Source organism: Cupriavidus sp. WKF15 (assembly GCF_029278605.1).
Classification (GTDB): Bacteria; Pseudomonadota; Gammaproteobacteria; order Burkholderiales; family Burkholderiaceae; genus Cupriavidus.
The window spans coordinates 780,196-1,007,089 of the sequence record NZ_CP119572.1 but is presented as its reverse complement, the minus strand read 5'-3'; the positions used below and the strand labels follow the sequence as shown (position 1 = coordinate 1,007,089).

Annotated in this window: 203 protein-coding genes, 2 tRNA genes, 1 other RNA gene and 4 pseudogenes (2 of these 210 running past the window's edge); 97 read left to right on the top strand and 113 right to left on the bottom strand. The window is 65.8% G+C overall.

Features of this window, described 5'->3' with window-relative positions; translation table 11 throughout:
• The 22 genes from trpB to CupriaWKF_RS04685 form a co-directional block, all read right to left on the bottom strand.
• Nucleotides 1-1,059: the 5' portion of a tryptophan synthase subunit beta gene (gene trpB / locus CupriaWKF_RS04790; protein ID WP_276099879.1), read on the bottom strand. The gene continues 135 nt to the left of window position 1, outside the view; the window shows 1,059 of its 1,194 coding nt (coding positions 1-1,059); it begins with the start codon at nt 1,057-1,059; the stop codon falls past the left edge of the window.
• 127 nt (nt 1,060-1,186) lie between these two features.
• Nucleotides 1,187-1,903, bottom strand: a complete 717-nt coding sequence (locus tag CupriaWKF_RS04785; protein ID WP_276099878.1) for a phosphoribosylanthranilate isomerase — start codon at nt 1,901-1,903, stop codon at nt 1,187-1,189.
• Nucleotides 1,890-2,711 carry a tRNA pseudouridine(38-40) synthase TruA gene (truA, locus tag CupriaWKF_RS04780; RefSeq protein WP_276099877.1) on the bottom strand — a complete coding sequence of 274 codons (822 nt, stop codon included), beginning with the start codon at nt 2,709-2,711 and terminating at the stop codon, nt 1,890-1,892. The genes CupriaWKF_RS04785 and truA overlap by 14 nt, the downstream gene beginning before the upstream one ends.
• A 126-nt stretch (nt 2,712-2,837) precedes the next feature.
• Nucleotides 2,838-5,663 (bottom strand): FimV/HubP family polar landmark protein, encoded by a 2,826-nt coding sequence (locus CupriaWKF_RS04775; RefSeq protein ID WP_276099876.1) that lies wholly within the window; start codon nt 5,661-5,663, stop codon nt 2,838-2,840.
• 275 nt (nt 5,664-5,938) lie between these two features.
• Nucleotides 5,939-7,075 (bottom strand): aspartate-semialdehyde dehydrogenase, encoded by a 1,137-nt coding sequence (gene asd, locus CupriaWKF_RS04770; RefSeq protein WP_276099875.1) that lies wholly within the window; start codon nt 7,073-7,075, stop codon nt 5,939-5,941.
• A gap of 90 nt (nt 7,076-7,165) precedes the next feature.
• Entirely contained in the window at nt 7,166-7,297 is a 132-nt protein-coding gene (locus CupriaWKF_RS04765) for a hypothetical protein (RefSeq protein ID WP_276099874.1), read from the bottom strand.
• 101 nt (nt 7,298-7,398) lie between these two features.
• Nucleotides 7,399-8,466 (bottom strand): 3-isopropylmalate dehydrogenase, encoded by a 1,068-nt coding sequence (gene leuB / locus CupriaWKF_RS04760; protein WP_276099873.1) that lies wholly within the window; start codon nt 8,464-8,466, stop codon nt 7,399-7,401.
• A 34-nt stretch (nt 8,467-8,500) separates the two neighbouring features.
• On the bottom strand, nt 8,501-9,151 hold the full coding sequence (gene leuD / locus CupriaWKF_RS04755) for a 3-isopropylmalate dehydratase small subunit (RefSeq protein WP_276099872.1): 651 nt from the start codon (nt 9,149-9,151) through the stop codon (nt 8,501-8,503).
• Nucleotides 9,152-9,161: 10 nt separating this feature from the next.
• The gene (locus CupriaWKF_RS04750; protein WP_276099871.1) at nt 9,162-9,293 is read right to left on the bottom strand and encodes an entericidin A/B family lipoprotein; all 132 of its coding nucleotides are present in this window, start codon (nt 9,291-9,293) and stop codon (nt 9,162-9,164) included.
• Between the two features lie 13 nt (nt 9,294-9,306).
• A complete protein-coding gene (gene leuC, locus CupriaWKF_RS04745; protein ID WP_276099870.1) occupies nt 9,307-10,716 on the bottom strand; it encodes a 3-isopropylmalate dehydratase large subunit in 1,410 nt (469 codons plus the stop codon).
• 312 nt (nt 10,717-11,028) lie between these two features.
• Nucleotides 11,029-11,730, bottom strand: a complete 702-nt coding sequence (locus CupriaWKF_RS04740; RefSeq protein ID WP_276099869.1) for an ABC transporter ATP-binding protein — start codon at nt 11,728-11,730, stop codon at nt 11,029-11,031.
• Nucleotides 11,730-12,503, bottom strand: coding sequence for a high-affinity branched-chain amino acid ABC transporter ATP-binding protein LivG (gene livG, locus CupriaWKF_RS04735; protein ID WP_276099868.1), 774 nt, complete (start codon nt 12,501-12,503; stop codon nt 11,730-11,732). The genes CupriaWKF_RS04740 and livG overlap by 1 nt, the downstream gene beginning before the upstream one ends.
• The gene (locus CupriaWKF_RS04730; protein WP_276099867.1) at nt 12,500-13,771 is read right to left on the bottom strand and encodes a high-affinity branched-chain amino acid ABC transporter permease LivM; all 1,272 of its coding nucleotides are present in this window, start codon (nt 13,769-13,771) and stop codon (nt 12,500-12,502) included. The genes livG and CupriaWKF_RS04730 overlap by 4 nt, the downstream gene beginning before the upstream one ends.
• 13 nt (nt 13,772-13,784) lie before the next feature.
• On the bottom strand, nt 13,785-14,711 hold the full coding sequence (livH, locus tag CupriaWKF_RS04725) for a high-affinity branched-chain amino acid ABC transporter permease LivH (RefSeq protein ID WP_276099866.1): 927 nt from the start codon (nt 14,709-14,711) through the stop codon (nt 13,785-13,787).
• Between the two features lie 114 nt (nt 14,712-14,825).
• On the bottom strand, nt 14,826-15,941 hold the full coding sequence (locus CupriaWKF_RS04720; RefSeq protein WP_276099865.1) for a branched-chain amino acid ABC transporter substrate-binding protein: 1,116 nt from the start codon (nt 15,939-15,941) through the stop codon (nt 14,826-14,828).
• 526 nt (nt 15,942-16,467) lie between these two features.
• Nucleotides 16,468-17,769, bottom strand: a complete 1,302-nt coding sequence (gltA, locus tag CupriaWKF_RS04715; RefSeq protein WP_276099864.1) for a citrate synthase — start codon at nt 17,767-17,769, stop codon at nt 16,468-16,470.
• A gap of 44 nt (nt 17,770-17,813) precedes the next feature.
• Entirely contained in the window at nt 17,814-18,101 is a 288-nt protein-coding gene (locus CupriaWKF_RS04710) for a succinate dehydrogenase assembly factor 2 (protein ID WP_276099863.1), read from the bottom strand.
• Between the two features lie 92 nt (nt 18,102-18,193).
• Nucleotides 18,194-18,895, bottom strand: a complete 702-nt coding sequence (locus CupriaWKF_RS04705) for a succinate dehydrogenase iron-sulfur subunit (RefSeq protein ID WP_211948961.1) — start codon at nt 18,893-18,895, stop codon at nt 18,194-18,196.
• A gap of 34 nt (nt 18,896-18,929) precedes the next feature.
• Nucleotides 18,930-20,708: a succinate dehydrogenase flavoprotein subunit gene (gene sdhA, locus CupriaWKF_RS04700; protein ID WP_276099862.1), complete on the bottom strand. Its 1,779-nt coding sequence runs from the start codon at nt 20,706-20,708 to the stop codon at nt 18,930-18,932.
• 3 nt (nt 20,709-20,711) lie between these two features.
• Nucleotides 20,712-21,077: a succinate dehydrogenase, hydrophobic membrane anchor protein gene (gene sdhD / locus CupriaWKF_RS04695; RefSeq protein ID WP_276099861.1), complete on the bottom strand. Its 366-nt coding sequence runs from the start codon at nt 21,075-21,077 to the stop codon at nt 20,712-20,714.
• A gap of 11 nt (nt 21,078-21,088) precedes the next feature.
• A complete protein-coding gene (sdhC, locus tag CupriaWKF_RS04690) occupies nt 21,089-21,499 on the bottom strand; it encodes a succinate dehydrogenase, cytochrome b556 subunit (protein WP_276099860.1) in 411 nt (136 codons plus the stop codon).
• A gap of 268 nt (nt 21,500-21,767) precedes the next feature.
• A complete protein-coding gene (locus CupriaWKF_RS04685; protein WP_276099859.1) occupies nt 21,768-22,634 on the bottom strand; it encodes a GntR family transcriptional regulator in 867 nt (288 codons plus the stop codon).
• Between the two features lie 397 nt (nt 22,635-23,031).
• Between CupriaWKF_RS04685 and CupriaWKF_RS04680 the strand changes: the two genes are divergently transcribed.
• The 7 genes from CupriaWKF_RS04680 (at nt 23,032) to CupriaWKF_RS04650 (ending at nt 31,736) form a co-directional block, all read left to right on the top strand.
• Entirely contained in the window at nt 23,032-24,015 is a 984-nt protein-coding gene (locus CupriaWKF_RS04680; protein WP_276099858.1) for a malate dehydrogenase, read from the top strand.
• A gap of 117 nt (nt 24,016-24,132) precedes the next feature.
• A complete protein-coding gene (locus CupriaWKF_RS04675; RefSeq protein WP_276099857.1) occupies nt 24,133-25,113 on the top strand; it encodes an aldolase/citrate lyase family protein in 981 nt (326 codons plus the stop codon).
• A gap of 61 nt (nt 25,114-25,174) precedes the next feature.
• The gene (prpC, locus tag CupriaWKF_RS04670) at nt 25,175-26,356 is read left to right on the top strand and encodes a 2-methylcitrate synthase (RefSeq protein ID WP_276099856.1); all 1,182 of its coding nucleotides are present in this window, start codon (nt 25,175-25,177) and stop codon (nt 26,354-26,356) included.
• A gap of 215 nt (nt 26,357-26,571) precedes the next feature.
• On the top strand, nt 26,572-27,108 hold the full coding sequence (locus tag CupriaWKF_RS04665) for a hypothetical protein (RefSeq protein WP_276099855.1): 537 nt from the start codon (nt 26,572-26,574) through the stop codon (nt 27,106-27,108).
• Between the two features lie 248 nt (nt 27,109-27,356).
• Nucleotides 27,357-30,062, top strand: a complete 2,706-nt coding sequence (gene acnA / locus CupriaWKF_RS04660) for an aconitate hydratase AcnA (protein ID WP_276099854.1) — start codon at nt 27,357-27,359, stop codon at nt 30,060-30,062.
• A 227-nt stretch (nt 30,063-30,289) separates the two neighbouring features.
• The gene (locus CupriaWKF_RS04655; protein ID WP_276099853.1) at nt 30,290-30,430 is read left to right on the top strand and encodes a hypothetical protein; all 141 of its coding nucleotides are present in this window, start codon (nt 30,290-30,292) and stop codon (nt 30,428-30,430) included.
• 103 nt (nt 30,431-30,533) lie between these two features.
• Complete coding sequence (locus CupriaWKF_RS04650) at nt 30,534-31,736, top strand: DUF2863 family protein (protein ID WP_276099852.1); 1,203 nt, start codon at nt 30,534-30,536, stop codon at nt 31,734-31,736.
• A gap of 27 nt (nt 31,737-31,763) precedes the next feature.
• Here the strand turns inward: CupriaWKF_RS04650 and CupriaWKF_RS04645 are convergent, their stop codons facing one another.
• Together CupriaWKF_RS04645 and CupriaWKF_RS04640 are read right to left on the bottom strand one after the other, a co-directional pair.
• Nucleotides 31,764-32,969, bottom strand: coding sequence for an IS110 family transposase (locus tag CupriaWKF_RS04645; protein ID WP_276099851.1), 1,206 nt, complete (start codon nt 32,967-32,969; stop codon nt 31,764-31,766).
• A gap of 289 nt (nt 32,970-33,258) precedes the next feature.
• On the bottom strand, nt 33,259-33,936 hold the full coding sequence (locus CupriaWKF_RS04640) for a methyltransferase domain-containing protein (protein ID WP_276099850.1): 678 nt from the start codon (nt 33,934-33,936) through the stop codon (nt 33,259-33,261).
• Nucleotides 33,937-34,098: 162 nt separating this feature from the next.
• Between CupriaWKF_RS04640 and CupriaWKF_RS04635 the strand changes: the two genes are divergently transcribed.
• Nucleotides 34,099-35,715 (top strand): ABC transporter substrate-binding protein, encoded by a 1,617-nt coding sequence (locus CupriaWKF_RS04635; protein WP_276099849.1) that lies wholly within the window; start codon nt 34,099-34,101, stop codon nt 35,713-35,715.
• Between the two features lie 47 nt (nt 35,716-35,762).
• Here the strand turns inward: CupriaWKF_RS04635 and CupriaWKF_RS04630 are convergent, their stop codons facing one another.
• Nucleotides 35,763-36,635 (bottom strand): spermidine synthase, encoded by an 873-nt coding sequence (locus tag CupriaWKF_RS04630; protein WP_276099848.1) that lies wholly within the window; start codon nt 36,633-36,635, stop codon nt 35,763-35,765.
• A 68-nt stretch (nt 36,636-36,703) separates the two neighbouring features.
• Entirely contained in the window at nt 36,704-37,846 is a 1,143-nt protein-coding gene (locus CupriaWKF_RS04625; protein WP_276099847.1) for a PLP-dependent cysteine synthase family protein, read from the bottom strand.
• A gap of 171 nt (nt 37,847-38,017) precedes the next feature.
• Here CupriaWKF_RS04625 and CupriaWKF_RS04620 point away from each other — a divergent pair, with 171 nt between their 5' ends.
• The 4 genes from CupriaWKF_RS04620 to CupriaWKF_RS04605 all read left to right on the top strand — a co-directional run bounded on the left by CupriaWKF_RS04620 (nt 38,018) and on the right by CupriaWKF_RS04605 (nt 40,186).
• Entirely contained in the window at nt 38,018-38,386 is a 369-nt protein-coding gene (locus tag CupriaWKF_RS04620) for a metalloregulator ArsR/SmtB family transcription factor (protein ID WP_276100667.1), read from the top strand.
• Nucleotides 38,383-39,465: an SRPBCC domain-containing protein gene (locus tag CupriaWKF_RS04615; protein WP_276099846.1), complete on the top strand. Its 1,083-nt coding sequence runs from the start codon at nt 38,383-38,385 to the stop codon at nt 39,463-39,465. The genes CupriaWKF_RS04620 and CupriaWKF_RS04615 overlap by 4 nt, the downstream gene beginning before the upstream one ends.
• 155 nt (nt 39,466-39,620) lie before the next feature.
• Entirely contained in the window at nt 39,621-39,818 is a 198-nt protein-coding gene (locus tag CupriaWKF_RS04610; RefSeq protein ID WP_276099845.1) for a type II toxin-antitoxin system VapB family antitoxin, read from the top strand.
• On the top strand, nt 39,815-40,186 hold the full coding sequence (locus CupriaWKF_RS04605) for a type II toxin-antitoxin system VapC family toxin (protein WP_276099844.1): 372 nt from the start codon (nt 39,815-39,817) through the stop codon (nt 40,184-40,186). The genes CupriaWKF_RS04610 and CupriaWKF_RS04605 overlap by 4 nt, the downstream gene beginning before the upstream one ends.
• Nucleotides 40,187-40,196: 10 nt before the next feature.
• Here CupriaWKF_RS04605 and CupriaWKF_RS04600 read toward each other — a convergent pair whose 3' ends face one another.
• The 3 genes from CupriaWKF_RS04600 to CupriaWKF_RS04590 all read right to left on the bottom strand — a co-directional run bounded on the left by CupriaWKF_RS04600 (nt 40,197) and on the right by CupriaWKF_RS04590 (nt 44,318).
• Nucleotides 40,197-40,700: a DNA-deoxyinosine glycosylase gene (locus tag CupriaWKF_RS04600; RefSeq protein ID WP_276099843.1), complete on the bottom strand. Its 504-nt coding sequence runs from the start codon at nt 40,698-40,700 to the stop codon at nt 40,197-40,199.
• Nucleotides 40,701-40,772: 72 nt separating this feature from the next.
• A complete protein-coding gene (gene htpG, locus CupriaWKF_RS04595) occupies nt 40,773-42,674 on the bottom strand; it encodes a molecular chaperone HtpG (RefSeq protein WP_276099842.1) in 1,902 nt (633 codons plus the stop codon).
• Between the two features lie 105 nt (nt 42,675-42,779).
• Nucleotides 42,780-44,318, bottom strand: a complete 1,539-nt coding sequence (locus CupriaWKF_RS04590) for a PLP-dependent aminotransferase family protein (protein WP_276099841.1) — start codon at nt 44,316-44,318, stop codon at nt 42,780-42,782.
• 84 nt (nt 44,319-44,402) lie between these two features.
• Here CupriaWKF_RS04590 and CupriaWKF_RS04585 point away from each other — a divergent pair, with 84 nt between their 5' ends.
• The 8 genes and pseudogenes from CupriaWKF_RS04585 (at nt 44,403) to CupriaWKF_RS04550 (ending at nt 49,548) form a co-directional block, all read left to right on the top strand.
• A complete protein-coding gene (locus CupriaWKF_RS04585) occupies nt 44,403-45,080 on the top strand; it encodes a VOC family protein (RefSeq protein ID WP_276099840.1) in 678 nt (225 codons plus the stop codon).
• Nucleotides 45,081-45,120: 40 nt separating this feature from the next.
• Nucleotides 45,121-45,834, top strand: a complete 714-nt coding sequence (locus tag CupriaWKF_RS04580) for an alanyl-tRNA editing protein (RefSeq protein WP_276099839.1) — start codon at nt 45,121-45,123, stop codon at nt 45,832-45,834.
• A gap of 5 nt (nt 45,835-45,839) precedes the next feature.
• Entirely contained in the window at nt 45,840-46,478 is a 639-nt protein-coding gene (locus tag CupriaWKF_RS04575) for a LysE family translocator (RefSeq protein ID WP_276099838.1), read from the top strand.
• A 91-nt stretch (nt 46,479-46,569) separates the two neighbouring features.
• A pseudogene (locus tag CupriaWKF_RS04570) lies at nt 46,570-46,821 on the top strand (EamA family transporter); the annotation flags it as partial.
• 11 nt (nt 46,822-46,832) lie between these two features.
• Nucleotides 46,833-47,288, top strand: a complete 456-nt coding sequence (locus CupriaWKF_RS04565; protein ID WP_276099837.1) for a RidA family protein — start codon at nt 46,833-46,835, stop codon at nt 47,286-47,288.
• A 19-nt stretch (nt 47,289-47,307) separates the two neighbouring features.
• Complete coding sequence (locus CupriaWKF_RS04560; RefSeq protein ID WP_011298500.1) at nt 47,308-47,637, top strand: DHCW motif cupin fold protein; 330 nt, start codon at nt 47,308-47,310, stop codon at nt 47,635-47,637.
• A 42-nt stretch (nt 47,638-47,679) separates the two neighbouring features.
• Nucleotides 47,680-48,870 carry a PLP-dependent aminotransferase family protein gene (locus CupriaWKF_RS04555; protein WP_276099836.1) on the top strand — a complete coding sequence of 397 codons (1,191 nt, stop codon included), beginning with the start codon at nt 47,680-47,682 and terminating at the stop codon, nt 48,868-48,870.
• Nucleotides 48,871-48,903: 33 nt separating this feature from the next.
• Nucleotides 48,904-49,548, top strand: a complete 645-nt coding sequence (locus tag CupriaWKF_RS04550) for a glutathione S-transferase family protein (protein WP_276099835.1) — start codon at nt 48,904-48,906, stop codon at nt 49,546-49,548.
• 20 nt (nt 49,549-49,568) lie between these two features.
• Here CupriaWKF_RS04550 and CupriaWKF_RS04545 read toward each other — a convergent pair whose 3' ends face one another.
• A complete protein-coding gene (locus CupriaWKF_RS04545; protein ID WP_276099834.1) occupies nt 49,569-50,216 on the bottom strand; it encodes a LysE family translocator in 648 nt (215 codons plus the stop codon).
• 372 nt (nt 50,217-50,588) lie between these two features.
• Between CupriaWKF_RS04545 and CupriaWKF_RS04540 the strand changes: the two genes are divergently transcribed.
• Complete coding sequence (locus tag CupriaWKF_RS04540; protein ID WP_276099833.1) at nt 50,589-52,265, top strand: L-lactate permease; 1,677 nt, start codon at nt 50,589-50,591, stop codon at nt 52,263-52,265.
• 192 nt (nt 52,266-52,457) lie between these two features.
• Nucleotides 52,458-54,290, top strand: a complete 1,833-nt coding sequence (locus CupriaWKF_RS04535; protein WP_276099832.1) for an ABC transporter ATP-binding protein — start codon at nt 52,458-52,460, stop codon at nt 54,288-54,290.
• Nucleotides 54,291-54,300: 10 nt separating this feature from the next.
• Here CupriaWKF_RS04535 and CupriaWKF_RS04530 read toward each other — a convergent pair whose 3' ends face one another.
• The 5 genes from CupriaWKF_RS04530 to CupriaWKF_RS04510 all read right to left on the bottom strand — a co-directional run bounded on the left by CupriaWKF_RS04530 (nt 54,301) and on the right by CupriaWKF_RS04510 (nt 60,754).
• On the bottom strand, nt 54,301-54,858 hold the full coding sequence (locus CupriaWKF_RS04530) for a chromate transporter (RefSeq protein ID WP_276099831.1): 558 nt from the start codon (nt 54,856-54,858) through the stop codon (nt 54,301-54,303).
• Nucleotides 54,828-55,385 carry a chromate transporter gene (locus tag CupriaWKF_RS04525; RefSeq protein WP_276099830.1) on the bottom strand — a complete coding sequence of 186 codons (558 nt, stop codon included), beginning with the start codon at nt 55,383-55,385 and terminating at the stop codon, nt 54,828-54,830. The genes CupriaWKF_RS04530 and CupriaWKF_RS04525 overlap by 31 nt, the downstream gene beginning before the upstream one ends.
• A gap of 106 nt (nt 55,386-55,491) precedes the next feature.
• A complete protein-coding gene (gene parC / locus CupriaWKF_RS04520; protein ID WP_276099829.1) occupies nt 55,492-57,834 on the bottom strand; it encodes a DNA topoisomerase IV subunit A in 2,343 nt (780 codons plus the stop codon).
• A gap of 72 nt (nt 57,835-57,906) precedes the next feature.
• The gene (locus CupriaWKF_RS04515) at nt 57,907-58,686 is read right to left on the bottom strand and encodes a lytic transglycosylase domain-containing protein (protein ID WP_276100665.1); all 780 of its coding nucleotides are present in this window, start codon (nt 58,684-58,686) and stop codon (nt 57,907-57,909) included.
• Nucleotides 58,687-58,762: 76 nt separating this feature from the next.
• Complete coding sequence (locus CupriaWKF_RS04510) at nt 58,763-60,754, bottom strand: DNA topoisomerase IV subunit B (RefSeq protein ID WP_276099828.1); 1,992 nt, start codon at nt 60,752-60,754, stop codon at nt 58,763-58,765.
• A gap of 311 nt (nt 60,755-61,065) precedes the next feature.
• Between CupriaWKF_RS04510 and CupriaWKF_RS04505 the strand changes: the two genes are divergently transcribed.
• Entirely contained in the window at nt 61,066-62,277 is a 1,212-nt protein-coding gene (locus tag CupriaWKF_RS04505) for an MFS transporter (RefSeq protein ID WP_276099827.1), read from the top strand.
• A complete protein-coding gene (locus CupriaWKF_RS04500) occupies nt 62,274-62,417 on the top strand; it encodes a hypothetical protein (RefSeq protein WP_276099826.1) in 144 nt (47 codons plus the stop codon). Before CupriaWKF_RS04505 ends, CupriaWKF_RS04500 begins: the two co-directional genes overlap by 4 nt.
• Here the strand turns inward: CupriaWKF_RS04500 and CupriaWKF_RS04495 are convergent.
• Entirely contained in the window at nt 62,414-64,342 is a 1,929-nt protein-coding gene (locus tag CupriaWKF_RS04495) for an ATP-binding cassette domain-containing protein (RefSeq protein WP_276099825.1), read from the bottom strand. The two genes, CupriaWKF_RS04500 and CupriaWKF_RS04495, sit on opposite strands and share 4 nt — an antisense overlap.
• A 495-nt stretch (nt 64,343-64,837) precedes the next feature.
• On the opposite strand from CupriaWKF_RS04495, the gene CupriaWKF_RS04490 reads away from it, so the two are divergent.
• Together CupriaWKF_RS04490 and CupriaWKF_RS04485 are read left to right on the top strand one after the other, a co-directional pair.
• Nucleotides 64,838-65,773 (top strand): amino acid ABC transporter substrate-binding protein, encoded by a 936-nt coding sequence (locus tag CupriaWKF_RS04490; RefSeq protein ID WP_276099824.1) that lies wholly within the window; start codon nt 64,838-64,840, stop codon nt 65,771-65,773.
• A 153-nt stretch (nt 65,774-65,926) separates the two neighbouring features.
• Nucleotides 65,927-66,145: pseudogene (locus CupriaWKF_RS04485) on the top strand (benzoate/H(+) symporter BenE family transporter); the annotation flags it as partial.
• Nucleotides 66,146-66,157: 12 nt separating this feature from the next.
• On the opposite strand, the gene CupriaWKF_RS04480 reads toward CupriaWKF_RS04485, so the two are convergent.
• On the bottom strand, nt 66,158-66,616 hold the full coding sequence (locus tag CupriaWKF_RS04480) for a hypothetical protein (RefSeq protein ID WP_276099823.1): 459 nt from the start codon (nt 66,614-66,616) through the stop codon (nt 66,158-66,160).
• Nucleotides 66,617-66,903: 287 nt separating this feature from the next.
• Here CupriaWKF_RS04480 and CupriaWKF_RS04475 point away from each other — a divergent pair, with 287 nt between their 5' ends.
• From CupriaWKF_RS04475 to CupriaWKF_RS04465, 3 genes are all read left to right on the top strand, one after another.
• Nucleotides 66,904-67,236: an SMR family transporter gene (locus CupriaWKF_RS04475; RefSeq protein WP_276099822.1), complete on the top strand. Its 333-nt coding sequence runs from the start codon at nt 66,904-66,906 to the stop codon at nt 67,234-67,236.
• 48 nt (nt 67,237-67,284) lie between these two features.
• Nucleotides 67,285-67,434, top strand: a complete 150-nt coding sequence (locus tag CupriaWKF_RS04470) for a hypothetical protein (RefSeq protein WP_276099821.1) — start codon at nt 67,285-67,287, stop codon at nt 67,432-67,434.
• A gap of 256 nt (nt 67,435-67,690) precedes the next feature.
• Nucleotides 67,691-67,765: transfer RNA gene (locus CupriaWKF_RS04465), tRNA-Arg, on the top strand.
• A 273-nt stretch (nt 67,766-68,038) separates the two neighbouring features.
• On the opposite strand, the gene CupriaWKF_RS04460 is transcribed toward CupriaWKF_RS04465, so the two are convergent.
• The gene (locus CupriaWKF_RS04460) at nt 68,039-68,512 is read right to left on the bottom strand and encodes a lecithin retinol acyltransferase family protein (RefSeq protein ID WP_276099820.1); all 474 of its coding nucleotides are present in this window, start codon (nt 68,510-68,512) and stop codon (nt 68,039-68,041) included.
• 352 nt (nt 68,513-68,864) lie between these two features.
• On the opposite strand from CupriaWKF_RS04460, the gene CupriaWKF_RS04455 reads away from it, so the two are divergent.
• Nucleotides 68,865-69,638 (top strand): protein phosphatase 2C domain-containing protein, encoded by a 774-nt coding sequence (locus tag CupriaWKF_RS04455; RefSeq protein WP_276099819.1) that lies wholly within the window; start codon nt 68,865-68,867, stop codon nt 69,636-69,638.
• A gap of 42 nt (nt 69,639-69,680) precedes the next feature.
• Here the strand turns inward: CupriaWKF_RS04455 and CupriaWKF_RS04450 are convergent, their stop codons facing one another.
• The 4 genes from CupriaWKF_RS04450 to CupriaWKF_RS04435 all read right to left on the bottom strand — a co-directional run bounded on the left by CupriaWKF_RS04450 (nt 69,681) and on the right by CupriaWKF_RS04435 (nt 72,909).
• Nucleotides 69,681-70,658 carry a quinone oxidoreductase gene (locus CupriaWKF_RS04450; RefSeq protein ID WP_276099818.1) on the bottom strand — a complete coding sequence of 326 codons (978 nt, stop codon included), beginning with the start codon at nt 70,656-70,658 and terminating at the stop codon, nt 69,681-69,683.
• A 40-nt stretch (nt 70,659-70,698) separates the two neighbouring features.
• Nucleotides 70,699-71,088: a methylglyoxal synthase gene (locus tag CupriaWKF_RS04445; protein WP_276099817.1), complete on the bottom strand. Its 390-nt coding sequence runs from the start codon at nt 71,086-71,088 to the stop codon at nt 70,699-70,701.
• Nucleotides 71,089-71,155: 67 nt separating this feature from the next.
• On the bottom strand, nt 71,156-71,944 hold the full coding sequence (locus tag CupriaWKF_RS04440; protein WP_276099816.1) for an SDR family oxidoreductase: 789 nt from the start codon (nt 71,942-71,944) through the stop codon (nt 71,156-71,158).
• A 65-nt stretch (nt 71,945-72,009) separates the two neighbouring features.
• Nucleotides 72,010-72,909, bottom strand: a complete 900-nt coding sequence (locus CupriaWKF_RS04435; RefSeq protein ID WP_276099815.1) for a DMT family transporter — start codon at nt 72,907-72,909, stop codon at nt 72,010-72,012.
• Nucleotides 72,910-73,168: 259 nt separating this feature from the next.
• Here CupriaWKF_RS04435 and CupriaWKF_RS04430 point away from each other — a divergent pair, with 259 nt between their 5' ends.
• Together CupriaWKF_RS04430 and CupriaWKF_RS04425 are read left to right on the top strand one after the other, a co-directional pair.
• Nucleotides 73,169-74,176, top strand: coding sequence for a tripartite tricarboxylate transporter substrate binding protein (locus CupriaWKF_RS04430; protein WP_276099814.1), 1,008 nt, complete (start codon nt 73,169-73,171; stop codon nt 74,174-74,176).
• Between the two features lie 74 nt (nt 74,177-74,250).
• On the top strand, nt 74,251-74,730 hold the full coding sequence (locus CupriaWKF_RS04425; RefSeq protein ID WP_276099813.1) for a MarR family winged helix-turn-helix transcriptional regulator: 480 nt from the start codon (nt 74,251-74,253) through the stop codon (nt 74,728-74,730).
• Between the two features lie 29 nt (nt 74,731-74,759).
• Here the strand turns inward: CupriaWKF_RS04425 and CupriaWKF_RS04420 are convergent, their stop codons facing one another.
• Nucleotides 74,760-77,039, bottom strand: coding sequence for a molybdopterin cofactor-binding domain-containing protein (locus CupriaWKF_RS04420; RefSeq protein WP_276099812.1), 2,280 nt, complete (start codon nt 77,037-77,039; stop codon nt 74,760-74,762).
• 94 nt (nt 77,040-77,133) lie between these two features.
• Here CupriaWKF_RS04420 and CupriaWKF_RS04415 point away from each other — a divergent pair, with 94 nt between their 5' ends.
• Nucleotides 77,134-77,877, top strand: coding sequence for a TetR/AcrR family transcriptional regulator (locus CupriaWKF_RS04415; RefSeq protein WP_276099811.1), 744 nt, complete (start codon nt 77,134-77,136; stop codon nt 77,875-77,877).
• 27 nt (nt 77,878-77,904) lie between these two features.
• Here the strand turns inward: CupriaWKF_RS04415 and CupriaWKF_RS04410 are convergent, their stop codons facing one another.
• From CupriaWKF_RS04410 to CupriaWKF_RS04395, 4 genes are read right to left on the bottom strand one after another with little or no spacing between them, the layout of a single operon-like run.
• Nucleotides 77,905-78,552, bottom strand: coding sequence for an N-carbamoylsarcosine amidohydrolase (locus tag CupriaWKF_RS04410; RefSeq protein WP_276099810.1), 648 nt, complete (start codon nt 78,550-78,552; stop codon nt 77,905-77,907).
• Nucleotides 78,545-79,624 carry a 2,5-dihydroxypyridine 5,6-dioxygenase gene (locus CupriaWKF_RS04405; RefSeq protein ID WP_276099809.1) on the bottom strand — a complete coding sequence of 360 codons (1,080 nt, stop codon included), beginning with the start codon at nt 79,622-79,624 and terminating at the stop codon, nt 78,545-78,547. The genes CupriaWKF_RS04410 and CupriaWKF_RS04405 overlap by 8 nt, the downstream gene beginning before the upstream one ends.
• 23 nt (nt 79,625-79,647) lie before the next feature.
• Nucleotides 79,648-80,481 (bottom strand): alpha/beta hydrolase, encoded by an 834-nt coding sequence (locus tag CupriaWKF_RS04400; protein ID WP_276099808.1) that lies wholly within the window; start codon nt 80,479-80,481, stop codon nt 79,648-79,650.
• Nucleotides 80,482-80,491: 10 nt separating this feature from the next.
• Nucleotides 80,492-81,193, bottom strand: coding sequence for an Asp/Glu racemase (locus CupriaWKF_RS04395; RefSeq protein WP_276100664.1), 702 nt, complete (start codon nt 81,191-81,193; stop codon nt 80,492-80,494).
• Nucleotides 81,194-81,608: 415 nt separating this feature from the next.
• Between CupriaWKF_RS04395 and CupriaWKF_RS04390 the strand changes: the two genes are divergently transcribed.
• The 6 genes from CupriaWKF_RS04390 to CupriaWKF_RS04365 all read left to right on the top strand — a co-directional run bounded on the left by CupriaWKF_RS04390 (nt 81,609) and on the right by CupriaWKF_RS04365 (nt 89,449).
• Entirely contained in the window at nt 81,609-82,769 is a 1,161-nt protein-coding gene (locus tag CupriaWKF_RS04390; RefSeq protein ID WP_276099807.1) for an FAD-dependent monooxygenase, read from the top strand.
• 127 nt (nt 82,770-82,896) lie between these two features.
• A complete protein-coding gene (locus CupriaWKF_RS04385; RefSeq protein ID WP_276099806.1) occupies nt 82,897-83,394 on the top strand; it encodes a (2Fe-2S)-binding protein in 498 nt (165 codons plus the stop codon).
• A gap of 38 nt (nt 83,395-83,432) precedes the next feature.
• Complete coding sequence (locus CupriaWKF_RS04380) at nt 83,433-86,327, top strand: c-type cytochrome (protein ID WP_276100663.1); 2,895 nt, start codon at nt 83,433-83,435, stop codon at nt 86,325-86,327.
• Nucleotides 86,328-86,895: 568 nt separating this feature from the next.
• Nucleotides 86,896-88,296: an MFS transporter gene (locus CupriaWKF_RS04375; RefSeq protein WP_276099805.1), complete on the top strand. Its 1,401-nt coding sequence runs from the start codon at nt 86,896-86,898 to the stop codon at nt 88,294-88,296.
• A 171-nt stretch (nt 88,297-88,467) separates the two neighbouring features.
• Nucleotides 88,468-89,118: a uracil phosphoribosyltransferase gene (gene upp / locus CupriaWKF_RS04370; protein ID WP_276099804.1), complete on the top strand. Its 651-nt coding sequence runs from the start codon at nt 88,468-88,470 to the stop codon at nt 89,116-89,118.
• A 148-nt stretch (nt 89,119-89,266) separates the two neighbouring features.
• A complete protein-coding gene (locus CupriaWKF_RS04365; RefSeq protein WP_276099803.1) occupies nt 89,267-89,449 on the top strand; it encodes a DUF3149 domain-containing protein in 183 nt (60 codons plus the stop codon).
• Between the two features lie 7 nt (nt 89,450-89,456).
• On the opposite strand, the gene CupriaWKF_RS04360 is transcribed toward CupriaWKF_RS04365, so the two are convergent.
• The gene (locus tag CupriaWKF_RS04360; RefSeq protein WP_276099802.1) at nt 89,457-90,983 is read right to left on the bottom strand and encodes a helicase HerA-like C-terminal domain-containing protein; all 1,527 of its coding nucleotides are present in this window, start codon (nt 90,981-90,983) and stop codon (nt 89,457-89,459) included.
• A gap of 220 nt (nt 90,984-91,203) precedes the next feature.
• On the opposite strand from CupriaWKF_RS04360, the gene CupriaWKF_RS04355 reads away from it, so the two are divergent.
• From CupriaWKF_RS04355 to rng, 8 genes are all read left to right on the top strand, one after another.
• Entirely contained in the window at nt 91,204-91,929 is a 726-nt protein-coding gene (locus CupriaWKF_RS04355; RefSeq protein WP_276099801.1) for a YebC/PmpR family DNA-binding transcriptional regulator, read from the top strand.
• 79 nt (nt 91,930-92,008) lie between these two features.
• Nucleotides 92,009-93,277: a phosphoribosylamine--glycine ligase gene (gene purD, locus CupriaWKF_RS04350; RefSeq protein WP_276099800.1), complete on the top strand. Its 1,269-nt coding sequence runs from the start codon at nt 92,009-92,011 to the stop codon at nt 93,275-93,277.
• Between the two features lie 186 nt (nt 93,278-93,463).
• On the top strand, nt 93,464-94,375 hold the full coding sequence (gene hemF, locus CupriaWKF_RS04345) for an oxygen-dependent coproporphyrinogen oxidase (RefSeq protein WP_276099799.1): 912 nt from the start codon (nt 93,464-93,466) through the stop codon (nt 94,373-94,375).
• A gap of 10 nt (nt 94,376-94,385) precedes the next feature.
• Nucleotides 94,386-95,105: a nicotinate-nucleotide adenylyltransferase gene (locus CupriaWKF_RS04340; protein ID WP_276099798.1), complete on the top strand. Its 720-nt coding sequence runs from the start codon at nt 94,386-94,388 to the stop codon at nt 95,103-95,105.
• Nucleotides 95,106-95,148: 43 nt separating this feature from the next.
• A complete protein-coding gene (gene rsfS / locus CupriaWKF_RS04335; RefSeq protein WP_276099797.1) occupies nt 95,149-95,874 on the top strand; it encodes a ribosome silencing factor in 726 nt (241 codons plus the stop codon).
• 45 nt (nt 95,875-95,919) lie between these two features.
• Nucleotides 95,920-96,399 carry a 23S rRNA (pseudouridine(1915)-N(3))-methyltransferase RlmH gene (gene rlmH / locus CupriaWKF_RS04330; RefSeq protein WP_011298676.1) on the top strand — a complete coding sequence of 160 codons (480 nt, stop codon included), beginning with the start codon at nt 95,920-95,922 and terminating at the stop codon, nt 96,397-96,399.
• 82 nt (nt 96,400-96,481) lie between these two features.
• Nucleotides 96,482-97,084 carry a nucleoside triphosphate pyrophosphatase gene (locus tag CupriaWKF_RS04325; RefSeq protein ID WP_276099796.1) on the top strand — a complete coding sequence of 201 codons (603 nt, stop codon included), beginning with the start codon at nt 96,482-96,484 and terminating at the stop codon, nt 97,082-97,084.
• A gap of 74 nt (nt 97,085-97,158) precedes the next feature.
• Complete coding sequence (gene rng / locus CupriaWKF_RS04320) at nt 97,159-98,619, top strand: ribonuclease G (protein WP_276099795.1); 1,461 nt, start codon at nt 97,159-97,161, stop codon at nt 98,617-98,619.
• Between the two features lie 40 nt (nt 98,620-98,659).
• Here the strand turns inward: rng and alr are convergent, their stop codons facing one another.
• The gene (gene alr / locus CupriaWKF_RS04315) at nt 98,660-99,760 is read right to left on the bottom strand and encodes an alanine racemase (RefSeq protein ID WP_276099794.1); all 1,101 of its coding nucleotides are present in this window, start codon (nt 99,758-99,760) and stop codon (nt 98,660-98,662) included.
• Between the two features lie 30 nt (nt 99,761-99,790).
• Here alr and CupriaWKF_RS04310 point away from each other — a divergent pair, with 30 nt between their 5' ends.
• Both CupriaWKF_RS04310 and CupriaWKF_RS04305 read left to right on the top strand, forming a co-directional pair.
• A complete protein-coding gene (locus CupriaWKF_RS04310; RefSeq protein WP_276099793.1) occupies nt 99,791-100,003 on the top strand; it encodes a hypothetical protein in 213 nt (70 codons plus the stop codon).
• Nucleotides 100,004-100,079: 76 nt separating this feature from the next.
• Entirely contained in the window at nt 100,080-100,589 is a 510-nt protein-coding gene (locus tag CupriaWKF_RS04305; RefSeq protein WP_276099792.1) for a hypothetical protein, read from the top strand.
• A 28-nt stretch (nt 100,590-100,617) separates the two neighbouring features.
• Here CupriaWKF_RS04305 and CupriaWKF_RS04300 read toward each other — a convergent pair whose 3' ends face one another.
• The 3 genes from CupriaWKF_RS04300 to dnaE form a co-directional block, all read right to left on the bottom strand.
• Nucleotides 100,618-101,208 carry a peroxidase-related enzyme gene (locus CupriaWKF_RS04300; RefSeq protein WP_276099791.1) on the bottom strand — a complete coding sequence of 197 codons (591 nt, stop codon included), beginning with the start codon at nt 101,206-101,208 and terminating at the stop codon, nt 100,618-100,620.
• Between the two features lie 72 nt (nt 101,209-101,280).
• Nucleotides 101,281-102,990 (bottom strand): lipid A export permease/ATP-binding protein MsbA, encoded by a 1,710-nt coding sequence (gene msbA, locus CupriaWKF_RS04295; RefSeq protein ID WP_276100661.1) that lies wholly within the window; start codon nt 102,988-102,990, stop codon nt 101,281-101,283.
• A gap of 277 nt (nt 102,991-103,267) precedes the next feature.
• On the bottom strand, nt 103,268-106,786 hold the full coding sequence (gene dnaE / locus CupriaWKF_RS04290; RefSeq protein WP_276099790.1) for a DNA polymerase III subunit alpha: 3,519 nt from the start codon (nt 106,784-106,786) through the stop codon (nt 103,268-103,270).
• 182 nt (nt 106,787-106,968) lie between these two features.
• On the opposite strand from dnaE, the gene CupriaWKF_RS04285 reads away from it, so the two are divergent.
• Nucleotides 106,969-107,817 (top strand): sulfurtransferase, encoded by an 849-nt coding sequence (locus tag CupriaWKF_RS04285; protein WP_276099789.1) that lies wholly within the window; start codon nt 106,969-106,971, stop codon nt 107,815-107,817.
• 12 nt (nt 107,818-107,829) lie between these two features.
• Here CupriaWKF_RS04285 and CupriaWKF_RS04280 read toward each other — a convergent pair whose 3' ends face one another.
• The 5 genes from CupriaWKF_RS04280 to rpsP all read right to left on the bottom strand — a co-directional run bounded on the left by CupriaWKF_RS04280 (nt 107,830) and on the right by rpsP (nt 110,900).
• On the bottom strand, nt 107,830-108,510 hold the full coding sequence (locus tag CupriaWKF_RS04280; protein ID WP_276099788.1) for a CoA pyrophosphatase: 681 nt from the start codon (nt 108,508-108,510) through the stop codon (nt 107,830-107,832).
• Nucleotides 108,511-108,648: 138 nt separating this feature from the next.
• A complete protein-coding gene (gene rplS / locus CupriaWKF_RS04275) occupies nt 108,649-109,032 on the bottom strand; it encodes a 50S ribosomal protein L19 (RefSeq protein ID WP_211947310.1) in 384 nt (127 codons plus the stop codon).
• 75 nt (nt 109,033-109,107) lie between these two features.
• Nucleotides 109,108-109,890, bottom strand: a complete 783-nt coding sequence (gene trmD / locus CupriaWKF_RS04270; protein ID WP_276099787.1) for a tRNA (guanosine(37)-N1)-methyltransferase TrmD — start codon at nt 109,888-109,890, stop codon at nt 109,108-109,110.
• A gap of 41 nt (nt 109,891-109,931) precedes the next feature.
• Nucleotides 109,932-110,558 (bottom strand): ribosome maturation factor RimM, encoded by a 627-nt coding sequence (rimM, locus tag CupriaWKF_RS04265; RefSeq protein WP_276099786.1) that lies wholly within the window; start codon nt 110,556-110,558, stop codon nt 109,932-109,934.
• Between the two features lie 87 nt (nt 110,559-110,645).
• Entirely contained in the window at nt 110,646-110,900 is a 255-nt protein-coding gene (rpsP, locus tag CupriaWKF_RS04260) for a 30S ribosomal protein S16 (RefSeq protein WP_276099785.1), read from the bottom strand.
• A gap of 142 nt (nt 110,901-111,042) precedes the next feature.
• Here rpsP and CupriaWKF_RS04255 point away from each other — a divergent pair, with 142 nt between their 5' ends.
• From CupriaWKF_RS04255 to CupriaWKF_RS04240, 4 genes are all read left to right on the top strand, one after another.
• Nucleotides 111,043-112,167 (top strand): sorbosone dehydrogenase family protein, encoded by a 1,125-nt coding sequence (locus tag CupriaWKF_RS04255; protein ID WP_276099784.1) that lies wholly within the window; start codon nt 111,043-111,045, stop codon nt 112,165-112,167.
• A gap of 143 nt (nt 112,168-112,310) precedes the next feature.
• Nucleotides 112,311-112,706 carry a hypothetical protein gene (locus tag CupriaWKF_RS04250; RefSeq protein ID WP_276099783.1) on the top strand — a complete coding sequence of 132 codons (396 nt, stop codon included), beginning with the start codon at nt 112,311-112,313 and terminating at the stop codon, nt 112,704-112,706.
• A 528-nt stretch (nt 112,707-113,234) separates the two neighbouring features.
• Nucleotides 113,235-113,729 carry an NINE protein gene (locus CupriaWKF_RS04245; protein WP_276099782.1) on the top strand — a complete coding sequence of 165 codons (495 nt, stop codon included), beginning with the start codon at nt 113,235-113,237 and terminating at the stop codon, nt 113,727-113,729.
• A 44-nt stretch (nt 113,730-113,773) separates the two neighbouring features.
• Entirely contained in the window at nt 113,774-114,676 is a 903-nt protein-coding gene (locus tag CupriaWKF_RS04240) for a LysR family transcriptional regulator (protein WP_276099781.1), read from the top strand.
• Between the two features lie 338 nt (nt 114,677-115,014).
• Here the strand turns inward: CupriaWKF_RS04240 and CupriaWKF_RS04235 are convergent, their stop codons facing one another.
• Both CupriaWKF_RS04235 and CupriaWKF_RS04230 read right to left on the bottom strand, forming a co-directional pair.
• A complete protein-coding gene (locus CupriaWKF_RS04235) occupies nt 115,015-116,277 on the bottom strand; it encodes a PA0069 family radical SAM protein (RefSeq protein ID WP_276099780.1) in 1,263 nt (420 codons plus the stop codon).
• A gap of 2 nt (nt 116,278-116,279) precedes the next feature.
• Nucleotides 116,280-116,783 carry an Lrp/AsnC ligand binding domain-containing protein gene (locus tag CupriaWKF_RS04230; protein WP_276099779.1) on the bottom strand — a complete coding sequence of 168 codons (504 nt, stop codon included), beginning with the start codon at nt 116,781-116,783 and terminating at the stop codon, nt 116,280-116,282.
• 110 nt (nt 116,784-116,893) lie between these two features.
• Here CupriaWKF_RS04230 and CupriaWKF_RS04225 point away from each other — a divergent pair, with 110 nt between their 5' ends.
• Entirely contained in the window at nt 116,894-118,198 is a 1,305-nt protein-coding gene (locus tag CupriaWKF_RS04225) for a D-amino acid dehydrogenase (protein WP_276099778.1), read from the top strand.
• 111 nt (nt 118,199-118,309) lie between these two features.
• On the opposite strand, the gene ltrA is transcribed toward CupriaWKF_RS04225, so the two are convergent.
• The 9 genes and pseudogenes from ltrA to CupriaWKF_RS04180 form a co-directional block, all read right to left on the bottom strand.
• Complete coding sequence (gene ltrA / locus CupriaWKF_RS04220; protein ID WP_276100660.1) at nt 118,310-119,674, bottom strand: group II intron reverse transcriptase/maturase; 1,365 nt, start codon at nt 119,672-119,674, stop codon at nt 118,310-118,312.
• A 452-nt stretch (nt 119,675-120,126) separates the two neighbouring features.
• Nucleotides 120,127-121,912, bottom strand: a pseudogene (locus CupriaWKF_RS04215) (acyl-CoA dehydrogenase).
• Nucleotides 121,913-122,014: 102 nt separating this feature from the next.
• On the bottom strand, nt 122,015-122,950 hold the full coding sequence (locus CupriaWKF_RS04210) for an FAD-binding protein (RefSeq protein ID WP_276099777.1): 936 nt from the start codon (nt 122,948-122,950) through the stop codon (nt 122,015-122,017).
• An 18-nt stretch (nt 122,951-122,968) separates the two neighbouring features.
• Complete coding sequence (locus tag CupriaWKF_RS04205) at nt 122,969-123,718, bottom strand: electron transfer flavoprotein subunit beta/FixA family protein (protein WP_224078003.1); 750 nt, start codon at nt 123,716-123,718, stop codon at nt 122,969-122,971.
• Between the two features lie 208 nt (nt 123,719-123,926).
• On the bottom strand, nt 123,927-124,724 hold the full coding sequence (locus CupriaWKF_RS04200) for a MetQ/NlpA family ABC transporter substrate-binding protein (RefSeq protein ID WP_276099776.1): 798 nt from the start codon (nt 124,722-124,724) through the stop codon (nt 123,927-123,929).
• 84 nt (nt 124,725-124,808) lie between these two features.
• A complete protein-coding gene (locus CupriaWKF_RS04195) occupies nt 124,809-125,462 on the bottom strand; it encodes a methionine ABC transporter permease (protein ID WP_276099775.1) in 654 nt (217 codons plus the stop codon).
• Nucleotides 125,452-126,486 (bottom strand): methionine ABC transporter ATP-binding protein, encoded by a 1,035-nt coding sequence (locus CupriaWKF_RS04190; RefSeq protein WP_276099774.1) that lies wholly within the window; start codon nt 126,484-126,486, stop codon nt 125,452-125,454. The genes CupriaWKF_RS04195 and CupriaWKF_RS04190 overlap by 11 nt, the downstream gene beginning before the upstream one ends.
• A 165-nt stretch (nt 126,487-126,651) precedes the next feature.
• Nucleotides 126,652-127,455, bottom strand: coding sequence for an enoyl-CoA hydratase (locus CupriaWKF_RS04185; RefSeq protein WP_276099773.1), 804 nt, complete (start codon nt 127,453-127,455; stop codon nt 126,652-126,654).
• 14 nt (nt 127,456-127,469) lie between these two features.
• Complete coding sequence (locus tag CupriaWKF_RS04180) at nt 127,470-128,393, bottom strand: histone deacetylase family protein (protein WP_276099772.1); 924 nt, start codon at nt 128,391-128,393, stop codon at nt 127,470-127,472.
• Between the two features lie 147 nt (nt 128,394-128,540).
• Between CupriaWKF_RS04180 and mltB the strand changes: the two genes are divergently transcribed.
• The 4 genes from mltB to CupriaWKF_RS04160 all read left to right on the top strand — a co-directional run bounded on the left by mltB (nt 128,541) and on the right by CupriaWKF_RS04160 (nt 132,989).
• Entirely contained in the window at nt 128,541-129,647 is a 1,107-nt protein-coding gene (gene mltB, locus CupriaWKF_RS04175; protein ID WP_276099771.1) for a lytic murein transglycosylase B, read from the top strand.
• Between the two features lie 164 nt (nt 129,648-129,811).
• Nucleotides 129,812-130,921 carry a glycosyltransferase family 9 protein gene (locus CupriaWKF_RS04170; protein ID WP_276099770.1) on the top strand — a complete coding sequence of 370 codons (1,110 nt, stop codon included), beginning with the start codon at nt 129,812-129,814 and terminating at the stop codon, nt 130,919-130,921.
• Nucleotides 130,918-131,913, top strand: coding sequence for a glycosyltransferase (locus tag CupriaWKF_RS04165; protein ID WP_276099769.1), 996 nt, complete (start codon nt 130,918-130,920; stop codon nt 131,911-131,913). Before CupriaWKF_RS04170 ends, CupriaWKF_RS04165 begins: the two co-directional genes overlap by 4 nt.
• 44 nt (nt 131,914-131,957) lie before the next feature.
• Nucleotides 131,958-132,989, top strand: a complete 1,032-nt coding sequence (locus CupriaWKF_RS04160; protein WP_276099768.1) for a glycosyltransferase family 9 protein — start codon at nt 131,958-131,960, stop codon at nt 132,987-132,989.
• 84 nt (nt 132,990-133,073) lie between these two features.
• Here the strand turns inward: CupriaWKF_RS04160 and cysM are convergent, their stop codons facing one another.
• The 11 genes from cysM to cmk all read right to left on the bottom strand — a co-directional run bounded on the left by cysM (nt 133,074) and on the right by cmk (nt 144,290).
• On the bottom strand, nt 133,074-133,976 hold the full coding sequence (gene cysM, locus CupriaWKF_RS04155) for a cysteine synthase CysM (RefSeq protein WP_276099767.1): 903 nt from the start codon (nt 133,974-133,976) through the stop codon (nt 133,074-133,076).
• Nucleotides 133,977-134,072: 96 nt separating this feature from the next.
• Nucleotides 134,073-135,371 carry a solute carrier family 23 protein gene (locus CupriaWKF_RS04150; protein ID WP_276099766.1) on the bottom strand — a complete coding sequence of 433 codons (1,299 nt, stop codon included), beginning with the start codon at nt 135,369-135,371 and terminating at the stop codon, nt 134,073-134,075.
• Nucleotides 135,372-135,642: 271 nt separating this feature from the next.
• Nucleotides 135,643-135,978, bottom strand: a complete 336-nt coding sequence (locus CupriaWKF_RS04145; RefSeq protein WP_276099765.1) for a helix-hairpin-helix domain-containing protein — start codon at nt 135,976-135,978, stop codon at nt 135,643-135,645.
• Between the two features lie 152 nt (nt 135,979-136,130).
• Nucleotides 136,131-137,126: an ADP-glyceromanno-heptose 6-epimerase gene (rfaD, locus tag CupriaWKF_RS04140; protein WP_276099764.1), complete on the bottom strand. Its 996-nt coding sequence runs from the start codon at nt 137,124-137,126 to the stop codon at nt 136,131-136,133.
• Between the two features lie 48 nt (nt 137,127-137,174).
• A complete protein-coding gene (rfaE1, locus tag CupriaWKF_RS04135) occupies nt 137,175-138,122 on the bottom strand; it encodes a D-glycero-beta-D-manno-heptose-7-phosphate kinase (protein ID WP_276099763.1) in 948 nt (315 codons plus the stop codon).
• A gap of 51 nt (nt 138,123-138,173) precedes the next feature.
• Entirely contained in the window at nt 138,174-139,547 is a 1,374-nt protein-coding gene (locus CupriaWKF_RS04130; RefSeq protein WP_276099762.1) for a UDP-glucose/GDP-mannose dehydrogenase family protein, read from the bottom strand.
• Nucleotides 139,548-139,583: 36 nt separating this feature from the next.
• Nucleotides 139,584-140,810, bottom strand: a complete 1,227-nt coding sequence (gene lapB, locus CupriaWKF_RS04125) for a lipopolysaccharide assembly protein LapB (protein WP_276099761.1) — start codon at nt 140,808-140,810, stop codon at nt 139,584-139,586.
• Between the two features lie 3 nt (nt 140,811-140,813).
• Complete coding sequence (locus CupriaWKF_RS04120) at nt 140,814-141,134, bottom strand: lipopolysaccharide assembly protein LapA domain-containing protein (protein WP_276099760.1); 321 nt, start codon at nt 141,132-141,134, stop codon at nt 140,814-140,816.
• A gap of 194 nt (nt 141,135-141,328) precedes the next feature.
• Entirely contained in the window at nt 141,329-141,742 is a 414-nt protein-coding gene (locus CupriaWKF_RS04115) for an integration host factor subunit beta (RefSeq protein ID WP_276099759.1), read from the bottom strand.
• A gap of 30 nt (nt 141,743-141,772) precedes the next feature.
• Nucleotides 141,773-143,467, bottom strand: coding sequence for a 30S ribosomal protein S1 (gene rpsA / locus CupriaWKF_RS04110; RefSeq protein ID WP_224077984.1), 1,695 nt, complete (start codon nt 143,465-143,467; stop codon nt 141,773-141,775).
• 157 nt (nt 143,468-143,624) lie between these two features.
• A complete protein-coding gene (gene cmk / locus CupriaWKF_RS04105; protein ID WP_276099758.1) occupies nt 143,625-144,290 on the bottom strand; it encodes a (d)CMP kinase in 666 nt (221 codons plus the stop codon).
• A 132-nt stretch (nt 144,291-144,422) separates the two neighbouring features.
• Here cmk and CupriaWKF_RS04100 point away from each other — a divergent pair, with 132 nt between their 5' ends.
• Nucleotides 144,423-144,635 carry a DUF2061 domain-containing protein gene (locus CupriaWKF_RS04100; RefSeq protein WP_276099757.1) on the top strand — a complete coding sequence of 71 codons (213 nt, stop codon included), beginning with the start codon at nt 144,423-144,425 and terminating at the stop codon, nt 144,633-144,635.
• On the opposite strand, the gene aroA is transcribed toward CupriaWKF_RS04100, so the two are convergent.
• From aroA to gyrA, 7 genes are all read right to left on the bottom strand, one after another.
• Nucleotides 144,625-145,929, bottom strand: a complete 1,305-nt coding sequence (aroA, locus tag CupriaWKF_RS04095) for a 3-phosphoshikimate 1-carboxyvinyltransferase (protein ID WP_276099756.1) — start codon at nt 145,927-145,929, stop codon at nt 144,625-144,627. The two genes, CupriaWKF_RS04100 and aroA, sit on opposite strands and share 11 nt — an antisense overlap.
• Nucleotides 145,930-145,967: 38 nt before the next feature.
• Nucleotides 145,968-146,864, bottom strand: a complete 897-nt coding sequence (locus tag CupriaWKF_RS04090) for a prephenate dehydrogenase/arogenate dehydrogenase family protein (RefSeq protein ID WP_276099755.1) — start codon at nt 146,862-146,864, stop codon at nt 145,968-145,970.
• 67 nt (nt 146,865-146,931) lie between these two features.
• The gene (gene hisC, locus CupriaWKF_RS04085; protein ID WP_276099754.1) at nt 146,932-148,062 is read right to left on the bottom strand and encodes a histidinol-phosphate transaminase; all 1,131 of its coding nucleotides are present in this window, start codon (nt 148,060-148,062) and stop codon (nt 146,932-146,934) included.
• Between the two features lie 39 nt (nt 148,063-148,101).
• Complete coding sequence (pheA, locus tag CupriaWKF_RS04080; RefSeq protein WP_276099753.1) at nt 148,102-149,250, bottom strand: prephenate dehydratase; 1,149 nt, start codon at nt 149,248-149,250, stop codon at nt 148,102-148,104.
• A gap of 93 nt (nt 149,251-149,343) precedes the next feature.
• Nucleotides 149,344-150,495, bottom strand: a complete 1,152-nt coding sequence (gene serC / locus CupriaWKF_RS04075) for a 3-phosphoserine/phosphohydroxythreonine transaminase (RefSeq protein ID WP_276099752.1) — start codon at nt 150,493-150,495, stop codon at nt 149,344-149,346.
• A 116-nt stretch (nt 150,496-150,611) separates the two neighbouring features.
• The gene (locus CupriaWKF_RS04070; protein WP_276099751.1) at nt 150,612-151,175 is read right to left on the bottom strand and encodes a DUF2059 domain-containing protein; all 564 of its coding nucleotides are present in this window, start codon (nt 151,173-151,175) and stop codon (nt 150,612-150,614) included.
• Nucleotides 151,176-151,258: 83 nt separating this feature from the next.
• Nucleotides 151,259-153,916, bottom strand: a complete 2,658-nt coding sequence (gyrA, locus tag CupriaWKF_RS04065; protein WP_276099750.1) for a DNA gyrase subunit A — start codon at nt 153,914-153,916, stop codon at nt 151,259-151,261.
• 437 nt (nt 153,917-154,353) lie between these two features.
• Here gyrA and ompA point away from each other — a divergent pair, with 437 nt between their 5' ends.
• From ompA to CupriaWKF_RS04040, 5 genes are all read left to right on the top strand, one after another.
• Nucleotides 154,354-155,010, top strand: coding sequence for an outer membrane protein OmpA (gene ompA, locus CupriaWKF_RS04060; protein ID WP_211947270.1), 657 nt, complete (start codon nt 154,354-154,356; stop codon nt 155,008-155,010).
• A gap of 121 nt (nt 155,011-155,131) precedes the next feature.
• The gene (ubiG, locus tag CupriaWKF_RS04055) at nt 155,132-155,881 is read left to right on the top strand and encodes a bifunctional 2-polyprenyl-6-hydroxyphenol methylase/3-demethylubiquinol 3-O-methyltransferase UbiG (protein WP_276099749.1); all 750 of its coding nucleotides are present in this window, start codon (nt 155,132-155,134) and stop codon (nt 155,879-155,881) included.
• Nucleotides 155,878-156,543, top strand: coding sequence for a phosphoglycolate phosphatase (gene gph / locus CupriaWKF_RS04050; protein WP_276099748.1), 666 nt, complete (start codon nt 155,878-155,880; stop codon nt 156,541-156,543). The genes ubiG and gph overlap by 4 nt, the downstream gene beginning before the upstream one ends.
• A 79-nt stretch (nt 156,544-156,622) precedes the next feature.
• Nucleotides 156,623-156,982: a transfer-messenger RNA gene (gene ssrA, locus CupriaWKF_RS04045) on the top strand.
• 143 nt (nt 156,983-157,125) lie between these two features.
• Nucleotides 157,126-157,527 carry a hypothetical protein gene (locus CupriaWKF_RS04040; RefSeq protein ID WP_276099747.1) on the top strand — a complete coding sequence of 134 codons (402 nt, stop codon included), beginning with the start codon at nt 157,126-157,128 and terminating at the stop codon, nt 157,525-157,527.
• 25 nt (nt 157,528-157,552) lie between these two features.
• On the opposite strand, the gene CupriaWKF_RS04035 is transcribed toward CupriaWKF_RS04040, so the two are convergent.
• A complete protein-coding gene (locus CupriaWKF_RS04035) occupies nt 157,553-158,056 on the bottom strand; it encodes a DUF1854 domain-containing protein (protein ID WP_276099746.1) in 504 nt (167 codons plus the stop codon).
• A complete protein-coding gene (locus CupriaWKF_RS04030; protein WP_276099745.1) occupies nt 158,049-160,343 on the bottom strand; it encodes an ABC transporter ATP-binding protein in 2,295 nt (764 codons plus the stop codon). Before CupriaWKF_RS04030 ends, CupriaWKF_RS04035 begins: the two co-directional genes overlap by 8 nt.
• A gap of 241 nt (nt 160,344-160,584) precedes the next feature.
• Between CupriaWKF_RS04030 and cphA (CupriaWKF_RS04025) the strand changes: the two genes are divergently transcribed.
• Nucleotides 160,585-163,221 (top strand): cyanophycin synthetase, encoded by a 2,637-nt coding sequence (gene cphA / locus CupriaWKF_RS04025; protein WP_276099744.1) that lies wholly within the window; start codon nt 160,585-160,587, stop codon nt 163,219-163,221.
• A gap of 29 nt (nt 163,222-163,250) precedes the next feature.
• Nucleotides 163,251-165,821, top strand: a complete 2,571-nt coding sequence (gene cphA, locus CupriaWKF_RS04020; RefSeq protein WP_276099743.1) for a cyanophycin synthetase — start codon at nt 163,251-163,253, stop codon at nt 165,819-165,821.
• Nucleotides 165,822-165,892: 71 nt separating this feature from the next.
• Here cphA (CupriaWKF_RS04020) and CupriaWKF_RS04015 read toward each other — a convergent pair whose 3' ends face one another.
• The 4 genes from CupriaWKF_RS04015 to CupriaWKF_RS04000 form a co-directional block, all read right to left on the bottom strand.
• The gene (locus CupriaWKF_RS04015; RefSeq protein WP_276099742.1) at nt 165,893-166,552 is read right to left on the bottom strand and encodes an amino acid ABC transporter permease; all 660 of its coding nucleotides are present in this window, start codon (nt 166,550-166,552) and stop codon (nt 165,893-165,895) included.
• A 107-nt stretch (nt 166,553-166,659) separates the two neighbouring features.
• Nucleotides 166,660-167,472 (bottom strand): transporter substrate-binding domain-containing protein, encoded by an 813-nt coding sequence (locus CupriaWKF_RS04010; protein ID WP_276099741.1) that lies wholly within the window; start codon nt 167,470-167,472, stop codon nt 166,660-166,662.
• 173 nt (nt 167,473-167,645) lie between these two features.
• Entirely contained in the window at nt 167,646-168,572 is a 927-nt protein-coding gene (locus CupriaWKF_RS04005; RefSeq protein ID WP_276099740.1) for a glutamate/aspartate ABC transporter substrate-binding protein, read from the bottom strand.
• Between the two features lie 80 nt (nt 168,573-168,652).
• A complete protein-coding gene (locus CupriaWKF_RS04000) occupies nt 168,653-169,933 on the bottom strand; it encodes a D-amino acid dehydrogenase (RefSeq protein ID WP_276100659.1) in 1,281 nt (426 codons plus the stop codon).
• Between the two features lie 124 nt (nt 169,934-170,057).
• Here CupriaWKF_RS04000 and CupriaWKF_RS03995 point away from each other — a divergent pair, with 124 nt between their 5' ends.
• Entirely contained in the window at nt 170,058-171,032 is a 975-nt protein-coding gene (locus CupriaWKF_RS03995; protein WP_276099739.1) for a LysR family transcriptional regulator, read from the top strand.
• Nucleotides 171,033-171,093: 61 nt separating this feature from the next.
• On the top strand, nt 171,094-172,425 hold the full coding sequence (locus CupriaWKF_RS03990; protein ID WP_276099738.1) for a hemolysin family protein: 1,332 nt from the start codon (nt 171,094-171,096) through the stop codon (nt 172,423-172,425).
• A 160-nt stretch (nt 172,426-172,585) separates the two neighbouring features.
• Here the strand turns inward: CupriaWKF_RS03990 and CupriaWKF_RS03985 are convergent.
• The 5 genes and pseudogenes from CupriaWKF_RS03985 to CupriaWKF_RS03965 all read right to left on the bottom strand — a co-directional run.
• Nucleotides 172,586-173,002 (bottom strand): annotated as a pseudogene (locus CupriaWKF_RS03985) (phosphatase PAP2 family protein); the annotation flags it as partial.
• A 418-nt stretch (nt 173,003-173,420) separates the two neighbouring features.
• Entirely contained in the window at nt 173,421-174,293 is an 873-nt protein-coding gene (locus CupriaWKF_RS03980) for a DUF1653 domain-containing protein (RefSeq protein WP_276099737.1), read from the bottom strand.
• A gap of 140 nt (nt 174,294-174,433) precedes the next feature.
• Nucleotides 174,434-174,523: transfer RNA gene (locus CupriaWKF_RS03975), tRNA-Ser, on the bottom strand.
• An 80-nt stretch (nt 174,524-174,603) separates the two neighbouring features.
• Nucleotides 174,604-175,920 carry a serine--tRNA ligase gene (gene serS / locus CupriaWKF_RS03970; protein ID WP_276099736.1) on the bottom strand — a complete coding sequence of 439 codons (1,317 nt, stop codon included), beginning with the start codon at nt 175,918-175,920 and terminating at the stop codon, nt 174,604-174,606.
• Between the two features lie 100 nt (nt 175,921-176,020).
• Complete coding sequence (locus tag CupriaWKF_RS03965) at nt 176,021-177,361, bottom strand: replication-associated recombination protein A (protein WP_276099735.1); 1,341 nt, start codon at nt 177,359-177,361, stop codon at nt 176,021-176,023.
• 382 nt (nt 177,362-177,743) lie between these two features.
• Here CupriaWKF_RS03965 and CupriaWKF_RS03960 point away from each other — a divergent pair, with 382 nt between their 5' ends.
• On the top strand, nt 177,744-178,388 hold the full coding sequence (locus CupriaWKF_RS03960) for a hypothetical protein (RefSeq protein ID WP_276099734.1): 645 nt from the start codon (nt 177,744-177,746) through the stop codon (nt 178,386-178,388).
• Nucleotides 178,389-178,422: 34 nt separating this feature from the next.
• Here CupriaWKF_RS03960 and CupriaWKF_RS03955 read toward each other — a convergent pair whose 3' ends face one another.
• From CupriaWKF_RS03955 to CupriaWKF_RS03940, 4 genes are all read right to left on the bottom strand, one after another.
• Entirely contained in the window at nt 178,423-178,815 is a 393-nt protein-coding gene (locus CupriaWKF_RS03955; RefSeq protein ID WP_276099733.1) for a hypothetical protein, read from the bottom strand.
• A gap of 40 nt (nt 178,816-178,855) precedes the next feature.
• Entirely contained in the window at nt 178,856-179,245 is a 390-nt protein-coding gene (locus CupriaWKF_RS03950) for a hypothetical protein (RefSeq protein ID WP_276099732.1), read from the bottom strand.
• An 8-nt stretch (nt 179,246-179,253) separates the two neighbouring features.
• Complete coding sequence (lolA, locus tag CupriaWKF_RS03945; RefSeq protein WP_276099731.1) at nt 179,254-179,892, bottom strand: outer membrane lipoprotein chaperone LolA; 639 nt, start codon at nt 179,890-179,892, stop codon at nt 179,254-179,256.
• A 141-nt stretch (nt 179,893-180,033) separates the two neighbouring features.
• Nucleotides 180,034-182,358, bottom strand: a complete 2,325-nt coding sequence (locus CupriaWKF_RS03940; RefSeq protein ID WP_276099730.1) for a DNA translocase FtsK — start codon at nt 182,356-182,358, stop codon at nt 180,034-180,036.
• 166 nt (nt 182,359-182,524) lie between these two features.
• Between CupriaWKF_RS03940 and trxB the strand changes: the two genes are divergently transcribed.
• The 3 genes from trxB to CupriaWKF_RS03925 all read left to right on the top strand — a co-directional run bounded on the left by trxB (nt 182,525) and on the right by CupriaWKF_RS03925 (nt 184,896).
• Complete coding sequence (trxB, locus tag CupriaWKF_RS03935) at nt 182,525-183,490, top strand: thioredoxin-disulfide reductase (protein ID WP_276099729.1); 966 nt, start codon at nt 182,525-182,527, stop codon at nt 183,488-183,490.
• 90 nt (nt 183,491-183,580) lie between these two features.
• A complete protein-coding gene (locus CupriaWKF_RS03930) occupies nt 183,581-184,255 on the top strand; it encodes a Smr/MutS family protein (protein WP_276099728.1) in 675 nt (224 codons plus the stop codon).
• Entirely contained in the window at nt 184,255-184,896 is a 642-nt protein-coding gene (locus CupriaWKF_RS03925; RefSeq protein ID WP_276099727.1) for a trimeric intracellular cation channel family protein, read from the top strand. Before CupriaWKF_RS03930 ends, CupriaWKF_RS03925 begins: the two co-directional genes overlap by 1 nt.
• A gap of 28 nt (nt 184,897-184,924) precedes the next feature.
• On the opposite strand, the gene glnK is transcribed toward CupriaWKF_RS03925, so the two are convergent.
• Nucleotides 184,925-185,263: a P-II family nitrogen regulator gene (glnK, locus tag CupriaWKF_RS03920; protein ID WP_039011353.1), complete on the bottom strand. Its 339-nt coding sequence runs from the start codon at nt 185,261-185,263 to the stop codon at nt 184,925-184,927.
• Nucleotides 185,264-185,654: 391 nt separating this feature from the next.
• Nucleotides 185,655-187,703, bottom strand: coding sequence for an NAD(+) synthase (locus CupriaWKF_RS03915; protein ID WP_276099726.1), 2,049 nt, complete (start codon nt 187,701-187,703; stop codon nt 185,655-185,657).
• 202 nt (nt 187,704-187,905) lie between these two features.
• On the opposite strand from CupriaWKF_RS03915, the gene CupriaWKF_RS03910 reads away from it, so the two are divergent.
• Nucleotides 187,906-189,171, top strand: coding sequence for a GNAT family N-acetyltransferase (locus CupriaWKF_RS03910; protein ID WP_276099725.1), 1,266 nt, complete (start codon nt 187,906-187,908; stop codon nt 189,169-189,171).
• Nucleotides 189,172-189,175: 4 nt separating this feature from the next.
• Here the strand turns inward: CupriaWKF_RS03910 and CupriaWKF_RS03905 are convergent, their stop codons facing one another.
• Nucleotides 189,176-189,721, bottom strand: a complete 546-nt coding sequence (locus CupriaWKF_RS03905) for a cytochrome b (protein ID WP_276100657.1) — start codon at nt 189,719-189,721, stop codon at nt 189,176-189,178.
• A 198-nt stretch (nt 189,722-189,919) separates the two neighbouring features.
• Nucleotides 189,920-190,447, bottom strand: a complete 528-nt coding sequence (ppa, locus tag CupriaWKF_RS03900; RefSeq protein ID WP_276099724.1) for an inorganic diphosphatase — start codon at nt 190,445-190,447, stop codon at nt 189,920-189,922.
• 192 nt (nt 190,448-190,639) lie between these two features.
• Here ppa and CupriaWKF_RS03895 point away from each other — a divergent pair, with 192 nt between their 5' ends.
• The 5 genes from CupriaWKF_RS03895 (at nt 190,640) to CupriaWKF_RS03875 (ending at nt 195,419) form a co-directional block, all read left to right on the top strand.
• Nucleotides 190,640-192,076 carry an aldehyde dehydrogenase family protein gene (locus CupriaWKF_RS03895; protein ID WP_276099723.1) on the top strand — a complete coding sequence of 479 codons (1,437 nt, stop codon included), beginning with the start codon at nt 190,640-190,642 and terminating at the stop codon, nt 192,074-192,076.
• Nucleotides 192,069-192,311: a hypothetical protein gene (locus CupriaWKF_RS03890; RefSeq protein WP_276099722.1), complete on the top strand. Its 243-nt coding sequence runs from the start codon at nt 192,069-192,071 to the stop codon at nt 192,309-192,311. The genes CupriaWKF_RS03895 and CupriaWKF_RS03890 overlap by 8 nt, the downstream gene beginning before the upstream one ends.
• Nucleotides 192,312-192,357: 46 nt before the next feature.
• Entirely contained in the window at nt 192,358-193,116 is a 759-nt protein-coding gene (locus CupriaWKF_RS03885; protein ID WP_276099721.1) for an SDR family oxidoreductase, read from the top strand.
• 89 nt (nt 193,117-193,205) lie between these two features.
• Nucleotides 193,206-194,516: an MFS transporter gene (locus CupriaWKF_RS03880; RefSeq protein WP_276099720.1), complete on the top strand. Its 1,311-nt coding sequence runs from the start codon at nt 193,206-193,208 to the stop codon at nt 194,514-194,516.
• A 402-nt stretch (nt 194,517-194,918) separates the two neighbouring features.
• On the top strand, nt 194,919-195,419 hold the full coding sequence (locus CupriaWKF_RS03875) for a hypothetical protein (protein ID WP_276099719.1): 501 nt from the start codon (nt 194,919-194,921) through the stop codon (nt 195,417-195,419).
• Nucleotides 195,420-195,549: 130 nt separating this feature from the next.
• Here CupriaWKF_RS03875 and CupriaWKF_RS03870 read toward each other — a convergent pair whose 3' ends face one another.
• The 6 genes from CupriaWKF_RS03870 to CupriaWKF_RS03845 all read right to left on the bottom strand — a co-directional run bounded on the left by CupriaWKF_RS03870 (nt 195,550) and on the right by CupriaWKF_RS03845 (nt 205,765).
• Nucleotides 195,550-201,426: an Hpt domain-containing protein gene (locus tag CupriaWKF_RS03870; RefSeq protein WP_276099718.1), complete on the bottom strand. Its 5,877-nt coding sequence runs from the start codon at nt 201,424-201,426 to the stop codon at nt 195,550-195,552.
• 69 nt (nt 201,427-201,495) lie between these two features.
• On the bottom strand, nt 201,496-203,679 hold the full coding sequence (locus CupriaWKF_RS03865; RefSeq protein WP_276099717.1) for a methyl-accepting chemotaxis protein: 2,184 nt from the start codon (nt 203,677-203,679) through the stop codon (nt 201,496-201,498).
• Between the two features lie 114 nt (nt 203,680-203,793).
• Nucleotides 203,794-204,342 carry a chemotaxis protein CheW gene (locus CupriaWKF_RS03860; RefSeq protein ID WP_276099716.1) on the bottom strand — a complete coding sequence of 183 codons (549 nt, stop codon included), beginning with the start codon at nt 204,340-204,342 and terminating at the stop codon, nt 203,794-203,796.
• A 36-nt stretch (nt 204,343-204,378) separates the two neighbouring features.
• A complete protein-coding gene (locus CupriaWKF_RS03855) occupies nt 204,379-204,750 on the bottom strand; it encodes a response regulator (RefSeq protein WP_011298771.1) in 372 nt (123 codons plus the stop codon).
• Between the two features lie 22 nt (nt 204,751-204,772).
• Entirely contained in the window at nt 204,773-205,255 is a 483-nt protein-coding gene (locus tag CupriaWKF_RS03850; RefSeq protein ID WP_276099715.1) for a response regulator, read from the bottom strand.
• 339 nt (nt 205,256-205,594) lie between these two features.
• A complete protein-coding gene (locus CupriaWKF_RS03845; protein ID WP_008644874.1) occupies nt 205,595-205,765 on the bottom strand; it encodes a rubredoxin in 171 nt (56 codons plus the stop codon).
• A 232-nt stretch (nt 205,766-205,997) separates the two neighbouring features.
• Here CupriaWKF_RS03845 and hemL point away from each other — a divergent pair, with 232 nt between their 5' ends.
• The 8 genes from hemL to CupriaWKF_RS03805 all read left to right on the top strand — a co-directional run bounded on the left by hemL (nt 205,998) and on the right by CupriaWKF_RS03805 (nt 214,187).
• Nucleotides 205,998-207,287: a glutamate-1-semialdehyde 2,1-aminomutase gene (hemL, locus tag CupriaWKF_RS03840; RefSeq protein WP_276099714.1), complete on the top strand. Its 1,290-nt coding sequence runs from the start codon at nt 205,998-206,000 to the stop codon at nt 207,285-207,287.
• Nucleotides 207,288-207,367: 80 nt separating this feature from the next.
• A complete protein-coding gene (locus tag CupriaWKF_RS03835; RefSeq protein ID WP_276099713.1) occupies nt 207,368-207,994 on the top strand; it encodes a LemA family protein in 627 nt (208 codons plus the stop codon).
• Between the two features lie 16 nt (nt 207,995-208,010).
• Complete coding sequence (locus CupriaWKF_RS03830) at nt 208,011-208,871, top strand: YgcG family protein (RefSeq protein WP_276099712.1); 861 nt, start codon at nt 208,011-208,013, stop codon at nt 208,869-208,871.
• A gap of 12 nt (nt 208,872-208,883) precedes the next feature.
• A complete protein-coding gene (locus CupriaWKF_RS03825; protein WP_276099711.1) occupies nt 208,884-209,387 on the top strand; it encodes a TPM domain-containing protein in 504 nt (167 codons plus the stop codon).
• 230 nt (nt 209,388-209,617) lie between these two features.
• Nucleotides 209,618-210,283, top strand: a complete 666-nt coding sequence (locus tag CupriaWKF_RS03820) for an isoprenylcysteine carboxylmethyltransferase family protein (protein ID WP_276099710.1) — start codon at nt 209,618-209,620, stop codon at nt 210,281-210,283.
• Between the two features lie 1,383 nt (nt 210,284-211,666).
• Nucleotides 211,667-213,040: a sigma-54 dependent transcriptional regulator gene (locus tag CupriaWKF_RS03815; RefSeq protein ID WP_276099709.1), complete on the top strand. Its 1,374-nt coding sequence runs from the start codon at nt 211,667-211,669 to the stop codon at nt 213,038-213,040.
• A 26-nt stretch (nt 213,041-213,066) separates the two neighbouring features.
• Nucleotides 213,067-213,801 carry a class I SAM-dependent methyltransferase gene (locus CupriaWKF_RS03810; RefSeq protein WP_276099708.1) on the top strand — a complete coding sequence of 245 codons (735 nt, stop codon included), beginning with the start codon at nt 213,067-213,069 and terminating at the stop codon, nt 213,799-213,801.
• Nucleotides 213,798-214,187 (top strand): GtrA family protein, encoded by a 390-nt coding sequence (locus CupriaWKF_RS03805; RefSeq protein ID WP_276099707.1) that lies wholly within the window; start codon nt 213,798-213,800, stop codon nt 214,185-214,187. Before CupriaWKF_RS03810 ends, CupriaWKF_RS03805 begins: the two co-directional genes overlap by 4 nt.
• A gap of 32 nt (nt 214,188-214,219) precedes the next feature.
• Here CupriaWKF_RS03805 and CupriaWKF_RS03800 read toward each other — a convergent pair whose 3' ends face one another.
• A complete protein-coding gene (locus CupriaWKF_RS03800; protein WP_276099706.1) occupies nt 214,220-215,242 on the bottom strand; it encodes a glycosyltransferase family 2 protein in 1,023 nt (340 codons plus the stop codon).
• 82 nt (nt 215,243-215,324) lie between these two features.
• Nucleotides 215,325-216,572, bottom strand: coding sequence for a glycosyltransferase family 87 protein (locus CupriaWKF_RS03795; RefSeq protein WP_276099705.1), 1,248 nt, complete (start codon nt 216,570-216,572; stop codon nt 215,325-215,327).
• A 1,003-nt stretch (nt 216,573-217,575) separates the two neighbouring features.
• On the opposite strand from CupriaWKF_RS03795, the gene CupriaWKF_RS03790 reads away from it, so the two are divergent.
• The 10 genes from CupriaWKF_RS03790 to CupriaWKF_RS03745 all read left to right on the top strand — a co-directional run.
• A complete protein-coding gene (locus CupriaWKF_RS03790; RefSeq protein ID WP_276099704.1) occupies nt 217,576-217,755 on the top strand; it encodes a Flp family type IVb pilin in 180 nt (59 codons plus the stop codon).
• A 164-nt stretch (nt 217,756-217,919) separates the two neighbouring features.
• Nucleotides 217,920-218,093 (top strand): Flp family type IVb pilin, encoded by a 174-nt coding sequence (locus CupriaWKF_RS03785; protein WP_276099703.1) that lies wholly within the window; start codon nt 217,920-217,922, stop codon nt 218,091-218,093.
• A 28-nt stretch (nt 218,094-218,121) separates the two neighbouring features.
• Nucleotides 218,122-218,628, top strand: coding sequence for a prepilin peptidase (locus CupriaWKF_RS03780; protein ID WP_276099702.1), 507 nt, complete (start codon nt 218,122-218,124; stop codon nt 218,626-218,628).
• Between the two features lie 70 nt (nt 218,629-218,698).
• A complete protein-coding gene (locus tag CupriaWKF_RS03775; protein WP_276099701.1) occupies nt 218,699-220,117 on the top strand; it encodes an ATP-binding protein in 1,419 nt (472 codons plus the stop codon).
• Between the two features lie 40 nt (nt 220,118-220,157).
• Complete coding sequence (cpaB, locus tag CupriaWKF_RS03770) at nt 220,158-221,000, top strand: Flp pilus assembly protein CpaB (RefSeq protein ID WP_276099700.1); 843 nt, start codon at nt 220,158-220,160, stop codon at nt 220,998-221,000.
• 65 nt (nt 221,001-221,065) lie between these two features.
• Entirely contained in the window at nt 221,066-222,958 is a 1,893-nt protein-coding gene (locus CupriaWKF_RS03765; protein WP_276099699.1) for a type II and III secretion system protein family protein, read from the top strand.
• Between the two features lie 32 nt (nt 222,959-222,990).
• A complete protein-coding gene (locus tag CupriaWKF_RS03760; RefSeq protein WP_276099698.1) occupies nt 222,991-223,332 on the top strand; it encodes a hypothetical protein in 342 nt (113 codons plus the stop codon).
• Nucleotides 223,333-223,393: 61 nt separating this feature from the next.
• On the top strand, nt 223,394-224,587 hold the full coding sequence (locus CupriaWKF_RS03755; protein WP_276099697.1) for an AAA family ATPase: 1,194 nt from the start codon (nt 223,394-223,396) through the stop codon (nt 224,585-224,587).
• A 52-nt stretch (nt 224,588-224,639) separates the two neighbouring features.
• Complete coding sequence (locus CupriaWKF_RS03750) at nt 224,640-226,019, top strand: CpaF family protein (protein WP_276099696.1); 1,380 nt, start codon at nt 224,640-224,642, stop codon at nt 226,017-226,019.
• Nucleotides 226,020-226,064: 45 nt separating this feature from the next.
• Nucleotides 226,065-226,894, top strand: partial view of a type II secretion system F family protein gene (locus CupriaWKF_RS03745; RefSeq protein ID WP_276099695.1) — the 5' portion only. Its footprint extends 148 nt past the window's final position; only the first 830 of its 978 coding nucleotides appear in the window; the start codon lies at nt 226,065-226,067; its stop codon lies off the right edge, out of view.

Below are 226,894 nucleotides of genomic sequence, written 5' to 3'. Positions count from 1 at the left end.
CTCCAGCGCCGGGATGATGCCCTCGATGCGACAGCAGTCATGGAAGGCCTTGAGCGCCTCTTCATCGGTGATCGGTACATACTGCGCGCGGCCGGTGTCCTTGAGCCAGGCATGCTCGGGACCCACGCCCGGATAGTCCAGGCCGGCCGATACCGAGTGCGTCTCGATAATCTGGCCGTTCTCGTCCTGCAGCAGGTAGGTCCGGTTGCCGTGCAGCACGCCCGGCGTGCCACCGGTCAGCGAGGCCGCGTGACGGCCGGTGTCCAGGCCATCGCCGGCGGCTTCCACGCCGATCAGCTGCACGTCCTTGTGCTCGATGTACGGGTAGAAGATGCCCATCGCATTGGAGCCGCCGCCCACGCAGGCGATCACCGCATCCGGCTGGCGCCCGGTCATTTCGGGCATCTGCACCTTGGCTTCCTCGCCGATCACGCACTGGAAATCGCGCACCATCATCGGATACGGATGCGGGCCGGCAACCGTGCCGATGATGTAGAAGGTGGTCTCGACGTTGGTCACCCAGTCGCGCATCGCTTCGTTGAGCGCGTCCTTGAGCGTGCGCGAGCCGCTTTCCACCGGCACCACGGTGGCGCCCAGCAGCTTCATGCGGTAGACGTTGGCGGCCTGGCGCTTGACGTCCTCGGAGCCCATGTAGACCACGCACTCCATGCCGAAGCGCGCCGCAATCGTGGCCGTGGCCACGCCGTGCTGGCCGGCGCCGGTCTCGGCGATCACGCGCTTCTTGCCCATGCGCTTGGCCAGCAGCGCCTGGCCGATCACGTTGTTGATCTTGTGGGCGCCGGTGTGGTTCAAATCCTCGCGCTTGAGGTAGACCTGCGCGCCGCCGAGCAGCTCGCTCCAGCGCTGGGCGTGGTAGATCGGCGACGGACGGCCGACGAAGTGCTTCAGTTCGCGGCGGAATTCGGCGTCGAAATCGGCGTCTTTCTGGTAATGGGCATAGGCCTCGCGCAGCTCGTCGAGCGCGTGGACCAGCGTCTCGGAGACGAAGGTGCCGCCATAAGGGCCGAAATGGCCACGGGAATCGGGCAGGTCGTACATGTCTGGGCTCTTCAGGTCAGCGGCCTTGCCTCACGCGGGCAAGGGCGCAAATTGTGACTGCGATGCGGGTGGCGCGGCCAGCGGGCCGCCGGGAGCATGGCCCAGGTGCCGGTCTTTGCGGCCCTGCTCATCCTGCCTCGGCACTGCGGACAGCGCGCACGAACGCGGCAATGCGGGCGTGGTCTTTCACGCCCTTGGCGGCCTCGACACCACTGCTGACGTCAACAGCGTAGGGCCGCACGCGTTCAATCGCGCCAGCGACGTTTTGCGCGTTCAACCCACCACTCAAAACGATGCGAGGAGCGTCGCTTGCGTTCGGGTTGCCGGTGGACGGATGGTTGGAAGCGAGCCATGCCGGGGGAATCAGGGTCCAGTCGAAGACGTGGCCGCCACCGCCGTAGCCTTCGACAAAGGCGTCGAGCAGCAAGCCGGCGGCATCGCGGTATTGACTGGCGAATTCTATCAAATCGAGACCCGGGCGCACACGCGCCGCGCGCAGAAAAGGCAGGCGGCAGCGCTGGGCGGTCTGGGTACAGTACTGCGGGGTCTCGTCGCCATGGAACTGGAGCAGCGTAAGCGGCACACGCTCGGCCACATGAGCCACTTCCTCCATGTCCGCATTGACGAACAGGCCGACCACCGACACGAACGGCCCGGCGGCTTCGGCGAGTTCCGCGGCCCGGGCGAGGTCCACGTAGCGAGGGCTCGGCGGGTAGAACACCAGCCCGATCGCATCGGCGCCCGCGTCAACCGCGGCGCGCACGTCTTCCTCGCGCGTGAGGCCGCAGATCTTGATGCGGGTGCGGGCCGCAACCGCTGCATCGGCACGCTCAGGCTGCGTCATTGGGAAACACTCCGTGGAACAGGCTGGCGGAAGGGTCGGCCGCCGGAATCTGGAAAGCCTCAGGATACTTCACGTCGGCCAGGTAAAGCCCATCGGGCATGAATGTCGGCGCGGCCAGGCGGCGGTCGCGGCTGGCCAGCACTTCGGCCAGCCATTCCGCCGGGTAACGCCCGCGCCCCACTGCCACCAGGCAACCCATCAGGTTGCGCACCATGTGATGCAGGAAGGCGCTGGCGCGAAAGCGCGCAAAGACCCAGTTGCCGTCCGCCTTCAGCGTTACGTCGTACATGGTCTTGACCGGCGATTTGGCCTGGCACTCGGCCGCGCGGAACGACGAGAAATCATGCTCGCCCAGCAGGCAGCGCGAGGCGGCCCGCATGGCCTCCACATCGAGCCGGCGGCCCGGTGGCAGCATCAGATAGCCGGCCCGGCCATGGGCGAGCGGCACACGGTGCGGCCCGGTGTAGAGCGCGTAGTAGTACATGCGCTCGAACGCCAGGAAACGGGCATGGAACCCTTCGTCGACGGGGCGCGCCCATTGCAGCGCGATCGATGGAGGCAGGAAAGCGTTGATGCCCCGCACCCACGAGAACATCTCGCGATCCAGCGTGGTGTCGAGATGGATCACCTGGCCCAGCGCGTGCACGCCGGCATCGGTACGACCGGCCACGGTGGTAAGCAAGCGCACACCTGCGAAACGCTCGATAGCGTCCTCGAGGTGATTCTGCACGGTGTTGCGATGCGGCTGCGACTGCCAGCCGGAAAAGGCGGCACCGTCGTAGTGAAGGCCGATGGCGATGCGGTTCATGGAGCGGAAGACTGGCCGGTCAGTTGGACTGGGGCCGACAAAAACAAATGCGCCGGAAGGGACGCTTCCGGCGCATCGCTTCGGACCGCGGCAAGCGTGCCGCCTGTCCGGACCGTCGATGATAACTCAGGCTACCTCTAGCAGCAGCGAACGAGCCTCCGCCTGCAGGGCGTCCTGCGACTGCTCCACAACCTCCTGCAGCAGTTCGCGCGCGCCTTCCTTGTCGCCGATTTCGATGTAGGCGCGCGCCAGGTCAAGCTTGATCTGCATGTCGCGCCCGCCATCCATGCCGTCCGTCGACAGCGTGCTCGGCGAGACGCCCGGCGTGGTGTCGGCACCCCGGTCGTTGTCGCTGACGCCGATGCCGGCCAGGTCGATCGGCTCGGGCAACTTGCCGTCGCGGATCATGGTCGGCGACGGCAGCGGCACCGAGGACTCGGCCGCGGATCCGGCATTGAGGTCGAGCGAGATGCCCGACATGTCGAAATCCAGCCCGCGCGAACGCGTCGGCGTGTCCAGGCGCGGCACGTCCGCCAGCGCGTCGCCATCGGTGACCGGCAGGGTCAGGTCCAACGCATCATCGAACTTCGCGGCCGGCTCAAGCTGCGCGTCCGCGTGAATAGCGGTGTCGCCGAATACCAGCGCAGCCGATTCCGGCGCGACGATCGGGTCACCGGCTGCCGGCGCCGGGAAGGCGTCGAGCGGCAGGGCCAGATCGGCGAGCGCGGCCTGGCGCGGCGCGGCCGGGTCGTGCGACGGATCCTGGGTGCGCCACTGATCGCCCGGCGCCGTGGCCGTTTCGGGGCCACCACTGGTATCCGGCGTCACAGACAGGAACAACGCATTGCCCGCATCGAGTGCGCGCCCCATTTCCGCGGCCTTGAGCCATTCCGCGCCTTGTCCGCCGGTCTGGGCGAACATCTCTTCTGCAATCACGCGGAAACCTTCCACATCCTGACGATTACTGTAAATCTCCAGGAGCTTGAGCCTGATCGGCTGCTGCTCCGGATCCTTCTCGAGCGCTTCACGCAGGATTTCTTCCGCCTGCACGTCACGCCCGTAGGCGATATAGACCTCCGCCTCGGCGATCGGGTCGACCTCGCTGGCTTCCGGCATATTGTTGCCGATGCGGAAGTCCGCACCGAACACGCTGTGCTGCGAGGTATCCACGCTCTGGCCGCCAGCGGCGCCGAACAGTGAATTGGCGCCCGCCATCACGGTGCTTTCCTGAGACAGGACGCTGTCGCCAAAGGCACCGCCGTCGGCCGACTTCTGCTGCTGGCGCCGGCGGTAGATCACGTAACCACCCAGCAGCGCGACCAGCAGGCCCCCGCCCGGCAGAAGCATGGGGTTGGCCAGCAGCCCGTCGAGGAATGATGGCTCGGGCGCGGGCGCCGCCTGCACCACCACCGGCGGACGCTTGACGGCCGGGGCCGGGGCCGATGCCGGGGCCGCAGCCTGCGCGGCGCTGGCTGCCGCGCCAGGCACAGCGGCGGCCGCCGCTGCGGCTGCCGGGACCGCAGCCGGAGCTTCCGCGGCGCTGGCTGCAGCAGCCTGCGCCACTGGCGCGGCTGGCGCGACCCGCGCGGCTTCAGCCGGCGCGTCCGCCTTCGGCGGCTCGGCCGCGACCACGGTCGGCGCCTTGGCTTCGGTCTTCGCGGCCTTGTCGGCAGCTGCCTTCTCGGCCTTGTCCTTGTCGGCCAGCGCAGCCTGGTTGGCCTGCGTCAGCTTGGCGATCTCGCTGTTCTTCAGCTCGATCAGCTTCTGCATATCGCCGACGTTCTTTTCGAGCTGTGCCAGGCGCGCCTCGGCTTCCTTCAGTTGCCGCTCGCGGGCGACGCTGGCTTCGGCCTGTGCCGCGGCGTTGGCCTGTCCCGCACGCTCCGCCTTGCTCAGCTTGAGCTCGTTCTGCGGGCCTGCGGCCGGCACCGCCTGATCCTGCACGCGCGCCGTGACATTCCCCGACTGCTGGCGGCCGCTGTCCGGCTCGACCGACTTGGCCGCGGCGGCACCTGCCAGACGGCTGCGGTACGCATCAAACCCCTGCGTACGCGCGACCACTTCGCGGCGGGCCGTCTTGGGCGCGACGGACTGCGCCTGCTGTCGCGAAGGCACCTGCAGCACCGCGCCCGATTTCAGGCGATTGATGTTGCCGCCAATGAAGGCATTGGGATTGTTCCGGTAGAGCGCGACCAGCATCTGGTCCAGCGACACGCCCTCCTGATCCATCACGGCATCGCCGGCGATCGACGACAGCGTATCGCCACGCTTGACCGTATAGGCACCGCTAGCCGCTGCCTCGCCCTCGGCGGCAGGCTGGGCTGCCTGCGCGCGGCGGGCGGCGGGCTGCCGCGCGGGCCTTGCCGGCGCCTGGGCAGCCGGCTGCGTGCCCTGCGCGACGGCCGGCGCAGGCTCCGGCAACGGCGAGGGAGCGGGTGCGGCAGCCGGCGATGCGTCCGGCGTCGCGGCCTGGACCACCGTCGTCGGCGAGAAAGTCTGGTTGGAAGGCTTGGCCCCGGCGGGGTCAAGCAGGAAGGTATAGGCGCGGGATACCTTGCCGCTGGACCAGCTCATGTCGACCAGGATGTCGACGAACGGCTCGCTGATCGGCTGGCTCGAGCGGACCTTGGCCACGTAGCTGCCATTGGGGCGGCGCTCGATCTCGAGCCGCAGGCTGCTCACCGCCGGCGCATAGGTCAGCCCCGCGCGGGCATACGCCGCCGGGGAGGCCAGCTTGACGCTGAGCCCGGCTGCCTCTTCTGCACTCACCCCGCTGATGTCGATCTCGGCCTGCAGCGGCTGCCCCAGATTCGACTGTACCCGCAATTGCCCGAACCCCGCGGCGTAAGCAGCCGGCTGCGCGAGCAGCAGGCCGATAGCCGTGACGGCCAGCGTTGACCAGCGCTGACGGACGGTTGGCGCATCTTTCCGGCGATGTTGACTCACACTCACCTTGTGCTCCGTTATGTTTTAGTAGCGATAGAAACCGACCCCAAAGCATTCACCCCGGCTAGCGTGCATTCTTGCGTGCCCGTTGCCGGATTACCCCCCGAGCCGACGAGGTCGGCGGGCGGGCGTATGCCGCCGTATTGTGACTGATCGCCCGGAGAAATAGGCGCCCAGGTGTAACAACGCCGCGCATGGGCGCGGCGTCGCAGGCAAAGCCGTAGTTTCTGTTGCCTGGCTGCAACGAAAGCCGCCAGGCTCCAGCCGGCTCAGAGCCGGGATCAGGACTCGATCAAAATGCGCAGCATACGGCGCAGCGGCTCGGCCGCGCCCCACAGCAGCTGGTCACCCACGGTGAACGCGGACAGGTACTCGCCGCCCATCTGCATCTTGCGCAGGCGACCGACAGGAATGCTCAGCGTACCGGTCACGGCAGCCGGAGTCAGGTCGGTCATGCTGGCCTCGCGGGTGTTCGGCACAACCTTGGCCCACGGGTTGTGGGCGGCGAGCATGCCTTCGATCTCGTCCAGCGGCACATCCTTGCGCAGCTTGATGGTCAGCGCTTGCGAATGGCAGCGCATCGCGCCAATACGCACGCACAGGCCGTCCACGGCGATCGGCGTGGCGCCGGTCGCGCCCAGGAAGCCCTCGCCGCGGCCCAGGATCTTGTTGGTCTCGGCGCCGCCCTTCCATTCTTCGCGCGACTGGCCGTTGCCCAGGTCCTTGTCGATCCAGGGAATCAGGTTGCCGGCCAGCGGCACGCCGAACTGCTTGGTTTCTTCGGCGGACAGGCCGTGCTGGGTCGCCAGGATCTGGCGGTCGATTTCCAGGATGGCCGAGGCCGGATTGTCCAGCAGCGGCTTGACCGACGCGTTCAGCGTGCCGAACTGCGTCAGCAGCTCGCGCATGTGCTGCGCGCCGCCGCCCGAGGCGGCCTGGTAGGTCATCGAGGTCATCCACTCGACCAGGTCAGCCTCGAACAGGCCACCCAGGCCCATCAGCATGCAGCTGACCGTGCAGTTGCCGCCGATGAAATTCTTCACGCCCTTGGACAGGGCATCCTTGATCACGCCCTGGTTGACCGGATCCAGCACGATGATGGCATCGTCCTTCATGCGCAGCGACGAAGCCGCGTCGATCCAGTAGCCCTTCCAGCCAGCCGCGCGCAGCTTCGGGAAGACTTCATTGGTGTAGTCGCCGCCCTGGGCGGTCAGCACCACGTCGCACTTCTTCAGTGCCTCGATGTCGTTGGCATCCTTGAGCGTGGTTTCGTTCTTGGCCATGGCGGGCGCCTTGCCGCCGGCGTTGGACGTGCTGAAGAAGACGGGCTCGATATGGTCGAAATCACGCTCTTCCTGCATGCGCTGCATCAGGACGCTGCCGACCATTCCCCGCCAACCGACGAGACCTACAATCATGATTTACCTCGGATGTGATTTTTACTTCCCCGCCATTTTCCTCGCCCGGCGTGGCTGCGCGGGGAAGACGGGCAGGCACGACGAACGGATCTAGGCGATCGCGGTTTTGGTAATCGTTTTAATCGTCGTTGCGGTCTGGCCGAGCGAAATCGTGCCGACCGGGCCGCGGGTAGCGGTCAGGGCAGCAACAGCAGTCAGGGTGGACTGGGAAAATCGGGCCATCTGCAGAGTCTACACGATTTTGCGGCGCCGCCGCAGCGTGGAAAATCGGGGACAAATAAAAGAAAAGGCGCTGCCGCGCAGCGCCTTTTCCGGATTGTGACTTACAGAGCGGCCAGCACGGCCTCGCCCATTTCACGCGTGCCGACCTGCTTGCAGCCCGGAGTCAGGATGTCGCCGGTGCGATAGCCCTGGGCCAGCACCTTCTTGACGGCATTCTCGATGCGGTCTGCCTGCTCGGCCCTGTTCAGCGAGTACCGCAGCATCATGGCGGCCGACAGGATCGTCGCCAGCGGATTGGCCACGCCCTTGCCGGCGATGTCCGGCGCCGAGCCGTGCGACGGCTCATACAGGCCCTTGTTGTTCGCATCGAGCGACGCCGACGGCAGCATGCCGATCGAGCCGGTCAGCATGGCGGCCTCGTCCGACAGGATGTCGCCGAACATATTGCCGGTGACGATCACGTCGAAGCTCTTGGGCGCCTTGACCAGCTGCATGGCGGCGTTGTCGACATACATGTGCGACAGCTCGACGTCCGGATACTCCTTGCTGACGTCGATCATGATGTCCTTCCAGAACTGGAAGGTCTCCAGCACGTTGGCCTTGTCCACGCTGCACAGCTTCTTGCCGCGCTTGGCCGCGGCCTGGAACGCCACGTGCGCGATGCGGCGGATTTCCGGCTCGCTGTAGCGCATGGTGTCGAAGCCTTCGCGGGCGCCCTTGAACAGGCCGTCCGGCGCCTCGCGCACGCCGCGCGGCTGGCCGAAGTAGATATCGCCGTTCAGCTCGCGCACGATCAGGATGTCGAGGCCCGCCACCAGTTCCGGCTTCAGGCTCGATGCGCCGGTCAGTTCCGGGTAGCAGATGGCCGGGCGGAAGTTGGCGAACAGCTGCAGGTGCTTGCGCAGGCCCAGGATGGCCTGCTCCGGGCGCAGCGCGCGCTCGAGGCTATCGTACTTCCAGTCGCCCACGGCGCCGAACAGGATGGCGTCGGCCTCCTTGGCGAGCTTCAGCGTGTTTTCCGGCAGCGGATGGCCTTCGGCCTCGTAGCCGGCACCGCCCACCGGGGCGGTTTCCATCTCGAACTTCTCGTCGAGCGCGTTCAGGACCTTGACGGCCTCCGCAACGATTTCCGGACCGATGCCGTCACCCGGCAGGACTGCGATCTTCATGCTGTTTTTCCTCGTTTGATGTCTGCTTCCGCGCTCAGCCGACCAGGCGGTTGTTCAGCCACGGCATCTTCGCCACGCGTTCGGCCTCGTACGCCTTGATCTTGTCGGCGTGGCGCAGGGTCAGGCCGATATCGTCGAAGCCGTTCAGCATGCAGTACTTGCGGAACGGGGCAATGTCGAATTCATAGCCCTGGCCTGACGGCGTGATCACGGCCTGCTTGTCCAGGTCGATGGTCAGCTTGTAGCCGTTGAACGCGTTGGTCTCGTTGAACAGGTGCTCCACCTGCTGTTCGCTCAGGACCACCGGCAGCAGCCCGTTCTTGTAGCAGTTGTTGAAGAAGATGTCGGCAAAGCTCGGCGCGATCACGGCGCGGAAGCCGTATTGCGTCAGTGCCCACGGCGCGTGCTCGCGCGAACTGCCGCAGCCGAAGTTGCGGCGCGCCAGCAGGATCGACGCGCCCTGGTAGCGTGGCTGGTTCAGCACGAAGTCCGGGTTCAGCGGACGCTTGCTGTTGTCCATGCCGGGCTCGCCGACATCCTTGTAACGCCACTCGTCGAACAGGTTCGGGCCGAAGCCGGTGCGCTTGATCGACTTCAGGAACTGCTTCGGGATGATGGCGTCGGTGTCGACGTTCTCGCGGTCGAGAGGTGCCACGAGGCCGCTGTGTACAGTGAACTTGTCCATGTCTCTTTCCTTACTTCTTGGCCGCGCGCTCGAGCGAGCTGCCGGCGGCCTGCGTGTCCTTGCCAAGGCCGGCCATGGTGTTGCAGCCGGCAAGCTGCAGCATGCCCAGGCATGCCAGCAGCACGATCAGGATCCGTTTCATCGTCGCGCTGCGCTCAGCCGAGCTTGCGGATGTCGACGAAATGGCCTTCGATGGCAGCCGCGGCGGCCATCGCCGGGCTCACCAGGTGGGTGCGGCCACCCGCGCCCTGCCGGCCTTCGAAGTTGCGGTTCGACGTGGACGCGCAGCGCTCGCCCGGATCGAGGCGGTCGGCATTCATGGCCAGGCACATCGAGCAGCCCGGCTCGCGCCATTCGAAGCCCGCGGCCTTGAAGACCTTGTCCAGCCCTTCGCGCTCGGCCTGTTCCTTGACCAGGCCCGAGCCCGGCACGACCATCGCCAGCTTGACGTTGGACGCGACCTTGCGGCCCAGCTTCTGCACCACCCACGCGGCGGCGCGCATGTCCTCGATGCGGCTGTTGGTGCAGGAACCGATGAACACCTTGTCAACGTTGATGCTTTCCATCGGCACGTTGGGCTGCAGGTTCATGTACTCGAGCGCGCGCTCCATGGCGTTGCGCTTGGTCGGGTCCTTTTCCTTCTCCGGATCCGGCACGCGGTCTTCGATGCTGACCACCATCTCGGGCGAGGTGCCCCAGGTCACCTGCGGGCGGATCTCTTCGGCACGCAGTTCCACCACCTGGTCGAACTTGGCGCCGGCGTCCGAATGCAGCGTGCGCCAGTAGCCCACGGCCTGCTCCCACTCCACGCCCTGCGGCGCGTACGGGCGGCCCTTCACGTATTCGAGCGTGACGTTGTCCACCGCCACCAGGCCCGCGCGCGCGCCCGCTTCGATGGCCATATTGCAGACCGTCATGCGGCCCTCCATGGTCAGGTCGCGGATCGCGGAGCCGGCGAATTCGATGGTGTAGCCGGTGCCGCCAGCCGTGCCGATCTTGCCGATGATCGCCAGCACGATGTCCTTGGCGGTGCAGCCGCGCGGCAGCTTGCCTTCCACGCTGACCAGCATGTTCTTCGCCTTCTTGCCCAGCAGCGTCTGCGTGGCCAGCACGTGTTCGACTTCCGACGTGCCGATGCCGTGTGCAAGGGCGCCGAACGCGCCGTGCGTCGAGGTATGCGAGTCGCCGCACACCACCGTCATGCCCGGCAGCGTGGCGCCCTGCTCCGGCCCGATCACGTGCACGATGCCCTGGCGATGGTCGTTCATCTTGAACTGGGTGATGCCATAGCTGTCGCAGTTCGCGTCCAGCGTATCGACCTGCAGCTTCGACACCGGGTCGGCAATGCCCTGCGTGCGATCCGTGGTCGGCACATTGTGGTCCGACACCGCCAGGTTGGCGCTGATGCGCCACACCGGGCGCTGCGCCATCTTCAGGCCTTCGAACGCCTGCGGGCTGGTGACTTCGTGCAGCAGGTGGCGGTCGATGTAGAGCAGCGTGGTGCCGTCTTCCTCGACGTGGACGGTGTGGTCATCCCAGAGTTTGTCGTAGAGCGTCTTGGCCATGATGCAGGGGGCGGCCGGCGTCCAGTTCCGGTGGAAATGGCGCGGTACCGCGCAGGTTGTTTGCAGGGATCTTTGTTGTCCGGCCGCCTCGTTGCCGGGGCAGGACACGGTGACGACAACGGCGATGATGACGCCGGAAGCCGTCCGAAGCGAGCGCTTTTTGCGATGCTTGACTTCTCAAGCGATTATGCCACGGGGCCGGCGCCGGCCGGCCCCGGCACAGCCTTGCGCTGCGCCGTGATTGGCGAAAGGGGGCTTTCGCGGATGGCGAAAGCAGGTCGCGCCAGCCCCGGCGGGAGCCGGCGCGCAGGGTCAGCCGCCGAGATAGGCGGCCTTGATCCGGTCGTTGGCCAGCAAGTTGGCGCCGGTGTCCGCCAGCACCACCTTGCCAGTTTCCAGCACATAGCCCCGGTCGGCCACCTGCAGCGCCTTGTTGGCGTTCTGCTCGACCAGGAACACCGTGACGCCTTCTTCACGGATGGTGCGGATGATGTCGAAGATCTGCGCGATGATCAGCGGCGCGAGGCCTAGCGTGGGCTCGTCCAGCAGCAGCAGGCGCGGCCGGCTCATCAGCGCCCGGCCGATCGCCAGCATCTGCTGCTCGCCGCCCGACATGGTGCCGGCGCGCTGGCCCGAGCGCTGGTTCAACCGTGGGAACAGCTTGAACACGTGCTCGATGCCCGCCTCGATCTCGTCGCGCTTGCCGAAGAAGGCGCCCATCTTCAGGTTCTCGAGCACCGTCAGGCTCGGGAATACGCGCCGCCCTTCCGGCGAGATGGCCATGCCCATGCGCATGATCTCGTGCGTGGAGCGGCCGGTGATGTCCTTCCCTTCGAACAGCACTCCGCCGCTCGAGGCGCGCGGCGAGCCGCACACGGTCATCATCAGCGTCGTCTTGCCGGCGCCGTTGCTGCCGATCAGGGTGACGATCTCCCCCTTGTTGACTTCGATCGATACGCCCGACAGCGCCTCGATGGCGCCGTAGTGGGTATGGACCTGTTCCAGCTTCAGCATCAGTCCTCTCCCAGGTAGGCCTTGATCACGCGCGGGTCATTGCGCACTTGCTCGGGCTTGCCGATCACGATCGGCTTGCCATGCTCCATCACCAGGATGCGGTCGGACACGCCCATCACCAGGCTCATGTCGTGCTCGATCAGCAGCACGGCAATGCCAAACTCCTTGCGCAGCTGGTCGATGAGCTGGGACAGCTCGATCTTCTCCTGGGGGTTGAGGCCAGCGGCCGGCTCGTCGAGCATCAGCAGGCGCGGCCTGGTGATCATGCAGCGCGCGATCTCCAGCCGGCGCTGGTGGCCGTACGAGAGCGTGCCCGCCTCGCGGTTGGCAACCTTGGTCAGGCCCATGCGTTCCAGCCATTGCGCGGCACGCTGCAGCGCTTCGCGCTCGGCGCGGCGGTAGGCCGGCGTGGCGAACAGCCCGCGCAGGATGCCGGACTGCACCTGCAGGTGTTGCGCCACCAGCAGGTTCTCGACCACGGTCAGGTTCTTGAACAGGCGGATATTCTGGAACGTGCGCACCAGGCCCTTGCGCGCGACCATGTGACTCGGCAGGCCGGCGATGGCGTGACCGTCCATCGTGACCTCGCCCGCGGTCGGCTTGTAGAAACCGCCGACGCAGTTGAACACGGTGGTCTTGCCGGCGCCGTTAGGGCCGATGATCGCGAAGACCTCGTCGCGCTTCACGTCGAATTCGATACCATCCACCGCCAGCAGGCCGCCGAAGCGCATCTGCAGGCCGGAAACCTTCAGCAATTCCGCATTTGCACTCATCGCGGCAACTCCACGTGGGGACGGCTCGCGGGCAGCAGGCCCTGCGGACGCCACATCATCATCAGCACCATCACCAGGCCGAATATCAGCATCCGGTACTCGGCAAAGCCGCGCGCCACTTCGGGCAGCACGGTCAGCAGGATCGCCGCCAGGATCACGCCCAGCTGCGAGCCCATGCCGCCCAGCACCACCACGGCCAGCACCAGCGCCGATTCGATGAAGGTGAACGATTCCGGGTTGACCAGCCCCTGGCGCGCCGCGAAGAACGCGCCGCCGATGCCGGCGAAGGCCGCGCCCAGCGTGAACGCCGACAGCTTGATGCGGGTCGGGTTCAGGCCCAGCGAACGGCAGGCGATCTCGTCCTCGCGCAGCGCTTCCCACGCACGGCCCATCGGCATGCGGATCAGGCGGCTGGTGACGAACAGCGTGAAGCCCACCAGCAGCAGCGCGAGCAGGTACAGGAAGATCACCATGTGCTCGCCCTTGTAATCCAGGCCGATCAGCTCATGGAACGTGCGCACGCCTTCCACGGTCGCGCTGCGCGCCATCTCGAAGCCGAACACCGTCGGCTTCGGAATGCCGGAGATGCCGTCAGGGCCGCCGGTGTACTCGGTCAGGTTGCGCGCGAGCAGGCGGATGATCTCGCCGAAGCCGAGGGTCACAATGGCGAGGTAGTCGCCGCGCAGGCGCAGCACGGGGAAGCCAAGCAGGAAGCCGAAGGTGGCCGACATTGCGGCTGCGATCGGCAGGCATTCCCAGAAGCCGAGCCCGAAGTACTGGTTCAGCATCGCGTAGGTGTAGCCGCCCACCGCGTAGAAGCCCACGTAGCCCAGGTCGAGCAGGCCGGCAAAGCCGACCACGATGTTCAGGCCCAGCCCCAGGATCACGTAGATCAGCGCGAGCGTGGCCACGTCCACCGCGCCGCGCGAGCCGAAGAACGGCCACACCAGCCCGACGGCCAGCAGCACCCACACCGCCGCGCGTTGCTGGCCCACGCCGAGCTGCGGCATGGCCGGCATGCGCACGGCGCTGCCGGCGCGCGACAGCAGCGGCTTGAACAGCTGGAACAGGAAGACCGCCGCCACGGCGATCCACACCGGCCGCCAGTGCGGCTCCAGCACGACCTTGTAGCCGTCCAGCTTGAGCTGCAGGCCAAGTACGGGAATGGTCAGGATGGCCGTCATCACGGCGGCCGTCACCGCATTTTTCAGGGACTGCCCGGCAGGCATTGCGATTGCGGCGGGCATTGCAGAAGTCTGGTTTGTCATGTCGCGTTTTCCCTCAGACCTTTTCCACGTCCGGCTTGCCGAGCAGGCCGGTCGGGCGGAACAGCAGCACCAGCACCAGCAGGCTGAATGCCACCACGTCCTTGTATTCGGCCGGCATGTAGCCGGAGGCAAAGGTTTCGGCCAGGCCCAGCAGCACGCCGCCGAGCATTGCGCCCGGGATGCTGCCGATGCCGCCGAGCACCGCGGCGGTGAACGCCTTGATGCCGGCGATGAAGCCGATGAACGGATTGAGCTTGCCGATGGTCAGCCCGATCAGCACGCCGCCGACCGCGGCCAGCATGGCGCCCAGCACGAACGTGAACGAGATCACGCGGTTGGTGTCGATGCCGAGCAGGTTGGCCATGCGCATGTCCTCAGCACATGCGCGGCAGGCACGGCCCATGCGCGAATGGCCGATGAAGAGTGTCAGCGCGATCATCAGCGCCAGCGTCACGCCGACGATCAGCAAGCGGGAATACGGCACGGTGACGGTGAAGTCGCCGCCCATCTGGAATTCGATGGCGCCCGAGATCAGGATCGGCACGGACACGTCGCGTGCGCCCTGCCCGATCTGCACGTAGTTCTGCAGGAAGATCGACATGCCGATGGCCGAGATCAGCGGCACCAGCCGCGGCCCGCCACGCAAGGGGCGATACGCCACGCGCTCGACCGCGAAGCCATAGCAGCCGGTGATCGCGACGGACAGCAGCAGCGCGGCGCCGAGCACGAGCGGCAAGGGATAGCCGGCCTGCACGCCGATGGCGGTCAGCGTGACCAGGCCCACGTAGGCGCCGATCATGTAGATCTCGCCGTGGGCGAAATTGATCATGCCGATGATGCCGTAGACCATCGTGTAGCCGATGGCGATCAGCGCATAGATCGCACCCAGCGTCAGGCCGTTGACCAGCTGCTGGGTGAACTGTGGAAGAAATTCGTTCATGGGAGAAGCCTCAGGAAATCGAAGCCCGGATTGAAGCCCGTGCCGAAGCCCGATAGCAAACCATCCCGCCGCCCCTTATGGGGGCGCGGGATGGCTGCGGACGAAATGCCAGGATCAGTTGGCGGCGGTCTTGCTGGCGTCCTTGTGCCAGGTGTAGACGACGAACTTGAAGGACTTCAGGTCGCCCTTGTCGTCGTACTCGACCTTGCCGATCGGGGTCTGGAAGGCGTTCTTGTGCATGTACGCCGCGACCTTGGTGGGATCGGTGCTCTTGGCGCCGGCGATGGCGTCGCCGATGATCTTGACGGCGGCGTAGGACGGCATCTGGAACGGACCGTTGGCGTCACGCTTCTTGTCGGCGAACGCCTTCACCAGGCCGGCGTTGGCCGGGTCGGCCGAGAAGTCGGCCGGCAGCGTCACCAGCATGCCTTCGGAGGCCGGGCCGGCAATCGCGGTCACGTCCTTGTTGCCCACGCCCTCGGGGCCCATGAAGGTGGCCTTCACACCCTGCTCGCGTGCCTGGCGCATCAGCAGGCCCATTTCCGGGTGGTAGCCGCCGAAGTAGACGAAGTCCACGCCTTGCGACTTGAGCTTGGTGATGACGGCGGAGTAGTCCGAATCGCCGGCGTTGATGCCTTCAAACACGGCCACCGGAATCTTGGCGGCTTCCAGGTCCTTCTTCACCGAGGTGGCGATGCCCTGGCCGTACGACTGCTTGTCGTGCAGCACGGCAACCTTCTTCGGCCTGACCTTGCCGATGATGTACTGGGCTGCAGCGGGACCTTGCTGGTCGTCGCGGCCGATGGTGCGGAAGATGAACTTGCGCTTCTTGGCTTCGGTCAGCTGCGGCGCCGTGGCCGACGGCGTGACCATCACGATGCCTTCGTTCTCGTAGATGTCCGAAGCAGGGATGGTCGAGCCCGAGCATACATGGCCAATCACATACTTGATGCCCTGGCTGACGATCTTGTTGGCCACTGCCACGGCCTGCTTCGGCTCGCAGGCGTCATCCATCATCACCGCTTCGAACTTGTTGCCACCGGCGCCGCCAGCGGCATTGATCTGCTCGATTGCGGTCAGCGCACCGGCCTTGACCATGTCGCCATACTGGGCCACCGAGCCGCTCATCGGGCCGGCAATGGCGATCTTCACGGTTTCGGCGTTGGCGGCAGCGCCAAGGGTAGCCAGCACGGCGGCCAGCGAAATGGACGTAAGGCGGGAAAGCGTCATCAGGAGCTCCTCGATTGGTATTGTGGTCATACGGGCAGAACGGCATGACCTGCGCAATCGAACTACACCCGCGGACGACAGAGAAACTAGGCCCGAGACGCGGTAGTCGGGCCCGGCAAGAAGACAGCGAATGCGGGGCCCGGCATGTGTCAGCCCCCGGATGGGATCAGGGGAGCATGGTTCGGAAAGACAACGTTTAATGCGTTCTCTATTGCGCAAGCGCTGTCGCCTGCCCCGCTTGCCGCACGGCTTGCCGGAAGGGTGGCCCGGCTGCCATCGGCAGAGCAGCCCGCATTATAGGGTCAAATCTCCTGCCGGATGCGAAAATCGCACAATAAATGCGGAACCTGATTGGCTGATCGCGACACAATTCTCCACAAATTGCGCTTCTGACCACTTAGCCTGCAATTTCCTGCCCTCGCCCGCGCTGCATCGCACAAGACGCATGGCACCAGAAAGACAAACGCCCCGGCGAGCCGGGGCGTCTGAGTTTGCTGCAGTGCGCAGCCGATGGAAAAGCCTGCGCTTAGCGCTTGGCCATGTCCGGCACGTCGCGCGAAGCGGCGCCGTTGAACAGCTGGCGCGGACGGCCGATCTTGTACTCCGGATCGGTGATCATCTCTTCCCACTGCGAGATCCAGCCCGGGGTACGAGCCAGCGCGAAGATGCAGGTGAACAGCGACGTCGGGATGCCCAGCGCGCGCTGGACGATGCCCGAGTAGAAGTCGACGTTCGGGTACAGCTTGCGGCTGACGAAGTACTCGTCTTCCAGGGCGATCTTTTCCAGCTCCATGGCGAGCTTGAACAGCGGGTCGTTGTGCAGGCCCAGCTCTTCCAGCACTTCATGGCAGGTTTCGCGCATCAGCTTGGCGCGCGGATCGTAGTTCTTGTACACGCGGTGGCCAAAGCCCATCAGGCGCACGCCCGAATTCTTGTCCTTGACCTGCTTGATGAACTCGTTGATGTTGTCGACGCTGCCGATCTCTTCCAGCATCTTCAGCGCGGCTTCGTTGGCGCCGCCGTGAGCCGGACCCCACAGGCAGGCCACGCCAGCGGCGATGGCTGCGAACGGGTTCGTGCCCGACGAACCGGCCAGGCGCACGGTCGAGGTCGACGCGTTCTGCTCGTGGTCGGCGTGCAGGATGAAGATGCGGTCCAGCGCGCGCTCGAGCACCGGATTGACGGTGTACGGGGCGCACGGCGTGCCGAACAGCATGCGCAGGAAGTTGCCCGAGTAGGACAGGTCGTTCTGCGGATAGATGTACGGCTGGCCGATGTTGTACTTGTACGCCATGGCCACCATGGTCGGCATCTTGGCGATCAGGCGGATGGCCGAGATCTCGCGCTGGTGCGGATCATCGATGTCCATCGCGTCGTGGTAGAACGCGCTCATGGCACCCACCAGGCCGGTCAGCACGGCCATCGGGTGGGCATCGCGGCGGAAACCGCGCAGGAAGAACTGCAGCTGCTCATGAACCATGGTGTGGTTCATGACGTGGCCGGTGAATTCCTCCTTCTGCTTGGCGTTGGGCAGTTCACCCTTCAGCAGCAGGTAGCAGGTTTCGAGGTGGTCGCACTTCTGCGCCAGCTGCTCGATCGGGTAGCCGCGGTACAGCAGCTCGCCCTTGTCACCGTCGATGTAGGTGATCTTCGAGTTGCACGAAGCCGTCGACATGAAACCGGGGTCGTAGGTGAACTTGCCGGTCTGGCCGTACAGCTTGCGAATGTCGATCACGTCCGGGCCCACGGTGCCCTTGTAGATCGGCAGCTCAACGCTGGGGGAACCATCGGAGAACGATAGCGTGGCTTTCACATCGGACGGCGTCATGTCGGATCCTTCAAATGCTGTGAATAATAATATTGACCAAAAACTCAGACCGAACGCAGCAGGCCAATAATGCGCTGCATCGGGGGCGTGTCGAGTTCACCGTCCAGCTCCTTGCGGGCAAGGAGCAGGTCCATCAACTCGTTGTCGCTGAGTTCGAACAGCGTGCTCAGCGAAGCCACATCCTCGTCGGACAGGCTCTCCTCGTAACGGTTGAAGAATCGCTCGACGATGATGTCGTTCTCCAGGAGGCCGCGGCGCGCACGCCAGCGCAGACGCGCGCGTTTGTGTGGATCGGCCTGGTGGGAGAAGTTGGTGGCGAGACTCTCGGTCATGGCTTCCTGCTTTTCGGCGCGCCCGCCTGATATAGCCGCTCAGGCTGACGCGCCTCTTACAACGACTGCTCTTTACTGCAAACTCCGCCGGATCAGACCGCGCGGCGGACCATCAACTCTTTGATCTTGCCGATAGCCTTGGTCGGGTTCAGACCCTTCGGGCACACGTCGACGCAGTTCATGATGCTGTGGCAACGGAACAGGCGGTACGGGTCGTTCAGGTTGTCCAGACGCTCGCCGGTGGCCTGGTCGCGGCTGTCCGCGATGAAGCGGTAAGCCTGCAGCAGGCCGGCCGGGCCAACGAACTTGTCCGGGTTCCACCAGAACGACGGGCACGACGTCGAGCAGCTCGCGCACAGAATGCACTCGTACAGGCCGTCGAGCTCGTCACGCTGTTCAGGCGACTGCAGGCGCTCTTTCTCGGGCGGCGGCTCGTCGTTGATCAGGAACGGCTTGATCGAGTTGTACTGCTTGAAGAACTGCGTCATGTCGACGATCAGGTCGCGCACGACGGGCAGGCCAGGCAGCGGACGCAGCACGATGCGGTCCGGCAGCTCGCGCATATTGGTCAGGCACGCCAGGCCGTTCTTGCCGTTGATGTTCATCGCGTCCGAACCGCACACGCCTTCACGGCACGAGCGGCGGAACGAGATGGTTTCGTCCAGCTTCTTGAGCTTGACCAGCGCGTCCAGCAGCATGCGCTCGTGACCGTCGAGCTCGACCTCGTAGGTCTGCATGCGAGGTGCCGCGTCCTTGTCCGGATCGTAGCGGTAGACTTCGAAAATACGCTTCATTTCTGTGGGTCCTGTTTTCTCTACGATGCGGTGCTCAGAAAGTACGGGCCTTCGGCGGAACGCTTTCCACCGTCAGCGGCTCCATCTTCACCGGCTTGTAGTCGAGGCGGTTGCCTTCGCTGTAGAACAGCGTGTGCTTGAGCCAGTTCTGGTCGTCGCGGTTCGGGAAGTCGCTGTGCGCGTGCGCTCCGCGCGATTCCTTGCGGGCGGCTGCCGAGATCATGGTGGCCTTGGCCACTTCCACCAGGTTGGCCACTTCCAGGGCTTCCACCAGCGCGGTGTTGAAGACCTTGGACTTGTCCTTCAGGTGGATGTTGTTGGCGCGCTCCGACACTTCCAGGATGCGCTCCACGCCTTCGTCCATCAGCTTCTGCGTACGGAACACGCCGGCATGCGACTGCATGTTCTTGCGGATGTCGTTGGCGACGTCCTGCGTGTACTCGCCCGAGGTCGTGCCCTGCAGCTTGGCCAGGCGCGACAGCGCGCGGTCGGCGGCGTCGGCCGGCAGCGGCTTGTGCTCCTTCTGCTTCAGGTTCTGCGCGATGATGTGGTTGCCGGCGGCGCGGCCGAACACCACCAGGTCGAGCAGCGAGTTGGTGCCCAGGCGGTTGGCGCCGTGCACCGACACGCACGAGCATTCGCCGATCGCGTAGAAACCGTTCAGGACTTCGTTCGGGTTGCCGTTCTTCGGCACCACGACCTGCCCGTGATAGTTGGTCGGGATACCGCCCATCTGGTAGTGGATGGTCGGGACCACCGGGATCGGTTCCTTGATCGCGTCGACGTTGGCGAACTTCAGGCCGATTTCGCGGATCGACGGCAGGCGCTTCATGATGGTCTCGGCACCGACGTGGGTCAGGTCGAGCAACACGTAGTCGCCGTTCGGGCCGCAGCCGCGGCCTTCCTTGATTTCCTGGTCCATCGAGCGCGAGACGAAGTCGCGCGGCGCCAGGTCCTTCAGCGTCGGGGCATAGCGCTCCATGAAGCGCTCGCCGTCCTTGTTGCGCAGGATACCGCCTTCGCCGCGCACGCCTTCGGTGATCAGCACGCCCGCGCCGGCCACGCCGGTCGGGTGGAACTGCCAGAACTCCATGTCTTCCAGCGGCACGCCTGCGCGCGCTGCCATGCCCAGGCCGTCACCGGTGTTGATGAAGGCGTTGGTGGAAGCCGCGTAGATACGGCCGGCACCGCCGGTCGCGAACAGCGTGGTCTTGGCTTCGAGGATGTAGACCTCGCCGGTTTCCATTTCCAGCGCGGTCACGCCCAGCACGTCGCCGTCCTGGTCGCGGATCAGGTCCAGCGCCATCCACTCGACGAAGAAGTGGGTCTTGGCGCGCACGTTGCGCTGGTACAGCGTGTGCAGCAGCGCGTGGCCGGTACGGTCGGCCGCGGCGCAGGCACGCTGCACGGGCTTCTCGCCGTAGTTGGCGGTGTGGCCGCCGAACGGACGCTGGTAAATGGTGCCGTCCGGGTTGCGGTCGAACGGCATGCCGAAGTGCTCGAGCTCGTACACGACCTTCGGAGCTTCACGGCACATGAACTCGATGGCGTCCTGGTCGCCCAGCCAGTCCGAGCCCTTGATGGTGTCGTAGAAGTGATAGTGCCAGTTGTCTTCGCTCATGTTGCCCAGCGAAGCACCGATACCGCCCTGCGCCGCCACCGTGTGCGAGCGGGTCGGGAACACCTTGGACAGCACGGCGACGTTCAGGCCGGCTTCCGCGAGCTGGAGGGATGCGCGCATCCCGGCGCCGCCAGCACCGACGATGACCACGTCAAAGCGGCGACGCGGCAATCCAGTCTTGACTGCGACCATTTATTACACCCTCCAGAGAATCTGAGCAGCGTAGCCCGCACAACCGACGAGCCACAGAATCGTAAGAACTTGCAGCACGAGGCGCACTGCCATCGGCTTCACATAGTCCATCCAGATGTCGCGTACGCCGATCCAGGCGTGATACAGCAGCGACAGGATGGTCAGGAACGTGATGATCTTCATCCACTGGTTGGCGAAGAGCCCTGCCCACGCTTCGTACGAAGCGCCGTTCGACAGCAGGAAAGCAATGGCCAGGACCACGGTGAAGACCACCATGATGCAGGCCGTGACGCGTTGCGCGAGCCAGTCTTTCAGGCCGTAGTGGGCACCGACGACAAGACGCTTGGGACCGATATTATTGTTTGCCACCTTGATTCTCCTCAGAACAGGCCGTACAGCTTCAGGCCGAAAATCAGGGTAAGCAGCAGGCTGACAACCAGCACGCCGATGGCAGACTTAGCCGAAGCGGGCTTGGTGACGCCAACGTGCACATCCAGCAGCAGGAAGCGGATACCAGCGCAGAAGTGATGCAGATAACCCCAGATCAGGGCCAGCACAACCAGCTTGACGAAGCCACCGGACAACAGTGCCGAGAACTTTGCGAAGCTCAGTTCGGAGGTAATGCTCTGCTCAAACAGGTACAGAACGAAGGGAAGGAGGAGGAACATCAAGGCACCGCTTACGCGATGCAGGATGGATACCTTGCCGGCCCAGGGCAACCGGTATTTCGCGATCTGCGAGATACCGATATTCCGGAACTCCGGCCTGGCTTGTTTGACGGCTTCAGCCATGCGAGACCCCATTTTGCGGTAAACAAAAAACGAAACTGCCATTGCCCTGCATGCAAAGGAATGCATTGGGGCAAATCCATGAGATTTTAGCGCCTTTGTTGCGCGCCGCACCAATAATTTTCAGCTATCAGGCCCCGACACGCGGCGCCCGACAATCGCACACAGCACTTCCAGATGCGTCAAAACCATCCGCATCTCGCAATAGCCGCAACCATCATGACGAATATCGCAATAATCCAGGCGCCGAGCCGCACGGTGCCCGCGATATTCAGCTCAGGTCATTCTGGTAATAGTGGCGCGTGGTCACATACAGGCCGCGCCGCACCTCGACAGGACGATCGCCATACGTGTAGGACACGCGTTCGACCGACAGCAACGGCGACCCCAACGGGACGGACAACAAGGTGGCAGCCGTCTCATCGGCAGCCACCGCACGAATCTTCTCAGAGGCCCGAATCATGCGGGTGCCGAATTCGGCCTCGAACAACGCATACATGGGGCCCTTCCACTCGGTCAGCTTTTCCGCCGTGAGCCCCTTGAAGTTGGCGCCGAGCAGCCAGATCTCGTCGAGCACGGTCGACTCGGCGGAGAATGTCAGCACGCGGCGGATCTGCACGACGCTGTCGCCGGTGCGGATGTCGAGCAGGCGCGCGATCTCGGCGGGCGCACGCAGCCGCTTGCACTCGAGCACGCGACTGGCGCCATAATGCGGCTCTCCCTCGTCCGGCACCAGCCGCAGGAAGCGAAATTTGACCACGTCTTCGTGGTGGGTGGTGACGAAGGTACCCTTGCCCTGCCGGCGCGCCACCAGGTTCTCGGCGGCAAGCTCATCGATGGCCTTGCGCACGGTGCCCTGACTGACCTTGTAGCGCGAGGCCAGCTCCATTTCGCTGGGTATCATTTCGCCTGGCTTCCACTCGCCCGACTGCAGGCTGCGCGTGATCAGGGCCTTGATCTGCTGGTAGAGCGGACTGAAGGTGGGCGACGGCACGGCGTGGGCAACGGCGGGAGCCTGTGGCTGCTGGGAAGGCGATGAAGATGACGGCGACTGCGTCCCGGCGCCGGTATTGGCAGCACCAGAATCCTGCGCTCCGGGTACGGAGGCACCGGTCAGGGACGTAGGCAGGGAGGACATAGCGGGATTTCACCACAAAAGGGCGAGCCCCGTCCAGCCCGACGTTAAATGTCTTATGTCTTATATAAGACATATGAATTGACAATCACCGGAACCCCGACCTACACTCGCGCTGGTCCACGCCGGCGGCGCGCGTGACAGAGGCATGAAAGCCGCCCCCAATCGGCTGATGCTCCAAACTGGCTAATGCGCCCCGCTTCGCAGTAGACTTACGCTTCGTTGCCTCACCATGACCCGTTGTGGCTCCTCCTCACCGGTTCCGCCCGTGGCCCCGCCACCTGGTACCGGCGGACTGCCGCTCCCCGCTGTGGCGACAACCAGCACGTGGTGACGAGCCTCCCCCTACGCGGCGCGCCACCCACCGGTTTCCCCCATCTTTTCGTTTGGAGATTTACTCATGGCTAAAGCCCCAATGCGCGTCGCAGTGACCGGCGCCGCTGGCCAGATCGGCTACTCCCTGCTGTTCCGCATCGCCAACGGCGATATGCTGGGCAAAGACCAGCCGGTCATCCTCCAACTGCTCGACCTGCCCCAGGCCCAGGCGGCCGTCAAGGGCGTGGTGATGGAACTGGAAGACTGCGCCTTCCCGCTGCTGGCTGGCGTGGTGATCACCGATGACCCGAAGGTCGCTTTCAAGGACGCCGACGTCGCCCTGCTGGTGGGCGCACGTCCCCGCAGCAAGGGCATGGAGCGCAAGGACCTGCTCGAAGCCAACGCCCAGATCTTCACGGTGCAGGGCAAGGCACTGGACGAAGTCGCCAGCCGCAACGTCAAGGTGCTGGTGGTCGGCAACCCGGCCAACACCAACGCCTACATCGCCATGAAGTCGGCCCCGAGCCTGCCGCGCGAGAACTTCACCGCCATGCTGCGCCTGGACCACAACCGTGCCCTGTCGCAGATCGCCGCCAAGACCGGCAAGCCGGTGTCGTCGATCGAGAAGATGTTCGTGTGGGGCAACCACAGCCCGACCATGTACGCCGACTACCGCTACGCGACCGTCGACGGCAAGAGCGTCAAGGACATGATCAACGATCCGGTCTGGAACAACGACGTGTTCCTGCCGACCGTCGGCAAGCGCGGCGCCGCCATCATCGAGGCACGCGGCCTGTCGTCGGCTGCCTCGGCCGCCAACGCCGCCATCGACCACGTGCATGACTGGGTGCTGGGCACCAACGGCAAGGTCGTCACCATGGGCATCCCGTCGAACGGCGAATACGGCATCCCGTCCGACACCATGTTCGGCTACCCCGTGACCTGCGCCAACGGCAAGTATGAAATCGTCAAGGGCCTGGAGATCGACGCCTACAGCCAGGAAAAGATCAACATCACCCTGAACGAACTGGAAGAAGAAAAGGCCGGCGTGCAGCATCTGCTCGGCTGATCCTCGGATCCTGTCCGCTAGGAAACCGGAGCACCGCAACGATTCAAGAATCGGCGCGGGCTCCGGTTTTTTTCTTGGGCCCCTGCCCACCAACCCTTTCTTCTGACCAGTCTCCAAGTGCACCCATCCGAGGTCTTGTTCCAGGGCGAAGCCATCCCCATCCAGCTGCCGGTCTGCGACCACTACGCAGGCAGCGAAAAGCTGATGCTCAAGTCGCTGGCGCTGCAGCAAGAGCTTGGTCCCGTCTTCGATATCACCTTCGACTGCGAAGACGGCGCCGCCGTCGGGCTTGAGCGCGAGCACGCCGAACTCTGCGCCAGCCTCGTCAATAGTCCGCTCAACGCCCACAACCGCGTGGGCGTGCGCATCCACGATCCGGCGCACCCATGCTGGAAGCAGGATGTCGACGTGCTTGTGCGCGCGGCCGGCGCCCGCCTGGCCTACGTGGTCGTGCCCAAGGTCACCGATGTCGTCGAAGTGGCCCGGGTGACCGATCATGTCAACCAGGTGGCGCGCGCGGCAGGCATTGCACGCCACATCCCGATTCATGTGCTGGTCGAGACGCATGCCGCGCTCGAACAGGCCTTCGACATTGCCTCGCTGGTGCAGGTCGAATGCCTGAGCTTCGGCCTGATGGATTTCGTCTCGGCCCACCACGGCGCGATTCCGGGCGAAGCCATGCGCTCGCCGCAGCAGTTCGAGCACCCGCTGATCCGCCGGGCCATGCTGGAGATATCGGCCGCCTGCCACCGTCACGGCAAGGTGCCTTCGCACAATGTCAGCACCGATGTCCAGGCACCGCAGCACGCGGGCGATGACGCGCTGCGCGCGCGCTCAGAGTTCGGCTACCTGCGCAAGTGGAGCATCCACCCGGGCCAGATCGAGCCGATCGTCGCCGCGTTCCGGCCCGGCATCGAGGAAATTGGCGCGGCCAGCCAGATCCTGCTGGCCGCCCACGAGAACAACTGGGCCCCGATCCGGCACGACGGGCAACTGCATGACCGCGCCAGCTACCGGTACTACTGGTCGCTGCTGCAGCGCGCTCATGCGACGGGCACGCCGCTGCCGGGCAACGTGGCCGAGTTGTTCTTCGACTAGCCCGCGGCCTGGCCCGCGCCCGCACAGCATCCGGCAAATACCAAGACCACAGGAGAACAGGATGTCCGCAGCAAAGAACAGCGCACCCGCTGAAACCCCGCAACCGACCGGGCCGAAGCCCAAGAAGTCCGTTGCCCTGTCGGGCGTGACCGCCGGCAACACCGCCCTGTGCACGGTCGGGCGTACCGGCAACGACCTGCACTACCGCGGCTATGACATCCTGGACGTGGCCGACGCCTGCGAGTTCGAGGAAATCGCCCACCTGCTGGTCCACGGCAAGCTGCCGAACAAGGCCGAACTGGCCGCCTACAAGACCAAGCTCAAGTCGCTGCGCGGCCTGCCCGCCAACGTCAAGGCCGCCCTGGAATGGGTGCCCGCCTCGGCCCACCCGATGGACGTGATGCGCACCGGCGTGTCCGTGCTCGGTACCGTGCTGCCCGAGAAGGACGACCACAACACCCCGGGCGCGCGCGACATCGCCGACCGGCTGATGGCCAGCCTGGGCTCGATGCTGCTGTACTGGTACCACTACAGCCACAATGGCCGCCGCATCGAGGTCGAGACCGACGACGACTCGATCGGCGCCCACTTCCTGCATCTGCTGCACGGCAAGAAGCCGACGGCGCTGTGGGAACGCGCCATGCACACCTCGATGATCCTGTACGCGGAGCACGAGTTCAACGCCAGCACCTTCGCAGGCCGCGTCATCGCCGGTACGGGCTCGGACATTTACTCGGCCATCTGCGGCGCGATCGGCGCGCTGCGCGGCCCCAAGCACGGCGGCGCCAATGAAGTGGCCTTCGAGATCCAGAAGCGCTACGACAGCCCCGACGAAGCCCAGGCCGACATCACCCGCCGCGTCGAGAACAAGGAAGTCGTGATCGGCTTCGGCCACCCGGTGTACACCATTGCCGACCCGCGCAACCAGGTGATCAAGGAAACCGCGCGCCAGCTGTCCAAGGACGCCGGCTCGATGAAGATGTTCGACATCGCCGAGCGCCTGGAAACGGTGATGTGGGACATCAAGAAGATGTTCCCGAACCTGGATTGGTTCAGCGCCGTGAGCTATCACATGATGGGCGTGCCGACCGCGATGTTCACGCCGCTGTTCGTGATCGCGCGTACCTCCGGCTGGGCTGCGCACATCATCGAGCAGCGCATCGACAACAAGATCATCCGCCCGAGCGCCAACTACACCGGACCCGAAAATCTGAAGTTCGTCCCGATCGGGAAGCGAAAGTAAAGGCAAGCGAAAGTGAAGGGCAAGCAAAAGTAAAGGTCATGTGAGGCTCGCGTCCGTCACATTCCCGGAACTTGGGCCCGATTATGTAACGAAACACCAGCCTGCTTGCCCTGTCTCGCAAATCGTAGAGAATAGCGGCGGACTCTCGCCAGCGCCCCGGACTCCACCGGGGGGCGCCAGACCACAAAAGACACACACTCTGAAAGGTTATTCCTATGAAGAAGCTCATCCTCGCAGCGTGCATCGGCGCGTTCACCCTCGGCACCGCCGGCACCGTGATGGCCCAGGAACCGGCCCACAAGACCACCACCAAGAAGGCGCCCGCCAAGAAGAGCAGCAAGGCGGCCCCGGCCGCCGCCGCCGTGACGCCGACCGGCGAGAAATGGCAGTGCGAACTCGGCAATGTCCTCTACATCTCGGGCAATATGCAGCGCGATGAAGTCCTGTCCGTCCACTGGCAGGGCCGCGACTACAAGCTGCCGCGCCAGTCCACCGTGACCGGTGCCGACCGCTATTTCGACGCCCGCTCCGGCCTGGACCTGGTGGTGATTCCGAGCAAGGCCATGCTGTTCAACAAGAACCTGGGCCAGCGCCTGGCCGACGAATGCCAGAACGCCGACATGCAGGCCGGCGGTGCCGCACCGACCCAGGCCGGCGGCCTGCGCGCGCCGGTGATCGCGCCGCTGCTGGCGGCGCCGCCGCAGCAGCAACAGCCCGACGCAACCCAGCAGTCGGCTGCGCCGAAGCAGTAAATCCGGCGGCTCCCGACCCTGCCCGATCCGGGCCGGGGCCGGGCGCCATGCCGGCGGGGGATGGTTGCCGGCATGGCAGTCATTGCGCGAACGCGGCGCTCGCCGGCCAGGCGCTGGCGGGCAGCGTTCGCGGAGGTTAGAGTATCAGTCGCAACCGATATCGGACCGCGGTGATCGCCGTGACGGCGCTCGCCGGGGTCAGGTCCGAGTCAATGCCACCGCATTCATTCCTCGACTGGAGTATGGCAATGCCCCACAACCTCAATAAGACGCTACAAGAATTCAAGATCGGCTCTTCAGGCAAGGGCCAGTTTTATTCCCTGCCCCAGCTGGGCAAGGAACTGGGCGTGGCGGTCGAACGCCTGCCAGTGTCGATCCGCGTGGTGCTCGAGTCCGTGCTGCGCAACTGCGACGGCAAGAAGGTGACCGAGGAACATGTCCGCCAGCTTGCCAATTGGAAGCCGAATGCGGACCGCGTCGACGAGATTCCGTTTGTGGTGGCCCGTGTCGTCCTGCAGGACTTCACCGGCGTGCCGCTGCTGGCCGACCTGGCCGCGATGCGCAATGTGGCCGAGAAGATGGGCAGGAATCCCAAGCAGATCGAGCCGCTGGTGCCGGTGGACCTGGTCGTCGACCACTCGGTGCAGGTCGACCACTTCCGCGAGAAGAAGGCGCTGGACCTGAACATGCAACTGGAATTCCAGCGCAACAACGAGCGCTACCAGTTCATGAAATGGGGCATGCAGGCCTTTGACACCTTTGGCGTGGTGCAGCCGGGCTTCGGCATCGTGCACCAGGTCAATCTGGAATACCTGGCACGCGGCGTCCACAAGAAGGACGGCGTGTACTATCCCGACACCCTGGTCGGCACCGACAGCCACACCACCATGATCAATGGCATCGGCGTGGTGGGCTGGGGCGTGGGCGGCATCGAGGCGGAAGCCGGCATGCTCGGCCAGCCCGTGTACTTCCTGACCCCCGACGTGGTGGGCGTGGAACTGACCGGGCGCCTGCGCGAAGGCGTGACCGCGACCGACCTGGTGCTGACCATCACCGAGATGCTGCGCAAGGAAAAGGTGGTCGGCAAGTTCGTCGAGTTCTTTGGCGAAGGCACGGCCAGCCTGGCACTGCCGGACCGCGCCACCATCGGCAACATGGCGCCCGAGTATGGCGCCACCATGGGCTTCTTCCCGGTGGACGAAAAGACCATCGACTATTTCAAGGGCACCGGCCGCACCGAAGAGGAAATCGCCGCATTCGAAGGCTATTTCCGCGCGCAGAACATGTTCGGCATCCCCAAGACTGGCGAGATCGACTTCAGCAAGGTGGTCAAGCTGGACCTTGGCACGGTGGCCCCGTCGCTGGCTGGCCCGAAGCGTCCGCAGGACCGCATCGAGATCGGCAACGTCAAGAGCACGTTCAGCTCGCTGTTCAGCAAGCCCGTGGCCGAGAACGGCTTCAACAAGGCGCCGGCCGAGCTGGACCGCACGTATCAGACCGCCGACGGCATCGACGTGAAGAACGGCGACGTGCTGATCGCGGCCATCACCTCCTGCACCAACACCTCGAACCCCAGCGTGCTGCTGGGCGCCGGCCTGCTGGCCAAGAAGGCCGTGGAAGCCGGGCTCACGGTGGCGCCGCACATCAAGACCTCGCTGGCGCCCGGAAGCCGCGTGGTCACCGAATACCTGACGGCCGCCGGGCTGCTGCCGTACCTGGAAAAGCTCGGCTTCGGCGTGACTGCCTACGGCTGCACCACGTGCATCGGCAACGCTGGGGACCTGACGCCCGAACTGAACGAGGCCATCGTCAAGAACGACCTGGTCGCGGCCGCGGTGCTGTCGGGCAACCGCAATTTCGAGGCCCGCATCCACCCGAACATCCGCGCCAACTTCCTGGCCTCGCCGCCGCTGGTGGTGGCCTATGCCATCGCCGGCAACGTCACGCGCGACCTGATGACCGAACCGGTCGGCAAGGGCAAGGGCGGCAAGGACATCTGGCTTGGCGACATCTGGCCGAGCTCGGAGGAAATCCACGCGCTGATGAAGTTCGCGATGGACGCCAAGACCTTCAAGGGCAACTACGAGCAGGTCAAGAAGCCGAGCAAGCTGTGGGGCGCGATCAAGGGCACCAAGGGCCAGGTCTACGACTGGCCCGAATCGACGTATATCGCCGAGCCGCCCTTCTTCCAGGACTTCAGCCTGGAGCCGTCCGGCGCGAGCGCCAGCGTGCGCGGCGCGCGGGCCCTCGGCATCTTCGGCGATTCCGTGACGACCGACCATATTTCCCCGGCCGGCTCGATCAAGGACACCTCGCCCGCCGGCAAGTACCTGCTCTCGCACGGCGTGCTGAAGGCCGACTTCAACAGCTACGGCTCGCGCCGCGGCAACCATGAGGTGATGATGCGCGGCACCTTCGCCAATGTGCGCATCAAGAACCTGATGATCCCGCCCAAGGCCGACGGCTCGCGCGTGGAAGGCGGCCTGACCATCCACCAGCCGAGCGGCGAGGAAATGTCGATCTACGACGCCGCCATGAAGTACATCGCCGAGGGCACGCCCACGGTGGTGTTCGGCGGCGAGGAATACGGCACCGGCTCGTCGCGCGACTGGGCGGCCAAGGGCACGCAGCTGCTCGGCGTGAAGGCCGTGATCGCGCGCAGCTTCGAGCGCATCCACCGCTCGAACCTGGTCGGCATGGGCGTTCTGCCGCTGCAGTTCAAGGGCAGCGACAGCCCGCAGACGCTGGGCATCACGGGCGACGAAACCTTCGACATCGAAGGCGTCGAAGGGGATCTCAAGCCGCAGCAGGACGTGGTGCTGGTGATCCGGCGCACCAGTGGCGACGTGCAGCGCGTGCCCGTGCTGCTGCGCATCGACACGCCGATCGAAGTCGACTACTACAACCACGGCGGCATCCTGCCGTTCGTGCTGCGCCAGCTCCTGGCTGCCTGACCAGCCCGCGCACTGACGCCAACGCCCGCCACGCCCCGGCCCCGTGCCGGGGATGGCGGGCGGTTTTCACTGGTGCAAGACGCGCTACATCCGTCACTTTTCGGCCTGCCAGCGTGTAAGTTCCACGCAAGCCAGCGCTGCCACACTGTCCTCACAAGAACGGCGTTCAACGCCCGGAGGACAGCCATCCAGGCCATCGTCCCCCAGACCACCCTCCAGGAGACACCATGGTCAAGATCATCATCGCGTTCGTCGTCCTCGCCGGCGCCGCCTTCTACCTGCTCAGCAAGGGCGGCGGCGAGGTGTCGATGGGCGGCGAGCAGCACGGCACCGAAATCCACGCTCCGGCTGCCGCCGAGCAAAAATAAGGCTGCCGGCAGGACATGTCTGCCAGTCGGGCCGGACTGGCGTCATTCCTGTCAACGCAGCGAGTAGAATACCGTTTTACGAAAAAACGGATGGTTTCTCTATATGGCAGGTTTTCGCCCCAAGGCTTCCCCGCGTCTTTCGCCCGATGCCGAGCGACTGGTCGCCGATGCGCTCGCCCTCGACGCATCGGGCAGCCGCATGGAGGACGCGTACTGGGAACGGCGGCTCTCGCAACGCCTGGGCCGGCTGCTGAAGAACGGCAGCCAGACCGCGCTGGACGCGGCGCTCGAACACCTGTTCAAGCACAATGCTGACGCCTCCGACGTCCTGGCCGAGCAGGCCGAGACGCTGGCCGAATCGGCCACGCTGGAAGTCGACGGCGTGCGCTATGATGCCCTGCTGGTAGCCGCCCCCATCCTCGCGCATACGCGCTACGCGATTCCGTCCGGCTCGCTGAAGCCGGACCTGGCGCAGACCCTCGCCGTGCACCTGCAGGCGCACGTGCTGGCCACGGGCACCAAGGTCGCACTGTCGCCGTATCTGTACAGCATCGACCAGCTGCCGCGCACGCACAGCGACACCTTCGCGCTGACGCAAAAGCTCGCGGCCGCCGCGCTGAGCGCTGCCGTACCCAAGGTGGACCTGCGCGACCTGCCGGAAACGGCGCCGATCCTGGCCGATCCGCGCTACCTGCTGGCCGTGGTGGTCGCACCGCACGAGCAGGCGCTGTTCCGCTGGCAGGAGGATGCCAAGGAGCACCATGCCGAGCGCTCGACCTGCCTCGAACAGTGGCGCAGCCAGGTGCAGGCCACGGTGGCCCTGCTGCTGCCGGGCTGCGAATTCGAGCTGCTGCTGCCGGACGCGTTCTTCCTGTCCTGCCGCGAATCCGACAAGAGCATCCGCCCGCTGACCGTGCGCGCGGCCGTGAATTACCTGAGCGGCACGCTGGACGTTCCCGCCGGCCAACTCGCGGCGGTGGTGGCGGCGTTCGGCGAGGAAGTGGTGGAAGAGTACCGTGTCGGCTTCACCATGCGCGGCGAAAAGGATGTGATCTACGGGATCGTCTGGCCGGTCTATGGCCGCGAAGCCGGCGAAGTGGATGCCGACGAAAAGGGCAACCCTCTCGAGCAGATCTGCGAGGAGCTGCGCAATGCCGGCGTCGAGGACATCTTCCGCCACGCCGCGCTGTTCGATCCGGAATACTGCGAAGACTGCGGCACGCCGCTCTACGCTGATCGCAACGGCGAGATCGTCCACGCCGAGCTGCCTGAGGATGCACCGACGCAGCAGCCGCTGTTCCACTAACGAGGGGGGGTGCCCCTATGTGGTTCGTCAAGCATTAGGGGCGGATTTCGGTTGATAGAAGGTGCCGTCACGCAGCATGGCGAACAGCACGTCGCAGCGACGTCTGGCAAGAGCAATGAGCGCTTGGTTGTGGCGCTTGCCCTGTTGGACCTTGCGGGCGTAGTAGTCCCGTGAGACAGGGTCCCGCAAGGCGGCAAAGGCAGAGAGGAAGAGTGCTCTCTTAAGGACCTTGTTGCCCCGCCTGGACGGGTGCTCGCCACGGATGGATGAGCCGGAGCGTCGAGTTACTGGCGCCAGGCCAGCGTAGGCGGCAAGATGCGCGGCCGAAGCGAAGACTTTGTGGGCGACTTCAGTGAGGAGTCTGGCGGCGGTCCTGACGCCGACTCCCGGCATGCTGGTCAGGACTGGCCAAAGAGGGTTCGCATGCACCAGGCGTTCAACTTCGCTGGCAACCTCGTCGCGTTGCTTGCGTAAGGCAGCGAGCTGCTGTGCCAGACGCGGCATGACGATCGTTGCTGCCTGAGTGCCAGGTACGATTACCGCCTGCTCGCTGAGCGCCTGAACGATTTCGGCCGCGAGGCTTTTGCCCATGCGGGGTGCGAGTTTGGTGAGGCGGTTAGCGAGCGTCTTCTCGCTGGCGGCTGCAAGTTCGGCGGGCGACGGATATCGCTCAAGCAGGTCAAGCACGGCTGGATGATCGAGGCGCGGCCCCAGAACCCGCTCCAGAGCGGGATGGATCTGGGTGAGCAGTCCGCGAATGCGGTTGCTAGTCTGCGTGATCTGCGCGGCGAGATCGTCATCGAAGCCGCACAGCATGGTGAGTTCGGCAAGTTGCTCGTCCGCCAGTCTAAGCGAGCGCAGCGTATGCGGCATTGAGCGGGCGGCTTCTGCAATGATGGCGGCATCGCGGGCGTCAGTCTTGGCTTCACCTGCATGCAGATCGGCGATGCGGCGCATGGCCAGACCCGGCAGATAGGCGACCAGGACACCTTCATCACGGGCGACTGCCACAGGCAGCGCGCCGATGGTGGCGGGCTGATCGACGATGAACAGAAGTTGGCCGTGTGCCTTGAGTTCGGCGATGAGCGCGCGCAGTTTGGCCTCATCGTTGGGCAGCGCTTTGTTGTACAGGCGCTTTCCGTTCCGATCGAGAGCGACGGCATGATGGTGGCCTTTGCCGACATCGACGCCGACGAATACATCGACGGAGCTATGTTGTTGGTTGTCTTGCATCGAAGGTTTTGCAGATTGAGCGGTTTGGCCTGCAACAACGGTGGCAAGTCTCGGCATCCACGTTACGGACGGCCTCCAGATGTTCCAGCCGAGCCCCTATTAGCGATCACCAGCCACCCACCAGGCCCGGTGACAACACCCCCCGGATCATGGGCGACTGGGGGCGAGAATCATGCCGGGCCTGGCTGGCCAAAGCCCCGATCATCGGGACACGAAGATAGTAACGGGGCCAAGGCGCCTCGCTTCCATCAACGCAACGGCCCGCACTGCGGGCCGTTGTGCTTTGTGGCTAGCGCTGCGTCACGCAGCGCCACAGGCTGTGGCCCGACGCCCCGTACTTGCGCTCGAACGGCGTCATCGCTGTTTCGGGCTGCCACGCCTCGGTCACTGACGAACGACCGACCATGCCCAGGGCCGTCACGAACTCGTCGATGTAGACCTTCCAGTTGCTGCGGCACTCCAGATAATCGCCACAGGCTGCCAGCGCGGGGAACACGGCATGCCCTTGCCAGCGCCGCCCGAGGTGCCCGATCTTCGGCCAGGGGTTCGGATAGAGCACATAGTGTCGCGCCACGGGCACGCGATCATCCTGCAGCAGGCGCCACACGTCGACAAGGTCGGCGCGCGCCCAGCAAAAGTTGCCGGGCATGGGGGCATCGCCCCACCAGTCCTTGCCCGCGCCCAGGCGCTTCTCCGACTGGTCCACGCCAATCACGAAATGATCCGGAAATGCCGTGGCGAGCCGGAGCGTGCTTTCGCCCACGCCGCAGCCGGCGTCGAGGATCAGCGGCACGTCGCCGGCCTGCCGCCAGCGCGCCAGCGCCTGGTCCAGCGCGCGCCGGCTCACCTCGCCGATCGGCTTGCGAAACGGCTCGGCAAGATGGCGCGCCACGCGTGCCGCGAGGTGTTCGTGTACATCGGACTGTGCCGAAACAATGGTGGGGGAATTGGCAAACATGGCAGTCATTTTAACGGTGCCGGTCACACACGCCTGCCCGGAAAGCCTGCATGGATGTCGTTTTGCCTGCACAATGCGGGCAAATTGCCTGATAACGTGCCTGACAACGGCCCATGACCGCGCGCCCTCCTCGCCCGCGGTCGCCCGGGCCAGCATGAGGAGCCTAGCGCCATGCCTTTCCGCCATCCTTCCACTACCACCCGCTCCACGCGCGCCGCGTTGCGCACCGCAGGCGCCGCGCTATGGTGTGGCGCGGTCTTCGCGTTGTCGCCCACCGGCAACGCGAGCGCCGAAGACTTGCGCATAGGCCTGGCGGCCGACGTCACATCCATGGACCCGCAATGGAACAACGCCGGCCCGAACAACGCGATTGCGCTGCATATCTTCGAGTCGCTGGTGTTCATGGACAAGAACGCACGCTACATTCCGGGGCTCGCGCTGTCCTGGAAACCGCTCAATCCGACCACCTGGGAAATCAAGCTGCGCCCCAATGTGAAATGGCATGACGGTGCGCCGTTCACAAGCGTAGACGTCAAGGCCTCGCTGGAGCGGCCCGAGAAGCTGGACAACAGCCCTGGCTCGTTCACGAGCTACACCAAGCCGATCGCACGCATCGACACGCCCGACGCCCTCACGGTGCGCCTGACCATGAACGTGCCGAACTATGCCAACCTGGCCAATGACCTGAACAGCGTGCCGATCATGCCGAAGAAGGTGGCCGCCACGCTCACGCAGGCCGAGTTCGATTCGGGCAAGGCGATGATCGGCACCGGGCCGTTCAGGTTCGTGCGCTTCGCGCGCGGCCAGGAGATCGTCATGGCGCGCAATCCCGACTACTGGGGCCCCAAGCCGGAATGGGACCGCGCGGTCTTCCGCATCATCACCGACAACGGCGCACGCTCCGCCGCCCTGCTGGCCGGCGATGTGGACGTCATCGAAAGCGTGCCCGCCGCCGACGTGGCCAAGCTCAAGCAGAACCCGAAGTTCCGCATCGAGCAGACCGTGTCATGGCGCACGATCTTCTGGCAGATGGACCAGTCGCGCGACAATCCGCCGTACGTCACCGACAAGGCCGGCAAGCCGCTGGGCAAGAATCCGTTCAAGGATGCGCGCGTGCGCGCCGCGATCTCCAGGGCGATCAACCGCGACGCCATCGTCAGCCGCATCATGGAGGGCCTGGCGGTGCCGGCATCGTCACTGGTGTCGCCACAGATCTTCGGGCACCCAGGGACCAAACCCGAGCCCTACGACCCGGAAGGCGCGAAGAAGCTGCTGGCCGCCGCCGGCTATCCGAACGGCTTCGGGCTGATGCTGCATGCGACCAACAACCGCTACCTGAACGATGCCGCCGTCGCGCAGGCCACGGCCAGCATGCTGACGCGCGTGGGCATCCAGACCAAGGTGGAAACCATGCCCGTGGCCGTGTACTTCACACGCGCGCGCCAGGGCGATTTCTCGTTCGAGATGCTTGGCTGGGGCTCCGCCGCCGCCGACGTGGCGCTGCGCTCGATCACCGGCACGCCCGACGCCAAGACCGGTTACGGCACCTGGAACTGGGGCAAGTACAGCAACCCGCAGCTGGACAAGCTGATCGAAAAGTCGCTCACCACGGTGAGCAGCGACAAGGCACGCGAGGAGAACGCAAAGGCCGCCGCGAAATTCGCGCTGGACGACCATGCGATCATTCCGTCGCACAGCCAGCTGGCCATGTGGGCGATGAAGAAGGGCCTGAAGTACGAAGCGCGCACCGACGAGTGGTCGCTCGCGCAGTTCTTCCACAAGGAGTGACGGCCCGCTGATGCCCGGAGCCGTGCGCCGGGCATCAGGCCAGTACCTCAGATCACCAGCCTCTCTTCCTGGCGCGCATTGGCAGCGCGCAGCTTGTTCACCCAGTCGCGCGCGGGCAGCCCGGTGCCTTTTTCCACCACGTCGGCGCGGGCTTCCAGCGTTTCCCACGACACGTCGATCGCCGGCCCGTTGAAGGCCAGCGCGATGACGTTGCCGTCATGGACTTCCGGGAACACCAGCACGCGGTTGTCGAAGGCATCGCAGATGCGTTCGATGTTCTTCGGGAAGCTGTCGTGGTCGCCGAACAGGTTGATGGTCATCACGCCCGGCGACTTCAGGGTACGGCGGCAGGCGCGGTAGAAGGCGGTGGTGTCAAGCACCGGGCCGCGCGCCGTGGCGTCGTACAGGTCCACCTGCAATGCGTCGACCGAGTCCGTGCTGGTGGCGTCCATCACATAGTCCCAGGCATCCTGCTCGCGCACGCTGAGGCGCGCGTCGTCCTCGCGCAGGCCGAACATGCTGCGGCCGGCAATGATGACCGCCGGATTCAGCTCCACCGCGGTCACGCGGGCCCGCGCGAAGTGCCGGTGGCTGAACTTGGTCAGCGCCGCCGCGCCCAGCCCGAGCTGCACCACGTGGAAGTCCGGCGCCGACGGCGACAGGAACAGCAGCCAGGCCATCATCTGCTGGGCGTATTCGAGTTCGATGGCATCGGGCTTGCGCAGGCGCATCGCGCCCTGTACCCACTCGGTGCCGAAGTGCAGGTAGCGGACGCCGTCCAGCTCGGAAAAAGTCACCGGTGCAAAGCGCGGCGTCATGCGCTTTTCTTCCCGGGCCGGGCGTTCGCCGCGGGTACGGATGCCGCGCGCGGGGCGGCGCGAGGCGACGGCCTCGATCGATTTGCGTTTCAGTAGGGTCATGTCTTGCTTGTTCGGGCAGGCCAGCAGCCAGCGCAGGAAAGCCGCGATTGTGACAGAAACCCGCGCGATCATTGTCCGGCGCCGCCGGGAATACCGGCACCCGCGGCCGCCAGCCCGTCCACGGTCTGCGGCGTCAGCACCGGTTCGCCATTGACGGCGCGGCCGATCAGGACGTCCCCGGCATCCACGTGGATGCGCTGCTCCTGATACCAGTCGTCGTCATAATAGGTCGTCGCGTACCGTTCGCCGCTGTCGCACAACAGGGTCACGATCGCGCCGGCCTGCCCGGCCGCGCGCATGCGCTGCGCGAGGTACAGCACGCCAACGAAGTTGGTGCCGGTCGAGCCGCCCACGCGGCGTCCGAACCGCTGCGCCAGATAGCGCATGGCGGCAAACGACAGTGCGTCGGGCACCTTGAGCATGGCGTCGATGCAGGTCGGAATGAAAGACCACTCCACGCGCGGGCGTCCGATGCCTTCGATGCGCGAGCCCGTCTCGAGTGTCAGCGCCTGATCTGGCTTCCCCGCCAGACAGCCGCAGAAGTAATCGAAGAACACGGAGTTCTCCGGATCGGCGCACAGGATGCGCGTCTGGTGCCGCCGGTAGGCCACGTAGCGCCCCAGCGTGGCGACGGTGCCACCGGTGCCGCCGCTCGCCACGATCCACGCCGGCACCGGATGCACCTCCTGCGCCATCTGCTTGAAGATGGACTCGGCGATATTGTTGTTGGCGCGCCAGTCCGTCGCGCGTTCGGCGTAGGTGAACTGGTCCATGAAATGCCCGCCCGATTCCCGCGCAATGCGGTGCGACTCGGCGTAGATCTCGGACGGGTTGTCGACCAGGTGGCAGCGCCCGCCGTAGAACTCTATGGCCTCCACCTTCGCACGCGAGGTGCCGGCCGGGATCACCGCCACGAACGGCAGACCGAGCAGGCGCGCGAAATAGGCCTCGGAAATCGCGGTCGAGCCGCTGGAGGCCTCCACCACCGTGCTGCCGGCATGCAGCCATCCGTTGCACAACGCATACAGGAACAGCGACCGCGCGAGCCGGTGCTTGAGGCTGCCGGTCGGGTGGCTGGATTCGTCCTTGAAGTAGAAGCGGATGTCCGGATAGCCGGGCAAGTCCAGGGGAATCAAGTGGGTGTCGGAAGACCGGTTGAAATCGGCCTCGATCCTGTGGATCGCTTCGTGGGTCCAGTCTGAATGCGGCATGGCGCTTCCCCGGCAATACTGCGAGTGACAGGCCCGGTCTGCTCAGAGGCCGGGGCGGTGGGGCGTGCCGCCATCGTACAGGAGTGCCGAGACCCGCAGCCACGACCGGCATGGCACATGCGAGTTGTAACAGCCCTTGATGTTCATTTAACCAACACGTTAAATGACAACATGCCGAACACCAGCGACCCGCTCTCCATCATCTTTGCCGCCCTGGCCGACCCGACGCGCCGCGCGATCCTGGCGCGGCTGTCCGAGGGCGACGCCCCGGTCAGCGAACTGGCGCGCCCGTTCGATATCTCCGGTCCGGCCATCTCCCGGCATCTGCGTGTGCTGGCGGAGGCGGGACTGATCGAGCGGGAGATCGACGCACGCTGGCGCATCTGCCATTTGCGCCCTGGCGCCATGCGCGATGCGCACGGCTGGCTGGAGACCTATCGCCGGCTTTGGGAAGGCAATCTCGACAGGCTGGTGGCCTTTGTCGAGCAAACGCAAGGCGAGACCGCTGTCACCCATTCGAAAAAGGGGATCAAGTCATGACTGAAGCTGCAACGTTTCACCTGGAGATGACCCGCCAGATCCGCGCGCCGCGCGAGCGGGTGTTTGATGCATTCACCGACCAGGCCGCCCTGGCCGCCTGGCATTGCCCGCGTGGCATGCAGGTGCGGGAAGCCAGCGCGGATGCGCGCGTGGGTGGCCGCTATCGGCTGGTGATGGGAGCGAAGGACGGCGAACAGCACATTGTCGGGGGCGAGTATCAGGCAATCGATCGCGCCAACTTCCTGGCCTATACGTGGCAATGGGAAGGCAGCGAACTACCCGCCGGCGTACGCACGCTGATCGAGATCACGCTGACCGACAAGGATGGCGGCACCCACCTGCACATGCGCCATAGCGGCTTCCCCGATGCCGCCACGCGCGATTCGCACGAGAGCGGCTGGCAATCCGTCTTCAACAACCTCAGCGACTACCTGGATGCCGAAGGCAGCGCCGGCACGCTGACCGTCTACGGCGACGCGCGCAGCACCTACGTTCGCACCGTGCGCCTGGCGCTCGAAGAGAAAGGCGTGCGCTACACGCTCAAGCCGGTTGCGCCGCACAGCGACGAACTGCTGACCCACAACCCGTTCGGCCGCATTCCGGCATTCGCCGACGGTCCGATCGAGTTCTATGAAACGCGCGCCATCCTGAGCTACATCAACGAGGTCTTTGGCGGCCCGAACCTGATTCCGCAAACCGGCCCTACTGCGCGCGCACGCTGCGAGCAGTGGATCAGCCTGATCAACTGCCACGCCTACGATGCGATGGTGCGCCGCTATGTGCTGCAGTACGTATTCCCGAAGGGCCCGGACGGCAAGCCCGATCGCGCCACCATCGAGGGGGCCCTGCCCGATATCGCGCGCAATCTTGACGCCCTCGAGCAGGCCTACGGCGGGCGCGATTTCCTGGTCGGCAATGCGTTGTCGATGGCCGACCTGTTCTTCGCGCCGATCGTCGAGTATCTGGGGCGATTCCCGGAAAGCGCCGCGATGCTGGAGGCACGGCCGAACATCCGGCGTGCCCACTCCGTCATGCGCGCGCGGCCGAGCTACGCGGCCACGCAACCGGATCTCGGCTGACCGTTCAAGAGCAGAGGCTCCTATAAGGGGGGCCTCTGTCTCCATTGAAGAGGCGACACCGCCAACTTGGCTCCAACCGATGCACCAGCAAGAGCAATGCACGAAATAAGGCATCAAACGATGCTAATATAGGTGCTCCACTTGTGGAGCCGTCCATGCGTACCACCATCGCTCTTGATGACGAATTGATCGCCAAGGCTCAAGCCTATACGGGCTTGGAGGAAAAGTCGGCGCTTGTGCGCGAAGCGCTCAAAGCCTTGATCCAACGTGAGGCCGCGAGGCGGCTCGCGAATCTTGGCGGTAGCCAACCCGGCATACAGGGGGTGCCGCGTCGCCGGCAGGACGTCGAATGATTCTTGTCGACACCTCGGTCTGGATCGACCACATTAATGCGTCCGATCCTTTGCTGGTCAGTCTGCTTGTCGAGGAGCGTGTCCTGGCTCATCCATTCGTGATTGGCGAGATATCGCTGGGCAGTCTGCGCAACCGGGAAGTTGTGCTCGGTGCCTTGCTCGATCTGCCCCAGGCCCCGATTGCAACGCCAGAAGAGACGTTCTACCTGATCGAACGAGAAGGATTATTCAATCGTGGGATCGGCTATGTCGATACATCGCTGCTGGCATCCGCACGTCTGCATCCCGGCGCCACCATCTGGACTCGCGACAAGCGATTGAAGAGGGTTGCCGACGAACTCAACTTGGGCGCAATGCTTGAGCATTAGTCGAGGGGCGTCAGCCAGCCTTGACCAACCATGCCCGCAGCTCCCGCCAGGCATGCAGTTTTTCCGGGTACGGCATAGTATGGGCAGGACTACTTGAAGGAAGCCTGAGAATGCGATGGTTGCCGCCATACCGCCCGAGAGCCTTCAAGCCAATACGCTCAGCCGTACCCCCATTGAACGCAATCACACTCAGCTTCGGCAGCGATTCGATCAATCCCACCAAATCATTTCCCGCATGACTGCGAATGTTGCTGTCCAAGCTACCCTCGCGCTTGGCTTCAGCCACGACGTCCCATAGACCAACGTGACGCGCCAGAAGCGTTTGCAACCGCGCAGCGTAGTCCATGTGAACCAGGTCTTCGCCAAGAATGTCGCCGACCAAGCGCCAAAACTGGTTCTGCTTGTGGGCGTAATACTGAACCTGCGCCAATGACGCCTCGCCCGGCAGGCTGCCGAGGACCAATACGCGCGTCTCGGCGTCGACCACTGGAGGAAAGCAGCGCTTCAGCGTCATGAGTCGTTATGGTTGTATCCGCAGCCGGAAGCAAAAGGGCCGGTCACCCGGCCCTTTTGCTCACGCCTGCATTCAGGCCAGCAGCTTGTTCACACGCTGCACGTAGGCAGTCGGATCATCGAGCATGCCCCCTTCAGCCAGCAGTGCCTGATCAAACAGCACCAGCAGGCGGTCATTGAAGCCATCACCCTCCGGCAGGTCGCGCAGCTTCTTCACCAGCGCGTGCTCGGGATTGAGTTCCAGGATCGGCTGTGCGTCCGGCGCCTTTTGGCCAGCCTGTTTCAGCAGGCGCTGCAGGTAGCCGCTCATGTCGCCTTCGTCCGAGACCAGGCACGACGCGGACTCGGTCAGGCGCAGCGTTACGCGCACGTCCTTGGCCTTGCCTTCGAGCACGGTCTTGGCGCGAGCGACAACATCCTTCCATTCGGTCTCGGCCTTCTCCTGCTCGGCCTTTTCGGCCTCGTCGGCAAGCGTGCCCAGGTCGAGGTCGCCACGGGCCACCGAAACCAGTTCCTTGCCATCGAACTCACGCAGGAACGACAGCATCCACTCGTCGACGCGGTCGGTCAGCAGCAGCACTTCGATGCCCTTCTTGCGGAAGACTTCGAGGTGCGGGCTGTTCTTCGCGGCGGCCCAGGTATCGGCCGTCACGTAGTAGACCTTGTCCTGCCCTTCCTTCATGCGGCCGACATAGGCCGCCAGCGACACGGTCTGCTCGGCGTTGTCGTTGTGCGTCGAGCTGAAGCGCAGCAGCTTGGCAATGCGCTCCTGGTTGGCCTGGTCCTCGCCCATGCCTTCCTTCAGCGCCTGGCCGAACTGCTGCCAGAAGGTCGCGTACTTGGTGCGCTCCGCTTCGTCCTCGCTGTCGGCCAGCGCCTCCAGCATCGACAGCACGCGCTTGGTGCTGCCCTCGCGGATCGCCTTGACGTCGCGGCTTTCCTGCAGCAGTTCGCGCGAGACGTTCAGCGGCAGGTCCGCGGAATCGATCACGCCCTTGACCCAGCGCAGGTACGAAGGCAGCAACTGCTCGGCGTCGTCCATGATGAAGACGCGCTTCACATAGAGCTTGAGGCCGTGCTTGTGGTTGCGGTCCCACATGTCGAACGGCGCGCGCGACGGGATGTAGAGCAACTGCGTGTATTCGCTGCGGCCTTCCACGCGGTTGTGCGTCCAGGCCAGCGGCGCCTCGTTGTCGTGCGCGATGTGCTGGTAGAACGCGGCGTACTGCTCTTCCGTGATGTCCGACTTCGCACGCGTCCACAGCGCGCTGGCCTGGTTGACGCTTTCCCACTCGTCGGTGCGCTTGTACGCGCTGGTATCGGCATCCCACACTTCCTTGGGCATGCGGATCGGCAGCGAGATATGGTCCGAGTACTTCTGGATGATGCTCTTCAGGCGCCAGGCCGAGAGGAAATCGTCCTCGCCTTCGCGCAGGTGCAGCGTGATGGTGGTGCCGCGCTCGGCGCGCGTGATGGCGTCGACGCTGAACTCGCCGTCACCCGCGCTTTCCCAGCGCACGGCTTCGTCGGCGGCCACGCCCGCGCGGCGGGTTTCGACGGTGACCTTGTCGGCCACGATAAAGGCCGAGTAAAAGCCCACGCCGAACTGGCCGATCAGCGCGGCGTCCTTCTGCTGGTCGCCGGACAGCTGCTGGAAGAATTCCCTGGTGCCCGAACGCGCGATGGTGCCCAGGTTGCGGATGGCCTCGTCGCGGCTCATGCCGATGCCGTTGTCGGTGATCTTCAGCGTGCGCGCGGTGGCGTCGGCTTCGATGCGGATGGCCAGGTCGGCGTCGTTTTCGAGCAGCGAGGGGTTCGCGATCGCCTCGAAGCGCAGCTTGTCGGTGGCGTCGGAAGCATTCGAGATGAGCTCGCGCAGGAAAATTTCCTTGTTGCTGTACAGCGAGTGGATCATCAGGTGCAGCAGTTGCTTCACTTCCGCCTGGAAGCTCATCGTTTCGTGCGGTGCGGACATGGTTCTCCTTTTCGAATCCGGAAAATCAGGGAATTGGGGTCGGCGCAGGGCCAATGCTCCCGGAAATAGGGCCGGTTCCGGCCAATTTCAAGGCCGGCCTGCCGTTCAGCGCCGGTCCAGTTGCCGGGACAGGAAATCGAGCATGTCGGGATCGCCGCTGCTGGCGACATTGAAGCGCATCCACCCCGACGGCATCTGCGACGGGGAAAACAGGCTGCCGGGCGCGAACAGGTAGCCCTCCTCGTGCCCCGCGGTGGCGATGGCATTGGTATCGCGGCCGGTATCGGCCCACAGGTACATGCCCGCATGCTGGCCGGGGAACAGGCGCAGGCCGCGGCGTTCCAGCTCGCGGCGGGTTTCGTCGCGCGCCCGGTCGAGGCGGCCGCGCACGCGCTCCACGTGCTTGCGGTAGTGGCCCTCGGTCAGCACCTTGTACAGCACGCGCTCGTTGATTTCCGGCGTGGCCAGGCCGGCCAGCAGCTTGCTGTCGGTCAGCGTCGCGGCCAGGTCCGGGTGCGCGGCGACAAAGCCCACGCGCAGGTTCGCCGCCAGCGTCTTGGAAAAGCTGCCCAGGTAGATCACGCGGCGCAGCTGGTCCAGGCTGGCCAGCCGTGTCGCCGCGTGGCCCGGCGGGCACAGGTCGCAGTAGATGTCGTCCTCGACGATCAGGAAATCGTACTGCTCGGCCATCTGCAGCAGCCGGAACGCCTTGGCGGCCGACAGCGAGGTGCCGGTCGGGTTGTGCAGCACCGAGTTGATGACGAACAGGCGCGGCCGGTGCGCCTGGACGATGCGCTCGAGCGCCTCCAGGTCCGGACCTTCGGCCGTGTAGGGCACGCCGGTCACCTGCGCGCCCTGCGCGGCAAAGCGGCCGAACATCACGAACCAGGCCGGGTCGCCGACCAGCACGGTGTCGCCCGGGCGCAGGTAGAGCCGCGCGATCAGGTCCAGCGCCTGCGTGATGCCCGAAGTCAGCACGATCTGCTCCGCCGTGGCGCCGATCTCCAGTTCCTCCAGCCGCGTGCGCAGCTGCTGGCGCAGCGGCAGGAAGCCCTGCGGCGTGCCGCTGGCCAGGAAATGGCTGCCGGGCTGGCGGCCCAGCCCGCGCAGCGCGCTGGCGATCAGTTCGCCATCGAGCCATTCGTTGGGCAGGAACCCCAGCCCCGGCGCCTTGTGGGTCTCGGCGGTATGGAACATGCTGCGCAGCAGCCAGGTCACGTCGATATTGCGCGCGGCCACCGCCACGGGTGCCACCGGCGCGGCCGAGGCCTGCGCCACGCGTTCGCGCACGTAGAAGCCCGAGCCGCGGCGCGATTCCAGGTAGCCCAGCGCCACCAGGCGTTCATAGGCCTCCACCACGGTAAAGCGCGAAATGCCCTTCTCCTGCGCCAGCTGGCGGATCGACGGCATGCGCATGCCCGCGCGGAACACGCGTTCGTCGATGCGCATGCGGGCCCATTCGGTCAGTTGCTCGACCAGCGTCATCTGCGCCGACGGCACCGGGTCCGGCATGCGTTCGGTGCTGCCGGCCGCGCCTGGCGGCACGACCAGCCGCAACGGGCGCGCCGACGTGTCCTGTGCGCCGCCTTCGCTATCCTTGCGCTCGGGCGCGGCGGAGGAATCCTGCTGGTGGCTGCCATCCATGTAGTGCTCCCGCAACTGTACTGAATACGATCCGCATAACTGTACCGGTACTGTACCGACTACCTTGTCTACCATCAAGCCAACATGAAGCTCGCCCTCGATCACCTCGTCATTGCCGCCCAGACGCTCGATGCCGGCACGGAATACGTCGCCGACGTGCTCGGCGTTGCCCCGCACGGTGGCGGCGCCCATGCGGCCATGGGCACGCACAACCGCGTGCTCGGACTCTTTGGCGGGATGTACCTGGAAGTGATCGCGATCGACCCGGACGCCCCCGCGCCGCGGCGCCCGCGCTGGTTCGGGCTCGACAGCGACAGCGTGCGCAAGCGCCTGGAGGGCGGCCCCTGCCTGCTGCACTGGGCAGCACGCGTGACCCGGCCCGCCGACCTGACGCGCTGGCAGGCGCAGTATCCCGACCGGATCGCGCCGGTCATTGCCATGCAGCGCGGCGACCTGCACTGGCGCATCACGGTGCCCGAGGACGGCAGCCTGCCGGCATGGCACGGTGAAGCCGCCAGCGCCGGCGACGGCCTGCTGCCGAGCCTGATCCAGTGGGACGTGGCGCCGCCCCCGGGCGCAAGCCTGCCGCGGCAGGACCTGGCGCTGCGCCGGCTCACCGGCCGGCACCCGAATGCCGAATTGCTGCGCCAGGGCCTGGCGTGGCTGGGCGGCGAGCCTCTGATGACGCTGGAACAAAGCGACGGTCCGCCGCAGCTCATCGCAGAAATCGAAACGCCGCAGGGCATCCGTACCCTGCGCTAGACCCGAACATCGACAAGAACAAGACCACGGAGACCCACCGATGACCGCCACGCGCAAACGCTTCGACGACGATCCCTACCTCGACCATTGCAGCGCGACCGTGCTGTCGGCGAGCGAGGCCGGCATCGAGCTCGACGAGACCGTCTGCTATGCACGCAGCGGCGGCCAGGCCGGCGACACGGCCACGCTGACCCTGGCGGATGGCCGCACCATCGGGATCGCGGACACCGTCTATGCCGACGACCGCGCCCGCATCCTGCACGTGCCCGTGGCGGGGGCGCAGCTGCCGCGGCCGGGCGAGCGCGTCACGGTAGCCATTGACTGGCAACGCCGCCACCGGCTCATGCGCCTGCACACCTGCCTGCACCTGCTGGGCTCGCTGATTCCGGTGCCGGTAACGGGCTGCGGCATCTCGCCCGATTCGGCGCGCATCGACTTCGACCTGCCCGAATCGACGCTGGACAAGGCCGAGCTGACCGAACAGCTCAATGCGCTGATCCGTGCCAACACCGCGGTGCGCATCACGCTGATCACGCCGCAGGAGCTGGCTGCGCAGCCCGAGCTGGTACGCACCATCGGCGCCGCGCCGCCGGCCGGCACCAGCAGCATCCGCATCGTCGAGATCCCGGGCGTGGACCGCCAACCGTGCGGCGGCACGCATGTGGCCAACACCGGCGAGATCGGCACCGTGGCCGTCACCAAGATCGAGAAGAAGAGCCGCACCAACCGGCGCGTGGTCGTCAATTTCGCCTGAGCGCCATGACCGGAGATTTTTTGACCGGCCTCTCGGCCGCGCAATTCCTGGCGCTCGTCACCTTGCTTGCGGTGGGTTCGTTCACACCGGGGCCCAATACCACCATTGCCGCGGTGACCGGCGCCAATTTCGGCTTGCGCGCGACGCTGCCCCATTGCGTGGGCGTGGCCTTCGGCTTTGCCAGCATCCTCGCGTTGTGCGCGGTCGGCGTCGGCGCGCTGATCCTGAGCAATCCGGCGCTGGCCACCATCGTGCACATGGCCGGCGTGGGCTACCTGCTGTGGCTGGCGGCCAGGCTCGCGCGCAGCACCGTGCTCGCGGAGAAACAGGTCCTGCGCCCGCTCAGTGTGTGGCAGTCAGCCGTGCTGCAGTACGCCAACATCAAGGCGTGGATGATGGCGCTGGCCACCGCGGCGTCGTACATGGCCGGTGCGCCCTCGCCCGCGCAACGGGTGCTGCTGGTATGCACGACCTTCGGCATCTTCGGCTTCGTCAGCAACAGCGTGTACGGCGTGCTGGGCGCTTCGTTGCGGCAATGGCTGATGCAGGGCAAGCGCGTGCGCTGGTTCAACCGCGCCATGGGCCTGGCGCTGGCACTCACCGCCGCGTGGATCGCCGTAAGCGTGCAACCCGCGGCGGCCTGATCCGGCCATGACCGCCAACATTGCCATGACCTCTGTACTGACGCTCCCCTCCGCTTCGCACCCGCCGCATTTCAGCGGCATGCTGCTCGGCTTCTGGTATGCGGGCCTGGCAAAAGGCGTCGTGGCGCGTGTCGGGCAGATACAATTGCTGCAGCCGTTTCTGGCGCTGGCGGGCGGCACCCTGCTGCTGGCCGAGCCGCTTGACCCCGCCACCATCGCCTTCGCGGTGGCCGTGATCGCCGTGGTGGCACTGGGCCGCCGCGCCGCCGTGCAACAGGCCGTCCCCACGGTCCCCACAACCGCAGCACAAACGCCCCCTATCCTTTCCGAACGCACTCACTGACAGGAGATCACATGTCCGTCTATGACACCCTTGCACGCCTTGGCGTGGAACTGCCCACCGCCGGCGCCCCGGCTGCCGCCTATGTCATGGCCGCGCAGACCGGCAATACCGTGTTCCTGTCGGGCCATATCGCCCGCAAGGACGGCAAGGTATGGGCCGGCAAGCTCGGCAAGGACATCGACACCGAATCCGGCAAGGCCGCCGCGCGTTCCATCGCCATCGACCTGCTGGCCACGCTGCATGCGCACGTGGGCGACCTGAACCGCGTCACGCGCATCGTCAAGGTGATGAGCCTGGTGAACTCGACGCAGGAATTCACCGAGCAGCATCTGGTGACCAACGGCGCCTCGGAGTTCCTGGCCGAAGTCTTCGGCGACAAGGGCAAGCACGCGCGCAGCGCGTTCGGCGTGGCGCAGATTCCGCTGGGCGCCTGCGTCGAGATCGAAATGATCGTCGAAGTGAACTGAACGGACTGCCGCTGCCGCGATGCGCATCGACAACCTGCCCTTCGGCACCACCGACTGGTCCGCGGTCGAACCCACGCGCCACCCCGGAGAACGGGGCGAGGCGCTGTGGCGCACGCGCCAGTTCGGCGACATCCGGGTGCGCATGGTCGAGTACTCGGCCGGCTACCTAGCGGACCACTGGTGCACCAAGGGCCATATCCTGTTCGTCCTGGACGGCGAACTGCATACCGAACTGGAAGACGGCCGCCAGTTCGTGCTCCGCGCGGGCACGAGCTACCAGGTCGCCGACCAGGCGGAACCGCACCGATCGTCCACGCCGACCGGGGCCAGACTATTCATCGTTGACTGAACCGCCCGCCAGGCGGTTCTCCCCAGACAAAAGAGAAATATCATGCAATGGGCCATCTCCCGCCGGGCACAGCAACTGACCAGCTCGGCCATCCGCGAAATCCTGAAGGTGACCGAGCGTCCGGAAGTCATTTCCTTCGCCGGCGGACTGCCCTCGCCGGCATCCTTCCCGGTAGCGGCCTTGGAGGCGGCGACGGCCCGTGTATTTGCCGACAACCCGGCCGCCGCACTGCAATACGCGGCCACCGAAGGCTACCTGCCGCTGCGCGAATTCATCGCCAGGCGCCACAATGTGGCCGTGGAGCGCGTGCTGATCACCACCGGCTCGCAGCAGGCGCTGGACCTGATTGCCAAGGTGCTGATCGATCCGGGCAGCAAGGTGCTGGTGGAAACGCCTAGCTACCTCGGCGCGCTGCAGGCGTTCTCGCTGTTCGAGCCGGAGTTCACCTCCGTGCCCACCGACGACAAGGGCCTGCAGCCTGAAGCGCTGACCGCCGAGCTGACCGCCGGCGCGCGCTTCCTGTACGCCCTGCCCAACTTCCAGAACCCGACCGGCCGCCGCCTGCCGCTGGAACGCCGCCAGGCCCTGGTGGCGCGCGCCAAGGAGTTCGGCGTGCTGCTGGTCGAAGACGATCCCTATGGCGAACTGAGCTACACCGGCGACCAGCTCCCGACCCTGCTGTCGATGAACCCCGACGGCGTGATCTATATGGGTTCCTTCTCCAAGATCCTGGCACCGGGCCTGCGCCTGGGCTTCGTGATCGCACCGCCGGCACTGCACTTCAAGCTGTGCCAGGCCAAGCAGGCATCCGACCTGCATACGCCGAGCTTCACCCAGCGCGTGGCCTACGAGACCGTGCGCGACGGGTTGCTCGATCGCCACATCCCGACCATCCGCGCGCTGTACGGCAAGCAGTGCCAGGTCATGCTCGACGCGCTGGCGCGCCACATGCCCGAAGGCGTAAGCTGGAACCAGCCCGAGGGCGGCATGTTCATCTGGGTGCAGTTGCCTCAAGGGTTGGGGCTGGACAGCATGGCGATCCTGGAGGAAGCGGTGAAGCGCAATGTCGCCTATGTGCCGGGAGCGCCCTTCTATGCCAGCAACCCGCAGCGCAACACGCTGCGCCTGGCGTTCGTCACCGTGCCGCCCGAGCGTATTGAACAAGGCGTGGCGATCCTGGGCAAGTTGTTCCGCGAAGCCATCGCCTCGGCGCCGCAGGCCCGCGTGGCCTGAAAAACAACCGCAAAAGATCAGGGGAGAATCTTCATGCTGCGGATCTGGGGTCGACTGTCGTCGATCAATGTACAGAAGGTGGTCTGGTGCGCGCGCGAGCTGCACCTGGACCATGAGCGCGTGGACATCGGCGTCAACCAGGGCGATCTGGACACCGAAGCCTATGTCCGCCTCAACCCCAACCGCCAGATCCCCGTGATCGAGGACTTCCGCGGCACGGACGTGGGCGGCGAGCCCTTCGTGCTGTGGGAATCCAATGCCATCGTGCGCTACCTGTGCGCGCGGTATGGCGAGGGCACGCTGTGGCCGGAAGACGTCAAGGCGCGCGCCTCGGCCGACCGCTGGATGGACTGGCAGACCACCACCTTCAGCCCGGCCATGGTCACCGCCTTCCTGAACATGGTGCGCGTAGCACCCGAGAAGCGCGACGATGCCGCCGTGGCCGCGTCATGCGCACGCACCGAGCCGCTGGCCGCGCTGCTCGACAAGGCCCTGGCCGGGCGCGAGTTCATCGGCGGCGACCGCTTCACCATGGCGGACATCTCGCTGGCCTGCGCCGCCCATCGCTGGATGGGCACGCCGGTCGCCCACGAACCGCGCCCCGAGCTGGAGCGCTGGCTGGCCGCCATGCGCGCGCGCCCGGCCGCCGAAGGCATCCTGGAACTGCCGCTGCGCTGAGCACGCGGCGGCTGACCCGCTTATTTGCCGGCGCGCGAGCCCGACGCCGCCGTGAACACCCCGAGTCCGATGAAGGCTGCAGCCGTCAGGTAGCGGCCTGCCGCCCGCGCCCGGCCGGCACGGCGCAGCGCCGGCATCACGGCGGCCGCCGCGGTCACGTAGCAGACGTCGGTGGTCGCCGCGATCAGCACGAAGCCCACGCCCAGCGCCAGGCTCTGCGTCAGCGCAGAACCGGCCGGGTTCATGAACTGCGGCAGGAAGGCGGCGAAGAAGATCGCGGTCTTGGGATTCAGCAGGGCCACCACGAAGCCGTCTCGCAATACCTGGCGCAGCGGACGCGCCGGCGGCGGCGTATCCGTGGCAACTGCCGGCGCGGCGCGCAAGGTACGGATGCCCAGCCAGATCAGGTACGCCGCCCCCGCGTACTTCACCACGGTAAAAGCGAGCGCCGACACCGAGAACAGCACGGCCAGTCCGAGCGCGGCGCCCGCGGCATTACCAAGATTGCCCAGCGCGACGGCGCCGACGGACGCCAGCCCGGCACGCCGGCCCTGCGCCAGCGTACGCGTCACGATATAGACCACCGCCGGGCCTGGCGTCACGGCCAGCGCCAGGCTGGCCAGCACGAAGGCGCCAAGCAGCGGCCACGGGGGAAGGAACTCGGGCATGGTGTCTCCCTTTGTCGGATTGTCGGATCCATCGGCATTCGGCAGACAGGCTACGCACACCGCGCACCGCTGCCAAGCTGACATTATGGTCATTCCCTGGTTGGCATACATTTCGAAGAGGCGCCGTTTAGGGTACTCTGCGCTTTGGGCAGCACATGCTCCATGCTGCCCCCAGGCAAACCCTGATCCCTGAATCCGGTTCATGTATGCCATGACCGGATTTAAGGCGGCGTGGTGGGAGCCCATCCTTACAATCCTTGTTCGACTCGCGTGTGCGGCAGACGCCGCACGTCTGTACGCGACGTACAACGGCAGCCAAGGGCACGGAGATCGCCCGGGCTGCCCGAGCCAAACCTGAGGAGGATTTCAATCGTGTGGAGTCAAGTCTATGACCCGCTAGGCAATATGGCGCTGTCGACCATTGCCGCGGGCATCCCCGTAGCCGTGCTGCTGGCAGCGCTGGCCTTCTTTCACATGCAGGCGCACCTGGCCGCCGGCCTGGCATTGGTGGTGGGTGTCGTCGTGGCTTCGGCGGTCTTCGGCATGCCCGCGGCCATGGCCGGCAAGGCGGCCGGACTGGGCATTGTCTCCGGCCTGTTCCCGATCGGGTGGATCGTCCTCAACATCATCTTCCTGCACCGGCTCACCACGCTGAACGGCTCCTTCAAGGTATTGCAGACCTCGATCTCCGGCGTGACCGAGGACCGCCGCCTGCAACTGCTGATGGTGGCCTTCAGCTTCGGCGCGTTCTTCGAGGGCGCCGCCGGCTTCGGCACGCCCGTGGCCGTGACCGGCGCCATCCTGATCGGCCTGGGCTTCTCGCCGCTGGCCGCGTCGGGCCTGGCCCTGATCGCCAACACCGCGCCGGTGGCCTTCGGCGCGCTCGGTGCGCCGATCATCGGCTTGTCTTCGGTGACCGGCATCGACCAGGTCACGCTGTCGGCCATGATCGGCCGCCAGCTGCCGTTCTTCTCCGTGCTGGTGCCGTTCTGGCTGATCTGGGCCTTTGCCGGCTTCCGCGGCATGCTCGCGATCTGGCCGGCGATCCTGGTCGCAGGCGTGAGCTTCGCCGTCCCGCAGTTCCTGGTGTCGAACTACCACGGTCCGTGGCTGGTCGATGTGATCTCGGCCCTGATCTCGCTGGGTGCGCTGACGCTGTTCCTGAAGATCTGGCATCCGAAGGAAATCTGGACCACCACCAAGATCCTGGGCCGCCACGACGAATCCAAGGTCGACCACCCCGAAGCGCTCGAAGCCGACGCCCGGGCCACCGCCGCATCGGCCGGCATCTCGGTGGCCAAGGCCTGGGTGCCCTGGATCATCCTGACGGTGTTCGTGTTTGTCTGGGGCATCCCCGAGTTCAAGAAGTTCATGGATGCCGTCTGGCAGTGGAAATTCCCGATCCCTGGCCTGGACAAGGCGGTACTCAAGCATCCGCCGGTGACGCCCAAGGAGATCGCCGAGCCTGCCATATTCGCCTTCAACGTGCTGTCGATGGCCGGCACGGGGATCCTGGTCTCGGCAATCGTGGGCGGCCTGGTGATGGGCTATTCCGTGCCGCGCATGATCAAGGAGTACTGGGAAACCATCAAGCTGACCAAGTACTCGCTGCTGACCATCAGCGCCATGTTCGGCATCGGCTACCTGACCCGCTACTCGGGCCTGGACGCCACGCTGGGCCTGGCGTTCGCGCAGACCGGCGTGCTCTACCCGCTGTTCGGCACCATGCTGGGCTGGCTGGGGGTGGCGCTGACGGGCTCGGACACCGCCTCCAACGTGCTGTTCGGCGGCCTGCAGAAGACCACCGCCGAGCAGCTTGGCCTGTCGCCGGTGCTGATGTCCGCGGCCAACAGCTCGGGCGGCGTGATGGGCAAGATGATCGACGCGCAGTCCATCGTGGTGGCCTCCACCGCCACCAAGTGGTACGGCCATGAAGGCGACATCCTGCGCTACGTGTTCTTCCATTCGATCGCGCTGGCGATCCTGGTCGGCATCTTCGTGACGCTGCAGGCCTACGTGCATCCGTTCACGCAGATGGTCATCCACTGACCTGGCCAGGCCGCAAACCCGGCAGCCGATTCGCCGGCTGATTCGCCTGCCCCTTGCAGCCCCGCCCCGGCGGGGCTGTTTGTTTTGGGGCGTATCATGTTGCGTCTGATCCACCGCACCGACGCACCTCCGATTCCGGCCGCGCCACCCCACCCGGATGCCGCCGGCCCGAACGGACGCCATGGAACCGCCATGCCGATACGCCGCCTGGAACGCCTGATCGATCCCTTCCGCCATATGCCCGACCATAAACCGCCGGGCGAAGTATGGCGCTTCTACGCCTATTTCCTGCGCGAAGTCTGGCCGGTGTTCGGCGCCCTGCTGGTAGTCGGGCTGGTCGGCGCGCTAATCGAGGTATCGCTGTTCAGCTTCCTCGGCCGCCTGGTGGACCTGGCGCAGACCTCGCCCGCCGCAGGCTTCTTCAGCCGCCACCACAACGAACTGCTGTGGATGGCGCTGGTCGCTCTGGTGCTGCGGCCGCTGTTCCTCGGCCTGCATGACGTCCTGGTGCACCAGGTCATCAACCCGAGCCTGGCCAACCTGGTCCGCTGGCAGAACCACCGCTACGTGCTCAAGCAGAGCCTGTCGTTCTTCCAGAACGACTTTGCCGGCCGCATCGCGCAGCGCATCATGCAGACCGGCTTTTCGCTGCGCGACTCGGCGGTTCAGGCCGTCGACGCGCTGTGGCACGTGCTGATCTACGCGGTCACCTCGCTGGTGCTGTTCGCCGAGGCCGACTGGCGCCTGATGATCCCGCTGCTGCTGTGGATTGCCTGCTACGTGGCGGCGTTGCTCCACTTCGTGCCGCGCGTCAAGCAGCGCTCGGTCGTTGCCACCGAGTCGCGCTCGCGGCTGATGGGCCGCATCGTCGACGGCTACACCAACATCGCCACGCTCAAGCTGTTCGCCCACACGCGCAAGGAAGAGGACTACGCGCGCAACGCCATGGCCGACCAGACCGACAAGTCGCGCCTGGCCGGGCGCATGGTGAGCGCGATGGACATCACCATCACCGCGATGAACGGCGCGCTAATCGCCGGCACGACCGGCATGGCGCTGTGGCTGTGGAGCCAGGGCCGGGTCACGACGGGGGCCATTGCGCTCACCACCGGGCTGGTGATCCGCATCAACAATATGTCGGGGTGGATCATGTGGGTGGTCAACGGCATCTTCGAGAACGTCGGCCAGGTCCAGGACGGCATGAAGACCATCTCCGTGCCGCGCACCGTGACCGACCGGCCTGGCGCGCAGCCGCTGCGCGTCACCGATGGCGCGGTGCGCTTCGAGCAGGTCGGCTTCCACTACGGCAAGGGCTCGGGCGTGATCGAAGGCGCGGACCTGACGGTGCGGCCGGGCGAGAAGATCGGGCTGGTCGGCCCGTCGGGCGCGGGCAAGTCGACGCTGGTCAACCTGCTGCTGCGGCTCTACGACCTGGAGCGTGGCCGCATCGTGATCGACGGCCAGGATATCGCGGGCGTGACGCAGGAAAGCCTGCGCGCGCAGATCGGCATGGTGACGCAGGACACCTCGCTGCTGCACCGCTCGATCCGCGACAACCTGCTCTATGGCAAACCGGACGCCAGCGACGCCGAGATCGCGCAAGCGCTGCACCGGGCGCGCGCCGACGAGTTCGTCCCGCACCTGGCGGATGCCAGCGGCAACACCGGGCTGGAAGCGCTGGTCGGCGAACGCGGCGTGAAGCTCTCGGGCGGCCAGCGCCAGCGCATCGCCATTGCACGCGTGCTGCTGAAGAATGCGCCCATCCTGATCCTGGACGAGGCCACCTCGGCGCTCGACTCGGAAGTGGAAGCGGCGATCCAGGAAAGCCTCGAAACGCTGATGCAGGGCAAGACCGTGATCGCGATCGCGCACCGGCTTTCGACCATCGCGCGCATGGACCGGCTGGTGGTACTGGACCAGGGCCATATCGCCGAGAGCGGCACGCATGCGGAGCTGCTCGCGCATGGCGGACTGTATGCGCGGCTGTGGGCGCACCAGACCGGCGGCTTCGTCGGCGTGGACTGAACGACTCCGGTCAGAGCAAGCCAAGCAGGCCGGCCAGACCGCCGATGGCGACCAGCACGAGCGGGTGCACGCGCGTCTTCAGCATCAGCAGGACAGTCGCCACGGTAATCGCCGCCGCGCCCCAGCCGTGGTCGACGCTGCGCGCCAGCACCCACCCCGACGAGGCCAGCAGGCCGATCGTCAGCGCGGCCAGCCCGCGCCGGATCAGGCCGGGCCAGTTCGCATGCGGCGAACGGCCCGAGAAGTATTCGAACGCCAGCGCGATCAGGCTGGACGGCCCGCACATGCCGAACATGGCCGCAAGCGAACCGGCAAAGCCCGCCACCTGCCAGCCGAACAGCGAGACGAACAGCACGTTGGGGCCAGGCGCCGCCTGCGAAATCGCGTACATGGCCGAGAACTGCGCATCAGTCAGCCAGCCATTGGCCTCGACCAGGTAGCGGTGCATGTCCGGCAGCGTGGAACTGGCGCCGCCGATGGCCAGCAGCGACAGCGCGCTGAAATGGGCGAACAGGCTGCCCAGCACTTCGGCCGGACTCACGACTGCCCTCCGCGGCTCGCGCGCCATTCCAGCACCAGCGCGAGCGGCACGAGCACCGCCATGACCGGCACGAGTGGCCAGCGCAGCAGTCCGATCACCAGGAAAGCCGCACCGCCAACCAGCACGGCGCGCAGGGTCGGCGACAGGCTCTGCGCCAGCCGGATGGCCATGGCCAGCATCAGGCCGGCCGATACCGCCGTCATGCCGGCCAGCATGCGCTGCACGGCGGGCACATCCTGGTAGTGCTGGTACAACAGGAGCAAACCCAGCACCAGTCCCATCGGCACCATGACGAGGCCGCCGAACGCGGCCAGCGCGCCGCGCCAGCCGGCAAAGCGCAAGCCCAGCATCAACGCCAGGTTGATGACATTGGGGCCGGGCAGGACCTGGCCCAGGCTCAGCAGTTCGACAAAATCGCGGTCATCCATCCAGCGGTTGCGCTCCACCACCGCGCGGCGCACGAACGGCAGCACGCCGCCAAAGCCGGACAGGCCCATGCGGGCGAACTCGATGAACAGGGTGCGGGGGGTGGGGGGCGGGGCGAGGGAAGACATGGGGAAGAAGAATTGCGACAACGGCAAGCAACTGCGGCAGCGTGAAATCTGCCGCTGCGGGTCTGCCCTCTCCCGCTGGCGGGAGAGGGCAGAAACCCTCGCGGGTTCAGTTCCCCGCAGGCGCCACAACCTTCACCGGATCAATCCGCACGCCCTTCAGCTTCGTTTCCAGCGCCTTGCCCTTGCGCGCGCGCTTGCCGACATACGGCAGCAGATTCGCGCCCGCCAGCTTCTGCGAGTCAGGCTTGCCGCCACGCGGCGTAGTGCCTGACACCAGCAGCCCCGGCGCGCCCACGCCAACCGCCTGCAGCAAGGTCTCCTTCGGCTCCAGCTCCATCAGGATCACGCCGCGGCCGCCGGCCGACAGCACCTTGACCTCGTCGAGCGCCACCAGCAGCATGCGGCCGTTGCCGGACAGGCAGGCCACGTGCGTGGCCTCGTCGCCGATCGGCGCGGGCGCGAGCGGGGCATCGCCGTCATCGAGCGTCAGGAAGGACTTGCCGCCCTTTTGCCGGCCCGTCATATCGCCGACCTTGGTCAGGAAACCATTGCCGCCCTGCGTAGCGATCAGCACGCGCTGCTCGGCACTGCCGGCAAGGGTATGGGCGATCTGGCTGCCCGGCTGCAGTTCGATCAGCGTGGTCAGCGGCACGCCGTCGCCGCGCCCGCCCGGCAGGCCGGCCACCGGCACCGAGTACACGCGGCCATTGGTGCCGAAGGCCAGCAGCACGTCCACCGTGCGGCACTCAAAGGTGCCGTACAGCGCATCGCCGGCCTTGAAGGTGAACTGCTGCGCATCGTGGCCGTGACCCTGGCGCGTGCGCACCCAGCCCTTCTGCGACACCACCACCGTGACCGGCTCGTCCACCACGCGCATCTCGGCGGCGGCGCGGCGCTCTTCCTGGATCAGCGTGCGGCGCGGGTCCTTGTCTTCCGGGCTGTACTGCTTCGCGTCGGTCTCGATCTCCTTGATGATGCGACGTCGCATCATGGTGTCGGACTTCAGCAACACGTCGAGGTCGGCCTGCTCTTCGCGCAGCTCCTTCAGTTCCTTCTCGATCCGGATCGCTTCCAGCCTGGCCAGCTGGCGCAGGCGGATTTCCAGGATGTCCTCGGCCTGCCGGTCGCTCAGGCCGAAGCGTTCGATCAGCGCGGGCTTGGGCTCGTCGCTTTCGCGGATGATGCGGATCACCTCGTCGATGTTCAGCAGCACCAGCATCCGGCCTTCGAGGATGTGGATGCGGTCTTCCACCTTGCCCAGGCGATGGCGCGTGCGCCGCGTGACGGTGGCGAAGCGGAAGTCGATCCATTCGCGCAGGATCTCGCGCAGGCCCTTCTGGCGCGGACGGCCGTCCGTGCCGATCATCACGAGGTTGACCGGCGCGCCCGATTCCAGGCTCGTATGCGCGAGCAGCGTCTGGATGAATTCCTGCTGCTCGATGTTCTTGCTCTTGGGCTCGAACACCAGCCGCACCGGTGCGTCCTTGCCCGATTCATCGCGCACGGCGTCCAGCACCGCCAGCACCGTGGCCTTGAGCTGCTGCTGTTCCGGGGTCAGCGCCTTCTTGCCGGTCTTGACCTTCGGATTGGTCAGCTCTTCGATCTCTTCCAGCACCTTCTGCGCCGACGTGGCCGGCGGCAGTTCGGTCACCACCAGCTGCCACTGGCCGCGCGCCATTTCCTCGATGGTCCAGCGCGCGCGCACCTTCAGGCTGCCGCGGCCGGATTCATAGATCTGGGCGATATCCGCGGCCGGCGAGATGATCTGGCCGCCGCCCGGGTAGTCCGGGCCGGGCATCAGCGCCAGCAGTTCGGCCAGCGAGATGTTCGGGTTGCGGATCATCGCCACCGTGGCCCCGGCCACTTCGCGCAGGTTGTGCGGCGGCACTTCGGTGGCCATGCCCACGGCAATGCCCGACGCGCCGTTGAGCAGCACGAACGGCATGCGCGCCGGCAGCAGCTTCGGCTCCTCCATCGAGCCGTCGTAGTTGGCGATGAAGTCGACCGTACCCTCGTCGATCTCGTCGAGCAGCAGGCGCGAGATCGGCGTCAGGCGCGCTTCGGTGTAGCGCATCGCCGCGGCGCCGTCGCCATCGCGCGAGCCGAAGTTGCCCTGGCCGTCGATCAGCGGATAGCGCAGCGAGAAGTCCTGCGCCAGGCGCACCAGCGCGTCATAGGCCGACTGGTCGCCGTGCGGGTGGTATTTGCCGAGCACGTCGCCCACCACGCGCGCGGACTTGACCGGCTTGGCGTCGGCGCGCAGGCCCATCTCGTGCATGGCGAACAGGATGCGCCGCTGCACGGGCTTCTGGCCATCCGCGACCTCGGGCAGCGCGCGGCCCTTGACCACGCTGACGGCGTAGTCGAGGTAGGCCCGCTCGGCGTAGCGCGCCAGCGTCAGCGAATCCGCGGGCTCTTCAGGTTGAAACGTGATGTCTTGTTGTTCCATGGATTGGCAAGAAGACGGCGCGCCATGATGTGAAGCCGGCGCGCCGGGTGGCTTGTTTATCGGGAATTCAGGTCAGGGCATGCTGCGCCGTCCGCCGATCACCATCTTCACGCGCGACGGCGCGCCGGCCGCCGCGCTGGTACGGGTCACGACCGGGCCGCCGCCGGGCTTGTAAAGCCGGTAGAACTGCAGCACGGTGCTCACGTATTGCTGCGTCTCCGGGTACGGCGGAATCCGGTTGTTGTAGCGCTGCACCGCGCCCTCGCCCGCGTTATAGGCGGCCAGCACCAGTTCCAGGTTGTCGGGAAACAGCTCCATCAGCCAGCGCAGGTAACGCACGCCGGCCGAGATGTTGGTGCGCGGGTCGGCCAGCTTTTCCTCCACGCTGCGGCGCGCGTCGGCGCTCACGCCAAAGCGCGTGCCGGTGTCGGGAATGACCTGCATCAGCCCGATGGCGCCCTTGGGCGACACGGCCGACGGGTTGAAGCCGGACTCCACCGCCATCACCGCCTTGACCAGCGCCGGGTCGACGTCCTGCTTCTCCGCGATCTGCCGGATCATCGGCTCGACCTTGGCGATATTCGGATGGTTGACGACGTAGCGGTACAGCTTGTTCTGTTCGAGATCGGTCGCCGCGGCATTCGCGTCGCGCGAGGTATCGAAGCTGCCGCCGTTCCTCATGAAGAGCTTGTAGCGCTCATCGAGCTTGCGTTCGGCAAAGTGGGCGATGCCATCCGAGTCGATGAAGCCGTAGAGTTCGGCATGCGCCGCCGGCGCACAGGCGAGACCGGCCACCATCAGCACGGCCGCGGCCGCTGAATGCCATGGTTTGCGTGTCGGTCTCATTGTCATCATGCGATCCGGCTTGGGTGCGAGGACGCCAAAGCGGGCATTATCCCCCTTTGTCCGTCCGCGCACAGACAGCCCGTCAGATATCGGCCTCGACTTCGTTACCCTTCTCTTCCAGCCAGCTGCGGCGCTGCGCGGCCTCGCCCTTGCCCATGAGCATGTTCATCATCTCGACGGTCTGCGGCAGGTCGAACTCGCCCAGCGCCACGGGCAGCAGGCGCCGCGTGTCCGGGTTCATGGTGGTTTCCCAGAGCTGTTCGGCGCTCATTTCGCCCAGGCCCTTGAAGCGGGAGATCTGCCAGCTGCCGTCCTTGACGCCATCCTTGAGCAGCTTGTCCTGGATGGCTTCCAGCTCACCTTCGTCGAGCGCATACAGCTTCTGTGCGGGCTTCTTGCCGCGCGCGGGCGCGTCGACGCGGAACAGCGGCGGGCGTGCCACGCAGACGTTGCCGGCGTCGATCAGCTTCGGGAAGTGGCGGAAGAACAGCGTCAGCAGCAGCACCTGGATGTGCGCGCCGTCCACGTCCGCGTCGGACAGGATGCAGATCTTGCCGTAGCGCAGGTTGGACAGGTCGGGCTCGTCGTGCGGGCCGTGCGGGTCCACGCCGATCGCCACCGCGATGTCGTGCACCTCGTTGTTGGCGAACAGGCGGTCGCGCTCGGTTTCCCAGGTATTGAGCACCTTGCCGCGCAGCGGCAGGATGGCCTGGAATTCCTTGTCGCGGCCCATCTTGGCGGAGCCGCCGGCGGAATCGCCCTCGACCAGGAAGATCTCGTTGCGCGTGACGTCGGTCGACTCGCAGTCGGTCAGCTTGCCGGGCAGCACGGCCACGCCGGAGCCCTTCTTCTTTTCCACCTTCTGCGCGGCGCGCGTGCGCGCCTGGGCCTGGCGGATCACCAGTTCGGCCAGCTTCTTGCCGTACTCGACGTGGTGGTTCAGCCACAGCTCCAGCGCCGGCCTGCTGAAGGTCGACACCAGACGCACCGCGTCGCGGCTGTTCAGGCGCTCCTTGATCTGGCCCTGGAACTGCGGGTCCAGCACCTTGGCCGAGAGCACGAACGAGGCGCGCGCGAACACGTCCTCGCTCATCAGCTTGACGCCCTTGGGCTGCAGCGCGTGCATCTCGATAAAGCTCTTGACCGCCTGGAACAGGCCTTCGCGCAGGCCGGACTCGTGCGTGCCGCCGGCCGGCGTGGGGATCAGGTTGACGTAGGACTCGCGCACCGGCGCGCCTTCTTCGGTCCAGGCCACCACCCACGAGGCGCCTTCGCCATCGGCAAAGCCTTCCTCGCCGGGGTTGGCGTCCGGGTCGGCGAAATGCTCGCCCTCGAACATCGGGATCACGAGTTCGGCGCCGCTGCCCTGCGCCAGCGCCTCGACCAGGTAGCCCTTCAGTCCCTGGTCGTACTGCCAGGTCTGGGACTCGCCGGTCTTCTCGATCACCAGCGTCACTTTCACGCCAGGCAGCAGCACGGCCTTGCTGCGCAGCAGGCGTTGCAGTTCGGCCTGCGGGATCGCGGCCGAATCGAAATACTTCGCGTCCGGCCATACCTGGACGCGCGTGCCGTTCTTCTTCTCGCCGCGCTCGAGTTTGCGCGAGCTGAGCGGCGTGGTCACATCGCCGCCGGAGAAGGTCAGCGTGGACATCATGCCGTCGCGCCAGACCGACACGTCGAGCTGCGTCGACAGCGCATTGGTCACCGACACGCCCACGCCGTGCAGGCCGCCCGAGAACGCGTAGGCGCCGCCCTTGCCCTTGTCGAACTTGCCGCCGGCGTGCAGCCGCGTGAAGACGATCTCGACCACCGGCACGCCTTCTTCCGGGTGGATGCCGACCGGGATGCCGCGGCCGTCGTCCTCCACGCTGACACTGCCGTCGCGGTGCAGCGTGACCAGGATCTCGGAACCGAAGCCGCCCAGCGCCTCGTCGGACGCGTTGTCGATCACCTCCTGCACGATATGCAGGGGGTTGTCGGTGCGGGTGTACATGCCGGGACGCTGCTTGACCGGCTCCAGGCCCTTCAGGACCCGGATGGAGGATTCGCTGTACTGACTGGTTTTGCTCGCCATGGAGTCGCTACGAAAGTGGAGATCCCGGCGGTTCGGGCGCGCATTCGTGGCTGCGCCGGGGTGCCGGGCACTGCATTGTAATGGAAGCCCGGACCGGCAATCGTGGCAAAAAGGCAGCGGCGCCGGCGCGCTTGCTTGCCGGCCATCCGGATTACCATGCTGCCCGTCCGGACTTGCGGGCCCTGCCCGACGCGTTCCGGAAAGCCGGGGTAAACTCGCGCAGACCGGCCCGGCACCCCCAATGCCGCTCCCGGCCAGCTCAGCAAGAACGACAACAACTACGGCACCCCGCCGCCCGCAGCGAGCCCGATATGCAGAACCGACCACTCTCCCTGACCACCGTGCTCGTGTGCGGCGGCCTGCTCGTCACCCTTTCCATGGGCATCCGGCATGGCTTCGGACTGTTCAACCTGCCGATCACGCAAACCCATGGCTGGAACCGCGAGACCTTCGCCTTCGCGCTGGCGCTGCAGAACCTGATGTGGGGCGCCAGCCAGCCCTTCGCCGGCGCGCTGGCCGACAAGTTCGGCGCGCTGCGCATCATGCTGATCGGCGTGGCGCTGTACGTGGGCGGGCTCGTGGTGATGGCGCTGTCGACCAGCGGCACGGCCTTCGCGACCGGCGCCGGCGTCATGATCGGCATCGCGCAGTCGGGCACGACCTACAGCGTGGTGTACGGCGTGATCGGCCGCGTGGCCAGCGCCGAGAAGCGCGTCTGGGCCATGGGCATTGCCGCCGCGGCGGGCTCCTTCGGCCAGTTCCTGATGATCCCGGTCGAGCAGACGCTGATCTCGGGGCTTGGCTGGCAGAACGCGCTGTTCGTGATGGCGCTGATGGCCTGCGTCATGCTGCCGCTGGCGTTCACGCTGCGCGAACCGAAGATGGCCGCGCATGACGGCGGGCATCACCAGACCATCGGCCAGGCCATCCGCGAGGCCTTCGGCAACCGCAATTTCCAGCTGCTGACGCTGGGCTACTTCGTATGCGGATTCCAGGTGGTGTTCATCGGCGTGCACCTGGCCCCCTACCTGAAGGACCAGGGCCTGACCGATCCGAAGATCGCCACCGTGGCGCTCGCGCTGATCGGCCTGTTCAATGTGTTCGGCACCTACACCGCCGGCGCGATGGGCCAGCGCATGCCCAAGCGCTATCTGTTGTCGGCCATCTACCTGACGCGCTCGGTGGTGATTACCGGCTACCTGCTGCTGCCGCTCTCGACCGCCAGCACCTGGATGTTTGCGGCGCTGATGGGCTTCCTGTGGCTGTCGACCGTGCCCCTGACCAACGGCATCATCGCCCAGGTGTTCGGGGTGAAATACCTGTCGATGCTGTCCGGCGTGGTGTTCTTCTCGCACCAGATCGGCAGCTTCCTGGGCGCCTGGCTGGGCGGCTACCTGTATGACCGCACCGGCGGCTACAACACGGTGTGGATGATCGCGATCGCGCTGGGCGTGATGGCCGCGCTGGTCAACTTGCCGATCCGCGAGCACGCGCTGGCGCGCCCGCAGCCGGTTGCGGCATGACTACCGCCGCCCGCGAGCACGTGTTGCGCGCTGCCGGCCTGCTGGTGCTGGCGGCGGCGCTGGTACTTGGGTTTATCGGTTACCTGCGGCCCTCGTTCATGGTCGACCTGACCAATATGGTGCTGGCGTGGTGCGGTTAGCCCGCCTCGCCCTTCGACTTCGCCTCCAGCACTTCCCAGCGCTCCAGCGCTTCCAGCAATTCCATCTCGATCTCGTCGTGGCGGGTCGCCAGCGTGGCGGCCTTGGCCGCGTCGCTGACATAAAGCGAGCCGTCTTCGAGCTGCGCCGAGATCGTCTTCTGTTCGGTTTCCAGCGACGCAATCCGCTCGGGCAAACCATCCAGCTCGCGCTGCTCCTTGTATGACAGCTTGACCGTGCGGTTGGCGCCGCGCGCCTCGCGGGAGTCCTTTGCCCTCACCGGCTCGGCCGTTTTCTGCTCGGGCTTGCGCGCTGCCTGCAGCGCGGCGCTGCGCTCGGACTGCGCGACCCAGTCGGAATAGCCGCCAACCGACTCGCGCCACTGGCCGTCGCCCTCGGCGGCAATCGTGGAGGTCACCACGTTGTCCAGGAACGCGCGGTCGTGCGAGACCAGGAACACCGTGCCGCTGTAGTCCTGCAGCAGCTCTTCCAGCAATTCCAGCGTGTCGATGTCGAGGTCGTTGGTCGGTTCGTCAAGCACGAGCACGTTGGCCGGGCGGGCAAACAGGCGCGCCAGCAGCAGCCGGTTGCGCTCGCCGCCGGACAGCGACTTGACCGGCGAGCGCGCGCGCTCCGGCGCGAACAGGAAGTCGCCCAGGTAGCTCATCACGTGCTTGCGCTGGCCGTTGACCTCGACCCAGTCGCTGCCCGGGCTGATGGTGTCGGCCAGGGACTTTTCCAGGTCGAGCTGGGTGCGCATCTGGTCGAAGTACGCGACCTGCAGGTTGCTGCCATTGCGCACGGTGCCGCTGTCGGGCGGCAGTTCACCCAGGATCAGCCGCAGCAGCGTGGTCTTGCCGGCACCGTTGGGGCCGATCAGGCCGACCTTGTCGCCGCGCATGATGGTGGCGCTGAAGTCGCGCACCACGATCTTGTCGCCGTAGCCCTTGTTCACGTCGGTCAACTCGGCCACGATCTTGCCGGAGCGATCGGCCTGCGAGACTTCCAGCTTGACGTTGCCCTGCGCCTCGCGCCGCGCGGCGCGTTCGCTGCGCATGGCTACCAGGCGCTGGATGCGCGCCACGCTGCGCGTGCGGCGCGCCTCCACGCCCTTGCGGATCCACACTTCTTCCTGGGCGAGCAGCTTGTCGAACTTGGCCTGCTCCACCTGTTCGGCGGCCAGCAGTTCCTCCTTGCGCGCCTGGTAGGCGGCAAAGTTGCCTGGGAAGGACAGCAGGCGGCCGCGGTCGAGTTCGACGATGCGGGTCGCCACGCGGTCCAGGAAGGCGCGGTCGTGGGTGATCAGCAGCACGCTGCCGCGGAAACCCAGCAGCAAGTCTTCCAGCCAGCGGATGGCTTCCACGTCGAGGTGGTTGGTCGGCTCGTCCAGCAGCAGGATATCCGGCTCCGCGACCAGGCCCTGCGCCAGCGCGACGCGCTTCTGCAGGCCGCCGGACAACGCGTCGACGCGCGTATGCGGATCCAGCCCGAGCCGGGCCAGCGTGCTTTCCACGCGCGTGCGCAGGTGCCAGGCACCGGCGGCGTCGAGTTCGGACTGCAGCCGGTGCAGTTCCGCCAGCGCAGCCTCGTCATGGCTGTCGGCCAGCCTCTCGGCCGCGGCTTCATAGCGCACCAGCAGGTCATGCGCCTGGCCCATGCCCTGCGACACGGCGTCGAACACCGTGATGCCGGGCTCGAATTGCGGCTCCTGCGGCACGTAGGCCGACGTCACGCCGGACTGGCGAGCGATCAGGCCGTCATCCGGCGCCGCCAGGCCGGCCACGATCTTCAGCAGCGAGGACTTGCCCGAGCCGTTGCGGCCGATCAGGCCGACGCGCTCGCCGGCTTCCAGCGAAAAATCGGTGTGGTCGAGCAAGGCCACGTGCCCGAAAGCAAGCTGGGCATCGGTAATGGAAAACAGGGCCATGGGAGGAAATCGGGCGGCATAAGTGCAGGATCGGAACGCGCACCGGCAACCGCGGGGGCTGGCGGCTTCGGCGCAAGGCAGGCCGCATTGTAGAACAACGGCGCCGGAACCCGTCTGCGGGTCTTGTGTCAGGTGACCGGAGCCAAAGAAGAAAGCGCCGCCCCTCGGATCAGGCAGAAAAGAAAGGGCCCGCAGCGCGGGCCCAAGAGTCTCTCCTCGGTGCCCTGCTCGCAGGACACGGAAGCAAGCATATCAATCGCCGGCACGCCGCTCCAGTTCGGAAATATCCGTAAGGGAAAGCCCCGTCAACTGGGGTGGCGGCCTGCCGTTGCGTACGTCGCACGGCGGTCTTGCCGCAGGTTGTCGGCAACCCGGCGCACATGGAACAATAGCCCGCGGGGTACAGCACGACAACGACAACTCAGAGCAGAGCCGCACGGAACCACACCTGACGGCCGCCATTAGTTTTTTTGCTTTCCTTTGACGGGGGTTTCCATGATCCAGAAGGGTCTGTCGCGCCGGGCTTCGCGCTCCAATGTCGCCTTTGTCTTGTCTTCCCTGGCATGTGCCGGGCTGCTGGCCGCGGGAGCCGGTCCCGCCGAATCCGCCACCGCGCCGGTCCTCCAGCACATCCAGCAAAGCGGCGTCATCCGCATTGCCCACCGTGAAAGCTCGGTGCCGTTTTCCTTCGTGGTCGACGGCAAGCCGGTCGGCTACGCGGTGGACCTGTGCCTGAGGATCGCCGACGCCGTGCGTACCTCGCTGCGCCTGCCCAACCTGCGCGTCGAATGGGTGCCGGTCACGCCGGCCAACCGCATTGCCGCGATTGCCGGGGGCAAGGCCGACCTGGAGTGCGGCTCCACTACCAACAACCGCGAGCGGCGCGAGCAGGTCGCCTTCACCATCCCGCATTACATCGCCGGCAGCCGCATGATCGTCAAGAGCGATTCGGGCATCGCCCGGTGGGCCGACTTGCGCGGCAAGACCGTGGTGTCCACGTCCGGCACCACGCCGCTGGCCATGCTGCGCAAGATGGACGAAGGCGGCGTGATGCAGTGGCGCCTGGTCGAGGCCAAGGACCACGCGCAGGCCTTTGCCATGGTCGAAGCCGGCAAGGCCGACGCCTTCGTGATGGACGACGTGCTGCTGTACGGCCTGCGCGCCAACGCCAGCCGGCCCGCCGACTTCAAGGTGACTGGCGAGATGCTGACCATCGAGCCCTACGCCATCATGCTGCCCAAGGGCGATGCCGAGTTCAAGAAGCTGGTGGACAGGACCCTGGTCGCCTCCGTCTACGAGCAGGAAACGCCTAAGCTCTACCGGAAGTGGTTCCAGGCACCGATTCCTCCGCATGGCATCACGCTCGATATCCCCATGAGCTACCTGCTGCGCGATTCCTTCAAGTTCCCCAGCGACAAGGTCGCGGACTGAACCCCACGCCGCAAGCGGGCCGCGACGCGTTCCGCTTGCGGCGGCCAGGTAGCCGACCAGGGCGACACGACCAGACCGGCCCCATCCGGGAGAGGGGGGAGGGGACGGGGCCCGGCTGGTTCGACAAGCTGATGCGCGTGCTGTCCGCGGCCTCCGCAGGCCGTGGTGGTGCGGCTGGCCGCGTTCGCGCTGCTGGGGTCGATCGCCAACGGCCTGACCGTGGCCATGCAGACGCCGGACGAACGCGAAGCCGCCCCGCTCACCTTCATGATCACGGCGTCCGGCATGACGCTGGCCGGCGTGGGCTCGGCCTTCTGGGGCGTGGCAGGCGGCATGCTGGCGCTGTTCGTGCTGCGCCGCAAGATCGCCTGAGGCCGGACCAGCCTAGAGCAGCAGGAAGGCGATATCGCGAAACCGGATATCTTCGAGTGCCACCCCCTTGCGGCGCTGGAACAGCACGTGCTGGAGCACACGGTCGCGATGTTCGCAGAATTGCGGAGTATCAAAGCGAAGCGCCGCCAGACCGTAGTGCTCGGCCAGCAGCTTGTAGACGCGGTGGCGCACCAGCAGCATTTCGTTCTCGGTTTGCAGGCGGCCGATCTCGGCGGCATGCTCCTCCTCGAGCTGGCGCATGCTGACCACCACGCGCGCATGCATGCCGCGGTAGCGGTCGGCTTCCGCGTGCGCCTTGCGCAGTTCCTCGCGCAGCGCCCGGACTTCCTGAACCAGCTTGAGATTGCTCTGCACGCCGCGATGAATGCGGGTCGCCTCCTCCAGGGCATAATCCGCCGCCGCGATTGTGTTCTGCCAGACGCCCGATTCGTCAGCCTCGGCGGCCGCCATACGCGTGTCTTGCCAGACCGTTGCCCCGTCAATGACTTGATTGCTCATTCCGCTCCCCCGGAAACTGAAAACACCCGCCGCCGTACGTTGTTTTGGATGGCCCGGCCTGGTCAGGTACTGCCGCGACCGCCTGCATGTCGCTTGAAGCGCACAATAGCATTCAAAACTGCAATACTGCTTCGCACAACCACCGCAAGGGAGGGCATACCTGTCCGCTGCGGTGTCTGCGCAACACTTGCCCGCCCCGGCGCGCTCCGTCCGCTTGCCCATATAACCCTTTTTCACATATGAACGGATACCTCCTGCTAACGCTGGCCATCGTGGCCGAGGTCATTGCCACCAGCAGCCTGAAGGCTGCGGAGAATTTCACGCGGCTGGTGCCCAGCATGCTGGTCGTGGCCGGCTACGCCTGCGCCTTCTACCTGCTGATGCTGGTCATGGAGTCCGTGCCGGTCGGGGTCGCCTATGCCATCTGGAGCGGCGCCGGCATCGTGCTGGTCACGCTGATCGCCATGGTGCTGTACCGCCAGGTGCCGGACGTGGCGGCCTGCCTGGGCATCGGGCTGATCATCGCCGGCGTGGCGGTGATCCAGCTTTTCTCGAAAACCAGCGGGCACTAGCAGCGGCGGCGCCTAGAATGGATTTGGTTCCTGCCACGGGAGACCGCCATGCTTACCGCCCTGCTCTTCGCCGCAGCCATCATCGCCCTGTACATCCTTGCCGTGAGGGCCGAGTTCTTCCACAAGTCGCCGCTCTACCCCGAACACGAACATCCGGTGCAGTACTGGTGGAACCGGCTGGTGCATCACAAGAAGTAGTTGCCGGGTACCGCGCGGCGGCAAAGCAATGGAAGCCGCCGTGCAGCGGTGCCACCCGACCCGCGCTGGCTACCGCAAACTTGCGAATTTCGGCGAAATGCTCCCCGCCGGGACCGGCATTGTCCATCCCCCGGCCGCGGCCGATCGGCCTTCCCCGCCGCTGGAACACGCTCCGGGCGAGAGGATTTTGATATACTCCGCCCCGTCTTCAGGATCACCGCAGCCCTGCGGAACCATGGTCCTGACAACTCTGTCCCTCGCCGTAGTTCAATGGATAGAACGAGCGCCTCCTAAGCGCTAGATACAGGTTCGATTCCTGTCGGCGGGACCAAGCCCTCGCTTCATCCGTACCGGATCTTCCCCAGACACCACTGCCATTCATCGCCGCCGACATTCGCCCGCCGCCAGGGACCGCCCCTGCGAGGCCAGTCGCGCCCGGCGCGGCGCGTGGCGCCCCACCCTGCTGCCGGCGTGCCGGCCTCCTGCCGAGGCGACGGCAGCGTGGCCGTTGCGGTGGCTCTGGCGACCGCGATACACGGCGCAATCTGCTCTGACGATCAGTCCGGACATGGCTGGCTCCTTCGTGTTCTGTACCGAAAACGTTTCAGGCCACCCGAAGGCTGACCTGCAAGATGCTGGCCGCAAGCCGCAACATGGCGCACAGCGCGGCGCGGGGGTGGCGCAGGCAGGTTTCCACTTGTTCGCTGCGACTCTCGCCGGACAGGCACCACGAGCAGAAGTGCTCGCAGTTGTTGGAAAACAGGTGGTAGCGGTTCTCGCCCAGGCGGGAACGCGCACGGGCCACCGCCTCGATACCGACAAAGCTGGCGCACGGCTCCGCCCGGACTGCGACCGCGCAACCGGCGGCAAACGCTTCCAGGCTGGTTTCCTCGACCGGCCCAGCCTGCAGCGTACGGGCGAAGCCGGCATAGTGGATGACGCGGCCGTGTCCGGCATAGATGCCGTGATGCACATAGCCGTAGCGCCTCGTCACCAGGTGGGCACCCGGCGATAGCTCAGCGGCCAGGCTTCCATCATCGTGGCGACGTTCGTTTTGTGGTGCGTGCTGGTGTGGCATGGCTGGCCTCGGGGTGTCTGGTCGCTGCAGTCATTGCTGCGTCGTTGCCAGACCCTCTGCATGACACGTGCCAGTGCCCCCTGGTCGCGCCAGCTCGACGTTTGCGGCCAATGTGGCGTCGTGGAGGCGCGTCGACTGTTGCCTGGCGACCAACGACATTGCCGCCAGGTTGTTGGCCGGGCGCCACCATTACGCTCCGGGCCAACTGCACACAGCGGGTTTTTGGCAGGACCATCCGTTCGCCACGGGCAAAGAGGTATCGGGCGGGGCCGGGTGATCCGCTTTTACGAGACCAGCAACAGCTTCTATGCTGATCAGATGCGAGCAAGCGCTTCCACTGACGGAGGGCATCTTGACTGGCGTGTCGCAATTCCGCTGGACATCGGCGGCCTGCACCGACGTGGGCCGCGTACGCGAGCGCAATGAGGATGCGTGCCTGGATCTTCCTGACCTGGGCATCTGGGTCGTGGCCGACGGCATGGGCGGCCACGCGGTCGGTGATTTCGCCAGCCAGGCCGTCACACAGGCACTGGCGGGCCTGGCGGCGCGGCCATCACTGGAAGAACGGCTGGCCGACGTGGGCGCCGCGCTGCAGGACGTCAACCGCACGCTGATTGCCGAAGCCGCGCGCCTGCAGGTGCGCTGCGTGGGCACCACCGTGGTGGCGTTGGCAGTGGGTGACCGCCGCTGCGGATGTCTCTGGGCCGGTGACAGCCGGCTCTACCGGATGCGCGACGGACGGCTGCAGCGCCTGACGCGCGACCACAGCCAGGTAGAGCGGCTGCTCGCACGCGGGCTGATCACCGCGGAGGAAGCGCGGCACCACCCTGCGCACAACACCATCACGCGTGCCGTCGGCGCGGCCGACACGCTCATGCCGGAACAGCTGTTCGTCGATGTCGCCGATGGCGATGTGTTCCTGCTTTGCAGCGACGGCCTGAGCAATGAAGTCGACGACGATGGCATTGCATCGGTACTGGCCGCAGGCGGCGATCCCGCTGCCGCGGCCGAGGCGCTTGTGAAGATGGCGCTGGATCATGGCGGCCATGACAACGTCACCGTCGTGGTGGTGCGGGCTGAGGATCCTTACGGTTCGGATATGACGCTGGTGAATCCGGAGGTATAGGGGGAACATCATCGTTCGTGGCATGCGCCCCCTGATCGCCTTCTATCCCGGCAACAGGACCGTAGACCCCGTCGTCCTGCGCGCCTCCAGGTCCCGATGTGCCTGCGCGACATCGGCCAGCGCATATCTCTGCCGGATATCGATCTTCACCTTGCCGCTGCCGACCGCCTCAAACAGGTCCGCCACCATCGGCTCCAGCAATTCGCGGTGAACCACATAGGTCATCAGCGTCGGCCGCGTAAGCCGCAGCGACCCCTTGCTGCCCAGGACTGAGATATCGAACGGCGGCACCGGGCCCGAGGCATTGCCGAAGCTGACCATGGTGCCGCGCGGCGCCAGGCAGTCGAGCGAGCCGTGGAAGGTGTCGGCGCCGATCGAGTCATACACGGCCGGCACGCCCTTGCCGCCAGTGATCTCCTTGACCCGGTCCACAAACGATTCACGCGTATAGACCACGGTATGCGTGCAGCCATGCGCGCGCGCAAGCTCCGCCTTCTCATCGCTGCCGACCGTGCCGATCACCGTGACACCGAGCGCCTTGAGCCACTGGCAGGCGATCAGCCCGACGCCGCCGGCCGCCGCATGCAGCAGCACGGTGTCGCCGGCCTGCACGCGGTAGCTGTCGCGGATCAGGTACTGCGCGGTCAGGCCCTGCAGCATCATGGCCGCGCCCTGCTCGAAGGAAATCGAATCGGGCAGGCGCACGACGATATCGGCCGGCATCACGCGCACCTGCGCATAGGCGCCGTTCGGGCGGCCCGCGTAGGCCACGCGGTCGCCCGCGCGCAGGTGGGTCACGCCCGCGCCCACCGCCTCGACCACGCCCGCGCCTTCCATGCCCAGCCCGGCGGGCAGCGGCTGCTTGTAAAGGCCCGAGCGGAAGTAGACGTCGATATAGTTGAGCCCCACCGCCTCATGGCGGACCCGGACTTCGCCCGGGCCGGGCTCGCCGACTTCCACGTCGACCCACTGCATCACTTCCGGTCCGCCGGTCTGTTCGATCCGGATGGCTTTGGTCATCTGCATGTCTCCTGTCAGTCAGGCTAATTGGGGTTGGGGATCAGCCTTTCGCCTCGATGCGGCACAGCTCGGCGATCAGCAGGTCCGCCGTGGCGACGTTGGTCGCGCACGGCACGTTATGCACGTCGCACGCGCGCACGAGCGCGTTGATATCCGGCTCGTGCGGCTGCGGCGTCATCGGGTCGCGCAGGAAGATCACGGCGCGCACTCGCCCTTCCGCAAGCTGGGCGCCAATCTGCAGGTCACCGCCCCAGGGCCCGGACAGCATTCGCGTCACATCGAGCCCGACTTCATCGATCAGCCGGCCACCGGTGGTACCGGTCGCGAGCAGCTCGCACTGCGCAAGGAATTCGCGATGCCGTGTGGCAAAGGCAACGATGTCGTCCTTCTTGTGGTCGTGTGCAATCAGGGCAATACGTGGGCGGGTCATCAAGGGTCCTTGTTGCGGTAAGCGACTGCAGGTAAAAGGTGCGGCCAGTAGCGGGGCCGCGCCGGGTTCAGAACGTGCCGGGGTAGGCGCCGCCGTCGAGCAGGATGTTCTGCGCCGTGATGTACGCGGCCTGGCGGCTGCACAGGAAGGCGCAGGTGGCGCCGAACTCGGCCGGGTCGCCGAAGCGGCGCGAAGGGTTCTGCGCGGCGCGGCGTTGCGCGATTTCTTCGATGCTCAGGTTGGCCTTCTGTGCCGCGCCTTCCATGGTCTTGGCCAGGCGATCGGTGTTGAACGGCCCCGGCAGCAGGTTGTTCACTGTCACGCCGTGCTGCGCCACTTCGCGCGCCAGCCCGGCGATGAAGCCGGTCAGGCCCGAGCGCGCGCCGTTGGACAGGCCCAGGATGTCGATCGGGGCCTTCACCGCACCGCTCGTGATGTTGATGATGCGGCCCCACTTGCGCGCGATCATGCCGTCGACCGTGGCCTTGATCAGTTCGATCGGGGTCAGCATGTTGGCGTCCAGCGCCGCCAGCCACGCGTCGCGGTCCCAGTCGCGGAAATTGCCCGGCGGCGGGCCGCCGGCGTTGTTGACCAGGATGTCGAGATCGCCCAGCTTGGCCACGGCATCGAGCGCGGCCTTGCGGCCTTCCGGCTTCGTGATGTCGGTGGCCACCGCGATCACGCGGCGGCCATGGCGCGCGCGCAGGTCGGCCGCGGCCTTCTCCAGCGCCTCGGCGCCGCGCGCAACGATCACCACGTCCACGCCTTCGGCGGCCAGCGCGTCCGCGCAGGCGAAGCCCAGGCCCTTGCTCGCGCCGCACACCAGTGCATGCTTGCCACGCAGTCCCAGATCCATTTCTCGTTCTCCCAGTTGCTTGCTGCTTGTATCGTTTGTCAGTCAGGGGTGGTGTCGCCGCCCGGTCATGCCTTGCGCGCCGACAACAGGTACATCCCGCCCAGCACCAGCGCGCTGCCCGCCAGCTGCACGCCGCTGACCGGTTCGTCGAGCAGCCAGAAGGCCAGGAACAGCGTCGATACCGGGCCGATCATGCCCGCCTGCGAGGCCATCGGCGCGCCGATGCGGGCCACGGCCACCATCGTCATCGAGACGGGCAGCACCGTGCAGAACACCGCATTGACGAGTGACAGCCACATCACCGGCGCCGGCTGCGCGAGCTCGGCTACAGGCCGGCCCAGCGCCAGGTACTGCAGCATGCAGCATGCGGTGGACACGCACATCGCATACGCCACCAGCCGCAGCGAGCCGATGCGCTGCACCAGCTCGCCGCTCAGGATCAGGTAGATACCATACGTCAAGGCACTGGCCAGCACCAGCGCGCCGCCAAGCCAGACCTGCGCGCCGCTGACATCGAGGTCATGGGCGAACACCAGCACGATGCCGAGGTAGGCCAGCAGCAGCGACACCCACTGCCGCGCGGCAATCGGGCGCCGGAACAGCAGCGCCGTGGCCAGCAGCACGAACGACGGCGTCAGGAACAGGATCAGCCGTTCCAGCCCCGCGGTGATGTACTGCAGGCCCAGGAAATCCATGAAGCTCGACAGGTAGTAGCCAATGAAGCCAAGGAACACCACGCGTCCACGGTCGGCCCACGACAGCGCCGGCAGGCGCCGCGACTGCCACCAGCCGATCGCCATGAACAGCGGCACGGCGAACAGCATGCGCAGCGTGATCACCATGACGGCGTCGACGCTGTAGCGGTACATCAATTTGGCGACAATGGCCTTGGCGGAGAACAGCACGGCGCCAACGGCCGCGATAGCCAGCCCCGAACGCTGCGGCAACGGCAGCGCAGCGGGCATGGCAAGAGATTTTGGTGAAACTGGCACGGGGGAATTCAGGCGGAGAGGCTGCCGCCGCAACCGTGGCCGGCCGGGTCGGCAAAGACGACCAGAAGATTGTATTCGAAAAGAAGCATGGACATCGGCCTACCGCCCGGTATGCCTCCGCTCGTCCGCATTTGCCTACAATGGGCGCTTCCGCACGGACATCCATCGACAATGGACCGATGGCCGTGCCGGGACTACAGAACAACGCAACCCGTAGAGGAGTTTCCGCGCCATGCCGCAACGCCCTGCCCTTCGCCGCCGCGCCACGCTGATCGCCCTGACGCTAGGTGCCACCACGGCCGCCACGCTCGGCGCCCTGCCGCTGGCCGCCGCCGCGGCCGACACGTTCCCGGCCAAGCCGATCCGCTTCGTCGTCCCGTACGCCGCCGGCGGCACCACGGATCTCGTCGCGCGTACCGTCGGCCAGCGCGTGGCCGAGAAACTGGGCCAGCCCGTGGTCATCGAAAACCGGCCCGGCGCCGGCGGCAACATCGGCATGGACGCCGTGGCCAAGGCCGCGCCCGATGGCTACACCATCGGCTTCGGTGCGATCTCCACCAATGCGCTGAATCCGCATGTCTACAAGCAGGTGCCGTTCGACCCGCGCAAGGACTTCACCGCCATCAGCCTGCTTGGCACCTCGACCATCGTGCTTGAGGTGAGCCCGTCGCTGCCGGTGAAGACCGTGCCGGAACTGATTGCCTATGCCAAGGCACATTCCGGGCTGACGTACGCGACCGCGGGCACCGGCACGTCGATGCATCTGGCCGGCGCGATGTTCTCGCAGATGACGCATACCGGCCTGACGCACGTGCCGTACAAGGGCAGCAGCCCGGCCATCAACGACATGCTCGGCGGGCATATCGCCGTGATGTTCGACAACCTGCCGGCCTCGCTGCCGCACATCCAGGCAGGCAAGCTGCGCGCGCTGGCCGTGGCCGGCAAGAGCCGCTCGCCGTCGCTGCCGGACGTGCCGACGCTGGCCGAGGCCGGCCTGCCGGGCTATGCGGTGGAGCCGTGGTTCGGCGTCTATGGCCCGGCCAACCTGCCCGCGCCCGTGGTGCAGGCACTCAATGCCGCTTTCGTCGAAGCGCTGGGCCGCGCGGACGTGCGCGAGAAGCTGACGCAGGCCGGCTTCAACCCGAAGGGCTCGAGCGCGACGGAGCTGCAGACGCTTACGCTGCAGGAGTACGAGCGCTTCGGCAAGGTAGCGAAGAGCGCGGCCATTACCGTCGATTAAGCTTCGCCACAGGCGCACCTTCGCCACCTTCGTCGGTATACTCGGGGCACACCATCCATCGCACCACGATCGAAGTGCCCTCCTCCTCCGACCAGCCCGCCGCCAAGACCGACCCCGGCTACGATTTCACCGAACAGGTGGGCCACCTGCTGCGCCGCGCGTACCAGCGCCACGTGGCCATCTTCCAGCAGACCATTCCCGATTCGCAGCTCACGGCCGCGCAATTCGTGGTGCTGTGCGCGGTCAGGGACCGGCAACCGTGCTCGCTCAATGAAGTGGTGCGCGCCACGGCGATCGACCAGGCCACGGTGCGCGGCATCATCGAGCGGCTCAAGGCACGCGAGCTGATTGCGGTATCGCACGATCCGAATGACCGGCGCAAGGTGGTGGTGACGGTGACGGAGGCCGGGCTGGCGCTGATCGACGAGACGGTGCCGTTCGCGAAGCAGATTTCCGAACAGACGTTTGGCAACCTGAACCCGGCCGAGCGCGTGGCGGTAACTTACCTGCTACGCAAGATGAGCGAGATCGACGAATCAAACGGCGGGAACTGAGCGGCAGCGCAAATACTGCTGCCGGTTTGCTAGGGCCGACGGCTACGCAGAACGGCCAGCACCGTCTCCGGCACAAACGGCGGCCGCCGCAAGCGCACGCCGATCGCATCGAACAATGCGTTGGCCATCGCCGGCGCGCCCGGCAATGATGCCGACTCGCCCGCGCCCAAAGGTGGCTCCGACTGCCGCGGCATCAGCACCACCTCGATCGGCGGAATCTCCGGGAAAGTCAGCAGCGGATAGCCGCCCCACTCCCGGCTGGCCACGCCCGTGCCGTCAAAGCGCACCTGCTCCTTGAGCACGCGGCTCAGCGTCTGCACCACGTTGCCGTGGATCTGGTGGCGTACGCCGTTGGGGTTGACCATCATGCCGGTGTCCTGGCCCACGACGATCTTTTCGACGGCGATCTGGCCAGTGTCGGCATCGACGCAAACATCGAGGATCCATGCGGCCCACGCCGCGCCGAAGCCCGGAAAGCGGCTGTGGATATAGCGCGCGTAGGCCACGCCGCGGCCACGCAGCTTGCCGTCCGCATCCGGTACGCCGCGTGAACCCTGTGTCCCGCGTTGCCAGCCCGCGGCTTGCGCGACGGCGCGCAGCAGGTCGGCGGCGCGTTCGTCCGGCAGGTGGCGCAGGCGGAAGTCCACGGGGTCCGTGCCGGCCTCGCTCGCCAGTTCGTCAATCATGCATTCATGCGCGAACGTATTCGGCAGTGCCGATACCCCGCGCAGCCACGATGCACGCACGATGGCGGGCGTATCGTCGCAGCCGATGCGGCGGCCCGCGTAGGCGTATGGCGGCACCGCGGTGCGGTCGCCCATCTCGAGCATGCACGGCGCATTGGGCACCTGCCCGGTCAACAGCAGCGCCAGCGTCGGCGCATCGTTGGACGGATAGCGGCTGACGAAGTCGTAGCCGAGCAATTCGCCGCCGGCGCCAAGCGTCGCGCTGACGTCCATCAGCTGCGCCGCACCCTTGGGCTCCCACAGGTGTTCCTGCTCGCGCGAGAGCTGTACGCGCACCGGGCGGCCCACCGCGCGCGAAAGGAGCACGGCGTCGGCGCAAACATCATCGGCGCAATTGCGGCCGTAGCAGCCTGCGGCCTCCATGCGCACGATCTCGATGCTGTCCTCGCCAAGTCCGGACAGCCGCGCCAGGTCAATGCGCAGTACATGCGGGTTCTGTGTGCCCGACCATACCGTCAGGCCGTCCTCGCGCCAGTCCGCCACACTGCATGACGGGCCGATGGAGCCGTGCATCTGGTAAGGCCAGACATAGTGGCGTGCCAGCGTAGTGCCGGCATTGGCCGCCGGCATCTCGCCGTCGTCCAGCAAGGCGCGGCGCGTGGCCGGATTGGCACGCAACACAGGCTCGGGATCGTCGAGCGCCGGCAGCGGCGGGACCGGCTTCCAGCGCACGCGCAGGCGCCGCGCCGCCAATACCGCGTACTCCTCGCGCTCGGCGACCACGCCGACGAAATCGCCTTGCACGATGACGTCGACCAGTCCCGGCACATCGCGCACGGAATCGCGATCGACTTCCAGCAGGCTGGTCCCGACGAAATCGCCGGCATCGCGGCCGGCGTACGGCGGGCGCACCACGCGGCCATGCAGCATGCCGGGCACGCGCACGTCATGCACGAAGGTCAGCACCCCGCGCGCCTTGTCGGGGATATCCACGCGGCCCGCGCCACGGCCCACAATGCGATAGGCCTCGACCGGCTTGGTCGGCACGTCGTCGGCCAGCGGCAGCTCGACATGTCCGCCGGCCACCAGGGCGCCGTAGCCGATGCCGTCCTGCACGCCTTTTACGCGAAACACGCCGTCGTCGGCCTCCAGCGTTTCCGGCGCCACGCCCAGTTGCTGCGCCGCGCGCGTCTGCAGCCATGCGCGCGTCTGCGCGGCCGCGCGCCGCAGCGGGATGGCGGAAATCTGGATCGACGCGCTGGCAATGGTCGGGCCCTGGTTGGGCGTGGCCTCGGTATGGCCAAGCACCATGCGCACGCGCGCGAGCGGCACGTCGAGCTCTTCGGCGACGATCTGCGCCAGCGCGGTGCGGATACCGGTGCCCAGGTCGACATGGCCGTTGAAGGCGAGCACCTCGCCGGTATCGCGCACGGCCACGAAGATATCGGGCAGCGCCGGCACATAGTCCGACGCGGCGCCCGGCTGGCCTGGCGCGGGACGCGCCGCCGCCTGCGGGGCGCGCGTTACCAGCAGCACGCCGCTGGCCTGCAGCAGCGCCAGGCGCTGCGCGCGCGGGGTGGAGGCCTCCGCCTCGGGAACGGAATCGAGGATTGTCGCAGTCATAGCTCGTGAATTTTGCCGCTTCGCTTCAGGCGGCACCCTCGATGCCACCGTTATACTGCCTGCCAGACACAGACCTCATGCCGAGCCATCCAACATGACCCTCAAGACCGCAACCCAGCGCGCGGCAGTCGGCACGCGCGCCCGGCAGGCGCAGGACAGCCGCGACCGGATCCTGAAGGCGGCCATCAAGGTCTTCGCGCAGCGCGGCTACGACGGCGGCCGCATCGAACGCATTTCCTCGCTCGCCAAGACCTACGACCGGATGATCTACTACTACTTCGGCAGCAAGGAAAAGCTGTTCGTCGAAGTCCTGGAGACCATCTACCTGCAGCTCAATGAAGCCGAGCAGAAACTCGAAGGCGAACTCGACGCGGCCGATCCGGTGCGCGCGCTCTCGCAGCTCATCGACTTCATCTGGCACTACTACCTCGAGCACCCGGAGTTCGTCGCGATCCTCACTAGCGAGAACATCAGCCAGGGCAAGCACGCGCGCAAGTCCGTGCGGCTGCGCGACATTTCCAGCTACGCGCTGTCCGTGCTCGACGGTATCCTGTCGCGCGGCAAGGCGTCGGGCCTGTTCCGACCCGACGCCGGCGCGCGCGACGTCTACATGGTGATCGCCTCGCTCGGCTACTTCTATAACTCGAACCATCATACGCTCAGCGCCTTTCTTGGCGAGCCCATGATGAGCCCGGCCGCGGTGTCGCACTGGCGCGATGTGATCCAGCAGACGGTGCTGCGCGCCGTGGCGGTGCCCGGCGCCGTCCCCGACGCCCCGCCCGCGCCGGCCAGGCCTTCCGGCAAGCCGGCCCGGAAACGCAGCGCGATGGCCGGCTGAGCGGCGTATCGGTCTCGCCGGCACGCGTCAGGCCGCCGCGCGCACGCCCGCCGCGCGCTGCGCGATCTGCGCGAGCGCTTCGTCGCGGCTCAGCACGGTGGCGTACTTCTGCTCCATGTCGAACAGGTTCGCGTCGTGCGGGCCGAGCGCGCGGTCGCCGACGCAGTCCGACAGCACCAGCGGCCGGAAGCCGAGCGACATCGCGTCGACCACGCTCGCGCGCACGCAGCCGCTGGTGACGCAGCCGGCCACCAGCAGCGTCTGCACGCCGCGCTGCGTGAGCCACGCCGCGAGCGAGGTACCGAAGAACGCCGACGGCACGGTCTTGCGCACCACCAGCTCGCCGGCTGCCGGCGCCAGCTCCGGCACGATCGCGCTGTTGTGGCTGTCTTCCTTGAGCGTCAGCATGCCGGGCACCTTCAGCGTGAAGATGTTGTGATCGGCATCGTCATCGGCAAACACGATGCGGCTGTGCGCCACCGGCCAGCCCTGCTCGCGCGCCGCGCGCAGCAGCGGCCGGGTATTGCGGATGGCCTCCGGGATATTACCGCCGCCAAAGACCCTCGGATCGGCAAAGCCGTTGACGAAATCGATGATCAGCAGCCCGTACGGCGGCCGGATCTCCATGGCGGTGCCAAAGCCTTGCCGCTGGTAGGTCTGGACTTCGTCATGCATGGCTGGCGTCCTTGAATAAAGTGTTGACGGGCGCGTGGTGGCCGTCCGTCACCTTGCCCCGCGCCACCACGGGCTCGCCGTCGAGGCTGACCGTGCAGCGGCGCACCGGGATATCGATATGGCAGGCGGTAGTGCGGCTGCCGCCCGCTTCGTTGTTGGGGCCGAACGAGCACAGGAAGTTGCCTTCGAATGCGCGTGCGTCCATGCCGATGGTGGCCTCTCGGTCGTACATGGCCAGCGCGGACCAGCTCGCGCGCGGCTGCAGGCCCCAGCCGATATGCGACATCGCATACGCTTCCGGGTCGTTGAACGATGCCATGTAGTCGGCCAGCAGCTCGGCATCGAGCCCGCCTTCGATCGCCCTCACATAGCCGCCCTCGACCTTGATGCGGATCGGCTCCTGGATATAAGACTTCATCGGCAGCAGGATGTCGCCGCGGTCCAGCACGATGGTGCCGTTGGTGCCGCCTTCGTTCGGCCACGTCAGCACGAAGCCGCTCGGCCAGTGGTCCCAGCGGCCGGGGTCGTCGACGAAGCCGTACTCGCTGATCGCCGGGAACTCGCCGAGGCTGCAGCGCAAGTCCATGCCCGCGTCGGAGACGATATGCATTTCCCGCGCGCGCGACAGCCGCGCCGTGGCGGCCTTCACGCGCTTGCGGTCGGCTTCGGTGGGGACCATGCGCACGAGCACCTCGGGCGGCTCCACCGCAAGCAGGATCTTCGTGCCGCCGCTCAGGATGTCGTGCTGCTCGGGCGAGAACAGCAGCGTCATCAGGTCGAGCACAAGATCACTCGCCTTGAGCGCTGCAATGGCGGCGCGGTTGCCGGTCAGCGGCGTGGTGCCGAGATAGGCCAGTGCGTCGCGGCTCAGCGCCTTCTCGCCATTGACCGGCGGCAGGTCGAGCCGGTTGACGATGGTGCCCATCGACGCGGCCGCCACCATGGCGGTACGCAATGTCTGCGGATGCGTGGCGGCACCGGTCAACACCGTGACCGTCTGGCCGGCTTCCAGCTTCGACAGCGTGAGCACCTGCTTCCACGCCTGGGTCAGGTCGTAATCGCTTACGGGCATGTTCGCTCCTCCGATCGCGGTAATCAGGCCAGCGCGGGCAATGGCGCGCCGAGGAAATCGCCGAAGGCACGGTAGAAGCCGGCCTCGTCGTCCCATGGGATCATGTGGCCGGCATCGGCCACGTGGCTCACCAGCACGCCCGGCAGCAGCGTGCGGATTTCCTGTTCGTCCTCATCGCGCACCACGTCGCCGCGGCCCGCCCGCATCAGCAGCGTCGGCACCGACACGTGCGGCAGGTCGGCGTGGATGTCGTCCTCATGGAAGCCGTTGAAGCTCGCCAGGATCGCGCGTTCGTCGCAGGTGTGCAGCCATTCGGCGCGCAGGCGCAGTTGTTCTTCCGTCCAGGTCGGGCAGAAGCGGCGCATGCGCTCGGCGTCGATGCCGGCGCGCGCGAGGCGGATCGAATCGATATACCAGGGCAGTTGCGCCGGGTAAGCGCGGCGGCCCGGGCCAGAGACCGGCGGATCGACCATCACCAGGCGCGTCAGGCCTGCCGGTTGCTGCCGCGCGGCGCGAACGCCGATGCGTCCGCCCATCGAGTGGCCGACGATCGCGTAGCGCTGCAGGCCCAATGCCTGCGCGAAGGCGATCACGTCGGTGGCCTGCGCATCGAGGCTATAGTCCAGCGTGTCGCCCGCTTCAGACAGGCCGCGGCCGCGCACGTCCAGCACGTAGGTATCGAAGTGCTGGCCAAACTGTTCGCCGACGAAGCCCCAGGTGATCGCCGGGCTCGTGATGCCCGGCACGATGATCACGGCGTCGCGCGACGCGCGCTCGCCATCGTTGCCACCGTAGCGCAGATAGTGTTGACGGATGTCATTGGCCTGGACGTTGCCGCCATAGAGGAAGGTGCTCATGGTGCGGCCCTCAGTAGGCGCCCGACAGCAGCGCGCCGGCACCCGGCACGACCGGCTCCAGGTCCAGTGCGCGCAGCATCGCATACGTGGTGGCGATGGCCGCGGTGATCACCGGCTTGCCGGTCATCGCCTCGACCTTGGCCACGGCCGGCAGCGACGGCATCTGCACGCAGGCCGACAGCACGATGGCATCGACATCGGCAATCTTCATTTGCGCGACGATACCCGGCAGCTTGGCGGGATCGTGGCGGCCCACTTCGAGGTTGTCCGGGATTTCCAGTGCGCGGTAGTCGACGACTTCGTAGCCTTCGTTTCGGATGTAGTCGACCACCAGCTCGGTCAGCGGCTTCATGTACGGCGCGACCACGGCGATGCGCTTCGCGCCGATCACCTTGAGTGCGTCAACCAGCGCACCGGCGCTCGTGATCACCGGGGCGTCGCCGCCATTCTCGACGGTGTGGGCCTTCAGGCGCTGCTCCGACTTGCGGTGGTAGCCGTGCCCCATCGCCATGATCGCGACCAGGCAGGCGTAGCCGAGCACGTCCACGCGCGCATCGGAAAGCTCCACGGCGCAGCGGTCGGATTCGGCATCCATCGCGGCCAGTTCTTCCTTGACCACCTTCTTCATGCGCATGCGGCTGGAATGGAAGGTGAAGCGCTCGGGGCGGACCTGCTGCCGCGCGGTCAGCATGGCCGGGATCTCGGTTTCCATCGTGGTGTTGGAGCTCGGCACGATCTGGCCGATTCGGAAAACTTTCTGCACTGTCGACTCCGTCATCTGTTGTCTTGGGAATGCCTTGTCTACCCGGCCGCTCCCGGCAGTGATGCCGGTCGTCCGCGGTTGCGATTGATTGTAGTGTACACACTATATATGCGCAAACAGATTCTGCGCACCGAAAAGAGCACTCATTCAGTGCGCACTGAATAGCTGATGCCCTTAATTTGCGCATAAATTCGCCATTACTGGGAGAAACCCGATGGCGATCACATCAACATCAGGGTTTTCCATAGGGTGATGCAAATCTGGCTTTACCTTGATTTTTTGAGTGTGTACACTCGTTTTCAACAACTGGCCGCGGAGCCGGCCCCCACTCATCGACCCATGTGTCACCGCCAGGAGAAATAACGTGCAAGGCAAACCGCGAATCGCAATCATCGGCGCAGGACTCGGAGGGACGGCCGCTGCCGCCCTGATGCAGCGCGCCGGCTTCCAGGTCAGGCTCTATGAACAGGCGCCGGCGTTCTCGCGCCTGGGGGCTGGCATCCACGTGGGTCCGAACGTGATGAAGATCATGCGGCGCATCGGCATCGAGGACGCGCTCAATGACATGGGCTGCCACCCCGACTACTGGTACAGCCGCGACTGGGAGAGCGGCGAGGTGATCGCGCAGATTCCGCTCGGCGACTACGCCCTGAAGCACTACGGCGCCAGCTACCTGACCGTGCACCGCGGCGACTTCCACAAGCTGCTCACCGATTCCGTGGCGCCTGGCACGCTGTTCTTCAACAAGAAGCTCGAAAGCGTGACCGACCAGGGCGACGTGGTGCAACTGCGCTTTACGGACGGTACCGTCGACGAGGCCGATATCGTGATCGGCGCGGATGGCGTGAACTCGCGCATCCGCGAAACGCTGCTCGGCGCGGAGCCGCCCAAGTACACCGGCTATGTCGCGCACCGCGCGGTGTTCCCGATCTCGCGCGTCAAGGGCTTCACACATGACCGCTGCACCAAGTGGTGGTCGGACGACCGCCACATGATGGTGTACTTCGACACCGGCAAGCTCGACGAGATCTACTACGTGACCGGCGTGCCCGAGCCCGAGTGGGACATGAGCAAGAGCTGGGTGCCCAGCAGCATCGAAGAGATGCGCGCCGCGTTCGACGGCTGGCACCAGGGCGTGCAGTCGCTGATCGAAGGCACCGTGGAGGTGACCAAGTGGCCGCTGCTGGAACGTGATCCGCTGCCGGTATGGAGCCTCGGCCGCCTCGTGCTGCTCGGCGACGCCTGCCACCCGATGAAGCCGCACATGGCCCAGGGCGCTGCCATGGCGATCGAGGATGCCGCCATGCTCACGCGCTGTTTCGTCGAGGCCGGCACGGACGACCACGCCGCCACCTTCGCGCTGTACGAAGCCAACCGTGCCGAACGCGCCAGCAAGGTCCAGCTGGTCTCGCACAACAACACGTGGCTGCGCACCAACGAGAATCCCGACTGGTGTTTCGGCTACGATGTGTACAACGTGCCGCTGGTTTCGGCCGGACGCCCGCCGCTGTCGGCGGCTGCATGATGTCCGCCTGAGCCGGTTTGCCCGTACGGCCGGTGTCGCCGCTGTATGGGTCCGACGCGCCACAGCCCCTCGCCATGAAGGGGCGCGGCGCAGCGATGCGTGATGTTCAAACCGCCCCCTGCCCCCGATGAACGCGCCCCGCCCCCTGACGCTGCATGTCAACCACGCCGACCATACGGTCTGCGTGGCGCCCGACACGCCACTGCTCTATATCCTGCGCAACGACCTGGCCTGCAATGGCCCGAAGTACGGTTGCGGACTGGGCCAGTGCGGCGCCTGCACGGTGCTGGTGGACGGCACCGCCGCGCGCTCGTGCGTGCTGCCGGTGAAGGCCGTGCTTGGCCATGACGTGACCACGCTGGAGGGACTGGGCACGCCCGCGCACCCCGACCCGGTGCAGCAGGCGTTCATCGACGAGCAGGCCGCGCAGTGCGGCTACTGCCTCAACGGCATGATCATGACCGCGAAGGCGCTGCTCGCGGAGAATCCGGACCCGAGCGAGGCCGAGATCCGCGAAGCGCTGCGCTTCAACCTGTGCCGCTGCGGCACGCACGTGGAGATCGTGCGCGCCGTGCTGCGCGCGGCGGTCCTGCAGCGCGAATGCGCGCAAGGAGCGCAGCCGTGAACGACACGCTGGCACTCCGCTCCGGCACCGCGGTCTCGATGACGGCGGAGAGCCCGCCGCCATTGCCGCGCTGCCTGTCCGCCCATGTGCTGCGCCCGCCCGGACTGCGCTGGGCCGGCGGCGAGCCGCTCGTAGCGCGCCTGCTCGGCGTGGAGGACCAGGACGCTGCCGCGGCGGCGCCGGGCGTGCGTGCCATCGTCGTCAGGAACAACTTCGCTGGCGTGGTGGCGGACACCCCCGAACAGGCCGCGCACGCGGCTGCTTCACTGCGCGCGCGCTGGACCGCTGCGCCAGCAGCGGATACGGCACCCGTACGGCGGCAGGCGCTCGCGCAGCTTGGCAACGCCGCGGGGGCGCTTGCACAGTCGTGCGCACGCCAGGCACAGCACTACCAGTGGCCGCTGGCTGGCGTGGAGGCAGCGACAGCGACGTGTACGGCGGTCGCGGACTGGCGCGACGGCACGCTGCACGTCTGGCTGCCCAGCACGCGTCCGGGCGCGCTGCGTGCCGAACTGGCCGCGCTGCTTGGCATCGCCGAACATCAAGTCACGCTGGTGTGCTGGCAAAGCGCCGACGACAGTGCCGATCCTGGCCTGCTCGCGCACCATGCCGCCGCCGACGCCGCGCTGATGGCGCACGCCGCTGGCTGCTGCGTGCGGCGAACCATTACCGCTGAAGACATCGGGCTGGCCGATGCGACGCTGGACTGGCACATCGACAGCGCGCGCGCCGGCGCCGTCATCGACGCGTACGCCGCCACGCATGGCGGCACCGCAGCGCCGGCCCTGCCGCTCGCGCTGTGGCTGACCCATACGCCGGCTCCGGTGACCAAAGTCGCCGGCGACGCGCAAGCGAGCGACAGCGTGCTGCCGCCGTACCGTATCCCCAACATCGACATCAGCGCTGCCGGTGCGGATGCCGGCTCGCCGGATGCACCGCTCGCCAGCGCCCGCGCACGGGTATTCGCGCAGGAATCGCACCTTGACGAGATTGCCGCGAGTGCCGGCGCCGATCCGGTAGCACTGCGGCTGGAACACCTCGACGACGCGCGCGGCGCGGCGCTGGTTCGCGACGTGGCCGAACGCGCCGGATGGAACCCGTCAGCGCCGCGTGCCGGCGCTGCGCGCTCGGGCAACGTGCGTCGTGGTCGCGGCTTCGCGTATGCGCATGCCGTAGAGAGCGATGATGCGCAAAGCTGGTCGGCGTGGGTCGCGGAAGTGGAAGTCGATGGCACCACCGGCGAACTCGCCGTCACGCGTGTGACCATCGGTCACGACAGCGAAGCGGCCGTGCCGCAGCGCGCCACGCCCGCTTCACCAGCACTCGAACACGTGGTGGCGCAGGCCGCAAGGCAGCTGACCGCGCCAGCGTCCGGCTTTGATGCATGGCCCGCCGGGCAGCCGGAGGCATCAGACACACTGCCCACGGTGACCTGCACCAACGTGCCGGAAATCCGCATGGCCGGCACCCTGGCTACGCGCAATACCCTGGCCGCCGGCCCCGCCGCGACACTGCCTGCGGCGGCGGCCGTCGCCAACGCGATCTTCGATGCCACCGGCGTACGCCTGCGCGAACCGCCGTTCAGCGCCGAGTGCATCCGCCTGGCACTGGACACGCAACCGCCTGAGAAGCGCCGCAGCAAGCGCGGCTGGCTCGCCGCCGCGGCCGCCGCCGCTGCCGGCCTGTGCGCGACGGTGCTGCCGTGGCGCGCGCCCATCGCACCCGTGGCGCCGCCGGAACCCGGCTTCTATTCGGCCGCGACGCTCGAACGCGGACGGCTGGTAGCGGCCGCCGGCGACTGCGCGGTCTGCCATACCGCACCGGGCGGCGTGAAGAATGCCGGCGGCCTGGCGCTGGAAACGCCGTTCGGCACGGTCTACAGCACCAACATCACGCCCGACGCCGAGACTGGCATCGGCACGTGGTCATTCGCCGCATTCGAGCGCGCCATGCGCGAAGGCATCCATCGCGACGGCCGCCGGCTGTACCCGGCGTTTCCCTACACGGCCTTTGCGAAGATCAGTGATGCCGACATGCAGTCGCTGTATGCCTACCTGATGTCGGCCGAGCCCGTGAAGACCAGCGTGCCGCGCACCGAACTGGCCTTCCCGTTCAACCTGCGTCCGCTGCTTGCCGGCTGGAACCTGCTGTTCCACCGTAACGCGCCATTCCAGCCGGATGCCACGCGATCGGCGCAATGGAACCGCGGCGCTTACCTGGCCGAGGGCCTGGGTCATTGCAGCGCCTGCCATTCGCCGCGCAACGCACTCGGCGGCGAGAAAGGCGGGCGCCACTACCTGACAGGCGGCACCGCCGAAGGCTGGGATGCGCCCGCGCTGACCGCGCTGTCGCGCGCGCCGGTACCGTGGACCGAAGACGCCCTGTTCACCTACCTGCGCGGTGGCTATGCCGCGCACCACGGCGCTGCCGCGGGGCCGATGGCTCCCGTCGTGGAAGAGCTGGCGCAACTGCCGGAATCGGATGTGCGCGCCATTGCGCACTACGTCGCGTCGTTCAGCGCCCCGCCGCCCGCGCCCGCGCAAATCACCGCGCAGGCCGCGCAGTACGAGCGGCGCAGCGCCGAGGCAGCCAGATCGCTGGGCGGCCCCGCGGCGCGCCTGTACCAGAGCGCGTGCGCCGTGTGCCACCAGTCAGAGCAGGGCATGCGCCAGTTCGGCGTGAAGCCTTCGCTGGCACTCAACACGAACCTGCACAGCGACCGGCCCGACAATGTGATCCAGGTGCTGCTGCAAGGCATGCCGGCGCCGCCGAACAGCACGCTCGGCGCCATGCCGTCTTACGCCGACAGCCTGGACGACAAGCAGGTCACCGCGGTCACGCAATATCTGCGCGCGCGCTTCGCGCCCGACAAACCCGCGTGGCAGGACGTAGAGGCCACCGTCGCGCGCCTGCGCGCGGCACCCGCGCACTGACCTGATGGAGACCTGCGCGGCACGATCGCCGCGCACCATTTCCACCTGCCGGACGAGGACATGCCGTGTCCGGCGGAACCACTGACGGCGGTGTTCCGCCGCACAGGAGACCCTGCCTGCGCACGCATGGCGGCGCGCGGGAAAACCCCGAGGAGAAAACCGCAGATCGGCCTTGCCGGCCCCTTTCATGTAGCTTACGCTGAACGATCATGTAGCACGCACTACATGAGTGCGAGCAGGGCATGCAGCGGTGCATTCCAGGACAAGGAGCGCGCACCGCGATTGCGTGCCACGATGAATACAAGACCAGAAAACCACCAAGGGTAGACAATAAGGAGTCACGATGACGTATCCACATCACCCATGCATGGCCAGAGTGCTCCCGGCATAGTTCTCGCTTCGCCCGATTGAAGCCCCCCAACGTTACGTTGCAATCGGCGGCGCGACAGCATCACGCGTCAGTCTGGACCCGCGCACTGGTCCGGCCCCCTGCTTCGACAGACGTGTGCATCCGGGTTCAGGAAACAGCCCTCTAACAGACAGGTAGACAGGTAGACAGGTAGACAAAATGTCGTCATCCATTTCATCCATGCCCCCCACGACCATCGCTGACGCGTCGGTAAGCTCGGCCCCGCCGTCGAACCCGAGGGCAACAACGTCCCGGGCCATCACGATCGAGGAAGGCATCCGCGCCGCCGGCGTCGGCCGCTTCCAGTACCGGCTGTTCGTGATCTTCGGCCTGGTCTGGCTCGCCGACGCGATGCAGGTGCTGTCGATCGGCTTCACCGCGCCCTCGATTGCCAAGACTTTCGGCATTCCCGTGCCCACGGCGCTGCAGACCGGAACCATGTTCTTTGTCGGGATGCTGATCGGCGCGTTCGCGTTCGGCCGCCTGGCCGACCGGATCGGCCGCCGGCCCGTGCTGATGATGGCGGTGGTCATCGACGCCATCTGCGGTGTCGCGTCGTCGTTCGCGCCGGATTTCCAGTGGCTGCTGGTGCTGCGTTTCCTGACCGGCATCGGCGTCGGCGGCACCCTGCCCGTCGACTACACCATGATGGCCGAGTTCCTGCCCTCGGACCGTCGCGGCCGCTGGCTGGTCCTGCTGGAATCGTTCTGGGCCGTCGGCACGATCCTGCTGGCGGTGCTGGCGCTGATCGCCGTTTCGCACGGCGATGCAGCCTGGCGCCTGATCTTCCTGGTCACCGGCATCCCTGCGCTGGTCGGCGTGGTCTGCCGCTTCTTCGTGCCCGAGTCGCCGCTTTACCTGAACAAGTCGGGACGCTCGGCCGAGGCACGCGCGGTGCTGCAGCGTGTAGCGGCCGCCAATCGCGTTTCGGTTGAAATCGGCGCGCTCGAGCCGCAGAAGATGGAGCGCAAGTCGGTGCTGGCGCTGTTCGCGACCGGCTTCCGTCGCCGCAGCATCAGCCTGCTGGTGGCGTGGGCGCTGATCTCGATCGCCTACTACGGCGTCTTCGTCTACCTGCCGGTGAAGCTGGCCGGCCAGGGCTTCGGCTTCATGCGCGGCCAGGTCTTCCTGATCCTGCTCGCGCTGGTGCAGCTGCCGGGCTTCGCGCTTGCCGCGCATGGCGTCGAGCGCTGGGGCCGCAAGCCGACGCTGATCGGCTTCTTGCTGCTCAGCGCCGCGGGCTGCATGCTCTACAGCCTGGGCCAGTCTCCCGCGCTGGTGGTCGGCTCCACCCTGCTGATGAGCTTCTCGCTGCTCGGCACCTGGGGCGCGCTCTACGCCTTCACGCCGGAGGTGTATCCGACCGACCTGCGCGCGAGCGGGATGGGTACGGCGGGCGCCATGGCCCGCTTCGGCGGCCTGTTCGCGCCGGCCATCGTTGCCCCGGTCATGACCACGCATTTCACGCTGGCCCTGGTGCTGCTCTCATCGTTCCTGGCCGTGGCGGCGCTCGCGATCTACATGGTCGATATCGAGTCGAAGAACCGGGCGCTCGACTGACGCGCGGCCTGCCGGCACGGCAGGTCCGGAAACGTAGCGACAGGCAGGATCCGCCGCAGCCGCGCGGCGGCCCGCTTCCATTACAATCCCGCTACAACGGCGCGGCGCCCCGATCCACAAGACCGGGGCCGCCCGCTTCACCCCTCTCCCGCCGAGCCTTCGCCGCCCGCCATGAAACAAGATCCGCGTTTCCCCAGCCTGTACATCCTCGACCACCCGCTGATCCAGCACAAGCTCTCGCATATGCGCGACCGGGACACGTCCACGCGCACCTTCCGCGAGCTGCTGCGCGAGATCACGCTGCTGATGGGCTACGAGATCACGCGCCACCTGCCGCTCACCACGCGGCATATCGAAACGCCGCTGGTGCCGCTGGACGCGCCGGTGATCGCGGGCAAGAAGCTGACCATCGTGCCGGTGCTGCGCGCCGGTGTCGGCATGAGCGATGGGCTGGTGGAGCTGATCCCGTCGGCGCGGATCGGGCATATCGGCGTGTACCGCGACGAGCAGCACCGTCCGGTGGAATACCTGGTGCGCCTGCCGGACGTGGAAGACCGCAGTTTCATCCTGTGCGATCCGATGGTTGCCACCGGTTACTCGGCGGCGCATGCCGTGGATGTGCTGAAGCGCCGCGGCGTGAAGGACGAGGCCATCACTTTCGTCGCGCTGGTGGCGGCGCCCGAGGGCGTTGAGGTGTTCCACAAGGCCCACCCGAACGTGAAGCTGTACGTGGCGTCGCTCGACAGCCATCTGGACGACCACGCGTACATCGTGCCGGGCCTCGGCGACGCGGGCGACCGCCTGTTCGGCACCAAGAACTGACGCCGCGGCGGGCCGGCGTGGGCTGGCCCCCGACTTTCTTGGCTGGCGAGGGCTTGATCCTACTCAACGACCCCGCAAGCGCGCCTCCCTACACTCGACGTCGCACAGCTTGTGCTGCAACACGTCGATATCTCACTGGGAGATCCGCATGGAAGCCTTCAAGATCCTGTTCACGACCGGCACCGGGCTGATGAGCCTCGCGGTCATCGTCTTTATCATCGGCATGGCGTGGTTCTTCGCGCGGATGTTCAGCCGCAAGATGCGCGAAGACGCGGCAGCCGCCAAGGCCGCCGCGGGAAGCCGGCCCGCGTCGCAGAACGGCTCGGACTGAGCGGCGCTTACTTCTTCTTGCCACCGCCCAGCAGGCTGCCCAGCACGCCGCGGATCAGTTCGCGGCCGACCTGGGAGCCGACGGTACGCGCGGCCGACTTGGCCATCGACTCCAAAATCGAGTCGCCGCGGCCGCTCTTGCCGGTACCCTTGGTCAGCGTGCCGAAGATCTCGCCGGCGGTGCCCAGCCATCCGCCCGCTTCGGCTGGCGCGCCGGCCGACGGCTTCTGCGCCGTGGCGCCGCCACCGTTCGCCGCCGGCGCCACGCTGCCGCGCAGCTTCTCGTAGGCCGATTCGCGGTCGATCGCCTTTTCGTACGTACCCGCCACCAGCGATGTCGCAATCAGCTGCTTGCGCTCGTCGTCGGTAATCGGGCCGATCCGGCTGCCCGGCGCCAGCACCCATGCGCGCTCGGTCACGCCCGGCGTGCCCTTGGCGTCGAGCAGCGACACCAGCGCCTCGCCCACGCCCAGTTCGCCAATGACGGTTTCCAGGTCGAGCTTCGGGTTCGCGCGCATGGTCGTAGCCGCCACCTTGACCGCCTTCTGGTCGCGCGGCGTGAACGCGCGCAGCGCGTGCTGCACACGGTTGCCGAGCTGGCCCAGTACGGTATCGGGGATATCGCCCGGATTCTGCGTGACGAAGTACACACCGACGCCCTTCGAGCGCACCAGCCGCACGACCTGCTCGATCTTGTCGAGCAGCGCCTCGGGCGCGTCGTTGAACAGCAGGTGCGCCTCGTCGAAGAAGAAGACCAGCTTGGGCTTGTCGAGGTCGCCGGCCTCGGGCAGCTTCTCGAACAGCTCGGACAGCATCCACAGCAGGAATGTGGCGTAGAGCTTGGGCGAGTTCATCAGCTTGTCCGCCGCCAGAATGTTGACCACGCCCTGGCCCTTGTCGGTCTGGATGAAGTCTTCCAGGTTCAGCATGGGCTCGCCGAAGAACAGGTCCGCACCCTGCGATTCCAGCGCCACCAGGCCGCGCTGGATCGCGCCGATCGAGGCGGCGGAGATATTGCCGTATTCGGTGGTGAACCGGGCCGCGTTGTCGCCCACGTACTGGAGCATCGCGCGCAGGTCCTTGGCGTCGAGCAGCAGCAGGCCATTGGCGTCGGCAATGCGGAACACCAGGTTGAGCACGCCCTGCTGGGTGTCGTTCAGCTCCAGCATGCGCGACAGCAGCAGCGGGCCCATGTGCGAAATGGTGGCACGCACCGGATGGCCCTTCTCGCCGAACACGTCCCAAAGCGTGGTCGGGCAGCCGCCCCATGCCGGCTCGGGCAGGCTCAGTTCCGCCAGGCGGGCCTTGAGCTTCTCCGCAGGCTGGCCAGGCTGGGAAATGCCGGTCAGGTCACCTTTGACGTCAGCCATGAAGACCGGCACGCCGAGCCGGGAAAAGCCTTGCGCCAGCGTCTGGAGCGTCACGGTCTTGCCGGTGCCGGTGGCGCCGGTAATCAGTCCGTGCCGGTTGCCCATTTGCGGCAGCAGGGCCAGTTCGTGCTCGGCGTTCTTGGCGATCAGGATAGGTTCGGCCATGGTGTCTAGGATCGGGAAGCGTGGCGGCTGGCCACAGGCGCGGCGCAGGCGGGGCCGCGTGATAAAATCATCGGCTGATTATAGCCAGCAGCCGGGCCTACCCGTCACCCGGCGCGCCCGTTTTATACCCGGCAGTACCCGGCGATGACCCGGCAGTACCCGGCGCGCGCAAGCTGCAGCCTTCCCGCACAACCTCACGTTTTCCGCTTCGGAGAGAATCATGGCCGGTCACTCGAAATGGGCCAATATCAAACATAAGAAAGCCGCCGCTGACGCCAAGCGCGGCAAGATCTGGACCCGCCTGATCAAGGAAATCACCGTTGCCGCCAAGCTCGGCGGCGGCGATCCCGACTCCAACCCGCGCCTGCGCCTGTCCATGGACAAGGCGATGGACGCCAACATGCCCAAGGACAACATCCAGCGCGCGATCCAGCGCGGCGTGGGTGGCCTGGAAGGCGTGAACTACGAGGAAATCCGCTACGAAGGCTACGGCCTGAGCGGCGCCGCGATCATCGTCGACTGCCTGACCGACAACCGCACCCGCACCGTGGCCGAAGTGCGCCACGCGTTCTCCAAGCACGGCGGCAACATGGGCACCGAAGGCTCGGTGGCCTTCATGTTCACGCATTGCGGCCAGTTCCTGTTCGCGCCGGGCACGCCGGAAGACAAGCTGATGGACGCCGCGCTGGAAGCCGGCGCCGACGACGTCGTCACCAATGAAGACGGCTCGATCGAAGTCACCTGCCCGCCGAACGATTTTTCCGCGGTCAAGGCGGCTCTGGAAGCCGCCGGCTTCAAGGCCGAAGTGGCCGACGTGGTGATGAAGCCGCAGAACGAAGTCGATTTCTCGGGCGACGACGCGGTGAAGATGCAGAAGCTGCTGGACGCCCTGGAAAACCTGGACGACGTGCAGGAAGTCTTCACCAACGCAGTCATCGAAGAGTAACTAGACTGAATAGCCCCTCCGGCGGCAGCACGAACAGGCTGCCGCCTTTTTGCATGCGTTTCTTTTCTGGCAGTGGATCATGAAAGTATTGGTTGTCGGCTCGGGTGGACGTGAACACGCGCTGGCCTGGAAATTGGCCCAATCCCCCAAGTTGCAGGTGGTGTACGTGGCACCAGGCAATGGCGGGACCGCGCTCGACAAGCGCCTGCAGAATGTTCCGCTGACGGATCCGGAAGTGCTGGCTGCCTTTGCCGAGCGCGAAGGCGTGGCTTTCACCGTTGTCGGCCCCGAGGCGCCGCTGGCCGCCGGCATCGTGGACGTGTTCCGCGCCAAGGGCCTGCGCATCTTCGGCCCGACCCAGGCCGCCGCGCAGCTCGAGTCGTCGAAGGACTTCGCCAAGGCCTTCATGCACCGCCACGGTATTCCGACGGCGGCTTACCAGACCTTCTCCGATGCCGCCCAGGCCCACGCCTACATCGACGCGCAGGGCGCGCCGATCGTGATCAAGGCTGACGGCCTGGCGGCCGGCAAGGGCGTGGTCGTCGCCATGAGCCTGGAAGAGGCCCATGCCGCGGTCGACATGATGCTGGCCGACAACAAGCTCGGCGACGCCGGCGCGCGCGTGGTGGTCGAGGAATTCCTCGACGGCGAGGAGGCCAGCTTCATCGTGCTGGTCGACGGCAAGAACGTGCTGGCGCTGGCCACCAGCCAGGACCACAAGCGCCTGCTGGACGCCGACGCCGGCCCCAACACCGGCGGCATGGGCGCCTATTCGCCCGCGCCGGTGGTCACGCCCGCGCTGCATGCGCGCGCGCTGCGCGAGATCATCCTGCCGACCGTGCGCGGCATGGAAAAGGACGGCATTCCGTACACGGGCTTCCTGTACGCCGGCCTGATGATCGACAAGGACGGCAACCCGAAGACGCTGGAATTCAACTGCCGCATGGGCGACCCGGAAACCCAGCCGATCATGGCGCGCCTGAAGACCGACCTGGTCGACGTGATGGACGCGGCCGTGTCGGGCAAGCTCGACGAAGTCGAACTGGACTGGGACCGCCGCACCGCGCTGGGCGTGGTGATTGCGGCCTACGGCTATCCCGACGCGCCGCGCAAGGGCGACGCCATCACCGGCATCCCGGCCGAAACCGACGACAGCGTGACGTTCCACGCCGGCACCACGCTCAAGGACGGCACGCTGCTGACCACGGGCGGCCGCGTGCTCTGCGTGGTGGGCCTGGCCGATACCGTCAAGGCCGCGCAGCGCGCCGCCTACGCCGCCGTGGAGCAGATCCATTTCGATGGCATGCAATACCGTACCGATATCGGCTACCGCGCCATCAAGCGCTGAGCGCCGGTGTGACCGGTGTGACGCCGCCACCGGGCCCGACCGGCCCCTGGCGGCCCGTCACGTGCGGACGGCGCGCGCCGGCAAGTGCCGCGCCAGCCGTTACAATCGTGACACTCCCATGACGGCCGTGCCGGCCAGACGCCGGCACGGCCGCCCTTGCATCCGGGGCCCCCGCCCCTACACGCCATGATCGATTCCCAGGCAGTCCGTGCCTACCTGCTCGGTCTGCAAGACCGCATCACCGACGCCGTCGCCGCCATCGACGGACAGCCGTTCCTGACCGACGCCTGGGAAAAGCCGCCCACCGAGCGCCTGCGCGGCAGTGGCCGCACCCGCATCCTGGAGGGCGGCACCGTGATGGAGCGTGCCGGCGTGGGCTTTTCGCACGTCACCGGCGACACCTTGCCGCCGTCGGCGAGCGCCAACCGGCCCGAGCTTGCCGGGCGCGGCTTCGAAGCCATGGGCGTGTCGCTGGTGTTCCATCCGCGCAACCCGTACGTGCCCACCGTGCACATGAACGTGCGCTGCTTCATCGCCACCAGGCCCGATGCCGATCCGGTCTGGTGGTTCGGTGGCGGCATGGACCTGACGCCTTACTACGGCAACGCCGACGACTGCGCGCATTTCCACCGCACCTGCAAGGCATCGCTGGCCCCGTTTGGCGACGAGTTGTACCCGCGCTTCAAGCAGTGGTGCGACGATTATTTCTTCCTCAAGCACCGCGGCGAGGCGCGCGGCATTGGCGGGATCTTCTTCGACGACTTCTCGGCCCTGGGCTTCGAGCGCAGCTTCGAGATGATGCGCAGCGTCGGCGATGCCTTCATGGACGCCTACCAGCCCATCCTGGAGCGCCGCAAGGACACCCCGTACGGCGAGCGCGAGCGCGATTTCCAGTCCTACCGCCGCGGCCGCTATGTCGAATTCAACCTGGTGTTCGACCGCGGCACGCTGTTCGGGCTGCAGTCCGGCGGGCGCGCCGAATCGATCCTGATGTCGATGCCGCCGCAGGTGACATGGCGCTACGACTGGCAGCCGGAGCCGGGTAGCGCCGAAAGCGCGCTGTACACCGACTTCCTGCCGGCGCGCGACTGGGCCTGACGGCAACCGTATGGCACATCCCGACCAAGACGACGTGCCGGCCAATGCCGGCAAAGACGCCCGCCCGTACCGCCTGGGCATCCTCGGCGGCACTTTCGACCCACCCCATATCGGCCATGTGGCACTGGCCAGCCTTTGTATCGACCACCTGGCGCTCGATGAACTGGTATGGATCCCGACCGGCCAGTCGTGGCAGAAAGGTGCCGACGTGACCCCGGCCGCGGACCGGTTCGCCATGACCGAGCTGGCGGCCGCCGCCCTGACCGGCACTTCCGCAAAGATCCGCGTGAGCCGGATGGAAGTCGACCGCGAGGGCCCGAGCTACACCATCGACACCGTGCGCCAGCTGCGCGATGAATACGGCCCCGAGGCGTCGCTGTGCTGGCTGATGGGCGCCGACCAGCTCCTGCGCCTGCATACCTGGCACGGCTGGCAGGAATTGTTCGCGCATGTGCACTTCTGTACCGCCACGCGCCCTGGCTTCGATCTGTCTGAACTCGAAGGACCGGTGCGCGAAGCACTGGTCGCGCGCCAGGCCGACACGCACCTGATACAATGCACGCCCTCCGGCCGGATGTGGATCGACCAGACGCTCGCCGTCGACCTGTCTTCCACCGGCCTGCGCCAGCGCCTGGCATCCGGCCTCCCGGCGGATGACCAACTGCCAGCCGGCGTGGCACACTACATCGCGAGCCGCGGGCTCTACCGCCCCGCCTCAGGACAGCCCTGAGCCGGCCGCCCCCCCAATGATTTCAGCTGAACAAGAACGCACCATGGATATTCGCAAACTGCAACGCGCCATCGTCGACGGCCTCGAGGATGTCAAAGCGCAGGACATCAAGGTGTATGACACCACCCACCTGACCGAGCTGTTCGACCGGGTGGTGATTGCCAGCGGGACATCCAACCGCCAGACCAAGGCGCTGGCGGCGTCGGTGCGCGACACGGTGAAGGAAGCCGGCGGCCATATCGTTGCGGTGGAAGGCCTGGAAACCGGCGAATGGGTTCTGGTCGACTGCGGCGACGCGGTGGTGCACATCCTGCAGCCGCAGTTGCGCCTGTATTACAACCTCGAAGAGATCTGGGGCGACAAGCCGGTGCGCATGAAGCTCGCCGCCGCCAAGGGCCTGGCCAAGGCCAGCGAGCCGATGGACGATGACGAAGACGAAGCGCCGGCACCGCGCGCGCGCCGTGCCAGCAACCTGCGCCCGGCGCTGGCCCGCCTGCCCGAAGGCATGAAGGAGCCCTCGCCTCCGATGGGCCACGAGGACACCGATCCGGACGCCATCGCCACCATCCGCAAGCCGGCCCGCAAGACCGCTGCCGCCAAGACTCCCGCCACGCGCGCCGCCGCGCCGCGCAAGACGGCCGCCGGCACCCCGGCGCGCAAGACCGCCACGCGTACCACCGCGGCCAAGACTGGCGCGGCCAAGACCGGTGCTGCCAAGACCGGCGCCGCCAAGCCGGCAGCCCGCAAGCGCACCACGCGCTCGGCCTGAGTCTGAACTTGCGCGCGCGGCTGCGGCCGCGCGGCAATACACCCCATGCAACTGGTCATCGTCGCGGTCGGCCACAAGATGCCTGGCTGGATCGAAACTGGCTTCAACGAGTATGCCAAGCGCATGCCGCCAGAGCTGCGCATCGAACTGCGCGAGGTCAAGCCCGAAACCCGCTCCTCCTCCAATAACGCCGCCACCGTGATGCAGCGCGAAGCCGCGCGCATCGACGCGGTGCTGGGATCGCTGTCGCGGCAGTGCCGCATCGTGGCACTGGACGAGCGCGGGCGCGATTTCACTACCGTGCAGCTCGCCGGCCAGCTCACCGACTGGCAGCGCGAAGGCGGCGATGTCGCGTTCCTGATCGGCGGGGCCGACGGCCTCGATCCCGCGCTGAAGGCGCGGGCGCAAACGCTGCTGCGGCTGTCCAGCCTTACGCTGCCACACGGCATGGTGCGCGTGCTGCTGGCGGAGCAGCTCTACCGCGCCTGGTCGGTCACGCAGAACCACCCTTATCACCGGGCCTGAGCCGGCACCGGCAGTACAATGCGGGCCTTGGGCGGCCCCCCGGGCCCGCCTGTTCCCGAATCTTCCGCTCCCGCCCGCCGTGATGCACGACTACCTTTATCTCGCCTCCCAGAGCCCGCGCCGCCGCGAACTGCTGACGCAGCTCGGCGTGCGCTATGAACTGCTACTCGCCGATGATGACGAAGACGCGGAGTCGCTGGAAGTCGTACAGCCCGGCGAGACCCCCGACGACTATGTCCAGCGCGTCTGCGCGCTCAAAGCCGAAGCCGCGCTGCGGCGCCGCGAACGGCGCGCGCTGCCCGACGCCCCCGTGCTCACGTCCGATACCACCGTGTGCCTCGGCGGTGACATCCTCGGCAAGCCGGCCGACGGCGCCGACGCCGCGGCCATGCTGGCCGCGCTGTCCGGCACGACGCACCGCGTGCTGACCGCCGTGACCGTGGTCTCGACGCTGGGCATGCATCATGCCCTGTCGATCTCGCGCGTCACATTCCGTGCGATGACCACGCCCGAGATCGAAGGCTACGTCGCCAGCGGCGAGCCGCTCGGCAAGGCCGGCGCCTACGGCATCCAGGGGCGCGCGGCGGAGTTCGTCGAGCGGATCGAAGGCAGCTATTCAGGTATCATGGGACTGCCCCTGTTTGAGACGGCTGCGTTACTCAGGCAGGCCCGCCTGAGGTTCTGAACGGCACCTGCCAAAGCCTGCCAGTCCGGGCAGACAATACATCGCCGGTACACCGGCAACGCGTTTCATCCGCCATGACTGAAGACATCCTCGTCAACATCACGCCCCAAGAGACGCGCGTTGCCATCGTGCAGCAGGCCGCCGTCCAGGAACTGCATGTCGAGCGCACCCTGACGCGCGGACTGGTCGGGAACATCTACCTGGGCAAGGTCGTGCGCGTGCTGCCGGGCATGCAGTCGGCCTTCATCGACATCGGCCTGGAACGCGCCGCCTTCCTGCACGTCGCCGACATCTGGCACCCGCGCGATCCAGACAAGAACGGCACCCAGCTCGCCATCGAGAAGACCCTGTTCGAAGGCCAGGCGCTGATGGTGCAAGTCATCAAGGATCCGATCGGCACCAAGGGCGCGCGCCTGTCCACGCAGGTCAGCATTGCCGGGCGCACGCTCGTGTACCTGCCGCAGGACCCGCACATCGGCATTTCGCAGCGCATCGAAGGCGAGGTTGACCGCGAGGCGCTGCGCAGCCGCGTGCAGGGCCTGGTGCCGGCCGACGAGCGCGGCGGCTTCATCGTGCGCACCATCGCCGAGGAAGCCAGCGACGAAGAACTGGGCAATGACATCGCCTACCTGCGCAAGATCTGGGCCGTGATCCGCCAGAACGCCACCACGCAGCCGGCGCCGAGCCTGCTCTATCAGGACCTCGACCTGGCCCAGCGCGTGCTGCGCGACTTCATCAACGACGCCACTGGCGTGATCCAGATCGACTCGCGCGAGAACTACCAGCGGCTGGTGGAGTTCGCGCAGGAATACACGCCGGCGGTGCTGCCGCGCCTGTCGCACTACGCCGGCGAGCGGCCGATCTTCGACCTGTTCAATATCGACGCCGAGATCGAGAAGGCGCTGTCGCGGCGCGTGGACCTGAAGTCCGGCGGCTACCTGATGATCGACCAGACCGAGGCGATGACGACGATCGACGTCAACACCGGGGGCTACGTCGGCGCGCGCAACTTCGACGACACGATCTTCAAGACCAACCTCGAAGCCGCGCACACCATTGCGCGCCAGCTGCGCCTGCGCAACCTGGGCGGGATCATCATCATCGACTTCATCGACATGGAGAATGTCGAGCACCGCGAGGCGGTGCTGTCGGAACTCAAGCGCGCGCTGTCGCGCGACCGCACGCGCATCACCGTCAACAACTTCTCGCAGCTCGGCCTGGTCGAGATGACACGCAAGCGCACGCGCGAATCGCTCGCGCACGTGCTGTGCGAGCAGTGCCCGGTGTGCACGGGCAAGGGCCAGGTCAAGACGCCGCGCACGGTGTGCTACGACATCCTGCGCGAGATCATGCGTGAATCGCGCCAGTTCAACCCGCGCGAGTTCCGCATCCTGGCGTCGCAGGAAGTCATCGACCTGTTCCTGGAAGAGGAAAGCCAGCACCTGGCGATGCTGGGCGACTTCATCGGCAAGCCGATCTCGCTGCAGGTGGAATCGACGTTCCACCAGGAGCAGTACGACATCATCCTGATGTAGCCAGGCGCCCCCGCTACACGCGGCGGGTGATCGCTATCCGTCAGTCCGCCACGACAACCGGGACGCGCGGTGCCACCGCGCACATCAGCTCATACCCGATCGTGCCCGCCGCCGCGGCAACGTCGTCGATCGGAACGTGCCGGCCCCAGAGTTCGACCGGCGTGCCGACATTGGCCTCGGGACACTCGCTGAGATCGACTGCCAGCATGTCCATCGATATGCGTCCGACCGTGCGTGTGTTCCGGTTGCCGACGCGAACCGGCGCGAAATGCTCCGTGTGCGAAGAGCTTGTGCGCGGATAGCCATCGGCATAGCCGCAAGCGACGATGCCGATACGCTGGCGTCGCGTCGCGACATAGTGCGAGCCATAGCCAACCGACTGGCCGGGTTGCAGCTCCTGCACGCCCAGTATCCGGCTGGCAAGCGTCTGTGCAGCCTGCAGTCCTGTGCCGGCCAGATCCCTGGCGCAGCCCGACGGCGCGGCGCCGTACAGCATGATGCCTGCCCGCACCCAGTCCGCGTGGCAATCGGCATGACGCATGGTCGCCGCCGAGTTCGCGATGCAGACCTGCCCCGGCAGGCCGCGCGTGGCAGCGTAAAAAGTTGCCGCCTGTTCCGTGACGCCTTTGTCGGTATCCGCATCGGAAAAATGGCTCATGTGGGTCACCGACCTCACCGCGGCAATGTCACTCAGGCGCCGCCAGGCCGCGCCGTACTCTTGCGGACTGAAGCCGAGACGGTTCATGCCGGAATTCAGTTTCAGGCAGACGTCGAGCGATCGCGGCGCCAGCCGGCCATCGCGCGATGCCAGCTCCAGCATCCGCAACTGCTCTTCTCCGTGCACCGCCGTGGTCAGGCGCAGCGAGGCGAGCAGCGCGATATCGCTGTCGTCGAAGAACCCCTCCAGCAGCAGGATCGGCCCGGCCCAGCCCAGGTCGCGCAATTGGGCCGCTTCGTGCAGGTCCAGGAGCGCGAAGCCGTCGGCCGACGCAAGCGCCTGGTAGACCCGGGCGATGCCGTGGCCATAGGCATTGGCCTTTACCACGGCCCAGACTTTCGATGCGGGTGCGAGGCGCCGCGCGATGGCCAGGTTGTTGGCGAGCGCGGACCGGTGGATGGTCACGGAGATGGGGCGGGGCATATCGTTGTCGCTATCCGGGTTGCCGCAGGAATGACTGGTGATCCGCTCTGGTCCCAGAGCACCGACTATCGTATCGACGTTGAAGCAGGCTTTGTTACTGAAATTCACGCACTTTTCAGTAACGGCTTCCAAATTCGGGCAAGCGACAAAGCGATCGACGGTTCGCCAGCGAAAGGGGGTGGTGTTTCTACCTACGCGCAAGTGATCCTCATGACCATGCGCGTTCGTGGCGATCCGCTATAACTCAGTTAACGCCATCCCATCGACAAGCGCGGGCGGCAGCCCGCAGGTCCAAGGCGTTCAGTAGTGAGGTACCCGGATGAAAGCCGCGCATTTGGCCCCATGCTTTTTGGCCATGATCTTGTGCACTGCCTGCGAGCAGTTGCCCATCGCCCGTCGGGCACCTCCGCCTCCTCCAGCGCCCGTGGCCGCAGCCCCCGCCCCCGAAAAACCACGCGCCACGCCGATCGCGGCGCACGACATCAGCCTGGCCGGCACCTGCCGCCGGACGGAAGACGACGGTTTCCGCGAAGACGCGGTGATGCGCGTAGTCGCCAATGACGTGAAGTCCCTGAAGTGGAAGCTGTGGGTATCCAAGCGCGGAACCTGCCAGTTCGACCTGGCGGATTTCAAGCAAGTCCAGAAGACGCCGCATATCGTGCTTGAGGCCACCGATGGCACCCAATGCAGGCTGCTGATCTGGCAGGACCCGCGGCGCGTCACGCTCGCACACGCCAATTGCCAGCAGCGCTGCACACCCGGCATCTATGAGCAGGCATGGCCGGTGCTGTTCAATCCAAGCAACGGGGAGTGCGCCGAGATTCGCTGATCATGCGGCCCAGCGCACAAGCACACGCTTACTTGCTCTTGGGCACGCGGCCCATCAGGAAGAACTCGTCGTTCGGGCGCATGCTGATGGTGTTGGCCATGCGGTTCGACAAGCCGAAAAACGCGGTAATGGCGGCGATGTCCCACGCGTCTTCGTCGCTGAAGCCATGCTCGCGCAGCGCCGCAAAGTCGGCGTCGCCGACCTCGTGCGAGGCCTGGCACACCTTCAGCGCGAAATCGAGCATGGCTCGCTGGCGCGGCGGGATATCGGCTTTCAGGTAGTTCACCGCGACCTGGTCGGCCACCAGCGGCTTCTTCTCGTAGATGCGCAGGATGGCGCCGTGCGCGACCACGCAGTACAGGCACTGGTTGGCCGCCGACGTGGCCACCACGATCATCTCGCGCTCGCCCTTGGTCAGGCCGCCGTCCTTCAGCATCAGCGCGTCGTGATAGGCGAAGAAGGCGCGGAACTCGTCGGGCCGGTGGGCCAGCGTCAGGAAGACGTTGGGCGCGAAGCCGGCCTTTTCCTGGACTTCGAGGATGCGCTGCCGGATGTCGTCGGGCAGCGCCTTCAGTTCGGGTACCGGGTAACGGCTGATGGGAAGGGCCGGGCGGGTCATGGCTGTCTCTCTCGCGGTCGTTGTTGTCGGCCCATTGTAGCGAAGGCGCAAACCGCGAGCCGGCAGCCAGGATCAGTGTGTAGCGAACTGGATCCGGTGCAGCCCGGCGTACAGGCCGTTGGCGCCCAGCAGCTCCTCGTGCGTGCCCTGCTCCGCCACGCGGCCATGGTCGAGCACGACGATGCGGTCGGCGTTCTCGATGGTGGAAAGGCGGTGCGCGATCACCAGCGTCGTGCGGCCGACCATCAGCGCTTCGAGCGCGGCCTGCACCTGGCGCTCGGATTCCGAATCGAGCGCCGAGGTGGCTTCATCCAGGATCAGGATCGGCGCATCCTTGTAGATCGCACGAGCGATGGCCAGGCGCTGGCGTTGGCCACCAGAGAGCTTCATGCCGTTGTCGCCAATGTTCGTGTTGACGCCTTCGGGCAGGTTCTTCACCACATCGGTCAGGTAGGCGGCCTGCAGCGCACGTTCGACACGCGCCATATCGATCTTGTCTTCCGGGCCGACCCCATACGCCACGTTGGCGGCAACCGTGTCGTTGAAGAGCACCACGTCCTGGCTCACGAAGGCGATCTGGTTGCGCAACTCGCGCAGCGCGATATCGCCGATGGCGTGACCATCCAGCAGGATGCGGCCGTCGCTCGGGTCGAAGAAGCGCGGCACCAGGTTGACCAGCGTGGTCTTGCCGCTGCCCGACGGACCGACCAGCGCCACCACCTCGCCGGCGGGCACGCGGATATCGATGCCCTCCAGCGCCGCACGCATGCCTTCGCCATAACGGAAGCCGACGCGCTCGAACACCAGGTCGCCCCTGGCACGTTCGATGCGCACACCGCCGTCCTGCGGCTCCACCGGCTCGTCGATCAGGCGGAAGATCAGTTCGGCCGCGGTCAGGCCGCGCGTGAGCGGCTGGTTGATGTCCGTCAGGTGCTTGAGCGGCGAGATCAGCAGCAGCATGGCCATTACGAAACCGGTGAAACCGCCGATCGTGGTCTGGTTGCCCTGCGCCTGGATCATGGCGATGGTGATGATGACCGACAGCGCCAGCGCGGCAAGGAAAGCCGTCACGGGCTGGTTCAGGCCGCCGGCCACGGCCATGCGCATCGAGTAGTTCTTGAGCCGCTCCGCCATGGCGCGGAAGCGGTTCATCTCGTAAGCCTCGCCGCCGTGCAGCTTCACGACCTTGAAGCCGCCTGCGGCCTCTTCGACCACATAGGCAGCGCTGTTGGTCAGGGTCTGGTGGTCGCGGTTCAGGCGGCGCAGGCGCCGGTTGATCTTCGACATCAGGTAGCCGATCACGGGCAGGATCACGGCCACGATCAGCGTCAGGCGCCAGTTCGTGTAGAACAGGTAGATCAGCAGCGCCACTACGGTCAGCGAGTCCCGCACCAGCGTGATGAACACGCTGGTCAGGATCGACAGCACCTGGTTGACCTCGAAGATCACCGCGTTGATCAGCGACGCCGCGGTATTGCGGTGATAGAACTGGGCCGGCGCGTGCAGCATGCGGTCGAACATCTGCATGCGCATCTTCAGCAGCACGCGGTTCGAGATCAGGCTCAACAGGTAACCGGACGCGAACTGGGCCACGCCGCGGATCAGCGCCACGCCGGTCAGGATGGCGGGGACATGCCACAGCTTGCCGGCATATTGGCCGCCAAAGCCCTTGTCGAGCAAGTCGTTGACGACCTTCGGGATCACGCCCTCGCTGGCCGCGACCACGGCCATGGCCACGATGGCGGCAATGAAGATGCGCAGCTCGGGGCGCAGATAGCCCATCAGGCGCTTGCCTACCTGTACGTCTTGTCCGGCCGATTGTTCGGACTTCGCTGGATTGCTCACTACCGCCCTTAATTTGAAAGATGCGACGCGCACCCGTCTGACCGGGTGGCACGGGAAACGCCGGGGAATTACCGGATGTTGCCCGGCATGGCGAAAACGCCACATAGAGGCGCAAAAAACGCAGCCATTGTAACCGCATTCCCCGGCGCGGCAGAGGCGCCGGAAGGTGCGCAAAAGGGCATGGCGCCATGCCTTGCGCGCCCTGCCCCGAACTTCAATACATCAGCTCCACCGCGTCGTTGCCGAGCCACTGCCGCAGTTCACCGAGCAGGGCTTCGTCCGGCTCCACGCGCCAGTTCGGTCCGAGATGGATCTCGCACGCGGCACTCGGATTGCGGTACCGCACCAGCAGGCCGAGGCCCGCCGGGCCCGCATCGCGCGGCTTGGCACGGTATTGGGTCAGCACCGTGCGCAAACGTTCCATGGTCGAGTCTTCCGGTGCGAGCGCGATGCTGAGCGCACTGGCATAGGCGCTGCGCGCCGTCGCCAGGTCCATGACCGACTCGGCCGTGAAGCGCACGCCGCCGGTGAAGGTGTCGTGGCGTGCGTTGCCCGTCGCGATCAGCAGCTCGTCCTCGCGGAACATATGCCGGTTGGCATCGAACACCTCGTTGAAGACGGTCATCTCCACCACCCCGGTGCCGTCGTCGAGCTGCACGATGATCATCTTGCCGCGCTGCGTCATCTGCGTGCGCACCCCGGCGATCACGCCGGCGATGGTCTTGCCGCGCACGTCGCGGCCGAAACCGCCGCCGTTGCCCTGCACTTCCTTTTCCAGGCCGGCCAGCGTGCTCTTGACGAAGCGGCGCACCTCGTCGCGGCAGGCATCGAACAGGTGCCCGGAGAAGTAGTAGCCGAGCGCGTGCTTCTCCTCCTGCAAGGTGCGCTTGGGCGTCCAGCGCGGTTCATCGATCAGTTCCGGCCGGTGCGCATCGCCGGCATCTCCCATCAAGTCGAACAGCGAGACCTGGTTGGCCGACTCGGCCTTCTGGTCGGCCGCCTCCATCGCGATCGAGACCGAGGCCAGCAATTGCGCGCGGTTGTCGTTGAGGCTGTCGAACGCGCCGGCACGGATCAGCGCCTCGATGGTGCGGCGGTTCACCTGGCGGCGGTCGACGCGCTCGCAGAAGTCGAACAGGTCCGTGAAGGGCCGCTCCGCGCGCGCACGCAGGATGTCTTCGATGGCGCCCTGCCCGGAGCCCTTGATGCCGCCGAGGCCGTAGCGAATGGTCCTGGCATCGGTCGGCGCGAAGCGGTACTCGCTGGCGTTGACGTCGGGCGGCAGCACCGCGAGCTTGTTGAGCTTGCAGTCCTCGTAAAGGATCTTGACCTTGTCGGTGTCGTCCATGGCCAGCGACATGTTGGCTGCCATGAATTCGGCCGGATGATGCGCCTTGAGCCACGCGGTGTAGTACGCCAGCAGCGCGTACGCGGCCGCGTGCGACTTGTTGAAGCCGTAGCCCGCGAACTTCTCCATCAGGTCGAAGATGTCGTCGGCCTGCTCGGCGGAGAGACCGTTCTTGTCGGCGCCTTCGCGGAACATCACGCGGTGCTGCGCCATCTCCTCGGGCTTTTTCTTGCCCATGGCGCGGCGCAGCAGGTCGGCGCCGCCGAGCGAGTAGCCGCCGATGATCTGCGCCATCTGCATCACCTGCTCCTGGTAGACCATGATGCCGTGGGTCTCCTTGAGCACGGGCTCGACGCGCGGGTCCGGGTACTCCACCTTCTCGCGGCCGTGCTTGCGCGCGCAGAAGCTGGGGATCAGGTCCATCGGGCCCGGGCGGTACAGCGCCACCAGCGCGATGATGTCCTCGAAGCGGTCAGGCTTGGCGTCCTTCAGCATGCCCTGCATGCCGCGGCTTTCCAGCTGGAACACCGCGACCGTGTTGGCGGTCTTGAGGATGTCGAAGGCGGGGCCGTCATCGAGCGGGATCTGGCTGCAGTTCCAGTCCGCCTTGCTGGGATCCAGCCGGCGGATATAGCGCTCGGCCCAGTCGAGGATGGTCAGCGTGGTCAGGCCCAGAAAGTCGAACTTGACCAGGCCGGCCGCTTCCACGTCGTCCTTGTCGTACTGGCTGACGACGCCGCTCATGCCGTCGTTCTGCGCGCCCTGCGTATAGAGCGGGCAGAAATCGGTCAGCCGGCCCGGCGCGATCAGCACGCCGCCGGCGTGCATACCGACGTTGCGGGTCATGCCTTCGACGCGCTGCGCCAGCTCCAGCAGCTGGCGCACTTCTTCCTCGTTGTTCTCGCGCTCGGTGAGCAGCGGCTCTTCCTTCTTGGCCTCTTCGATCGTGACGAGCTTGCCGGGCTTGAACGGAATCAGCTTGGCGATGCCGTCGACGAAGCCGTAGCCCAGGTCGAGCACGCGGCCCACGTCGCGCACCGCGGCCTTGGCCGCCATGGTGCCGAAGGTAGCGATCTGCGATACCGCATCCTTGCCGTACTTTTCCTTCACGTACGTGATCACGCGGTCACGGCCGTGCTGGCAGAAGTCGATATCGAAGTCGGGCATGGACACCCGCTCCGGGTTCAGGAAACGCTCGAACAGCAGCGCGTACTTGAGCGGATCCAGGTCGGTAATGCCCAGCGCATAGGCCACCAGCGAACCGGCACCCGAGCCCCGGCCCGGCCCCACCGGCACGCCATTGTTCTTGGCCCAGTTGATAAAGTCCGCCACGATCAGGAAGTAGCCCGGGAAACCCATCTTGATGATGGTGCCGGTCTCGAACTCCAGGCGTGCGTAGTACTCGGGCCGCTTGGCCTCGCGCTGTGCCTCGTCCGGGAACAGCACGGCCAGGCGCTTCTCCAGGCCGTCCTTGGCCATGAAGACCAGGTAGTCGTCGAGCGACATGCCGTCGGGCGTGGGGAACAGCGGCAGGCGCGGCTTGCCCAGCTCCAGCGTCAGGTTGCAGCGCCGCGCGATCTCCACGGCGTTCTCGAGCGCGGACGGAATGTCGGCGAACAGCGCGCACATCTCGTCCTGCGTCTTGAAGTACTGGTCCGTGGTGAAACGGCGCGTACGGCGCGGATTGGCCAGCAGTTCGCCTTCGGCGATACAGACGCGCGCCTCGTGCGCGGTGAAGTCGTCCGGCGTCATGAACTGCACCGGGTGCGTGGCCACCACGGGCAGCTGCATCTCGGCGGCCAGGTGCACGGCCTGCTGCACGTAGGCATCCGTGCCGGGATGACCGGCGCGCTGCAGCTCGATGTAGAAACGCTGCGGGAAGACGGAGGCCCAATGCGCCGCGGCACGGCGGGCGCCATCGACGTTGCCGTTGGCCAGCGCCATGCCGACATCGCCGCCCATTGCGCCCGACAGCGCGATCAGCCCTGTCGCCAGCGGCTGGCCCTCTTCACCGGGCTCGCCGAACCAGCCGGGCTCGATCTCGGCACGGCCGCGGTGCTGGTTCGACAGCCACGCGCGCGACAGCAGCATGCACAGGTTCAGGTAGCCGATGCGGTCCTGCACCAGCAGCAGCAGCCGCGCGGGCTTGTCGCGGTCGTCCGCATTGGACAGCCAGACATCGGCGCCGACCACGGGCTTGACGCCGCCGCCGCGCGCTTCCTTGTAGAAGCGGATCAGGCCGAAGGCATTGGCGAGGTCGGTGAGAGCGAGCGCGCCCATGCCATCGCCGGCCGCGGCCTTGACGGCATCATCCAGGCGGACGATGCCGTCGACGACGGAATACTCGGAATGGACGCGAAGGTGTACGAAACGGGGGGCAGACATGGGCGACATTGTACCGGCTCGGCATGGGCAGCGGCCCGGGCCTGGAACATCGCACCCGCCCCCGATAGCCGAGGACGACGCTGGGAAATGCCGGCCGGCGCCGGCCCGGCGCGCTATAATTTCGCCTTTCCAATCAGGCAGTTATCGCGCGCGTTTGCGCGCGTGGCGCAGCGCAGCCCATCATGCAGATCGTCAACATCTCCGCTTACAAGTTCGTCTCGCTCAACGACATCGAGACGTTGCGGCCGGAAATGCGCTCGCGCTGCGAGGATCTTGGCCTGAAGGGCACCATCCTGCTCGCGCCCGAAGGCATCAACATGTTCCTGGCCGGCCCGCGCGAAGCCATTGATGGCTTCATGGCCTGGCTGCATGCCGACGCGCGCTTCGCGGACATTGCGCCCAAGGAAAGCCTGTCGGAGAACCAGCCCTTCAAGCGCATGCTGGTGCGCGCCAAGAAGGAAATCATCACCATGAAGCGCCCGCTGATCCGTCCCGAGGAAGGGCGCGCGCCGTCGGTGCGGCCGGTCGACCTCAAGCGCTGGCTGGACCAGGGCCATGACGACGACGGCCGTCCGGTGGTGATGCTCGATACGCGCAACGACTTCGAAGTGGCGGTCGGGACGTTCGATACGGTGGTGGAATACAACCTCGCCAAGTTCAGCGAATTCCCCGAAGCGGTGGAAGCCCACAAGGCGGATTTCGAAGGCAAGACCGTGGTGTCGTTCTGCACCGGCGGCATCCGCTGCGAGAAGGCCGCGATCCACATGCAGGAAGTCGGCATCGACCACGTCTACCAGCTTGAAGGCGGCATCCTCAAGTATTTCGAGGAAGTCGGCGGCAGCCACTATCGCGGCGACTGCTTCGTCTTCGATTACCGCACCGCGCTCAATCCGAACCTGGAGCCCGCCGGCCCGAAACAGTGCTTCGCCTGCCGTGCCGTGGTGACGCCGGAAGAACAGCAAAGCCCGCACTACGTCGTCGGCAAGAGTTGCCCGCATTGCATCGGGCAGCGCGATCAGGCTGCCGCCTGATCTGGCTGCGAGTCAGGCGGCGAGCAGGTGGTAGAGGTTGCGCAGCATGCCCGCCGTCGCGCCCCAGATGAAGCGGTGACCACCGCCTTCGCGCGGGAACGGCATGGCGTAGAACATCCGTTCGCCATCGACCCAGCGGAACAGGCGCCGCTCATGGTGCGAAGGATCCATCAGGAAGGCCAGCGGCACCTCGAACACATCTGCCACTTCCGAGGCGTCGGGCCGCAACGTAAAGCCGTCGCGCACCAGGCCCACCACCGGGCTGACATGGAAGCCGGTGCCGGTGATGTAATCGGGCAGCGCCCCCAGCACCTCCACATAGTCGCGCACCAGGCCGACCTCTTCTTCGGTTTCCCGAAGGGCGGTATCAATGCGGCTGGTGTCATGGTCTTCCTGGCTGCCGCCAGGAAAACTGATCTGTCCCGCATGCGCACTCAGGTTGGCATTACGCTCGGTGAGCAACACCGTCAGACCGTCGCGGCGCTCGACAATCGGCACCAGTACGGCAGCCTGGCGCAGGCTGCGGCTGCGGTCGTAGACACGTGATTCATCGGTCAGCTCGGGCGCCCAGGCGGGCGGTGCCTGCAAGCGGTGGCGGATGAAGTCCGCCTGCAGGCGCGGTGCGCTCAGTGCCGGACGGCGCTTGTCGACATCGATGATGGGAAGGGACTCTGGGTCAAAGACGGGGCGCATAGCAGGTTCAAGTATGACAGATGCTCGCCTTTCGGCAGCGCAGCAATCCGGCACAGTTGCCAAAAACGCAAAAAGGGCACCTTGCGGTGCCCTTCCTGAGGAAACATCCGGCCGGTAGGCCCGGCCGGCATGTCCGGCTTACTGGGCAGCCTTGGCTGCCTTCGAAACCAGCTTTTCCTTGATACGTGCGGACTTGCCCGAGCGCTCGCGCAGGTAGTACAGCTTCGCGCGACGCACGTCGCCGCGACGCTTCACTTCGATGCCGGCGATCAGCGGCGAGTACAGCTGGAACGTACGCTCCACGCCTTCACCCGACGAGATCTTGCGCACGATGAAGGACGAATTCAGGCCACGGTTACGCTTGGCAATCACCACGCCTTCGTAAGCCTGCACGCGCTTGCGGTTGCCTTCCACCACGTTCACGCTGACGATCACGGTGTCGCCGGGTGCGAATGCGGGGATGGTCTTGTTCGCGGTCAGACGCGCGATCTCTTCCTTCTCGATCTGCTCGATGATGTTCATCGTTCTTTCTCCGTAACCATCGTGCCGGCGTTGGATGCCCCAGGCATTGCCCGGGCCCCGGCAGAGGATGGGGTTTTACCTGGCGGGAGAATTCTCCCGCCCTTCTTTCACCAACCATTCCGACAGGAACTTCTCGTCGGAACGGGTTAGCAAACCTTGCGCGCGAGCGGTCTCGATCAGGTCGGGACGCTTTCTCGCGGTATTGGCCAGCGCCTGCTGGCGCCGCCATTTTTCAATCTCGGCATGATGGCCGCCGAGCAGGATCTCGGGTACCCGCACACCCTCATACTCTTCCGGCCGCGTGTAATGCGGGCAATCGAGCAAGCCGTTGACAAAGCTGTCCTGCACCGCCGACTGCGCATCGCCCAGCACACCGGGCAGGTGCCGCACCACGGCATCGATCAATGCCATCGCGGGCAGCTCGCCGCCGGACAGCACGAAATCGCCAAGGCTGATTTCCTCGTGCACGCGGCGATCGATCAGGCGCTGGTCGATCGCCTCGTAGCGGCCGCACAACAACACCAGTCCGGGTCGCTGCGCGAGCGACATGACCTTCTCGTGGGTCAGCGGCGCACCCTGGGGCGACATCAGCACCACGTGCGGCGCTTCCACGCCGGCCCGCGACTGTGCCGCCGAGGCAGCATCGATCGCATCTTCCAGCGGCCTCGCCAGCATGACCATGCCGGGACCACCACCATACGGCCGATCATCGATGGTCCGGTAGTTGTCCGTGGTGAAATCGCGCGGATTCCACGTACGCAGGGCGTACCGTTGCTGCTTGGCTGCCCGGCTGGTAATGCCCCAGTCGGTCAGCGCGCGAAACATGTCGGGAAACAGCGTGATTACATCGAACTGCATCCGCCCTCCCCCTCCGAACCCGCACCGGCGTCGGCACAAATTCAGTAGTCGAGCCCCCAGTCCACCACGATGCGCTTGCCCGCGGTGTCGACCGTACGCAGGAACGCATCGACAAACGGTACGAGCCGCTCACCGGCCTTACCGTCGGGCAATGCGTAAGCCACCTGCAGGATCTGGTGAGCCCCGTTATCGATCAGACCGGACACCTCGCCCAGCAACTCGCCTTGCTCGTTGCTCACGGTGCAGCCGATCAGATCCACCCAGTAAAACTCATTCTCGTCCGGCGCCGGAAAATCCTCACGCCGGATCCACACGCGCCGCCCCCTGAGCGCTTCCGCCAGGTTGCGGTCCGAAACGCCAGTTGCCTGCGCCACGACGGTTCCGCTGTGCTCGCGCGATTGCGCGATCCTGACGCAGACCGCCTGGGCATGCGAAGCCTCCGCCGCGGCCACCAGGCCAGCCTGCGGGGGCACCAGCAGCCACCAGCGGCGCGCATGCAGCAGCGCGGATGCGTCGTCGGCATGGGGCTGGACCTTGATCCAGCCGCGGATGCCATAGGCGGCACCGACATAGCCGACCTCCACCAGATCGTCCGGCAGCGGATCGGCAGACAGAAGCGTCGCCGGCAGCTTGACCGCCTTTGACGACTCGCCCTGAGGCCGATTCAAGGGCCTCGGCGCAGCGGCGCCCTGCTTTCGTTCAGTCACGTGTGCAATGAAAACGCGCCCCGATCGGGAACGCGCTGCAAACTGCTATCAGGCAGCGGCCTTGGCGGCGTTCTGCTTGACCAGGCGAGCAACGGTCGGCGACAGCTGGGCGCCAACGCCTTGCCAGTAGGCCAGACGGTCCTGCACCACGCGCAGACCTTCTTCGCCTTCCGAAGCCAGCGGATTGTAGAAGCCAACGCGCTCGATGAAGCGGCCATCGCGGCGGTTGCGCGAATCGGTAGCGACGATGTTGAAGAAGGGGCGCTTCTTGCTGCCGCCGCGAGCCAGACGAATAACGACCATGAGATGATTCCTCAGAAAACTTGGTGTTCGAACACGAAACGCAAGAGTATAGCCCAATATCCGTGGTCAAACAAACACTTAGGCAGTTGACGCTGTGCGTGAGCGGAGGCATCGTGGCGGAATCCGCGACGGGAGGCGCGCCATGGGAATCGTCCGGCACTTCGTTGATCGCACCGCACGTCTGGCATCACTGGCCTGTCTCACTCTGCTTAGCGCTCCGGCCGCCACATCTGCGGCCTTGCCCCTGGCGCAGATCCAATTGCCGCCAGGATTCCGCATCGAAGTCCTGAGCGATGAAGTCCCCAACGCCCGGGGCATGGCGCTCACGCCATCCGGCACATTGTTCGTTGGCACACAAGAAGGCAAGGTCTATGCACTGCCCTCAGCGCTAGGCGGCAAACCGGTTGTTCGCGTCGTGGCAAGCGGCCTGGCCAGGCCAGTGGGCGTAGCGTTCCGCGATGGCAGCCTGTACGCGTCGTCGACTTCCCGCATCGTCCGCCTCGACAACATCGAAGCCCGGCTGGACCACCCGCCGACGCCGGTAGTCGTCACCGACCGGTTTCCAAAGGAAACGACGCATGGCTGGAAGTTCATCGCCTTCGGCCCGGACGGCTATCTCTACGTTCCAGTTGGCGCCCCCTGCAATATCTGCGCGCCGGACGAGAACCGCTACGCCAACATCATGAAGATGAAGCCCGACGGCTCGGACCTGCAGGTGGTGGCGCGCGGCGTGCGCAATTCAGTCGGATTCGACTGGCATCCCGCGACGCACGAACTGTGGTTCACCGACAACGGCCGCGACTACCTCGGCGACGACCAGCCCGACGACGAGCTGAACCGCGTGACACAGGCCGGGCAGCATTTCGGCTATCCGTTCTGCCACGCGGGAAACATCCCCGATCCCGAGTTCGGCAAGCAGCGCGCCTGCTCCGAGTTCGTACCGCCTGTCGCCAAGCTCGGCGCGCATGTCGCGGCGCTGGGCATGCGCTTCTACACCGGCACGCAGTTTCCCGCCGAGTACCGCAACAACATCTTCATTGCCGAGCACGGCAGCTGGAACCGCAGCGAACGGGTCGGCTACCGGATCGTGCGCGTGATCGTGGACGCGCAGGGCAAGGCAGTACGCCAGGAGATCTTCGCGCAAGGCTGGCTGCAGCATGGCAAATTCTGGGGCCGCCCCGTGGACGTGCTGGCCGCGCCGGACGGCTCGCTGCTGGTCAGTGACGACGACGCGGGCGCGATCTACCGCATCCGCTACGCCCCCTAAAGCCCGCCATCGGACCGTCAAAGTACCCCGAAACAATCCGTTACACCGGTAACGCGATTGGCATAGGCGGGCCGATGCCCCATGCGTACCATGAACCCAACTTTGAAACCACAACGCTGCGCGTCAGGATCCTGGGATTCCGCATGTTCACCCGCTCACTCCTGCGCGACTTGGTGGCTGGCATCCTCGCAGCTGCGGGCTTGGTCGGCGCCGTCGCCGCAAGCCATGCACAAGTCACGTTCTGGCCTCGCCCGCACGCCGATGCGCGCACACCGCGCGTCCAGGCGGCGGGGGGCTGGCAAATGGCCAGCGTACGGGCCGAGAGCCGCGACCATGTGCAAGCACAGATCGATCGCATGGAAGCGCGCGCCCGCGCCGATGACCGCCTGAGCGGCCGGCCGAATGCCGCGAATGGCCGCGACGACAACCGTCCGCGCCACCCGGAGCGCACCAGCCAGAGCGACGCCAATCGCAACGACAACCGCCCGCCCGGCGTCGGCCCTGGCTGGCAGGCTCGCGGCCGCGACGGCGGTCGTTAATCTCGTTGGAACTCATCGGCCTGGCTGCTGTCCTTATTTGAGTGCGCGCCCAACGCGCGCACAGGCTGTCGCCCGATACTGCCCCGGTCTGCGCAGCGTACCGCCTGCGCAGACGGCATACCAAACTGACTTGCCTCTGCCCGGCACCTCCTGCAAGGCCGGGAAACCAGCCGGGCGCAGCCTCCACGGCAAATGACCGGCAAACTGCCGGGGCCTGTCATGATCCGCTTGCGGAGCAACCTGGCTGAGCACGCCGGAAATTGTTGCTGCCGATACTTTTCTTGATGCTATTGACGCTTGTGCTGGTTGGCGAGGCCCATATCGGCACCCATATCGGCGAGCACGCAAGCGCCCTTTTCCATAGCGTCCTCCCTTCTGCCAGGCGTTAGCTGCTCCTGCCATCGCACTCCCGTGCCCAGGCTGCCGGGGTGGCGTCGTACAATGTGTCCCGGCTGGCACCCGCTGCCGCCGAGTCCCTTGACCGCTGCCGGTGGCATGCCGCCGGCACCCCTTCGCCACGTTGCCCCCATGCCTGCAGCCAGCCAAGCGTCACAAGCATCCCGACCCACCGCCGTGTCGTCCACGCGGTCCAGATCGAAGCTGCTGACGGTGGCGCTTGCCTTCCTGCTCGGCAGTGTTGGCGCGCACCGGTTCTACCTGGGAGGACTGCGCGACCCGTATGGCTGGCTGCACTTGCTCGCTACGCTGGGAGGTGCCGTGGGTGTTGCCTCCATGGTGACCGAGGCAGGATCGCCTGCGCTGAACTGGACATTCGCCGTGGCCGGCGGCGCATCCGTCATCAGCGCCTTCCTGGCCGCAATCGTCTATGGTCTGCGCCCCGATGACAAATGGGACGCCCGTTTCAATCCAGCGGGCACGCCCACGCGCTCGGGGTGGCCCGTGGTGATCCTGGTGATCCTCTCGCTGCTGATCGGCACCGGGCTGCTGATGGCCGGACTTGCCATCAGCTTCCAGACCTTTTTCGAGTCGCAGGTGGAAGCGGCACGCGCGCTGTCGCAGTAAGCCGCAGCAATCCGCAGTAATCCGATATCCGGCGGCGGACAGCCATGTATTTCGACCTGCTCGATGTCGCCGTCTTTGCGCGCGCGGCACTGCTGGGCAACGTCTCTGCCGCCGCACGCGACCTGCAGCTCTCCACCTCCACCGCCAGTGCGCGCCTGGCACGGCTGGAACAGACCCTTGGCACCCGCCTGCTGCACCGGACCACGCGCCGGTTATCCCTGACCGCCGACGGCGAACGCTTTCTCGAACATGCGCAGCACCTGCTCGCCACGGCCGAAGCCGCCGAGCAGTCAGTTGGCAAGGGCGCGCAACAGCCATACGGCTTGTTGCGCGCGACGGTGCCGGCGTCATTCGGACGACAGCATGTCTCCCCAGCGATCCCGGCTTTCCTCGACGCCTATCCGCAAATCCGCCTCGACCTGCGCCTGAGCGACCAGCTTGTACCGCTGGTCGACGCCGGCATCGACGTGGCCTTGCGCATGGGAGCGCTGCCGGATTCATCGCTGGTGGCCCGCGCGCTGGCCCCGAGCCGGCGCGTGATCTGCGCCGCCCCTGCATATCTTGCCGCGCATGGCACGCCCAAGCACCCGGAGGACCTGCGTGCCCACAACTGCCTGGTGCTTGGCGACCAGTCCGCCTGGCGCTTTGACACGCCACTCGGAGAGTCCGCGGTCACCGTGCAAGGCAATCTGCGCGTGGACAACGGCGAAGTCATTCGCGATGCGCTGGTGGCGGGCATGGGCATCGCGCTCAAGTCCACCTGGGATGTCGGCGCATTGCTGCGCAGTGGCGAACTGGTGACCCTGCTGGATGAGTACCCGGTCCTGCCGGCGGTCTCCATCTGGGCGGTGTACCCGAGCCGCCACCTGATTCCTGCCAAGACGCGCGCCTTTGTCGAATTCTTCGCCGCGCGCTTCGGCAACCCGCCGTACTGGGATCACGCCTGAAACCCCGCCCCTGAAATGCAAGCGGCACCGGCGCCGGTCCGGGACGACCTGCGCCCGACTTGACCGTATGCAAAGCCGGCCCGATGACAGGTTTCCCTTCTGCGCAAATCGCCCATACTGGAAAAACCGCCGGCCTCCGGCGGCAATCAATCCGTCCGGCCGGCTCTCGCACCGACCGTACAAAGGAGCAAGACTGACATGCCTACGTATGAAGAAGGACGCCTGGCGGCCATCGCAGTCAGGCTCGCGCTGTCTTCAGGGCTACCTGCGGCCCGCGCCAGGGCCGCGCTGGAGTTGGCAAGCAGCATGATTGGCGACCAGGAAGCGGCCGCCAGCACTCAGAACAAGGTTCCCTGCGCGCCGTCGGCGCCAGCTGTCCAACTGGGCGGCACACGGAATCGCGAAGTATCGAGCTCGAATCGGTTGTAGCGGTATCCCAGCCGGTCTGCCGCCTTGTAGAAGCGCTGGCGCATCAGATCGGCCCACACCCCTGTTCCGCGCATGCGCGTGGCGAAGCTGGCGTCATAGGCCTTCCCCGCGCGCATTTCGCGCACGCGGTTCATCACCCGCTCGGCACGGTCCGGGAAATGGGCCTGCAGCCACTCCTCGAACAGCGGGCGCACTTCCCATGGCAACCTCAGCACGATGTAGTTGGCATAAACGGCACCAGCTTCGCGCGCAGCTTCCAGCACGCGCTCCAGGTCAGGCTCGGTGATGAACGGAATGACCGGCGCAATACTCACGCCAACCGGAATACCTGCCTCCGACAAGGTGCGGATCGTGCGCAGGCGGCGCGAAGGCGTGGCCGCCCGCGGCTCCAGCGTGCGGGCAATGGCGGCGTCGAGCGTGGTGAGCGTTACGGCCGCCACGGCCAGTCCCTTTGCCGCCATGGGTGCGAGCACGTCGATATCACGCTCGATCAACGAGGACTTCGTGATCAGCGCCACGGGATGGTCGCAAGCCCCCAGTACCTCCAGGATGGCGCGCGTCACGCGATACTCGCGCTCAATCGGCTGGTAGGCGTCGGTGTTGACACCGAGCGCGATCGTCTCGCAACGGTACGACGGACGGCTCAGCGCCTCGCGCAGCCGTTCGGCGGCATTGGTCTTGGCATACAGGCGGGTTTCGAAATCCAGTCCGGGCGACAGGTCCAGGTAGGCGTGCGTGGGCCTTGCAAAGCAATAGATGCAGCCGTGTTCACAGCCCCGGTATGGATTCAGCGAAACATCGAACGGAATATCCGGCGACGCATTGCGCGTGAGGATGGAGCGCGCACGCTCGATGGTGACCTCGGTGCGCAGCGGCGCGAGCGGCTCCGGGTCGACTGGGACAATCGGAATCAGTTTGCGGCTCGCCGCCGTGTCGCCAGCATCTTCGACATCATCGGCGCCGGCGATCTCGTCGGTGCCTGGCGCCGCCCAGCCGTCATCAAACGGCTCGCGCTGGTCCCGTTCGTAGCGGCCCTGGATATTGCTGACCGCGCCGCGCCCCTTGCGCGCCACCGGCGCGCGAACGCCGACCGCGGCGCCAGCGTCTTCGGCGTCGCGTTCGCGGTGCAACGCGCCGTGCGGATCGGGGGCGGAATCCGGCGAACGTCTCATCGTCAGGCTGGCTGCGCCTTCTCCTCCACGGAGATGGCCAGTGTCTCCTTGATCTCTTCCATTACCACATAGCTCTTCGACTGCGCCGCACCCGGCAACTGCAGCAGGATGTCGCCGAGCAGACGCCGGTATTCGCCGATCTCTCGGATGCGCGCCTTGATCAGGTAGTCGAAATCGCCGGAGACCAGGTGGCACTCCAGCACCTCTGGAATCCGCAGGACTTCACGGCGGAACTGCTCGAACATATTGCCCGACTTGTTCCCCAGCGAGATTTCCACGAACACCAGCAGCGCGCTGCCGAGCAGGCCCGGATTGAGCCGCGCGTAGTAGCCCATGATGACACCATCGCGCTCCAGGCGCTTGACCCGCTCGATGCATGGCGTGATGGTCAACCCGACCGCCTCGGCCAGGTCCTTCATCGACATCCTGCCGTCCGCCTGCAGCAGCATCAGAATCTTGCGGTCGAGCCGGTCAAGGGCGCGCACGGGCTGGCGACTCGTTCTCATGACTTATTCCTGTTTTCCTGAGAAATTCGATAACTATGACTGGATTAGTTTAAATAGTATAGAGACAAATCCTTCATTACCCTGACATCCTGGTTAGGAGCCCCCGAAACATGCGCGTTCTCGTACTTGGCAGTGGCGTCATCGGCGTCACCAGTGCGTGGTATCTGGCCAAAGCCGGTCACGAAGTGACCGTTGTCGACCGCGAGGCTGGACCCGCGCTTGGCACCAGCTTTGCCAACGCCGGGCAGATCTCGCCCGGCTACGCGTCGCCATGGGCGGCTCCGGGCGTGCCGCTCAAAGCCATCAAGTGGATGTTCCAGGAACATGCGCCGCTGAGTATTCGCCCGGACGGCACGCTGTTCCAGCTGCAGTGGATGTGGCAGATGCTGCAGAACTGCAGCGCCGAGCGCTACGCCGTCAACAAGGAACGCATGGTGCGGCTGGCCGAATACAGCCGCGATTGCATCCGCGACCTGCGCGCCCAGACCGGCATTGCCTATGAAGGCCGCCAGCAAGGCACGCTGCAAGTCTTCCGCACGCAGGACCAGCTCGACGGCGCCGTCAAGGACATCGCCGTGCTCGAGGAGGCCGGCGTGCCCTACCAGTTGCTTTCGCGCGAGGAACTCGCCGCGAGCGAACCGGCGCTGGCCGCCGTCAGCCACAAGCTGAGCGGCGGCCTGCGCCTCCCCAACGATGAAACCGGCGACTGCCAGCTGTTTACCGGACGGCTGGCGGCCATGGCCGAGATGCTGGGCGTGAAATTCCTGTACAACCGCTCCATCAACAGCCTGATGACCCAGGGCGACGCCGTGACCGGCGCCGTGGTGGATGGCGAGGCGATGAAGGCGGACCTCGTCGTGGTAGCGCTGGGCAGCTGGTCGACCCAGCTGGTCAAGCCGTTCCTGCATGGCATGTCCAACCTGCCGGTCTATCCGCTCAAAGGCTTCTCGATCACGGTCCCGATGACCGATGCCTCGCGCAGCCCGGTGTCGACCGTATTGGACGAAACCTACAAGGTCGCGATCACGCGTTTCGAAGACCGCATCCGCGTCGGCGGCATGGCGCAGATCGTCGGCTATGACCGCTCGCTCGACCCGGCCAAGCGCCGCACGCTGGAACACGTGGTGACGGATCTGTTCCCCGGTGCCGGCGATGTCAGCCAGGCTACGTTCTGGACCGGCCTGCGCCCGATGACGCCGGACGGCACTCCTATCGTCGGTCCGACCCAGGTGCGCGGTCTTTGGCTGAACACCGGCCACGGCACGCTCGGGTGGACCATGGCCTGCGGCTCCGGCAAGCTGCTGTCCGACCTGGTGTCGGGCAAATCGCCAGCGATCCGCGCCGACGACCTGTCGGTCGCGCGCTACCTGAAGCCGCAGCGCCCGCACGGCGTGCCCCGCCCCGCAACGGCCTGACAGCCGGCCGCAACGGCCGACTTAATCGGCATAGGAGGCAGCCATCCGGGCTGCGCCCCTGCCACACCACCCGGCATGCGGGTCCGCACCGGGCGGTTCGAGAGGTTGAGGTTAAGCAAGGCGAGGCATCCCCAGTAGGTCGAAGAAGGCGATATTCAGCACGCGGTTTAGCTCGCCATCGCTGTTGCGCCACCAGCAGCGGCTGTTGGCCGCCACCCGCTGGGCTGTCGCATGCGCAGCCCCCAGCGCCCGCAATTCCCGGTAGATCGTAGTGCCGTAGCGCCAATGCTTGAGTTGGATCGCGCGCAACCGATGACGCATCCATTCGTCCAGCTTTCGCCAGACATGAGGTGTTTGCGCCAGCCGGAAGTAGGCCTTCCAACCCCGTACATATGGCTGCAGCCGCTCCACGACCGCACGTAGACTCCGGCCGCCTGAGCGACCGGTCAGTTCGCGGATGCGTTGTTTGAACGTCAGCAGCGGCTTAACGGCCACCTTGCGCTTGACCACTCCTGCGGCTACCCAGAAGCTGTAGCCGAGGAATTTGCGGCCAAACGCGCTCGCCACCGCGCTCTTTGCCTCGTTGACCTTCAGGCGCAACTTGCCGTACAGCCGCCGCAACAGCGCCATCACCCGCTCGCCCGCCCTCCGACTGCGAACGTACACGTTCGCATCGTCGGCGTAGCGCACGAAGCAATGGCCTCGGCACTCCAACTCCTTGTCCACCTCATCGAGCAGCACGTTGGCCAGCAACGGCGACAGGGGACCGCCCTGCGGCGTGCCCTCGTACCGTTGCAGCACCACCCCGCCATCCATCAGCCCGCTGTTCAGATACGCCCGGACCAGCCGGATGACTCCGGGGTCCTCGATGCGCTTCTGTAGGCGATCAATCAGGATGTCGTGGTTGACTCGGTCAAAAAATTTTTCCAAGTCCACGTCCACCACTATTCGCCGACCCGATTGCACGTACGACTGTGCGGCTAGCACCGCGTCGTGCGCACGCCTGCCGGGACGGAAGCCATAGCTATGCTCGCTGAAGGTAGGGTCCAGAATCGGCTGCAATACCTGCAACAGCGCCTGCTGGATCAACCGATCCGTCACCGTCGCGATACCAAGCTCACGCTCGCCTCCGTCCGGCTTCGGAATCGTTACCCGCCGTACCGGACTGGGCCGGTACGTCCCCTTGAGCAGTTGCTGGCGAATCTCCGGCCACGCCGACACCAGATGGCGAGCGGTCTGATCAATATCCAGACCGTCTACGCCAGCGGCACCCTTGTTGCGTCGGACCCGCCTGAACGCCTGCTTCAGGTTCTCTCGCGTCAGCGCCGCTGCCAGCAGCGCCGACCCTGTGTCCTCCGGTTCGCGTCGCGGGCCGCCGGCTTCGTCACGAGCGAGTTCCCGGCCGGCTTCACCGTCCGTTTCCCTCGCTCGCCCCGCTCGCGCGGGCTTCTGACGCAATGCCTGTTGCATCGACACGGCTTCGAACACTCCCTCTCGTTCGGTCCTTCGTCGGTGGACTCGAGCCTTCCCGGCGCTACCCCCAACTAATATGACCTCTGCTGAGACCCCGCTCCGGCTCGACGCCGTCGCCCTTTCAGGCGCAAGGCGGGGCGTCCCCAGGTAAGAACGCACTCCTTCGCTGCACAACCGCCGGATTTACGCCGCCTCCCCTTGATCACAAGAACTTCGCGGAATTGCGCCCGCTCGTCCTGGTCGGCACCGCCTTCTATCCGGTTCGTGTCCCTCGGCTCGCAGCTTCGCTCCACGCTTCCTCCCCACGCTCGGTCACCCTCACGCAGTTGCGCTTCGCTTCGTTCGCTGTGATCAACTTACGGTGGGACTTGCACCCACAAGAGTGCGCCCATGCTGGGCGCACGCAAAAAGGGCGACCCGACGGGCCGCCCTTTCTGTTTGCCGAAACCGCCAGCTCAGAACTGGTCAGGCGAGACTGCATTCACCGGCGCGGAACCCGCGACGATGGCATCGCGCAGCGCCGACGCCTGCGACAGTACATGCTCCGCGAAGAAATGCGCCGTCGCGATCTTGGCGTCATGGAAGCCAGGATCCTCGGCACGTTTCGCATCCGCGGCCAGCATCGCACGGCCGAGCTGCCAGCCCGAGAACACGATGCCGCACAGCTTCAGGTAAGGCACGCTGCCGGCGAACACCGCGTTCGGGTCCGACTTCGCATTGGCAACGACGAACGCAACCACGGCCTCCAGCGCGGCACGGCCTTTGGCCAGTTGCGCCTGCACGGCCGTGAATGCGGCACCGCCATGCTTGCCCAGCGCGGCTTCCGTTTCCGCGATGCGGGCGCAGATCGCACGCGCCACCGCGCCACCGTCGCGCAAGGTTTTCCGGCCGACGAGGTCGTTCGCCTGGATGGCGGTGGTGCCTTCGTAGATCGGCAGGATACGTGCATCGCGATAGTGTTGGGCCGCACCGGTTTCCTCGATGAAGCCCATGCCGCCGTGCACCTGCACGCCAAGGCTGGTGACATCGATCGACAGCTCCGTGCTCCAGCCCTTGACGATCGGCACGAGGAACTCGTAGATCTCCTGGTTCTGCGCGCGCACGGCTTCGTCCGGGTGGAAGTGGGCCATGTCGCTGTGACTGGCGGCCACGTAGGCCACGGCGCGAGCGCCTTCGGTCAGCGCGCGCATGGTCAGCATGCATGCGCTTGACGTCCGGGTGGTGGATGATGGTCACGGCCTGCCTGGCCGAACCATCGACGGGGCGGCTCTGCACGCGCTCGCGCGCGTAGGACACCGCCTGCTGGTAGGCACGCTCGGACACGGATACCCCTTGCATGCCGACAGCGAACCGGGCGGAGTTCATCATGATGAACATGTACTCCAGGCCGCGATTCTCCTCGCCGACCAGCGTGCCAATGGCACCGCCATGGTCCCCGAACTGCAGCACGGCCGTCGGGCTGGCCTTGATACCGAGCTTGTGTTCGATCGACACGCAATGCACGTCGTTGCGCTCGCCCAGGCTGCCATCGGCATTGACGAGGAACTTCGGCACGACGAAGAGCGAGATGCCCTTCACGCCTTCCGGCGCGTTGGGCGTGCGGGCCAGCACAAGGTGGACGATGTTGTCCGCCATGTCGTGCTCGCCGTAGGTGATGAAGATCTTGGTGCCGAAGATCTTGTAAGTGCCGTCGCCCTGAGGCTCGGCACGCGTGCGCACCGCGGCCAGGTCCGAACCGGCCTGCGGCTCGGTCAGGTTCATCGTGCCGGTCCATTCGCCGGAGATCAGGCGCGGCAGGATGACAGACTTCTGCTCGTCGGAGCCGGCGGTCAACAGTGCCTCGATGGCGCCGTCGGTCAGCAGCGGGCACAGGGCGAATGACAGGTTCGCACTCTGCAGCATCTCGTTGCAGGCAGTGGCAATCAGCTTGGGCAAGCCCTGGCCGCCGAAGTCCTGCGGGTGGACCACGCCCTGCCAGCCGCCCTCGCCGAACTGGCGGAAAGCGTCCTTGAAACCCGGCGTGGTAGTGACCACGCCGTCCTTCCAGCTGCTCGGATCGAGGTCGCCCGTACGGTTGAGCGGCGCCACCACCTGTTCATTGAACTTGGCTGCCTCCTCGAGCACGGCCTGGGCCGTTTCCGGCGTGGCTTCCTCCAGGCCCGGCAACTTGCTCACGGCTTCCAGCCCGGCCAGCTCGTTCATCACGAACAGCATGTCCTTGAGCGGTGCGCGGTAGGTCATCGATGTCTCCAAACGTGTATGAAAAAGCCGTTCGCGGGACGTGCCCGGAACGGCTTGTGCAGCATCTCTACAGGACCGGCCGCACGCGCGGCCGGCGATGCATCAGCCCAGTGCGGCAACCAGCTCCGGCACCACGGTGTTCAGGTCACCAACCAGGCCGTAGTCGGCCACCGAGAAGATCGGGGCTTCGGCGTCCTTGTTGATCGCGACGATCACCTTGGAATCCTTCATGCCGGCCAGGTGCTGGATCGCGCCCGAGATACCGACGGCGATATACAGCTGCGGCGCGACGATCTTGCCGGTCTGGCCGACCTGATAGTCGTTCGGCACGAAGCCGGCGTCCACGGCGGCGCGCGAGGCACCAAGCGCGGCGCCCAGCTTGTCGGCCAGCGGCGTCAGCACCTTGGTGTAGTTCTCGCCCGAACCCACGCCACGGCCACCCGAGACGATGATCTTGGCGGCGGTCAGTTCCGGACGGTCGCTCTTGGCAACTTCGCGCGAAACGAACTGCGACACGCCTGCGTCGGCCACGGCCGGCAGGTTTTCGACGGCAGCCGAGCCACCTTCGGCGGCAGCGGCGTCGAACGCGGTGCCGCGCACGGTGATGACCTTGATCTTGTCCGAGGACTTCACGGTCGCGATGGCGTTGCCGGCGTAGATCGGACGCTCGAACGTGTCCGGGGCGTCGACCTTGGAGATTTCCGAGATCTGCGCCACGTCCAGCTTGGCGGCCACGCGCGGCAGGATGTTCTTGCCGTACGGGGTGGCCGGAGCCAGGATGTGGCTGTAGTCGTTGGCAATGGCCAGCGCCTGCTCGGCCACGTTCTCGGCCAGGCCGTCGCCGAAGTAGGCGGCATCAGCCAGCAGCACCTTCGACACGCCGGCGATCTTCGCGGCGGCAGCGGCAGCGGCGGCGGCGTTGGCGCCAGCCACCAGCACATGGACATCGCCGCCGCATTGGGCAGCTGCCGTCACGGTATTCAGCGTGGCGGCCTTGATCGATTGATTGTCGTGTTCAGCAATGACGAGTGCAGTCATGTTCTATCTCCCCCGCGCTCAGATAACCTTGGCTTCGTTCTTCAGCTTCTGCACCAGCGTCGCGACGTCCGGCACCATCACACCTGCGCTGCGCTTGGCAGGCTCGACCACCTTCACGGTCGACAGGCGCGGCTTGACGTCAACGCCCAGGTCTTCCGGCTTGACGGTATCGAGCGGCTTCTTCTTGGCCTTCATGATGTTCGGAAGCGTGACGTAGCGCGGCTCGTTCAGGCGCAGGTCGGTCGTGACCACGGCCGGCAGCTTCAGCGACAGCGTTTCCAGGCCGCCGTCGACTTCACGTGTCACCGACGCCTTGCCGTCGGCCACCACCACCTTCGAGGCGAAGGTCGCCTGCGGCAGGCCGGCCAGCGCGGCCACCATCTGGCCGGTCTGGTTGGAGTCGTCGTCGATGGCCTGCTTGCCCAGGATCACCAGTTGCGGCTGCTCCTTGTCGATCAGCGCCTTGAGCAGCTTGGCCACGGCCAGCGGCTGCAGGTCTTCGTTCGACTCCACCAGGATGCCGCGGTCGGCACCGATGGCCATGGCGGTGCGCAGGGTTTCCTGGCACTGCGCCACGCCGCACGACACGGCGATGACTTCGGTCACGACACCCGCTTCCTTCAGGCGGACGGCCTCTTCGACGGCGATTTCGTCGAACGGGTTCATGCTCATCTTGACGTTGGCCAGATCCACGCCGGTGCCGTCGGCCTTGACCCGCACCTTGACGTTGTAATCCACCACCCGCTTGACTGCGACGAGTACTTTCATGCGCTCACTCCACTGATAGCTGATAGTCAGAAATTTGTCCGCTCGTCATTATAACCACCGGGTTGGCGGCTCTCATATTTTTCGAACGATCGTACTATTTTATAGGCAAAATTTTGCCGGGCATAGCCCGGCAGGCTTTCTTGCACCCTGGTGATTGTGCCGCCACGCGGGCGGCACGCACATCGTCGAATTGGATGAGATCCTCGACTTACCAGGCCGTGATCACCGAATCCTTGAAGGTAGAAGTGATGTATTGCTTGATTTCCGGCGACTGATAGGCCTTGACCAGCTTGGCGACCCAAGGCTTGTTCCTGTCGGCTTCGCGGATCGCGATCAGGTTCGCGTAGGGGCCCTTGGGGCCTTCCATGGCGATTGCGTCACGTGTGGGCGACAAACCCGCCGACTCGGCGTAGTTGCCGTTGATCGCCGCGGCGTCCAGGTCATCGAGCGAGCGCGGCAGCTGCGCGGCGTCCAGCTCGACGATGCGGATCTTCTTCGGATTCTCGACGATATCCAGCGGCGTCGCCTTCAGGCCGGCATTCGGCTTGAGCTTGATCACGCCCTTGCTTTGCAGCAGCAGCAAACCGCGTCCGCCATTGGTCGGATCGTTCGGCACGCCGACGCGCGCGCCCGGCTTGAGCTGATCGAGCGACTTGATCTTCTTGGAATACACTCCCATCGGGAACGTCACCGTGAAGGCGATATGCGTGAACTTGTAGCCTCGGTCCTTCATCTGGGCTTCCAGGTACGGCAAGTGCTGGTAGCTGTTGGCGTCCAGGTCGCCGGCGGCCAGCGCGGCGTTGGGCTGCACGTAGTCGCTGAACTCCACCACCTGGATGTTCAGGCCCTCCTTGGCCGCGACCTTCTTGACCTGCTCCATGATCTGCGCGTGCGGGCCGCCGGTGACGCCGATCTTGATCGGCTTTTCCTGGGCCATTGCGCCAGTGGCCAGCGTGGCGCCGAGCGCGGCGCCGAGAATCCATTGCAGCAGGTTGCGACGTTGCATGTCTTGTCTTCCTTTTCTGGTAGCCGGCTGGCCGCGTGTGCGGCACAGCCTCGTTAGTTGCCGGTGAACCGAATTCCGTCAGGATCAGCGGTGGCTGATGCGCCGGACCAGCCAGTCGCCAAAGCTCTGCACGGCCTGCACGAAGATGATCAGGATCACCACCACCGCCACCATCACCTCGGTGATGTAGCGCTGATAGCCATAGCGGATGCCCAGGTCGCCCAGGCCGCCACCGCCGATCGCGCCCGCCATGGCCGAATAGCCCACCAGGCTCACGAAGGTGATGGTCAGGCCGGCCACGATGCCAGGCATCGCCTCGGGCAGCAGCACCTTCCAGACGATCTGGCCGGTGGTGGCGCCCATCGACTGCGCCGCCTCGACCAGGCCTTTGTCGACCTCGCGCAGCGCGCTTTCCACCAGGCGCGCGATGAACGGGATCGCCGCAATGGTCAGTGGCACGATGGCCGCCGTGGTGCCGATCGACGAACCCACGATGACGCGCGTGAACGGAATCACCACCACCAGCAGGATGATGAACGGAATCGAACGCACCGCATTGACGACCACGCCGATGGTGCGGTTGAACAGCGGGTGCGACAGCACGCCGCCACGATTGGTCAGGTGCAGCAGCACGCCCAGCGGCACGCCCAGCAGCGAGCCGACCACGCCCGAGATCGCCACCATCAGCAGCGTTTCATTGAACGATGTGAGGAACAGGTCAAACATTTCAGACCACATGTTCGATCTCCTCCACCACCACGCCTTGTTGCTGCAGGTATTCCATTGCCGCCTTCACGTCGGCCAGTTCGCCAGTCGCCATGATCGCCAGCGAGCCGAAGGCCTGGCCCTGGATCTCATCGATATGGCCATGCAGGATGTTGAAATCGAGCCCATGGCGGCGAATCGCCTGGGCCAGCACCGGCTGGTCCACGCCCTCGCCGGTAAAGGCAAGGCGGTAGACGTGGTCGCGCCCGTTGCCAAGGCGGCTTTCCACGCGCTTGAGCACGCTCTCGGGCAGCTCCTGCGCGATCACGTCGCCGATCATGGCGCGCGTGACTTCATGCTGCGGACGCAGGAACACGTCGATCACGCGCCCTGCTTCCACCACGCGGCCGGCTTCGAGCACGGCGACGCGATCGCAGACCTGTTTGATCACCTCCATCTGGTGCGTGATCATCACGATGGTCAGGCCCAGTTCACGGTTGATCTGCTTGAGCAGGTCAAGGATCGAGCGCGTGGTCTCCGGGTCCAGCGCGGAGGTCGCCTCGTCCGACAGCAGCACCTTGGGCTTGCTGGCGAGCGCGCGCGCAATGCCCACGCGCTGCTTCTGGCCGCCGGAGATCTGCGCCGGATAGCGGTCCTTCAACGCCGACAGCCCGACCAGGTCCAGCAGCGGCAGCACGGTGTCCTCGATTTCCGACTTCGACTTGCCTGCCAGCTCCAGCGGCAACGCCACGTTGTCATACACGGTGCGCGACGACAGCAGGTTGAAGTGCTGGAAGATCATGCCGATGTCGCGGCGCGCCAGGCGCAGCGCGCCATTGTCCAGCGCGGTCAGGTCCTGCCCGGCGACGATCACGCGGCCGCTGCTGGGCCGGTTGAGCAGGTTGATGGCGCGCACCAGCGTGCTCTTGCCGGCGCCGCTGCGGCCGATGATGCCGAAGACCTCGCCCGCCCCGATGGACAGGCTGACGTCCCGCAAAGCATGCACTTCACCCGACCCGCCGGGGAAACGCTGCGAGAGTCCTTGCAGTTCGATCATGAAAAGTGACCAAAAGAAAACGGCAACAGGCGAGAAAGTCTCCAGCGCTGTTGCCGCACGTTATTTTTTATGAAGCGGGCATTTTAAGCGATCCGCTTCATACCTTTAACGAATTTTTATCGATTCCCTTATGCGATCCCGGCATATAGGGCACCGAAATATGCCTCATGGAGCACGCCAGCTGGGTGAGCGCTTTTCAATGAAGGCCTGAACGCCTTCCAGCGCCGAATCCTCCATCATGTTGCAGGCCATGGTCTGTCCAGCCAGCTGGTAGGCCGCCTCAATGCCCATTTCGAGCTGCCGGTAGAACAGCCCCTTGCCCGCCGCCACGGCCGCCGCCGGCTTGGCACTGATGCTGGCGGCCAGGCGTGCCACTTCCTCATCCAGCTGCGCCAGGGGCACCACACGATTGATCAGGCCTCGGGCGCAAGCGGTGGCAGCGTCGATCATGTCGCCAGTCAGCAGCATCTCCATGGCCTGCTTGCGCGACAGGTTGCGCGACAGGGCCACGCCCGGTGTGGAACAGAACAAGCCGAGATTGACGCCCGAGACGGCAAAGCGCGCATCGTCGGCGGCCACTGCCAGGTCGCACATGGCCACCAACTGGCAACCCGCCGCGGTCGCGATGCCATGCACCCGCGCAATGACCGGCTGCGGCATCTTCTGGATGGCCATCATCATGCGCGTGCAGCGGTCGAACAGGCGCCGGTAGTAGTCGTGCGACGGTTCGGCGCGCATTTCGCGCAGATCGTGGCCGGAGCAGAAGGCCTTGCCCGCGCCGGCCAGCACCACCACTCGCACACTGTCGTCCGCGGCCAACCGGGAGAAGGCGGCGGCCAGTTCGTCCAGCAGGCGTTCGGACAGCGCGTTGAACGCCTCCGGGCGATTCATGGTCAGGCGCGCCACGCCGGCGGCGTCGCGCGATTCGGTCAGCAGCGGCGCGCTCGTGCGCGGATCGGTGTCGGCCATGCCCGCATCCCTCCTTATCGTTCCAGCAACACTTTCAGGTGCGCCAGCACGCTGCGCCCCAGCGCGCTCAGGTTGTAGCCGCCCTCCAGGCAGCTGACGATGCGTCCGTTCGCATGGGCGCGCGCCAGATCGACGAGCTGGCCGGTGATCCAGGCATAGTCCTGCTCGACCAGGCCCATCTGGCCGAGGTCATCCTCGCGGTGTGCGTCGAAGCCGGCCGAGATGAACAGCATCTGCGGACGGAATTCGTTCAGGCGCGGCAGCCAGATGGTCTCGACCACCTCGCGCACGGCCAGTCCGTTGGTGTAGGCCGGCAGCGGGATGTTCGCCATATTGGTGGCGATGTGTTCGGTGCCGCTGTACGGATAGAACGGGTGCTGGAAGAAGCTGCACATCAGCACGCGCTCGTCGCCGCGGAACGCCGCCTCGGTGCCGTTGCCGTGGTGGACGTCGAAATCGACGATGGCCACGCGCTCCAGGCCATGGGCCTCCAGCGCATGGCGCGCCGCGACGGCTACGTTGTTGAAGAAGCAGAAGCCCATGGCGCGGTCGGGTTCGGCATGGTGTCCGGGCGGACGCACGCAGCAGAATGCGTTTTCCACCTCGCCGGCCATGACGGCGTCGGTGGCCGCCACCGCCGCGCCCGCCGCCAGCTTCGCGGCAGCCAGCGTATGCGGGTTCATCGACGTGTCGGGGTCAATCGGATAGTAGCCGCTGGCCGGGCTGGCGCGCTCGAGCGAATCGACATAGTCGGCTCCGTGCACGCGCTCGATCTGCTCGCGGGTCGCGGGAGTCGCCTCGCGGCGTTCGAGCAGGCCGTCCATGCCGTGGGAAATCAGGTGATCCTCGATCGCCTGCAGCCGTTCCGGGCACTCGGGATGGAAATGACCCATCTCATGCAGCAGGAACTCCGGATGCGTGTAATAGCCCGTCGGCATGTCTTATCTTCGCTTTTTTGTCTCCAAACGTTACGTTAGCACAGGACAAGGCTGCCCAGCGCCGCGCCAGGCCTGTCGCAGCGCCGCATTCGCAGCGGAATGGCGGAGTGCCATCCGCTATACTCGCTGCGACTTGCTAAGGACACCATGACCGACACCCAGCGTTCATTGCGCCGCCCGTTGCTGGGCGCCGCGCTATCCGCTGCCGCACTGGGACTCTGCGGCCTCTCCCCGAGCCTTCTCGCCGCCGGCAAGCGCCGCGTGAGCGTACGGGAAGAAGAAATCGAACCCGGGCGCTATCGCGACAACGCTCAGACGCGAGCCTTCATCGACGAAATGGTGAGCCGCCACGGCTTCGACCGCGGCACGCTGGAAGGCTGGTTCGGGCAGGCCGTCTATTCCGCCACCGTGGCGCGACTGATCCTGCCGCCGGCCACGCCAGGCCGCAAAAGCTGGCGCGCCTACCGCTCGCGCTTCATCGAGCCGATCCGCATCAATGCTGGCGTGCGCTTCTGGCAGGAGAACCGCGATACGCTGCGCCGCGCCGAGGCCGAGTTCGGCGTGCCCGCCTCCGTCATCGTCGGCATCATCGGCGTCGAGACGATCTATGGGCGTGACATGGGCACGTTCCGCGTGATCGACTCGCTCTCGACACTGGCCTTCGACTACCCGACCACGCCCAACCGCGACGCCAGGACAACGCTCTTCCGCAACCAGCTTGCGGACTATCTGCTGTGGTGCCGCGACACCCACACCGACGTCTTTTCCGTGCTGGGGTCCTACGCCGGCGCCATCGGCATCCCGCAGTTCATGCCGACCAGCCTGCGCGAATATGCGATCGACTACGACGGCAACGGACGCATCGACCTGCGCAACAGCCCCGCCGACGCCATCGGCAGCGTTGGCCGCTTTCTCCAGTTGCACGGCTGGGAGGCCAACCGGCCCGTGGTCTGGCGGCTGGCCGCGGATGAAGGCAGCCGCGGCATCGCAGCCGCGGCCGCGGACGGCGAACCGTGGCCGACGCGGACACTGAACCAGCTGACCAAGGCCGGCCTCAGGCTCGATGAGCCCGTCGACCTGGCGCGTGAAGGCGAAACCGGTGTCCTCGTGGTCGACCTGCCTACGCCCGACCAGCCTACCGAGTACATGATCGGCCTGCGCAATTTCTATGTGCTGACCCGCTACAACCGCAGCTTTTTCTACGCGCTGGCGGTGTACCAGCTGGGCGAGGCCGTCAAGGCAGCAATGGGCTGAGGCCCAGCCATCACGACGCAAATTGCGGCCTGCCGGCCTCTTGCTGGCAGGCCAATTTATTAGGCGCGCGAATTGTGCGCCAAAAGCCACGGCAATTTCCGGACCAACCGGTGCCCTCCCTTACAATAGCGGCCTGACGCCACGCGACTTCCCGCGAGCCATTCGTGACCCAACCCCAGACCCTGATTCCCGCAGATTTGCTGAAGCAGTCAAAGAAAATACTGTTTATCGCCCACCTCGCCCTGGGCGACTTCACCTATCTGCAAAACTTCTTCAAAGCCTTCGCGCAGGCAAACCCGCACCTGGAGATCCATCTGTGGGTCGATGAAGTGCGCCGCACCAGCGACGCCAAGGCCTGGGAATACCTCCGCAAGTACTCGCTCTACGACTGGGTCGCAGCGTGCCCGTTCTTCAGCAAGGTCTATACGCGCACCTACAGCCCGGAACTCTACGAAGCATCCATTCGCGAAGCGCAGCAGGAGCACTACCCGATCGTGGTGTCGCTCGCGACACTGCGCCCGCACCAGTACGCGAACCTCGCGCGCGCGATCAGCCCCGACGGTTTCGTGGTCGGCATGACGCGGCAGGTCCGTTTCTATCAGCCGCACCACCTGCTTGCCTACCGCAAGCTCGATGCATCGATTCCGCCGTACAAGGTCGACCGGGCCGCGCCGCAGCATATCAGCGACGTGTACGCCCACTGGTTCCGACAGCTCAGCGGACTGGAAGTCAGCGCTGCGGAGCGCTTTCCGTTTGTCGATATTCCCGCGCCATGGCAGCAGTATGCGCAGGACACGCTGGCGGCCTGGGGATTCGTTCCGCGCCAGGGAAAGCTCGTCTTCATCAATCCGTACGCCAAAACCAAGAAGCGCTGCTGGACGCTGGATCAGGTCGCCGCGCTGATCCAGGGCATGCAGCAGCTGCCACGCTGGCGCGACAGCTGCTTCATTGTCAATGCCGTGCCGCAGGAACTGGCGCATGCCCGGGAGGTCATCAGCGGATACGGTCTGGCGCGCACCGAGCTGTTCAGCGCCGAAGACAATTTCTTCCAGTTGCCGGCCGTCCTGGCGCAATGCGATCTGATCATTTCGGTGGAAACCGCCGTGATGCACCTGGCCAATGCCGTGCATGTGCCGGTCATTGCGCTGATGCGCCAGAAGAACCCGGAATGGGTGCCGATCGACCGCGACAACAGCACGGTCATCACCGCCGCAAACCGACGTGACTGGGTCAAGGCCGTCACCGTCGAACAAGTCATGAAGGCCATGCCATGAACCTGACCTCGCCCACCAGCCCCGCGCCCGCTCCGTTGACGGGCACCAACGGCAAGCCGTCGTTCCACATCGCCTTTTGCGTCGATGACAACTACTTCCGACCGATGGGCGCGACCATCGCTTCGATCATCGACAACAACCCGGGGCAGCACTTCACATTCCATGTACTGACGTTCTCGGCATTGGAAGAGAACCAGCGTCGCCTGAAGCAACTGGAGGCGATGTACCCGGTCAGCACGCAGCTGCATTTGCTCGACCTGTCGTCGTTCACGCAGTTCTCGCATTTCCTCGGGCACTCGCACTATTCACTGTCGATTTTCACGCGGCTGGTGATTCCGGAAGTGCTGCGCGGCCAGACGGAGCGCGTGCTGTACCTGGACGCGGACATCCTGTGTGTCGGCCGCCTCGATGAGCTGGTCGACATGGACATCAGCAACGATATCGCCGTCGTCGTGCCTGACGCCCCAGTCACGCTGCGCCGCCGCGTTGCCGCACTGGGCCTGGCGCGCGCGGAGTACTTCAACGGCGGTGTGCTGTTCATGAATATCGAGAAGTGGCTGGCCGAGAATATCACGCCGCAAACCCTGGAAGCCCTGCTCGATACCAGCACCGACATGCGCTTCAACGACCAGGACGCGCTAAATAAAGTGCTCAATGGCCGCGCGCGGTACATATCGCCTCGCTGGAACTACCTGTACGACCTGATCCACGACCTGAACGTCAACAGCTTCGCGATGCGTCCGGTCGGCAAGGCCGTCTTCATCCATTTCGCGGGCTCGGTCAAACCATGGGCCGACTGGAGCGGGCATGAGGCCCGGGCAATGTTCCGCAAGTATCTGGCATTGTCACCGTGGCACGACATGCCGCTCGATCCGGAGCCGAGGAACACCAAGGAAATGCGCATGCATTCGCGCTTCATGTTCCGCCAGGGCAAGCCGGTGGAAAGCCTGAAGTGGTATTTGCGGTATTTGCGCAAGCGGGCGCGACGGTAATGCCCGGATGGCATGACACCACCCTGCTCTCACATCGAAGATAAATGGCAATTCGAAGCAAACACATACTGGTCAGCCGCACCGACAATATCGGCGACATAGTACTGACTTTGCCTATGGTCGCTCGACTGAGGCAACTGAATCCGACTGCAAAGATCAGCTTCCTGTGTCGCGCCTATGCAGCGCCGCTGGTTCGCCTCTGCACCGACATCAATGAAGTCGTCGAATTGGAAGACATCGCCAATGACCCCGTCGGCTACCTGAAGAAGTCGGGCATCGATACCGTCATCCTGGCCCAGCCTGACCGCAAGCTGGCACTGGCGGCCTTTCGCGCCGGGATCAGGCACCGAATCGGCAATGCGCGCCAGAAGCTCTACCTGCTGTTCTACTGCAACCGGCGAGTGCGCTTCAGCAAGAGCACCACGCAAGAACACGAGGCGCAGATCAATTTCCGCTTTCTGAGCCCGTATGGCAGCCGCGACATCCCCTCTCTCGAGCAAATTCCCGGCCTGTACCACTTTGATATCCCGGTGGACAGGGCAATTGCGGAGATGCAGGGCCGCTATACGTTCAATCTCGTTCTCCACACCAAGTCCAACGGCCATGGCCGGGAATGGCCGATCGAGCATTACGCAACGCTCGCCAGGATGCAGTCAGGCAGAGAGGACGTCCATCTCTGGCTGACAGGCAGTGCAAAGGAAGGAGAGTGGCTGAAGGCCAATGGCAGCGCACTGCTGGAACAGCCAAATGTTACGAACCTTTGTGGCACGCAGACGCTGGACCAGCTAACGGCATTCATCCGTCAAGCGGATGGCCTGATTGCGAGCGGCACAGGCCCACTGCACCTGTCGGCCGCGATCGGGCAACGTACGCTGGGGCTGTTTCCGCCCACGCGTCCGATGCACCCGGGCCGGTGGGCGGCGCTTGGGAACAGGGCTCAGAATCTGGTGCGGGAGAAGAGCTGCACGGATTGCGAAAAGCTCGAAACCATAACCTGCGACTGCATGGTTCAACTCAGCCCACAGTCCGTCTTTGACATTGTCCAGGGCTGGATCCGGGACAAATCGGCGACCTAGGCTCACGCCTTGCCTTGATATGCAGCGACTGGCAAGCCAGTCGGCTGCATGCCTCGACGCGCGGAAGCATGATGATGCCGCCCGTCAGGCGGGAAATACCCCGGTGGACAGATACCGGTCCCCCCGGTCGCAGACGATGAAAACGATCGTCGCGTTTTCCACTTCCTCGGCAACGCGCATGGCCACGCACAGGGCGCCGGCGGCCGAGATACCTGAAAAAATGCCCTCCTCGCTCGCCATGCGGCGCGCCATGTGTTCCGCATCGGCCTGGCTGACAGGCTCGGTACGGTCCACATACTTCGGGTCGTAGATCTTCGGCAGGTAGGCTTCCGGCCATTTGCGGATGCCGGGAATCCGCGAGCCTTCCGCCGGTTGCGCACCGATGATCTCGATGGCAGGGTTCTGCTCTTTCAGGTAACGCGAGACACCGGTAATGGTACCGGTCGTGCCCATGGCCGAAACGAAATGTGTGATCCGGCCTTCGGTATCGCGCCAGATCTCCGGCCCGGTCGTTTCGTAGTGGGCCAGTGGATTGTCCGGATTGGCGAACTGGTCCAGGATAACGCCCTTACCGTCACGTTCCATGGCATCCGCCAGGTCGCGCGCGTACTCCATGCCCCCCTTCACCGGAGTCAGGATAATCTCGGCGCCATAGGCGGCCATGCTCTGGCGACGCTCCAGGCTGAGGTCTTCCGGCATGATCAGCACCATCTTGTAGCCGCGGATTGCCGCAGCCATGGCAAGCGCGATACCGGTGTTACCGGAAGTGGCTTCGATCAGCGTGTCGCCGGGCTTGATGCGGCCGCGCGACTCCGCGCGGGCGATCATTGACACCGCCGGGCGGTCCTTGACCGACCCGGCCGGGTTGTTGCCCTCAAGCTTGCCTAGAATGACGTTGCCGCGTGCGTCGTTGGCGGCACCGGGAATGCGCTGCAGTCTGACCAGCGGCGTATTGCCGATGGTATCTTCAATTGTCTTGTAGGCCATGGTGCGGAGTGGAAATGTCCCGCACATTGTAAATCAGGCCCCCGCCGCGCGCCGGAGGCGGCCGGTCAGGCCCACTCCCGGTGTGGCCGCGCTGGCTTACGCCTCCTTGTTGCCCCCGCCCAGCAGGTGGTAAAGCAGGATGCAGCCAAACGTTGCAGTCCCGATACCACCCAGCGTCATGCCACCAAGCTTCAGCGTCAGGTCGCCCGCGGCGACAGTCAAGGTGGCGCCCACCGTGATGAGGTTGCGCGAACTGGAGAAGTCCACGTGATTCTGGACCCAGATACGGCCAGCCGTGGCGGCAATCAGGCCGAACACCACAATGGTCAGTCCGCCGATGACCGGGCCCGGGATGGTCAAGATCAGCGCACCGAACTTTGGTGAGAATCCGAGCAGGATGGCCACCGCGGCCGCGACAACAAAGATCAGCGTCGAATAGATCCTGGTAACGGCCATCACCCCCATGTTCTCGGCATACGTGGTGACGCCGGTGCCGCCGCCGCTGGCCGACAGCATGGTCGCGACGCCGTCGCCAATAAAGGCGCGGCCGATGTATGGGTCAAGGTTGCGCCCCGTCATCACCCCAATGGCCTTGATGTGCCCCAGGTTCTCTGCCACCAGCACAATTGCCACCGGCGCGATCAGCAGCATGGCGCCGGCCTCGAATACCGGCGAAGTGAACGACGGCAGGCCAAACCAGCTCGCCGCCGCCACGCCAGAAAAATCGATCGGCTTGCCGAGACCCATCTGATTCGCGCCGGCATAGTAGAACAGGTAGCCGAACAGGCCACCAATCAGCACCGGAAGGCGCCCGACCATTCCTGGCGCGCGGACTGCCACCAGCCCGACTGCCAGCACGGTCAAAAGGCCTAGCCAGGTGTCAAACGACGAGCTACTCACGGCCTTTACCGCCACCGGGGCGAGGTTCAGACCGATGGCCGCGACGATCGCACCGGTGACCACTGGCGGCATCAGCCGTTCGACCCAGCCATAGCCGACCGCTTGCACCACAAGGCCAATCACCGTGTACAGCGCACCCGCGGCAATGATGCCGCCCAAGGCTACCGGGATATTGGCATTGGGCCCGCTTCCGGCGTACCCCGTGGCCGCGATCACGACAGCGATGAACGCGAAGCTGGAACCGAGATAGCTGGGCACCCGGCCGCGCACGCACAGGAAGAAGATCAGCGTGCCGATGCCGGAGAAGAGGATGGCGATATTCGGATTGAAGCCCATCAGGATCGGCGCGATCGCCGTGGAACCGAACATCGCCACCACGTGCTGAATGCCGGCGAGCAGCGTCTGCCCCGCAGGCAGGCGCTCATCCGGACCGATGACCCCTTCCGTCTTCAATCGCCACTTCGGCAGGAACCCTGTGTCCTCGCCATTCGTCATTGTTATGCTCCCTGTTGTTCTGCCTGACTCTCCTTGCCCCCGGGAAAGGGCGAGGCCTGGCCTGGCTTTTAAGATCGTGCGCGGCCGACGGAATGACCGTGGCTGTTGCGGGCTGCCGCATGATACTCCGCCGCTGTCGGCAAGCGAAGAACCGTGCGTCTGACAAGCACGAGCCATACCAGTGGCACAACATGGAACCTGGTTGCCTGGACTGGATGGAGCAGGACCATGGCGCCGCGGTGCCCCCCTGCACCGGCGGCGCCATGCCATGTCAGCGCTTGGCGGGTCGAGTGGCAGCGGCAGCGCCGGCCGGAGCTGCCGCCGGCGCAGCCTTGGCACCGATCGTCAAGCCAGCCTCCTGCATGCGCGCCACCGATTTGGTTCCGACGCCGCTGACGCGCTCGGCCAGATCCGTCGCACTCTTGTAGGGCCCGTGCTTGGTGCGCTCGTCAATGATGTTCTTGGCGGTTGCAGGTCCGATGCCCTTCACCGAAGTCAGGGCCGATGCGTCGGCCGTGTTGACATCGACCGTGGCCATCGCGGCCCCGGTGAACGACATCCAGACCACTGCAGCCAGGCAGCCGCGCCTGAGCATTGTCTTGAACATTGGTGAGTTCCTTTTCCGTTTGCGTTGCCTTGCCGGAATTGGCAAGGTGCGCTCAGGATAGGACCGGCCGCGTGCGCCGGCGCACGCCGAAACAAACGTTCACGTGCCTTGCACGAGGATGTTTCCGAACGCGACGACGCCGCCGGGCGCCTTCAACGACAGCGATCGAGCAACCACTGGCAGTAGCGCGCCACACCTTCTTCCATGGAAACAAAGGGCGTGGCATAGCCCGCGGCGCGCAGGCGCGACAGATCCGATTGCGTGAAGCTCTGATACCGGCCACGCAGTGCGTCGGGGAAGCGGATGTACTCCAGCAGCCCTTCCTGCACCAGTTCGTCGATCGCCAGCGGTGGCTTGCCCTCCGCCTCACGCAGCGTATTGACCACGACGCAAGCCACATCGTTAAACGAACGCGCTTGGCCCGTACCCACGTTGAAGATGCCGGATCGGCGTGGATGGTCGAGGAAGAACAGGTTGATCCTGACGACATCCTCGATCGCGACAAAATCGTGGCTCTGGCAACCCGCTCCATGGCCAGCATGTTCGCCGAACAGCTTCACCGTACCCTCGGCACGGAATTGTTCGAATTGCTGCCAGATGATCGAGGCCATGCGATTCTTGTGCGCCTCGCCCGGGCCATACACGTTGAAATAGCGCAGGCCGACCACCTGCGACAGGGCGCCCTCCAGCCGCTCGCGCACGACCTGGTCGAACAGGAACTTCGAGTAGCCGTAGATGCTCAGCGGCCGCTCGCATTCACGCGCTTCGCGAAATGCCTGTGACTCCCCGTAGACTGCCGCCGACGATGCATAGATGAACTGCGAGTCCTGCGCCAGGCAGGACTCCATCAGCACCTTGCTGTAGCGGTAGTTGTTCGCCATCAGGTAGCGCCCGTCCTGCTCCATCGTGTCGGTGCAGGCCCCGAGATGAAACACCGCGCGGACCCTGCCGAACTCCCCGCGCTCGAAGCGGGACAGGAAGTCGTCCTTGTCGAGGTAGTCGCGAATCTCGCAATCCACCAGGTTGTGGAATTTGTCAGGGCGCTGGAGATTGTCGACCGCGACAACCTGGTCCTCGCCACGCGCGTTCAGTCCCTTGACAAGGTTGCTGCCGATGAATCCCGCAGCGCCGGTGACGATGATGGTCATGATCGGTCCGACAGAGAGTTCAACAGGGGCACCGGAAATCGTACGCGTTCAGCCAGCCGAGCCGAACAGCTCCGGATAGCTGACGACAGCGGTACCCAGCTTGCCCACCACGATGCCGCCCGCGCGGTTGGCGAACTGCACGGCCTGCTTCAGCGACACCCCCGCCGCCAGCATGGTCGCCAGCGTGGCGATCACGGTATCGCCGGCACCTGATACATCATAGACTTCGCGCGCCTGTGCCGAGACATGCAGGACCTCGGCTTCCGTGTACAGGGTCATGCCCTCTTCCGAACGGGTCAGGAGCAAGGCCTCGAGCTGCAGGTCGCGACGCAGGTTCTGGGCACGCGCGGTGAGGTCCTGTTCGCTTTTCCAGGCCCCGACGACGCGGCGGATCTCGGCACGGTTAGGCGTGATCAGCGTGGCACCACGGTAGCGCGAATAGTCGTCGCCCTTGGGATCGACCAGGACCATCCGGCCCGCCGCGCGGCCGGCCTCGACCATGCGGCCGACGTGCGTCAGGCCCCCCTTGCCATAGTCGGACAGCACCAGCACCTCGTACTGGTTCAGGAGCTCCTGGAAACCATCGAGCACGCCCAGCAGCACTTCATGTGTGGGCGGATTCTCGAAGTCCACGCGCAACAGCTGCTGCTGGTGGGCCAGCACGCGCAGCTTGATCGTCGTGTTGACGCTGGCATCGCGGTGCAGGTACGGCTGGACCTTGCATGCTGACAGCAACGATTCGATGGTGCGGCCTGGCTCGTCTTCGCCTACAACGCCAAGCATGCCGACCTGCGCACCCAGCGCGGCCGAGTTGCGGGCCACGTTGGCTGCGCCGCCCAGGCGTTCATCGCTGCGTTTGATCTGGACGACCGGAACCGGCGCCTCCGGCGAAATACGCTCGACGTCACCAAACCAGTAGCGGTCCAGCATCATGTCGCCGACCACCAGGATGCGCGCCTGGCGGATCTGATCCTGCGAAATTTGATTCATAGCCATAGTTCCTCCGGCATACCGATCCTACTGGGACACGGCCGCCTGCCGATGCGTTCAGCGCTTCGCGCCCGAACGCCCGATCGCATGGTATTCGATACCGGTCTGCGCCATGGCCTCCGGCTCGTACAGATTCCGGCCATCGAAGATCACCGGCGTCTTCAGGCGCCGCTTGATCTGCTCGAAATCCGGGCTGCGGAAGACCTTCCACTCCGTCACGATCACGAGCGCGTCGGCACCATCCAGCGTTTCCATCTGGCCCGTGTGGAAGCTGATCCTGTCGATACCGCCAGGGATGTCTGCGAGATCCGCCTCCAGCGCGCGCCTGGCCTCGTCCATGGACACCGGGTCATGCGTGCGCAGCGTCGCGCCGCGCGAAATCAGTTCACGCGCGAGCACGCGTGAAGGCGCTTCGCGCATGTCGTCGGTATTGGGCTTGAAGGCCAGGCCCCAGAGCGCAAAGGTGCGCCCGCTGAGGTCATCGCCGAAACGGCGTACCACCTTGTCGCCCAGCACCTGCTTCTGGGCCCCGTTGACGGCTTCGACAGCCTCCAGCACGCGCATCGGCTTGCCATACTCCTCCGCCGTGCGCATGAGTGCCTGCACGTCTTTCGGGAAACAGGACCCGCCATAGCCGGCACCCGCATACAGGAAGCTGTAGCCGATACGCGGATCCGATCCGATGCCCATGCGTACCAGCTCGATATCGGCACCGACCTCGTCGGCGAGGTTGGCCAGCTCGTTCATAAACGAGATGCGCGTGGCCAGCATGGAGTTGGCCGCGTACTTGGTGAACTCGGCCGAGCGCACATCCATGTAGAAGGTGCGCTCATGGTTGCGGTTGAACGGCGCATAGAGCTGGCGCATGGTGGCCTGGGCATGGCGCCCGGCAGCGTCCGCGCTGCAACCCAGTACGATGCGGTCAGGGCGCATGAAATCTTCCACCGCGGCGCCTTCCTTCAGGAACTCCGGGTTCGACACCACGGAATACTGCAGGTCCTCCAGGCCGCGCGCGGCAAGTTCCTCGCGAATCACTGCCGTGACGCGATCGCCCGTGCCCACCGGCACGGTGGACTTGTCCACCACGACCTTGAAGCCAGTCATGTAGCGGCCAATGCTGCGTGCCGCGGCGAGCACATATTTCAGGTCGGCGGAGCCGTCTTCATCGGGCGGCGTTCCTACTGCGATGAACTGCACATCCGCGTGCTCGATGCTGGCCGCCACGTCGGTCGAGAACGTCAGACGTCCGGCCGCGCGATTGCGCTGGATGATCTCCTGCAAGCCTGGCTCGTAGATCGGCACGCCGCCGGCGTTGAGCAAGGCAATCTTCTTTTCATCGACGTCGAGGCAGAACACATCGTTGCCGAGCTCGGCCAGGCACGCGCCGGTGACAAGGCCAACATAGCCACTGCCAATAATGGTGACTTTCATAGCATGTACATGAAATAGATTCGCACGGTGGCCCGGTCAGCCTAGCGCTTCCGAGCGCCGGGGCGCATAGGTCTCCCAGCGGTTGCAGCCGGGACACTGCCAGTAGAAAAGCCGCGCGCGAAAGCCGCATTCGCGGCAGGTGTAGCGGGCCAGATTGCGCGTACGCAACTGCAGCAGATCACGGATCGCTGTAATTTCCTTTGCCTTGTCGCTGTCACCGGACTCATCGACGGCCAGGCCTTCGCCGCCGTTGCCGGCGACTGCGGCGGCAGGCGCCATGTCGGCAGCCTGGGCCTCGAAATACTTGGTCAGCGCAAGCAGCGTCGGCTGGCGGCGCAGTTGCTCGCGCATGAGTCGTGTCGCTGCTTCAGGTCCGTTCTGCTCCAGCTCGGTCTTGAATGCGACATCGAGCAGCTCGGGCGCGAGACTGCCCTTCAGCAGGCCGCGCAGCCAGTCGAGCGCGGCACCTTGCTCACCGAGCCCGGCATAGGCTTTCACCACGCGCTCGGCCACCAGCGGAAGAAAGGAGGCATCCTGTCGCTCGATGGCCAGCCAGTGGCCGAGCGCGGCACGGGCATCGCCAGCGGCGGCGGCCACGTCGCCGAGGAGGATCGGTGCGCGAACATTGGCGGGATTCTCTTCCATGGCCTGGCGCAACCACTTGACGGCATCTTCCGGGCGCTTGCGTTGCAGCGCATCCTGCGCGAGTTCGCAACAGAACTGGGCAATTTGCAGACGATGGTCCGTCTTGTCGAGCGCCTGCAGTTCGCGTGCGGCATCGATGGCTTTCTGCCACTCCTTCTCCACCTCGTAAAGCTCGAGCAGCACGCGCTTGGCCGAGGCCGCATACGGGCCGGACATCAGCCGTCGCAACGATTCTTCGGCCCGGTCGAGCAGGCCGGCGCGCAGGAAGTCCTGCCCCAGCTCATACAGCGCATGCTCGCGCTCGGGCTCCGGCAGGTCCGGGCGCGTGGCCAGGTTCTGGTGTACGCGAATCGCACGCTCGGTTTCGCCGCGGCGTCGGAACAGCGCGCCCAGCGCGAAGTGGAGCTCGGTGGTCTCGGGATCCAGCCTGGCCACTTCGACGAACGCATCGATGGCCTGGTCCGGCTGTTCATTGAGCAGGAAATTGAGGCCCTTGAAATACGAGCGCGGCAAGGCGCCCTGCTCGCTGATGAGCTGGCGCACATCCATGCGCGCCGCCATCCATCCGAGGCCAAAGACAAGTGGCAGCGCCAGCAGCCACCAGGTTTCAAACATCATGGATCAGACTTTCGGGCCAACTACGTTGTAAGGAGCGCTCTTTCCGTCACGTTCCGTGTCGGCAGATGTCGGCTGGCGGCCGGCATCGCCGAGCGCACGGCGCAGCCGCGCCACCTCCATGCGCTGGCGCATCAGGCCTGGTGCAATCGCAGCCAGGGCCGCAATTGCGCCCAGGACAAAGGCTACGAAGAGGATCAGGATCAGTGGTGCGCGCCAGACGGCGTCAAAGAAAAGCTGCAGCGAAGCGTCCGCGGTATTGCGCAGCGCCAGCACGAACAGCAGCGCAAACAGGACGATGCGGATAATCCAGGCGACGAGTTTCATGCAGTAAGGGCAGGCGTGGCGTTGCGGGAGCGCACATGCGCATCGCTGGCGTGCGGCAGACCCCGGCATTGTAGCGGAATCACTTCCAGCAAACGAAAACGGCAAGCCCGCACCAATACCCCAAATGAAAAAAGCGCCCCGAGCGGAGCGCCTTTTTCCATTCTCGACAACACAGTGCCGGCTGCCGGTCGGCATCAGGAGCGGGCCAGATTCAGCCCGCTTCCCTCATGCAGCACCGTCGAACTGCCCGGCGCAGCGCCCTGGGGGCCTTTGCCGGACGGCGTACCGGTCAGGTGTCCGTTACCTCCAGCGCCCGGAGGCGGCGTCAGGCTCCGGTCCACCCGTTCGCGCAACTCCTTGCCCGCCTTGAAGTGCGGCACCCGTTTCTCGGGCACCAGCACTCGCTCGCCGGACTTGGGGTTGCGCCCAACGCGCGGCGGACGCCGGTTCAGACCAAAACTGCCGAATCCGCGAATTTCGATGCGATGGCCATCGGCCAGCGCATCGGACATCGCGTCGAGTATCGTTTTCACTGAGATGTCCGCGTCCCGCAGCAGCAACTGCGGAAAGCGGGCAGCCAGTTTTTCGACGAGCTCCGACTTGGTCATGGGCGTTCGCGCGGGCGTCAGGGCCTGCGATTACTGGTTGTCCTGGCCGAGCTTGGCCTTCAGCAGAGCGCCCAGGTTGGTCGTGCCAGCAGTGCTGGTGTCGGCCTGGAACTTCTGCATCGCTTCCTGCTGCTCGGCGCTGTCCTTGGCCTTGATCGACAGGTTGATGTTGCGCGACTTGCGGTCGACGTTCACCACCAGGGCGGTGATCTGCTCGCCTTCCTTCAGCACGTTGCGCGCATCTTCCACGCGGTCAGCGGAGATTTCCGATGCACGCAGGTAGCCTTCCACGTCGTCGGCCAGCTGGACCACGGCGCCCTTGGCGTCAACGGCCTTGATGGTGCCGGTAACGATCGAGCCCTTGTCGTTGGCCGAGATGAAGTTGTTGAACGGATCGCCCGACAGCTGCTTGATGCCCAGCGAGATGCGTTCCTTGTCGACGTCGATGCCCAGGACCACGGCTTCGACTTCGTCGCCCTTCTTGTACTTGCGCACGGCTTCTTCGCCGGTCTCTTGCCACGACAGGTCGGACAGGTGCACCAGGCCGTCGATGCCGCCAGGCAGGCCGATGAACACGCCGAAGTCGGTGATCGACTTGATCTGGCCGCTCAGCTTGTCGCCCTTCTTGTGGTTGCGCGAGAAATCGTCCCACGGATTGGCCTTGCACTGCTTCATGCCCAGGCTGATACGACGCTTGTCTTCGTCGATATCCAGGACCATGACTTCCACTTCGTCGCCCAGCTGGACAACCTTCGACGGAGCCACGTTCTTGTTGGTCCAGTCCATTTCGGACACGTGCACCAGGCCTTCGATGCCGGCTTCGATCTCGACGAACGCGCCGTAGTCGGTCAGGTTGGTCACCTTGCCGAACAGGCGGGTGCCTTGCGGGTAGCGGCGCGAGATGCCGACCCACGGATCTTCGCCCAGCTGCTTCACGCCCAGCGAAACGCGGTTCTTTTCCTGGTCGAACTTGAGGATCTTGGCGGTGATTTCCTGGCCAACCGACAGCACTTCGCTCGGGTGGCGGACACGGCGCCAGGCCAGGTCGGTGATGTGCAGCAGGCCGTCGATGCCGCCCAGGTCAACGAACGCACCGTAGTCGGTGATGTTCTTGACGATACCGTTGACGATGGCGCCTTCCTTCAGGGTTTCCATCAGCTTCTGGCGCTCTTCGCCCAGCGTGGCTTCGACCACGGCGCGGCGCGACAGCACAACGTTGTTGCGCTTGCGGTCCAGCTTGATGACCTTGAATTCCAGGGTCTTGCCTTCGTACGGGGTGGTGTCCTTGATCGGACGCACGTCAACCAGCGAGCCCGGCAGGAACGCGCGGATGCCGTTGACCATGACCGTCAGGCCGCCCTTGACCTTGCCGGTCACGGTACCCGAGATGATTTCGCCGTCTTCCAGCGCCTTCTCGAGGTTCAGCCACGATGCCAGGCGCTTGGCCTTGTCGCGGGAAAGAATGGTGTCGCCATAGCCGTTCTCGAGTGCATCGATGGCCACGGAGACGTAGTCGCCGGCCTGCACTTCGAGTTCGCCCTGGTCGTTCAGGAACTCCTCCACCGGCACAAATGCCTCGGACTTGAGGCCGGCATTGACGACCACGAAATTGTGGTCGATGCGCACGACTTCAGCGGAGATCACTTCGCCAGCCTTCATATTGGAGCGGGCGATCGATTCCTCGAACAGTGCGGCAAAGGATTCGTTGGTTTGCAGGTCGGACATAAACGTAAGGTTCCATCCGCGGTACACCGGCCGGCGCGACCATCGCGCTCAGTCTGCCATGTGCAGCGGGGTCAGGTTAAACACTGCCGGCCATGCCTCTGGGCGGGCCGACACCTTGGTGCGGGCAGCGCCCGCCGCTTCGATACGCCTGACGAAGTCAGTATTTGCGCACAGCGGCGAACCACTCCAGCACCTGCGCCACTGCCTGATCCACCGTCATGTCGGAGGTATCGAGCAGGTTCGCATCCTCGGCGGGACGCAGCGGCGCGGCGGCACGGTTTCGATCCCGCGCGTCGCGCGCCTCAAGGTCACGCAAAAGGTCTTCAATACTAGCAGAAATTCCCTTATCAATCAATTGTTTATAGCGCCTGCGAGCGCGCGCCTCAACACTTGCCGTCAGGAATACCTTGAGCTGGGCGTCAGGGAAGATCACCGTGCCCATATCGCGGCCGTCCGCGACCAGTCCGGGCAGCTTGCGGAAATCGCGCTGCAGCTTGGTCAGCGCATCACGTACCGGCTGGTGCACGGCGATGGCCGAGGCACGGTTGCCGATGGCTTCGGCGCGGATCGCGAGGCTCACTTCCTCGCCGGACATCCAGACCCGGTCCGGGCCGAACTTCACATCGAGGCGCGACGCGGTTCTTGCAAGGGCATCGACATCGGCGATATCCACGCCCTCGCGGTCGCTCGCAAGCGCCACCAGGCGGTATAGCGCACCGCTGTCGAGCAGGTGGTAGCCGACCGCATCGGCCACCTTGTGCGCCACAGTGCCTTTACCGGAGGCGGTTGGACCGTCAATAGTGATGACGTGAACGATAGTCATTGCTGATGATGCCGACAGAAAACTTTGATTTGAAATTCAATTGAGAATCATTATCATTTGATTCATCATCCTGCGACGCTGCATCCAGCCCCTTCCCGTTACTTCCCTGATTTGTTTGCGAGGCAATCTACCATGGCCAAGACCCTGACGTTCGGCATCCTGCACCTCGGCATCGCCTTCAGCGTGACCTACGCGCTGACCGGCAGCCTGGCTGTCAGCGGCGCGGTCACATTCATCGAGCCCGCCATCAATACTGTGGCGCACTACTTCTTCGATCGCTACTGGGACCAACGGGAGCGCCGGCATGCACCGGCGCAGGCGGACGGCGCGGCGCTCAGCTCGTAATGCCGCCAAACACCGTGAAGTAGTCCGGGAACGTCTTGGCCACGCAGGCCGGGTCATTGATCCGGATCGGCAGCGGACCGAACGCGGCCAGAGAGAAACACATCGCCATGCGATGGTCATCATAGGTGCCAATGCCATCGGCCGGCGTCTGCCACTGCGCGGGCGGCGCCACCTTGAGGTAGTCCGCCCCCTCCTCCACCTGCGCACCGAGCTTGCGCAACTCGGTCGCCATCGCCGAGATACGGTCGGTTTCCTTGACGCGCCAGCTGGCAATATTGGTCAGCGTCGTCGTGCCTTCGGCGAACAGCGCGGCCACCGCGAGCGTCATGGCGGCATCGGGAATATGGTTGCAATCGAGTTCGATGCCGTGCAGCCGTCCGTCATCGCGTTCGGTGCCGCGCACCTCGATCCAGTTGTCGCCGGCCATCACATTGGCGCCCATCCGGTTGAGCGCCTCGGCAAAGCGCACGTCCCCCTGGATGCTCGCCATGCCCACGCCCTCCACGCGCACCGGACCACCGCCGATAGCACCGGCCGCGAGGAAATAGGACGCCGACGAAGCATCGCCCTCGACAAAGATCTCGCCCGGCGACCGGTAGACCGCCCCGGCCGGCACGATGAACCGCTCCCAGCCTTGCCGTTCCACATCGATGCCAAAGCGCGCGAGCAGGTTGAGCGTGATCTCGATATACGGCTTGGAGATCAGCTCGCCGACCACTTCGATCTCGATCCTGCCGCTGGCCGCCTGCGCCATGGGCAAGGTCATCAGCAACGCCGTCAGGAACTGGCTCGACACGTCGCCGCGCACGCGGATCGGCGCGTCGATGCGGATCTGCGCGGGACGGATATGCAAGGGCGGATAGCCTTCATTACCGAGGTAGCCGATGTCCGCGCCGACCTGGCGCAGGCCATCGACGAGGTCTCCGATGGGCCGCTCATGCATGCGCGGCACGCCCGACAGCTTGTAGTCGCCGCCCTGCAGCGCGAGCGCAGCAGTCAGCGGACGGATCGCGGTGCCCGCGTTGCCCATGAACAGTTCCGCCGCCTTGACCGGAAAATTGCCGCCCGAGCCGGTGACGATATAGTCGCCACTTTCCTGGCGCCACGCCACGCCGAGCGTTTTCAGCGCCTGCAGCATGACGCGGGTGTCGTCGGAGTCGAGCAGGTCGCGCACGCGCGTCTCGCCGCCGGCCAGCGCGGCCAGCAACAGCACGCGGTTGGAGATGCTCTTCGAGCCGGGCAGACGGACCGTGCCCGCGGCGCGGGTAAGGGGGGCAAGCGTCAGGTGTTCCATGGTATTCACACTAGGGCGCGGCTCACGGCCGCGCCAATTCAGGGTTCAGTATTGGCCGCGGCCGCTCGGTCCGCGCCCCATTGCAGGCGGGTCTTGCTCGCACGCGAAAAAATGCGCTCCAGCGCAGCGCCGTCGCCCTTCTCGATCTGCGTCCTGAGGTGCGCCAGCACCGACTGGTAGGTGTTCAGTTCGCGCAGCAGCGCCTCGCGGTTGGCGACACAGATATCGCGCCACATTTCCGGCGACGATGCCGCAATGCGCGTGAAGTCACGGAAGCCGCCACCGGCGAAGGCAAGCTTGAGCGCCGCGTCCTCGGCGTTGCCGACCTGCGCAACCAGCGCGTAGGACAGCACGTGCGGCAAATGGCTGACCGCGGCGAACACCGCATCGTGCTGCACGGCGGACATGACGTGGCACTCGGCACCGGCGCTTTCCCACATCGCGCGCACCGCGGCCACGTCGGCACGCGAGTTCTCCTGCAGCGGGCACAGCACGGTCTTCTTGCCGACATAGAGGTCGGCCAGCGCAGCCTCGACGCCATTGAGTTCGCGGCCCGCGATCGGGTGGGCCGGAACGAACTGGGCCACCTTGTCGCCAAGCGCCGTCTTGGCCGCCATGATCACGTCGGACTTGGTGCTGCCGGCATCCGTCACGATGGTGCCCGGCCCCAGGTGCGGCTCCAGCGCATGCAGCAGCGCGAAATTCTGTGCCACCGGCGCGCACAGCACGACCAGGCTGGCGTCGCGCACGGCGTCTTCCAGCGAAGCGGCTTCGTCGATGACACCAAGGTCAAGCGCCTTCTGCAGCGATGCCGGCGACCGGCCCACGCCAACCACCGTGCCGACTACGCCCGCGCGCTTGAGCGCGAGCGCGAGCGAACCGCCAATCAGGCCGACACCGACAATCACAATACGGGAAAAATGCAGAGCGCTCACAATCTCAGCCCTCGGGGGCGGGCAATACAGGGAATTCGAAAACAGGGATGCATGGTGCTCGCGCGGCTCACTTGAGCGCGCATTCCAGTGCCGCGATGAACGCGGCATTCTCGTCGGGCAAGCCGATCGTGACACGCAGCCAGCGCGGCAAGCCGTAGTTGCCCACGGGGCGGACAATCACGCCCTGCCTGAGCAGCGCCAGGTTGACGCGTGCACCGGCGTCATCGTCATCGCCAACGCGCACCAGCACGAAGTTGCCGGACGATGGTACCGACTCGAGCCCGAGGCGTGAGAAGGCGTCGATGAGCTGAGCCTTGCCCGCGCGGTTCAGCTCGGCACTGCGCTGCAGGAACGCCGTGTCGCCAAGCGCGGCGACAGCCGCGGCCTGCGCCGCGCTGTTGACATTAAACGGCTGGCGAACACGGTTCAGCAGATCGGTCAGCTCCGGCTGCGCCACGGCATAGCCGATGCGCAGGCCTGCCAGCCCGTATGCCTTGGAAAAGGTGCGCGACACCAGCAGGTTCGGATAGCGGCGCACCCACGCCACCGAATCATATTGCTGGTCGTCGTCGAGGTATTCGTTGTAAGCCTCGTCCAGCACCACGGCCACGTGAGCGGGCACCTTGGCCAGGAGCGCCTCCAGTGCCGCCGCGGGCGCGAAAGTCCCGGTCGGATTGTTCGGGTTGGCGATGAATACCAGGCGGGTATCGGGCGCGATCGCGGCGGCCATCGCTTCGAGGTCATGGCCATAGTCGCGAGCCTTCACCTCGATCGCACGCGCGCCGATTTCCTGGGTGGCCAGGGCATAGACCGCAAACGAGTATTCGGCGTACACCACCGACTGCCCCGGCGTGACCAGCGCATGCGCGGCCAGTTCAAGGATGTCGTTGCTGCCGTTGCCCAGCGTGAGCCAGTCCTGCGGTACACCGAGCTTTGCGGCAAGCGCCGCCTTCAGTTCAAAGCCGTTCGAGTCGGGATAGCGCCCCAGTTCGGCAATCGCCGCGGCCACCGCGTGCCTGGCGGACTCCGGCATGCCCAGCGGGTTCTCGTTCGACGCGAGCTTGACGATGCTTGCCTCCTCGAGACCGAACTCGCGCACGACCTCGGAAATCGGCTTGCCCGCCACGTAGGGCGAGATTGCCCTGACGTAATCCGGGCCGAACAGTACCTTGCCGCCCTGCTTGCCTTGCTCTGCCATCTCGTCTCCTTGCCGTCGCATCCGTGCGTACGCTTGCTCTTACTTGCTGGACGGGTACGACCCCAGCACCTTCAGGTAGGCGGCATTGCGCCGCAGCGTCTCGATCGCACGCGCGACCGCGGGCTCATGCTGGTGGCCTTCGACATCGACGTAGAAGTAGTACTCCCAGGCGCCGCTGCGCGCCGGGCGCGACTCGAAGCGGCACATCGACACGCCGTTCTCTGCCAGCGGGGCCAGCAACTGGTAGACCGCGCCCGCCTTGTTTGGCACCGACAGGATCATCGAGGTCTGGTCGCTGCCCGACGGCTCGGTCTCGTACCGGCCGATCACGGCAAAACGCGTGCGGTTGTGCGGATCGTCCTGGATATGCGGGCGAATGATATGCAGGTGATAGCGATTGGCCGCCGATTCACCGGCAATGGCCGCGACCGTCGGGTCTTCGCTCGCCATGCGCGCGGCCTCGGCATTGCTCGATACGGCCTGCCGCTCAAGGTGCGGATAGTTCGCGGTGAGCCAGTGCTGGCACTGCGCCAGCGCCTGCGCATGCGCGCGCACCACCTTGACGCCCTTCATGTCAGGCGACGAGGCCATCAGGTTATGGTGCACCTTCAGCGCAATCTCGCCGCTGATCTTCAGCGAGGTCTGCAGGAACAGGTCAAGCGTGCGCGACACCGCGCCCTCGGTCGAGTTCTCCACCGGAACCACGCCGTACTCGACGGTGCCCGCCTCCACGGCACGGAACACCTCGTCGATGCTAGGGCATGGCACCCCGCTCACTTCATGACCAAAGTGGGCGTAGAGGGCCTGTTCGGAGAATGTGCCAGCCGGACCGAGAAAAGCAATTTCGAGCGGCTTTTCCAGTCCACGGCAGGCCGACATCACCTCACGCCAGATCGACGCAACGCTCTCGCCTAGCAGCGGCCCCGGATTGGCGGCCTGCACCTTGCGAATCACCTGCAGCTCGCGCTCCGGGCGAAACACCGGGGCACCGTACTTCTTCTTCACTTCGCCGACATCGAGTGCAAGCTGCGCGCGCCGGTTCAGCATGGCCAGCAGTTCGCGGTCCACCTTATCGATCTGCTCGCGCAGGGGGGCCAGTTCAGCGCCGAGGGCGCGCTCCGCCTCGCTCGGGGAAGCACCGTTCTGCTGCGTCTCCTCGCGCGCGGTGTTGTTGTCTTCGCTTGTCATTTGCAGGAACCCGTTGGGCCGCTCCGCGCAGGAGGGCCTGAGAATGAAACGATGCCGCGTGCGTCTGGCGCGCGGCGGGCCGACGCGGCGCCGTCAGGCAGCGGCGCGTTCGAACTCGCGCATGAAGTCGATCAGCGCATATACGCCTTCGATCGGCATCGCGTTGTAGATGCTGGCGCGCATGCCGCCCACGGACTTGTGGCCCTTGAGCTGCAGCAGACCGTTGGCGCGGGCCTGCTGCAGGAATGCCTCGTTGCGGCTTTCGTCAGCGAGGAAGAACGGCACGTTCATGCGCGAACGGCAATGCGGATCGATCTCGTTGCGATAAAAATCGCTCTGGTCGAGGAAATCGTACAACGCCTTTGCCTTGGCAATATTGCGCTGTTCAATGGCCGGTACACCGCCCTGACGCTTGAGCCACTTGAACACGAGGCCCGCAATGTAGATGGCGTAGGTCGGCGGCGTGTTGTACATGGAGTCATGCTCCGCCACCAGGCGCCAGTTGAATGCCGACGGGCATAGCGGATGGGCGTGGCCAAGCAAGTCCTCGCGCACGATCACGATGGTCACGCCGGCGGGGCCGATATTCTTCTGCGCGCCGCCATACATGACCTGCACGCGCGACCAGTCGACCGGGCGCGATAGGATGTGGCTCGATGCGTCCGCCACCACGATGCGCCCCTGGTCCTGCCCAATGTCTGGAATTTCGTGAAACTCCACGCCACCGATGGTTTCATTGGTGCAGAGGTGCACGTAAGCCGCGTCATCTGACAGCTTCCAGCCGGCTACTGGGGGAACATTGGTGAACTTCCTGTCAGCGCTCGATGCGGCAATATTGACTTCGCCATAGCGCCGGGTTTCCTGTTCGGTCTTGACCGACCACGCCCCGGTCACCACGAAATCCGCCTTCGGGCGCTCTGCATCGCGCAGACGCATCAGGTTCAGCGGCACGATCGCGTTCTCGCCGATGGCGCCGCCTTGCAGGAACAGGATGCGGAAGTTCTTGGGGATGTGCAGCAGTTCGCGCAGGTCCGCCACGGCTTCCGCCAGAATCCCTTCGAACTCCTTGCTGCGATGGCTCATTTCCATGACCGACATGCCCTTCCCGTGCCATGACAGCATTTCCTCGGCAGCCTGTTGCAGCACTTCGGCAGGCAGTGCCGCCGGACCGGGCGAGAAGTTGAAGACACGTTCGGCCAATGCGCGCTGCATGCCAGCGAGAGCAGGAGTCTGTGGATCGTTCATGGACTGGAAAAGAAAAATGGCTGCCGGTGTAACCCAAGCAGCCATTATCCCTCAAACCCGCATCCCGTTGGGCGATGCGGGGCGGGCGCCGGACCAGCGCCCTGCCCGCCCAGCGATTACTTCGCGGCAGCCGAGATTTCCTTTTCGGCGGCATCGCGCATCGACTTGCCGACTTGCGGACCATACTTCTGCATCATCGAACCCCAGATCTCCTGGGTCGCCTTGCCTTGGTTGGCCATGAACTTCTGGCCGGTCGGCGACTTCAGGAACGTGGTCAGGTCCTTGATTTCCTGGGTGCTGTAGTACTTGCCGAAGGCGTCATAGTGAGCCTGGATGGCGTCCTTGCGGAAGCCGTCGGTGTTGAACGCCGTACCGGCGCCATCCACCATGCGCTGCACCGCGCCGTTCTTCTTCAGCTTCTCGACGGCGGCCTGCTTCTGCTTGTCGCTCAGCGTCTTGTTCTCGACCAGTACCTGTTCCAGCACAAGCGGAGCTTCCTGCTTGGCGCCTTGCTGCCAGTTGTCGGCCTGGCCCTTCACAGCCTGGTCGGCCTGCATGACGGAAAGCAGTTCCTTGATGGCTGCCGTCTTGTCCGCGTCCTGGGCATGGGCATGTTGCGCCACCATAAACGTCGGAACGAAAGCAGCCAGAACAGCGATACGTCGATAGGTCTTGAGCATTAATGACTCCCTGGAAAATATGTCCGTTTTAGTCCGGCCCGCCGTCTGGCGAGTTCCGGCCGGTGTCCTATTGTTGCAACAACTTACGAATTGGCATCGGTATCAGCGTCGTCGGCCTCTTCCGCCTCTTCCGAGCCGGAACCGTTATCGGCATCGCTTTCCACGATGCGCTGCAGGCCCGAGAGCTTGGTACCTTCGTCGACGTTGATCAGCGTGACGCCCTGCGTGGCACGCCCCATTTCACGGATCTCGGCCACACGCGTACGGATCAGAACGCCACCCGTAGTGATCAGCATGATTTCATCTTCGGGCGAAACAAGTGCAGCGGCTACCACACGGCCATTGCGCTCGCTCGTTTGGATCGCAATCATGCCCTTGGTGCCGCGCCCGTGTCGAGTGTACTCGGCGATGGGGGTGCGCTTGCCGTAGCCGTTCTCCGTGGCGGTCAGCACGCTGCCAGGCGAAGCCGCTTCGGCCTGCTCGGCGGTCTCGGCGGTTTCGGCCGGGGCCACGAGCATGGCGATCACCGCCTGCCCGTCGTCGAGGTTCATGCCGCGCACGCCGCGCGCCTGACGGCCCATCGGGCGCACATCGTTCTCGTCGAAACGCACGGCCTTGCCGGCGTCCGAGAACAGCATCACGTCGTGCTGGCCGTCTGTGACCGCCGCGCCGATGAGGTAATCACCCTCATCCAGATCCACGGCGATGATGCCGGCCTTGCGCGGATTGGAGAACTCCGTCAGCGCTGTCTTCTTGACCGTGCCACGGGCCGTGGCCATAAAGATGAAGTGCTCTGCATCGAACTGGCGCACCGGCAGGATGACGTTGATCTTCTCGCCATCAGACAGCGGGAACATATTGACGATCGGCCGGCCGCGCGAGTTGCGTGACCCCTGCGGCACCTCATAGACCTTCAGCCAATACAGACGGCCCCGGTTCGAGAAGCACAGGATGTAGTCGTGGGTATTGGCAACGAACAGCGTGTCGATCCAGTCGTCTTCCTTGGTGGCCGTCGCCTGCTTGCCACGTCCGCCGCGCTTCTGCGCGCGATACTCGGAGATCGGCTGGCTCTTCATATAGCCACTGTGGGACAGCGTGACCACCATGTCTTGCGGGGTGATCAGGTCCTCGGTATCCAGTTCAGTCGCGTTCAGCTCGATCTGTGAGCGGCGCTCATCGCCGAATTCTGCGCGGATGGCAGTCAGTTCGTCGGAGATGATGGTGGTAATGCGTTCCGGGCGCGCCAGGATATCAAGCAGATCAGCGATGATCGCCATCACTTCGCGGTATTCCTGGACGATCTTGTCCTGCTCCAGACCGGTGAGGCGTTGCAGCCGCATTTGCAGAATTTCCTGCGCCTGCGAGTCCGAGAGCCGGTACAGACCGTCGGCCTGCATGCCGAACACGGCCGGCAAGCCGTCCGGACGATACGATGCCCGGCCACCCGGAGTATCGGTTTCTGCACGCGCCAGCATCTCGCGGACGAGCCCGGAATCCCAGGACTTCGTCATCAATTCCTGTTTCGCAATCGGTGGCGTCGGCGCCGCCTTGATGATGGCGATGAACTCGTCGATATTGGCCAGGGCGACCGCAAGACCTTCCAGCACATGGCCGCGCTCGCGCGCCTTGCGCAGCTCGAACACCGTGCGCCGGGTGACCACTTCCCGACGGTGCGCCAGGAAGTACTCCAGCATCTGCTTCAGGTTCAGCAAGCGCGGCTGGCGATCGACCAGGGCCACCATGTTCATGCCGAAGGTGTCCTGAAGCTGGGTGTTCTTATATAGGTTGTTGAGGACGACCTCGGGCACTTCGTTGCGCTTGAGTTCGATCACCACACGCATGCCGGACTTGTCCGACTCGTCGCGGATGTCCGAAATGCCCTCGACCTTCTTGTCGGTGACCAGTTCGGCGATCCGCTCGAGCAGCGTGCGCTTATTCACCTGGTACGGCAGCTCGTCGACGATGATGGCCTGGCGCTGACCACGATCGATGTCCTCGAAGTGCGTGCGGGCACGCATGACGACGCGGCCACGCCCCGTACGGTAGCCTTCGCGCACGCCCTGGATGCCGTAGATAATGCCGGCAGTCGGGAAATCGGGCGCGGGAATCAATTCAATCAGCTCATCTATCGTAGCCTGCGGATTGCGCAGCAGGTGAAGACAGCCGTCGACGATTTCATTCAGGTTATGCGGCGGGATATTGGTGGCCATGCCGACCGCAATACCCGACGAACCATTGATAAGCAAATTCGGAATTCGCGCCGGGAGAATAGCGGGCTCTTTTTCCGAACCGTCATAGTTCGGATCGAAATCGACAGTTTCCTTGTCGATGTCGTGCAGCATCTCGTGGGCGATTTTCGAGAGGCGGATTTCTGTATAACGCATTGCTGCTGCGTTATCCCCATCCACCGAACCGAAATTCCCCTGGCCGTCGACCAGCATGTAGCGCAGCGAGAAATCCTGCGCCATGCGGACGATCGTATCGTATACAGCAGTGTCGCCGTGCGGGTGATACTTACCAATCACATCACCCACGATACGGGCCGATTTCTTGTAGGCCCGGTTCCAGTCGTTGTTGAGCTCATGCATCGCATAGAGCACGCGCCTGTGCACCGGCTTCAAGCCATCTCGTACATCGGGAAGCGCCCGGCCCACGATCACGCTCATTGCGTAATCCAGATACGAGCGGCGCATTTCCTCTTCGAGGGAGACCGGAAGGGTTTCTTTTGCGAATGGATCCATTGCGGCGTGGTTTATGCGGCGGGTTTAAGCGAAAGGAGGCCCATGTTTTCCGCCCCTATGCGCGAGGCATCCGGCGGCTGGCCAACGTGCCATTCTAACATGCGCGCGGACCCGCCTCCGCCCCCCTCCCCCGGGCCCGTTCGGACCTCCGCCGCGCTTGGATCGAAACCCGCAAAGCCTGATGCCACAAGGCTTTGCGGGTAATTCAAGGACCATGTTGCACAAACACCACAGGCCCCAAAACCCATTGATTGAATCGAATATATTTACTTCTTAGGAAACGAGCCTTGTGGCACAATTCCCCAGCGAAGAGCCAGACATTGTTCGAAGTGGAGCATACACCACATCGAGAATGTTATACTCCGAAGAATGTATGACTTGTTTTCGTCCATTTGCTCGCAGTAACCCTGCGGTGATCTCATCCTGAGAGGAGAAATATGAAAAAATTTGCCAAGCTCGCGCTCGTTGCAGCTACCGCAGTAATGGCTGCATCCGCTCAAGCCCAGTCCGTCCCCTATGAAAAGAAGGCCGTGAATGACAACTGGGGCAACGGTACGAGCGAGTACGTGTGGAAGAATGGCACGAACGAGCTCTGCTGGCGCGACAGCTCCTGGACCCCGGCTACCGCCAACGCCCTGTGCGACGGCGCCCTGGCCCCGGCCGCTGCTCCGGCACCGGCACCGGCACCGGTTGCTCCGCCGGTCGTCTCCAGCGAGAAGGTCACTTTCGCAGCTGACACCCTGTTCGACTTCGACAAGGCCGTCCTGAAGCCGGAAGGCAAGGCGAAGCTGGACGATCTGGTGTCGAAGCTGCAAGGCATCACCCTGGAAGTCATCATCGCCGTTGGCCACACCGACTCGTTCGGTTCGGACAAGTACAACGATCGCCTGTCGATCCGTCGTGCTGAATCGGTCAAGGCTTACCTGGTGAGCAAGGGCGTTGAAGCCAACCGCGTGTACACCGAAGGCAAGGGCAAGCGTCAGCTGAAGGTCGATGCGAAGTCGTGCAAGGGCACCCGCAAGGCACAGATCGCCTGCCAGCAGCCGAACCGTCGCGTGGAAGTCGAAGTGGTCGGCACCCGCAGCGCACGTTAATCGGATCCTTTCCGATGCAGAAAAGCCCAGCGCAAGCTGGGCTTTTTTTTTGGTACAGTTGGCCAGACCCCCTTCCCATCCGCCGGCTCAGGCACATTGCCCATCGCCGGCTCCGAACACCATGACGTCGCCTACGCAAGCCTTGCCGCCCTCCGCGGGCAACTCCGCCGGCCGGAACGCCGATCCCAAGGAAATCGATAAATTCAGCGAGCTGGCTCACCGCTGGTGGGATCCGAACAGCGAGTTCAAGCCACTGCATGACTTGAACCCGTTGCGCCTGGGCTGGATTGACGGCATTGCCGGGCTGGCCGGCAAGAAAGTAGTCGACATCGGCTGTGGCGGCGGCATCCTGTCCGAGAGCATGGCCCGGCTAGGCGCCCAGGTGCGCGGCATTGACCTGTCAAGCAAGGCCTTGCGCGTGGCCGACCTGCACAGTCTGGAATCCGGTGTTGCGATCAACTACGAGGAGATCGCCGCTGAAGCGCTGGCCGCTCGCGAACCGGGCAGCGTTGATGTCGTGACTTGCATGGAAATGCTCGAACATGTGCCCGACCCCGCGTCCATCGTCCAGGCCTGCGCCACCCTGGTTCGTCCCGGCGGCCATGTCTTCGTGTCCACCATCAATCGCAACCTGAAGGCCTACCTGATGGCCATCGTGGGCGCCGAGTACATTTTGCAGATGCTGCCGCGCGGTACGCACGACTATGAAAAGTTCATCACGCCTTCCGAACTCGCGCGCTTTGCCCGCAATGCCGGACTGGACCTCATCGAGGTATGCGGCATGAGCTACAACCCGCTCTCCCAGGTTTATTCGCTGGGCCGCGACACGGACGTGAACTACATGATGGCCTTCCGCCGGGTGGTCGAATGACGGCGGGGATCGACGCTGTATTTTTCGATCTGGACGGCACGCTGGCCGATACCGCACCAGACCTGGCCGCCGCGGCCAATCGCCTGGTGGTCGAGCATGGACGTTCGCCGGTCGCCTACGAAAAGCTGCGGCCGGTTGCATCGCACGGCGCGCGCGGACTGCTCGGCGCAGCGTTCGGCAAGCAACCCGACGACCCTGACTTCCCCGCTCTGCGCGACCTGTTTCTCGATTACTACGAAGCCGACATTGCCGTGCATACGCGTCTGTTCGACGGCATGTCCGACGTGCTGGAATCGCTGGAGGCCGCCGGCATCCGCTGGGGCATCGTCACCAACAAGATTGCGCGATTCACGGTGCCGCTCGTGGCTGCCATCGGGCTCGCGCCAAGGGCCTCCGCCGTTGTCAGCGGTGACACGACGCCCCATGCCAAACCTCATCCCGCCCCGCTGCTGCATGCCGCCGAACTGAGCGGCGTGGCGCCGCAACGATGCGTGTATGTGGGCGACGACTTACGCGACATCCAGGCAGGCAAAGCCGCAGGCATGCTCACCATCACCGCTGCCTACGGGTACTGCGGCGAAGGCGAGCCGCCGGAAACCTGGGGCGCCGACTACCTGGTGCGGCATCCGGCCGAGTTGATTCCGCTTCTCATCCCGGCCTGATCCGGAGTTCGCATGCAAAAACGGAACCCGGCGCGGCAACTTCCGTCCAAACCGAGTACAATCCGTTCTTCTCATCACTGGGGCCGACCTGGTTTCGACGTGGGTTGCGAAGCAGTGGAGGGCATACCGAGGACCCGTCACCTCGTTAATCAATGGGAATGTAATAACTGCTAACGACGAACGTTACGCACTGGCAGCCTAAGGGCCGCCGTCCTCGCACTGGCTCGCTGACGGGCTAGGGTTCGCAAGAACCAGCGAGGTCATTTACGTCAGATAAGCCCCGTCGGTGTCACGACTGCAGGGACGAAAACCAAGTGACTCGCCATCGTAGAGCGTGTTCGTCCGCGATGCGGCGGTTAAATCAAATGACAGAACTAAGTATGTAGAACTCTCTGTGGAGGGCTTGCGGACGCGGGTTCGATTCCCGCCGGCTCCACCAGTATTTCCGAAACCCAGCCTTTGCCGGCTGGGTTTTTTCTTGGCCTTATGGGAGGCCGTCCGCCCCACGCCACGTGGGCGTCGCCGCTGCCACCCATTCCGGCGTCTACAATACCGTCCTGCAGTCTGCCCTGTAGCCTTGCCATGTCCGACTATCCCCGCTTCACTATCAACCGCGCCCTGGTGGCGATCGTTCCGGAGCAGCCGTTTCTGGACTGGATCCAGGCCGTCGATCCGGAGCCTGTCCCAAACCTGACGCTGGAACACATACGGGAAGACCAAAGCGTTTTCCTGCTGCCCGAGGAACTGGCGGACACGACCGACAATGCCAGGCATTGGGTGGAAAAACGCTGGCGTGGCTTCTTCGAGTTCATGCTCGCCGAGTGGTTCGACGAGTCGCTGTGGCCAGCGCAACTGTCGCTGGAAATGTTCCGCGACTGGTTCAGCATTCACTACCACTCGACCGTCTTCGACATGGTCGCGGATACCCCGCTGATGCACGACGACCAGTACGACGACGAGGACGGCGAGGAACTGCTGCATTGATGCAGCAGTTCCTGACAGCGCAAGCTCAGAGGAAGCGATCGAGTATCTTGCGGCTGTGACGATCCAGCGCCATCAGGTCGCGGATCAGGTAGTGGATGCCATGGCTGTCTGAAATCAGCAGCGTGCTGCCGGCCAGGCGGCGGATATCTTCCTCGCCGCGCAGCACCAGCGTGGTCTGTCCGCGGTCGGTCTGCACGGTCCACTCGCTCGGCGTAGCGAATGTGGAGACGCTGACGATGCGCTGGATCTCCGGCATGAATTCGCGCGCGGCCAGCTCTTCTTCCACCAGGAAACGCTGCGGTCCCGAGAGCCCATCGAGCCGCGGAATCCAGGCCAGCTCGCGGCCGTCCGTGCTCATCATGCCGATGCCGTCATCGGGCGCGCCGATCGGGAAGGCGCGCACCGGTACCACGCCCTCGTGCGCCGTGCCGTTGCCAAGCGTCAGCACCAGCTTGCCGAAAGCGTTGCGGGTCAGCGTGAATTCCGTATCGGGAATTTCGCCAGCGATAAGGTTGGCATCATTAAGCATTGGCGGTCTCCGTGCCTAGCAGGGCATCCTCGTCGGCCGGCTCGTCCTCGGTATCGACGTTGCGGGCCTGTGCCTGGTACAGCTTGTAGTAGGCCCCTTCGCGCGCGAGCAACTCGTCGTGGCCACCCACTTCGACAATCTGTCCGCGGTCCATCACCACCAGGCGATCGGCCTTGCGCAGCGTGGACAGACGATGCGCGATGGCGATCGTGGTGCGCCCCTGCACCAGGTTATCGAGCGCCTTCTGGATTTCCTTTTCGGTCTGCGTATCCACCGACGACGTGGCCTCGTCCATGATCAGGATGCGCGGATTGATCAGCAGCGCGCGCGCAATCGAGATGCGCTGGCGCTCGCCGCCGGACAGCGCCTGGCCCCGCTCGCCGACGAGCGAGTCGTAGCCGTGCGGCAGCCGCAGGATGAATTCGTGCGCATGCGCGGCGCGCGCGGCCGCGACAATCTCCTCGCGCGTCGCGCCAGGCTTGCCGTATGCGATGTTCTCGGCGATGGTGCCGAAGAACAGAAACGGCTCCTGCAGCACCAGGCCGATATGGCGGCGGTACTCCGAAACCGGCAGCGAACGGATGTCGATACCATCGACGCGGATCGCACCTTCGGACACGTCATAGAAGCGGCAGATCAGGTTGACCAGCGTACTCTTGCCCGAGCCGCTGTGCCCGACCAGCCCGATCATCTCGCCCGGCGCGATCGACAGGTCCAGGCCGCGGATCACCGCGCGGTTGCCATAGCGGAAACCAAGGTCGCGCATCTCGATGGCGCCCTCGACCTTCTCCAGCTTCGCCGGGCGCACAGGCTCTGGCACGCTCGAGACGTGGTCGAGAATATCGAAGATGCGCTTGGCGCCGGCCGCCGCCTTCTGCGTGACCGACACAATCCGACTCATCGAATCGAGCCGCGTATAGAAGCGGCTGATATAGGTCAGGAAGGCCACCAGCACACCGACCGTGATGGCGCTGTGCGACACCTGCCAGATACCGAACACCCACACCACCAGCAGGCCGATTTCCGTGAGCAGCGTCACGGTCGGCGTGAACAGCGACCACACCGCATTCACGCGATCGTTGATCGCGAGGTTGTGCTTGTTGGCTTCGCGGAAACGGGCCACTTCACGCTTTTCCTGCGCGAAGGCCTTGACCACGCGGATACCGGGAATGGTGTCGGCCAGCACATTGGTGATCTCCGACCAGATCCGGTCGATCTTCTCGAAGCCGTGGCGCAACCGGTCGCGCACCAGGTGGATCATCCATGCGATGAACGGCAGTGGCACCAGCGTCACGAGCGCGAGCCAGGGGTTGATCGACACCAGGATCACCGCCGTCATCACGATCATCAGCACGTCGGTGGCAAAGTCCAGCAAGTGCAGCGACAGGAAGACGCAGATGCGATCGCTCTCCGAGCCGATGCGCGCCATCAGGTCGCCCGTGCGCTTGCCGCCGAAATATTCCAGCGACAGCTTCAGCAGGTGTTCGTAGGTGGTGGTGCGCAGGTCCGCGCCGATGCGCTCGGACACGCGCGCCAGCAGGTAGGTGCGCGCCCATCCCAGGCTCCACGCCACCAGCGCCGCGCCCAGCAGTCCCGCCAGGTACAGGCGCACGAGGCCATAGTCGATCGGCACCCCGTTCTGGAACGGGATCAGCACCTTGTCCATCAGCGGCATGGTCAGGTACGGCGGCACCAGCGTAGCCGCCGTGGACAGCAGCGTCAGGAGGAAGCCTGCCAGCAGTTCCCAGCGGTACGGGCGCGCAAAGCGCCACAGGCGCAGCAGCGCCCACGTCGACGGCGGGGTCTCCACCTCGCGGCTGCATTGCGGGCACTGCTCCTCGCCGGGCGGCAGCGGGGCCTTGCAGATGGGGCACAGCACTTCGCCGGCACCCTGTGGTGCACCGGCAACAGGCGCATCGCGACGCGCCTCGAACTGATCGACGAGCCGCAGCGCGGCAGGATTGTAACCAAGCGTGTAGTGCCAGCTCGCCAGGCGCGCCGTGGCACTGCCTAGTTCGAGCGTCCCGACGCCCGCATGATCGGTGTGCGACAGGCGCAGGCCAGGCTCGATGGCCCATTCCCGCACACTTTTTTCACCGGGAGCACTGGCCAGAAGCCGCTGGTCCGTCACAACCAGCCACCCTTGGGTAAAATGCAGCCTCGCGTCGAGGTCGAGTTCCAGCCCGGCCAGGATGGTCTCGCCGGGGCGGAGCACCGCACCGGCTGCAGCCCGCCAGGGCTCGTCCGGGACGCGGCTTTGAGAGACGGGCAGGGAGGATTGGGTCATTGTCGGCGCGCCTTGCAGCGTCCAGCGGAAACGGACATAACTTGAAACAATTTAGAATGGCCGCACACTGGCGGCCCGCGATTTTGCCCGCAAGTATACATAACGCAAACCAGCGGGTGCCCTGATGCATTGCACAATCGGATGTCAGCTAAAGAAGTCAACCTGACGTATGCTGTAACGTTATTGAAAGGTTAGGCTTCCATTTCTCGGGCGGTTCCGCCCATTGCCTCAAGCTAAATCAATGAAAAAGAAGGACATTGAGATTTTCGATGTCATGTCGCTGCGCGGCCCGAATATGTGGACATATCGGCCCGTGCTGGAGGCGTGGGTCGATATCGGGGAGCTGGAGGATTTTCCCTCCAACACGATTCCGGGGTTTTACGAACGCCTGTCGGCATGGCTGCCCACGCTGATCGAGCATCGCTGCAGCATTGGCGAGCGCGGCGGCTTCCTGCAGCGCCTCAAGGAAGGCACTTGGCCGGGCCACATCCTGGAACACGTGACGCTTGAGCTGCAGAACCTGGCTGGCATGCCCGGCGGATTTGGCAAGGCCCGCGAGACCCCGATCCGCGGCGTCTACAAGGTGATCGTGCGCGCCTGGCACGAAGAAGTCACGCGCGCCGCCCTGTTCAGCGCACGCGACCTGGTCATGGCCGCGATCGAGGACCTCCCCTTCGATGTGCCCGCCGCCGTCGACAACCTGCGCCGCCTGGTCGATGAGCACTGCCTGGGCCCGAGCACGGCCTGCATCGTCGATGCCGCCGACGACCGCGACATCCCATCCATCCGCCTGTCCGACGGCAACCTGGTGCAGCTTGGTTACGGTGCGCGCCAGCGCCGCATCTGGACGGCCGAGACCGACCGCACCAGCGCCATCGCCGAAAGCATCTCGCGCGACAAGGACCTGACCAAGAGCCTGCTGGAATCGTGCGGCGTGCCGGTGCCGGAAGGCCGCATGGTCGAGTCGCCGGAAGATGCCTGGGAAGCCGCCGAGGACATCGGCGTGCCGGTGGTGGTCAAGCCGTACGACGGCAACCATGGCCGCGGCGTCTTCACCAACCTGGTGACGCGCGAGGAAGTCGAGACCGCCTACGCGGTGGCCATCGAGGAAGGCAACGGCGTGATCGTCGAGCGCTTCATCCCCGGCAACGAGCACCGCCTGCTGGTCGTGGGCGGCCGCATGGTCGCCGCCGCGATGGGCGAGACCGCCAGCGTGGTCGGCGACGGCAAGTCCACCATCGAGGAACTGATCGAGCTGCAGATCAATTCGGATCCGCGCCGCGGCACCACCGAAGACCATCCGCTGAACCGCGTCCGGCTGGACTCCGCCGCGCGCCTGGAGCTCAAGCGCCAGGGCATGGATGGCACCTCGGTACCCGCCGAAGGCAGGACCGTGCTGATCCAGCGCACCGGCAACGTGGCATTCGATGTCACGGACCGCGTGCACCCCAGCGTGGCCGCGCATGCAGCGCTGGCCGCGCGCGTGGTCGGCCTGGATATCGCAGGCGTGGACCTGGTGGCCGAGGACATCTCGCGCCCGCTGTCCGAGCAACGCGGTGCCATCGTGGAAGTCAATGCAGGCCCTGGCCTGCTCATGCACCTCAAGCCGGCGGAAGGCACGCCGCGCCCCGTGGGCCGCGCCATCGTCGACCACCTCTTCCCCGAGGCCGACGACACCAACCCCGGCCGCATCCCGGTGGTCGGCATTACCGGCACCAACGGCAAGACCGTGGTGGCCAAGCTGGTCGCCCGCCTGCTGCAGCTGTCGGGCAAGCACACCGGTCTCGCCTGCAGCGACGGCCTGTTCCTGGACCGCCGCCTGGTGCAGGCCGGCGACCGCGCCAACTGGGACGCGGGCCATCGCATCCTGATGAACCGCGCGGTGGAAGCCGCCGTGTTCGAGAACGACAGCGGCTCCATCCTCTCCGAAGGCCTGGTCTATGACCGCTGCCAGGTCGGCGTGGTCACCAACTTCGATGCGCCCGACCACATGGGCGACTACTACGTCGAAGACGAGGACCGCATGTTCAACGTACTGCGCACCCAGGTGGACGTGGTGCTCAAGAACGGCGCGGCCGTGCTCAACGCGCGCGACGAACGCGTGGTGGAAATGGCCGAGCTGTCGGACGGCGACGTGATCTTCTTCGGCCTGACGGCCGAACTGCCGGCCATCGTCGCGCATCGTGCCAACGGCAAGCGCGCCGTGTTCGTGCGCGACGGCAAGGTGGTTCTGGCCACCGGCAACAGCGAAACGCCGCTGGCCGATGTGGCTGCCATTCCGCTGACCTATGCCGGCCGCGTCTCGTTCCAGGTGGAAAACGTGCTGGCGGCCGTCGCCACGGGTTGGGCGCTGGGCATCTCCAATGACCTGATCCGCGCCGGCATCGTGACCTTCGACGTGGGCCAGGTCGACGTGCCGGGCCGCTTCACGCTGTTCGAGCGCAACGGCGCCATCGTGGTCGTGGACGATGCGCACAACGCCCCTGCGCTGGAGGCCCTGGCCGCCGCGCTGGACCGCTTCCCGGCCGAACGCCGCATGATCGTCTACGGCGCTGGCGTGCAGCGCCGCGACGAAGACATGGTCCGCCAAGGCAAGGTCCTGGGCGCCACCTTCGACCGCGTGTTCCTGTGCGAAGACCGGAGCGTCAAGCGCGCGCTGCCCGACGCAGAAGCCCGCGCCCTGCTCAAGCAAGGGCTCTACGAAGGACGCCGCGTCACCAAGATCATCGACGAAGGCACGCGCCGCGACGCCATCGAGACCGCGCTCGGCCAGTTGGTGGCCGGCGACCTGCTGGTCCTGCAGTGCGACGAAAGCGCCACCGCCGCCACCGTCGACCGCGTGCACCAGTGGATGGGCCAGCCCCCGCGCCGCGCCTGACGGCCCGAAGAAGAACGGATACCAGATCTATGGAAGTCTCTCGCATCCGGGCCCTGCGCGGCCCGAACCTGTGGTGCCGCCACACCGCCATCGAGGCGATCGTGGCCTGCCCGGAACCATCGGACATGGTTGCCGCCTTGCCCGGCTTTGAAGACCGCCTGCGCGCGCGCTTTCCCGCTATTGGGCCGCTGCATCCGGACGAGGAAGCTGGCGAGCTGTCGCTCGCGCACGTGCTGGAAGGCGCCACGCTGCGCCTGCAGGCCGCGGCCGGCTGCCCGGTCACGTTCAGCCGCACGGCGCAGACCGTCGAGCCCGGCACCTACCAGGTGATCGTGCAGTACAGCGAGGAAGAAGTCGGCCGCCTGGCGTTCGAGCTGGCCCAGGCGCTGTGCCTGGCCGCACGCGACGACGCGCCGTTCGACCTGGACGACGCGCTGCACCGCCTGCGCGAACTCGACGAAGACGTGCGCCTCGGGCCGAGCACGGGCTCCATCGTCTACGCCGCCGTGGCGCGCGGCATTCCGTACCGCCGCCTGACGCAGGGTTCGATGGTGCAGTTTGGCTGGGGCAGCAAGCAGCGCCGCATCCAGGCCGCCGAAACCAGCGCCACCAGCGCCGTGGCCGAATCGATCGCGCAGGACAAGGAACTGACCAAGAGCCTGCTCCATGCCGCCGGCGTGCCGGTACCGCTCGGCCGCTCGGTGCGCAGCGCCGAGCAAGCCTGGGAAGCCGCGCAGGAGATCGACGCCCCCGTGGTGGTGAAGCCGCGCGACGGCAACCAGGGCAAGGGCGTGGCCGTGCGCATCCGCACGCGCGAAGAAGTGATGACGGCCTATGAAGTCGCTTCGGACATCAGCTCGGACGTGATCGTCGAGCGCTATATTCCGGGTCACGACTTCCGCCTGCTGGTGGTCGGCAAGCATCTGGTCGCGGCGGCACGCCGCGATCCGCCGCAAGTCATCGGCGATGGCTCGCATACCGTGCGCCAGCTGGTCGAGGAAGTGAACCGCGACCCGCGCCGCGGCGAAGGCCATGCGACCTCGCTGACCAAGATCCGCTTTGACGACATTGCCCTGGCCGTGCTGGCCAAGCAGGGCCTGACGGCGGAGTCCGTGCCGCCCAAGGGCACGCGCGTGGTCCTGCGCAACAACGCCAACCTGTCGACCGGCGGCAGCGCGACCGACGTGACCGACGACGTCCATCCGGACATCGCCGCGCGCGCCGTGGCCGCCGCGCAGATGGTCGGCCTGGACATCGCCGGCGTGGATGCCGTGTGCGAGACCGTGCTCAAGCCGTTCGAGGAACAGGCTGGCGGCATCGTCGAAGTCAACGCCGCGCCGGGCCTGCGCATGCACCTGCAGCCTTCGTACGGCAAGGGCCGCGCGGTTGGCGAAGCCATCGTATCGACCATGTTCGCCGACGGCGACGATGGCCGCATTCCGGTGGTGGCGGTGTCGGGCACCAACGGCAAGACCACCACGGTCCGCCTGATCACCCACATCATGGCCACCAGCGGCCTGCGCATGGGCATGACCGGCACCGACGGCGTGTATATCCGTGGCGAACGCATCGACACCGGCGACTGCAGCGGCCCGCGCAGCGCGCGCAACGTGCTGCTGCACCCGGACGTGGACGCTGCCGTGTTCGAGACCGCGCGCGGCGGCCTGCTGCGTGAAGGCCTGGCCTTCGACCGCTGCGATGTGGCCGTGGTGACCAACGTCGGCGAAGGCGACCACCTGGGCCTGTCCTACATCAGCACGGTGGAAGACCTGGCCGTGCTCAAGAGCGTAATCGTGCAGAACGTGGCGCCGCACGGCATGGCCGTACTCAACGCCGCGGACCCGATGGTGGTTCCCATGGCCGACGCCTGCCCGGGCTCGGTGACGTTCTTCGCGCATGATCCGGGCCAGCCGGCCATGGCCACGCACCGTGCGCAGGGCAAGCGCGTGGTATTCGTCGACGGCGACCACATCGTTGCCTCCGAAGGCGACACCGAGGTGCGCTTCGCGCTGGCCGAGATCCCGCTGACGCGCAACGGCACGATCGGCTTCCAGGTGGAGAACGCCATGTCGTCGATCGCCGCGGCTTGGGCGCTCGGCATCGACTGGAGCATCGTTCGCCGCGGCCTGGCGACCTTCGTCAACGATGCGCAGACGGCCCCGGGCCGCTTCAACGTGTTCGACTACAAGGGCGCCACGCTGATTGCCGACTACGGCCACAACCCGGACGCCATCCAGGCGCTGTGCAATGCCGTGCAGACCATGCCGGCCACGCGCCGCATGGTGGTGATCAGCGGCGCCGGCGATCGCCGCGACGACGATATCCGCAAGCAGACCCAGATCCTTGGCGGGGTCTTCGACGAGGTCATCCTGTACCAGGACCAGTGCCAGCGTGGCCGCGCCGACGGCGAAGTGCTCGCCCTGCTGCGCGAGGGCCTGCAAGGCGCCACGCGCGCCAGCAAGATCGACGAGATCCGTGGCGAGTTCCTGGCCATCGACACCTCGCTGTCCCGGCTGCAGGCTGGTGAACTGTGTCTGATCCTGGTGGACCAGGTCGATGAAGCGCTGGCGCACATTGCCAGCCGCGTCGCGCAGGGTTAAGCAGGCGGCTCAGTCATGCGAAGAAGGGCCAGCCCGAATGGGCTGGCCCTTCTTGTTTGCCGAATCGGTGCTCAGTGTCGCCCCGGCAACGACAAGCGGCGCTCCAGCATATGCTGCAGCCCCGAAAGCCCGGTGCTGAGAACCCAGTAGATCGCCGCCACCGAAAGGTATAGCGGCAACGGCTGGTATGTGGCCGCAATGACCTCCTGCGCCGTGCGCAGCAACTCCGTCACGGTAATGACCGACACCAGCGAGGTGTCCTTGATCAGGCTGATCAGGCTGTTGGAAAGACTCGGCACCGCCAGGCGCAGCGCCTGCGGGCCCACCACATAGCGCAGCGTCTGTCCGGGCGTCAGGCCAAGGCTGTACGCGGCCAGCCACTGGCCACGCGAAATGCCGAGAATCGCGCCGCGCATGCTCTCCGAAAGATAAGCCCCCACATTGAGGCTAAGCGTCAGCACGCCGGCGGGCGTCGGCTCCAGCGCGATGCCGACGCCCGGCAAGCCGTAGTAGACGACAAAGATCTGCACCAGCAGCGGCGTACCGCGCATGATGCTGACGTACCCGCGCGCGATGCCCTTGAGGAAGGCGCTGTGGCTGATGCCCATCAGCGCCACCACCGTGCCCAGCACCAGCCCGAAGGCCATCGACCACAGTGCAAACTTGATGGTCAGCAGCGTGCCCTGCAGCAGCACGGGCAAGGAATCGGATACGAGCTGGAGAGCGGACATTTGGGGGAGGCAGAAGGAAATGCACGCATCGTAGCGGCCTGCCGGGATGTGCGCAAACCCCGCGCGACCTTCGGCCGGGCGGGGTACGGGTTACAGGCAGAAGCGGCTTACTTGCCGGGCTTGGTCACGTCCGAGCCGAACCACTTCACCGACAGCTTGGTCAGGGTGCCGTCCTTGCGCAGGTCGTCGAGCGCATGGTCGATGGCCTGGGCGAACTTCGGATTGTCCTTGCGGAACGGAATGGCAACCTCGGCATTGGCGCCCGGCACCACCGCGCCGGGGCGCAGCGGCAGGTTGGCGGTCTTGATCAGGTAGTTCACCATCAGCCGGTCGTTGAGCGCGGCATCGACGCGCTGCGCGGCCAGGTCGCGCAGATACTCGGGCGCGCCGGGATAGGTCTTGACGTCGATGCCCGGCACCGACTTGGCCAGGTCGTTGTAGTTGCTGCCCAGGCTCACGCCAAGCTTGTGGCCCTTCAGTTCTTCCAGCGACTTGAACTCGCGCTTGTCATCCTTGCGCTGGATGAGCTGGGCGGCGGAATAGACGTAGGGCGTGGAGAAGTCCAGCACCTGCTTGCGCTGCGGCGTCACCGAGACCTGGTTGACGATCACGTCGAACTTGCCCGCCTGCAGGCCGGCAATGATGCCGCTCCATTCGGTCGTGACGAATTCCGGCTTCACCCCGAGCTTGGCGGCGACGGCACGCGCCACATCCACGTCAAAGCCGTCGAGCTCGTTCTTGGGACCGCGGAAGCCGAACGGCGGATAGGTGCCTTCCAGGCCAACCTTCAGCACGCCGGCCTGCTTGACGCTATCGAGCAGGTCCGCGGCGCTGGCCGCGGTGGCAGTCAGGCCGGCGGCGCCGGCAATCAGCGAGGCAGCCAGCAGGGATTTGAGCCAGCCATGACGAATCGATCGCATATGTTCTCCAGTGGGATGCGGAATGGCCGGCAGCCTCTTGTGAAGGGCCTGCCGGCCGGTTGTGCTGCTATGAGCCTATATCGGCCTCAACGCTACCGCAACCGCTATCGATACGGAAATAACGATTCATCATGGCTATATAACTGCCAGCCTGCCCCGCCGGCGTTTCGTCTTTACTGGAACGCCTTGTCGTTCGGCGCGGCAAACAGCGCCTTCATGTCGGCGGACAGCGGGTAGTTCATGTTGATACCGCGCGGCGGGATCGGCGACATGAACCACTTGTTGTACAGCTTCTCGGCCCGGCCGCTGGTCATCAGGTCCGCCACCACGCCGTCGACCAGCTTCTTGAACGAAGGATCGTCCTTGCGGAACATGCACGCGTAGTTCTCGGTCTGCAACGGCGCGCCCACCACCACCCAGTCGCCCGCGTTCTTGGCCTTGGTGCGCTCGCCGTACAGCAGCGGCTCGTCCATGACAAAGGCCGCGGCACGGCCGCTTTCCAGGATCAGGAAAGACTGGCCATGATCCTTGGTGCTGATCAGGTTCATGTTCATGGCCTTCTCGCCATTCATCTTGACCAATAGGCGCTCGCCAGTGGTCCCGGCGGTGGTGACCACGTTGCGCTCCTTCAGGTCGGTGAACTCCTTCACCCCCGAATCCTTCCTGGTCAGCATCTTGATGCCGTACACGAACAGGCTGTTCGAGAACGCCACCTGCTTCTGCCGTTCAAGGTTGTTGGTGGTGCTGCCGCACTCGATGTCGATGGTGCCGTTCTGTACCAGCGGAATGCGGTTCTGCGAGGTAATCGGCGTGAGCCTGACCTGCAGGTTCGGCATCTTGAGATCGCTCTTCACCTTGTCGACGATCTGCAGCAGGATCTCGTGCGAGTAGCCCATCACCTCCTTGCCGTCGGTGTACGAGAACGGGATCGACGACTCGCGGTAGCCGAGCGAGATCACCCCGCTCTCCTTGATCTTGCGCAGCGTATCGCCATCGGCGGCACAGGCCGACGTCGCGGCGAATGTGCTGACCAGGCTGAGGGCGACGGCTGCGAGCAGGTGCAAGGGAACCCGGTTGCGGCAAGTGTGCGATTGCTTCATGTTGGCGCTCCTTCTGTTGAGGGTGCTTGTTGATCGAGGCATTTCCTCGGAACCACGTACTGCAAGACGCTGCCGTGCGGCTATGCGCGCGCGGCGGAAAATTCCTCTGCGTTGACGGCTGGCGTGCGGCCGGCGAGCCGGTCGGCCAGCAGGCCCGCGCTGCCCATGGCAAGCGTGAAGCCCAGCGCGCCGTGCCCGAGATTGAGCCACAGGCCGCGCACCCGCGATGGACCGACCATCGGCAAGCCGTCCGGCGTGGCAGGCCGCAGTCCCGCCCAGGGCTGCAGCTGCGCCAGCGGGATATCGGGCACGATACCGTCAAACAGTGCACGCGTCTGCGACACCAGCGTGCCGACGCGCTCCGGATCGATACGCGCGCCTCCGCGCACCAGGTCGGCCATGCCAGCAACGCGCAGCGTATTGCCGATGCGCGCATAGACGATCTTGTTGGCGAAATCCGTGATGCTGATATGCGGTGCGCGCGCGCCGCCCGACAGCGGCACGGTGATGCTATATCCCTTCAGCGGCCACAGCATCGGACGCACGCCCAGCGGGCGCAGCAGCGGCACGCTGCCGATGCCGCCGGCCACCACCACGGCATCGGCCGGCACCACCCCGGAAGCCGTTTGCACACCGGCAATGCGATCCCCTTCCCGCACCAATCCCTGCACGATGGTACCGAAGCGCATCGACACGCCGGGCCGCTGCTGCAGCAACCGTGCCAGCGACAGGCAGAAGCGGTGGCAGTCGCCCACTTCCTCGCTCGGCGTATAGATCGCGCCGGCAATCTCGTTGCGGATGCCCTGCAGCGCGGGCTCCAGCGCCACGCAAGCCTCCCGGTCCAGCGCCTGCTGCTCGCAGCCCAGGCTGGCCTGATAGTCAAGCAGGCGCCGCGCCGACTCGAACGCGGCGCCATCGCGGTGCACAATCAGTTTGCCGCGCCGCGCAAAATCGAAGTCCGTCCCCGCTCCGGCCTTGCCGCCTTCGCTGGCCACGAACGCCTGCATCAGGTCGCGCGAGTAGAACGCCAGGCGCAGCAGCTTGCGCGTGGTGGCCTCGCTGGTGGCGGCGTTGCATGCGCGCATGAACGCGGCCAGCCAGCGCCACTGCGCCGGGTCCGCCACGGGCCGGAAGCGCATGGGCGAATCGTGGCGCAGGAGCCAGCCCGGCACCTTGCCCATCACGCCCGGCCCGGCCAGCGGCGCCACGTAGCTGTAGCTGAGCTGGCCGCCGTTGGCGAAGCTGGTTTCCTCGCCAGGGCCGTCATGCCGCTCGAGCACGGTCACTTCGTGGCCATCCTGTGCCAGGCGCCAGGCGCTGGTCATGCCGACCACGCCGGCGCCAACGATCACTACCCGCATTGCCATCCTTCTCGCTTCCGATCCGATGGCAGCAGCGTAATCGAGCGCACGCGGCTTGCCCAATGCCAATACGTGCCAGAATATGTCTTCAGGCTATAGGCCGCCACGCACCAGCATCTCCACCATGCGATTGCGCCAGATCGAAGTCTTCCGCGCCATCATGCTGACCGGTACGGTCAGCGAGGCCGCGCGCCTGCTCCACGTCTCGCAACCCGTGGTCACGCGCGTGCTGCAGCATGCCGAGGCCTCGCTCGGCTTCCGGCTGTTCGAGCGCGTGCGCGGCCGCCTGCAAGCGACGCCCGAGGCCACCGCGCTGTACGGCGATGTCGAAAGGCTATATGGCGAGATCGAGCGCGTGCGGCGCGTATCGGAAAGCCTGCGCCACAAGGGCGCCGGGCGCCTGCGCGTGGCCGCCACGCCAAGCCTGGCCGGCCCGCTGCTGGTGCCGGCGGTGCGCGGCTTCTGCGCGCGCTACCCCGACACCCAGGTCCAGGTGCTGACCCACCATACCGACGAGATCGTCGACGCGCTGCTCGCCAACCAGATCGACCTGGGTTTCGCCTTCTCGCCGCCGCGCCATGAAGCCATCACCTCCGAGCCGGTGGCTGCCGGCCATATGCTGCTTGCGGTACCGCGCGGCCAGCCCTTGCCCGCCGGCGGCCGGCGCCAGGTGGTGTCCATGCGCAAGCTGATGGAGCGGCCCTTCATCGGCTATGACGACAACAGTTCGCTCGGCCTGCTCGTGCGCCAAACCCTGGCGCGGCATGCGCTGGAACCGCGCTCCACGCTGGAAGTGCAAACGTATTCGCTGGCACTGTCGCTGGTGGAAGCCGGCCTGGGCATGGCCCTGCTGGACCAGTACACGGCGCTGAGCGCCAGCCTCGGCCGCGTCTCGCTTCATGCCGTGCAGCCTGCCCTGCCGTTCGAAATACAGTTGCTGCGCGCGAGCCACCGCGCCGCGTCAAGCCTGGTGGACGACATGCGCGCGCAGTTCGCGCAGGCCGCCGCGGCTCTCGCCGCCACCCTGCCCGAGCGGCTCGAAACTCCCGTTGCCAGCTTCGACGCCACTATGGCTGCCAACGCCCGGGGGCGCGATTGATTGACAGCCTCGCGCGGCCTGCACCATCATCAAGGCGCCCGAACGGCGCCTGCATCCAGCCATGTTCGTACTGACCCTGCTCCTCCTGATCCTGATCAGTGCCTTCTTCTCGATTTCCGAGATCGCGCTGACCGCCGCCCGCCGCACCAAGCTGCAGACCCTGTCCGAACGCGGCGACCGCCGCGCCACCAAGGTGCTTCTGCTCAAGGAAGAGCCCGGAAACTTCTTCACGATCGTGCAGATCGGCGTGAACAGTGTCGCGATCCTGGCCGGTATCCTCGGTGAAAAACATGTCTCGGACCTGGTATTCGCGGGGCTGTCACCCTATATGGACGCCGGCATCGCGCAGCGCGTCGCGAACATCGGCTCGTTCCTGATCGTCACTCTGCTGTTCATCCAGTTTGCCGACCTGATCCCCAAGCGCATCGCCATGTCCTTTCCCGAGGCATGCGCGCTCGCGGTGATCGATCCCATCCTGACGTTGCTGCGCGTGCTCAAGCCGCTGGTCTTCGTGTTCAACGCCGCGGCCGATGCGACCCTGCGGCTGTTTGGCCTGCCGACCAAGACCGTCGAGCAAATCACCACCGAGGATATCGCCGCCATGGTCGACGCCGGCGCCGAAGCCGGCGTGCTGCTCAAGCACGAGATCCACCTGATCGAGAACGTGTTCGAACTGGACTCCAAGAACGTCACGGCGATCATGACGCCGCGCGACGACGTGGTCTACCTGAGCCTGGACGAGACCGCCGACAGCGTGCGGCGCAAGCTCGTCAACCAGCCGCACGCGCAGTATCCGGTATGCGGCCACGATCTCGACGACGTGCAGGGCTACATCGCCTCCAAGGACATCCTGCAATTGCTGCTGGCCGACGAGAGCGCGACGGTGATCGGCAATATCGGCAAGCACCACGACAAGAACGTGCTGGTGATTCCCGACACGCTGACATTGTCCGAAGCGCTCACGCGCTTTCGCGAAATGCACGAGAACTTTGCCGTGGTGATGAACGAGTACGGCATCGTGGTCGGCATCGTCACGCTCGACGATATCGTCGGCGCCCTGATGGGGGACATCCTCTATTCGAGCGAAGACGAGCAGATCGTGCGGCGCGACGACAGCTCGTGGCTGGTGGATGGACTCACGCCGCTGGTCGACCTGAAGAAGGCGCTGGAGATCGACTCGCTGCCCGGCGAAGACTACGTCGATACGGTGGCCGGGCTGGTGATCTACGCGCTCAAGCGCATTCCGAAGAAGTCGGAATCGATCACCGTGGCGGGCTTCCGCTTTGAGGTGCTGGACATCGACCACCACAAGATCGATCAGCTTCTGGTGTCGCGCCTGCCGGTCGGGACAACGGAAGCGCCGGAGGAACCGGCGCCGCAACCGGGTCGCTGAGCGCGCCCGCCCGCCGGTACTGCCCGATCCTGTCCGGCAGTCGGAATGCAATCAGATAACCGGCAGCCGCCACGACCGTAGCCGCGGCGATCGCGCCCAGCTGCCACGCCGGTAGCCGCGCGGGAACGTGCAGCATCACATAGGCCGTACCGAGCAAGGTGATCCACGCAAGACCCAGTGCAAATCCGGCCGCCACGTCGGAGAACCAGTGCATGCCCAGGTACAGTCGCGACAGGCCGATCGCCGTCACCGCAACGGTTGTCAGCGCGAGCACCGGCACGCGCACGCGCCATGGCTGGCGCAGGCAGACCAGCAAGGCGAGAAAGCCATAGGTAACCATGCTGCTGGTGGCATGGCCGCTCGGGAACGAGTAGGACTCCAGTCCGCTGTAGATGCTGGCCGGACGATGGCGCTGCAAGCCGAACTTGAGCGCCAACACGCAGGCGCGCGCACCGAGCAGAGCGATGGCCCAGTACGCCGCGGCGGCCCACGCGCGCCGCCACGCCAGCCAGGCGAAGACCACGACGCCCACCGCTACCGAGATTCGAGCGCCGCCCAGCTCGGTGACGGCAATCATGGCGACATCGAGCCAGTCTTGCCGCGCCGCGCGCAGCTGGTCGAATACCGCATGGTCCAGCGCGACGATACCGTGCCCTTCTGCAATCCCATCGACCAGCCAGAGCAGCGCGCCGCCGCAGGCCAGCAGGATCGCGCCTGCGGCGGCAACGAGCAGCAACTCGGCGGCGTCGCGCTCCAGCATGCGCAGCGTCACGGCACCCAGCCGCGACGGGCGGCCGCCGGCGTCGGCGGTGCGCCTGGACAATGCCGCCACGCCTGCGGCACGCCACGCATCGAGCCGGCTCACTAAAGGCCGAAGGATGATGAGCAACAGCGGAATCAGCCAGAACAGCAGCACGGCCGCCAGCGCGAACAGCGCCAGCACGCCCAGCGCGTTGGCGGGCATCACCATGGCCGCACTTGCCTCGCGCATGTATTCAGCCGCCGGCAACGCGCGCAATGTTGGCGCGCGCCGGTGCCTCGCAGTCGGCGAAGGCGTCGGTGCCGAATAGCCGCGGACGCTGCGCGAGCGTGGACAGGAAGGCAGCGCGGCGTTCGCGGAAGGCCTGCATCAGCGGCTCGTCCGCAAGCCCGGTTTGCGCCGCCAGCAACGCACGGTTCTCTTCGAAGACGGCAAGGCTGTATGCGTCGAAGTCTGCCGCTGGCACGGCGAGCCGATAAAGGTCCAGATCGAGCACTAGCGCCGAGTCAGCGACCGTGGCCTCGTGCGTGCGCGTATCCAGCACGATCTGCGCGGCCAGCGCGATGGTGGCGGCATCGACGCCCGGCGCCATGGTCGGGATCAGCGCGGCGGACGCGGCCTCGTTGTGTTCGCAGCCGGGGACATACACGGCGTCATGGAACAGCACCGCCAGCGCCTGGGCAGGATTCAGCGCCACGCCCCGCACCTGTGCCTGTTCGAACATCTCGAGCACATGGCGGCGATCGTGATAGTGCCGGTATGGCGCGTCATACTGCGCCAGCACTTCGAGGACTGCCTTGCGCGGCAGGAAATCGAGGCAGGCCAGCGCAGCCGGCCAGTCCGGCGCAAAGCGCGGTACCGTGCCTTGCGTGGTGGCCACGGGCTCGGTGAAGACCTCCGCGGCACGCACCCACAGCAGGGAACGATCACGCATCGCTTGATAGACCACCACCGGCGACAGGTCGGCCTCGAACCGGCCCACGCCGACCACGGCATAGGCGCCACCCTTGTAGTGCCGGTACGGCATGCCGGGAACCAGGCCGGCATCGCGAGGCAGTTCGTCGGGATCGCCCTGGAAACGCGGCGGTTCGGCGGGAGTGGATGTCATCGGCTGCCCTCGGAAGTCCGGCACGTAACAAACCGGCGCACAAAAAACAAAACCGACGCTTGCTTGCGCAAGAGTCGGTCTGAGTTTTACTACAGTCTTCTTGTCTGCCGGTGGTCGAAACAGTCGGCAGCTTCTTGTATTGGCGGAGAGGGTGGGATTCGAACCCACGGTACCGTCGCCGGTACGCCTGATTTCGAGTCAGGTACATTCGACCACTCTGCCACCTCTCCGGTAACTTGGTCGCCGTGCAGCGAAACCAAGATTATAGACAGGTTCAGCCAGCCAGCGCAAGAGGCTGGCATGCAGTTTTTTACAGTTCAGGTTCCAGTCGCGTGGTGCCACCCATGTACGGCTGCAGCGCGGCCGGGACGGTGACGGAGCCATCGGCGTTCTGATAGTTCTCGAGGATGGCGACCAGCGTGCGGCCAACGGCCAGGCCCGAGCCGTTCAGCGTGTGCACCAGTTCCGGCTTGCCCTGCCCCACGCGATAGCGCGCCTGCATGCGGCGGGCCTGGAAGTCGCCCATGTTCGAGCACGAACTGATCTCGCGGTACGTGTTCTGCGCCGGGATCCACACTTCGAGGTCATAGGTCTTGGTGCTGCCGAAGCCCATGTCGCCCGTGCACAGCACGATGGTGCGGAATGGCAGTTCGAGCTTCTTCAGGATCGCCTCGGCGTGGCCGACCAGCTGCTCCAGCGCATCGAACGACTGCTCGGCCGGCACCACGTGCACGAGCTCGACCTTGTCGAACTGGTGCTGGCGGATCATGCCGCGCGTGTCCTTGCCGTACGAGCCCGCTTCCGAGCGGAAGCAAGGCGTATGCGCGACGAAGCGCAGCGGCAGCTTGTCGCCCGCGACGATGGCATCGCGCACGATGTTGGTCAGCGGCACTTCGGCGGTCGGGATCAGGTAGAAATTCTCGGTGCGCTCGCCCGGGTTGTCGTCACCCGCGCTGCCGACATGGCGCGGCACCTTGAACAGGTCTTCCTCGAACTTGGGCAACTGGCCGGTGCCGCGCATCGACGCGGCATTGACGATGTACGGCACGTACATCTCGGTGTAGCCGTGTTCCTGCGTGTGCGTGTCCAGCATCAGCTGCACCAGCGCGCGGTGCATGCGCGCCACGCCGCCGCGCAGCATCGAGAAGCGCGAGCCCGTCACCTTGGCCGCGGTATCGAAATCGAGGCCGAGCTTCTCGCCCACGTCGACGTGATCGCGCACCTCGAAATCGAACCGGTGCGGCTCGCCGACGCGGCGCACCTCGACGTTCTGGGTCTCGTCCTTGCCGACCGGCACGCTTTCATGCGGCAGGTTCGGAATCGACAGCATGAGGTCCGACAGCTGGGCCTGGATTTCCTCGAGGCGCGCGGCGGAGGCCTTGAGCGTGTCGCCGATGCCGCCCACTTCCGCCATCACGGCCGAGGCGTCTTCGCCCTTGCCCTTGAGCATGCCGATCTGCTTGGACAGGCTGTTGCGGCGGGCCTGCAGTTCCTCGGTCTGGGTCTGCAGTTGCTTGCGCTCGCTTTCGAGCGCCTGGAAGGCCGCTACGTCGAGTTGGAAGCCGCGCGTGGCAAGGCGTTGCGCCACGGCGTCGATGTCTTTGCGGAACAGCTGGATGTCGAGCATGTTGCGGTGTGGGAAGTGCGGGCCGGCGACATGCCGGCGGACCCGCCATTTTACTTCACCCGCGCGCCCCGCCGCCTCGGAACTGTGCGCGCTTGCCGCCTCATTCCCCGTTTTTGCCCTTGCCGCGGTGCTCGCGGTGCCAGGCGTCGTCGAGTTCGCGCAGGTGGCGCAGCTTCTCCGCAATCTTGCCTTCCAGGCCGCGCGGCACAGGCTGGTACCAGCCCTGCGCCTTCAGGTCGTCGGGGAAATAGTGCTCGCCCGCCGCATAGGCTTCGGGTTCGTCGTGCGCATAACGGTAGGCGTGGCCGTAGCCCAGTTCCTTCATCAGCCGCGTGGGCGCGTTGCGCAGGTGCACGGGCACCGGGCGCGACTTGTCCTTGGACACGAACGCACGTGCCGCGTTGTACGCGTTGTAGCCGGCGTTCGACTTGGGCGCCACGGCCAGGTAGATCAGCGCTTGGCCGAGCGCCAGCTCGCCTTCGGGCGAACCCAGGCGTTCATAGGTTTCGGCGGCGTCCAGCGTGATGCGGGCGGCACGCGGATCGGCGAGGCCGATGTCCTCCCACGCCATGCGCACGATACGCCGCGCGAGGTAGCGCGGATCCGCGCCGCCGTCGATCATGCGGCAGAACCAGTACAGCGCGGCGTCAGGGTCGGAGCCGCGCACCGACTTGTGCAGCGCGCTGATCTGGTCGTAGAACGCATCGCCGCCCTTGTCGAAGCGGCGCAGGTTCTCGGACAACGCGCTGCCGAGCAGCGCGGTATCGATCTCCGTTGTGCCGGCATTGCGGGCCGCCCTGACCACGATCTCGATATTGTTCAGCAGCTTGCGGCCATCGCCGTCGGCGGAGGCCACGATGAGCTTCAGGGCCTCATCCTGCCAGGTGATGCCGCCCAGTTCTTCGCTGGCGCGCTGCGCGAGCTGCGTCAGCTCGGCATCGTCCAGGCTCTTGAGCACATACACGGCGGCGCGCGACAGCAAGGCGCCGTTGACTTCGAACGACGGGTTCTCGGTGGTCGCGCCGATAAACGTGAACAAGCCGCTTTCCACATGCGGCAGGAAGGCGTCCTGCTGGCTCTTGTTGAAGCGGTGGACTTCATCGACGAACACCAGCGTGCGGCGCCCGTGCGCGCGGAACTGCTCGGCGCGCTCCACTGCCTCGCGGATGTCCTTCACGCCGGACAGCACGGCCGACAAAGCAATGAACTCCGCGTCGAAGGCATCGGCCATCAGCCGCGCGAGCGTGGTCTTGCCCACGCCGGGCGGCCCCCACAGGATCATCGAATGCGGTTCGCCGGACGCGAACGCGACGCGTAGCGGCTTGCCCGGCCCGAGCAGGTGCTGCTGGCCGATCACCTCGTCGATATTGCGTGGACGCAGGCGCTCGGCGAGCGGTTGCCGGGAACGGTCGTAAGAATCGGAAAACAGCGTGTCCGCCACGGTATTTCAGGCCTCGGAAATCGCAAAACCACGCGCCAGCCGCAAGGCAGCGGCGTGGTTGGCGCCAGCGGCGCCGGGGAACGTGACAGTGTAGACCATTGTCTCGTCAGCGCCGCGCGGCGGTGGCTGTTGCCAACCATCCGCCAGGGGGGCCGAACCCTGATTTCCCTCAAGTCCAGGCCGTCGGCTGCCGATATCCGGGCCTGGGCCGGCTCCGGATTCATTTCATGGCAGCGATCACCTCGCGTCGCCACGGGATGCATTCATCGAGCGGAGACAACAGACAAGGCTGCGGGCAAGGCCGGCCGGATGTAGCCATCCGCCACGCGGCTACAAGATCGCCTGGGGAATTATGCTGAAGTATCACTTTCTGGTCTTCAAGATGAAACGGCTTGTCGGCAAGGGCAGGCTCAGCAGCGTGGAAGAGGTTTCCCTGGCCGGCCAGCTGGCCGAAATGATCGACTCTGCCGACGCCGCGCAGCGTGTGCTCGTCGATCTGGCCGATCATGACAACCCGCAGATCCGGCGCATCACGGTCAACGCCATCCGCCGCTCGCACCAGCTGGGCGCCCCGGGCCTGCCGGCCGTGCTGCTGCGCAGGATGGCCGACACGGAACCGCTGATCCGTCATGACGCGGTCTGGATCGTCCAGGACAACAAGATGGATGGCGCCGAGCTGCGCGCCGCCCTGCGGCGGCTGGCCGGGAAGGTGCAACTGCCTCGGGACGCCGATCGCGCCCGCGCCAATCCGTCCGACGCGGCACTGATGACGCAGGTACGCGCGCGCATGGCACTCGACAAGCTGCTGGAAAAGAGCGCGGCCGAACGCAATGCCGCGCTGGCCGCCGGGGCCTTGGACATCGGCAATGGCCAGCCCTACGCTGAAGGCACGGTCGGGCACAAAGGCCTGGTGCTGCGTGCATTGCGACGCAAACAGGCCGGTCGGCGGCTCGACAGCAGCGTGAAGCTAACCTTCCGCAAGGTCGAGCCGACCGCGGTGACCGGCAACAAGCGCTTCCTGCTCTGAAACCCGAGCGGCCCGGCAGCTTCCTGCCCGACAACTAGCCGCGGCGCACCCACGCCACCTTGCCGGACGTAATGCCCAGGGTACGGCGTTGCGGGTTGTAGTCCATGGTGCCCGGATACTGCTGGCCATCGCGCTCACCCAGCCGCCAGGCGCAGCCTTGCAGCATCGCAGTGGCCTCGGCCTCGGTCTTGCCGACCAGGCTGTCGTCCCCGAGCTTGTCGGCCTGGCAACCCTCCGGCGTGCCAAGTGCGCCCTGCGGGCCGGTCGGGCTCCGGGTGGGACCCTGGGCGGGCCCCTGAGTCGGGCTGGTGGAGCTGGTGGAGCTGGCAGCTCCGGCGGGTGGCGCGGACGGCGCCGCGCACCCGGCGCCAAGCGCCGCTGCAAAGGCTAGTGTGTGCAGTGCATGTCGACGAAGCATGGAGAGCATGTTCTGTTCCTTGGTCCAGTGAAGCTTCGCGCCGCTCTGATCAGCCCTTGGCCCGGTCGACCAGGGTCTTCATGGCGTCGGCGGGCAACGGGCCATGACAGGTCCGTTCGCCGCCGGCTTCGCTGGTGACGAGCCAGACCTGCGCCGGCGAATCGGCGCGATGCAGCACCCAGGCCGGACCGCGCGCACTGCTGCTGGGCGGCAGGCCTTCCAGCACGCCGGTGCTGGCCGATTGCAGCATGACCGCGCACTCGTTCGCGGGAATGCGCGTCGCGGACAGGAAGGCCGGGTTGCCGAGCACTTCCGGCAGCGCCGTGTCGGATCCGCGCAGGAAGGAATCGACATCGAACTTGCCGCCTCCCGCCGTTGCGCAGGCGGACAGGCCGAGTACGACCGCCAGGGCGCAAAACACTGGTTTCAGTGCAGACATGGCGCGCCTCATTGCTTCATCACGTCGGCGCCCTTGGGCACCGTGAACCGGAACGCATCCGCCGGCAATGGCGGGTTCTTCTGCATCGCGGAGAATGTCAGCAGCGTGGTATTGCCAAAGGCGTCGCGCAATTCCATTGCCTCGAGATTACCGCCCTTGAAGCCGATGCCGATGCGCTCGAACTGCGTGTCCTTCGACTTCGGCGTCATCTCCAGCCACTCCACGCCGTCCCGCGTGGGACCGTTCTTCACCGTGAAGTTCTTCTCGAAGTCGTTGCTGCCGAACAGGATGGCCGCCGGGCTGGAACCCAGCGCGCCGTCGAGCTTGCGCTCGGTAACCTGGTTCAGGTCCTTGTCGTAGATGTAGAGCGTCTGGCCGTCGGCCTGCAGCAACTGCTCATAGGGCTTGGCGTAACGCCACGTGAATTTCCCGGGGCGTGCGAACACAAAACTGCCGCTCGACGTGCCGGTGACCTTGAGGCTGTCGCCCTGCCCCCTGACCTGGCGCTGCGTGAATTCGCCCTTGGCGCTCTTCACGCCGGTAACGAAGCTTTGGAGCTGGTCGGTGGCGGCGGCCAGGGCCGCGGGCATGTGCGCGGCAAAGACGGCCAACGCGGCACAGGCCGACACGAGAACGCGTTTTCGCATGTATCAGATCCTTGCTGAGGGAAAAGGCGCCACGCCAGTCTGCATGGCGCGGCGGTGCAACCTGATGGTTAGAGCGTGTGAGCGGCCCCGGATTCCTTCCGGCGCCACCTGCCGGGTAACCACATGTTACCGATGCGGCGCTCAGTCATCTTCCCGGGCCACGCCGGGTTGCGCCAGGATGTCCCGGTTGCCATTGCCGGACATGGCCGATACCAGCCCGGCCTTTTCCATATCCTCGAGCAGACGCGCGGCGCGGTTGTAGCCGATGCGCAGGTGGCGCTGCACCAGTGAGATCGATGCGCGCCGGTTCTTCAGCACGACTTCCACGGCCTGGTCATAGAGCGGATCGGCTTCGCCACCGCCACCACCGATGCCGGCACCGCCGCCAAAGCCATCGGTACCGCTGTCGCCTTCCGTCAGGCCGCCTTCGAGGATGCCCTCGATATAGTTGGCCTCGCCGCCTTCCTTGAGCTTTTCGACCACACGGTGCACTTCGTCATCGGAGACAAAGGCCCCGTGAACGCGCACCGGCAGGCCGGTGCCCGGGGCCAGGTAGAGCATGTCACCCATGCCGAGCAGCGCTTCCGCGCCCTGCTGGTCAAGGATGGTACGCGAGTCGATCTTGCTGCTGACCTGGAAGGCGATACGCGTCGGCACGTTGGCCTTGATCAGGCCCGTGATCACGTCGACCGACGGACGCTGCGTGGCCAGCACCAGGTGCAGCCCGGCGGCGCGCGCCTTCTGCGCGATCCGCGCGATCAGCTCCTCGACCTTCTTGCCCACCACCATCATCAGGTCGGCCAGCTCGTCGATGACGATCACGATGGTCGGCAGCTTCTCGAGCGGCTCGGGCGCGTCCGGCGTCAGGCTGAACGGGTTCGGGATCTTTTCTTCCTTCGCCGCGGCTTCGTCGATCTTCTTGTTGTAGCCGGCCAGGTTGCGCACGCCGAGCTTGCTCATCAGCTTGTAGCGCCGCTCCATCTCGCCGACCGCCCAGTTCAGCGCGTTGCCGGCCTGGCGCATATCGGTCACGACCGGGCACAGCAGGTGCGGAATGCCTTCGTAGACGCTCATTTCAAGCATCTTCGGGTCGATCAGGATCAGGCGCACGCTGTCCGGCTTGGCCTTGTAGAGCAGCGACAGGATCATGGCGTTGATCCCGACCGACTTGCCCGAGCCCGTGGTGCCGGCCACCATGCAGTGCGGCATCTTGGCCAGGTCGGCCACCATCGGCTTGCCGGCGATGTCCTTGCCGAGCGCCATGGTCAGGCTGGAAGAGCTTTCGTTGTAGACCTGTGAACCCAGGATTTCCGACAGCCGCACGGTCTGGCGCTTCGGGTTCGGCAGCTCCAGCCCCATGTAGTTCTTGCCCGGGATGGTCTCGACCACGCGGATCGACACCAGCGACAGCGAACGCGCGAGGTCGCGCGCCAGGTTGACCACCTGGCTGCCCTTCACGCCGGTGGCGGGCTCGATCTCGTAGCGCGTGATCACGGGGCCCGGGTAGGCCGCCACCACCTTGACCTCGACGCCGAAGTCCTTGAGCTTCTTCTCGATCAGGCGCGAGGTGAATTCCAAAGTTTCGGCGCTGACGGTTTCCTGGTGCGGCGGGATCGGGTCGAGCAGCGACAGCGGCGGCAGGTCCGAATCCTGGATATCCGCAAACAGCGGCTGCTGCTTCTCGCGTTCGACGCGCTCGTGCTTGGGCACCGCCTGCGGGCGCACGATCTGCACCGGCGTCGCCTCCTCGATGCGCACGCGCTGCACTTCCACGGTTTCGGTGCGCTCGACCTTGGCGGCTTCGCCGATGATGCGGTCCTGCTTGCTCTCGCGCCGGGCCTTGAAGCCAAGGAACAGGTTCTCGACAAAGCCGCCGATATGCTCGGCCACCGACAGCCACGAGAAATGGAAAAACAGCGACAGGCCGATCGCCAACATCAGCAGCAACAGCAGCGTGGCGCCGGTGAAGCCCAGCGCAGTCTGCATCCAGCCGCCGAGCAGGTCGCCCAGCACGCCGCCCGGCGCGCGCGGCAGCGCGGCCCGCAGCGGATACATGCGGATGGCCTCCAGGCCCATGCTGGAAAACAGCGTCAGCGCGAAGCCGATCCAGCTCACCGTCACGCCCTGGCGATGCTCCTCGCGCTCGGGCAGTTCCGCGGTCAGCGTGCGCCAGCCGCGCCAGCAGCGGCGCACCAGCAGCACCGCCCACCAGTAGGCCGAGAAGCCGAAGATGAAGAACAGCACGTCCGAGACCCAGGCGCCCACGCGGCCGCCGAGGTTGTGGATGTCTGCCACCTGGTTGGCGTGCGACCAGCCGGGGTCGGTCTTGCTGTAGCTGGCCAGCACGCACAGGAAGCCCAGCGTGACGGCCAGCAACAGGAACCAGCGTACTTCGCCAAGCAGTTTGCCGATGCGCGAAGGCAGCGCCGACGGGTCCGTCCGGGTGGTGGTGGTTGCTCTGGCCATGCCTTGGTCTGGTTCACTTGCAGGTGATGGTGGCGGCCATTTTAGCGTGGCCGGGCCCTATCGCCGCCATTGGAATTTGCAACAGTGGGCAAATGCCGCTCCTCTTATAATGTCGGTTTCGAGCAATGCCGGTGCGCAGCAAGGCGCACCGCCACAGGAACGCATCATGGCAAAACACGCAAAAGTGCTGATTCTCGGATCCGGTCCCGCCGGCTACACCGCCGCTGTCTACGCGGCTCGCGCCAACCTGGAGCCGGTGCTGATCACCGGCCTGGCGCAAGGCGGCCAGCTGATGACCACCACGGATGTCGAGAACTGGCCCGGCGATGCCAAGGGCGTGCAGGGTCCGGAGCTGATGCAGCGCCTGCTGGCCCATGCGGAAGAATTCAAGACCGAAATCATCTTCGATCACATCCACACCGCCAAGCTCGTCGACGAAAACGGCAACCCGGCCCGTCCGTTCCGCCTGATCGGAGACGCCGGCGAGTACACCTGCGATGCGCTGATCATCGCCACCGGTGCCTCGGCGCAATACCTGGGCCTGCCGTCCGAGGAATCGTTCATGGGCCGCGGCGTGTCCGCCTGCGCCACCTGCGACGGCTTCTTCTACAAGAACCAGGAAGTGGCCGTGGTCGGCGGCGGCAATACCGCCGTGGAAGAGGCGCTCTACCTGTCCCATATCGCCAGCAAGGTCACCGTGATCCACCGCCGCGACAGCTTCCGCGCGGAGCCGATCCTGGTCGACCGCCTGCTGCAGCGTGTGAAGGAAGGCCGCGTCGAAATCCGCTACGACAGCGTGCTGGACGAAGTCCTGGGCGATGATTCGGGCGTGACCGGCATCCGCATCCGCGGCACCAAGTCGGGCCAGGCTGAAGACATCAAGCTGGCCGGCGTGTTCATCGCGATCGGCCACAAGCCCAATACCGACCTGTTCGTCGGCCAGCTGGCCATGCAGAACGGCTACCTTGTGACCAAGTCCGGCCTTGCCGGCGATGCCACCGCCACCAGCATTCCGGGCGTGTTCGCCGCCGGCGACGTGCAGGACCACGTCTACCGCCAGGCCATCACCAGCGCCGGCACGGGCTGCATGGCCGCGCTGGACGCCCAGCGCTTCGTCGAAGCCCTGAAGTAAGCCCCTTGCGGCCCGGCCGACCGGCCGGGCCCGTCGCTTGTCCAGATTCGCCGGTCGATATAATTGCGCCGAGCCCCCGGAGAATTTTCCATGACGCACGGTGCCAGCAAACCCGACCGTTCGACCAAGCGCTTCGGCCTGAATGACCTGGCCGGACTGCGCGACACCCTCAAGGCCGACACTGAGCGCCGCGAAGCCGAACGGCTCGCCGCCGAGCAGGCCGCGCAACGCGCGCGCGAAGAAGCCGACGTCTTTCGCAGCAGCGTGGGCCAGGTCAGCCAGTTGCGTGAGCGCAACCACGCCACGCTCCCGAATCCCCGCCCCGCCCCGATTCCGGTGCAGACGCAGCGCAATGACAAGGCCGTGCTGCAGGCGTCGCTGTCGGACGAGTACGACGTCGACATGCTGCTCGAAACGGACGAGACCCTGTCCTTCCGCCGGCCCGGCATCGGCATGGACGTGATCCGCAAGCTGCGCCGTGGCGAATGGGTGCCGCAGGACAAGGTCGACCTGCATGGCCTGCGCACCGATGAAGCACGCGAAGCGCTGTCGGAGTTCCTGCGCCGCTCGGTGCGCAACGGCGTGCGCTGCGTGCGCGTGATCCACGGCAAGGGCATCGGCTCGCCCGACAAGGTCCCGGTACTCAAAGGCAAAGTCCGCAGCTGGCTGGTGCAGAAAGAGGAAGTGATCGCCTTCGTCCAGGCCCGCGAGGCGCTGGGGGGCGCCGGCGCGGTGATGGTCCTGTTGCGCCAGCCCCGCGCCTGATGCACCTGCCACTGGAATTGCTGATGGGGCGCCTGCCCCTGATCCTCCATGTCATGGAGGTGATCGGCATGCTTTCCTTTGCCGTATCGGGCGTGGTCGACGCGCGCAAGCAGCGCCTGGACGTGGTCGGCACCTTCGTGGTCGCGTTCGCCACCGCGTTCGGCGGCGGCACCGTGCGCGACGTGCTGCTGGACCGCCGCCCCTTTTACTGGGTCGAGCACGAAGGCTATGTGCTGCTGATCTTCGCGATGTCGATCGGTGCGTCGCTTGTCCTGCGCGTGGTCAGCCGCGTGGCGTCGGAGCGCGCCATGATCGTGGCGGATGCGATCGGCCTGGGGCTGTTCTCGGTAACGGGCGCCTCGCTGGCGCTGGTGGCGCAGATGACACCGACCGTGGCGGTCATGATGGGCATCATCTCGGCCGTGTTCGGCGGGGTGGTGCGGGACGTGCTGTGCAACGAAGTCCCGATGATCCTGCGCGACCGCTCCCCCTATGCGACATGTTCGTTCGTGGGTTGCTGGGTCTATATGGCGCTCACCTGGCTGCAGGTGGATCAGGAAGCCGCCCTGCTTGCCGGCGCACTGAGCATCATCGCGATGCGGCTGGTGTCCGTGCGCTACGGCTGGAAACTGCCGAGCTGACGCCTGGCGGCGCCGCCCGGCGCACGCATCAGACCGCGGCTTCGTCCTGCTCGCCGGTACGGATGCGGATCACGCGCTCGATCTCCGTCACGAAGATCTTGCCGTCGCCGATCTTGCCGGTGTGCGCGGCCTTGACGATGGCGTCCAGCACGGTATCGAGCTGGTTCTCGGCGACGACGACCTCGATCTTGATCTTCGGCAGGAAATCGACCACATACTCGGCACCGCGATACAGCTCGGTGTGCCCCTTCTGACGGCCAAATCCCTTCACTTCGGTCACCGTCAGCCCCGTCACGCCGACATCCGCGAGCGATTCGCGCACTTCGTCGAGTTTGAACGGTTTGATGATGGCGGTAATCTGCTTCATGACTGGCCCCTTGTTTTAGTCGTTGGGTAGCGCACCGCCGGCGCGCTACGGGCGCGCGGAGAGCGTGGTTCGACTGGCATTTTACCAGCCATTGACGCGGTCTATCGATGACGCGCGCCGTTCAATGCATGCGCAGGGTGCGCTGGCGCGCGCATGACAAAGTTGCCTCGCACATCACATGCCTGTGGATATCCTGTGATCAACCCTGTGATCAACTCTTGGCATAAGCTGTGGATCTCCTGTGGATCTCCTGTGGATCTCCTGTGGATCTCCTGTGGATCTCCTGTGGGTCACCTGTGGGTCACCTGTGGACTGCCTGTGGACTGCCTGTGGAAAGCAGGAAGACGCGGTTGAGCGAAGGCGGCGACAACTGCTGACCCCGCCGCCCTCCTCAGTCAGGCACCTTCTCCAGATCCTTCAGCCACACCACCGATTCCGAGTCGCTCGGCGCGCGCCAGTCGCCGCGCGGCGATAGCGAGCCGCCCGAGCCCACCTTGGGCGCGTTCGGGATGCAGGAGCGCTTGAACTGGCTCGTGCGGAAGAACCGGTCCAGGAAGATCGCCAGGTTGTGCTTGATCTCCGGCAGGCCGTACTGGTTGCGCGCCACGTGTGGCCCGTTGGGCCAGGTGCCGTGCTCGCGGTCGCCCCAGGCATGCAGCGCCAGGAAGGCGATCTTCGACGGGGTAAAGCCGAAGCGCAGCGTGTAGTAGAGGTTGAAGTCCTGCAACTCGTACGGGCCGATGGTGCTCTCGGTCTTCTGCTCGGGTCCGTGGTTCGAATCGCCGGGCACCAGTTCGGGGCTGATGTCCGTGTCCAGCACGTTGATCAGCACGTCCGAGCCGCCTTCACCGACCTGCCCGGTTTCCGCCACCCAGCGCACCAGGTGCGAGATCAGCGTCTTGGGCACGCTGGCGTTCACGTTGTAGTGCGACATATGGTCGCCCACGCCGTACGTACACCAGCCGAGCGCCAGTTCGCTGAGGTCGCCGGTGCCGATCACGATCGCGCCGTTGTGGTTGGCCAGCCGGAACAGGTGGTTGGTGCGCTCGCCAGCCTGCACGTTCTCGAAGGTCACGTCATAGACCTTCTCGCCGCGTGCATACGGATGGTCCAGGTCCTTCAGCATTGCCAGGCAGCTCGGGCGGATATCGATCTCGCGCGCCGCGCAGCCCACCAGCTCCATAAGCTGGCGCGCCTGGCGCAGCGTGCGGTCGCTGGTGGCAAAGCCCGGCATGGTGTAGGCCAGGATGTTCGAGCGCGGCAGACCCAGGCGGTCCATCGCCTTGGCGCACACCAGCAGCGCATGGGTGGAATCGAGCCCGCCCGACACGCCGATGACCACCTTCGAGATCTTGCTCGCCGACAGCCGCTGCACCAGCGCCTGCACCTGGATGTTGTAGACCTCGTGGCAGCGCTCGTCGCGCTGGCGCGGATCGGCCGGCACGTACGGGAAACGCGCGACCTTGCGCTCGAGCGGCAGCGCCTTGTCCAGCGGCACGTCGAGCGGGAAGCGGACCACGCGGAATTTGTCCACCTCGGCCTTGTGCCGGCGCACGGAGTGGCCGAAGGTCACCTGGTGCATGCGCTCGCGCGACAGGCGCTCGACGTCCACGTCGGCGAACAGCAGGTGCGAGGTGTCGGCAAAGCGCTCCGATTCGGCCAGCAGTTCGCCGTTCTCGCAGATCAGCGCCTGGCCATCCCAGGCGAGATCGGTGGACGACTCGCCCTTGCCGGCGGAGGTATAGAGATAAGCGGCCAGGCAACGCGCCGATTGCTGCGACACGAGCTGGTGCCGGTAGCCCGCCTTGCCGATCACGATATTCGACGCCGACAGGTTGACCAGCACCGTGGCACCGGCCAGCGCGGCAAACGACGACGGCGGGATCGGCACCCACACGTCTTCGCAGATCTCCGCATGGAAGCGGAAGTACGGAATGTCCTCGACCTCGAACAGCAGCCCGGCGCCGAACGGCACGTCCTGGCCGAGCAGGCGGACGGAGTCGGTGGCCGCGTTATCGGCTTCGCTGAACTGGCGCGCCTCGTAGAACTCCCAGTAGTTCGGCAGGTAGGACTTGGGCACCACCCCAAGCACGCGACCCCGCGCCACCACCACCGCGCAGTTGAAAAGCTGGTGCTCCACGCGCAGCGGCATGCCCACGATCAGCGCCGCCGACAGCTTGCGCGAGGCCTCGACGATCGTGCCCAGCGCCGCTTCGCAGGCATCCAGCAGGGCCCGCTGGTGGAACAGGTCATCGCAGGTATAGGCCGAGATGCCGAGCTCCGGAAACGCCACCAGCACGGCGCCCTGCCTGGCCGCCTGCGTGGCCAGGGCGATGGTCTCGGCGGCGTTGAAGGCCGGGTCGGCCACGCGGCAGACCGGCACGCCCACCGCCACGCGCGCAAAGCCGTGGGAATACAGGTTGAAAAACGGATTCTTCATATCGGGCCTTGGTTGCCGGCCTTGGTTGCCGGTCTGCAGCGCGGCAGGCTTGCAGCCGGCGGCATAGGGGGTTCTGGCGGCCGCACTCGTGACGGCCATGCGCCATTTTACGACGCGGCGCACGCTGTCGCTGGGGCGGGAGCGGCCATCGGTGGTTTCCGGTAGACTCGGCCCGATCGTTGGAGATACGGAACCAGGCGCCATGCAGTCGGAATCTTGCAATCCGGGCAATCCGGGCAATCCGTTCGACAGGCCCGACCCACGGCAAGCGGCGGAACCGCTCGAAGCCGGTGGCGTGCAGGACTACCGGACGGAGATCGTCTCGGACCTTGCGGAAATCGCGGCCGATACCTGGGATGCCCTGGTCGCCAGCGACCCCGACGCCACCCCGTTCCTGCGCCACGCCTTCCTGCATGCGCTGCACGCCAGCGGCAGCGCTTGCCCCGACACCGGCTGGAGCCCGCGCTACCTCACCCTGTGGGCACCCGCCGCCAACGGACGGCCGGAACGGCTCGCCGGCGCCATGCCGCTGTACGCGAAAGCCCATTCCTATGGCGAGTACGTGTTCGACTGGGCCTGGGCCGATGCCTATGCCCGCCACGGCCTGGAGTACTACCCCAAGTGGCTCTCGGCGATCCCGTTCTCGCCCGTGCGCGGCGCAAGGCTGCTGGCCGAAAGCACCGACGCGCGCCGCCTGCTGCTGCAGCTTGCCCTGGCACTGGCCGCGGAAAGCGGCATGTCGTCGCTGCACATCCTGTTCCCCAACGATGCCGAGGCTGACCTGATGGAACAGGCCGGCATGATGATGCGGCATGGCGTGCAGTTCCACTGGACCAATGCGGGCTACGCCGGCTTCGACGATTTCCTTGCCACGCTATCGCAGAAGAAACGCAAGAACATCCGCGCCGAGCGGCGCCGCGTGGCCGAAGCCGGCATCACGTTCCGCCACCTGCGCGGCGCGCAGATCGACGACGACGCCTGGCGCTTCTTCAACCGTTGCTACCGCCAGACCTACCGCGAGCACCACTCCACGCCCTACCTGAACCTGGACTTCTTCCGGCGCATCGGTGCGGCCATGCCCCAGCACCTGCTGCTGGTGATTGCCGAACGCGCGGGAGCGCCGATCGCCAGTTCGCTGCTCGTCTACGACGACACGCCGGGGATCAGCACGCTGTACGGACGCTACTGGGGCGCGCTCGAGTACCACCCGTGCCTGCACTTCGAGACTGCCTACTACCAGCCGCTGGAATTCTGCATCCGCCACGGCATCGGCACCTTCGAAGGCGGCGCGCAGGGCGAGCACAAGATGGCCCGCGGCTTCCTGCCCGTGCCGACGCGCTCGGCGCACTGGCTGGCGCACCCGGCCTTCGCGGACGCGGTGGAGCGCTTCCTCGCACGCGAACGCGAAGGCATCGATGCCTACCTGGACGAACTGAACGAGCGTACGCCGTTCGCCCAGCGGGACTGACAGCTCAGCGCCGCCACATGCGGCGCAAGGTGTTGTCCCCCAGCATGTAGTGATGGAACAGCGCCGCGATCGCGTGCAGGCCGATCACGAGGTAGAACGCCGTGCCCAGCGTTTCATGGATCTCCTTGACCTGGTTCTTCAGCGCCTCGTCCGGCCCGACCAGCGCCGGAATCTCGAGTCCGAGCGTGGGCAGCGCCATCACATGGCCGCCGGCATTGAGCGCGAGCAGGCCCAGGATCGGCTGGGCCAGGATGAACAGGTACAGCACCCAGTGCATCGCCTCGCCCGCGTGCTGCATCCAGCGCGGGCCCGGCTCGGCCGGCGGCGCGCCGCGCACCAGGCGCCGCAGCAGGCGCGGCACGGCCAGCACCAGGACCAACGCTCCGGCCCACTCATGCGCGGCCATGGCCAGCGAGCGGGCCGGCGTGCCCTTGCCGGCAAAGCCCTTCAGTTCGATGGCCGCATAGGCCACGGCGACCAGCAGGAACACTGTCCAGTGGAAGAAGATGGCCAGGCCATCGTAACGGCGCGCAGTGCCGGGAAACGGCATGGCACCTGACACGCTCTGAAGGCGGTTCACAGGAACTCCTGTAGTGTTAGGGGACACCGATAGCGTAACCCGGCGCGCTCGCGGGTGGCTTGCCGATGGTCATGTTTTACGCAACAAAAAACCCCGCCGTGGCGGGGTTCGTTCAGCAGCCGTTCAGCTTTGCACGAGAACGGCACATAAATTGCCAGGCGACCGCAATTACTTCTTGTAGTTCGCGACGCCGTCGGTGATTTCCTTGTGGGCTTCCTCGATGCCGGCCCAGCCTTCCACCTTGACCCACTTGCCGGCTTCCAGTGCCTTGTAGTTCTCAAAGAAGTGCTTGATCTGGTCGAGCAGGTTCTGCGGCACGTCCGACAGGCCCTTCATGAAGGCGGTGGCCGGCGAAAGCTTGTCCACCGGCACGGCGACCAGCTTCGCATCCACGCCCGACTCGTCCGTCATCTTCAGCATGCCGAGTGCACGGCAGCGCACGACCGCGCCGGCCAGGATCGGGAACGGGCTGAGCACCAGCACATCCACCGGGTCGCCGTCGCCCGACAGCGTCTGCGGAATGAAGCCGTAATTGGCCGGATAGCGCATGCCGGTGCCGATAAAGCGGTCCACGAACAGCAGGCCGGTTTCCTTGTCAGCCTCGTACTTCACCGGATCGCTCTGGGCGGAAATCTCGATGATGACGTTGAAATCGTTGGGAATGTCCTTGCCCGGGGAGACGAGATTGAAACTCATGCGATTCTCCAGATGCCTGCGGTGTGTTTATGGATGGCGGGCATTATAACGGCTCGCCCCTGACCCGAGGCTGACAAAGACCGTGCCTTGCACGCCGCCCGGGCTGCGCGATAATGGCGCATTCTTCAGCCAACGCTGAATTCCGAGCCACGCCTCCGAAACAAGAACCCGCGGAACCTCCCGGAGACCCTCATGCACGCCCAGCATTTCGTTGCCAACCGCCTGATCGCGCCCGACAACGGCCTGCGCATCAAAGTGTTCGACCCGTCCAATGGCGAACCGTTTGCCGAGATCGCGCGCGGCAACGCCACCGATATCAACGTCGCCGTGCACGCCGCGCGGCAAGCCGCCGACGGCGCCTGGGGCGCCATGGCGCCGGCCGAGCGCGTGCGGCTGCTCAACCGCGTGGCACTGGCGCTGATCGCCCACGAAGAAGAGCTGGCGGCGCTCGAGGCGCGCGACACCGGCAAGCCGGCGCGCCAGGCCCGCGCCGATGCCCGCGCCGTGGCCCGCTATTTCGAGTTCTATGCCGGTGCCGTCGACAAGCTGCACGGCCAGACCATTCCGTACAACCCCGGCTACACGGTGCTCACGCTGCGCGAGCCGCACGGCGTCACCGGCCACATCATCCCGTGGAACTACCCGCTGCAGATCTTCGGCCGCAGCGTCGGCGCGGCGCTGGCAACCGGCAACGCCTGCGTGGTCAAGCCGGCCGAGGACGCCTGCCTGTCGCTGCTGCGCGTGGCTGAGATCGCCGCCGAAGCCGGCCTGCCCGAAGGTGCGCTCAATATCGTCACCGGCTATGGCCATGAGGCCGGCGCCGCGCTGGCCCGCCACCCGGGCATCAACCACATCTCGTTCACCGGCTCGCCGCAGACCGGCAAGCAGGTGGCCCAGCTCGCCGCCGAGAACCACGTGCCGGTCACGCTGGAACTGGGCGGCAAGTCTCCGCAGGTCGTCTTTGCCGATGCCGATGTGGACGCGCTCGTGCCCGTGATCGTCAACGGCATCGTGCAGAACGCCGGCCAGACCTGCTCGGCGGGCAGCCGCGTGCTGGTGGAACGCCAGCTTTACAATGCGCTGCTGGACCGGCTCGCCTCGGTGTTCGAGTCGCTGCGTGTCGGCCCCTCCGAACTGGACCTGGAATGCGGCCCGCTGATCAGCCGCAAGCAGCAGCAGCGCGTGTGGGACTTCGTCTCCGACGCACAGCACGCCGGCATCGCGGTCATGGCGCAGGGCCAGATCGTCGCGGATGCGCCGGAGTCCGGCTATTACCAGGTGCCGATGCTGTTCCGCGACGTCCCGCCCGCGCACCGGCTCGCGCAGGAGGAGGTTTTCGGCCCGCTTCTGGCCGCGATGCCGTTCGACACCGAAGCCGAAGCCGTGGCGCTGGCCAACGGTACGCCTTACGGACTGGTGGCGGGATTGTGGACGCGTGACGGCGGCCGGCAGCTTCGCCTCGCGCGCAAGCTGCGCGCCGGCCAGGTCTTTATCAACAACTACGGTGCCGGCGGCGGCGTGGAGCTGCCCTTCGGCGGCACCGGGCAGTCCGGCTACGGCCGCGAGAAGGGCTTCGAGGCCCTCTACGCCTTTACCACCCTGAAAACCATTGCCATTCAACATGGGTAACATCAATTTTCTGTCGATTGCCTTTGCCATCTTCTTTTTCTGGATGGCCTGGCATGTGAAGAATAAACGCGCGACCAATCCGTCCGGCATGCCGCGCCTGCAGGTCTTCAAGCGCAAGTGGGGCGACACCGTGGGCGACCGCGTGCACTGGTGCCTCTATGTGGCGCTGCCGTTCCTGCTGGCCGTGATGATGGTGGCCAACGCCTTGCGCGGGCGCGGGCCATTCGCGCACTGAGCGGCCGGACGCCTCGCACGACATAACAAACCCAAGGAGACAAGCGATGAGACTGGCAGACAAGGTAGCGGTGGTAACCGGCGGCGGGTCCGGCTTTGGCGAAGGCATCGCGCATACGTTCGCGCGCGAAGGCGCCCGTGTCATGGTGGCCGACCTGCGCGAAGACGCCGCCGAGCGCGTGGCCGCGGCGATCCGCGCAGCCGGCGGCCAGGCGCGCGCGGTACGCGCCGACGTCTCGCGCGAAGCCGACACGCAGGCCATGCGCGATGCCGCGCTGGCCGCCTTCGGCGACGTGCATATCGTCGTCAACAACGCCGGCACCACCCACCGCAACAAGCCGATCCTGGAGATCACCGAGGACGAGTTCGACCGCGTCTATGCGGTCAACGTCAAGAGCATCTTCTGGTCGGCGCGCGCCTTCATCCCGCATTTCCGTACGCGTGGCGGCGGCGTGTTCGTCAATATCGCGTCGACCGCCGGCATCCGGCCGCGCCCGGGCCTGGTCTGGTACAACGGCAGCAAGGGCGCCGTCATCACCGCGAGCAAGGCCATGGCGGCGGAGCTCGGTCAGGACAATATCCGCGTCAACTGCGTGAATCCCGTGATCGGGGCCACCGGCCTGCTCGAAGAGTTCATGGGCATGCCCGACACGCCCGAGAACCGCGCGAAGTTCCTCGCCACCATCCCGATGGGACGCATGTCGACCCCGCCCGATGTCGCCAATGCCTGCCTGTACCTGGCCAGCGACGAAGCCGCGTTCATCACGGGCACCTGCATCGAAGTGGACGGCGGCCGCTGCGTATAGTCGCGCCCTCCGTTCCCGCAATAGCCGTAGCTGCAACACCGAAGCGTCATAGAAGCGTCAGAGAAGCGCAAACATCCCGAGGAGACAGCATGACAACGACTGCAGTGAACCCCGGCGTCGGCGACGCCGAGTTTGAAGACGCCACTTACCGCAAGGTGAGCTGGCGCCTGGTGCCTTTCCTGCTGCTGTGCTACGTAGTGGCCTACCTGGACCGCGTCAACGTGGGCTTTGCCAAGCTGCAGATGCTCAGCGACCTGAAATTCAGCGAGACCATCTACGGCCTCGGCGCGGGCATCTTCTTCATCGGCTACTTCCTGTTCGAAGTGCCGAGCAACGTGATCCTGCACAAGGTCGGCGCACGCATCTGGATCGCCCGCATCATGATCACGTGGGGCGCCATTTCCGCGGCGATGATGTTCGTCACCACGCCGACCATGTTCTACGTGCTGCGCTTCCTGCTCGGCATCGCGGAGGCCGGCTTCTTCCCCGGCATCATCCTGTACCTGACCTACTGGTACCCGGCCAACCGGCGCGGACGCACCACCACGTTCTTCATGACCGCCATCGCGCTGTCGGGCGTCATCGGCGGCCCGCTGTCGGGCTGGGCGATGCAGGCCTTCGACGGCCACAACGGCTGGTCCGGCTGGCAGTGGATGTTCCTGCTTGAAGGCATCCCGTCGATCCTGGTCGGCCTGATGGTGCTGGCCTACCTCGACGACCGCATCGCGCACGCCAGGTGGCTCACCGCCGAAGAGAAGGCGCTGCTCGAGCGCAATATCGCCAGCGAGGACGCGCACAAGGAAGACCCGCCCATCCGCACCGTGTTTTCAAGCCCGCGCGTATGGTTGATGAGCGCGATCTACTTCTGCTTCGTGATGGGCCTGTATGGCGTGAGCTTCTGGCTGCCGACCATCATCAAGCAGACCGGCGTCAAGGGCGCGCTCGACATCGGCCTGCTGACTGCGATTCCGTATGGCTGCGCCGTGATCGGCATGGTGCTGGTCGCGTTCAGCGCGGACCGTTCGGGCGAGCGCCGCTGGCACATTGCGATCCCGGCCGCGCTCGGCGCACTGGGCCTGGTGCTCTCGGTGCAATGGCATGACAGCACCGCGCTGGCCATGGTGGCGCTCACGCTGGCCACCATCGGCATCCTGACCACGCTGCCGCTGTTCTGGAGCCTGCCCACGGCCTTCCTGGCCGGCACCGGCGCGGCTGCCGGCATCGCGCTGATCAACTCGCTCGGCAACCTCGCTGGCTTCCTCAGCCCGTATGCGGTCGGCTGGCTCAAGGACCTGACCCACAGCACCGATTCCGGCATGTACCTGCTCGCCGCCTGCCTGGTGGTGGGTGCTGCACTGACGTTGTCGGTCCCGGCCAGGCTGGTCAGCCGCAAGACGTAATCCTTCCGTCCTTCGCACGCCCCGGACTGCCGCGGCGTGCACATCCCGGGTGGCCCGCGCGCCACCCGCCTCCCGCAAGGCGCCCTCCTCCGACAAGCATGTAGGAGCCTGACCGGCAGTGCGCCCAGGCATTGCTCCCTTAGCATGGAAGCGACATCCGCCTGGCCCGTAAGGGGCGCTGGCGGCACTGTCCTTCCCTCTTTCGTCAAGGAGGCCAAGATGCGGCAACTATCTTTGCAAAGCTCGCGCCCCATCCACCTGCAAGACACGCGAGGACGGCGCGCAAGGGCACTGCGACTGGCCCTTTTCACGGGCGCATGCGCAGTGGCAATGCTTGCGTTCGTGCCTGCTGCGGGACAAGCCCAGACTTACACGGCCCCGGCGGATGCCGCGGCCGCGCCCATGACACCCACTCCGCCGGCGCCTGGCACACCGCCGCTGCCGCCCACCACGGCGGCACCACCGGCTGCGGCGCCTGCGCCGACACCGGCGCCGATTAACACGGCTCCGGCAGCACCGTCGCCCCCGCTGGCGGCGCCCTCCCCGCCGCTGGCCGTACCTCCGCCACCGCCACCGCGCGATGCGATGGTGCAGCGCAAGTCCGGGTCGGTGACCTACATCTGCGGCGGCGTTGCTACGGATGAACAGCGCGCACTGTCCGCGCAGTCCGGCGACTACAACATGGGGCTGCTCTTCACCCAGGGCCCGCGCGGCGAATACCTGTCCGACGTCAACGTGACGCTGACGCGCAATGGTCGCGAAGTCGCGAACTTCGTGGCGGACGGCCCGAAGTGCCTGCTGCGCGCACCGGCAGGCAGCTACAACGTGCGGGCCACGTATGAGGGCCGGACCAAGACGCAGGTGGTCAGCACGGGTACGCACAATGCGCAGATGCGCTGGTAACTGACCGCGTGGCCGCGCGTGATCGCGCGTAATCGCGCGTCACCACGCCAGTTCGCTCAACGATGTTCGGAAAGAAAGTGGGCCGCCCCATGGCGGCCCACTCTGCTTTCCCGGTCCTTCGCAAACCGCGTCAGGGCGCCGGTTGATCCCCGAGCATCTGCGCAACGGAACCCGCCGCCCGGGCGGCCCGTGCGCCAATCAGCCGCTGCAACGTGCCGAGCAGTTCGTCCTCGTTGTAGGGCTTGCCGAGGTACACGTCCACGCCGATCTGCTGCGCGTAACGGCGATGCTTCTCCGCCGTGCGCGACGTGATCATCACCAGTGGCATGTGGGTCGTGCGGCTGTCGGAACGTACGTTCCGGGTCAGGTCGAAGCCGTCCATGTGCGGCATCTCGATGTCGACCAGCATGGCGTCCGGCATCACATCCTGGAGCTGCTTGAGCGCATCGACGCCGTCGCGGGCGAGCAGTACCTCGTAGCCAGCGCGCGTCAGCAGGCGGTGGGCGGCCTTGCGTACGGTCAGCGAATCGTCCACCACCATCACCGTCGGCTGCACAACCAGGCCCGGAACCGGCGTCGCGGCGCCATCGCCAGCCAGCTCCGCGACCGCGCCAAGCGGCTGCGTTGCCGACGGCTGCACGGCGGCGGGCGCCACTTCACCGCGCACGCGCTCGAAACGCTGGGCCAGCACCACCGGGTTGTAGATCAGCACGATCTCGCCGTCGCCCATCGTCGTGGCACCGGCAATGCCTTCCAGGCGCGCCAGGTGCGGACCGATGTGCTTGACCACCACTTCGCGGTTGCCCACCACTTCGTCCACGTGCACGGCGACGCGCTCGGTACCGCTGCGCACGATGACGACCGGCGAATACTTGCGCCCGGACGGACTGGCCGCGCTTTCCTCGAGCAAGGCGCCGAAGTAATGGAACGGCACCTCGCCGCCGGCGACGGTGAGATGCCCCTGATTGTAGGCATCGAGCAGGGCCTGCGTACGCAACTGCTGAACCTGGTCGATCATGCCGCTCGGCATGGCATACATGCGGCCGCCCAGCACCACCACCAGCACCTGCGTGATCGCCGTGGTCAGCGGCAGGTGCACCGTGAACGTCGTGCCGCGACCAGCTGTCGTCGACAGCGTGATGCGGCCGCCCAGCGCCACGGTCTCGGCGCGGACCACGTCCATGCCGACGCCGCGGCCGGCGAGTTCCGAAACGGCGTCGGCGGTCGAGAAACCGGGCGTAAAGATCATCTCGGTTAGCCGCGCGTCGCTGGCTTCATCGTCATGCGCCAACAGGTCGCGCTCCACGGCGCGCGCGCGGATCCGCGCAAGATCAAGGCCCGCTCCGTCATCGACGAAATGCAACACGACTTCGTTGCCTTCCTGCTGCACTTCCAGCGTCAGCGAACCGGCCGCCGACTTCCCCGCGGCGCGGCGAGTCTCGGCGGTCTCGATGCCATGCACGACGGCATTGCGGATCAGGTGCTCGATCGGGCCGGCCATCCGGTCCAGCACGGACCGGTCGACTTCCACCGTACCGCCCTGGATCAGCAGCCGGACCTCCTTGCCGGTCTCCGCGGCGGCCTGGCGCGCGACGCGGTAGAGGCGCTCGGCCAGCGCGTCGAACTGCACCATGCGCGCCTGCATCAGCCCGCGCTGCAGGCCGCGCGTGAGCCGCGCCTGCGCGGCCAGGTCGCCCGCGGTACGGTCAAAGCCGCGGTGCAGGTTCTGCTCCACGGTGGCCACGTCGTTGACCGACTCGGCCATCATCCTCGTCAGTTCCTGGAAGCGCGTGAAACGGTCGAATTCCAGCGGATCGAATTCCTGCCGGTGCTGGGCGTCGGCGATGCGCGAAGCCATCTGCGATTCGGCCTGGATCTCGATCTCGCGCAACTGGCCGCGCAGACGCGCCACGTTGTCGTTCAGCTCGCCCAGGTAGGCGCGCATGGCATCGAGTTCGCTTTCCAGCCGCGCACGCGTGGCGCCGACTTCGCCAGCCTCGTTGATCAGCGTATCGAGCGCACGGGCCTGCACGCGCACCAGCGCGCGCTGGCGCTCGGCTGCATCCGACACCTGCGCCAGGGCGCCACTGGGGGCCTTGGTGTCAGGCATCGGCAACGCAGGGCCAGCGCTCTCCGGCTTAGCGACTTCGGCGCTGGCCATCACCGGCGGCGCGGGCGGTTCCGGCGCGGCCAGCCCGTTGATGACATCAGGATCGTCCGGCACGAGCAGGCGGCCAGCCTGCAGCGCCTCCACGTGCATCAGGATCCGGTCGTACCACGCGTACAGGCGGGCAAACAACTGCGGGCCGACACGCTGCGCACGCAGGCTGGCGTCGAGCAGCGTTTCCATCTCGTGCGCAGCCTGGCCCAGCGCCATGGCGCCTGCCATGCGCGCACTGCCCTTGAGCGTATGCAGCGCGCGCAGCACCAGGCCACCTTGCCGTGTGTCTTCGGGTGCCGCTTCCCATGTGCGCACGAGCCGGCCGAGTTCGGGCAGGCTGCCATGCGCCTCTTCCAGGAAGATCTCGACGAGGGTCGCGTCCAGCCCGGCGGCATCGGCCTGCACGACTGCCGGCGGCAGCGGACGCGCCGGCGCCGGCAACGGGATCACCACCGCGTCATGCGTCACAGCTGCCGGCGCCGGCACTGCCGGCCGCGAGGACTCCGGCGCGGCGGGCGGTTCCGCTTCCACGCGCGGCTCGGGTACGGACGGTTGCAGCTGGCCGAACAGGCTGGCCACGGAATCATCCGGGCCGGCGGGCACCTCGGGTGCCGGCACCAGGACACGCGGGCGCAGCATGGCACGCTCGCCGAACTCTGTCAGGCTGCGGTGCAGGCTGGCATCCGCCTCGGGCCAGACGCCCGCGGCGAATTGATGGAGCATGCCACGCAGCCGTTCGACCGCCTGCTCCAGCAGGCGGAAGTCGCCGGGATGCATGGCGACGGGGTGCGAGCCGAGCTGCAGCAGCAATTGCTCGAGCGCCTCGGCAATCTCGCGCACCGGCTCCAGCCCGACCGTCGACGCGCTGCCCTGCAGCGTATGCGCAACGCGCAGCGCCAGCTCGCTCGGGCATGGGTGGTTCTCATGGCGCCACTCGGAAATGTCGGTGGCGAACTGGCGCAGGAGGTCGTCGGCTTCCTGCAGGTAGACGTTGTAGAGCGGCAGGCCAATGCGGATCGGGCCGATCACCTTGAAGTTGTCGTCCTCGGCGGACAACGCCCCCGACAGGCGGAAGGGAATCACGTTGCCCTCGCCCCCGTCGGCGGTATCCGCAGGCGCATCCGTCCCGGCCTCCGGACTCGCTGCCGAAGCATCCACAGCCAGGATGTCAGGTAGCAGCGCATCCTCGATGACAGCCGGGTGGGGCTCCGCTGCGGCGGAACCTGCGGGCGCTTCCGGCTGCGGATCGCGGACCGCCTCGGCCGCGGCCACCAGCGGCGCGATGTCATGCGCCGCACCGGCATCGCGATGCAGCAGCGCCACCCACGCGGACAGCTCCGCATGCGCGCGCCGCAGCAGGTTGAGCAGAGCCGGCACCGGCTCGCGCGCCTCCGCGATCCACAGGTTCATCACCTGCTCCACGGCCCAGGCGGCCTCGCCGTAGCGGTGCAGGCCGACCATGCGGCTGGAGCCCTTGAGCGTATGGAACGCGCGCCGGATGCGGCTTAGCGTATCGGCATCGCCAAGCGCTTTCAGACCCGAACCCAGATCGGCCGCGATGCCGCCGAGAACTTCGTCGGCCTCGTGCAGGAAGATCCCGAACAGCTCGGCGTCCAGGGCTGCGCCGTCGTCCGGCGCCTGCGCCTGTGCGGTCGCCGGCGAGGCAACCGGCATCGGCTCGGCCAGTGCCGCCACCAGCCGGTCGCCGGTGTCACTGCCAGCAAGCCACGCGTTGAGTTGCGTGGTCGCCTCCGTGGCCTGGCGTCGCAGCGCGGCATTGTCGTCGATGGCAGCCTGGTCAGCCAGCGCCTGCAGCGCTGCACGCAGTCGCTGAATCGTCGGCGTGTCGGCCGTAGCACCGGTGCGGAGCGCTTCGCTGGCAGCGGCACGTGCCACCGACAGCGGATCGCTGCTGACAGCGCCTGCCTGACGCGGCGCCCGCCCCTCGTCAGGATCCTCGTCCTGCGTTTCATGAGGGGTGCGGCCCAGCTCCAGCGCATCGATGAACGCATGCATGGTGCCCAGCGTCTCGGCAATGGCAGCCAGGGATTCGCCACGCAAGGCTTCATCGGCGACGGTGCCCAGCATGCCGGCTTGGCGCACGGCCTCCTGCACGGCTTCGCCGGCCCGCTGCGCCTCATCGCCCAGCGCTGCCGGCAGGATGTCGGTGTACTGCAGCGCGTCCAGCGTGCTTCGCAAGGCCTCGAAGGCCTGCACGGCCTCCGCCAGGCTGTTCCCGGCATCGGGCCGGGCGGCATTGCGGTCATAGGTGTCAAGCCACGATTCACCGCCGTCAAGCTGGGCGCGCAACTGCGCGATTGCCTGCACGCGCGCCGCCTGGGCGCGGGCTTCGTCGGCCATGCGCGCGAGCCATGCCGGCGCCGCGGCGGCCGGGTCGGCCAGGCATTGCGCCAGCTCCTCGCAGCGTGCGGCAAAGACCGCTGCCGCGGGGTTCGGGCTCATGCCGTGCACGCGCCAGGGCAAGGCCAGCGCGCGCGACAGGAACACGGCAATGCCGGTGGCGCCCAGCGCCTCGCCGCGCCCAGGTTCGCCCGCGGGCCTGAGCGCGGCCTGCGACAGGCATAGCTGCAAGGCCGGCTGCGCAAGCGGCTGCGCGGCCTCGGCCAACGCCGCCAGTGCGATTTCCCAGGCGGCGGGATCGCCTTCGGCGGCACGCTCCAACCCTGCGGCAGCCTGCTGCAGGTTACGGGTATCGATAGGATCGAGCCAGCCGTAGTAGCGCAGGCGGTAGTCGGCACCGGGCGTGGCGTGCGCGCGGTCGAGGCGGAATGCCTGCACGGTACGCGCGATGTCGGCGCGCAACGTCATCACCGCACTCTCGTCGGCATCGTGCAGAGGAGACTCCGCCTGCTCCGCCAAGGTGCAGACCAGCAGGAAGATGGCGTCGTTGAGCAGGGCCTGCGGCACGCGCACCTGCCCCTGCTGGTATTGACGCAGCAGCAGGTGGGCCCGGCCGGCAAAGCGCTTCGCCAGCAGGTCTGACGGCAGCAAACCGTGGGCCAGGGCACGGAACGCCAGCGACAGCACATGCCAGATTCCGCGGTCCGGGTGGTCGGTGGCGCGGCGTGCCTCCTGCTCGCTGGCCCGTACCTCGTCCAGCGCCTCCTGCAGCGGCAGGTACGCCTCGCGCAGCCGCTGGGACTCGTTGCACTGCACCGGCAGGCGCAGCGCCTTGAGCAGTGCCGCTTCGTAGCGCTGCCGCGCGCGCGTGACGACCGATGCGTTGCGCGTGGGCAGCAGGATGCCGGGCAGCATCTGCAGCTCGTCAAGCCACAGGTCGGCCGGATGCACGCGCTCGTCGCCGAGCAGCGCCAGGATCTCCGCATATGGGCGGAACAGCCGCAGCGGGTCCTGTTCATCGCCCGCCATCAGGTCGTCGACGTACTCGGCAAGCGCCAGCACCCCGGCACGGAACAACGCAAGCGTGCCGGCATCGGCGGCCACGCCGCCGCCGTCAAGACTTTCGATCAGGCGCCGCAAGGCCTGGCAGTACGGATCGACCCCGCGCAGGCCCACGATATGCACCGCGCCGGCGGCCTGGTGCAATTGTTGCCCGGCCAGGCGCAGCGATGTGGTATCGCGCGCGCCGAGCGCCTCGGGCGCCTGCTGGACTTCTTCGACGTAGTGGGACAGCTCGGTCGCGGCGTCATCCAGCGCGGCGCGCAGGCTCGGTGCCACCCATGCCAGCACCGACAGGTCGCGCGAGGCGGGGACGGCTGGTTCCGCCACATCCGGCAGCGCCGCAGACTGGGTCGGGTCCTCCGGCAACAGCACCTGTTGCTGCGGCTCGGCGGGATCACGCGAAAAGGGAGAATTCAAAGACATCACGGCTTCCATTGCGGCCTTTGCGCGCGGGTCAGGGCAGTCCGGACGCCACGGCGGGCGTCATCCTGGTCAGGCAATCTTGAATCGCGATACGGAATTGCGCAGTTCTTCGGTCAGCTGCGTCAGCTCGCGCACCGAGCTCGCGGTCTGGCGGGTACCGGCGGTGGTCTGCTCGGTGGCCTGCAGAATGCGTTCGATGTGACGGGCGACGCCGCCGGCCAGGTCGGCCTCGTGCGAGGTGGAACGGGAAATCTGCTCGATCAGCTCGGCAAGCTGGCGCGACACGCGGCCGATCTCCTGCAGCGCGGTACCTGCATTGTCAGATAGTCGCGCACCTTCCACCACGCCCTGCGTGCTGCGCTCCATGGCGTGCACGGCATCCTGGGTATCGGTCTGGATGGTGCGGATCAGCGCGCCGATCTGCTTGGTGGCCTCGCCGGAGCGTTCGGCCAGGCGCTGCACTTCTTCGGCCACCACCGTGAAGCCGCGACCGGCTTCGCCGGCGGACGCCGCCTGGATGGCGGCATTCAGTGCCAGTACGTTGGTCTGCTCGGTAATGTCCGAGATCAGCTCGACGATTTCACCGATCTCCTGCGACGATTCGCCCAGGCGCTTGATACGCTTGGATGTCTCCTGGATCTGCTCGCGGATGTCGTTCATGCCCGCGATGGCGTTCTGCACGGCCTGCTGCCCCTGCTCCGCGGCGGTCAGCGAGGCGCGCGCCACGTTGGCCGATTCGGCCGCGCCGCGCGAAACCTGCGTGATGCGGTCGGCCATGTCCACAACCGACTCGCCGGTCTGGCGGATCTGGCGCGACTGCTCTTCGGTCGTGGCCGCGAGCTGGTTCGAGGTCGCCTGCACCTGGCCCGAGGCCAGTGTCACCTCCCCTGCCGTCTGCTGCACGCGGCCCACCAGTTCGCGCAGTTCTTCCACCGTGTAGTTCACCGAGTCGGCAATGGCGCCGGTGATGTCCTCGGTCACGGTCGCCTGGCGCGTGAGGTCGCCGTCGGCGATGTCCTGCAGCTCGTTCATCAGCTGCAGAATCGCCTTCTGCGTGGTGTCGTTGTTGCGCTTTTCCTCCAGCCGGCGTGTTTCGGCTTCACGCTCGCGCGCCTCGGCTTCGAGCGCACGCAGGCGTGAGTCGCGCAGGTACAGCGCGGCCAGGCCCGCCAGGCACAGCAGCGTCATCAGCGCCGAGACCACCGTCGCCCCGAGCGTCACAGGGCGGTAACGCGCTGCCTCGGCGTAAGCCTTCTGCAGCGCGGACAATTCGCCGCGCAGGGCTTCGTTGTCGTTGAAGATCTGCTGCTGCGCGCGCTTGGCGGCAATCAGGCCGGGCAGGTTCTGCAGGATCGTCTGGGTGGTCTTCTGCACCGCGTCGAAGCGTTGCGAAAGCTGCTGCAGGTAGGAGCGCGTCTCGGCATCGCTGGCGGCATTGAGCCGCAGCGCCTCACTGCCATTGAGCAGGCCGTCGAGCGTCTCGCGGAACGTGTTGGTGTCCTTGCCGAGCAGGAACGCGGTCTCGGGGTTCACGCCTTCGCCTGACAGGAACTCGTTCAGGTTCTTGCCCAGGCGCTGCGTCAGCATCACGAGCTGGGCCGAAGCGGCCACCTCGCGCGAGTTGGAACCGGACTGCAGCTTGAGCGCGGCGACCTGTTCCGCGGCTTCAAGCAGTTCAGGGTTCGAGGCGTTGAAGACCTGCAGCGTCTGGCCGATCGTGGTCAGCACCGGCTGCTGCGCGAGCACGTCGGCGGCGCTCTTCTCGCTGCGCTTCCACGAGCTGATCGCGGTTTCCAGCAGCGGCTGCGCCGCGCCCGTGGTCGCGCGCACCTGCTTGGCGTCGCTGCCTGCCAGCAGCGCCTGCAAGTCTTCCGCCAGGGCCTCCTTGGACTGGCGCAGCTGCGTGAACGCCTGCACGTTGCCCAGCAGCGCCACCGGCGCGGCCTTGCCCAGGCGCTGCGAGTGCATCAGCATGTCGCCGGAGACCTCGATCTGCGCGGCGGCGTTGTTGGCGATGCGGTTGTCCATGTACACCGAGCCAAGCAGCGCAACCAGCGACACCACCACGCCGATGGTGAGCGCGCGCTGCTGCGAAGAGAACGGCATGCGTTCCAGCCATGCCGCTACGGCATCGACAGGGGTGCGGCCCAACCCGTTGCCACGCATGCCCGCGCCGGCGCGGTCCTCCACCAGGCCAGCAGCCGCGCTGGCTGCCGGCGTCCGGCGTCCCAGGCTGATTTTCTTGAACCCCATAGCACCCTCTGTCCGTTGAATCGTTGTCTGGGGCGGCCTCGACCCGGGCCACCGCGTTATTTGTTCTGTCGCCTGCGGGCGCCGCGATTCACCGCGCCGGAACATCCGCACCGGCTAGTCCGCCACGCGCCCCGCCTGGAGAAAGGCCGGCGCATCGAGCAGCGCATGCACATCCAGCACCTGCCAGGCGCGGCCGTCGCCATCATCGAGACGCCGGCCTTCCCAGGCGGCGCCGACCGCCACATCCAGCGCGGGCGCGCGCAGATCCGCCGCGTGGCGCAGGCCGACCACGCGCGTGGCCAGGATGCCGCAGGCCCGCTCGACCTGGCGCGACAGCACCACGATCTTGCTGCCCGGCTGCAGCGGGGTCGGGCCGTCGCCGCAGAACAGGCCGAAATCCACTACGCCAAGCAGGCTGCCGCGCGCATTGACCAGGCCGGCATACCATGGCTGCGTCAGCGGCACGCGGCTCGGATGGCGCATGTCAAGCACCTCGCCGGTCTGCGCGAGCGGCAGCAGCCAGCCGCGCTGGCCAACCTGAAGCGCCAGGTAGCTGTCCGTTGCGGGCACGCTGCGCGCTTCGCGAAGGCGCCTGGCCAGCATGGCCTGATAGTCCTGCAATCGGGTCTGGCGGGTGCGGAGGTCTTGGCGTGGCGCGTTCATGTGGCGTCCCCAGCTTACTGGCGAGAACGGGTGCCGTCAGTGGGACAGCGCCGCAATCTTGGTGAGCAATTCCTTGCTGTCGACCGGCTTGACGATATAGTCGGACGCCCCCTGGCGCATGCCCCAGATGCGGTCGGTGTCCAGTCCCTTGCTGGTGCACATGATGACGGGGATGTCCTTGAAGCGGTCGTCGCGCTTGATGGCACGCGTGGCCTGGTAGCCGTTCTGGCCAGGCATCACCACGTCCATCAGGATCAGGTCGAAGGCCTCGGCCTCGAGGCGCGCGAAGGCCTGGTCGCTGTTGCCCGCGACCGAAACCTTGAAGCCCTGCTTGCCGAGCAGGTCGGACATGAACAGGGCTTCGGTGGGCGAGTCATCGACGATGAGGATCTTGTTGATGGTTGTCATGAGTCAGTTCCTTGAATCCGGGTCATGCCGGAAGCGCGTTGCCGGCCGCCAGGCCGGGCAGGCACGTCTGGACAGCCTGCAGCAGCGAATCGCGCGTAAACGGCTTGGCAAGGTGATCCTGCGCGCCGACCAGGCGCCCGCGCGAGCGGTCGAACACGCCATCGCGCGAGGACAGCATGACCACGGGAATGGCGTGGAAACGCGGACTTTTCTTGATCAGCGAGCAGGTCTGATAGCCGTCGAGACGCGGCATCAGGATGTCGCAGAAGATGAGGTCGGGGTGCATGTCGCCGACCTTGGCGAGCGCTTCGAAACCGTCCTCGGCAAGCACGACCTCATAGCCTGCCTGCGAAAGGAAGATCTCCGCCGTACGGCGGATGGTGCTGGAATCGTCGATCACCAGCACTCTGCGCGAAGATGCCGGCGCGCACGCCGGCCCCTGTTCCGGCTGCGCGCTGGCGCCGGCATTGACCCGATGGTTTTCTAGTGGTTGAGCGACCCGCATATTGTTCCCGCGACCAGCGTCTCCCTGCGGAGCACCGGCAATCTCTTGAGAACACCCGCGCGAAGCAGCCTGGTCTGGCCAGCGGCCCCGACGGAACCCCGATTTAATCTTCCCTACAAAAGGCCGGTCAGATGACCGGCCTGTGGCGGCACGTGGAACCCGCACCTGCCTTTCCGTCCTTTGCCACCCCCCGGAGAGCGGGGTGGACGGAGAATCATTTTGCGACAGAGTGTGACAAGACGCCGGAGGGCCGTCAATCCGGAGCACCCGGCACGGCCCGGCGAATTGTCGCGTCGGCGCGACGCGACACCGCGCACGCGACGCCAGCGAGCCGTGGCGTCAGATCGCCACCATCTCGAAATCTTCCTTGCGGGCCCCGCACTCCGGGCACGTCCAGTTGATGGGCACGTCTTCCCATTTGGTGCCCGGGGCAATGCCGTCTTCCGGCGCGCCGGCAGCTTCATCGTAGATCCAGCCGCAGATCAGGCACATCCAAGTCTTGTATTCCATAACAGGCGCTGGTCGCTCTCCATTAAAATTCAGCGCAGATGGTACCGAATCGGCGCCGACGGCGCCAGCCGCTCAGCCAGAATCGGGCCAAATCCGCCGTGTTCGCGCACGTTAGCGTACAAATACGGGACAAAAGCCGCGCTGCTCCACGTATGCGCCGCCTTGCCCATCCTTTTGGCGCCAGATCGCGTCCGCTTGAACGCGTTTCCCGAGTTTTAGACCCAGTCAGACCATGTCCCTTAACCAGCAGCTCTTCGACCGCGCCCAGCAAACCATCCCCGGGGGCGTCAATTCGCCCGTGCGGGCCTTCCGCTCGGTGGGCGGCACGCCGCGCTTCATCACGCGAGCCGAAGGCGCCTATATGTGGGATGCCGACGGCCAGCGCTATATCGACTACATCGGTTCCTGGGGCCCGATGATCGTGGGCCACGCCCACCCGGACGTGGTGCGAGCGGTGCAGGAGACCGCCGCGCACAGCTTCTCGTTCGGCGCGCCGACCGAGGCCGAGATCACGATGGCCGAGGAAATCTGCAAGCTGGTGCCGTCCATCGAGCAGGTGCGGCTGGTCTCGTCCGGCACCGAGGCCACCATGAGCGCGCTGCGCCTCGCGCGCGGCTTCACCGGCCGAGACCTGATCATCAAGTTCGAAGGCTGCTACCACGGCCACGCCGACAGCCTGCTGGTCAAGGCCGGCTCGGGCCTGCTGACGTTTGCCGACACCACGCAGAACGCGCCATCGTCCGCAGGCGTGCCCGCCGACGTGACGCGCCACACCATGGTGCTCGAGTACAACAATGTCGAGCAGCTGGAGCAGGCCTTCGCGAAGCACGCGGGCGAGATCGCCGCCGTCATCGTGGAGCCGGTCGCCGGCAACATGAACCTCGTGCGCGCGAGCGACGCCTTCCTGAAGGCCATGCGCGAACTGTGCACGCGCGACGGCGCCGTGCTGATCTTCGACGAAGTCATGACCGGCTTCCGCGTGGCGCTGGGCGGCGCCCAGGCGCACTACGGCATCACCCCGGACATGACCTGCCTGGGCAAGGTCATTGGCGGCGGCATGCCGGCGGCGGCTTTTGGCGGCCGGCGCGACATCATGGCAAAGCTGGCACCGCTGGGCGGCGTGTACCAGGCCGGCACGCTGTCCGGCAACCCGCTGGCGGTGGCCGCCGGCCTGACCACGCTGAGGCTGATCCAGGCGCCGGGTTTCTACGACAAGCTCGCCGCGCAAACCCGCAAGCTGGCCGACGGCCTCGCCGAAGCCGCCCGCGCCGCCGGCGTGCCATTCGCCGCCGATGCGATCGGCGGCATGTTCGGCATCTACTTCCGCGAGGGCGTGCCGGGCAGCTTTGCCGAAGTCACGAAAAGCGATACCACGCGCTTCAACCGCTTCTTCCATGCGATGCTCGACAACGGCGTGTACCTGGCGCCCTCGGCGTTCGAGGCGGGCTTTGTCTCCGCCTGCCACGATGACGCCATCCTGCAGGCCACGCTGGATGCCGCGCGCAAGGCCTTCGCGGCCTGAACGGAGCCCTCCCGGGGTAGCCGCCGGTGGCAACGCGCCGTGCGCTACACTTGAGATTCGTCTCAATCCGGGAGCCCACGATGCGCGCCTCATTGCCCCTGTCCTCGACCTCGAACCGGGCTGCCGGCTGGTTCCGCTGGCTGTTGCTGGCCTGCGTGGCCAGCCTGCTGTCGGCCTGCGGCTACAACGACTTCCAGACCAGGGACGAGGCGGTCAAGGCGGCCTGGGGCGAGGTCGTGAACCAGTACCAGCGGCGCGCCGACCTGATCCCCAACCTGGTCAACACGGTCAAGGGCTACGCCACGCACGAGCGCGAGACGCTCGAGGCCGTGACCAAGGCACGCGCCGCCGCCACCAGCATCCAGGTATCGCCCGAGACCCTGAACAATCCTGAAGCGTTCAAGCGCTTCCAGGAGGCGCAGGGTGAGTTGTCCAGCGCCCTGTCGCGCCTGCTGGCGGTGTCGGAAAACTACCCGCAGCTCAAGGCCGATGCCTCGTTCCGCGACTTGCAATCGCAGCTCGAAGGCACCGAGAACCGCATCACCGTAGCGCGCCAGCGTTACATTGCCGCCGTGCGCGACTACAACGTGCTCGCGCGCAGCTTCCCCACCAACCTCACGGCCATGGTGTTCAAGTACGAGGTCAAGCCTTCCTTTGCGGTGGAAAACGAGAAGGCCATCTCCACGCCCCCTGCCGTGAAGTTCTGACAGCAAGGCACGCATCATGGGCACCCTGATGGACTTGCCCGCCTTCCGCTCCTGGCGCCGCTGGCTGGCCGCCATTCTCTGCCTGGCCAGCATGCTGGCGTTCCCCGCCCTGGCGGCCAATGACGGGTTCGTACCGGTGCCGCCGCTGACCCAGCGCGTCACCGACCTGACCAATACCCTGTCCGCCAGCCAGCGCACCGCGCTGGAAAACGTGCTGGCCGAGTACGAGCAGCGGCGCGGCAGCCAGATCTTCGTGCTGATGCTGCCGACGACCGAGCCCGAGACCATCGACGCCTACAGCATCCGCGTGGCCGATGCCTGGCGCGCCGGGCGCAAGGGCATCGACGACGGCGTGATCGTCATGATCGCAAAGGACAATCCACCCGGCCTGCGCAAGATGCGGCTGGAAGTCGGCCGCGGTGTGCAGGGATCGCTCACCGACGCCATGTCCAAGCGCATCCTGCAGGACGTCATGGCCCCGCACTTCCGCCAGAACGACTTCTATGGCGGGCTGGCAGCCGGCATCTCCGCGATCCAGGCCACCATCGACAAGGAGGGCCTGGCCGGACCGCAGCCGCGCAAGCAGGAGGCATCGTCCTGGTCGGACTGGCTGCCGGTGCTGTTCCCGCTGGCCATCATCGTGTTCTTCTTCCTGACCGCGGCCACGCGGCGGCGCGGCCCGCAGATCGTCACCACGCCGCGCGGCCGCGACGTGATCGCCGGCGGGCTGGGCGGACTGGGCGGCTACGGCATGGGCAGCGACTGGGGACGTCGCGGCGGCTTCGGCGGCGGCGATGATTTCGGCGGCGGCGGGGGCGGCTTCAGCGGCGGAGGCGGCGGTGGCTTTGACGGCGGCGGTGCCTCCGGCAACTGGTAAGGAGAGCGAACCATGCCATCGCTGCGACGCGCGCTGCGCCACCTCGGCACCACCTCCGGCACCGCCCGCCGCCACTTCCCGGCCGAGGCGCAACAGCAACTGCACGATGCCGTCCATGCCGGCGAAGCGCGCCACCTTGGCGAGATCCGCGTGGTCATCGAGCCCAGCCTGCCGCTCGGCCATGCCTGGAGCGGCACCACGGCGCGGGCGCGGGCACGGGCCTTGTTTGGCGCGCTGGAGGTGTGGAATACCGAAGAGCACACCGGCGTGCTGCTTTATATCAACCTGGCCGACCATGCGGTGGAATTGCTGGCCGACCGGGGTATCGATGGGCGCGTGGGAGCGAAGACGTGGCGTGCGGTTTGCGACGAACTGGCAGCAGGGCTTGCCAGGGATTTGTCGGTCAGGCCGGTGCTGAAGGCCGTAGGGCAGATTCATGATCTGCTGGCGGCGCATTTTCCATCCGATGGTGGCCGCAACCCAAATGAGCTGGATGACCGGCCGCTGGTTCTCTAGAGCGGAGCTTCCCCCGCATCCGCTGGTTTCCATTTCGCCCCGCCACGCCGGAAAGACTGCTTCAGCACGTTAGCGCTGCGCGAGTCATCTGTGCAACGCGGCGCCTATTCATGCGCGAAACATACCTTTGCCCGATATGGCGCCGAGCCTGCCCCGACTAAGCTGAGTGCACAAAGACATTCCAGCGATAAGAAGCGGATAACTGAATTCCGCTGGAACGGGGGGAAACCATGTCAGAAAGCCTCGCGCAGAAGGTGCAAGCAAGCGCCGCATCCAAAACAGACCTCCGGGAACTGCTATTGGAGTTGGCGCTAAGAGCTACTACCGCAGTCCTGCTTGCAGCTTTCGCGTATGGAGCGATCCGGCAATGGCTGGCAGACCCGTCGCGAATCACCCTCTTGCTGCTCGTGCTGGCAAGTTGCCTGACGCTCGGCCTGAGCCTGTTTGCCCGGGTCCCCAAGAAGCGGGACTGGAATCCCGTTACTGTGCTCTGCTCGCTGGGTGGCACATATTATTTCCTCGCAATCCAACTGGCGCCTGGCGCGCATCTCGCACCCGAGGCAGTTGGCGCAGGCCTGCAAGTCGCAGGGATTGCCTGGCAGATCTATGCCAAGCTCTCGCTGCGTTTCTCGTTCGGCATCTTGCCGGCAAATCGGGGAATCGTCTCCAGCGGCGCCTACCGCTTCATGCGTCATCCGATCTACCTGAGCTATCTGATCACCGATATCGGCTTCCTGATCACCAATTTCGGACTGCAGAACCTGCTGGTTTATGCAGGGCTGTACTCGCTGCAGGTCATGCGAATCAGTCGCGAAGAACGGCTGTTATCCGAGGATCCCGAATACCGGCGGTATCGCGATAAGGTGCGCTTTCGCGTATTGCCGGGTATCTACTGAGCCATCCGTAGATCACAACCGGGGCATCGCCCCCCACCACGCGGGAAAGTGCCCGCCAGTAGCCGGCCACAGGTACCAACCCCGCCGCAAGCACCTGCAGAACCAGCAGGAAGCCCATGCCCACCTGGCAGGCAAACTTCGCCAGGTGGCGTTGCCGACGGACTCGGCAACGACGCGCCACGCCGGCACACGTATCACCCGTGAAATTGTTTTGGCGCCCAATGTTGGCAATACGAATCATTTTTGTTTGTGCCGGCAGAATCAAAGGCTTGGCGCTCTGGCCCGAGCCATTGCCGCCCCCGGAACTGCCGGGTCAAACAGTCTTCCCTCTGGCCTGGGTTTCACGAATGCAACCAGATCGCGCCGTCATGCCAACTACCGTGCAATTTCCGCTCCCCCATCCATAGAGATGAGATATGGATGGACCACTCATGCCACGACTCGTGCAAAGGCCTGTCATCGAACCGCCGGCCCGCGCCGCGCCACGGCTCACACCTGCCTCAGCGCTCCAATAGTCTTAGGGGTAAAGCCAACAGGCGAGGTGTCCTACCGTGTAATCACGTCTTTCTTGTAACGCGAGTGAAACCACTTCGAGGCCCTCATGACGCGCAATGCTGGTGCCGCGGCGCCTCAGGTCTTTTGAATGACGCCTCCCCACATCTGCGGACATTCATGATGGAAATGCCTTTCCAGCCACAGGGTGATGAGTATGAGTGTCGTTTCCACCGTCATGCGGTTACCCCGGATTGTGACCAACGGCAGCCGCGGTAACAGAAATGGAACGTTTTAGCGCTTCCAAATACTCGCGACTCTTATCCAACCCTCGTTTTCTCTTTTACTTTCAATGAGATATCCGGATCTGGCACGTTCGTCGCGAATATGTCCACGCGAACATGAGGCCCGGAATTGGGGAAGTCTGAACCGAAGTGCCAACGCACTGGCAAACGTTCGATCGAGGTCAGTTTCAGAACGACTCCGCATCCCAGGGCGGGAATCGGGCTGGTGCTGTAGGCGTAGGGCCGCGCCGCAGGGAATGGCTCGCACCGACGCATACCGTTGCGGTCTGGGCCGGGAAGAACAGGTGAGGTCTTTCAGGAAACCACGGGCCGCGCCAGCGCGGGCGGCCCGTGCAACCTGGAAAGTCGAAGCCAGCCATGGATGACCATGGCGGCGATGGGGACCGCGAACACAGCGGGATGCCGGTGCGCCGGCATCACGAGGGGTAATAGCCAGGCCTGCAAGCAGGCGCGGCAAGAACAGAATTCGGGGAATACGCCTGGCCGACGCAACGCACGCGCGGCCGGAGCGGGCCTGAGGGCCACCGAATCCGGTCCGGCAACCGCTGGCATCGGTTTCGTCAATAAAAAGATCCGGGGAAATCGCATGAGCACTTACGCCAATCGTCCGCTGCTCTACCTGTCGCAGCATCACGACGCCACATTGTGCAGGGCTCTCTCGCAACGCGGCTGGAAGATCAGCTTTGCGTCGAGCCTGCATGACCTCGAAGCGCTTTCGCACAATCCACAGCCCACTGCCGCCCTGCTCGATGTCCACAGCGGCTTCAGCGACATTGAGCTGGAGTCCTTCGAGCCCTGGCTGTCCCATCCGCTGATGAGCTGGATTGGCATCGTCGCCAGCCGCGACGCGCTCGGCGATGCGGCACGCCGCCTGCTCGGCCTCTATTTCGTCGACTACTACACCGCGCCGTTCGATCTGGCGCAGCTGATGCACTCGCTCGGCCACGCACAAGGCATCGCGCAGATGCGGCCCGCTGCGCAGCGGGCGGCGAACAGCATGCGTCCGGACGGCATGATCGGCAACTGCACGGCCATGCAGGCGCTGTTTCGCGGCATCGAGAAGGTTTCGCTCTGGGACACCCCCGTGCTGATCTCGGGCGAATCGGGCACGGGCAAGGAATTGGCCGCGCAGGCGATTCACCGCGCCAGCGAACGCGCGCAGAAGCCCTTTGTCGCCGTCAACTGCGCCGCCATCCCGCCCACGCTGCTGATGTCGGAACTGTTCGGCTATGAACGTGGTGCGTTCACGGGCGCGGCCAAACGCAAGCTCGGCCGCATCGAAATGGCTCAGGGCGGCACGCTGTTCCTGGACGAAATCGGCGACATGCCGCTGGAAAGCCAGACCAGCCTGCTGCGCTTCCTGGAAACTGGCCGGATCGAACGCCTGGGCGGCACCGAATCTATCGAGGTGGACGTACGCATCATCTCGGCCACCCATGTCGACCTGGAAGCGGCCATCGCGGCCGAACGGTTCCGCGGCGACCTGTACCACCGCCTGTGCGTGCTGCGCGTGCGCCAGCCACCGTTGCGCGAGCGCGGCAGCGACCTCATGCTGCTCGCCGAGCATGTGCTCGCCGGCGTGCGCAAGCAGTCGCCGAACCACATCCGCGGCTTCTCGCCGACCGCGCTACGCGCGATCCAGCAGCACAGCTGGCCTGGCAATGTGCGCGAGCTGATCAACCGGATCCGGCATGCTGCGGCGATGTGTGAAGACGGGGTAATCCAGCCGGCAGACCTCGAGCTGGCCACGCCGGCAGAGCAACGGCCGCTGACGCTGGCGGCGATTCGCGAGGCCGCCGAACAGGGCGCGATCGTGGAGGCGCTTCAGCGCAACCATGAGCGCCTGATCGACGTCGCGGCAGAACTCGGGATTTCGCGCGTGACACTGTTCAGGCTGATGCGGGACTACAAGCTGCAGGTGAAGAAGGGCGATCTCGGCCTGGTATGCGTGCAGGGCTGACCTTACCGACCTCCGAGGAATCGTCCATGTCTCCTGATGCCTACCTTGAAATGGCCGACACTGAAGCCGGCCACTGGTGGTTCCGCGGGCGGCGCGACATTCTCGCGACCGTCCTCGCCGGCCTGGCACTTCCCGACGACGCGTCCATCCTGGAAATCGGGGCGGGTACCGGCGGCAACCTTGCCATGCTTTCGCAATTCGGCACAGTGAGCGCCGTGGAGATGGATGGCACTGCATTGCAGCTGGCACGCGAAAAGACCGGCGGCATCTATGACATCCGCAGCGGCCGGTGCCCGGACGATATGCCGTTTCCGGAAGGCAGCTTTGACCTGGTTTGCCTGCTGGATTGCCTGGAACACATTGCCGACGATGACGGGGCACTGGACTGCGCGGCGAAGATGCTCAAGCCGGGCGGCGCGGTACTGATCACCGTGCCCGCATACCAATGGCTGTGGAGCCGCCACGATGTCTTCCTGCATCACCAGCGGCGCTACAGCAAGGGATCGCTGCAAGCACTGGTCAGCTGTTGCGGCCTGCACCTGGAGCGCATCACCTACTTCAATACCCTTCTGTCTCCGTTGGCAGTCACCGCCCGACTCAGCGACCAGCTACGCGGCAGCGAGAAAGCAAGCGGTGCCGGCATTCCGCCCCAGTCGATCAACAACGCGCTGCACGCACTGTTCAGCACGGAACGCCATTGGCTGGCGCGCGCCTCGCTGCCGTTCGGTATTTCGCTGATGGCCATCGTACGCGCATCGTGAGCGCCGTTGACGGGACGGACGAGGTCCGTCAGGTCGCACGCTTCCTGGCAGCAGGGGCCGGCTCGACCGGCGTCCATGTCGCCGTCACGGCAACGCTGGTCAGTGCCATGGGGATTGCACCGGTCACGGCGAACAGCGTGGCGTTTGTGTGCGCGACCGGCTGCTCCTATCTTCTCAACACCCTGTGGAGCTTCTCATCCCGGCTGCACCACCGGACGCTGGGCCGCTTTGCCGGCGTATCGCTGCTCGGGCTGGGCCTGACCATGGGCATTTCCTGGACCGCGCAGGTGCTGGGAGCCAGCTACTGGACAGGAATCGCCTGCGTCGTGGTGACGGTGCCAGCCTTCACCTATCTTGCGCATCGGAGCTGGACCTATCGGAAATAGTTCGGCCCCTGCATGGAGGTCGGAGCCCGACATCAGCGGCCTTTGCCGGCGTGCCCGCGTTCCAGCCGGATGACCCGCCGTCCCGAGGCCAGCAGCCGGTCCTGGCCAAGCTCCTGGTAGCGGCGTCGCACCAGGTAGATGGGCCGCCCCTTCGCTTCGTCATAGATCCGGCCGATATACTCGCCGACCACGCCAAGTCCGATCAGCTGGATACCGCCCAGGAACAGCACGACGGAAAGCAGCGATGCATAGCCGGGAACATCTACCCCGAAGATCAGCGTCCGCGCCACGATGAAGGTGCCGTAAATAAATGCGCTGAAGGCGATCAGCAGCCCGATATAGGTCCAGCTGCGCAGCGGAAGCGTGCTGAAGCTGGTGATGCCCTCGAGAGCAAGGTTCCACAGGCGCCAGCCCGAGAACTTCGAATGGCCTGCGCTGCGCGACTCGCGCTCGTAACGGACGATGGCCGTCTTGTAGCCGACCCAGGCGAACAGGCCTTTCATGAAGCGATGACGCTCCGGCAACTGCTTGAGCGCGTTGACCACCACGCGGTCCATCAGGCGAAAGTCGCCCACGTTCACAGGCAGCTTCAGATCGGACAACTGGTTGTGGATGCGGTAATAGCTGGCCGCCGTCACGCGCTTGAGCCAGGAATCGCACTGGCGGCTGCTCCGTTGCGCCAGCACGACTTCCGCGCCCTCGCGCCAGCGCGCGACAAGCTCGGGGATCAGCGAGGGTGGATCCTGCAGGTCCACGTCCATGGGGATCACGGCGTCGCCGAGGGCTTCGTCGAGTCCGGCGGTCAATGCGGCTTCCTTGCCAAAATTGCGCGTCAGGTCCACTACGCGCACGCGCTCGTCGCGGCGACCATAGGCAAGCAGCTGCTCGAGCGTGTCGTCCGAGCTGCCGTCGTTCACCACCACGATCTCGAAGCGCATCCGGTCGATGGATTCCAGGATCGGCACCACGCAATCGAAGAATTTTGCGATGCTCGCGGACTCGTTGTAGCAAGGCACAACGAGGGAAAGCATTCCGAAATCGTAAGCACCCGACATGATTCTCTCCCCTGCGCGGCGCTGCGCTCGGCAACTACCGCAAGCGAATGCGCTCTTGTGCGCTATATTTTTTTGCCAGGACTTATCGTCCTGGTTCTGGAATGCCTTGTCTGGCCCTGCGGAGAATGGCGGCCATGAGCAGCAACGTCACGACCGGGCCGAACTGAGGCACTTCAGCCAGTCGGTTCAGCCCCAGGAAGAATGGCAGAAGCCATGCTGCCGCCAGCAGCTCCCGCTCCCCTGTCATCCATCCGCGCCGCACGCAATCGACGGTCATGCCGGCGATCGCGATGCCGAGCCAGGTCAGCTCATAAAACCAAAGGTAAGGCGTGATGAGAACAGTGGCCGCCGCAACCACCGCGACGCGCAGCGCCATCGGCGTCTGACCTCGCCAGACCTTGACCAGCACGACTATCCCGAAGGCGGCCGAAATCAGCTGCGCAACGTAGGCTGCTGGCACCGAAGCGCCGAAAGTGCGCATCATGGCAAATACGGTTGGGCTGGAAAACCACCCACGTTCTCCCTGCTCCAGCACATGCGCCGCGACAGAACGGCCATCCGCAAGGAATACCGAAAATGGTTGCCAGCCAAATAGCACGATGCTCAGCGCAGCCATCGTCAACGCTGTCGCCGCTGCCACGAAAAAGGGTTTCCATTCCCCGGCAGCAATCATCGCAATGGGAAACACGATTGCCAGCTGAGGCTTTACGCTTAACACGCCGATCAACATGCCGGCCACCACCGGACGACGTCTTAGCTGGATGAGCGACCATGCCGCGATTCCGGCGGTCAGCAAGGCATTCTGGCCGATCATCGCTGCTTCCAGCACACCGGGAAACGCGATCACCGGCAGCCACAACAGGTGGCGCGGCACGTCTTCAAGATCAAGGATCCGGAATAACGCGGTGACATAGATCGCTGCCGTACCGAAAATAAAGAGCACGTAGCTCACGGCGAACGGCAACAGCGACAGCGGCAAGACCAGCAATAAGTAGGTCGGTGGGTAAAGCCAGGGCAGATAGAAATTTCCATCGCCCTTGACCGCTCCGAAGGCCATGATCACGGGCTTCAGCGAAGCATAGTCATATACCTGCGCCGCACTGTGCTTCAGCACCAGGTACGACGCGCTCCAGAAGACGGAATAGTCGCCGCCAGGACGTACGACTCTGTCCGATGTGAAGCCCTTGCTTTCCCAAGCCCACAAGACCATAAACACCAGATAGACCAACAACATGGAAAGGCTGTAAAAGCGCACGCGCTCCAGATTCAGCCAATGCCTGGACGCCGGCGCTTCCAGTATTGCCGTCGAGCCATGGTCCATGTTGCTCATCGCCTCCCCTTCCCCTGGTTCTCTCTTGTGCCAATGCGTAATGGCTGACTAACGGCGTACGCCTCGCAAAGCAGAGAGGCACGCAACACGCCGTTATATTCTTGTCAGCACGTGGCAAATAGACAAGCAGTGAAGGACCGCCGGACAGACGCCTTCAGGCCCCCGATTTACGTACGTTTCAATCCTGAACGCCTGTCCGCACGCCAGCCCCCACGCGCTTTCTTGTCGAACCGCACGAGACTGCCGGAGATCGAGTCCGGTTCGCGAAGCCGGTCGTTTCCAGACTGAAACGCTGGTAGCGCGCGCACTGGCTGCCAGGCTCTACGCCCTTGGCCCTGCGCAGCGCGACGGGACGCGGATAAGGCCATCCAAAAGGAGTGTGGCGACTCATACTTTTGGCGGCCGTCCGACCGAGATCCCATCATGGTGATTTACACCGCCGCCGCGATCGCGGAAAGAAGCACGATTCTCCTCAGAAACGCTGGCATGGCCGTGGCCGCCAGCCACACGCCCCCCGGATCCCGAGGCGGCTGAAATCCCTTATGGATCAAGCCTTTCAGCAAGGGTGGCCCAGCTTTTGCGATGGAGTCCGTACCCAGCGTGGAACTGCACCGTCCAGCCGGGATGCTTAGAAAAAGGCGCGCTACCCGGTAACGGGAAGAGAAGGCCGATCAGAAACGGGGAACTGAGGTATTCGCAAATGCTGGAAGCACATCAAACCAATGCCCGGCGCATTCGATCCCGCGAAGCTATCGCATCGTGGGCAAAGATCGCCTTTGCATCTGCAGCATGCTTCCACATCTGCAATGCCAGGAACCGTGCGCAACGCGTCATAGACCACTGTTCGCCTGACGCACCAGGCTCCGCTGAGCAAATGCCACAGCGGATTCGGGGCGGCCAGTGGCCGTTTCACGATTGCGCCACCTGCGGCCCGCCATTTGTCCGCCGTCTCCTCAGCTTGTCCATCCCGTAACAGAAGTGCCCTTAACCGAAGGAGATTGTCATGCAAAAACTCATCGACAACACCAAGCGTTTCTTCGTTGAAGAAGATGGCGTCACCGCCATCGAGTACGGCCTTATCGCCGCACTGATCGCCCTTCTGATCATTGCCGGCGCGAAGCTTGTCGGTCAAAACCTGAGCACGGTCTTCGACAAGATCCAGAGCGCCCTGGTCACGGCCTAAGCGCTTGCAGCGTGCGCGATCGGCGCCCAGAGCCATGAGCTCCGGTCGCGCACCTGATACCAGGGTTGGATTGTAGACAGGGCCTGCGGCGACACTGCCAGGCAATGCAGAGACCCTTGTGGACCGTCGCGAAGCAAACGCGTCGGCGCCACCGGAGAACCGTCATGATCAGTAAGTTTGCAGGCGTGCATGCATTCATTCGGGGCGAAGACGCAGTGACGGCAATCGAATACGCCCTGATCGCCATGCTCATTGCACTGGTGATCCTCGCCGCGGTCACGTCAGTCGGACAAACGGTCCGCGACCTGTTCGACAGGGTCGCCTCATCCATGCCGTGATCGATCAAACCAATGCGGACAAAGAATCATGCCCCTTGAACTCGCACCCCAAGCGCCGTTTGTTGGCCCGAGCGTGATTGCGATCGTGCTGATGGCGGCTGCGTCGGATATCCAGCGGCGCCGCATTCCGAACTGGCTGACGTTCGGTGCATGGTTGCTTGCGTGCGCGGCCAACATCTATGTCCATGGCCTTGGCACTGGAATCCTTGCGTGGACGATGGGCTGGCTGACAGGCTTCGTCCTCCTCCTGCCGTTCTACATGCTGCGCGGCATGGCCGCCGGCGACGTCAAGCTGATGACAGCCGTCGGCGCCTGGCTGGGTTCCGGCATGGCCTTGCGCATTGCACTGCTGACGTTCGTACTGGGCGGCCTCTGGGGCATATCGGTCGCCGTACGGAACGGGAAAGGCGCGCAGCTGTTTCACAACGTGGTCGGCATTGGCAGCACAGGAAGCCCTGCACATTCCGTCGGCTCCCTGCCCTATGGCGTCGCCATCGCCGCTGGCACAGTCATCACGCTTTTCATGAGTACCTGACACCTATAGAGGCTTTCACGCCATACATGCGCGTTAGCGATAACGACATCGAGCTTTCAGGGGGGCGGCAATGAACGAGCATCACGACACGGGCCACACACCAAGGCTTCTCGAGCCCGTCACGGCTATCCGGAGCGCCAATGCCGACCATGGCGCGGCATCGCTTCCGCCCTGGCATGTGCTTCCGCGTACCATCGCCGATACCGGGCTGGAAGTCGCGCAGCTGCTCGGGCTGTTGATGAAGGCCGCATACCTGCACCGCACCGCGACGCTGTCCACGCTGACCGACACGCTCAAGCTTCCGGCAACAGTGGTCAACGAAGTCGCCACGGTCGCGGTACGCGAACGCTTGCTCGAGATCGCGCATCGTGGCGCCAGCGACCTCGATGTCCGCTTCCGCCTCACCGATGCCGGGTACACGCGCGCCGCCGAGGCGTCCGCGCGCTGCAGCTACAACGGCCCGGCCCCGGTCACGCTCGATGCCTACATCGAAGCCGTCAAGCACCACTCCGTCAGTCACGGCTCCGTCAACAAGGCCGATGTCACCGCGGCCTTCCATGACCTGGTGATCCCGGTCCATCTGCTGGACGCGATCGGCATGGCGCTCAACACTTGCCGCGCGCTGATGATCTACGGCCCCCCCGGCAGCGGCAAGACCTATCTCGCCCAGCGCCTTGGCATGCTGCTGCCGGGCGCAGTGCCGGTGCCGCATGCGATCACCGTGGCAGGCGAAATCATCCAGGTCTTCGACCCCCTGGTGCATGTGCCTTTCAGCGACAGCGAAGCCTCGCTGGCACGCCGGTCGCTGGACCGTCGCTGGGTCTTGTGCCACCGTCCGGTGGTGCTGTCCGGCGGCGAGCTCACGCTGGCCACGCTGGATCTGCGCTACGACCGCATCGCCGGCTTCTATCAGGCGCCACCGCACATGAAAGCCAACAACGGCATCTACATCGTCGATGACCTGGGCCGGCAGCTGGTTGGTGTCGATGACCTCCTCAACCGCTGGATCGTGCCGCTGGACCGCTCCGTCGACATGTTCACGCTGCAGACCGGAGTGCGCTTCTCGGTGCCCTTCGACGTGTGGCCGATCTTCTCCACGAACCTCGAGCCGTCGGCGCTCGGCGACGACGCATTCCTGCGCAGGCTCGGCAGCAAACTGTACGTGGGACCGCTGTCGGTCGATGACTACCGCGAGGTGTACCAGCGCACCGCCGCCGATTTCGGGCTGAGCAGCGCCGACACCGTCTTCAACTTCCTGGTCGACAGCCTGCATTACGAGAGCGACACGCCGCTGCTGGCCTGCCTGCCGCGCGACCTGCTGCGCCTGGTCGCGTCGGGCGTGCGCTATCACGGCCATGCGCCGCAAGTCACTGAAGAGGGACTGGTGGCCGCGTGGCAAGCCTACTACGGGCTGCGGACCTCTGCAGAAGGCATGCCGCCCGCCAGCAGTCACCATCGTTGGTCCATGGACCAGCGCGCGGCGAGTTGAACGGAAATAGCACACACGGAACTTCCAGGGGAGAGTCATCATGAAAAACACTCGCGCAATCCTGATGCTGCTGATTGCCCTGCTCGCCGGTGTGGCGGCCGTGGTATCGGCGTCGCGATGGCTGATGGAGCAATCGTCCAGTTCGGTCAAGCAAGTGGTGGTTGCCGCCAACGACCTGAACCTCGGACAGCCGCTGAACGGCAGCCAGCTGCGTCTGGTCAACTGGCCCTCGGCCAGCGTGCCGCCCGGTGCGTTCGAAGACCTGAAGCTGCTGGAGGGCCGCGTGGTCCGCACCAGCCTGCAGCGTGGCGAGCCGGTGCTCGATGCCAAGCTGGCGCCGGTCGGCACCAAGGGCGGACTGTCCGCCGTCATCAACGACGGCAAGCGGGCCATCACGGTACGCGTCAACGATGTGGTGGGCGTGGCCGGCTTCGCGCTGCCGGGCAACTTCGTCGACGTGATCGTCAATACCAACGAGGAAGCCAAGAGCACGCAGAACGGCAGCATCTCGAAGATCGTGCTCGAGAAGATCCTCGTGCTGGCTGTGGCACAGCAAGTCAGCCGTGACGACACCCAACCCAAGGTCGTCAATGCGGTGACGCTGGAAGTCACGCCGGAACAGGCCGAGAAACTGGACGTGGCGCGCAGCGTGGGCACCCTGTCGCTAGTCCTGCGCAACCAGATGGACGTGGCCGACATCAACACCGGTGGCGCCACCAAGGGCACCCTGCTCGGCAAGGCGCCGGAAGCGCCCCAGGTCAAGGTGGTGACGCAGACGCAGACGCGCACGGTGGTCAGGACCCGCACGGTGGCGGCACAGCCACACGCAGGCAACTGCGTCGGCGTGCTGGCAGGCATCCAGGGCGGCGTCGAGTGCTTCTGATCTCGTAGCGCACGGCATAGACGAATTTTGAGCTGCAACACAGCTTCTCCGGGGGGAGATTCAAAATGAACCAAAAACGATCCGAAGCCGCCAGCGGCACCCGCGTCCTGGTGCTGGCTGCCATCCTCTGCACACCGTTGGCCGCTGCCGCGCAGGTCGCCGTCGAAGCCGGCAACCTCACCAAGGCCACCGCGCCAGCGGCCGCCAAGGCGCCCCAGGCACCGATGCAGATGACCATCAGCATGACGCCCGCCGGCACCGCGCCCGTCGCGTCGGCCGCGCCGGTGCCCGCCGCCGATGCCCGCGGTCCTAATTGCACCGGCCCGGTCCGCCAGGAGTCGAGCGTGATTGTCCCGGTCGGCAAGTCGCAGCTGATCACGTTGCAGGAGCCGGTCAAGAACCGCACGCTGGGCAACCCGAACGTGGTGCAGGCCACGATGGTGTCGGCACAGACGCTCTATGTACTCGGCCGTGCGGTGGGAACCACCAACATGATCGTGCAGGGCCGCAGCGGCAGCTGCAGCATCATCAACGTCGTGGTCAACGCGGACGCCGGCGGACTGCAGACATCGCTCGGCCAGCTCCTGCCGGGAGAACCCGGCATTCGCGTGATGACCGCCGCGGACAATCTTGTCCTGACCGGCAGTGTCACCAATGCCCAGTCGGCCCTGCAGGCGATGGACATTGCGCAGGCCTATGCCAATGCGGCGCAGGCTGGCAGTGGGGGCGGTGACGGCGGCAAGAAAGGCGGCGTGCTCAACATGCTGTCGGTCGACACGCCACAACAGGTCATGCTGGAAGTGAAGGTGGCGGAGGTCTCCAAGACCTTGTTGAACCAGCTCGGCTCGTCAGTGAACCTGCAGGGCGGTTTCGGCTCCTGGACCGGCGGCCTGGTGACCTCGTTGCTGACCGGCGCCTCGGCGGCGATCTTTGGCAGCAAGGCCAACAACAAGCCATTCCAGTTCGCCATTGACGCGCAGAAGAACGACAGCCTGGTCAAGATCCTGGCCGAGCCGAACCTCGTCACCATCAGCGGCCAGGAAGCGAGCTTCCTGGCCGGCGGCAAGATCTACATCCCGGTGGCGCAGGCCAATGTGCTGAACGGTGCGGGCACGGTCACGCTGCAGGAAGAGGAGTTTGGTGTGGGCCTGAAGTTCACCCCCACGGTACTCGCCAACGGCCGCATCCACCTGAAAGTGGCGCCGGAAGTCTCGGAACTGTCGCCGACCGGCGCGACCGTCAGCGGCAGCAGCCTGTCGGGACAGACGGTGCTTCCGCTCATCACCACGCGCCGCGCTTCCACCACCGTGCAGATGCGTGATGGCGAAAGCTTCGCGATCGGCGGCCTGCTGCAGGACAGCGCGCGCGGTTCGCTGAAGGCACTCCCCGGCGCCGGCGAAGTGCCCGTGCTGGGCACGCTGTTCCGTAGCACGCAGTACCAGCAGGACCTGACCGAACTCGTGTTCATCATCACGCCGCGCCTGGTCAAGCCGATGCAGAACAACAACTATCCGCTGCCCACCGACAGCTTCACCACGCCCGATCCGTTCTCGCTGTACTTCATGGGCAATATGGAGGGCCACCGCAATACGCCGCCCGCGCCGGCACCGGCCCCGTCGCAGCAGGCACCGGCCGCAGCGCCCGCGCCGGCACCGTCGGCCCCGCGCAGCGAAGCCGCCCCGGCCACGTCGGTCTCGGCCATGCCGGAAGGCCGCCCGCTGGAGGAGCCGTCCAGGGCCGCGGTCCCGGCCGCTGCAACGCCCGCGGCGCCGGTCCCGAAGGCTCCTGCGGCGCCGCAGCCGGCGGCCGCCGCACCCAAGGCACCCGAGGCACGCATTCGCAGCGTGGCGGCGTTGCCGCCGCCGGAAGACTCCGCAGCGCGTATCGCTCGCATCGAAGCCACCGCCGCGCGCCTGGCACAGGCGCGGACCGCCGGCACCGCATCGGGCAGCAACTAAGCCGCCGCGCCACAGCAAACCGGAGAACGACCATGAACAAGATCTCGAAGCTTTCGCGCGGCGCGGCCGCCCTGGTGCTGGGCACCTTGTCCTGCCTGGGACTGTCCGGCTGCATGACCACCACCCCGGTGTGGGACGGCCAGCGCGGCGTGGCGCTCGCCACGGTCAACCAGATGCAGATCATCAACCCCGATGCGCCGGCCGGCCTGCCGACGGTCACCGGTACCGATGGCAAGACCGCGGTAGCCGCGATGCGCAACTTCGACCGCTCGCTGGTCCGGATGCAGCCGACGGGCGGTGCGCCCGGCGGTTTTTCGATCGACTTCGGCTCGAGCGGCTACGGTGGTGTAGGCATGGGCGGCAGCAGCCGCTGAACACCGCGGCTATCGCAACACCCGCTCCAGGCTAACCAGAACCGAGATTCGCGAGGACACCATGCTGAAGATCCTGATCGCATCCGAAGACACCGAACGGCTCGCCGAAATCAACCGGCTCTGCGCCGCAGTCGGCAACTTCCGGGCCATGTCGCTTCAGGAAGGCCTGGCCCGCTTCCCGCTACATGCCGGGCGCCTGCGCATGGCCGACCTGCTGATCGTGGAGCTGCCTGACCTGGGCCCTGCGCAGATGCTGTCCATCGAGGCACTGCGCCAGCAACACGCCGACCTGCCCTGCATCCTGGTCACGCAGGCGCCGGGCCCCGACGTCCTGATCAAGGCAATGCGCGCCGGCATTCGCGATGTCCTGTCGTGGCCACTGGACAAGGCGCAGCTTGCCGATGCCATCAAGCGTGTCGAGGCGACCTTTGTTCCACGCGCCCATGAGGCCGCCCAGGTGATCTCGGTGATCTCGTGCAAAGGCGGTGTGGGCACGAGTTTCGTCACCGCGAATCTCGGCGACACGATCGCGCGGCAATACGGCAAGCGCGTGCTGGTCGTGGACCTGAACCGGCACTTCGGCGATCTCGTCCACATTGTCAGCGACAAGACACCGCCGTCCACGCTGCCCGACATCTGCGGCCAGGCCGACCGCATGGACGCCGCGCTTCTGGATGCCAGCCTGGTCCACGTGGATAACGGATTCGACCTGCTGGCCGGCGCGGCCGATCCGGTCCAGGCGACGCATATCCAGAAGGAAAAGCTCGAGTGGATCCTGTCTGTGGCGCAGCCTAACTATGACTTCATCCTGGTCGACATGGGCCAGAACATCGACCCGCTGTCGATCAGCGTACTGGACCAGAGCGAGCGCATCTATGTCGTGACGGAGCCGGCCGTGGCGTGCGGTCGCCCGGGCCGCCGCATGCTCGACATCCTGCGCGCCCTGCACTACCCGGCCAGTAAGATCCAGCTCGTGCTCAATCGCATGGGCCGCAAGAGCGACGTGCCGCGCGCGACCATGGAAGAGATCTTCGGTATGAAGGTGGCAGTGGTCCTGCCGGACGACCCGTCCGCAGTGGATGAATCCGTGAGCCACGGCGAGCCGGTGGGCAAGCTGAGCCGGCGCAGCCCCATCACGCGGGCACTGCAGGCCATGGCCGCGCAACTGGCCGCGCCGCCCGAGAACGGCCGCCACAGCAAGGCGGATGCCGTATCGCCACTGCGTCGCCTGATGTTGCGCACCAAGAGCACCTGATGATGGCCTGGCTGGCCTGCGCTGAACCCTATTCAAAGTGAAGGAGCCCATCATGTCGATCCGTGAACAGCTTGCCGGCGCCGCGCCTGCATTCACGACCAATGGCCATGCCGCGATCCAGTTCACCACGGCAGCACCCGCCCGCACCACCGCGTCAGCGGGCTACCATGCCCTCAAGCGCGATGTGCACGAAACCGTGCTGGACCGCGTGGAACTGGAGCGCCTGGCGCGCTTTCCGCAAGAACAGGTGAAGCAGGAGATCGCCACGCTGGTCAACCTGATCATCGACGAACAACGGGTGCTGCTCAACGACAACGAGCGGCGCCAGCTGACGATCGAGATCTATGACGAGATGTTCGGCTTCGGTCCGCTCGAGCCACTGCTGAAAGACCCAACGGTCTCCGACATCCTCGTCAATACCGGACGCCAGACCTACGTGGAACGGCGCGGCAAGCTGGAACTGACGGACGTGGTGTTCTACGACGACGCGCACCTGATGAAGGTGATCGAAAAGATCGTTTCGCGCGTGGGCCGCCGCATCGACGAAACCAGCCCGATGGTCGATGCGCGCCTGCCCGACGGCTCGCGCGTTAACGCCATCATTCCGCCTTCCGCCATCGACGGGCCCCTGCTTTCGATTCGCCGCTTTTCCGTCAATCCGCTTCAGGTGTCGGACCTCGTCGAACTGCGCAGCCTGACACCGCCGATGGCGCAGATGCTGCAGGCCTTGTCAAAGGCCAAGGTCAATGTGCTGGTATCGGGCGGCACCGGCAGCGGCAAGACCACGCTGCTGAACATCCTGTCCGGCTTCATCCCCGAGGATGAGCGCGTGATCACCATCGAGGACGCCGCCGAACTGCAACTGCGCCAGCCTCATGTGCTGCGGCTCGAAACGCGCCCGCCCAACATCGAGGGCAAGGGCGAGATCACGCAGCGCGCGCTGGTGCGCAACGCGCTGCGGATGCGCCCGGACCGCATCATCCTGGGCGAGGTGCGCGGCGGCGAGGCCCTCGACATGCTCAACGCCATGAACACCGGCCATGAAGGATCGCTGACCACCATCCATGCCAACACGCCGCGCGATGCCCTGACGCGCCTGGAAAACATGGTCAGCATGGCCGGGCTGACCATGCCGGCCAAGGCCATGCGGCAACAGATCGCCTCGGCCATCACGGTGATCGTCCAGGCCGCGCGCCTGACCGATGGGCGACGCAAGATCATCAGCATCTCGGAAATCACCGGCATGGAAGGCGACATCATCAACATGCAGGAAATCTTTACCTTCCAGCGCACCGGCGTCGACAAGGATGGCACTGTCCGCGGTCACTTCCGCGCCACGGGAGTGTACCCCAAGTTCGCCGAACGTCTGCGCGTATTCGGCGTGGGGCTGCCCGACGAAACCTACGATCCGTCCAAGCGACATGAAGTCTGAGTCAGCGACCGGATATCACAGCGAAAACGCTACGCGGAGAAACTCATGAGCATGATCTTCTATGCCTTCGGCATCCTGCTGTTCGTGGCCGTGGTGCTCTGTGTCGAGGGTATCTTCATCTGGTGGAACAGTACGCACGGCGCCGCGGCCAAGCGTATCGAGGCCCGGCTTCGCGCGCTCTCCGCCGGCGGCCAGGTTGGCGCAGAGCAGTTATCGATCCTGAAAAAACGGCTGCTCGCCGATTCGCCGCAGATCCAGCGATGGCTGATGACCTTGCCGCGCGTCGGCGCGCTTGATCGCTGGCTGGAACAGTCGGGCAGTTCGTGGTCGGTGGCCCAGTTGCTGGGCTATTGCGCGACGGTGGCACTGTGCACTGTGGCACTGATCCCGGTATCGCCGCTAGCCATGCCGATCATGCTGATCGCCGCCGCCGTCGCCGCGGTGATGCCGATCCTTCATGTCTCTCGCCAGCGCGCCAAGCGGATCAGGCAGTTGGAGGCCCAGTTGCCGGATGCCGTCGACATGATCGCCCGCGCCTTACGCGCCGGACATTCATTCAGCGGGGCGCTTGGCATGGTTGGCCAGGAAATGAAGGCGCCGATCGGGCCCGAGTTCCGTACCACCTTCGAGGAAATCAACTATGGCGTGGCGCTCGACGAAGCCATGACCAATCTCGCCATACGCGTGCCGGTCGGCGATCTGCGCTACTTCGTCATCGCGGTCCTGATCCAGCGCGAGAGCGGCGGCAACCTGGCGGAGATCCTCGACACCATTGGCAACATGGTGCGCGAGCGCCTCAAGCTGTTCGCCAAGATCCGCGTGCTCTCGGCAGAGGGGCGCATGTCTGCGTGGGTGCTCGGCCTGCTCCCGTTCGC

Excerpts from the sequence above, each read along its gene's own strand:
- CupriaWKF_RS04785 (WP_276099878.1), bottom strand. The coding sequence starts at position 1,903 with ATGACGCAGCCTGAGCGTGCCGATGCAGCGGTTGCGGCCCGCACCCGC.
- truA (WP_276099877.1), bottom strand. The coding sequence starts at position 2,711 with ATGAACCGCATCGCCATCGGCCTTCACTACGACGGTGCCGCCTTTTCC.
- asd (WP_276099875.1), bottom strand. The coding sequence starts at position 7,075 with ATGATTGTAGGTCTCGTCGGTTGGCGGGGAATGGTCGGCAGCGTCCTG.
- CupriaWKF_RS04765 (WP_276099874.1), bottom strand. The coding sequence starts at position 7,297 with ATGGCCCGATTTTCCCAGTCCACCCTGACTGCTGTTGCTGCCCTGACC.
- leuB (WP_276099873.1), bottom strand. The coding sequence starts at position 8,466 with ATGAAGATCGCAGTCCTGCCGGGTGACGGCATCGGTCCGGAAATCGTT.
- leuD (WP_276099872.1), bottom strand. The coding sequence starts at position 9,151 with ATGGACAAGTTCACTGTACACAGCGGCCTCGTGGCACCTCTCGACCGC.
- CupriaWKF_RS04750 (WP_276099871.1), bottom strand. The coding sequence starts at position 9,293 with ATGAAACGGATCCTGATCGTGCTGCTGGCATGCCTGGGCATGCTGCAG.
- leuC (WP_276099870.1), bottom strand. The coding sequence starts at position 10,716 with ATGGCCAAGACGCTCTACGACAAACTCTGGGATGACCACACCGTCCAC.
- CupriaWKF_RS04740 (WP_276099869.1), bottom strand. The coding sequence starts at position 11,730 with ATGCTGAAGCTGGAACAGGTCCATACCCACTACGGCGCCATCGAGGCG.
- livG (WP_276099868.1), bottom strand. The coding sequence starts at position 12,503 with ATGAGTGCAAATGCGGAATTGCTGAAGGTTTCCGGCCTGCAGATGCGC.
- CupriaWKF_RS04730 (WP_276099867.1), bottom strand. The coding sequence starts at position 13,771 with ATGACAAACCAGACTTCTGCAATGCCCGCCGCAATCGCAATGCCTGCC.
- livH (WP_276099866.1), bottom strand. The coding sequence starts at position 14,711 with ATGAACGAATTTCTTCCACAGTTCACCCAGCAGCTGGTCAACGGCCTG.
- CupriaWKF_RS04720 (WP_276099865.1), bottom strand. The coding sequence starts at position 15,941 with ATGACGCTTTCCCGCCTTACGTCCATTTCGCTGGCCGCCGTGCTGGCT.
- gltA (WP_276099864.1), bottom strand. The coding sequence starts at position 17,769 with ATGACGCCGTCCGATGTGAAAGCCACGCTATCGTTCTCCGATGGTTCC.
- CupriaWKF_RS04710 (WP_276099863.1), bottom strand. The coding sequence starts at position 18,101 with ATGACCGAGAGTCTCGCCACCAACTTCTCCCACCAGGCCGATCCACAC.
- CupriaWKF_RS04705 (WP_211948961.1), bottom strand. The coding sequence starts at position 18,895 with ATGAAGCGTATTTTCGAAGTCTACCGCTACGATCCGGACAAGGACGCG.
- sdhA (WP_276099862.1), bottom strand. The coding sequence starts at position 20,708 with ATGGTCGCAGTCAAGACTGGATTGCCGCGTCGCCGCTTTGACGTGGTC.
- sdhC (WP_276099860.1), bottom strand. The coding sequence starts at position 21,499 with ATGGCTGAAGCCGTCAAACAAGCCAGGCCGGAGTTCCGGAATATCGGT.
- CupriaWKF_RS04685 (WP_276099859.1), bottom strand. The coding sequence starts at position 22,634 with ATGTCCTCCCTGCCTACGTCCCTGACCGGTGCCTCCGTACCCGGAGCG.
- CupriaWKF_RS04680 (WP_276099858.1), top strand. The coding sequence starts at position 23,032 with ATGGCTAAAGCCCCAATGCGCGTCGCAGTGACCGGCGCCGCTGGCCAG.
- prpC (WP_276099856.1), top strand. The coding sequence starts at position 25,175 with ATGTCCGCAGCAAAGAACAGCGCACCCGCTGAAACCCCGCAACCGACC.
- CupriaWKF_RS04665 (WP_276099855.1), top strand. The coding sequence starts at position 26,572 with ATGAAGAAGCTCATCCTCGCAGCGTGCATCGGCGCGTTCACCCTCGGC.
- acnA (WP_276099854.1), top strand. The coding sequence starts at position 27,357 with ATGCCCCACAACCTCAATAAGACGCTACAAGAATTCAAGATCGGCTCT.
- CupriaWKF_RS04655 (WP_276099853.1), top strand. The coding sequence starts at position 30,290 with ATGGTCAAGATCATCATCGCGTTCGTCGTCCTCGCCGGCGCCGCCTTC.
- CupriaWKF_RS04650 (WP_276099852.1), top strand. The coding sequence starts at position 30,534 with ATGGCAGGTTTTCGCCCCAAGGCTTCCCCGCGTCTTTCGCCCGATGCC.
- CupriaWKF_RS04645 (WP_276099851.1), bottom strand. The coding sequence starts at position 32,969 with ATGCAAGACAACCAACAACATAGCTCCGTCGATGTATTCGTCGGCGTC.
- CupriaWKF_RS04640 (WP_276099850.1), bottom strand. The coding sequence starts at position 33,936 with ATGACTGCCATGTTTGCCAATTCCCCCACCATTGTTTCGGCACAGTCC.
- CupriaWKF_RS04635 (WP_276099849.1), top strand. The coding sequence starts at position 34,099 with ATGCCTTTCCGCCATCCTTCCACTACCACCCGCTCCACGCGCGCCGCG.
- CupriaWKF_RS04630 (WP_276099848.1), bottom strand. The coding sequence starts at position 36,635 with ATGACCCTACTGAAACGCAAATCGATCGAGGCCGTCGCCTCGCGCCGC.
- CupriaWKF_RS04625 (WP_276099847.1), bottom strand. The coding sequence starts at position 37,846 with ATGCCGCATTCAGACTGGACCCACGAAGCGATCCACAGGATCGAGGCC.
- CupriaWKF_RS04620 (WP_276100667.1), top strand. The coding sequence starts at position 38,018 with ATGCCGAACACCAGCGACCCGCTCTCCATCATCTTTGCCGCCCTGGCC.
- CupriaWKF_RS04615 (WP_276099846.1), top strand. The coding sequence starts at position 38,383 with ATGACTGAAGCTGCAACGTTTCACCTGGAGATGACCCGCCAGATCCGC.
- CupriaWKF_RS04610 (WP_276099845.1), top strand. The coding sequence starts at position 39,621 with ATGCGTACCACCATCGCTCTTGATGACGAATTGATCGCCAAGGCTCAA.
- CupriaWKF_RS04605 (WP_276099844.1), top strand. The coding sequence starts at position 39,815 with ATGATTCTTGTCGACACCTCGGTCTGGATCGACCACATTAATGCGTCC.
- CupriaWKF_RS04600 (WP_276099843.1), bottom strand. The coding sequence starts at position 40,700 with ATGACGCTGAAGCGCTGCTTTCCTCCAGTGGTCGACGCCGAGACGCGC.
- htpG (WP_276099842.1), bottom strand. The coding sequence starts at position 42,674 with ATGTCCGCACCGCACGAAACGATGAGCTTCCAGGCGGAAGTGAAGCAA.
- CupriaWKF_RS04590 (WP_276099841.1), bottom strand. The coding sequence starts at position 44,318 with ATGGATGGCAGCCACCAGCAGGATTCCTCCGCCGCGCCCGAGCGCAAG.
- CupriaWKF_RS04585 (WP_276099840.1), top strand. The coding sequence starts at position 44,403 with ATGAAGCTCGCCCTCGATCACCTCGTCATTGCCGCCCAGACGCTCGAT.
- CupriaWKF_RS04580 (WP_276099839.1), top strand. The coding sequence starts at position 45,121 with ATGACCGCCACGCGCAAACGCTTCGACGACGATCCCTACCTCGACCAT.
- CupriaWKF_RS04575 (WP_276099838.1), top strand. The coding sequence starts at position 45,840 with ATGACCGGAGATTTTTTGACCGGCCTCTCGGCCGCGCAATTCCTGGCG.
- CupriaWKF_RS04565 (WP_276099837.1), top strand. The coding sequence starts at position 46,833 with ATGTCCGTCTATGACACCCTTGCACGCCTTGGCGTGGAACTGCCCACC.
- CupriaWKF_RS04560 (WP_011298500.1), top strand. The coding sequence starts at position 47,308 with ATGCGCATCGACAACCTGCCCTTCGGCACCACCGACTGGTCCGCGGTC.
- CupriaWKF_RS04555 (WP_276099836.1), top strand. The coding sequence starts at position 47,680 with ATGCAATGGGCCATCTCCCGCCGGGCACAGCAACTGACCAGCTCGGCC.
- CupriaWKF_RS04550 (WP_276099835.1), top strand. The coding sequence starts at position 48,904 with ATGCTGCGGATCTGGGGTCGACTGTCGTCGATCAATGTACAGAAGGTG.
- CupriaWKF_RS04545 (WP_276099834.1), bottom strand. The coding sequence starts at position 50,216 with ATGCCCGAGTTCCTTCCCCCGTGGCCGCTGCTTGGCGCCTTCGTGCTG.
- CupriaWKF_RS04535 (WP_276099832.1), top strand. The coding sequence starts at position 52,458 with ATGCCGATACGCCGCCTGGAACGCCTGATCGATCCCTTCCGCCATATG.
- CupriaWKF_RS04530 (WP_276099831.1), bottom strand. The coding sequence starts at position 54,858 with ATGGCGCGCGAGCCGCGGAGGGCAGTCGTGAGTCCGGCCGAAGTGCTG.
- CupriaWKF_RS04525 (WP_276099830.1), bottom strand. The coding sequence starts at position 55,385 with ATGTCTTCCCTCGCCCCGCCCCCCACCCCCCGCACCCTGTTCATCGAG.
- parC (WP_276099829.1), bottom strand. The coding sequence starts at position 57,834 with ATGGAACAACAAGACATCACGTTTCAACCTGAAGAGCCCGCGGATTCG.
- CupriaWKF_RS04515 (WP_276100665.1), bottom strand. The coding sequence starts at position 58,686 with ATGACAATGAGACCGACACGCAAACCATGGCATTCAGCGGCCGCGGCC.
- CupriaWKF_RS04510 (WP_276099828.1), bottom strand. The coding sequence starts at position 60,754 with ATGGCGAGCAAAACCAGTCAGTACAGCGAATCCTCCATCCGGGTCCTG.
- CupriaWKF_RS04505 (WP_276099827.1), top strand. The coding sequence starts at position 61,066 with ATGCAGAACCGACCACTCTCCCTGACCACCGTGCTCGTGTGCGGCGGC.
- CupriaWKF_RS04500 (WP_276099826.1), top strand. The coding sequence starts at position 62,274 with ATGACTACCGCCGCCCGCGAGCACGTGTTGCGCGCTGCCGGCCTGCTG.
- CupriaWKF_RS04495 (WP_276099825.1), bottom strand. The coding sequence starts at position 64,342 with ATGGCCCTGTTTTCCATTACCGATGCCCAGCTTGCTTTCGGGCACGTG.
- CupriaWKF_RS04490 (WP_276099824.1), top strand. The coding sequence starts at position 64,838 with ATGATCCAGAAGGGTCTGTCGCGCCGGGCTTCGCGCTCCAATGTCGCC.
- CupriaWKF_RS04480 (WP_276099823.1), bottom strand. The coding sequence starts at position 66,616 with ATGGCGGCCGCCGAGGCTGACGAATCGGGCGTCTGGCAGAACACAATC.
- CupriaWKF_RS04475 (WP_276099822.1), top strand. The coding sequence starts at position 66,904 with ATGAACGGATACCTCCTGCTAACGCTGGCCATCGTGGCCGAGGTCATT.
- CupriaWKF_RS04470 (WP_276099821.1), top strand. The coding sequence starts at position 67,285 with ATGCTTACCGCCCTGCTCTTCGCCGCAGCCATCATCGCCCTGTACATC.
- CupriaWKF_RS04460 (WP_276099820.1), bottom strand. The coding sequence starts at position 68,512 with ATGCCACACCAGCACGCACCACAAAACGAACGTCGCCACGATGATGGA.
- CupriaWKF_RS04450 (WP_276099818.1), bottom strand. The coding sequence starts at position 70,658 with ATGACCAAAGCCATCCGGATCGAACAGACCGGCGGACCGGAAGTGATG.
- CupriaWKF_RS04445 (WP_276099817.1), bottom strand. The coding sequence starts at position 71,088 with ATGACCCGCCCACGTATTGCCCTGATTGCACACGACCACAAGAAGGAC.
- CupriaWKF_RS04440 (WP_276099816.1), bottom strand. The coding sequence starts at position 71,944 with ATGGATCTGGGACTGCGTGGCAAGCATGCACTGGTGTGCGGCGCGAGC.
- CupriaWKF_RS04435 (WP_276099815.1), bottom strand. The coding sequence starts at position 72,909 with ATGCCCGCTGCGCTGCCGTTGCCGCAGCGTTCGGGGCTGGCTATCGCG.
- CupriaWKF_RS04430 (WP_276099814.1), top strand. The coding sequence starts at position 73,169 with ATGCCGCAACGCCCTGCCCTTCGCCGCCGCGCCACGCTGATCGCCCTG.
- CupriaWKF_RS04420 (WP_276099812.1), bottom strand. The coding sequence starts at position 77,039 with ATGACTGCGACAATCCTCGATTCCGTTCCCGAGGCGGAGGCCTCCACC.
- CupriaWKF_RS04415 (WP_276099811.1), top strand. The coding sequence starts at position 77,134 with ATGACCCTCAAGACCGCAACCCAGCGCGCGGCAGTCGGCACGCGCGCC.
- CupriaWKF_RS04410 (WP_276099810.1), bottom strand. The coding sequence starts at position 78,552 with ATGCATGACGAAGTCCAGACCTACCAGCGGCAAGGCTTTGGCACCGCC.
- CupriaWKF_RS04405 (WP_276099809.1), bottom strand. The coding sequence starts at position 79,624 with ATGCCCGTAAGCGATTACGACCTGACCCAGGCGTGGAAGCAGGTGCTC.
- CupriaWKF_RS04400 (WP_276099808.1), bottom strand. The coding sequence starts at position 80,481 with ATGAGCACCTTCCTCTATGGCGGCAACGTCCAGGCCAATGACATCCGT.
- CupriaWKF_RS04395 (WP_276100664.1), bottom strand. The coding sequence starts at position 81,193 with ATGGAAACCGAGATCCCGGCCATGCTGACCGCGCGGCAGCAGGTCCGC.
- CupriaWKF_RS04385 (WP_276099806.1), top strand. The coding sequence starts at position 82,897 with ATGAACGCGCCCCGCCCCCTGACGCTGCATGTCAACCACGCCGACCAT.
- CupriaWKF_RS04380 (WP_276100663.1), top strand. The coding sequence starts at position 83,433 with ATGACGGCGGAGAGCCCGCCGCCATTGCCGCGCTGCCTGTCCGCCCAT.
- CupriaWKF_RS04375 (WP_276099805.1), top strand. The coding sequence starts at position 86,896 with ATGTCGTCATCCATTTCATCCATGCCCCCCACGACCATCGCTGACGCG.
- upp (WP_276099804.1), top strand. The coding sequence starts at position 88,468 with ATGAAACAAGATCCGCGTTTCCCCAGCCTGTACATCCTCGACCACCCG.
- CupriaWKF_RS04365 (WP_276099803.1), top strand. The coding sequence starts at position 89,267 with ATGGAAGCCTTCAAGATCCTGTTCACGACCGGCACCGGGCTGATGAGC.
- CupriaWKF_RS04360 (WP_276099802.1), bottom strand. The coding sequence starts at position 90,983 with ATGGCCGAACCTATCCTGATCGCCAAGAACGCCGAGCACGAACTGGCC.
- CupriaWKF_RS04355 (WP_276099801.1), top strand. The coding sequence starts at position 91,204 with ATGGCCGGTCACTCGAAATGGGCCAATATCAAACATAAGAAAGCCGCC.
- purD (WP_276099800.1), top strand. The coding sequence starts at position 92,009 with ATGAAAGTATTGGTTGTCGGCTCGGGTGGACGTGAACACGCGCTGGCC.
- hemF (WP_276099799.1), top strand. The coding sequence starts at position 93,464 with ATGATCGATTCCCAGGCAGTCCGTGCCTACCTGCTCGGTCTGCAAGAC.
- CupriaWKF_RS04340 (WP_276099798.1), top strand. The coding sequence starts at position 94,386 with ATGGCACATCCCGACCAAGACGACGTGCCGGCCAATGCCGGCAAAGAC.
- rsfS (WP_276099797.1), top strand. The coding sequence starts at position 95,149 with ATGGATATTCGCAAACTGCAACGCGCCATCGTCGACGGCCTCGAGGAT.
- rlmH (WP_011298676.1), top strand. The coding sequence starts at position 95,920 with ATGCAACTGGTCATCGTCGCGGTCGGCCACAAGATGCCTGGCTGGATC.
- CupriaWKF_RS04325 (WP_276099796.1), top strand. The coding sequence starts at position 96,482 with ATGCACGACTACCTTTATCTCGCCTCCCAGAGCCCGCGCCGCCGCGAA.
- rng (WP_276099795.1), top strand. The coding sequence starts at position 97,159 with ATGACTGAAGACATCCTCGTCAACATCACGCCCCAAGAGACGCGCGTT.
- alr (WP_276099794.1), bottom strand. The coding sequence starts at position 99,760 with ATGCCCCGCCCCATCTCCGTGACCATCCACCGGTCCGCGCTCGCCAAC.
- CupriaWKF_RS04310 (WP_276099793.1), top strand. The coding sequence starts at position 99,791 with ATGACTGGTGATCCGCTCTGGTCCCAGAGCACCGACTATCGTATCGAC.
- CupriaWKF_RS04305 (WP_276099792.1), top strand. The coding sequence starts at position 100,080 with ATGAAAGCCGCGCATTTGGCCCCATGCTTTTTGGCCATGATCTTGTGC.
- CupriaWKF_RS04300 (WP_276099791.1), bottom strand. The coding sequence starts at position 101,208 with ATGACCCGCCCGGCCCTTCCCATCAGCCGTTACCCGGTACCCGAACTG.
- msbA (WP_276100661.1), bottom strand. The coding sequence starts at position 102,990 with ATGGGCTATCTGCGCCCCGAGCTGCGCATCTTCATTGCCGCCATCGTG.
- dnaE (WP_276099790.1), bottom strand. The coding sequence starts at position 106,786 with ATGTCTGCCCCCCGTTTCGTACACCTTCGCGTCCATTCCGAGTATTCC.
- CupriaWKF_RS04285 (WP_276099789.1), top strand. The coding sequence starts at position 106,969 with ATGCAGATCGTCAACATCTCCGCTTACAAGTTCGTCTCGCTCAACGAC.
- CupriaWKF_RS04280 (WP_276099788.1), bottom strand. The coding sequence starts at position 108,510 with ATGCGCCCCGTCTTTGACCCAGAGTCCCTTCCCATCATCGATGTCGAC.
- rplS (WP_211947310.1), bottom strand. The coding sequence starts at position 109,032 with ATGAACATCATCGAGCAGATCGAGAAGGAAGAGATCGCGCGTCTGACC.
- trmD (WP_276099787.1), bottom strand. The coding sequence starts at position 109,890 with ATGCAGTTCGATGTAATCACGCTGTTTCCCGACATGTTTCGCGCGCTG.
- rpsP (WP_276099785.1), bottom strand. The coding sequence starts at position 110,900 with ATGGTCGTTATTCGTCTGGCTCGCGGCGGCAGCAAGAAGCGCCCCTTC.
- CupriaWKF_RS04255 (WP_276099784.1), top strand. The coding sequence starts at position 111,043 with ATGGGAATCGTCCGGCACTTCGTTGATCGCACCGCACGTCTGGCATCA.
- CupriaWKF_RS04250 (WP_276099783.1), top strand. The coding sequence starts at position 112,311 with ATGTTCACCCGCTCACTCCTGCGCGACTTGGTGGCTGGCATCCTCGCA.
- CupriaWKF_RS04245 (WP_276099782.1), top strand. The coding sequence starts at position 113,235 with ATGCCTGCAGCCAGCCAAGCGTCACAAGCATCCCGACCCACCGCCGTG.
- CupriaWKF_RS04240 (WP_276099781.1), top strand. The coding sequence starts at position 113,774 with ATGTATTTCGACCTGCTCGATGTCGCCGTCTTTGCGCGCGCGGCACTG.
- CupriaWKF_RS04235 (WP_276099780.1), bottom strand. The coding sequence starts at position 116,277 with ATGAGACGTTCGCCGGATTCCGCCCCCGATCCGCACGGCGCGTTGCAC.
- CupriaWKF_RS04230 (WP_276099779.1), bottom strand. The coding sequence starts at position 116,783 with ATGAGAACGAGTCGCCAGCCCGTGCGCGCCCTTGACCGGCTCGACCGC.
- CupriaWKF_RS04225 (WP_276099778.1), top strand. The coding sequence starts at position 116,894 with ATGCGCGTTCTCGTACTTGGCAGTGGCGTCATCGGCGTCACCAGTGCG.
- CupriaWKF_RS04210 (WP_276099777.1), bottom strand. The coding sequence starts at position 122,950 with ATGACTGCACTCGTCATTGCTGAACACGACAATCAATCGATCAAGGCC.
- CupriaWKF_RS04205 (WP_224078003.1), bottom strand. The coding sequence starts at position 123,718 with ATGAAAGTACTCGTCGCAGTCAAGCGGGTGGTGGATTACAACGTCAAG.
- CupriaWKF_RS04200 (WP_276099776.1), bottom strand. The coding sequence starts at position 124,724 with ATGCAACGTCGCAACCTGCTGCAATGGATTCTCGGCGCCGCGCTCGGC.
- CupriaWKF_RS04195 (WP_276099775.1), bottom strand. The coding sequence starts at position 125,462 with ATGTGGTCTGAAATGTTTGACCTGTTCCTCACATCGTTCAATGAAACG.
- CupriaWKF_RS04190 (WP_276099774.1), bottom strand. The coding sequence starts at position 126,486 with ATGATCGAACTGCAAGGACTCTCGCAGCGTTTCCCCGGCGGGTCGGGT.
- CupriaWKF_RS04185 (WP_276099773.1), bottom strand. The coding sequence starts at position 127,455 with ATGGCCGACACCGATCCGCGCACGAGCGCGCCGCTGCTGACCGAATCG.
- CupriaWKF_RS04180 (WP_276099772.1), bottom strand. The coding sequence starts at position 128,393 with ATGCCGACGGGCTATTACACGCATCCGGAGTTCCTGCTGCATGAGATG.
- mltB (WP_276099771.1), top strand. The coding sequence starts at position 128,541 with ATGACCGACACCCAGCGTTCATTGCGCCGCCCGTTGCTGGGCGCCGCG.
- CupriaWKF_RS04165 (WP_276099769.1), top strand. The coding sequence starts at position 130,918 with ATGAACCTGACCTCGCCCACCAGCCCCGCGCCCGCTCCGTTGACGGGC.
- CupriaWKF_RS04160 (WP_276099768.1), top strand. The coding sequence starts at position 131,958 with ATGGCAATTCGAAGCAAACACATACTGGTCAGCCGCACCGACAATATC.
- cysM (WP_276099767.1), bottom strand. The coding sequence starts at position 133,976 with ATGGCCTACAAGACAATTGAAGATACCATCGGCAATACGCCGCTGGTC.
- CupriaWKF_RS04150 (WP_276099766.1), bottom strand. The coding sequence starts at position 135,371 with ATGACGAATGGCGAGGACACAGGGTTCCTGCCGAAGTGGCGATTGAAG.
- CupriaWKF_RS04145 (WP_276099765.1), bottom strand. The coding sequence starts at position 135,978 with ATGTTCAAGACAATGCTCAGGCGCGGCTGCCTGGCTGCAGTGGTCTGG.
- rfaD (WP_276099764.1), bottom strand. The coding sequence starts at position 137,126 with ATGACCATCATCGTCACCGGCGCTGCGGGATTCATCGGCAGCAACCTT.
- rfaE1 (WP_276099763.1), bottom strand. The coding sequence starts at position 138,122 with ATGGCTATGAATCAAATTTCGCAGGATCAGATCCGCCAGGCGCGCATC.
- CupriaWKF_RS04130 (WP_276099762.1), bottom strand. The coding sequence starts at position 139,547 with ATGAAAGTCACCATTATTGGCAGTGGCTATGTTGGCCTTGTCACCGGC.
- lapB (WP_276099761.1), bottom strand. The coding sequence starts at position 140,810 with ATGATGTTTGAAACCTGGTGGCTGCTGGCGCTGCCACTTGTCTTTGGC.
- CupriaWKF_RS04120 (WP_276099760.1), bottom strand. The coding sequence starts at position 141,134 with ATGAAACTCGTCGCCTGGATTATCCGCATCGTCCTGTTTGCGCTGCTG.
- CupriaWKF_RS04115 (WP_276099759.1), bottom strand. The coding sequence starts at position 141,742 with ATGACCAAGTCGGAGCTCGTCGAAAAACTGGCTGCCCGCTTTCCGCAG.
- rpsA (WP_224077984.1), bottom strand. The coding sequence starts at position 143,467 with ATGTCCGACCTGCAAACCAACGAATCCTTTGCCGCACTGTTCGAGGAA.
- cmk (WP_276099758.1), bottom strand. The coding sequence starts at position 144,290 with ATGACTATCGTTCACGTCATCACTATTGACGGTCCAACCGCCTCCGGT.
- CupriaWKF_RS04100 (WP_276099757.1), top strand. The coding sequence starts at position 144,423 with ATGGCCAAGACCCTGACGTTCGGCATCCTGCACCTCGGCATCGCCTTC.
- aroA (WP_276099756.1), bottom strand. The coding sequence starts at position 145,929 with ATGGAACACCTGACGCTTGCCCCCCTTACCCGCGCCGCGGGCACGGTC.
- hisC (WP_276099754.1), bottom strand. The coding sequence starts at position 148,062 with ATGGCAGAGCAAGGCAAGCAGGGCGGCAAGGTACTGTTCGGCCCGGAT.
- pheA (WP_276099753.1), bottom strand. The coding sequence starts at position 149,250 with ATGACAAGCGAAGACAACAACACCGCGCGCGAGGAGACGCAGCAGAAC.
- serC (WP_276099752.1), bottom strand. The coding sequence starts at position 150,495 with ATGAACGATCCACAGACTCCTGCTCTCGCTGGCATGCAGCGCGCATTG.
- CupriaWKF_RS04070 (WP_276099751.1), bottom strand. The coding sequence starts at position 151,175 with ATGCTCAAGACCTATCGACGTATCGCTGTTCTGGCTGCTTTCGTTCCG.
- gyrA (WP_276099750.1), bottom strand. The coding sequence starts at position 153,916 with ATGGATCCATTCGCAAAAGAAACCCTTCCGGTCTCCCTCGAAGAGGAA.
- ompA (WP_211947270.1), top strand. The coding sequence starts at position 154,354 with ATGAAAAAATTTGCCAAGCTCGCGCTCGTTGCAGCTACCGCAGTAATG.
- ubiG (WP_276099749.1), top strand. The coding sequence starts at position 155,132 with ATGACGTCGCCTACGCAAGCCTTGCCGCCCTCCGCGGGCAACTCCGCC.
- gph (WP_276099748.1), top strand. The coding sequence starts at position 155,878 with ATGACGGCGGGGATCGACGCTGTATTTTTCGATCTGGACGGCACGCTG.
- CupriaWKF_RS04040 (WP_276099747.1), top strand. The coding sequence starts at position 157,126 with ATGTCCGACTATCCCCGCTTCACTATCAACCGCGCCCTGGTGGCGATC.
- CupriaWKF_RS04035 (WP_276099746.1), bottom strand. The coding sequence starts at position 158,056 with ATGCTTAATGATGCCAACCTTATCGCTGGCGAAATTCCCGATACGGAA.
- CupriaWKF_RS04030 (WP_276099745.1), bottom strand. The coding sequence starts at position 160,343 with ATGACCCAATCCTCCCTGCCCGTCTCTCAAAGCCGCGTCCCGGACGAG.
- cphA (WP_276099744.1), top strand. The coding sequence starts at position 160,585 with ATGAAAAAGAAGGACATTGAGATTTTCGATGTCATGTCGCTGCGCGGC.
- cphA (WP_276099743.1), top strand. The coding sequence starts at position 163,251 with ATGGAAGTCTCTCGCATCCGGGCCCTGCGCGGCCCGAACCTGTGGTGC.
- CupriaWKF_RS04015 (WP_276099742.1), bottom strand. The coding sequence starts at position 166,552 with ATGTCCGCTCTCCAGCTCGTATCCGATTCCTTGCCCGTGCTGCTGCAG.
- CupriaWKF_RS04010 (WP_276099741.1), bottom strand. The coding sequence starts at position 167,472 with ATGCGATCGATTCGTCATGGCTGGCTCAAATCCCTGCTGGCTGCCTCG.
- CupriaWKF_RS04005 (WP_276099740.1), bottom strand. The coding sequence starts at position 168,572 with ATGAAGCAATCGCACACTTGCCGCAACCGGGTTCCCTTGCACCTGCTC.
- CupriaWKF_RS04000 (WP_276100659.1), bottom strand. The coding sequence starts at position 169,933 with ATGCGGGTAGTGATCGTTGGCGCCGGCGTGGTCGGCATGACCAGCGCC.
- CupriaWKF_RS03995 (WP_276099739.1), top strand. The coding sequence starts at position 170,058 with ATGCGATTGCGCCAGATCGAAGTCTTCCGCGCCATCATGCTGACCGGT.
- CupriaWKF_RS03990 (WP_276099738.1), top strand. The coding sequence starts at position 171,094 with ATGTTCGTACTGACCCTGCTCCTCCTGATCCTGATCAGTGCCTTCTTC.
- CupriaWKF_RS03980 (WP_276099737.1), bottom strand. The coding sequence starts at position 174,293 with ATGACATCCACTCCCGCCGAACCGCCGCGTTTCCAGGGCGATCCCGAC.
- serS (WP_276099736.1), bottom strand. The coding sequence starts at position 175,920 with ATGCTCGACATCCAGCTGTTCCGCAAAGACATCGACGCCGTGGCGCAA.
- CupriaWKF_RS03960 (WP_276099734.1), top strand. The coding sequence starts at position 177,744 with ATGAAACGGCTTGTCGGCAAGGGCAGGCTCAGCAGCGTGGAAGAGGTT.
- CupriaWKF_RS03955 (WP_276099733.1), bottom strand. The coding sequence starts at position 178,815 with ATGCTCTCCATGCTTCGTCGACATGCACTGCACACACTAGCCTTTGCA.
- CupriaWKF_RS03950 (WP_276099732.1), bottom strand. The coding sequence starts at position 179,245 with ATGTCTGCACTGAAACCAGTGTTTTGCGCCCTGGCGGTCGTACTCGGC.
- lolA (WP_276099731.1), bottom strand. The coding sequence starts at position 179,892 with ATGCGAAAACGCGTTCTCGTGTCGGCCTGTGCCGCGTTGGCCGTCTTT.
- CupriaWKF_RS03940 (WP_276099730.1), bottom strand. The coding sequence starts at position 182,358 with ATGGCCAGAGCAACCACCACCACCCGGACGGACCCGTCGGCGCTGCCT.
- trxB (WP_276099729.1), top strand. The coding sequence starts at position 182,525 with ATGGCAAAACACGCAAAAGTGCTGATTCTCGGATCCGGTCCCGCCGGC.
- CupriaWKF_RS03930 (WP_276099728.1), top strand. The coding sequence starts at position 183,581 with ATGACGCACGGTGCCAGCAAACCCGACCGTTCGACCAAGCGCTTCGGC.
- CupriaWKF_RS03925 (WP_276099727.1), top strand. The coding sequence starts at position 184,255 with ATGCACCTGCCACTGGAATTGCTGATGGGGCGCCTGCCCCTGATCCTC.
- glnK (WP_039011353.1), bottom strand. The coding sequence starts at position 185,263 with ATGAAGCAGATTACCGCCATCATCAAACCGTTCAAACTCGACGAAGTG.
- CupriaWKF_RS03915 (WP_276099726.1), bottom strand. The coding sequence starts at position 187,703 with ATGAAGAATCCGTTTTTCAACCTGTATTCCCACGGCTTTGCGCGCGTG.
- CupriaWKF_RS03910 (WP_276099725.1), top strand. The coding sequence starts at position 187,906 with ATGCAGTCGGAATCTTGCAATCCGGGCAATCCGGGCAATCCGTTCGAC.
- CupriaWKF_RS03905 (WP_276100657.1), bottom strand. The coding sequence starts at position 189,721 with ATGCCGTTTCCCGGCACTGCGCGCCGTTACGATGGCCTGGCCATCTTC.
- ppa (WP_276099724.1), bottom strand. The coding sequence starts at position 190,447 with ATGAGTTTCAATCTCGTCTCCCCGGGCAAGGACATTCCCAACGATTTC.
- CupriaWKF_RS03895 (WP_276099723.1), top strand. The coding sequence starts at position 190,640 with ATGCACGCCCAGCATTTCGTTGCCAACCGCCTGATCGCGCCCGACAAC.
- CupriaWKF_RS03890 (WP_276099722.1), top strand. The coding sequence starts at position 192,069 with ATGGGTAACATCAATTTTCTGTCGATTGCCTTTGCCATCTTCTTTTTC.
- CupriaWKF_RS03885 (WP_276099721.1), top strand. The coding sequence starts at position 192,358 with ATGAGACTGGCAGACAAGGTAGCGGTGGTAACCGGCGGCGGGTCCGGC.
- CupriaWKF_RS03880 (WP_276099720.1), top strand. The coding sequence starts at position 193,206 with ATGACAACGACTGCAGTGAACCCCGGCGTCGGCGACGCCGAGTTTGAA.
- CupriaWKF_RS03875 (WP_276099719.1), top strand. The coding sequence starts at position 194,919 with ATGACACCCACTCCGCCGGCGCCTGGCACACCGCCGCTGCCGCCCACC.
- CupriaWKF_RS03870 (WP_276099718.1), bottom strand. The coding sequence starts at position 201,426 with ATGTCTTTGAATTCTCCCTTTTCGCGTGATCCCGCCGAGCCGCAGCAA.
- CupriaWKF_RS03865 (WP_276099717.1), bottom strand. The coding sequence starts at position 203,679 with ATGGGGTTCAAGAAAATCAGCCTGGGACGCCGGACGCCGGCAGCCAGC.
- CupriaWKF_RS03860 (WP_276099716.1), bottom strand. The coding sequence starts at position 204,342 with ATGAACGCGCCACGCCAAGACCTCCGCACCCGCCAGACCCGATTGCAG.
- CupriaWKF_RS03855 (WP_011298771.1), bottom strand. The coding sequence starts at position 204,750 with ATGACAACCATCAACAAGATCCTCATCGTCGATGACTCGCCCACCGAA.
- CupriaWKF_RS03850 (WP_276099715.1), bottom strand. The coding sequence starts at position 205,255 with ATGCGGGTCGCTCAACCACTAGAAAACCATCGGGTCAATGCCGGCGCC.
- CupriaWKF_RS03845 (WP_008644874.1), bottom strand. The coding sequence starts at position 205,765 with ATGGAATACAAGACTTGGATGTGCCTGATCTGCGGCTGGATCTACGAT.
- hemL (WP_276099714.1), top strand. The coding sequence starts at position 205,998 with ATGTCCCTTAACCAGCAGCTCTTCGACCGCGCCCAGCAAACCATCCCC.
- CupriaWKF_RS03835 (WP_276099713.1), top strand. The coding sequence starts at position 207,368 with ATGCGCGCCTCATTGCCCCTGTCCTCGACCTCGAACCGGGCTGCCGGC.
- CupriaWKF_RS03830 (WP_276099712.1), top strand. The coding sequence starts at position 208,011 with ATGGGCACCCTGATGGACTTGCCCGCCTTCCGCTCCTGGCGCCGCTGG.
- CupriaWKF_RS03825 (WP_276099711.1), top strand. The coding sequence starts at position 208,884 with ATGCCATCGCTGCGACGCGCGCTGCGCCACCTCGGCACCACCTCCGGC.
- CupriaWKF_RS03820 (WP_276099710.1), top strand. The coding sequence starts at position 209,618 with ATGTCAGAAAGCCTCGCGCAGAAGGTGCAAGCAAGCGCCGCATCCAAA.
- CupriaWKF_RS03815 (WP_276099709.1), top strand. The coding sequence starts at position 211,667 with ATGAGCACTTACGCCAATCGTCCGCTGCTCTACCTGTCGCAGCATCAC.
- CupriaWKF_RS03810 (WP_276099708.1), top strand. The coding sequence starts at position 213,067 with ATGTCTCCTGATGCCTACCTTGAAATGGCCGACACTGAAGCCGGCCAC.
- CupriaWKF_RS03800 (WP_276099706.1), bottom strand. The coding sequence starts at position 215,242 with ATGTCGGGTGCTTACGATTTCGGAATGCTTTCCCTCGTTGTGCCTTGC.
- CupriaWKF_RS03795 (WP_276099705.1), bottom strand. The coding sequence starts at position 216,572 with ATGAGCAACATGGACCATGGCTCGACGGCAATACTGGAAGCGCCGGCG.
- CupriaWKF_RS03790 (WP_276099704.1), top strand. The coding sequence starts at position 217,576 with ATGCAAAAACTCATCGACAACACCAAGCGTTTCTTCGTTGAAGAAGAT.
- CupriaWKF_RS03785 (WP_276099703.1), top strand. The coding sequence starts at position 217,920 with ATGATCAGTAAGTTTGCAGGCGTGCATGCATTCATTCGGGGCGAAGAC.
- CupriaWKF_RS03780 (WP_276099702.1), top strand. The coding sequence starts at position 218,122 with ATGCCCCTTGAACTCGCACCCCAAGCGCCGTTTGTTGGCCCGAGCGTG.
- CupriaWKF_RS03775 (WP_276099701.1), top strand. The coding sequence starts at position 218,699 with ATGAACGAGCATCACGACACGGGCCACACACCAAGGCTTCTCGAGCCC.
- cpaB (WP_276099700.1), top strand. The coding sequence starts at position 220,158 with ATGAAAAACACTCGCGCAATCCTGATGCTGCTGATTGCCCTGCTCGCC.
- CupriaWKF_RS03765 (WP_276099699.1), top strand. The coding sequence starts at position 221,066 with ATGAACCAAAAACGATCCGAAGCCGCCAGCGGCACCCGCGTCCTGGTG.
- CupriaWKF_RS03760 (WP_276099698.1), top strand. The coding sequence starts at position 222,991 with ATGAACAAGATCTCGAAGCTTTCGCGCGGCGCGGCCGCCCTGGTGCTG.
- CupriaWKF_RS03755 (WP_276099697.1), top strand. The coding sequence starts at position 223,394 with ATGCTGAAGATCCTGATCGCATCCGAAGACACCGAACGGCTCGCCGAA.
- CupriaWKF_RS03750 (WP_276099696.1), top strand. The coding sequence starts at position 224,640 with ATGTCGATCCGTGAACAGCTTGCCGGCGCCGCGCCTGCATTCACGACC.